Origin of the sequence: Actinoalloteichus hoggarensis (genome assembly GCF_002234535.1) — a bacterium.
Lineage (GTDB): Bacteria > Actinomycetota > Actinomycetes > Mycobacteriales > Pseudonocardiaceae > Actinoalloteichus_A > Actinoalloteichus_A hoggarensis.
In genome coordinates this window covers 2,763,895-2,994,580 of record NZ_CP022521.1, presented here as the reverse complement: position 1 = coordinate 2,994,580, position 230,686 = coordinate 2,763,895, and the positions used below count along the sequence as shown (strand labels likewise).

The 230,686-nt window shown below is 72.0% G+C and carries 191 protein-coding genes, 3 pseudogenes and 1 riboswitch (2 of these 195 running past the window's edge); of the genes and pseudogenes, 98 read left to right on the top strand and 96 right to left on the bottom strand.

Features of this window, described 5'->3' with window-relative positions; all coding sequences use genetic code 11:
- Together AHOG_RS13185 and AHOG_RS13180 are read left to right on the top strand one after the other, a co-directional pair.
- A protein-coding gene (locus AHOG_RS13185) for a DHA2 family efflux MFS transporter permease subunit (RefSeq protein ID WP_169725854.1) crosses the window boundary here: on the top strand, positions 1-1,232 show its 3' portion. 361 nt of this gene lie to the left of the window's left edge; 1,232 of the gene's 1,593 nt are visible here — the last part of the coding sequence; the start codon falls outside the window, past its left edge; its stop codon occupies positions 1,230-1,232.
- 217 nt (positions 1,233-1,449) lie between these two features.
- Entirely contained in the window at positions 1,450-2,361 is a 912-nt protein-coding gene (locus AHOG_RS13180; RefSeq protein WP_093941625.1) for a glycoside hydrolase family 16 protein, read from the top strand.
- A gap of 283 nt (positions 2,362-2,644) precedes the next feature.
- Here AHOG_RS13180 and AHOG_RS13175 read toward each other — a convergent pair whose 3' ends face one another.
- On the bottom strand, positions 2,645-3,262 hold the full coding sequence (locus AHOG_RS13175; RefSeq protein ID WP_157736800.1) for an SNIPE associated domain-containing protein: 618 nt from the start codon (positions 3,260-3,262) through the stop codon (positions 2,645-2,647).
- Positions 3,263-4,331: 1,069 nt separating this feature from the next.
- On the opposite strand from AHOG_RS13175, the gene AHOG_RS13165 reads away from it, so the two are divergent.
- Positions 4,332-5,201, top strand: coding sequence for a peptidoglycan recognition protein family protein (locus tag AHOG_RS13165; protein ID WP_093941622.1), 870 nt, complete (start codon positions 4,332-4,334; stop codon positions 5,199-5,201).
- A 232-nt stretch (positions 5,202-5,433) separates the two neighbouring features.
- Here the strand turns inward: AHOG_RS13165 and soxR are convergent.
- Positions 5,434-5,874 (bottom strand): annotated as a pseudogene (gene soxR / locus AHOG_RS13160) (redox-sensitive transcriptional activator SoxR); the annotation flags it as partial.
- A gap of 508 nt (positions 5,875-6,382) precedes the next feature.
- On the opposite strand from soxR, the gene AHOG_RS13150 reads away from it, so the two are divergent.
- The 8 genes from AHOG_RS13150 (at position 6,383) to AHOG_RS13110 (ending at position 19,037) form a co-directional block, all read left to right on the top strand.
- Positions 6,383-7,204, top strand: a complete 822-nt coding sequence (locus tag AHOG_RS13150) for an SAM-dependent methyltransferase (RefSeq protein WP_093941619.1) — start codon at positions 6,383-6,385, stop codon at positions 7,202-7,204.
- Between the two features lie 578 nt (positions 7,205-7,782).
- The gene (locus tag AHOG_RS13145) at positions 7,783-8,661 is read left to right on the top strand and encodes an ABC transporter permease (RefSeq protein WP_093941618.1); all 879 of its coding nucleotides are present in this window, start codon (positions 7,783-7,785) and stop codon (positions 8,659-8,661) included.
- A gap of 68 nt (positions 8,662-8,729) precedes the next feature.
- Positions 8,730-9,752, top strand: a complete 1,023-nt coding sequence (locus tag AHOG_RS13140) for an ABC transporter substrate-binding protein (RefSeq protein ID WP_093941617.1) — start codon at positions 8,730-8,732, stop codon at positions 9,750-9,752.
- 28 nt (positions 9,753-9,780) lie between these two features.
- Complete coding sequence (locus AHOG_RS13135; RefSeq protein WP_093944416.1) at positions 9,781-10,596, top strand: ABC transporter ATP-binding protein; 816 nt, start codon at positions 9,781-9,783, stop codon at positions 10,594-10,596.
- 581 nt (positions 10,597-11,177) lie between these two features.
- Positions 11,178-12,338 (top strand): Gfo/Idh/MocA family protein, encoded by a 1,161-nt coding sequence (locus AHOG_RS13130; RefSeq protein WP_093941616.1) that lies wholly within the window; start codon positions 11,178-11,180, stop codon positions 12,336-12,338.
- 289 nt (positions 12,339-12,627) lie between these two features.
- A complete protein-coding gene (locus AHOG_RS13125; protein ID WP_093941615.1) occupies positions 12,628-13,818 on the top strand; it encodes an SLC5/6 family protein in 1,191 nt (396 codons plus the stop codon).
- 778 nt (positions 13,819-14,596) lie between these two features.
- A complete protein-coding gene (locus AHOG_RS13115) occupies positions 14,597-18,079 on the top strand; it encodes a ThuA domain-containing protein (protein ID WP_093941613.1) in 3,483 nt (1,160 codons plus the stop codon).
- Positions 18,080-18,170: 91 nt separating this feature from the next.
- Positions 18,171-19,037: a sugar phosphate isomerase/epimerase family protein gene (locus tag AHOG_RS13110; protein ID WP_093941612.1), complete on the top strand. Its 867-nt coding sequence runs from the start codon at positions 18,171-18,173 to the stop codon at positions 19,035-19,037.
- Positions 19,038-19,381: 344 nt separating this feature from the next.
- Here the strand turns inward: AHOG_RS13110 and AHOG_RS29355 are convergent, their stop codons facing one another.
- Complete coding sequence (locus AHOG_RS29355; protein WP_211290642.1) at positions 19,382-19,783, bottom strand: PPOX class F420-dependent oxidoreductase; 402 nt, start codon at positions 19,781-19,783, stop codon at positions 19,382-19,384.
- A gap of 96 nt (positions 19,784-19,879) precedes the next feature.
- Positions 19,880-20,794, bottom strand: a pseudogene (locus AHOG_RS29350) (NAD(P)-dependent oxidoreductase); the annotation flags it as partial.
- 73 nt (positions 20,795-20,867) lie between these two features.
- On the opposite strand from AHOG_RS29350, the gene AHOG_RS13095 reads away from it, so the two are divergent.
- Positions 20,868-21,272: a MerR family transcriptional regulator gene (locus tag AHOG_RS13095; protein ID WP_093941610.1), complete on the top strand. Its 405-nt coding sequence runs from the start codon at positions 20,868-20,870 to the stop codon at positions 21,270-21,272.
- 483 nt (positions 21,273-21,755) lie between these two features.
- Here AHOG_RS13095 and AHOG_RS13090 read toward each other — a convergent pair whose 3' ends face one another.
- From AHOG_RS13090 to AHOG_RS13080, 3 genes are all read right to left on the bottom strand, one after another.
- A complete protein-coding gene (locus tag AHOG_RS13090; protein WP_093941609.1) occupies positions 21,756-22,280 on the bottom strand; it encodes an avidin/streptavidin family protein in 525 nt (174 codons plus the stop codon).
- A 487-nt stretch (positions 22,281-22,767) separates the two neighbouring features.
- The gene (locus AHOG_RS13085) at positions 22,768-23,715 is read right to left on the bottom strand and encodes a hypothetical protein (RefSeq protein ID WP_093941608.1); all 948 of its coding nucleotides are present in this window, start codon (positions 23,713-23,715) and stop codon (positions 22,768-22,770) included.
- A gap of 192 nt (positions 23,716-23,907) precedes the next feature.
- Entirely contained in the window at positions 23,908-25,788 is a 1,881-nt protein-coding gene (locus AHOG_RS13080; protein ID WP_093941607.1) for a S9 family peptidase, read from the bottom strand.
- A gap of 426 nt (positions 25,789-26,214) precedes the next feature.
- On the opposite strand from AHOG_RS13080, the gene AHOG_RS13075 reads away from it, so the two are divergent.
- The gene (locus AHOG_RS13075) at positions 26,215-27,006 is read left to right on the top strand and encodes a helix-turn-helix domain-containing protein (protein ID WP_093941606.1); all 792 of its coding nucleotides are present in this window, start codon (positions 26,215-26,217) and stop codon (positions 27,004-27,006) included.
- A 199-nt stretch (positions 27,007-27,205) separates the two neighbouring features.
- Here AHOG_RS13075 and AHOG_RS13070 read toward each other — a convergent pair whose 3' ends face one another.
- The 5 genes from AHOG_RS13070 to cas5c are packed head-to-tail and all read right to left on the bottom strand — an operon-like array spanning position 27,206 to position 32,565.
- A complete protein-coding gene (locus tag AHOG_RS13070; protein WP_093941605.1) occupies positions 27,206-29,470 on the bottom strand; it encodes a CRISPR-associated endonuclease Cas3'' in 2,265 nt (754 codons plus the stop codon).
- Positions 29,471-29,499: 29 nt separating this feature from the next.
- On the bottom strand, positions 29,500-30,414 hold the full coding sequence (gene cas7c / locus AHOG_RS13065; protein ID WP_093941604.1) for a type I-C CRISPR-associated protein Cas7/Csd2: 915 nt from the start codon (positions 30,412-30,414) through the stop codon (positions 29,500-29,502).
- A complete protein-coding gene (locus tag AHOG_RS13060; protein WP_245856980.1) occupies positions 30,411-31,457 on the bottom strand; it encodes a type I-C CRISPR-associated protein Cas8c/Csd1 in 1,047 nt (348 codons plus the stop codon). Before AHOG_RS13060 ends, cas7c begins: the two co-directional genes overlap by 4 nt.
- Positions 31,346-31,918: a type I-C CRISPR-associated protein Cas8c/Csd1 gene (locus tag AHOG_RS29910; protein WP_157736798.1), complete on the bottom strand. Its 573-nt coding sequence runs from the start codon at positions 31,916-31,918 to the stop codon at positions 31,346-31,348. The genes AHOG_RS13060 and AHOG_RS29910 overlap by 112 nt, the downstream gene beginning before the upstream one ends.
- Entirely contained in the window at positions 31,918-32,565 is a 648-nt protein-coding gene (gene cas5c, locus AHOG_RS13055) for a type I-C CRISPR-associated protein Cas5c (protein ID WP_245856979.1), read from the bottom strand. The genes AHOG_RS29910 and cas5c overlap by 1 nt, the downstream gene beginning before the upstream one ends.
- 845 nt (positions 32,566-33,410) lie before the next feature.
- Here cas5c and AHOG_RS13050 point away from each other — a divergent pair.
- From AHOG_RS13050 to AHOG_RS13015, 8 genes are all read left to right on the top strand, one after another.
- Complete coding sequence (locus tag AHOG_RS13050) at positions 33,411-34,637, top strand: helix-turn-helix domain-containing protein (protein ID WP_093941601.1); 1,227 nt, start codon at positions 33,411-33,413, stop codon at positions 34,635-34,637.
- A 285-nt stretch (positions 34,638-34,922) separates the two neighbouring features.
- Positions 34,923-35,258 carry a hypothetical protein gene (locus tag AHOG_RS13045; protein ID WP_157736797.1) on the top strand — a complete coding sequence of 112 codons (336 nt, stop codon included), beginning with the start codon at positions 34,923-34,925 and terminating at the stop codon, positions 35,256-35,258.
- Complete coding sequence (locus AHOG_RS13040) at positions 35,255-35,560, top strand: hypothetical protein (RefSeq protein WP_093941599.1); 306 nt, start codon at positions 35,255-35,257, stop codon at positions 35,558-35,560. Before AHOG_RS13045 ends, AHOG_RS13040 begins: the two co-directional genes overlap by 4 nt.
- Positions 35,557-35,796, top strand: coding sequence for a hypothetical protein (locus AHOG_RS13035; protein ID WP_169725852.1), 240 nt, complete (start codon positions 35,557-35,559; stop codon positions 35,794-35,796). Before AHOG_RS13040 ends, AHOG_RS13035 begins: the two co-directional genes overlap by 4 nt.
- On the top strand, positions 35,793-36,176 hold the full coding sequence (locus AHOG_RS13030) for a hypothetical protein (protein ID WP_093941597.1): 384 nt from the start codon (positions 35,793-35,795) through the stop codon (positions 36,174-36,176). Before AHOG_RS13035 ends, AHOG_RS13030 begins: the two co-directional genes overlap by 4 nt.
- Before the next feature lie 109 nt (positions 36,177-36,285).
- A complete protein-coding gene (locus AHOG_RS13025) occupies positions 36,286-37,149 on the top strand; it encodes a hypothetical protein (protein ID WP_093941596.1) in 864 nt (287 codons plus the stop codon).
- Between the two features lie 356 nt (positions 37,150-37,505).
- Positions 37,506-38,303, top strand: coding sequence for an META domain-containing protein (locus tag AHOG_RS13020; protein WP_169725851.1), 798 nt, complete (start codon positions 37,506-37,508; stop codon positions 38,301-38,303).
- 109 nt (positions 38,304-38,412) lie between these two features.
- Complete coding sequence (locus AHOG_RS13015; RefSeq protein ID WP_157736795.1) at positions 38,413-39,237, top strand: META domain-containing protein; 825 nt, start codon at positions 38,413-38,415, stop codon at positions 39,235-39,237.
- 101 nt (positions 39,238-39,338) lie between these two features.
- Here AHOG_RS13015 and AHOG_RS13010 read toward each other — a convergent pair whose 3' ends face one another.
- A complete protein-coding gene (locus tag AHOG_RS13010) occupies positions 39,339-39,695 on the bottom strand; it encodes a hypothetical protein (protein ID WP_093941593.1) in 357 nt (118 codons plus the stop codon).
- A gap of 339 nt (positions 39,696-40,034) precedes the next feature.
- Between AHOG_RS13010 and AHOG_RS13000 the strand changes: the two genes are divergently transcribed.
- A complete protein-coding gene (locus AHOG_RS13000; protein WP_093941591.1) occupies positions 40,035-40,592 on the top strand; it encodes a CGNR zinc finger domain-containing protein in 558 nt (185 codons plus the stop codon).
- A 70-nt stretch (positions 40,593-40,662) separates the two neighbouring features.
- Here the strand turns inward: AHOG_RS13000 and AHOG_RS12995 are convergent, their stop codons facing one another.
- The 3 genes from AHOG_RS12995 to AHOG_RS12985 form a co-directional block, all read right to left on the bottom strand.
- The gene (locus AHOG_RS12995) at positions 40,663-41,262 is read right to left on the bottom strand and encodes a hypothetical protein (RefSeq protein WP_157736794.1); all 600 of its coding nucleotides are present in this window, start codon (positions 41,260-41,262) and stop codon (positions 40,663-40,665) included.
- Positions 41,252-41,821 (bottom strand): RNA polymerase sigma factor, encoded by a 570-nt coding sequence (locus AHOG_RS12990; protein WP_245856724.1) that lies wholly within the window; start codon positions 41,819-41,821, stop codon positions 41,252-41,254. The genes AHOG_RS12995 and AHOG_RS12990 overlap by 11 nt, the downstream gene beginning before the upstream one ends.
- A 106-nt stretch (positions 41,822-41,927) precedes the next feature.
- Complete coding sequence (locus tag AHOG_RS12985; RefSeq protein ID WP_093941588.1) at positions 41,928-42,350, bottom strand: hypothetical protein; 423 nt, start codon at positions 42,348-42,350, stop codon at positions 41,928-41,930.
- Positions 42,351-42,716: 366 nt separating this feature from the next.
- Between AHOG_RS12985 and AHOG_RS12980 the strand changes: the two genes are divergently transcribed.
- The 5 genes from AHOG_RS12980 to AHOG_RS12960 all read left to right on the top strand — a co-directional run bounded on the left by AHOG_RS12980 (position 42,717) and on the right by AHOG_RS12960 (position 46,800).
- The gene (locus AHOG_RS12980; RefSeq protein ID WP_093941587.1) at positions 42,717-44,006 is read left to right on the top strand and encodes a sensor histidine kinase; all 1,290 of its coding nucleotides are present in this window, start codon (positions 42,717-42,719) and stop codon (positions 44,004-44,006) included.
- A complete protein-coding gene (locus tag AHOG_RS12975) occupies positions 43,996-44,436 on the top strand; it encodes a roadblock/LC7 domain-containing protein (RefSeq protein ID WP_093941586.1) in 441 nt (146 codons plus the stop codon). The genes AHOG_RS12980 and AHOG_RS12975 overlap by 11 nt, the downstream gene beginning before the upstream one ends.
- A gap of 26 nt (positions 44,437-44,462) precedes the next feature.
- Entirely contained in the window at positions 44,463-44,819 is a 357-nt protein-coding gene (locus tag AHOG_RS12970; RefSeq protein ID WP_075740589.1) for a DUF742 domain-containing protein, read from the top strand.
- Positions 44,794-45,390: a GTP-binding protein gene (locus AHOG_RS12965; protein ID WP_093941585.1), complete on the top strand. Its 597-nt coding sequence runs from the start codon at positions 44,794-44,796 to the stop codon at positions 45,388-45,390. Before AHOG_RS12970 ends, AHOG_RS12965 begins: the two co-directional genes overlap by 26 nt.
- Positions 45,391-45,558: 168 nt before the next feature.
- Positions 45,559-46,800 (top strand): styrene monooxygenase/indole monooxygenase family protein, encoded by a 1,242-nt coding sequence (locus tag AHOG_RS12960; protein WP_093941584.1) that lies wholly within the window; start codon positions 45,559-45,561, stop codon positions 46,798-46,800.
- Positions 46,801-46,879: 79 nt separating this feature from the next.
- On the opposite strand, the gene AHOG_RS12955 is transcribed toward AHOG_RS12960, so the two are convergent.
- Positions 46,880-48,796, bottom strand: a complete 1,917-nt coding sequence (locus tag AHOG_RS12955; RefSeq protein WP_093941583.1) for an ABC transporter ATP-binding protein — start codon at positions 48,794-48,796, stop codon at positions 46,880-46,882.
- Positions 48,797-48,882: 86 nt separating this feature from the next.
- Between AHOG_RS12955 and AHOG_RS12950 the strand changes: the two genes are divergently transcribed.
- Entirely contained in the window at positions 48,883-49,527 is a 645-nt protein-coding gene (locus AHOG_RS12950) for a TetR/AcrR family transcriptional regulator (RefSeq protein WP_093941582.1), read from the top strand.
- Positions 49,528-50,374: 847 nt separating this feature from the next.
- Here the strand turns inward: AHOG_RS12950 and AHOG_RS29345 are convergent.
- A complete protein-coding gene (locus AHOG_RS29345) occupies positions 50,375-50,800 on the bottom strand; it encodes a hypothetical protein (RefSeq protein WP_211290590.1) in 426 nt (141 codons plus the stop codon).
- Between the two features lie 503 nt (positions 50,801-51,303).
- Between AHOG_RS29345 and AHOG_RS12940 the strand changes: the two genes are divergently transcribed.
- From AHOG_RS12940 to AHOG_RS12885, 12 genes are all read left to right on the top strand, one after another.
- Positions 51,304-52,062 carry a TetR/AcrR family transcriptional regulator gene (locus tag AHOG_RS12940; RefSeq protein ID WP_184450819.1) on the top strand — a complete coding sequence of 253 codons (759 nt, stop codon included), beginning with the start codon at positions 51,304-51,306 and terminating at the stop codon, positions 52,060-52,062.
- 335 nt (positions 52,063-52,397) lie between these two features.
- Positions 52,398-53,120, top strand: coding sequence for a hypothetical protein (locus tag AHOG_RS12935; RefSeq protein ID WP_093941581.1), 723 nt, complete (start codon positions 52,398-52,400; stop codon positions 53,118-53,120).
- Positions 53,121-53,345: 225 nt separating this feature from the next.
- Entirely contained in the window at positions 53,346-54,380 is a 1,035-nt protein-coding gene (locus tag AHOG_RS12930) for a BMP family ABC transporter substrate-binding protein (RefSeq protein ID WP_093941580.1), read from the top strand.
- A gap of 241 nt (positions 54,381-54,621) precedes the next feature.
- Positions 54,622-56,211: an ABC transporter ATP-binding protein gene (locus tag AHOG_RS12925; protein ID WP_245856722.1), complete on the top strand. Its 1,590-nt coding sequence runs from the start codon at positions 54,622-54,624 to the stop codon at positions 56,209-56,211.
- Positions 56,208-57,233 (top strand): ABC transporter permease, encoded by a 1,026-nt coding sequence (locus AHOG_RS12920; protein WP_093941578.1) that lies wholly within the window; start codon positions 56,208-56,210, stop codon positions 57,231-57,233. Before AHOG_RS12925 ends, AHOG_RS12920 begins: the two co-directional genes overlap by 4 nt.
- Positions 57,230-58,144 (top strand): ABC transporter permease, encoded by a 915-nt coding sequence (locus AHOG_RS12915; protein WP_093941577.1) that lies wholly within the window; start codon positions 57,230-57,232, stop codon positions 58,142-58,144. The genes AHOG_RS12920 and AHOG_RS12915 overlap by 4 nt, the downstream gene beginning before the upstream one ends.
- On the top strand, positions 58,141-58,941 hold the full coding sequence (locus AHOG_RS12910) for a nucleoside phosphorylase (RefSeq protein ID WP_221438359.1): 801 nt from the start codon (positions 58,141-58,143) through the stop codon (positions 58,939-58,941). Before AHOG_RS12915 ends, AHOG_RS12910 begins: the two co-directional genes overlap by 4 nt.
- A complete protein-coding gene (locus AHOG_RS12905) occupies positions 58,938-60,125 on the top strand; it encodes an acyl-CoA dehydrogenase family protein (RefSeq protein ID WP_093941576.1) in 1,188 nt (395 codons plus the stop codon). The genes AHOG_RS12910 and AHOG_RS12905 overlap by 4 nt, the downstream gene beginning before the upstream one ends.
- 22 nt (positions 60,126-60,147) lie before the next feature.
- Positions 60,148-61,422, top strand: a complete 1,275-nt coding sequence (locus AHOG_RS12900) for a translation initiation factor eIF-2B alpha/beta/delta subunit family protein (protein ID WP_245856720.1) — start codon at positions 60,148-60,150, stop codon at positions 61,420-61,422.
- Complete coding sequence (mtnC, locus tag AHOG_RS12895) at positions 61,419-62,153, top strand: acireductone synthase (protein WP_093941575.1); 735 nt, start codon at positions 61,419-61,421, stop codon at positions 62,151-62,153. The genes AHOG_RS12900 and mtnC overlap by 4 nt, the downstream gene beginning before the upstream one ends.
- Complete coding sequence (mtnB, locus tag AHOG_RS12890; protein WP_245856719.1) at positions 62,150-62,827, top strand: methylthioribulose 1-phosphate dehydratase; 678 nt, start codon at positions 62,150-62,152, stop codon at positions 62,825-62,827. The genes mtnC and mtnB overlap by 4 nt, the downstream gene beginning before the upstream one ends.
- Positions 62,827-63,405, top strand: a complete 579-nt coding sequence (locus AHOG_RS12885) for a 1,2-dihydroxy-3-keto-5-methylthiopentene dioxygenase (RefSeq protein ID WP_093941574.1) — start codon at positions 62,827-62,829, stop codon at positions 63,403-63,405. Before mtnB ends, AHOG_RS12885 begins: the two co-directional genes overlap by 1 nt.
- Before the next feature lie 1,086 nt (positions 63,406-64,491).
- Here AHOG_RS12885 and AHOG_RS12875 read toward each other — a convergent pair.
- The 3 genes from AHOG_RS12875 to AHOG_RS12865 form a co-directional block, all read right to left on the bottom strand.
- Positions 64,492-65,796: a glycosyltransferase gene (locus tag AHOG_RS12875; protein WP_157736793.1), complete on the bottom strand. Its 1,305-nt coding sequence runs from the start codon at positions 65,794-65,796 to the stop codon at positions 64,492-64,494.
- A 496-nt stretch (positions 65,797-66,292) separates the two neighbouring features.
- Positions 66,293-67,390: an alcohol dehydrogenase catalytic domain-containing protein gene (locus tag AHOG_RS12870; RefSeq protein WP_093941572.1), complete on the bottom strand. Its 1,098-nt coding sequence runs from the start codon at positions 67,388-67,390 to the stop codon at positions 66,293-66,295.
- Between the two features lie 427 nt (positions 67,391-67,817).
- Positions 67,818-68,618: a TetR/AcrR family transcriptional regulator gene (locus AHOG_RS12865; RefSeq protein WP_093941571.1), complete on the bottom strand. Its 801-nt coding sequence runs from the start codon at positions 68,616-68,618 to the stop codon at positions 67,818-67,820.
- Between the two features lie 132 nt (positions 68,619-68,750).
- Between AHOG_RS12865 and AHOG_RS12860 the strand changes: the two genes are divergently transcribed.
- From AHOG_RS12860 to AHOG_RS12845, 4 genes are all read left to right on the top strand, one after another.
- Complete coding sequence (locus tag AHOG_RS12860) at positions 68,751-69,902, top strand: acyl-CoA dehydrogenase family protein (RefSeq protein WP_093941570.1); 1,152 nt, start codon at positions 68,751-68,753, stop codon at positions 69,900-69,902.
- Between the two features lie 66 nt (positions 69,903-69,968).
- Complete coding sequence (locus AHOG_RS12855) at positions 69,969-71,156, top strand: thiolase family protein (protein WP_093941569.1); 1,188 nt, start codon at positions 69,969-69,971, stop codon at positions 71,154-71,156.
- Positions 71,157-71,329: 173 nt separating this feature from the next.
- Positions 71,330-72,088 (top strand): 3-oxoacyl-ACP reductase FabG, encoded by a 759-nt coding sequence (gene fabG / locus AHOG_RS12850; RefSeq protein ID WP_093941568.1) that lies wholly within the window; start codon positions 71,330-71,332, stop codon positions 72,086-72,088.
- Positions 72,085-72,666, top strand: a complete 582-nt coding sequence (locus tag AHOG_RS12845) for a MaoC family dehydratase (RefSeq protein WP_311770128.1) — start codon at positions 72,085-72,087, stop codon at positions 72,664-72,666. Before fabG ends, AHOG_RS12845 begins: the two co-directional genes overlap by 4 nt.
- 52 nt (positions 72,667-72,718) lie before the next feature.
- Here the strand turns inward: AHOG_RS12845 and AHOG_RS12840 are convergent, their stop codons facing one another.
- The 10 genes from AHOG_RS12840 to AHOG_RS12790 all read right to left on the bottom strand — a co-directional run bounded on the left by AHOG_RS12840 (position 72,719) and on the right by AHOG_RS12790 (position 87,354).
- On the bottom strand, positions 72,719-74,122 hold the full coding sequence (locus AHOG_RS12840; protein ID WP_211290588.1) for a PucR family transcriptional regulator: 1,404 nt from the start codon (positions 74,120-74,122) through the stop codon (positions 72,719-72,721).
- Between the two features lie 181 nt (positions 74,123-74,303).
- Positions 74,304-77,453 carry a helix-turn-helix transcriptional regulator gene (locus AHOG_RS12835; RefSeq protein WP_157736792.1) on the bottom strand — a complete coding sequence of 1,050 codons (3,150 nt, stop codon included), beginning with the start codon at positions 77,451-77,453 and terminating at the stop codon, positions 74,304-74,306.
- A gap of 662 nt (positions 77,454-78,115) precedes the next feature.
- Positions 78,116-79,105 carry an NADPH:quinone oxidoreductase family protein gene (locus AHOG_RS12825; RefSeq protein WP_184450822.1) on the bottom strand — a complete coding sequence of 330 codons (990 nt, stop codon included), beginning with the start codon at positions 79,103-79,105 and terminating at the stop codon, positions 78,116-78,118.
- Positions 79,106-79,229: 124 nt separating this feature from the next.
- Entirely contained in the window at positions 79,230-80,846 is a 1,617-nt protein-coding gene (locus AHOG_RS12820; RefSeq protein WP_093941563.1) for a long-chain-fatty-acid--CoA ligase, read from the bottom strand.
- Between the two features lie 36 nt (positions 80,847-80,882).
- Positions 80,883-82,052: an acyl-CoA dehydrogenase family protein gene (locus AHOG_RS12815; protein WP_093941562.1), complete on the bottom strand. Its 1,170-nt coding sequence runs from the start codon at positions 82,050-82,052 to the stop codon at positions 80,883-80,885.
- A gap of 60 nt (positions 82,053-82,112) precedes the next feature.
- Complete coding sequence (locus AHOG_RS12810) at positions 82,113-83,372, bottom strand: ABC transporter substrate-binding protein (RefSeq protein ID WP_093941561.1); 1,260 nt, start codon at positions 83,370-83,372, stop codon at positions 82,113-82,115.
- Complete coding sequence (locus AHOG_RS12805) at positions 83,369-84,619, bottom strand: branched-chain amino acid ABC transporter permease (protein WP_245856718.1); 1,251 nt, start codon at positions 84,617-84,619, stop codon at positions 83,369-83,371. Before AHOG_RS12805 ends, AHOG_RS12810 begins: the two co-directional genes overlap by 4 nt.
- The gene (locus AHOG_RS12800) at positions 84,612-85,499 is read right to left on the bottom strand and encodes a branched-chain amino acid ABC transporter permease (protein ID WP_093941560.1); all 888 of its coding nucleotides are present in this window, start codon (positions 85,497-85,499) and stop codon (positions 84,612-84,614) included. Before AHOG_RS12800 ends, AHOG_RS12805 begins: the two co-directional genes overlap by 8 nt.
- Complete coding sequence (locus tag AHOG_RS12795; protein WP_093944409.1) at positions 85,496-86,458, bottom strand: ABC transporter ATP-binding protein; 963 nt, start codon at positions 86,456-86,458, stop codon at positions 85,496-85,498. The genes AHOG_RS12800 and AHOG_RS12795 overlap by 4 nt, the downstream gene beginning before the upstream one ends.
- Positions 86,455-87,354 (bottom strand): ABC transporter ATP-binding protein, encoded by a 900-nt coding sequence (locus tag AHOG_RS12790; protein ID WP_211290638.1) that lies wholly within the window; start codon positions 87,352-87,354, stop codon positions 86,455-86,457. Before AHOG_RS12790 ends, AHOG_RS12795 begins: the two co-directional genes overlap by 4 nt.
- Before the next feature lie 869 nt (positions 87,355-88,223).
- Here AHOG_RS12790 and AHOG_RS12785 point away from each other — a divergent pair.
- The 5 genes from AHOG_RS12785 to AHOG_RS12760 all read left to right on the top strand — a co-directional run bounded on the left by AHOG_RS12785 (position 88,224) and on the right by AHOG_RS12760 (position 94,532).
- Positions 88,224-89,258 (top strand): phosphotransferase family protein, encoded by a 1,035-nt coding sequence (locus AHOG_RS12785; RefSeq protein WP_093944408.1) that lies wholly within the window; start codon positions 88,224-88,226, stop codon positions 89,256-89,258.
- Positions 89,259-90,193: 935 nt separating this feature from the next.
- Positions 90,194-91,036: an SDR family NAD(P)-dependent oxidoreductase gene (locus AHOG_RS12775; protein ID WP_093941557.1), complete on the top strand. Its 843-nt coding sequence runs from the start codon at positions 90,194-90,196 to the stop codon at positions 91,034-91,036.
- 282 nt (positions 91,037-91,318) lie between these two features.
- Entirely contained in the window at positions 91,319-92,098 is a 780-nt protein-coding gene (locus tag AHOG_RS12770) for an SDR family oxidoreductase (protein WP_093941556.1), read from the top strand.
- 133 nt (positions 92,099-92,231) lie between these two features.
- Positions 92,232-93,440, top strand: a complete 1,209-nt coding sequence (locus tag AHOG_RS12765; protein WP_093941555.1) for an acyl-CoA dehydrogenase family protein — start codon at positions 92,232-92,234, stop codon at positions 93,438-93,440.
- Positions 93,441-93,686: 246 nt separating this feature from the next.
- Positions 93,687-94,532 carry a metallophosphoesterase family protein gene (locus tag AHOG_RS12760; protein ID WP_093941554.1) on the top strand — a complete coding sequence of 282 codons (846 nt, stop codon included), beginning with the start codon at positions 93,687-93,689 and terminating at the stop codon, positions 94,530-94,532.
- Positions 94,533-95,207: 675 nt separating this feature from the next.
- Here AHOG_RS12760 and AHOG_RS12755 read toward each other — a convergent pair.
- From AHOG_RS12755 to AHOG_RS12745, 3 genes are all read right to left on the bottom strand, one after another.
- Positions 95,208-95,924, bottom strand: a complete 717-nt coding sequence (locus tag AHOG_RS12755) for a sulfite exporter TauE/SafE family protein (RefSeq protein WP_093941553.1) — start codon at positions 95,922-95,924, stop codon at positions 95,208-95,210.
- Positions 95,921-97,270, bottom strand: a complete 1,350-nt coding sequence (locus tag AHOG_RS12750; protein ID WP_093941552.1) for an MFS transporter — start codon at positions 97,268-97,270, stop codon at positions 95,921-95,923. The genes AHOG_RS12755 and AHOG_RS12750 overlap by 4 nt, the downstream gene beginning before the upstream one ends.
- Positions 97,271-97,741: 471 nt before the next feature.
- Positions 97,742-98,167, bottom strand: a complete 426-nt coding sequence (locus AHOG_RS12745) for a nitroreductase family deazaflavin-dependent oxidoreductase (RefSeq protein ID WP_093941551.1) — start codon at positions 98,165-98,167, stop codon at positions 97,742-97,744.
- Between the two features lie 88 nt (positions 98,168-98,255).
- Between AHOG_RS12745 and AHOG_RS12740 the strand changes: the two genes are divergently transcribed.
- Positions 98,256-98,762, top strand: coding sequence for a MarR family winged helix-turn-helix transcriptional regulator (locus AHOG_RS12740; RefSeq protein ID WP_211290587.1), 507 nt, complete (start codon positions 98,256-98,258; stop codon positions 98,760-98,762).
- An 8-nt stretch (positions 98,763-98,770) separates the two neighbouring features.
- On the opposite strand, the gene AHOG_RS12735 is transcribed toward AHOG_RS12740, so the two are convergent.
- Positions 98,771-100,207: an aldehyde dehydrogenase (NADP(+)) gene (locus AHOG_RS12735; protein WP_093941550.1), complete on the bottom strand. Its 1,437-nt coding sequence runs from the start codon at positions 100,205-100,207 to the stop codon at positions 98,771-98,773.
- Between the two features lie 1,030 nt (positions 100,208-101,237).
- Here AHOG_RS12735 and AHOG_RS29340 point away from each other — a divergent pair.
- Both AHOG_RS29340 and AHOG_RS29335 read left to right on the top strand, forming a co-directional pair.
- Complete coding sequence (locus AHOG_RS29340) at positions 101,238-101,630, top strand: hypothetical protein (RefSeq protein ID WP_211290586.1); 393 nt, start codon at positions 101,238-101,240, stop codon at positions 101,628-101,630.
- A gap of 22 nt (positions 101,631-101,652) precedes the next feature.
- Positions 101,653-101,991 (top strand): transporter permease, encoded by a 339-nt coding sequence (locus AHOG_RS29335; RefSeq protein WP_211290585.1) that lies wholly within the window; start codon positions 101,653-101,655, stop codon positions 101,989-101,991.
- A 388-nt stretch (positions 101,992-102,379) separates the two neighbouring features.
- Here the strand turns inward: AHOG_RS29335 and AHOG_RS12715 are convergent, their stop codons facing one another.
- Positions 102,380-103,273 carry an ADP-ribosylglycohydrolase family protein gene (locus tag AHOG_RS12715; RefSeq protein WP_093941547.1) on the bottom strand — a complete coding sequence of 298 codons (894 nt, stop codon included), beginning with the start codon at positions 103,271-103,273 and terminating at the stop codon, positions 102,380-102,382.
- Positions 103,274-103,439: 166 nt separating this feature from the next.
- Positions 103,440-103,886, bottom strand: a complete 447-nt coding sequence (locus tag AHOG_RS12710) for a nitroreductase/quinone reductase family protein (RefSeq protein WP_093941546.1) — start codon at positions 103,884-103,886, stop codon at positions 103,440-103,442.
- Positions 103,887-103,995: 109 nt separating this feature from the next.
- Here AHOG_RS12710 and AHOG_RS12705 point away from each other — a divergent pair, with 109 nt between their 5' ends.
- Complete coding sequence (locus AHOG_RS12705) at positions 103,996-104,625, top strand: TetR family transcriptional regulator (protein WP_093941545.1); 630 nt, start codon at positions 103,996-103,998, stop codon at positions 104,623-104,625.
- Between the two features lie 254 nt (positions 104,626-104,879).
- On the opposite strand, the gene AHOG_RS12700 is transcribed toward AHOG_RS12705, so the two are convergent.
- The 10 genes from AHOG_RS12700 to AHOG_RS12655 form a co-directional block, all read right to left on the bottom strand.
- Positions 104,880-105,824, bottom strand: coding sequence for a sugar kinase (locus AHOG_RS12700; RefSeq protein ID WP_093941544.1), 945 nt, complete (start codon positions 105,822-105,824; stop codon positions 104,880-104,882).
- Positions 105,821-106,498 (bottom strand): bifunctional 4-hydroxy-2-oxoglutarate aldolase/2-dehydro-3-deoxy-phosphogluconate aldolase, encoded by a 678-nt coding sequence (locus tag AHOG_RS12695; protein ID WP_093944406.1) that lies wholly within the window; start codon positions 106,496-106,498, stop codon positions 105,821-105,823. The genes AHOG_RS12700 and AHOG_RS12695 overlap by 4 nt, the downstream gene beginning before the upstream one ends.
- A gap of 551 nt (positions 106,499-107,049) precedes the next feature.
- Positions 107,050-108,195, bottom strand: a complete 1,146-nt coding sequence (dgoD, locus tag AHOG_RS12690) for a galactonate dehydratase (protein ID WP_093941543.1) — start codon at positions 108,193-108,195, stop codon at positions 107,050-107,052.
- Positions 108,192-109,355 carry a FadR/GntR family transcriptional regulator gene (locus AHOG_RS30505; RefSeq protein WP_376700023.1) on the bottom strand — a complete coding sequence of 388 codons (1,164 nt, stop codon included), beginning with the start codon at positions 109,353-109,355 and terminating at the stop codon, positions 108,192-108,194. Before AHOG_RS30505 ends, dgoD begins: the two co-directional genes overlap by 4 nt.
- A 13-nt stretch (positions 109,356-109,368) precedes the next feature.
- Entirely contained in the window at positions 109,369-110,130 is a 762-nt protein-coding gene (locus AHOG_RS12680; RefSeq protein ID WP_093941542.1) for an SDR family NAD(P)-dependent oxidoreductase, read from the bottom strand.
- Positions 110,127-111,476: a DUF4380 domain-containing protein gene (locus AHOG_RS12675; protein ID WP_093941541.1), complete on the bottom strand. Its 1,350-nt coding sequence runs from the start codon at positions 111,474-111,476 to the stop codon at positions 110,127-110,129. Before AHOG_RS12675 ends, AHOG_RS12680 begins: the two co-directional genes overlap by 4 nt.
- The gene (locus AHOG_RS12670) at positions 111,473-112,558 is read right to left on the bottom strand and encodes a zinc-dependent alcohol dehydrogenase family protein (protein WP_093941540.1); all 1,086 of its coding nucleotides are present in this window, start codon (positions 112,556-112,558) and stop codon (positions 111,473-111,475) included. The genes AHOG_RS12675 and AHOG_RS12670 overlap by 4 nt, the downstream gene beginning before the upstream one ends.
- Before the next feature lie 45 nt (positions 112,559-112,603).
- The gene (locus AHOG_RS12665) at positions 112,604-113,650 is read right to left on the bottom strand and encodes an ABC transporter permease (RefSeq protein WP_093941539.1); all 1,047 of its coding nucleotides are present in this window, start codon (positions 113,648-113,650) and stop codon (positions 112,604-112,606) included.
- A gap of 15 nt (positions 113,651-113,665) precedes the next feature.
- Positions 113,666-115,168 (bottom strand): sugar ABC transporter ATP-binding protein, encoded by a 1,503-nt coding sequence (locus tag AHOG_RS12660; RefSeq protein WP_093944405.1) that lies wholly within the window; start codon positions 115,166-115,168, stop codon positions 113,666-113,668.
- A gap of 109 nt (positions 115,169-115,277) precedes the next feature.
- Positions 115,278-116,276, bottom strand: a complete 999-nt coding sequence (locus tag AHOG_RS12655; protein ID WP_093941538.1) for a substrate-binding domain-containing protein — start codon at positions 116,274-116,276, stop codon at positions 115,278-115,280.
- Between the two features lie 674 nt (positions 116,277-116,950).
- Between AHOG_RS12655 and AHOG_RS12650 the strand changes: the two genes are divergently transcribed.
- A complete protein-coding gene (locus tag AHOG_RS12650; RefSeq protein ID WP_157736791.1) occupies positions 116,951-117,511 on the top strand; it encodes a TetR/AcrR family transcriptional regulator in 561 nt (186 codons plus the stop codon).
- An 897-nt stretch (positions 117,512-118,408) separates the two neighbouring features.
- Here the strand turns inward: AHOG_RS12650 and AHOG_RS12645 are convergent.
- Positions 118,409-118,783, bottom strand: a complete 375-nt coding sequence (locus AHOG_RS12645; protein ID WP_093944404.1) for an ArsR/SmtB family transcription factor — start codon at positions 118,781-118,783, stop codon at positions 118,409-118,411.
- A gap of 296 nt (positions 118,784-119,079) precedes the next feature.
- On the opposite strand from AHOG_RS12645, the gene AHOG_RS12640 reads away from it, so the two are divergent.
- The 7 genes from AHOG_RS12640 (at position 119,080) to AHOG_RS12605 (ending at position 128,462) form a co-directional block, all read left to right on the top strand.
- On the top strand, positions 119,080-120,321 hold the full coding sequence (locus AHOG_RS12640) for a sodium:proton exchanger (protein WP_093944403.1): 1,242 nt from the start codon (positions 119,080-119,082) through the stop codon (positions 120,319-120,321).
- Positions 120,322-120,822: 501 nt separating this feature from the next.
- Positions 120,823-121,044: a hypothetical protein gene (locus AHOG_RS12635; RefSeq protein WP_093941536.1), complete on the top strand. Its 222-nt coding sequence runs from the start codon at positions 120,823-120,825 to the stop codon at positions 121,042-121,044.
- A 628-nt stretch (positions 121,045-121,672) separates the two neighbouring features.
- On the top strand, positions 121,673-122,761 hold the full coding sequence (locus tag AHOG_RS12630) for an AAA family ATPase (protein ID WP_093941535.1): 1,089 nt from the start codon (positions 121,673-121,675) through the stop codon (positions 122,759-122,761).
- The gene (locus tag AHOG_RS12625) at positions 122,758-124,044 is read left to right on the top strand and encodes a vWA domain-containing protein (protein ID WP_093941534.1); all 1,287 of its coding nucleotides are present in this window, start codon (positions 122,758-122,760) and stop codon (positions 124,042-124,044) included. Before AHOG_RS12630 ends, AHOG_RS12625 begins: the two co-directional genes overlap by 4 nt.
- On the top strand, positions 124,041-125,012 hold the full coding sequence (locus tag AHOG_RS12620; protein WP_093941533.1) for a hypothetical protein: 972 nt from the start codon (positions 124,041-124,043) through the stop codon (positions 125,010-125,012). The genes AHOG_RS12625 and AHOG_RS12620 overlap by 4 nt, the downstream gene beginning before the upstream one ends.
- Before the next feature lie 367 nt (positions 125,013-125,379).
- The gene (locus AHOG_RS12615) at positions 125,380-126,129 is read left to right on the top strand and encodes an alpha/beta fold hydrolase (RefSeq protein ID WP_093941532.1); all 750 of its coding nucleotides are present in this window, start codon (positions 125,380-125,382) and stop codon (positions 126,127-126,129) included.
- Positions 126,130-127,205: 1,076 nt separating this feature from the next.
- On the top strand, positions 127,206-128,462 hold the full coding sequence (locus tag AHOG_RS12605; protein ID WP_093941530.1) for an MFS transporter: 1,257 nt from the start codon (positions 127,206-127,208) through the stop codon (positions 128,460-128,462).
- 40 nt (positions 128,463-128,502) lie between these two features.
- Here the strand turns inward: AHOG_RS12605 and AHOG_RS12600 are convergent, their stop codons facing one another.
- From AHOG_RS12600 to AHOG_RS12565, 8 genes are all read right to left on the bottom strand, one after another.
- Positions 128,503-128,826, bottom strand: a complete 324-nt coding sequence (locus AHOG_RS12600) for a TetR family transcriptional regulator C-terminal domain-containing protein (RefSeq protein WP_093941529.1) — start codon at positions 128,824-128,826, stop codon at positions 128,503-128,505.
- 312 nt (positions 128,827-129,138) lie between these two features.
- Positions 129,139-130,887 (bottom strand): ABC transporter ATP-binding protein, encoded by a 1,749-nt coding sequence (locus tag AHOG_RS12595; RefSeq protein WP_245856717.1) that lies wholly within the window; start codon positions 130,885-130,887, stop codon positions 129,139-129,141.
- A 590-nt stretch (positions 130,888-131,477) separates the two neighbouring features.
- On the bottom strand, positions 131,478-133,244 hold the full coding sequence (locus AHOG_RS12590) for an ABC transporter ATP-binding protein (RefSeq protein WP_093941528.1): 1,767 nt from the start codon (positions 133,242-133,244) through the stop codon (positions 131,478-131,480).
- A 3-nt stretch (positions 133,245-133,247) separates the two neighbouring features.
- Positions 133,248-134,081 carry an ABC transporter ATP-binding protein gene (locus tag AHOG_RS12585; protein WP_093941527.1) on the bottom strand — a complete coding sequence of 278 codons (834 nt, stop codon included), beginning with the start codon at positions 134,079-134,081 and terminating at the stop codon, positions 133,248-133,250.
- Between the two features lie 128 nt (positions 134,082-134,209).
- Entirely contained in the window at positions 134,210-135,247 is a 1,038-nt protein-coding gene (locus AHOG_RS12580; RefSeq protein WP_245856716.1) for a FecCD family ABC transporter permease, read from the bottom strand.
- A gap of 155 nt (positions 135,248-135,402) precedes the next feature.
- The gene (locus AHOG_RS12575; RefSeq protein WP_211290584.1) at positions 135,403-136,482 is read right to left on the bottom strand and encodes a FecCD family ABC transporter permease; all 1,080 of its coding nucleotides are present in this window, start codon (positions 136,480-136,482) and stop codon (positions 135,403-135,405) included.
- A 193-nt stretch (positions 136,483-136,675) separates the two neighbouring features.
- A complete protein-coding gene (locus AHOG_RS12570; RefSeq protein WP_157736790.1) occupies positions 136,676-137,659 on the bottom strand; it encodes an iron-siderophore ABC transporter substrate-binding protein in 984 nt (327 codons plus the stop codon).
- A 710-nt stretch (positions 137,660-138,369) separates the two neighbouring features.
- Positions 138,370-139,308, bottom strand: a complete 939-nt coding sequence (locus tag AHOG_RS12565) for a LysR family transcriptional regulator (RefSeq protein WP_093941524.1) — start codon at positions 139,306-139,308, stop codon at positions 138,370-138,372.
- A 463-nt stretch (positions 139,309-139,771) separates the two neighbouring features.
- On the opposite strand from AHOG_RS12565, the gene AHOG_RS12560 reads away from it, so the two are divergent.
- The gene (locus AHOG_RS12560; RefSeq protein ID WP_260403805.1) at positions 139,772-140,740 is read left to right on the top strand and encodes a putative sulfate exporter family transporter; all 969 of its coding nucleotides are present in this window, start codon (positions 139,772-139,774) and stop codon (positions 140,738-140,740) included.
- Between the two features lie 1,131 nt (positions 140,741-141,871).
- Positions 141,872-144,883 (top strand): AfsR/SARP family transcriptional regulator, encoded by a 3,012-nt coding sequence (locus AHOG_RS12550; protein ID WP_169725849.1) that lies wholly within the window; start codon positions 141,872-141,874, stop codon positions 144,881-144,883.
- A gap of 682 nt (positions 144,884-145,565) precedes the next feature.
- Here AHOG_RS12550 and AHOG_RS12545 read toward each other — a convergent pair.
- The gene (locus AHOG_RS12545) at positions 145,566-147,380 is read right to left on the bottom strand and encodes an ABC-ATPase domain-containing protein (RefSeq protein ID WP_245856714.1); all 1,815 of its coding nucleotides are present in this window, start codon (positions 147,378-147,380) and stop codon (positions 145,566-145,568) included.
- 308 nt (positions 147,381-147,688) lie between these two features.
- Between AHOG_RS12545 and AHOG_RS12540 the strand changes: the two genes are divergently transcribed.
- Positions 147,689-148,741 carry a bile acid:sodium symporter family protein gene (locus tag AHOG_RS12540; protein ID WP_093941520.1) on the top strand — a complete coding sequence of 351 codons (1,053 nt, stop codon included), beginning with the start codon at positions 147,689-147,691 and terminating at the stop codon, positions 148,739-148,741.
- A 90-nt stretch (positions 148,742-148,831) separates the two neighbouring features.
- Entirely contained in the window at positions 148,832-149,269 is a 438-nt protein-coding gene (locus tag AHOG_RS12535; protein WP_093941519.1) for an SRPBCC family protein, read from the top strand.
- A gap of 265 nt (positions 149,270-149,534) precedes the next feature.
- Here the strand turns inward: AHOG_RS12535 and AHOG_RS12530 are convergent, their stop codons facing one another.
- Positions 149,535-150,068, bottom strand: coding sequence for an adenine phosphoribosyltransferase (locus AHOG_RS12530; RefSeq protein ID WP_093941518.1), 534 nt, complete (start codon positions 150,066-150,068; stop codon positions 149,535-149,537).
- 157 nt (positions 150,069-150,225) lie between these two features.
- On the opposite strand from AHOG_RS12530, the gene AHOG_RS12525 reads away from it, so the two are divergent.
- The 6 genes from AHOG_RS12525 to AHOG_RS12495 all read left to right on the top strand — a co-directional run bounded on the left by AHOG_RS12525 (position 150,226) and on the right by AHOG_RS12495 (position 159,270).
- On the top strand, positions 150,226-151,026 hold the full coding sequence (locus AHOG_RS12525; RefSeq protein ID WP_093944399.1) for an SAM-dependent methyltransferase: 801 nt from the start codon (positions 150,226-150,228) through the stop codon (positions 151,024-151,026).
- Positions 151,027-151,618: 592 nt separating this feature from the next.
- Positions 151,619-153,793 (top strand): catalase, encoded by a 2,175-nt coding sequence (locus AHOG_RS12515; protein ID WP_093941516.1) that lies wholly within the window; start codon positions 151,619-151,621, stop codon positions 153,791-153,793.
- Positions 153,794-153,895: 102 nt separating this feature from the next.
- On the top strand, positions 153,896-154,312 hold the full coding sequence (locus AHOG_RS12510; protein ID WP_169725848.1) for a CBS domain-containing protein: 417 nt from the start codon (positions 153,896-153,898) through the stop codon (positions 154,310-154,312).
- A gap of 312 nt (positions 154,313-154,624) precedes the next feature.
- Positions 154,625-155,215, top strand: coding sequence for a DNA polymerase ligase N-terminal domain-containing protein (locus tag AHOG_RS12505; RefSeq protein ID WP_093941514.1), 591 nt, complete (start codon positions 154,625-154,627; stop codon positions 155,213-155,215).
- 108 nt (positions 155,216-155,323) lie between these two features.
- On the top strand, positions 155,324-156,238 hold the full coding sequence (gene ligD / locus AHOG_RS12500; RefSeq protein WP_093941513.1) for a non-homologous end-joining DNA ligase: 915 nt from the start codon (positions 155,324-155,326) through the stop codon (positions 156,236-156,238).
- Positions 156,239-157,569: 1,331 nt separating this feature from the next.
- Positions 157,570-159,270 carry a BCCT family transporter gene (locus tag AHOG_RS12495; RefSeq protein ID WP_093941512.1) on the top strand — a complete coding sequence of 567 codons (1,701 nt, stop codon included), beginning with the start codon at positions 157,570-157,572 and terminating at the stop codon, positions 159,268-159,270.
- A gap of 150 nt (positions 159,271-159,420) precedes the next feature.
- On the opposite strand, the gene AHOG_RS12490 is transcribed toward AHOG_RS12495, so the two are convergent.
- Together AHOG_RS12490 and AHOG_RS12485 are read right to left on the bottom strand one after the other, a co-directional pair.
- Complete coding sequence (locus AHOG_RS12490; RefSeq protein WP_093941511.1) at positions 159,421-159,639, bottom strand: hypothetical protein; 219 nt, start codon at positions 159,637-159,639, stop codon at positions 159,421-159,423.
- A gap of 217 nt (positions 159,640-159,856) precedes the next feature.
- On the bottom strand, positions 159,857-161,383 hold the full coding sequence (locus AHOG_RS12485; protein ID WP_157736789.1) for a serine/threonine-protein kinase: 1,527 nt from the start codon (positions 161,381-161,383) through the stop codon (positions 159,857-159,859).
- Between the two features lie 187 nt (positions 161,384-161,570).
- On the opposite strand from AHOG_RS12485, the gene AHOG_RS12480 reads away from it, so the two are divergent.
- Positions 161,571-162,617, top strand: a complete 1,047-nt coding sequence (locus tag AHOG_RS12480) for a methyltransferase (protein WP_093941509.1) — start codon at positions 161,571-161,573, stop codon at positions 162,615-162,617.
- 305 nt (positions 162,618-162,922) lie between these two features.
- Here AHOG_RS12480 and AHOG_RS12475 read toward each other — a convergent pair whose 3' ends face one another.
- The gene (locus AHOG_RS12475; RefSeq protein ID WP_093941508.1) at positions 162,923-163,147 is read right to left on the bottom strand and encodes a hypothetical protein; all 225 of its coding nucleotides are present in this window, start codon (positions 163,145-163,147) and stop codon (positions 162,923-162,925) included.
- An 858-nt stretch (positions 163,148-164,005) separates the two neighbouring features.
- Entirely contained in the window at positions 164,006-164,563 is a 558-nt protein-coding gene (locus AHOG_RS12465; RefSeq protein WP_093941506.1) for a YceI family protein, read from the bottom strand.
- A 141-nt stretch (positions 164,564-164,704) separates the two neighbouring features.
- On the opposite strand from AHOG_RS12465, the gene AHOG_RS12460 reads away from it, so the two are divergent.
- The gene (locus tag AHOG_RS12460) at positions 164,705-165,412 is read left to right on the top strand and encodes a TetR/AcrR family transcriptional regulator (RefSeq protein ID WP_157736788.1); all 708 of its coding nucleotides are present in this window, start codon (positions 164,705-164,707) and stop codon (positions 165,410-165,412) included.
- Between the two features lie 455 nt (positions 165,413-165,867).
- Here the strand turns inward: AHOG_RS12460 and AHOG_RS12455 are convergent, their stop codons facing one another.
- Together AHOG_RS12455 and AHOG_RS28480 are read right to left on the bottom strand one after the other, a co-directional pair.
- Positions 165,868-166,071, bottom strand: coding sequence for a hypothetical protein (locus AHOG_RS12455; RefSeq protein ID WP_093941504.1), 204 nt, complete (start codon positions 166,069-166,071; stop codon positions 165,868-165,870).
- A 474-nt stretch (positions 166,072-166,545) separates the two neighbouring features.
- Positions 166,546-167,064, bottom strand: coding sequence for a hypothetical protein (locus AHOG_RS28480; RefSeq protein WP_157736787.1), 519 nt, complete (start codon positions 167,062-167,064; stop codon positions 166,546-166,548).
- A gap of 183 nt (positions 167,065-167,247) precedes the next feature.
- On the opposite strand from AHOG_RS28480, the gene AHOG_RS28475 reads away from it, so the two are divergent.
- The 4 genes from AHOG_RS28475 to AHOG_RS29900 all read left to right on the top strand — a co-directional run bounded on the left by AHOG_RS28475 (position 167,248) and on the right by AHOG_RS29900 (position 171,322).
- Positions 167,248-167,445: a DUF397 domain-containing protein gene (locus tag AHOG_RS28475; protein ID WP_157736786.1), complete on the top strand. Its 198-nt coding sequence runs from the start codon at positions 167,248-167,250 to the stop codon at positions 167,443-167,445.
- Positions 167,446-167,935: 490 nt separating this feature from the next.
- Positions 167,936-169,228, top strand: a complete 1,293-nt coding sequence (locus tag AHOG_RS12440) for a glycosyltransferase (protein WP_093941501.1) — start codon at positions 167,936-167,938, stop codon at positions 169,226-169,228.
- 176 nt (positions 169,229-169,404) lie between these two features.
- The gene (locus AHOG_RS12435; RefSeq protein ID WP_093941500.1) at positions 169,405-170,706 is read left to right on the top strand and encodes a glycosyltransferase; all 1,302 of its coding nucleotides are present in this window, start codon (positions 169,405-169,407) and stop codon (positions 170,704-170,706) included.
- Positions 170,707-170,998: 292 nt separating this feature from the next.
- Positions 170,999-171,322 carry a protein kinase family protein gene (locus AHOG_RS29900; protein WP_221438360.1) on the top strand — a complete coding sequence of 108 codons (324 nt, stop codon included), beginning with the start codon at positions 170,999-171,001 and terminating at the stop codon, positions 171,320-171,322.
- Between the two features lie 566 nt (positions 171,323-171,888).
- Here AHOG_RS29900 and AHOG_RS12425 read toward each other — a convergent pair.
- Positions 171,889-173,109, bottom strand: coding sequence for an ATP-grasp domain-containing protein (locus AHOG_RS12425; RefSeq protein WP_157736785.1), 1,221 nt, complete (start codon positions 173,107-173,109; stop codon positions 171,889-171,891).
- Positions 173,110-173,511: 402 nt separating this feature from the next.
- Positions 173,512-173,665, top strand: a riboswitch (cobalamin riboswitch).
- Positions 173,666-173,932: 267 nt separating this feature from the next.
- Between AHOG_RS12425 and AHOG_RS12420 the strand changes: the two genes are divergently transcribed.
- The 7 genes from AHOG_RS12420 to AHOG_RS12390 all read left to right on the top strand — a co-directional run bounded on the left by AHOG_RS12420 (position 173,933) and on the right by AHOG_RS12390 (position 181,943).
- Complete coding sequence (locus AHOG_RS12420; protein WP_093941498.1) at positions 173,933-175,018, top strand: CbiQ family ECF transporter T component; 1,086 nt, start codon at positions 173,933-173,935, stop codon at positions 175,016-175,018.
- Complete coding sequence (locus AHOG_RS12415; RefSeq protein WP_093941497.1) at positions 175,015-176,631, top strand: ABC transporter ATP-binding protein; 1,617 nt, start codon at positions 175,015-175,017, stop codon at positions 176,629-176,631. Before AHOG_RS12420 ends, AHOG_RS12415 begins: the two co-directional genes overlap by 4 nt.
- Positions 176,628-177,539, top strand: a complete 912-nt coding sequence (locus AHOG_RS12410; RefSeq protein ID WP_093941496.1) for an ECF transporter S component — start codon at positions 176,628-176,630, stop codon at positions 177,537-177,539. The genes AHOG_RS12415 and AHOG_RS12410 overlap by 4 nt, the downstream gene beginning before the upstream one ends.
- Positions 177,540-177,816: 277 nt before the next feature.
- Entirely contained in the window at positions 177,817-178,626 is an 810-nt protein-coding gene (locus AHOG_RS12405; protein ID WP_157736784.1) for a DUF742 domain-containing protein, read from the top strand.
- A 225-nt stretch (positions 178,627-178,851) separates the two neighbouring features.
- The gene (locus AHOG_RS12400) at positions 178,852-179,478 is read left to right on the top strand and encodes a DUF2231 domain-containing protein (RefSeq protein WP_184450825.1); all 627 of its coding nucleotides are present in this window, start codon (positions 178,852-178,854) and stop codon (positions 179,476-179,478) included.
- Positions 179,475-180,536, top strand: coding sequence for an NAD-dependent epimerase/dehydratase family protein (locus AHOG_RS12395; protein WP_093941494.1), 1,062 nt, complete (start codon positions 179,475-179,477; stop codon positions 180,534-180,536). The genes AHOG_RS12400 and AHOG_RS12395 overlap by 4 nt, the downstream gene beginning before the upstream one ends.
- A 366-nt stretch (positions 180,537-180,902) precedes the next feature.
- The gene (locus tag AHOG_RS12390; protein ID WP_281258089.1) at positions 180,903-181,943 is read left to right on the top strand and encodes an MFS transporter; all 1,041 of its coding nucleotides are present in this window, start codon (positions 180,903-180,905) and stop codon (positions 181,941-181,943) included.
- 231 nt (positions 181,944-182,174) lie between these two features.
- On the opposite strand, the gene AHOG_RS12385 is transcribed toward AHOG_RS12390, so the two are convergent.
- The 3 genes from AHOG_RS12385 to AHOG_RS12375 all read right to left on the bottom strand — a co-directional run bounded on the left by AHOG_RS12385 (position 182,175) and on the right by AHOG_RS12375 (position 185,807).
- Entirely contained in the window at positions 182,175-182,897 is a 723-nt protein-coding gene (locus tag AHOG_RS12385) for an SGNH/GDSL hydrolase family protein (protein WP_184450826.1), read from the bottom strand.
- Between the two features lie 488 nt (positions 182,898-183,385).
- Positions 183,386-184,861, bottom strand: a complete 1,476-nt coding sequence (locus tag AHOG_RS12380) for a phytoene desaturase family protein (RefSeq protein WP_245856712.1) — start codon at positions 184,859-184,861, stop codon at positions 183,386-183,388.
- Positions 184,862-185,084: 223 nt separating this feature from the next.
- Positions 185,085-185,807, bottom strand: a complete 723-nt coding sequence (locus AHOG_RS12375) for a zf-HC2 domain-containing protein (protein WP_093941493.1) — start codon at positions 185,805-185,807, stop codon at positions 185,085-185,087.
- Positions 185,808-185,844: 37 nt separating this feature from the next.
- Between AHOG_RS12375 and AHOG_RS12370 the strand changes: the two genes are divergently transcribed.
- Positions 185,845-186,453, top strand: coding sequence for a sigma-70 family RNA polymerase sigma factor (locus tag AHOG_RS12370; RefSeq protein ID WP_093941492.1), 609 nt, complete (start codon positions 185,845-185,847; stop codon positions 186,451-186,453).
- Between the two features lie 235 nt (positions 186,454-186,688).
- A complete protein-coding gene (locus AHOG_RS12365) occupies positions 186,689-188,302 on the top strand; it encodes a cellulase family glycosylhydrolase (protein ID WP_093941491.1) in 1,614 nt (537 codons plus the stop codon).
- Between the two features lie 210 nt (positions 188,303-188,512).
- Here AHOG_RS12365 and AHOG_RS30245 read toward each other — a convergent pair whose 3' ends face one another.
- The 4 genes from AHOG_RS30245 to AHOG_RS12345 all read right to left on the bottom strand — a co-directional run bounded on the left by AHOG_RS30245 (position 188,513) and on the right by AHOG_RS12345 (position 192,585).
- Positions 188,513-189,115, bottom strand: a complete 603-nt coding sequence (locus tag AHOG_RS30245) for a winged helix-turn-helix domain-containing protein (RefSeq protein ID WP_093941490.1) — start codon at positions 189,113-189,115, stop codon at positions 188,513-188,515.
- A 453-nt stretch (positions 189,116-189,568) separates the two neighbouring features.
- Complete coding sequence (locus tag AHOG_RS12355) at positions 189,569-190,213, bottom strand: DUF1707 SHOCT-like domain-containing protein (protein ID WP_376700025.1); 645 nt, start codon at positions 190,211-190,213, stop codon at positions 189,569-189,571.
- A gap of 51 nt (positions 190,214-190,264) precedes the next feature.
- Positions 190,265-191,899 carry an amidohydrolase gene (locus tag AHOG_RS12350; RefSeq protein WP_245856710.1) on the bottom strand — a complete coding sequence of 545 codons (1,635 nt, stop codon included), beginning with the start codon at positions 191,897-191,899 and terminating at the stop codon, positions 190,265-190,267.
- Positions 191,900-191,949: 50 nt separating this feature from the next.
- On the bottom strand, positions 191,950-192,585 hold the full coding sequence (locus AHOG_RS12345) for an FxsA family protein (RefSeq protein WP_157736783.1): 636 nt from the start codon (positions 192,583-192,585) through the stop codon (positions 191,950-191,952).
- 410 nt (positions 192,586-192,995) lie between these two features.
- On the opposite strand from AHOG_RS12345, the gene AHOG_RS12340 reads away from it, so the two are divergent.
- From AHOG_RS12340 to AHOG_RS12330, 3 genes are all read left to right on the top strand, one after another.
- A complete protein-coding gene (locus AHOG_RS12340) occupies positions 192,996-195,605 on the top strand; it encodes an ABC transporter permease family protein (RefSeq protein WP_093941487.1) in 2,610 nt (869 codons plus the stop codon).
- Between the two features lie 67 nt (positions 195,606-195,672).
- A complete protein-coding gene (locus AHOG_RS12335) occupies positions 195,673-196,320 on the top strand; it encodes an ABC transporter ATP-binding protein (RefSeq protein ID WP_093944395.1) in 648 nt (215 codons plus the stop codon).
- Entirely contained in the window at positions 196,317-197,006 is a 690-nt protein-coding gene (locus tag AHOG_RS12330; protein ID WP_093941486.1) for an ABC transporter ATP-binding protein, read from the top strand. The genes AHOG_RS12335 and AHOG_RS12330 overlap by 4 nt, the downstream gene beginning before the upstream one ends.
- Positions 197,007-197,046: 40 nt before the next feature.
- Here the strand turns inward: AHOG_RS12330 and AHOG_RS12325 are convergent, their stop codons facing one another.
- From AHOG_RS12325 to AHOG_RS12305, 5 genes are all read right to left on the bottom strand, one after another.
- Positions 197,047-197,343, bottom strand: coding sequence for a GIY-YIG nuclease family protein (locus tag AHOG_RS12325; RefSeq protein WP_093941485.1), 297 nt, complete (start codon positions 197,341-197,343; stop codon positions 197,047-197,049).
- 176 nt (positions 197,344-197,519) lie between these two features.
- Entirely contained in the window at positions 197,520-198,380 is an 861-nt protein-coding gene (locus AHOG_RS12320) for a putative RNA methyltransferase (protein ID WP_093941484.1), read from the bottom strand.
- Positions 198,381-198,658: 278 nt separating this feature from the next.
- Positions 198,659-199,309 (bottom strand): class I SAM-dependent methyltransferase, encoded by a 651-nt coding sequence (locus AHOG_RS12315; protein ID WP_093941483.1) that lies wholly within the window; start codon positions 199,307-199,309, stop codon positions 198,659-198,661.
- A gap of 115 nt (positions 199,310-199,424) precedes the next feature.
- Positions 199,425-200,270 (bottom strand): alpha/beta fold hydrolase, encoded by an 846-nt coding sequence (locus AHOG_RS12310; protein WP_093941482.1) that lies wholly within the window; start codon positions 200,268-200,270, stop codon positions 199,425-199,427.
- A complete protein-coding gene (locus AHOG_RS12305; RefSeq protein WP_157736782.1) occupies positions 200,263-200,430 on the bottom strand; it encodes a hypothetical protein in 168 nt (55 codons plus the stop codon). The genes AHOG_RS12310 and AHOG_RS12305 overlap by 8 nt, the downstream gene beginning before the upstream one ends.
- Positions 200,431-200,662: 232 nt before the next feature.
- Here AHOG_RS12305 and AHOG_RS12300 point away from each other — a divergent pair, with 232 nt between their 5' ends.
- Positions 200,663-201,742: a GDSL-type esterase/lipase family protein gene (locus AHOG_RS12300; RefSeq protein ID WP_093941480.1), complete on the top strand. Its 1,080-nt coding sequence runs from the start codon at positions 200,663-200,665 to the stop codon at positions 201,740-201,742.
- A 44-nt stretch (positions 201,743-201,786) separates the two neighbouring features.
- On the opposite strand, the gene AHOG_RS12295 is transcribed toward AHOG_RS12300, so the two are convergent.
- Together AHOG_RS12295 and AHOG_RS12290 are read right to left on the bottom strand one after the other, a co-directional pair.
- Positions 201,787-202,239 (bottom strand): Lrp/AsnC family transcriptional regulator, encoded by a 453-nt coding sequence (locus AHOG_RS12295; RefSeq protein WP_093941479.1) that lies wholly within the window; start codon positions 202,237-202,239, stop codon positions 201,787-201,789.
- On the bottom strand, positions 202,236-203,393 hold the full coding sequence (locus AHOG_RS12290; RefSeq protein ID WP_093941478.1) for a M24 family metallopeptidase: 1,158 nt from the start codon (positions 203,391-203,393) through the stop codon (positions 202,236-202,238). The genes AHOG_RS12295 and AHOG_RS12290 overlap by 4 nt, the downstream gene beginning before the upstream one ends.
- Before the next feature lie 177 nt (positions 203,394-203,570).
- Between AHOG_RS12290 and AHOG_RS12285 the strand changes: the two genes are divergently transcribed.
- Entirely contained in the window at positions 203,571-204,530 is a 960-nt protein-coding gene (locus AHOG_RS12285; RefSeq protein WP_093941477.1) for a 5'-3' exonuclease, read from the top strand.
- A 229-nt stretch (positions 204,531-204,759) separates the two neighbouring features.
- On the opposite strand, the gene AHOG_RS12280 is transcribed toward AHOG_RS12285, so the two are convergent.
- From AHOG_RS12280 to AHOG_RS12270, 3 genes are all read right to left on the bottom strand, one after another.
- Positions 204,760-205,974: a GNAT family N-acetyltransferase gene (locus tag AHOG_RS12280; protein WP_093944394.1), complete on the bottom strand. Its 1,215-nt coding sequence runs from the start codon at positions 205,972-205,974 to the stop codon at positions 204,760-204,762.
- 64 nt (positions 205,975-206,038) lie between these two features.
- The gene (locus AHOG_RS12275) at positions 206,039-206,674 is read right to left on the bottom strand and encodes a DUF4333 domain-containing protein (protein ID WP_093941476.1); all 636 of its coding nucleotides are present in this window, start codon (positions 206,672-206,674) and stop codon (positions 206,039-206,041) included.
- 169 nt (positions 206,675-206,843) lie between these two features.
- On the bottom strand, positions 206,844-209,900 hold the full coding sequence (locus AHOG_RS12270; RefSeq protein WP_093941475.1) for a DEAD/DEAH box helicase: 3,057 nt from the start codon (positions 209,898-209,900) through the stop codon (positions 206,844-206,846).
- Positions 209,901-210,349: 449 nt separating this feature from the next.
- On the opposite strand from AHOG_RS12270, the gene AHOG_RS12265 reads away from it, so the two are divergent.
- On the top strand, positions 210,350-210,562 hold the full coding sequence (locus AHOG_RS12265) for an HC3 family zinc finger protein (protein WP_093941474.1): 213 nt from the start codon (positions 210,350-210,352) through the stop codon (positions 210,560-210,562).
- A 380-nt stretch (positions 210,563-210,942) separates the two neighbouring features.
- Here AHOG_RS12265 and tatA read toward each other — a convergent pair.
- The 5 genes and pseudogenes from tatA to pafA all read right to left on the bottom strand — a co-directional run.
- A pseudogene (gene tatA, locus AHOG_RS30500) lies at positions 210,943-211,209 on the bottom strand (Sec-independent protein translocase subunit TatA); the annotation flags it as partial.
- Complete coding sequence (locus tag AHOG_RS30495) at positions 211,187-211,456, bottom strand: bacteriophage holin (RefSeq protein WP_169725847.1); 270 nt, start codon at positions 211,454-211,456, stop codon at positions 211,187-211,189. The gene AHOG_RS30495 and the pseudogene tatA, both read right to left, overlap by 23 nt.
- A gap of 4 nt (positions 211,457-211,460) precedes the next feature.
- Positions 211,461-212,450, bottom strand: coding sequence for a helix-turn-helix transcriptional regulator (locus AHOG_RS12255; RefSeq protein WP_093941472.1), 990 nt, complete (start codon positions 212,448-212,450; stop codon positions 211,461-211,463).
- A complete protein-coding gene (locus AHOG_RS12250) occupies positions 212,447-213,424 on the bottom strand; it encodes a helix-turn-helix transcriptional regulator (RefSeq protein ID WP_093944393.1) in 978 nt (325 codons plus the stop codon). The genes AHOG_RS12255 and AHOG_RS12250 overlap by 4 nt, the downstream gene beginning before the upstream one ends.
- A 232-nt stretch (positions 213,425-213,656) precedes the next feature.
- Positions 213,657-215,015 (bottom strand): Pup--protein ligase, encoded by a 1,359-nt coding sequence (pafA, locus tag AHOG_RS12240; protein ID WP_093941470.1) that lies wholly within the window; start codon positions 215,013-215,015, stop codon positions 213,657-213,659.
- Positions 215,016-215,083: 68 nt separating this feature from the next.
- On the opposite strand from pafA, the gene AHOG_RS12235 reads away from it, so the two are divergent.
- On the top strand, positions 215,084-216,580 hold the full coding sequence (locus AHOG_RS12235; protein WP_245856708.1) for a bifunctional phosphatase PAP2/diacylglycerol kinase family protein: 1,497 nt from the start codon (positions 215,084-215,086) through the stop codon (positions 216,578-216,580).
- A gap of 156 nt (positions 216,581-216,736) precedes the next feature.
- A complete protein-coding gene (locus tag AHOG_RS12230; protein WP_093941468.1) occupies positions 216,737-217,225 on the top strand; it encodes a universal stress protein in 489 nt (162 codons plus the stop codon).
- 75 nt (positions 217,226-217,300) lie between these two features.
- Here AHOG_RS12230 and prcA read toward each other — a convergent pair whose 3' ends face one another.
- From prcA to dop, 4 genes are all read right to left on the bottom strand, one after another.
- Positions 217,301-218,134 carry a proteasome subunit alpha gene (gene prcA / locus AHOG_RS12225; protein WP_093944392.1) on the bottom strand — a complete coding sequence of 278 codons (834 nt, stop codon included), beginning with the start codon at positions 218,132-218,134 and terminating at the stop codon, positions 217,301-217,303.
- Between the two features lie 251 nt (positions 218,135-218,385).
- Entirely contained in the window at positions 218,386-219,231 is an 846-nt protein-coding gene (gene prcB / locus AHOG_RS12220) for a proteasome subunit beta (RefSeq protein ID WP_093941467.1), read from the bottom strand.
- Positions 219,232-219,288: 57 nt separating this feature from the next.
- On the bottom strand, positions 219,289-219,486 hold the full coding sequence (locus AHOG_RS12215; RefSeq protein ID WP_093944391.1) for a ubiquitin-like protein Pup: 198 nt from the start codon (positions 219,484-219,486) through the stop codon (positions 219,289-219,291).
- An 87-nt stretch (positions 219,487-219,573) separates the two neighbouring features.
- Positions 219,574-221,073 (bottom strand): depupylase/deamidase Dop, encoded by a 1,500-nt coding sequence (gene dop / locus AHOG_RS12210; protein ID WP_093941466.1) that lies wholly within the window; start codon positions 221,071-221,073, stop codon positions 219,574-219,576.
- A 56-nt stretch (positions 221,074-221,129) separates the two neighbouring features.
- Here dop and AHOG_RS12205 point away from each other — a divergent pair, with 56 nt between their 5' ends.
- Positions 221,130-221,657 carry an NUDIX hydrolase gene (locus AHOG_RS12205; RefSeq protein ID WP_093941465.1) on the top strand — a complete coding sequence of 176 codons (528 nt, stop codon included), beginning with the start codon at positions 221,130-221,132 and terminating at the stop codon, positions 221,655-221,657.
- Positions 221,658-221,841: 184 nt separating this feature from the next.
- Here AHOG_RS12205 and AHOG_RS12200 read toward each other — a convergent pair whose 3' ends face one another.
- The 3 genes from AHOG_RS12200 to arc form a co-directional block, all read right to left on the bottom strand.
- Positions 221,842-222,798, bottom strand: coding sequence for an aldo/keto reductase (locus tag AHOG_RS12200; RefSeq protein ID WP_245856707.1), 957 nt, complete (start codon positions 222,796-222,798; stop codon positions 221,842-221,844).
- A gap of 222 nt (positions 222,799-223,020) precedes the next feature.
- Positions 223,021-223,554, bottom strand: a complete 534-nt coding sequence (locus AHOG_RS12195; protein WP_157736781.1) for a DUF3558 family protein — start codon at positions 223,552-223,554, stop codon at positions 223,021-223,023.
- 451 nt (positions 223,555-224,005) lie between these two features.
- Entirely contained in the window at positions 224,006-225,799 is a 1,794-nt protein-coding gene (gene arc / locus AHOG_RS12190; RefSeq protein WP_093944389.1) for a proteasome ATPase, read from the bottom strand.
- A gap of 227 nt (positions 225,800-226,026) precedes the next feature.
- On the opposite strand from arc, the gene AHOG_RS12185 reads away from it, so the two are divergent.
- The 3 genes from AHOG_RS12185 (at position 226,027) to AHOG_RS28465 (ending at position 229,055) form a co-directional block, all read left to right on the top strand.
- Entirely contained in the window at positions 226,027-226,749 is a 723-nt protein-coding gene (locus AHOG_RS12185) for an Rv0361 family membrane protein (RefSeq protein WP_093941463.1), read from the top strand.
- 270 nt (positions 226,750-227,019) lie between these two features.
- Positions 227,020-227,835 (top strand): hypothetical protein, encoded by an 816-nt coding sequence (locus AHOG_RS28470; protein WP_157736779.1) that lies wholly within the window; start codon positions 227,020-227,022, stop codon positions 227,833-227,835.
- 308 nt (positions 227,836-228,143) lie between these two features.
- Positions 228,144-229,055: a hypothetical protein gene (locus AHOG_RS28465; RefSeq protein ID WP_157736778.1), complete on the top strand. Its 912-nt coding sequence runs from the start codon at positions 228,144-228,146 to the stop codon at positions 229,053-229,055.
- A gap of 55 nt (positions 229,056-229,110) precedes the next feature.
- Here AHOG_RS28465 and AHOG_RS12170 read toward each other — a convergent pair whose 3' ends face one another.
- Together AHOG_RS12170 and AHOG_RS12165 are read right to left on the bottom strand one after the other, a co-directional pair.
- Positions 229,111-229,944 carry a tRNA (adenine-N1)-methyltransferase gene (locus AHOG_RS12170; RefSeq protein WP_093941461.1) on the bottom strand — a complete coding sequence of 278 codons (834 nt, stop codon included), beginning with the start codon at positions 229,942-229,944 and terminating at the stop codon, positions 229,111-229,113.
- A gap of 279 nt (positions 229,945-230,223) precedes the next feature.
- Positions 230,224-230,686, bottom strand: partial view of a site-2 protease family protein gene (locus AHOG_RS12165; RefSeq protein WP_093941460.1) — the final stretch only. Its footprint extends 668 nt past the window's final position; the window shows 463 of its 1,131 coding nt (coding positions 669-1,131); its start codon lies off the right edge, out of view — the gene reads right to left on this strand; its stop codon occupies positions 230,224-230,226.

Below are 230,686 nucleotides of genomic sequence, written 5' to 3'. Positions count from 1 at the left end.
TCCCGCTCGCGATGGCCGTGATCGCCGACCTCCTGCCACCGGATCGTCGAGTCCGCTACCAGGCCAGGCTCGGCGCCGTGTTCGGCCTCGCGGGCGTGCTCGGACCCGTCCTGGGCGGGCTGTTCGCCGAGACCGAGACCCTGGGTGGCATCGCGGGCTGGCGTTGGGTCTTCCTGGTGAACGTCCCGCTGGGCGTTCTCGCGATCGTCGTCGTCGGCAGCCTGTTCCGAGTCGACACGCCCCGCGTCGATCACCGGGTGGACTGGTGGGGCGCCGTGACCCTCGTCGTGGGCGTGGTGCCGCTGCTGATCCTCGCCGAACAGGGCCGCGAATGGGGATGGACGTCGCCCGCCGCGCTGACGGCGGCAGGCGTCGGCGTGGTCGGCCTGATCGTGTTCGTCCAGGTGGAACGGCGGATGGGTGACGCGGCTCTGCTGGCACCGCGGCTCTTCCGCAGGCCTGCCTTCGCGCTGGTCAACATCGTCAACTTCCTGGGCGGGATGGGCATGTTCGCGGGCATGGCGCTCGTCCCGCTCCATCTCCAGATCGTGCTGGGCATGTCCCCCGCCGCGGCCGGTCTGCTGCTGCTCCCGCAGGCGTTGGCGATGACGCTGGGCGCGATGCTCTGTGGTCCCGTGATCGCCCGGACCGGCCGGTTCACCGTTCTGCTCGCGAGCGGGCTGGCGATCATGGCGGGCTCCTACCTGCTGCTCGGTCTCGCGGCGACGCCGGCGCTGTGGCAGGCGGGTCTGGTGCTCGCGGTGCTGGGGCTCGGCACGGGCATGTACTTCCAGGTGGTGCTCACGGCGTTGCAGAACAGCGTCGATCGGACGGAGATGGGGGTGGCCAGCTCCCTCTCCGGCTTCTCTCGTCAGCTCGGCGGCGTCGCGGGCACCGCGGTCGCGCTGTCACTCTTGTTCACCGTCAGCGGGGAGCGCATCACGGCGGCCTTCCGGTCAGCGATGGCCTCGCCCGAGTTCGCGGCCCGAATCTCCGACGACGCGGCGCTGAGCGCGCCGGAGGCCGCCCTGGTGGCGGAACTCCGCACAGGCTCGGTGGATCTGAACGACACCTCGTTCCTGGCCGAGCTGGACCCGCTGGTGGTCGCCCCGGTCGTCGACGGGCTGACTCGCGCCTTCACCACCGTCTTCACCACCGTAGGGGTGCTGATGCTGGGGGCGGTCCTGCTGGCCGGGCTCATCCGGGAACGATCGAAGCGCGTCGGCGCCTGACCCGCTCGCCCGACGGCTCGGTCTCGACCTCGCCGTGCCGGGGCCGCCGCCGCTCTGCCATTCGAGGTAATCTCCGACCGGCGGAATCGATTCAGCCGCGACCGCCCCTGGTGACGGTGATCAAGCGACGGCTAACGTCTGCTTCCAGAAAATCGTTCACGAGGAACGTGGTGCGCGAAGCGGGGCGGCGGCCGCACGATCAGGAGAAGGAGCCTCCATGAGACGAGGTCGCGCCGTGCAGGCGCTCGGAGCCGCGGCCGCCCTCCTGGTCGCTCTTCCGGTGCTCCCGGCGGGAGCACAGTCCGCCGACGACACCGACGCCGACGCCGCCGCGGTCGTCTTCTTCGACGACTTCACCGGCCCCGGCATCGACCGGTCGAACTGGACCGTCGAGGTCACCGGGACGAATTTCGGCACGGTCAACAACGAACAGCAGGCCTACATCGACTCGCCGGACGTGCTCTACACCGTCCAGGACGTCGAGGGGGCGACGGGAGCGCTGGCCGTCCATCCCCGGTATCGCCCGGGCACCGTCGCACCCGACGGCCGTACCTATGACTTCGTCTCCGGCCGGATCAAGACTCAGGACAGGCACGACTGGACCTACGGCAACGTCGCCGTGCGACTGAGACTGCCGCAGGGCAGCCAGGCCGCCGGGCTGTGGCCGGCCGCGTGGATGCTCGGCAGCAGCATCGGCCACGGCACGCCCTGGCCTGCCAGCGGTGAGATCGACATCATGGAAAGCGTCGGCGAGCCGTTCACCAACGTCTCGCTGCACGGCCCCGGCTACTCCGGTGACACTCCCCTGCATGCCCGGCAGTATTTCGACGGACTCGACCCGTGGGACTGGCACGTCTACAGCGTCGACTGGTCGCCGCAGGGATTCACCTTCTTCATCGACGACCGGCAGATCTACACGGTGAGCCGCGCCGAGGTCGAGCGGTACGGGCCGTGGGTCTACGACGACCCCCAGTTCCTTCTCTTGAACTTCGCGCTCGGCGGCGACTACCCGCACGGCGTCAACGGGGTGAGCGTGCCCTATCACGGCATCCCGCAGTCCACGGTGGACGTCGTCGCCGCCGAGGAGGCGCGCTACCTCGTCGACTGGGTGAAGGTGGAGCAGAACTGACCGAATGAGCGACCGACCGGGCGTCGGATCGTCGTCCGTGGGAGCGGGACAGGTGTGAGCAGGCGGCCTTTTCGGGGAGGTCGCCACGCTCGCAACGGTGCGGGAACCGTCCCCACGGCTTCCAGGGTGCGGGGTTCGTGGTGTGTGGCCCACGAGCCCCGCACCGCTTCTCGGGCACCGGCGGCCGCGTCCGAGGCCGCCTTCCGCTCTTCGATCCGCCGAGCCGCCTTCCGTGTCGCGACCGGCGTGGATCGGACTGCCTCGTCTCCCGTCGGGACGGACCTCACGGGGCGGCGGGCCCAGGCGGAGGCGCGGACGGGGCTGCCCGACCCGATACGGCGGCCGGCGCGCCCGCCGCCAGTTCCAGTTCGCGTCGTCGCAGGGCGTGGTACGCCGGGGCGACGCGAACCGCCATCGCCGAGCCGATCCGGTCGATGACGTCGACGGCGCGGTCCAGTCGATCCAACGCGGCGGCCAACCCGGTCCCGGGTAGATCGCGACCGCAGGCGGCCGCCACGTCGTCGTAGGCACGCAGCAGCAGCTGCGCGAGCTCACCGCCGCCCGAGGGCTCGCCACTCGGCCGTCCCCGCCCGGCGGAGGGCGGGGACGCGGACCGCAGCGCCCGACCCGCCTTGGCGAGCCTGCGGCGACGGCGACGCACCTCGGCCTCCGCCGCCCGATCCGACCCGGCGACCGTTTCCGGATCGCGGCGAACGAGCCCCGCGATCACCGACCCGGCTGTCCGGATGCCGCGCGCACCCGTCGTCCCGGCGCCGCGTCCGGCGGTGCCGCCGCGGCCCGAGAGACGCTCCATGGCTCCGACGCGGTCCTGTCGCAGGCGTTCCTCACATCGCCGGAGCACCTCAAGCTGCTGCCGTCTGCCGATCACTGCCCGCACCACTCCATCAGTCTGCGATGTCCGGATCGGGTCGCGCCTCGCGCGAGTCACACACCTTGCAGATCGATCGACCGCCGGCCCGTGTTACAACACGATCACGCCGACGCCGCGAGCTGCTTTATCACGAACACGACGGCGGATCACCGGACCCATTCTCCGACGCGCCCGACCGACTCGAACGCTCGAGAAGCACGGTGGCAGAGAACCGATTCTCGGCCGGAAGCCCTGTCGAACTCCGTGCTCCGGTCACCCGCGCGCGCTTCGGCGGTTTCGCGGCCATCGGCCGCACGATGCGAAGCCCGATCGGGCCGACCGATCGCTGGTCGAATCGAGCAGCCGACACACCAGGACACAGTCGCCACATAAAGGACATCGCAGACACCCCACGACTGCGGAAGGAGACGATCAGACGGCGATAACTCCTGGTCACAACGCCGACCACACCCGAACGGAAGATCACGAGCCGATCACCTCCGCCGTCTTGACATCATATGAAATCGGCGTGAACAAGCGGCCGTTCGGGCGAATAATTCAATCCGTACGGACCAGACGATAGCCAATCGGATCCCGAGCCGGTTACCCTTTCACCAAGGCCGACTCCGATTCGTCGACCGACCACCAGGCCAGGCTCTCACCCGCCGCGGCTCGTCGAATGTCGGCGGACTGGAGACTCCACCAGGCATTCCGTCGAATGCCCGACGAGAACGGAGAACGGCTGACATGACCACCGCGGGCCGACGGGTCCCCGCCCGGCCTCGGCATCACGCGGGCACGGCGGGCGACCACCGCACCCGGCGCTCGGCAGGCCGGTCGGGCACGGCGGGCCCGCCGATGCCCCGCCATCCGACCAGGAGGGCCTGAGACGCGGGGGCCGCGACGAACCGACCCGCCGCCCGATCGGGGGCCCGAGCACACCCAGGCCGCCGGGAGTCCCGTCGCGAGGTCGCCGTCCGTCGGGATCGTGCCGTGCCCCGTTCCGCGTACCTCGACGCCCGGCCGGTCGCATCGCCGAGCATCCCGGGCGGTCCCTCGCCCACCGGGTTGGACGGTCGAACCGAGGAGGAGTCACACCATGGAGATCATCAGTCGCGCCGCGTGGGGCGCCCGCCATCCGGACGGTTTCCGGGCCGCGCCGCTCCCCGCTCAGGAGGTGTGGCTGCATCACAGCGTCACCTCGGGGACCGGCCCGGCCGCGGTGCGGGCCCTGGAGGACGTCGGACAGTCGAGATTCGGCGGCGGCATCTCGTACACGTTCGCGATCGACTCGACGGGCGCGATCTATCAAGGCCACAGCGTCGACCGGCAGGGCGCGCACACCGGCGGACGCAACGACATCTCCCGCGCGATCTGTCTGATCGGCAACTACGAGACCCAGGAGATGACGCAGGGCCAGGTCCGCGCCGTCGCCTGGCTGCTCCGCCACGGCACGGCGCGCGGCTGGTGGCGGCGTGACCAGCTCGACGGCGGACACCGGGACGCGCCCGGCGCGTCCACCGCCTGCCCCGGCCGTCACGCCCACGCCCGCATCGGCGAGATCAACCGCCTGGCCGCATCCGACGACGATCTGGAGGACGACATGACCCCCGACGAGCACAAGGCACTGTTCGAGGTCCGCGACACCCTCCGTCAAGGGCTGGCCAACTCGCACCCGCCCGGCGAGGTCTGGCTGGTGCTCACCGAGATCCGCAACCGGATGAACCGGCTCTACCAGGACCTCACCCCCGGACAGAGCGGACAGAAGTACCCCGGCGACACCTACCTCCAGATCGTCGCCCTGCGCAAGCAGGTCGACGTCCTCACCGCGATGGTGGCCGAACTCGGCACCGCGAACAGTGAGGTGGACGCGGACGACCTCGTCGCCCGTATCCGCACCGCGCTGACCGAGGACTCGGCGGTCGCGGCGGCCGACGTGTCGGCGAACGAGAACGCGCGGGCATCCTGATCCTCCCTGGCGCGGGCGACGGGCCGCGGCCCGGTACCGACGCACGCGAACAGCCGGTCGCGGGCCGCCGTGGCGATCGCCTGCCGCCGCCTGCGCGCCACGGGGGCCCGGCTTCTCAGCCGGGCACCGCCCCGGAGACCGAAGATGCCCGGCCGGCCGGCTGTTCGCCGTCCGCGCAGGCGGCCGCCGTGGAGGACGCGGCGCAGTCCGCCGCGCCCTCCGAAGGGGTGCACTCCAGCCTGCGGGCGCCGGGGCCCTGGTCACCGAGTTCGTCGTGCGGATTGGACAGCACGCACTTGTCCAGCGACAGGCAGCCGCAGCCGATGCAGTCGGTGAGGTCGTCCCGCAGCCGGACGAGCTGCTCGATACGCGAGTCCAGCTCCGCCCGCCATCCCGTGGACAGCGTCTCCCAGTCCGACCGGGTGGGAGTCCGCTCGTCGGGCAGGCGTCGGAGCGCCTCGCCGATGGCCGCGAGCGGGATTCCGACGCGCTGCGAGACCCGGATGAAGGCGACTCGACGCAAGGTGTCTCGCCGATAACGCCGCTGGTTTCCAGAGGTCCGTCTACTGTTGATCAGTCCTTGACGCTCATAGAAGTGCAGGGCGGAGACGGCCACCCCGCTTCTGGCCGCGAGCTGGCCGACGGTGAGCTCCTTGGCGTTCCACTCCGGCATCATGATCCAGCGCCTCCTCGAACCTCAATGTTAGTACAGGTTAACCGAGGCCCGCTCGTCGAACCGACTCCTGGCGACCGTCGGCGACGGCGACGACCGTCCGGCGAGAGCACGTCGCCGCTTCGGACGAGCGCTCGCCGGACGTCCCGACCGGCCGCCGGGCGGGACGGTCGTCATCCGACGGCATCGGGCCGCCCGACGAGCAGCTCCGGCACAGTCCGGGCGACTCCGCGCCGAGAAGGCGGGCGAAGGTCGCGAGGAACTCCGACTCCGCGGCGTCGGACCGGCACGACGCCTGCGACACCCGCGGGGCGGGACAGTCCCCTTGTAGACCTGACCGCACTCACCGGCCGTACGCGTTCCGGACCTGTTCCGTCCGGTCACCGGGCGCGAACCAATTAGTCTCATTCCAAACTGAACTGATTAATGCGAATGGCCGATAGTCGGCCGTCGCCCTGCGAACGACCGTCGACGCGCGCATCCTGGAGGGCATGACAGGCGAGGCTCGATGACCTTCGCGGATGCCGAGGCGAGGCGGAGTCGATTCTCCGACCGGATCGACCTCGACGTCCCGAACGTGGCGCGGATGTACGACTACTACCTGGGCGGCGCCCACAACTTCGCGGCCGACCGGGCGCTCGCCGATCAGGCCATCGCGATCGATCCCGACCTGGTGGAGTCCGCCCGAGCCACTCGCGACTTCCTCCGTCGGGTCGTCGTCCATGCCCTGGATCTGGGTATCCGACAGTTCCTCGACCTCGGCTCCGGCATCCCCAGCCGGGGGCACGTCCACGAGATCGCGCACCGCTATCACCCGGAGACGCGGATCTCCTACGTCGATCATGATCCGGTGGCCGTCGCGCACTCGGTGGCGATCCTGCGCGGCGTGGAGCGGACGACCGTGACGCCGGCAGACCTGCGAGACGTGGACGACGTGCTCACCAGGGCAACCGACATTCTGGACCTGCGCGACCCGCTGGCGGTGCTCGCGACGTCGGTGCTGCACTTCGTCCCCGACGCCGACCGGCCGGGCGACGTCATCGCGCGCTATGCCGAGGCGGTGGCGCCCGGTTCGCTGGTCGCCCTCTCGCACGGCACGAACGTGAAGCCGCCCGAGGTGACCAAGGGGCTGGAAGAGCTGTATCGGGCGACGTCCACGCCCATCACGCTGCGGTCGCCCGAGGCGCTGCGTCGGTGGCTGGCGGACGCGGGCCTCCAGGTGGTGCTGCCCGGCGTCGTCGACGTCACGCGGTGGCGGCCGGACGTTCAGCGTCTGCCCGAGCTCAGCTCCGTACACGGGGGCATGGGGCTTCGTCGCCGGACGCGCTGAGGAGCGCGCCGGGCCGGATCGACCCGCTCCCGACGGGACGTCGCGCTCGACAGGAACGCTCCGAGACCGAGTCCGCCGACGACCGCTCCCGCTGGGCGTCTCGACCGAGGTCGAGACGCCCAGACGCCCAGACGTCCCGCGGCCGGCACCACGCGGCCGGCGCGGCGTGCCATGCGACCCCTCGGTCGCCGGTGGAGCGGCCGCGTGAGCACGACGCCAGGTTCGCGGCCGGAGATCACGGACATTCGATCCTCGGGTCAGGCTGGGCGGCGTCGGCGTTCGACGGTGTCGAACCGCCTCTGGACGCCGCGGCGGGCAGCGTGGTGCGATCCCGACGACTCGGCCTCGGGCGCCGCGCGCGGGAGGCGGATTCGTTCAGCCGTTCTCCTATGTGAAACGTCTTGACCACGTCCGGCCCGGCTGCCTACTCTACGGCAGTAAGCGCTTTCCAAAACGGTTTCCGCACGGTGGCAGCACCTTTTCCCACTCGCTTTCGGCAGTTTCATGAAGATCATTGAACGCGCTCTCGGGCACCGATCGGGATTGGCGAAGGACATGATCGAATCGAACGGAGGGTCATGACCGCGCGAAGCACCATCGACGATGCCGAGGGCGCTCCCTCGCCCACGGTGAGCGGAGTCTCCGAACGCGGCAGGCCCGGTGTGGCCGAGCGGCTGGCCGGGTTCGTGGACCAGGCCTGGCGGCCGGTCGCCCTGCTGGCGGTGCTCTTCGCCGCGTGGTGGGCGGTGACCGCGGCCGAGCTCGTCGAGCCCTACCTGGTCCCGTCGCCCGGCGACACGCTGCGCGCGATCACCGAGCGGCCGGAGTACTTCCTGGACAACACCCTGGTCACCACCTACGAGACGGTGCTCGGCTTCGTGATCGCCGCCGCCGTCGGCGTGTTGGCCGCGGTGGTGATGGTCTACTCCAGCACGATCGAGAAGACGCTGTACCCGCTGCTGCTGTTCGCGCAGGTCATCCCCAAGATCGCCATCGCGCCGCTGTTCGTGGTCTGGCTCGGCTTCGGCCTGGAGCCCAAGGTGGTCGTCGCCGTCCTCATGGCGTTCTTCCCCGTCGTGATCTCGATGGTGACCGGGTTGAAGTCCATCGACCCGGAGATGCTGGAGCTGTCGGCGACCATGGGGGCGAGCCCCGCGCAGACGTTCTGGAAGATCCGCTTCCCCGCCTCGCTCCCCCACCTGTTCTCCGGCCTCAAGATCGCGGCGACGATGGCCGTCACCGGCGCGGTCGTCGGCGAGTTCGTCGGAGCGAACGAGGGCCTGGGCTTCGTGATCCTCCAGGCCAACGGCAACCTCGACACACCGGTGCTGTTCGCGGGTCTGATGGTGATGTCGCTGCTGGGCGTGGCGTTGTTCGTGCTCGTCGAGGTCGCGGAGCACTTCCTGCTCCCGTGGCACGCCAGCAGGCGCTCGAATGCCTCGGCCACCACGTTCTGACGTCGCGAGCACGACTTGAGGACACGTAGTACTTCCCGCACCTTCCGCCAGGATCAAGGAGGCTCCTCATGAAGGTCAGCAGGCTCGTGGTCGGCGCCGTCGCGGTGTCGCTCGCCGCCGCAGGCTGCGGCGGCTCAGGGGGCGAGACGACCACCAACGCCGACGGCGTCGAGCTGGACGTCGTCACCCTGACGCTGAACTGGTATCCCTACGGGGAGCACGCCCCGTTCTACTACGGCGTGGACCAGGGCATCTTCGAGGAACACGGCATCGACCTGACCATTCAGGCCGGTCAAGGTTCACAGAAGACCGTCCAGGCGGCCACCGCGAGCCAGACGGACTTCGGCTGGGCCGACACCCCCGCGGTGCTGGCCGGTGTCGCGCAGGGCCTCGACGTCACCAGCGTCGGCGTGTTCCTGCAGACCACGCCCTCCTCCGCGCAGTTCTTCAGCGATCAGGAGATCGAGACGCCGGACGATCTGCGGGGCAAGACGATCGCCAGCACGGCGGGCGACGCGCTGAGCGCCACCTTCCCGACGTTCCTGGAGATCAACGGCCTCAGCGAGGACGACGTCACCCTGCAGAACACCGACCCGGCGGGCAAGATGGCCGCGGTCATCTCCGGCCAGACCGACGCGCTGCTCGGCTTCGCCACCGACCAGGGGCCGACGATGCAGGAGAGCGCGGACCGTCCCGTGTCCTACCTGCGCTTCGCCGACCACGGCCTCAACTTCTTCAGCAACGGCCTGATCACCGCGACGGAGAACCTGACCGAGCGCGAGGACCTGGTGCGGCGGATGGTCGCCGCGTCCAGCGAGTCCTGGGCGCGGGCGAGCGAGGCCGACGTCGCCGAGGTGATCGAGGCCATGAGCGGCGCCAGCGAGCAGCTTCCGTCGCCGGAGGTCCTCACCGAGCAGTTCCAGGCGACCCTCGAACTGCTGCACACCGAGGCGACCGAGGGCCTGCCGCCCGGCGTGAACGACGAGGCCGACTGGAACGCCACCATCGAGATCTTCGCCGATGCCGGGGTGATCGACAACGCCGAGGACGCCTCCGTCTACTGGGACGCCTCGTTCGCACCGGAGGGATGATCACATGACTCGCATGACGGGCGGCAGCATGACCAGTGAGGCCGAGCGACCCGCGAACCTCCGGGGCGCCGGGATGCCCGCCGTGGACATCTCCGACGTGGCGGTGCGGTTCCGTACGAAGAAGCGCGACGTCACCGCGTTGGAGAACGTGTCGTTACGGGTGGACGCCGAGGAGTTCGTCGCGATCGTCGGGCCTTCGGGCTGCGGCAAGTCGACGCTGCTCAAGCTGGTCTCGGGTCTGCTGCGTCCCTCCTCCGGAGACGTGCGGCTGCTGGACGAGGCCGTGACGGCGCCCCGGCGCGACGTCGGCTACGTGTTCCAGCGGGCGGCCCTGCTGGAGTGGCGGTCGGTGCGTCGCAACATCGCCCTGCAGGCGGAGATGCGGCGGATGCCGTCGGCGCAGGCGGCCGCGCGGGTCGACGAGCTGATCGGGATGACCGGGCTACGTGGTTTCGAGGACGCCTATCCGCACGAGCTCTCCGGTGGCATGCAGCAGCGGGTGTCGCTGTGTCGGGCCCTGCTGCACCGGCCGCCGGTCCTGCTGATGGACGAGCCGTTCGGCGCCCTGGACGCCTTGACCCGGGAGCACATGAACGTCGAGCTGCGGCGGATTCGACAGGAGACCCGCACGACGGTCCTGCTGGTGACGCACTCGATCGCCGAGGCCGTCTACCTCGCGGACCGAGTGGTCGTCATGACCGCCCGGCCGGGCACCGTGGCCGAGATCATCGACGTGAACCTGCCCCAGGAGCGGGACTACGCCGAGACCCTGGTGCATCCGGAGTTCGCCAGAGCCAGCGGTCGCATCCGCGAGCTGCTGGGCGCGGCGGACGCCGCGGAGTAGTCCGGGCGATCCCGCACCGAGCGGTGCGGGGCCGGTCGCGTACCGGCGCCGGTACGGGGCTCGGCGCGTCGTCCGACGGGGTCGTGGACCTCGGCCGCCTCGACGGTCGGTGCCCCGCCATGTCGGGCGGATTCGTCGAATCGAGCCCGGCGTCGCACGCCGAGGCCTCGGCCCGCATCCGGTCCGGCGGGCCTGCGCTTCTCGCGGTTCCTCGCAGGCGAGACGAGGCGACGTGGAGCGGTCGGCGGAGCGACGACGGTGCGGTCGGGTGTCATCGCTGCTCCACGTCGTTGATCGACGTCGGCGGATCGACGTCGAGGGCCCATGCGGTCGTGCGGCGCTCGACGTGGGCGCGGCGGCCGGCGGGTGCCCGATCAGTCCGAAGCCGAAGACGACACCGGAGAGGCCTGCCCCTGGCGCAGGCCTTTCGCCGGCCTGCCGTCCTCAGCCGGCGCCCCGTCCCGTGCGAGAGGGCGGGCTCGCGACGGCTGCGCGGTCGGCGGAGTGGTCGGCGGCGGAGCGACGCGACACGAGTTCACGAGCACACAGCCATCCACGAGGAGCTGCGGAGAGGACGAGGCATGGCGGGCACGGGCGATCGACGCATCGGCATCGTGATGAACGGCGTCACCGGACGCATGGGCCACCGACAACACCTGGTGCGGTCGATCCTGGCCATCCGGGCCGAGGGCGGACTCCCGCTCGCCGACGGCACCCGGCTCTGGCCGGAACCGGTGCTGGTGGGGCGTAACGCGGCGAAGCTCCAGGCGTTGGCCGAGGCACACGGCCTGGAGCGCTGGACGACCGACCTCGACGCAGCACTGGCCGAGCCCGACGCCGAGATCTACTTCGACGCCCAGGTCACCAGCGGCCGGGCCGCGGCGATTCGGGCGGCGATCGCCGCCGGACTGCACGTCTACACCGAGAAGCCGGTGGCGGCGGACGTGGCGGGAGCGCTGGAGCTGGCGAGGGCGGCCCGGGACGCCGGGGTGAAGGCGGGCGTGGTGCAGGACAAGCTGTTCCTGCCCGGACTGCGCAAACTGGATCGGCTCGTGCGGGGCGGATTCTTCGGTCGAATCCTCTCCGTACGCGGCGAATTCGGCTATTGGGTGTTCGAAGGTGACTGGCAGGAGGCGCAACGGCCGTCCTGGAATTATCGCGCCGAGGACGGCGGCGGAATCATCACCGACATGTTCTGTCATTGGCGCTATGTGCTGGAGGAGATCTTCGCGCCGATTCGTTCCGTGCAGTGTCTCGGCGCGACGCATGTGGCGCGACGGTTCGACGAGAAGGGCCGGCCGTACGAGTGCACGGCCGACGACGCCGCGTACGGCACGTTCGAGCTCGACGGCGGCATCGTGGCGCAGATCAACTCCTCGTGGACGACGCGGGTGTTCCGCGACGAGCTGGTCGAGTTCCAGGTGGACGGCACCGAGGGCAGCGCGGTGGCGGGGCTGCGCCGCTGCCGCGTGCAGCACCGGTCGACGACGCCGAAGCCGGTGTGGAACCCGGACATCCCGGCCACCGAGGACTTCCGCTCGCAGTGGCAGGAGGTGCCCGACAACGCCGAGATGGACAACGGCTTCAAGGCGCAGTGGGAGCTGTTCCTCCGCCACGTCGTCGACGACGAGCCGTTCCGGTGGGACCTGCTGGCCGGGGCGCGGGGCGTGCAGCTCGCCGAGCTGGGGCTGCGATCGTGGGCGGACGGCCGGCGTCTCGCCGTGCCCGAGCTGACCTTATGACGGTCCCGGCGGGACGGGGGCGCGGCGGCCGGGCGGTGTCGCGGCGGTTGACGCCGCCGCGACCCGCGGCCCGTCTGGGCACCGTTCGTCCCCGCGTGGGCCGTCCACACGGCGGCCGACGGCACGCCGGCAGCTACGCCGGTCGCTGTCGGGTCTGCCTGCCACCGGCGGCCGGCCCGCGAGCCGACCCTCGTCCGACCGTCGCATCTCCGACCACCATGAGTCTCACCGCTGCCCACCGTGTCCGCCGGGTCGACGCCGCCGCGCGTCCGTCCACGGGGGCCGTGCGGTGACCGCCGCGCCGGGCGGTGCCGTGGCGGGCCGACGCTGGCCCTCGGCGGCGGGCGCCTGGCTGGGCATCGGCGCGGCGCCCGGCGCGCTCGTGCTGGGCGCGCAGGTCGCCGAGCGGCACGACGGTGTCCTGCCGCTGGTGGTCCTGCTCGCGGGCGGTCTGTTGATGGCGGCGCTGCTGGCGGGCCAGGGCCTGTTGGGGCTGTTGCCGCCCCACGGCGAGAACTCGACGTTGTCGGTCGCCTCCGCCCGTTATCTGCCGCCGGTGGCGGATCGGGCGGTGGCGTTGTCGATGACGCTCGCGATGATCGGCTGGTTCGGGTTCAACGTGGGACTCGGCGGCGCCGCGCTCGGGGCGTTGACCGGGTTGCCCGACTGGGCCGCGGCGGTGGCGCTGGCGGCGCCGCTGCTCGGGGTGATCGTCGTCGGAGGCGGGCGGTGGAACGCGCTGGCGATCGTCGCGACCGGCAGCGCGATCGTTCTGATCGGTCTGGTGGCGTTGCGCGCGCTGCCCGCGGGCGTGCCCGTGACCGTGCAGCCCGCCGGGCCGCGCTCCACCGCCGTGGACCTGGCGGGCTTCCTGGGCTACGTGTCGGTCTTCGCGATGCGGGCGCCGGACTTCACCGTCGGCCTGCGCAGGCGCCGCGACCTGGCCTGGTGCGTGGGTCTGCTGGTGGTGCCCGCGTTGCTGGCCGCCGTGGTCGGAGCCGGGATGAGCGCGGCCACCGGCTCCAGTGACGTGGTGGCGACGCTGGCGGGCCCGCAGGGCATGGCGGCGGCGAACCTGTTCCTCGCGGTGGCGGTGGTGGCGCCGACGCTGGCCTGTGTCCACTCCGGATCGCTGGCGCTGGGCCGGTTGGCGGCGCTGCCCGCCGGGCTGCTGCCCTGGCTCGTGGCGGTGCCGGGACTGGCCCTGGCGATCCTGCGGGTGGACCGGCTCATGGCCGACTGGCTGGTACTGCTGGCGGCGGCCGTGCCCGCGCTGGTGGTCCCGATGGTGGTGGAGGCCGCGCGGCGACGGCGCGGCGGTCGGCCTCGGATGATCTCGACATGGACCTGGCTGCCGCCGTCGGCGATCGCGGTGGCGGGCACGCTGGCGGGGTATCCGGAGTCCGCGCTCGTCGGGCTCGTCCTGTCGGTTCTGGCGGCGATGCAGGCACGGCGGCGGCCGAGGCCGACCGGGCGGTGACGCCCGAGGGGCACCCGCGCGGAGTTCTCGGGCGGAGTTCTCGGGCGGGGCCCGCGCTCGGACGCCCGTATCGAGTCCACGACATCAGAGACGAGCATGGGAGGCCCTGCCGAGATCGACGCCGCGACGAACGAGCCGACATCATCCGTCTCGATGTCGGCCGCCGCCGCGTGTCCGGATTCCCGATCTGGGCGGGCAGCCGACCCTCGAGCGACGAGAATGTCAGGCCAATAGGATTTCTCCCGAGGCGCCACGGCGATCTGATCGGACCATTGACGACACACTATTCATCGTGCTTCCATCGAAGCGACGAACATTCGCGATAATCAGTTGATTCGTCACACCGGTGAATTAAAGACCGGCCGCTCGAGGCTGCTTCGAGGACCGGATCACCGTCACCACGGCGACGAGCACCCGAGATCGGGTTCTCGGCGCATCGAACCGGCATCGGCGCCGTTCATCGCAGTCGGACGGCGACCGGGCACGGACGTCGACGAGGAGCGCCGATGACGGCCGAGAGGAACGCGCCACCGTACGGACCGCGAGATCAGCACGCCGAGAACCGACGTCGGTTCCGCGCCGCCGACGGGGCGTCGACCTGCTCCGACTCGACATCGGAATCGACTCGGGACACCCCGGGCGGCCCCGCCCGTCGCACCGTGTCGAACCACTCGCCTGCCACGGCATGCCACATCCGGATCGCCGCCGACGGACTCGCCGAGCCCGCCGAACGACGATCGATCTCGCGTCCGCACTCGCTCGTTCGACTGGGAGCGCCATGAGACATCCGACCCGTCCGCGTCAGATCCGAGGAAATCGATTCGCCGCCGCGCTCGGCGGTCTGTTCGCCATGCTGCTCGTCGTCACCACCGGACTCGCCGCGACGCCCGCCGCAGGCGCCACCGAGGCCAGATTCTCCGTGCTGGTCTTCTCGAAATGGACGAACTTCTATCACGACTCCATTCCCGCGGGCATCGCCGCGATCGAAGAACTCGGCGCCGAGAATGATTTCGACGTGACGGCGACCGACGACGCGGCGGCCTTCACCGACGAGAACCTCGCCCGGTTCGACGCGATCGTCTTCAACAACACCAACTCCACCCCGGAGTCGGGCGATCTGCTGGACGCCGATCAGCGGGCCGCGTTCCAGCGGTACGTGCAGGGCGGCGGCGGCTGGGCCGGCCTGCACGCCGCCTCGGCCAGTGAACGCGACTGGGACTGGTACGAAGGCCTGGTCGGAGCGATCTTCGACCACCACCCGGCGATCCAGCCGGGCCGGGTGAAGGTGCTGGACCGCGCGCATCCCTCCACCGAAGGCCTCCCGGAACTCTGGGAGCGCACGGAGGAGTGGTACAACTGGACCGCGAACCCGACGGGCAACGTGCACACTCTGGCCCAGATCAAGGTGCGGGACGGGATCGAGGGGCTCGACGAGGGCGTCGATCACCCGTTCTCCTGGTGTCAGAACTATGACGGCGGACGTTCCTGGTTCACCGCGGGCGGCCACGCGAGCGAGGACTTCTCCGACGAACTGTTCCTCGGCCACCTCCTCGGCGGAATCGAGTGGGCGGCGGGCGCGGCCGAGGGCGACTGCTCGGCCACCAGGACCGGAAGCTTCCAGCGCATCCCGCTGGTCACCGAAGGGCTCGCCGATCCCTTCGAACTCGCGGTCGCACCCGACCGACGGGTGTTCTACATCGAACGCACCGGTGCCTTGAAGATCGTCGACCAGGAGACGCTGTCGGTGACCACCGCCCTGGACTTCGAGTACACCTCCGAGATGACCAGCCAGTCCGACGGGCTGCTCGGCCTGACCCTGGACCCGGCGTTCGAGGAGAACGGCTTCCTCTACCTGCTCTACTCCGACAAAGAGGAGAACCGGCTGAACGTCTCCCGCTTCACGGTGGACGGCGACCGCGTCGACGAGGCGTCCGAGGCTCGACTGTTGGAGATCCCCACCTTTCGGGGCGAGGGCCGGGCGAACTCGCACATGGCGGGTTCGCTGGCCATGGACGACGGCGGCGACCTCTACATCGCCACCGGCGACAACACCGACCCGTTCGCCTCCGACGGCTTCTCACCGATCGACGAGCGGGAGGGCCGACGCGCCTGGGACGCCCAGGCCACGTCGAGCAACACCGACGACCTGCGCGGCAAGATCCTGCGCATCACCCCGCAGGCCGACGGGGGCTACACGATCCCCGAGGGCAACCTGTTCCCCGAGGGCACCGAGCTGACTCGGCCGGAGATCTACGTGATGGGCATGCGCAATCCGTTCCGCATCACGGTCGACTCGGCCTCCGGCGCGCTGCTCGTCGGCGACTACGGGCCGGACGCCCGCGCGGCGGACCCGGATCGAGGCCCGGAGGGCACGGTCGAGTTCGATCGCATCACGGAGGCGAGCAACCGCGGCTGGCCGTACTGCACGGGCGACAACACCCCGTTCAACGACTACGACTTCGCCACCGGCACCTCCGGTGAGCCGTTCGACTGCACTGCCCTGGTGAACGACTCGCCGAACAACACCGGCCTCACCGAGCTGCCGCCCGCCGACCCCGCCTGGGTGCACTACGCCTACTCGGAGTCCGCGGAGTTCCCGGAGCTGGGCACGGGCGGCGGCGGCCCGATGGCGGGCCCGGTCTACGCCTACGACGAGGACAACCCGCTGATCACGAAGTTCCCCGAGTACTTCGACGGCAAGTGGTTCACCTACGAGTTGACCCGCCAGTGGTTCAAGACGATGTCGGTGCACGAGACGGACCAGGAGTTCACCGACCCCCGGTTCGAGCCCACGCGGGCGGGCGACCTGCTCTCGATCAACGGCGTCTTCGAGGACCTGGAGTGGGTCCAGCCCTTCGAGGCGGAGTTCGGGCCGGACGGATCCCTGTACGTCATCGACTTCGGGGAGGGCAGCGGCACGGGCCGAGGCGGCAGCAACGAGGGCTCGGGCATCTACCGGATCGACTACGTCGCCGAGGGCCGGATTCCCACGGCGCGTGTCTCGGCATCGCCCGACTCCGGACAGGGTCCGCTGGAGGTCACGTTCTCCAGTGAGGGCTCCGGCGTGGGCGCGGGCGAGTCTGTGGTCTACGAGTGGGACTTCGACGGCGACGGCTCGGTCGACTCGACCGAGCGGAATCCGACCCACGTCTACCCCGATGACGGGCAGTACTCGGCGCGGCTGACCGTGACCGATCCGGAGACGGAGCTGGCGGGCGTGGCGGTCACCACGATCACGGTCGGCAACACCCGGCCGGAGGTGGCGATCACGCTGCCCGCCCACGGCGGCCTGTTCGACTTCGGCGACACCATCCCCTTCACCGTGGAGGTGACCGACGCCGAGGACGCCGAGATCGACTGTTCGAAGGTCGTCGTGCAGTCGCAGCTGGGCCACGACGATCACCTGCATCCGATGGACAACGTGACCGGCTGTCAGGGCGACATCACCACCGACCAGGGCGACAGCCACGGACCCGGACAGAACCTCTACGCGGCGCTGAGCGCGCAGTACCAGGACGGCGGCGGTGTGAACGGCGTCCCACCGCTCGTCGGCTCCGCGCACGCCACGCTGGAGCCCAAGCGCAAGGAGGCCGAGCACTTCGAGGACACCGGCGGGGAGAACGGCGGGGTGGAGGCCCTGGCTCGTGACGACTCCTCGGCAGGCCACCGGATCGGCGAGATCGAGCACGGCGACTGGGTCGCCTACGATCCGATCAATCTGACCGGCATCGACTCGGTCACCCTCGGCGTCGGCTCCGCGGGCATCGGCGGCACGGTGGAGTTCCGAGCCGACGGGCCGGACGGTGAACTGCTGGGCTCGGTGGACGTCGAGAACACGGGCGGCTGGGGAGCGGTGATCTCGCCGACCGTGCCGCTGGCGGATCCCGGCGGCCCGGTCACGCTCTACCTGGTGTTCGACAATCCCGAGTGGACGCCCGACGGCCACGATCTGATGTCGGTGGACTGGCTGCACTTCAACGGCCAGGGCGTCACCAAGGAGGAGATCTCGGCCACGGTGGTGCCGACGGCGACTCCCGCCGCCGGCACCGCACCGCTGACAGTGGAGTTCAGCGCCGAGGTGACCGTGCCGGAGGGCCGAGAGATCGTCGATCACCACTGGGAGTTCGGCGACAACCAGTACGTCCACGGCGAGACCGCGAGTCACGAGTACACGCGAGGCGGGCCGTTCACCGCACGACTGACGGTGACCGACGACGCCGGGGTGCGGACCTCGGCGACGGTCGCCGTCTCGGTCGACTAGCCCGACGCGGGCCCGGCGGGCTCCTCCCCGACCGGGCCCGCGTTCACCCTCCCTGACCAGGCAGCGTCATTCCCGAGGAAGGCTTGAAGTGATGGGCATCGTTCAACCGGAGTCCCGCCGAGGATTCCTGCGGCTGGCAGGCGGCGCCGCCGTCGCGGTCGGCGCGTCAGGACTGATCACGGCCAACGCCGCCGCCACGCCGGGCGGGCACCGCCGGGTGCCGAGGGAGCACATCGGCATCCAGCTCTACACGGTGCGCGGCCTGATGGAGTCCGATCCGCAGGGCACCCTGAACCGGCTCGGCGAGATCGGCTACGCGACGGTGGGCGTGAGCGGGCTCTACGGCCACAGCCCGCAGGAGTTCCGCGCCATGCTGGACACGGCCGGGCTGCGGGCCGTGCTGACGCATCTGAGCCTGGACGCCATCCGAGGCGACTGGCAGCAGGCGCTGACCGACGCCCACGTCTTGGGCGTGCAGTCGGTCGTGGTGCCGTCGCTGCCGGGTGATCTGCAGAATCCGGCGGGTTACCGGCAGGTGGCGGCCGAGTTCAACGTGGCAGGCCACGCGGCGCGACGGGCCGGGCTGCGATTCCTCTATCACAACCACGGCTTCGACTTCGCCACCGTCGACGGCGAGGTGCTGTACGACATCCTGCTCCGGGAGACCGACCGCAGGCTGGTCAACTTCGAGCTGGACCTCTACTGGGCGGTGGACGGCGGCTACGACCCGGTGGACTACTTCCGCCGGTATCCGGGCCGGTTCCCGGTGTTCCACGTCAAGGACATGGCGCCTGACGGCTCCTTCGAGGACGTCGGACACGGCACGCTGGACTTCCCTCGGATGTTCGCCGAGCGGCGGTCGGGTGTGCGGGAGTACGTCGTCGAGCACGATGCGCCCGCCGATCCGCTGCACAGCGCGCTGCGCAGCTACGAGTATCTGTCGACGATGCGGTTCTGAGTCGGCGGGCGGAGGCCGTCCGCGCGGTCCGCTCCCGCGAGATCTCGACCCCGCCGGTCCTGGACTCGAGGTCCTGAACTGGGCTCTCGATCCGGGCGCGGTCCCGCGGACTCGGCCCGTGCAGGCCGATCAGTGCCGGGCCGGACCCCCTAGGGGCCCGGTCCGGCCGGCCGCATGGACCTTGCCGAGCCGGGCCGACGGGTCGGGGCGGCGGACGAGGCCGGAGCCCGGCACATCCGAGCCGACGGAGCCGACGGAGCCGACGGGAGCACCGCGAGCCGGCGACACGCCGAGATCGGCACAGGCGCCGCGTACCGGCGGACGTCGCCGCCGCGGCGAGACGGTCAGCTGATGTCGGCGCCGTAGACGTGGTCGACGGTCATCACCATGAGCACCCGTCGATCCGACACCATCACCGATCGGTACTCGTCCCAGTCGGGGTGCTCCCCCGCCGCCCGGCGGTAGTAGTCCACCAACGCCTCGACCTCCGGCCCGTGTGGATCGGTGCCCGGACCGGTGAGCGTCGCCGTGCCCTCGGCCGTGGCCCACGCCCAGCCGTCGGCGCTGGTGACCTCCAGAGTGGCGCGCGGATCACGGCGGAGGTTCACCGTCTTGGCCCGCCCCTCGGTCATCGAGACGTAGAGCACGCCGGCCTCGCGATCGTAGAAGGGTGTGACCGGGGAGAGCTGCGGGCGACCGTCGGACTTGATGGTCGCGAGGACGCCGAGACGGCTCTCCGCCAGCAGGGTGTGCGGGTCGAAGGCGGCCGGGCTCTGCTTCGAGGCGGAGTCGGCCGCGTCCGGGTCGGCCTGCGCCGCGTCCGGGGCCGCCCCCGTGGCCGAGGGCCTGCGGAACTGCTCGATCAGCGCGGCGTAGCCGTCCCCGCCTCGGCCGTCCGCCACGGCGCGATCGGCCAGGGCGGTGAGGAACCGCGGCAGGTCGACGTCGACTCCGACTGCCCGGCTCTCGTCGACGAGATGCGTCATGGCGGCCCGGTGAGTGTCGATGGTCGCGTCGTCGCCCGGGTACACGCCCTCCTCGATCTGCCTCGCATAGCCTGCCAGCCAGCCGGCGGCGGTCTCGAGGGTCGAGACGGCGAGCGGCTGGAAGGCGTCGGCGCCGACGCCTGCGGTGCCGAGCAGTGCGGTGCCGTGGAGGAAGCTGTCGAGCACGCTCCACATCAGACTGAGCAGCGCCACGTCGTGCAGGGCGGCCAGGCCGTGGTCCGCGCCGAGGTGGACGGTCTTCCCGCCGAGGACGCGCAGCGTCGACTCGTGCCGGTCGAACGACGCCCGCGGCCCGCTGTGGAGGATGACGGTGTCGGGGCCGCCGACGGCCTGCGGATAGGCCATGATCGCGCCGTCGAGGTAGGCCAGGCCGTGCCGCCCCGCCCACTGCGCGGTCTGGCGTGCCTGCGCCGAGGAGCCCGACGTCAGGTTGACCAGGACTCGGCCGTCGAGAAGCTCGCCGAGCGGATCGAGGATCTCCCGTACCGCGGCGTAGTCCGCGACGCAGACGACCACGAGCGGGGCGGCGGCAACCGCCTCGGCCGCCGAGGCGGCGAGGGTCGCCCCGCCTGCGACGAGCCGATCGGCCTTCGCCGCCGTGCGGTTCCAGACGGTCGTGGGATGCCCGGCGCGAAGGAAGGCCTCCGCGAGGGCCGCGCCCATCAGGCCGAGGCCGAGCACCGCCACCGGAGCCTGCCGGGCGTCGCGGTCACGGGCGATGTGCTGTTCCGAGGATGCATCGGGGGTCATGGCACGATCATGAACCTTCACATCGGTATGAAGGTCAAGAACGCGGCCCGTACGACACGCGAAAGGAGTCACCGTGCTGATCGGCGAGCTGAGCAGGCGAACCGGCGTCCACACCCATCAACTGCGGTACTACGAGTCGCAGGGCCTCCTGCGTCCCGGTCGAGGCGCGGGCGGCTATCGCCAGTACACCGAGGACGCCGTCCTGGCCGTGCGGCAGATCCGGCAGCTGCTGGCGGCCGGACTGTCGACGCAGGAGATCGGCTTCCTTCAGCCGTGCGTGACGGGCACGGCGCCCGACCTGGAGGCCTGTCCGGAGATCCTGGCCATACTGCGGGCCCGACTGAACGGTCTGGACACGCGGATCGAGACGCTCGCCCGTTCGCGCGAGGCGCTGCGGAAGCACATCGAGGTCACCGAGCGGCGGATGTCCGACGGGCGTCGAGAGTGCGAGCCGGGAACGCTCGGCCCGGTAGGCTGATCCGTGACGGCGAACGGGCGACCCGGGAACGGTCCCGCGGGCCGACGACGGCAAGGGCTCTCCGGACGAGCGTGGGCTCCCGGATGCCGGCACGCTCGCCGATGACGCCGGGCGGGCACGAGTCCGAGCCGGTCGGGTCGCAGGCCTGACGGTGCGCCGCGTGCGGTGTAGCGCCCCGTCGAGCCGGCTGTGGCCGAACCAGCGCGATCTTCGGCGACGGCGTCGGACCAGGGCGGGCCGCCGCCGACTACGGCGACCCGCCCGGTCCTCGCGCCGCCCGCGGCGATACGAGACCACCACGGCAGACGGGAATCGTCGACGACCGTCGTTCACTCGTCGCCGCGCACCAGAATCATCGAAGAATCCCCGGCGGCACCCGTCCGCCCGTTTTCCACCCACCCGATGTCGGCCATTTACGGAATTGTTTCACGAATTCACCGTAGAAACGGGCACGGACATCGGAGAGTCGAGATTCGCCAGACGTCAGCCCGTCGGGGACGTCACTCCGGACTCGCGCGCCCGCTCGATGTCCGCGGGCGACGGCTCGACTCGGCTGAACTCGTCGTGGCCGAGCCGGGCGGAGGTCCACTCGTCCGCGGGCGTGGTCGACGAGGTCAGAATCCACTGGGTGTTGATCCGCTCCTCGGTCCCGTCGAAGTACTGACCGCTCCAGGTGGCCACGGAGTGCGCGTTGCGGAAGGAGTTCTCGTAGGCGACCACCCAGCCCAGCGGAATGCCCTGTCCGGTGGGGGAATCGGTGTCGTAGCGCCCGGTCAGGACGTAGGTGTTCTCCGCGTTGCCGACCGCGGACTCGTAGGTGCCGGTGAGCGACCCGTCCGTACCGGCGGTGATGACCATGATGGAGCCGAGCTGGTTGTACCAGGTGCCGGTGATGCCGACCGTGCTCGGCGACTCCGCCGCGACCGGAGCCTCGGCCGCTCCCGCGGTGCCCGCGAACAGGGTGAGCATGGCGACGAAGGCGACGGCGAGCGTCCTTCTTCCAGACATGGAGATCTCCTTGATCGAATGAGAGCGAACAGACCGGCAGGCTTCGCGATCGACCCCAGAGCGTCACGAGAAGAAGCCCGCCGAGCGAGAGCCTGCGAAGTCGACTTGATTCGACTTCCCGCCTCGGCGCCACCGACTCTAATCGACCAATAGAACCCGAACATGCACCGTTCGAGTGGTAATAGGACGGTAATACCGGAATGGATGATGATTTCGCACGCATCTACTCGCCGCGTTTGACACCGATCGGGCGACCCGGCCGGGTCCGATGTCCGACCGATCACCATCCGATCAACGGTCGGTCCGGGCGCAGGACGGTGCCCGGTGTCTCTCCGCACACCGAGCGGTCGCGATCACGCCGCCCCGCCGCCCACCGACCGGCGAGCCGATCCCGCGCGGCACCGCGGGCCCACCGAGCGCCGCCGTGTCGATGCGCTGCCGCCGATGCGCCGCCGTCGCCCCGTCCCGCGCGGGTACGGCGGCCCGCTCATCCAGGACCCGAGAAGGACCACTCGTCCCCGTAGACGTGGTGGATGCCGCCCCGATAGTGGAACATCTCCTTGGCCGCCACCCCGTCCACACCCGGCTTGCCGGGCGACCAGGCATTGGACTCGATCGGCTTCCCGTCGGCGGTCCCGTCCGCGCCGATGAGGACCGTCTCTCCCCGGGTGGAGCCGTAGTCGACGGTCAGCTCGAGCCGCCACAGGTAACGGTGCTCCGAGGTCAGGGTGGAGACCTCCAGATCGACCGCCTCGCCCTGCTCCAGGGATACCGACCGGACGTCGAGCCAGGGACGCGCCTGATCCCCACTGCCGTCTTCGACGTACCGCAACGCGCCGCTGGGATCGTCCAGGTCCACGAAGACGTCCTCGACGGCGCCGACACCCTGCGGAATCTCATGCAGCACGGTCCCGTCCAGCGGGGCCGACCGCTCGACGACCACCGCCCTCGCGGCGACGACGCGAACCGGCTCCCGCCGGTTGCCCACGAGCGTGACGTGGAAACTGCTCCGTGTCTTGTAGACGTCGCCGACCGCGACCAGCTCGGAGTCGCTGAGCACCGCGCCCCATGAGCCGAACTCGCGCACGCGATCGTCCTGGACCCTGTCATAGGTCCGTGCCAGCGTCGCGCGATCGAGCACGTCCGGGAACACCCAGGTCTGCGGGGAGACGCCGACAGGACGCACCCGTGCGGTCACGGCGGGCTCGGCGGCCAGTCTCGCGTCCTCGACCCGTTCGGCGCCCTGCTGGGCACGTGCCTCCAGCTCGCCCGCCTGATTCAGGCTGATGGTCGCGCCCAGCCACACGCCGCCGACGGTGAGCACCGTCGGGATCAGGGCGACGCTCGCCCAGGTCCACCATCGACGCCACTCGGGTTTCGCGGGAGCCTCGCGCCGACGACGGGCCGCCCTGCGTCGCCTGGCTCCGCGTCCCATGCCCGACCTCCTCACACCCCCCGAGCATAGCGCGCAGAGTCACGGTCCAGGCACGGTTCGTGTTGTCGGATATGGTCTCGGCCGCGTCGCCGCGACCGCGCCCGAGGTGTGCGTGGCGCACTCGACGGTCGCACCACGACGCGCACGTCGAAGCAGCCGCGCCTACGCCGGGACGGCGTCCGCCGCGGCGAGTCAGGACTCCTCGGCCTGCCGGCCGCCCAGGTGCCGGGCCAGGAAGCGTTCGGCGGCGCGTTGCAGGTCGATCAGGTCGTGCACGTCGGGGGAGACGCGCTCGACGTACTCCGTGACCTGGTACTCGACGTCGACGCCGCGGGCACGCAGCGTCGAGACGACGTCGTCCGACTCGGCGCGAGCCCCGCCCGCGGTGCGCACCAGGAACAGGGGCGTGCGGATCTGATCCAGCCTGCTGATCGGCGAGCGGGACAGCATGTCGGCCTCCTGCGCGGGTTCCTCGGGATCGCCCACGAACAGGTGCCAGTTGTTGGCCAGGAAGGGCCGCACGGCCTCGGACAGCCGCCGCATGAAGGACGTCAGATCGGCGATCCCGACGTAGTCGACGGCGGCGGCGAAGAAGTTCGGGGTGAAGGCGGCGCCGACCAACGCCGCGTAGCCGCCGTAGCCGCCGCCGAAGATCCCGATCCGCCTGGGATCGGCGTAACCCTCGCGCACCGCCCAGGCCGCGGCGTCGATGAGATCGTCGTGCATCCGGCCCGCGAACTCGCCGATGGCAGCCTTGACGAAGGTCTTGCCGTACCCGGTCGAGCCCCGGTAGTTCACCTGAAGCACCGCGTACCCGCGATTGGCCCACTGCTGGACGACCGGGTGGTAGCCCCAGGCGTCGCGGAGCCACGGGCCGCCGTGCACCACCAGGACCAAGGGCAGCCCCACCGGCTCCACGCCGACGGGCAGCGTCAGGTAGGAGGGCAGCGCGACGTCGTCGCGCGCGGTGATCGTCACCGGCGTCATCGGCGCCAGGTCCTCGGGCTCCAGCCGCGGATACGAGCGGGACAGCAGGCGGCTCTCCCCCGTGACGTGGTCGTAGAGGAAGGTGGCCCCCGGGTCACGGTCGTGGGTGAAGGACACCACCCACCGTCGTTCGCCCACGTCGGAGGACACCGCGGCCAGGTCGCCGTCCGAGAGCCCTTGCAGATTCGCCAGTACCTCCGCGAAGTGCGGGTCCAGCGCGTGGATCACCTGCCGCTCACCCAGATATCGGGCTCCGAGCAGCTCCCCCGTGCCCCGGCGGAGAATCAGCGGCGATGGGACCGAGGACGCCACGGCGGACCGGGTGTCCAGGTCGAACGCGGGGTGGCTGTCGACCTCGGTCTCCGTACCGGTGGCCAGGTCGAGCCGAGCCAGCCGTGTCCGGTCGCTCCCCCGGTTCGACCCGATCCACAGCCCTGTGCCGTCCGGGGTCGGCTGCGTGGGAGAGATCGCCGTCGGATGGTCGGCGCCGTCGAACAGCGCGACGGGCGTCAGCGATCTCGTGGCGCCGTCCCATCGCGACAGTTCGATGTCGCCGTCCTCGGTCAGCGAACAGGCGAACACCGCGCCGTCGCGGCCGCCCACCCAGCCTCCGACGTCACCGGGGCTCCGCGCCACGAGGGTGAGGTCGCCGGAGGCGATGTCGAGTTCGTGGAGGTCCAGCAGGTCGGGCCGCCGCGTGCTCAACGTCAGAAGCGCCCTGCCCGGTCGACCGAGGGGCAGGTCGACCTGGGCGACGACGGTGCCGGGAAACGGCGTGAGATCCACGACCGGGGCCACCGGGTTCAGCAGGTCGACCCGATACAGGTGTCCCGTCCCGACACCTCCTCGGGTGTAGAGCAGCCACCGGGAGTCGTCGCTCCAGTGATACTCCCGCACGCCGAGCGCGTCCTCCGCGGAAACCCTGCGGGCGACCTCATCGACGACGTCGACGGGCCGCACCCACAGGTTCAGCCGGTCCCGCCATGGCGCGAGGAAGGCGATCGTGGCACCGTCCGGCGAGATCGACGCTCCGCCCGCGGGTGGTGTGAAGAACTCCTCCACCGGGATGAACCTCGGCAACGCCATGTCGATCCTCTCGCATGCTGGGCGGTCTCGGTGGTCGGGCGGTCTTGGTGTTCAAGCGACCTCGCGGGGTTCGGCGGTCCCGTGACCGCCGCTCGCCCGCCGCCCGGGCGGTGCGCCGTATGCCGGTGAGCTCCGTCCGCCGACCGCACATGACGAGACGCGCACGTCGTTCGTCGTTCGTCGTTCGTCGTTCGTCGTTCGTCGTTCGTCGTTCGTCGAGGAGAACTCGTGCCGTTACGGCACACTCAAGGCCGACGACAGTGATCCGCGTCACGACGCCCGGTCGAGTACGTCGGTGCGGGACCGCCGCCCGGCCGGCTCGACGCACGAGCATGAGCGAACAGTCTCGTAACGGTATGGTCTCCACACATCGTCCGCACTCGGCGAGGCGTGCCGAATGATCAGTCGCACGAAGAATGGACAGTCGTGGCGTGGAGCACCCGTCAGCTCGCCGAACTCGCCGGGACGAGCCTGCGGGCGGTGCGGCACTATCACGCCGTCGGCCTGTTGACGGAGCCGGAACGAAGCTCCAACGGCTACAAGCGCTACGGCGTCGCGCATCTCGTGCGCCTGCTGCGCATCAAGCGGCTGGCGGAACTGGGATTCTCCCTGACCCAGATCGCCGACATGGGCGACGCCGACGAGCATCCCGAGCAGGAACTGCGAGCGCTGGACGCCGAACTGGCCCGGACGATCGAACGTCTCCAGGCGGTGCGCACCGAACTGGCCGTCACCCTGGAGCAGTCAGCCCCGACCGACCTGCCGACCGAGATGGGCCTGTCCGCCGACGACGTCAAGTTCAGCGCGGCCGACCGTTCCTTCCTCGTCGTGCTCTCCAGGGTGCTCAGCCCCGCGTCGCTCGACGTCTACGCGGAGATGGTGAAGACCTCCCAGGAACACCCCACCGAGGCCGAGCTCACGAACCTGCCCGACGACGCCGACGAACAGACCCGACACGAGCTCGCCAAGCGGCTGGCCGCGCATGTCAGCGACCTGGAGAAGGCCTTTCCCCGTTTTCTGGAGGCCGCCCAGGACACCAGGCTGGGCACGCGGGCCGCGGCGGAGACGATCGGCGTGGCGATCACGGACCTGTACAACTCGGCACAGATCGACGTCATGCGGCGACTCAACACACTGCTGGTCGCCGGGCGGGCGGCGAAGGCCGAGCCGGACACCGACGACGCCGAACCGGACTCGGACGACGGGGCGGGCGCGTAGGCCGTGCGGGGGTCGGCAGCCGGCGCTCGGAGCCCGCGCAGCGGTCGATCCATCGGCTGCGGCGGGGCGTTCGAAGGCCGGCTCTGCGATCCGACCGTGATATCGCGTGTTCCCGCCGTTCACGGCTCCGGACGGGCGGGACTCGGCGGCGGACTCGGCGGCGGACTCGGCCGACCTTAGCGCCGCACGCGTCGGCACCTCATGTCCGCACCACGGCCCGGCCCTCGGCCGGCGAGTCAGCCGGTGCGACGTCGACTCCCGTCTGGAGGTCGTAGCCGCCGGTCCATTCGTAGAGGACGTCCTCGATGACCGGGACGAGACGGCGCCGCACCTCCGGCCGCTCCATGGTCTGGTCGTTGAACGAGACGACATACGGCTGCAAGGTTCGGAGAGCCTCGCGCTGCTGTGACGGCCTGGTCGCCGGATCGCGGAGCGCCGCGAGCTGCTCCGAGCAGTCCGCCGTCCCGTCCTCGCCGCGATAAGCACTGATCACGACCGCCATGCCGTCCTTATCGATCATTCGGAAGCGGTGCGGCCCGTCGGCGACGTCACGAAAACTGCCCCGTCGGCGATTCTCGGTGATGTGGTGCCAGTCCTGCCAGTTCAGCTTGTTCCGTGGGTGCCCGTCCGAGTTGAGACCGAGCCTCGCGTAGACGTCCTCGAAGTACGTCCTCACCGCGTCGAGGTCATCCGGTGCCGCACGACCCGGCCCGAAGCGGCTCTTCGCCACCTCGGCTGCCGTTCGGTAATAGCCGCCCGGCAGTCCGCCGCCCACCGGGTCGAAGATGATCACGACCCCGTCGCCGCGCCTGCCCTCACGGTCACACCGCCCGGCGCTCTGCAGGTGGGCCTCCGCGGTGGCCCGCGCCCGATAGACCGCCGGAAAGTCGACGTCGACGCCTGCCTCGATGAGCTGGGTGGTCACCACGAGCAGCTTCTCGTCGTCACCGAGGATCTTCCCGGCGAGATCGAGCATCGCCATGACGTGCAGGTCGCACATGTTCCGAGATATGTGCAGCACCCGGTGTCCCTCGGCCGCCCGCAGGCAGGCGTCGTGGAGGGCACGGGCATCGTCGCGCGTGTTCACGATCAACAGAGCCTGTCGCCGAGTCGCCGCGTCACGCGCGACCTCGTCCCATGTCGGCTTCGGGTCCGTCCAGAAGCGATAACGCACGCTGCGCGCCCGATCGAGGCGTTCCTTCGGCACGGTGACGATGTCCTCCACGCCTCGCTTCTCGCCTTCGACGCACAGATTCTCCCAGACCGGCAGGCTGTCGAAGGTGGGCTGGGTGGCGGAGCAGAGCAGCACCGTGCAGCCGAAGTGCTCGACGAGGACCCGTAGCGCGTCGAGGATCGGGACCAGCATCTCGGCGGGCAGGGCCTGCACCTCGTCGAGGACGATCACCGAGCCGGCGATGCGATGAAGTTTCCGCATCGGGCCGGGCCGGCGGGAGAACAGCGACTGGAAGAGTTGCACCGTGGTGGTGACGATGAAGGGCGCGTCCCAGTTCTCGGCGGCCAGCTTCATCCTGGATTCCGAGAGATCGACGGCCGAGTGGTCTTCCAGCACCGTGTCGGCACCGAGGTGGTGCCTGAGCACCTCGGCGTTCTGCCGGGTGATGGTGATGAACGGGACCGCCATGATGACGCGGCGGAGACGATGCTCGCGGGCGTGGTGCAGGGCGAAGCCGGTGGAGGCGAGCGTCTTGCCCGTTCCGGTTCCGGTGGCGAGTCGGTAGATGCCCCTCGGCCTGACGGCCGCCTGTACCGCCTGATCGTGGATCTCGCCGCGCAGCAGGTTGAGTGCCGAGACGGGCGATGCCGACTCGGAGCGGACCCGGTCGAAGCGTTCGAGAAGAGAGACCGGGTCAAGCGGCTCGCCGAGCCGGACCTCGGTGGCCGCCATGAAGGCCCCGGTGTCGAGGTAGTCGGCGTCGACGAGAGCGGAGTAGAGCAGCCGCAGCCCGATATCGCACACCGACCGGTCGGCCTCCCAGGCTGCGGGCAGGAGCGTCGGCCCGGTCAGCATGGCCTCGGCGCGCGGGACCTCCCGCAGGAAGGCCCGGCCCGCCTCCGCGAAGCGGGCCGCCGACTCCGGATCGGTGGGCAGGTCCGCCAACTCGCCGACGGTGGTGAGTCCCTTGTGGTGTCCCAACACCGTGAGGGCGGCCGGTCCCGCGACGCGCCGAAGCAGGTGCGCCCCCACATCGGCGTGGGGAATGCCGATGTGACCGCGTCGCCCGTTCTGCCTGCCGACGACCAGTAGTCGACGTTGCCACGAGTACAGGCACTTGCCCGCGTCGTGGCAGAGACCGAGTACCTCTCCGAGGTCGGCGGCGTTCAACGGTTCGGCGAAGGACCTGGCGAGCCGGGCAGTGCCTTCGGCATGATCGCCGCAGCGGTGCCAGTGTTCGACAGGCGTAAGCGGCCTGCTGTGGGCGTACATCGTGCGTTGCGCGTCCACTCGCCAGGTTCCTCGTTTCTTCCTTCGATTCAGGCCAGCTGGGCGACGGTGACGCCTGCGGGCAGAGCAGCGTCGTCAAGCTCCAGCTTGTAGTGCTCGGCGAACGACCGGGCGGGCTCGTCGGGGCGAGTCCGGTGGATCGTGACGCGCTCGATCAGCGTGTGCGCGGGTACCGCGCCGTAAGCGTCGGGGTGGGAGAAGACGTAGAGGCCACGGGTGGCCATCTCGCCACGAGCGGCCGAGCCGGTGTGATCCCACATCATCAGGAGTGCCCGATAGAACAGTTCCAGGTCCTCACGGGTGACCCCCGCCTTGGTTCCTCGGACGCCGGAGTAGTGCAGCCGAGCGGTGTACAGGCCGTAGGGCACGGTCCACTTGTTGCCCATCTCCCCGTGGCCGGTGTCCTCAGCACGGGTCTTGGCGACCCGCGTGATCGCGTGCTGCTCCGGGGCGATGGGGTCGACCGAGCGGGCGAAGGTGACCTGCATCGGGCCGCGCATCCTGCCCAGTGACTGGGTGTTGCCGGTGCTCAGGACACCGCCGAACATGCGCAGGTCGTAGTAGCGGTGTCGCAGCCAGGCACGCGCCTCGTCGGACTGGGTAGCCTCGATCCGCTTGCGGGTCTTCTTCGCCCCGGTTCCCTCCGGCTTCTCCAAGGGGATGCCGTTGGCGGTGTAGGACTCCTCCAGCCGGGGGTTGAGCGCCTCCCCCGCCTCCACGAAGACGCGGTATCGGTCGAGGTCGGCCGACGCCGCAGCCGCCAGCAGCGGAACGGTGTCGCGGATCTTCCGCTTGATCGCCGCGTCGGTCATCAGGCCCTGATTGGTCTGCAGGTCCTGCCGAGGCTGATTGGCGGCGTCCGGATCGCCGTTGGGGTTCCCGTCCAGCACGTCGAAGATCAGGAGCATGTCGTGGCGGACGGCGGGGTCGGTGTGATCAGTCATCGCTGTTCTCCGAGGTCGTCGGTGTCGGGGTCGTCGGTGTCGGGGTCGTCGGTGTCGGGGTCGTCGGTGTCGGGGTCGTCGGTGTCGGGGTCGTCGGCCCCTGAGTCGTGGGGTCCTGAGTCGTGGGAGTCCCGATCACGGGAATCCGAATCAGGACCTTCGGGGCCGTGGTCGCCCCTGGCCGCGCGAGCCGCCCTGGCGATCTCCTGCTGTTCGAAGAGCCGATGCCGCTGGTGACCCAGGCCCAGCACGAGCAAAACCTGTTCGGCCGGACTTAGCGGTCGCGTCAGGGTCTCGTCGACGATCAGCGTCTGCATCGCGGCCAGCTCTCGTCGCAGTGCCGCCGCCGCCGCAGGCCTCCTTCGTTCCAGTCTGGGCAGCCATGCGCTCTCCGCCAGATGCAGACCGTCACGGAGCACCAGTCCGGGGCGGGTCCGCGCGCCGCCGAGCATGCGGGCAGCGAACGTCCGATTGATCCTGCTCTCGGAGGATCGGTGCTGCACGGAGTCGAGCAGTGCCAACAGGCGTCCCAGCACGTAGGCGGCGGGCTGGTCGGGTGCGTCCAGCGTCAACACGGGCTGTCCCCTTCTGGAGAGTTGCAGGAGTGCGAGGCGAGGTCCGTCGATGCGGTGATCACGCCAGACGCGGTGCAGCACCCGCCCCGTGACCTTTCCCGGAATCGAACGTCCGGTCAGTGCGGCGTGCAGGAGCACGTCCTGGAGATCCTTGAGTCGGTCGTCGGCCTTGGATCCCATCGGGACATAGCCGATTTCGGTATGGCGACCACAGGACACCGCGAGGCGCCACAGGGAGAAGACTCGACCGTTGACCCGGTGATCAGCCATCCAGGATCGAACATTGCGGAGCAGGTCCGACAGCGAGATGTCGATCCAATCGCGCACGATGAGTCGCGAGACGTTGGCGCCCAGAGTCACCGCGCGGAACTTGGCCGTGGCGATCGGTCGATTCCGCGCCATTCCCTTCTCAGCGCTTCTGAGCACCTCGCCGACGTCTTCGGGATCACCGCTGCCCTCCTCCAGCAGGGTGCCCACGATCGCACCACGTAATGCGCGCCGTCACCATCCAGCGGCTGGTCGACGATGAGACCCGATCGATAGAACGCGGCCACGGCATGGGGAACCGGGTCGTGGTCCGGGTCGATCTGAGCCGTCCACTCGTCTATGAGCTGCCGGAATGCCTGCTGTCGGCGTGGGGTGTGGGGGTTGGGGACCCGCTCCCTCGTCTTACGGTCGACTCGCTGCCAGCCGAGGACGTACTCCGCGAGGTCCGTGCCGAGCGCGGCGGCCACCCCGCTGGTGCGGTCCGGGTCAGGGATCAGCAGCGGGACTCCCAGCCTGCCCTTCAGACCATGCAGCGGAGTGAGCCCGAGAACAGAGCCGGCACCGTCGAGATCGAGCTGCCAGTGCACCGATCGCTCGACGTAATTGCGGGGGCCGTCACCGACGCGGTCAGTACCCTGATGGGCGAAGTGGTGCAGCAACATCAGCCCGCCGCCTCTACAGCCGCCGATGCCGAACTCGGTGGGGTCAGCGCCTTCTCCGGGACGCGGAGCACGCCGCCACGCAGGCTGGCGCGGAACCAGTTCCAGTGTCGGAACTCCTCGCCCTCGTACACCGCCGAATGCGGCATCAGTCCCATGTCGAGATCGAGCGTCTCCTGTACCGGGGTCTCGTCGACCGCGCTGAAGTCGGCCACGAACTCACGGGAGCCGAGATAGGGCTGGCTGAAGCACGCGCCGCGCCGCAGCCGTCGGAAGAACTGATCGCGATAGGCGGGCATGGTCTTGTCCGCTCCGTCGAGGACCTGTATCCAGCCGCGAATCCGGTAGCCCACGTCGCGCAGGCACAGCGACATGCGCTGTGTGCGAGAGTCCGGTGCGGCCGTGTCCAGGGTTCGCCCCGCCAACGCGCTGTGGACCGGCGGCATCCGGGAGGTCTCGTTCCGCCTGATCGCGAACTGCACGATCGGCGTGAGCACCTCGATGCGGTCCACTTCGTATCGCATGCCCGGGTGCCAGTAGATCGACTCCAGGACACCCACCGCGGCGGTCGGCGTCATACAGGGGTACGTCACCCGCTCCGTCTTGAACTCCGGCCGCGTGAACAGCGCGGCCTCTCCCCACACCTGCATGGCCACCCGCCCACGCGAAGACATCGCGTGCTGCGCCGTCATGCACCACCGCCCTTCCCGTCCGTACCGCACCTGGGTAACTACTTTTCGCGGATCTGATTCACTTTTCATCTAAACCTCAACGCCGCGACTCACGACCGGCCAGCACGACCAGGGGGGATACAACGGCCCAGGCCACGATGACCAGGCGACCGTAGAAACGGGCACCGACAGAAACGGCGGCGAAAGCGGTCACACATCGACGAGATCACTCGTTTAAGTGATCTATCCCCGCGATCGTTCGCTTCCTGCTATGGGACAGCGATCAGCCACAGAGATGCCGCCGGCCGGGATGACACCACGTGGAGAGAGTTGCCCCCACGCCAGCCGATCTGAATAGCCCCGACACAGACGCAGAATGGTCGTACGTGCTGCCGACGCAGAAACGCCCACCTCCTCGCCGGATCTCGATTCGAGTCGACTCCGGAAGAAGATCAACGCTTCGAGGCGCCGCTCTCCAGCCTGCCCACACGCACTGCCACGCCCCAAAGCGACCCGTCGACTCCACCAGGGCACCGTCGTTCCATACGTCGCGACAGCTCGGTGAATCCACACCGAGGCGAGGCGCTTCGTACGAGCGAGTCGTCAACGATCAGCCCACCGGGACTACCCGCAACGAAGTAGCCGAGGGACACGACGACTTGGACAGCCGGAACCGTCTGTCGGGGCCGAGGCCGTCCCTTCCGGCTGGGGGTGGAGATCACACGATGACACAACGTGATCCATCCTGCCTAGACTTCGCCTGAAGGCATAGAACGGCAGCGCGAGGCTGCGGCTTCGCCGAGACGAAGTGGACGTGATCCCCCATGCCTGTGAACACTGCGGACCATCGTCGTGAAGTCGGGAACCGGTTGCGCAGACTTCGCGAGCGCAGTGGCAAGTCTCGTGCCGTGTTGGCAGGGCTGGTCGGGAAGTCCGAAGACTGGCTGAAGAAGATCGAGCGTGGTGAGCGCGGCCTGCCGTTGGGCATGGCGGCACAGGTGGCACGGGAACTGGGCGTGCGTGATCTCTCGGCGTTGTATGGCGGCGATCTCTCCGCTCCCGTGCGGATCGCAGAACGACCGGCACACCCGGCTGCGGAGATGGTCGGCCTGGCCCTGACCGAGTACACGGTCGACACCGCCGAGGCGGCGCCCTCGGTTGCCCACTACACCGCTGCGGTGGAACGGGCGTGGCGCGATTGGCACGACTCTCCTCATCAGCGAACCTATGCGGCCGGCGAGCTTCCCCGGCTGATCCGCGTCGGGCGTGCGGCGGTCCGGGAGTCCGAGGGTGTCGCACGAAGCCAGGCGCGTCGCTCGCTCGCGGACGCATATCATCTGTGTCAGGCGTACCTCGCCTGGCAGGAGAACAGCAGGCACTGGTATTGGCTGTCCGTCGATCGAGGACAGCAGACAGGCGAGGACGCGGACGATCCTGCCGCACAGGCCACCGCGCTGCTGTACTCCGCGTTCGCGCTGCGGGTCACCGACCGAGCAGAACAGGCCATGGACCTGTTGGACTCGGCGACCCGAGTACTCGACCCCCGGCTCGCCGACGGCGACGACGAGACTCGCGCGTTGTGGGGCGCGGTGCAGCTCGCTCGTGCCTCGACCACGGCTCGCCAACTCAAGGATCCGTCCGCCTGGGTGCACTGGGAACGAGCGGCCACCGTCGTCGACACCTTGTCAGCAGACTACGGACACCACCGGCACGGGTTCAGCCGCCAGCACGTCGAGCTGCACAAGACCTGGATCGCCCAGTCCCTGGGCGATGCCACGGAGGCGTTGCGGCACGCTGACGATCTCGACGTCGACACGATCCCCTCCCGCAGTTGGCAGGCCTCGCATCTGGTGAACGTCTCGCGTGCCCTGCATCAGCAGCGCGACAGCGGAGCACTGATCCCCCTGCTTCAAGCCGAGCGATACTCCCCCGAGGCGTTGCGCTTCAGCGTCACAGCACGGGACGTCGTCATCACCCTCGCCTCCACCGGCCGGTCCACGGTCCGTTCCGAGGCGGCTCGGCTCGCCGAACGACTCGCGATCATGATGTAGGGACAGGGTGTCCGGGGGGACGTTCTGTCCCCTCCGGCCCGCTATCGCGCCCCTAACGTCTCCGGCGATCACCGGAGGTGTTGATATGAACACAGATAGTCAAGGACGAGTCGTCCTCGAGAGGCGTGAGAGCAAGTACGGCGATGGAGGTCTCCGTCGATGGAGGCCACCCGTGGCGCGGTGCGAACGGACGGCTTCGGCAGTTCTGGACGAAACAGTCCCCATCATCACGACCGCGCCGTCGGCGGGATCGTGCCGAACACGGGATTCCCGGTCGGTGGCGTCGTGAATCTCTCCGACGACCCTCTGTTCATGGCGCTGGTCCTGCTCTGTGTGGGGCTGCCCGCCGTCGAACTCGCCTGGCGAGGGTGGCGGCGATCTCACCCGGCTCGGCGATCACCGTCCCGGCGGGAATGGGCACGGTTGCGGGCAGCGGACGCACGCACCGTGGCCGCCCGTGAGGAAGCCGACGAGCGGACCACTGCACGGCGCGCCGCCGTGCGCAGGCGCCTCGGCGTCGTCGCTGTTCAATGTCGGGCGAACACGGTGGCGGCGGAACGTCGGCACCGCGCCGACCCGGACGACGGCTGGGTACGCGCCTTCTCGGGGAGGCTCGCATGACGTCGACCGCGCTCTCCCCGACACCGGCGCTCTTCCGCGGTTCGGGTCCGGGAGGACGAGACGACATCGCAGGCGGGCACGCCGACGCCGCCGAGGCCGTGGCCGCCGAGCAGACGAACCGCAGCTCGGCGGCCGCTCCCGCGGACCCGCGTTGGGCCGGGCGGTTCCGGCGGATGGAGCATCGTCGGGACGACGAGTACCGGTCGGTGACCGTCGCCGTCTGCGGGGCGGCGCTCGTGTCGGTGGGCGAGTGGGTGCGGCTGCCGCGCTGCTCGACGTGCTTCCCGGCGGCGCGGCGATGAACGGACTGGCGTGGTTCGTGCGATCGGTGCGCTCAGGTGACACACACCTGGCCTCGGCACGGTGGAACGGATCCGCCCCCATCCGCCCGGTGTGCGCACCGGAGATCGAGTTCCGGGCGATGAATCGGCGTCCGCTGCTGGTCTGCTTCTACGACGAGCAGCGGTGTCCGCTGTGCCTCCCGCACGTCCTCGATCGACCGACCGCGCCGCCGAGGACGCGGGCGGCGGTGCGGTGACCGCGAACCCGCCGGACTGGTTCACCCAGGACACGCTGCCGCAGGCGGGCCTGTGTCTGGACCGACACCTGATTCCCGGCACGCGCCCGGCCGACGGGACGTCGGTGATCGCCGCCTGCGGGATCGCGATGGTCGTGCGGCCCGCTCCCGAATGCGATGTGGACGGCGATCTCCGGCTGGTCGGGGTTCGGCCGTGCTGGTACTGCGTCGACCGGGCCGCGGGCCGCCGCCCGACGGGGCCGAGACGACCCGCCGCCGAGGACGGCCTGCCGCCGTCGCGCCGCATCGCGGGCGGCGACGTCGTGCCCGTAACGACGACGGGCGCGCCGAGCGGCCTCGGGCGGCGCCTCCCCGGCGACGCTGAACGCACCGACTTCTGATTCGACACCGCCCGGAGACCGACGGCACCGCCGGTGGTCCGTGCGACGACCGTGCCCCCCGTCCGGCCCACCCGACCACGACGCCGACGAACAAGGAGAGACCTCGTCCATGCCCGACGACACCACCCCCACACCGACCTCGGCCTTCTCACACCGCACCGCCTTCGTCCCGGCCGACGACCGCATCGCCGACCGGCGTCCGGACTCGACAGCCGAGACCCGGTCGTCGCCGCCCGCAGGCGGGGACGCCGATGCAGGCCGCGGGCCCGCCGCAGGCCCGGCGAGCGAGGTACACGGCGACCCGCCGCCGTCTGGCGTCGATGCTCACGCCCGCCGAGCGACCCGATCGGGGACCGGCGGTTCCGGGCGTCTGCGCCTGCAGGCGGCGCCCCGGATTCACCCGTCCGTTCCCACCCGGCTTCCCGCGCAGGCACCGGCGCCGGTGTCGACGACGTCGGCTCCGGTCACCGGCGGCTCCCCCGGCTCGGCGCCGTCGGGTCGGGGCGCTGCAGGCGGCGAGCCCGTAACGCCTGCGGGCGCCACGCCGGGCCACACCGACTCCGCCGAGCCGTGGCTGGTGTGGGAGGCGTTGCTGGCCGCCGTCCAGCGGTGGACGGTGCAGCCCGCCGAGGCGCTCCGGCACGCGCACGGCATCACCGTCTACGACTACCGACTGCTTCGGCTGCACGCGCGTGCCTCACACCCGATGCGCAAGGCCATCGCGAACACCGCGCTGGACCTCCCGCCGCGCGGTCTGGATCACAGCGTCGCCCGTCTCGTCGAGCGCGGCTATGTGACGGTGCAGGGCGTTCGCGCCGCCCGGCGGCTCGCTCTGACCCCGGCGGGCGGCGCGTTCCTCATCGAGGTCGTGGAGACGCTGCGCGCGGTCACGGCCCCCAGTCTCACGGGCACCGCGCTGCGACCCTCGGAACGGGCCGCGCTGGTCGCGCTGTTGGGCAGACTGCGCAACTGATCAACGCCGCGTTCTTCACCACCGTCACGGGCGACCAACCGAGGGCCGCCGCATCGGAAGCCGATCCGATCGCCGCGTCGCGCCCGGTGGTGATGCGGGGAGGACTCGACGAGGGCGGTGTGACCCTGGTCGGCCAGTGCGACTCGCATCCGCCGTCGTGGCGGACGTGCGGGGCCGCCTGCCCGGCGTCACAGGATCAGCGCCGAGGACGAGGCGGACACCGCCACGCCCGCCACCTCGCGTGCCGGGTGCGACGGTCTTCGGTCTCGGTTCGGCGGCGGCCTGTCTCGCCGTGCAACCTGCCGTCCTCACGCTCTCGTCCAACCGATCAGGGGAGATCGCGACAGGGAGTGACCATGCGTGATCGGGGAGTCGTCGCCGCCGTCTGCGGCGCGCTGCTGGTGCTCGGCGGCTGCGGGCACGGCGAACCCACCGCCGCAGGGGTGACGAGTGCGGAGATCGACGGCTGGCAGCTCGTGGGGGGCGAGACCGCCGACGGTCCGTTGACACCCGACGAGCGGTATCCGGTGACGCTCGACTTCGAGGACGGCGGGATCGCACGGGGCACGGCGGCCTGCGACGACTACGGAATGTCGGTGCGCTGGAACGGGGCTCGCGTCAGCTTCGACCACCCGTCACAGACGCGGACGGGTTGTGTGGACGCCGGGATGACGGCGATCGAAGGCCGCTTCCTCGCCGCCTTGGCCGCCGTGGACGAGGCCGTCGAACGATCCGCCGAGACTCCGGTGTTGAGCGGCCGCGACGTCGAGCCGCGCTTCGCCGCGCCGCCCCGAGTCCGGGTGGACCAGCTGGTCGACCGGACCTGGCGGCCGGCGTCGCCGATCGACGAGCACGGCACCGAGACCGCGGCCGTGGGCGATCCGCTCGAACTGCGCCTGGACGAGCAGACCCTGCGGGCGGACCTCGGCTGCCGCGAGCTCGACGCCGCCTGGCTCGCCAGGACCGGCGCGGTCGTCTTCACCAGGTCGGACACGGGAGGCGCGGACCTCGCCTGCGACGACGTTCCCACCGAGCAGGAACAGCGCGTCGGCGCCGTCGTGGGCGACGGCTGCCGCGCGGCGGTGGACGACGACCGGCTGAACCTCACGTCGACGCTCGGCGGCGAGCGGCTGTCCTGTCGAGGCGCGGGGTGACGGGCGCTCCCGTGCGCAGGCGGGAGAACGGTGCGGCGCTCGCCCTACCGGGTGAGTCGGCGAGTCAACGAGGTCGATCGACGGCGAGACGACGGTGGAGGAAGACACGATGCGACAGCGACAGCGGGACGTGATGGCGACGACGGCATGCGCGGTGGTGCTCATGCTGGGGGCCTGTGGTCAGCCGGGCGCCGAGGCAGGCGACGCCGCGGTGCCGGCCCGGCCGGATCTGACGGGTTCCTGGGAGCTCGCGGGCGGCGTGATGCCCGAGGGAACACTCGAGGAGATCGAGACTCGGCCCGCGACGGTGGAGTTCTACGGCGACGGACTGATCCGGGGCACCGCCGCGTGCAACGACTACGGCGGCGAGGTGAATCCGCCGAGCGCGGCGACGCTGCTGACCCTCGGCGGCATCAACCAGAAGGACTGCACGGCACAGGGGTCGACGCACGTGATGGAGCTGGAGCGCCGCTTCGTCGACGCGCTCGCGGCGGTCGAGCGTGCGGATCGGGACGGGTTCGAGCTGATCTTGTTCGGGCCCGGCACCGAACTGCGCCTCCGCGCGCTCCCGCCCGCACCGGTGGACGACGTCGTGGACCGCACGTGGTCGTTGGAGTCGATCACGGGCACGACGGGCACGGTGCGGGACCCGGTGGCGGCCACGGAGGTGCGGTTCGACGCCGACCGCACGGTCTGGGCCGTCGAGGCGGGGTGTCATCGGATGACCGGCGTCTGGGAGGAGCGGACGGGCGGAATCCGCGTACACGGTTCGGCACTGACCCCGGAGGCCGCCGAGTGCTCCGAGGAGCTTCGGGAACAGGGGCATCCGCTCACCACCTGGCTCGGTGAGGTCTTCCGCGCCGAGATCGACGGGGACCGCCTCGTCCTGTCCTTCCCGGACGGCCGCACGCTGGTCCTGCGCACGAGCGCGTAGCCCGCCGAACTCCGGTTCCCGGCCGCCGCAGGACCCGCCCCGGCGTCGCGCGGCGGCCGACGGGAACCTCGTACGAGTCGGGCGTCCGCGACGCGACGGTCTCAGCCGCCTGCCGCGTCGCCGTAGTCCGCCGCCTCGACCCGAGCGTCGTCGTGACCATCGCCGAGACCGAGCAACATCACGCCGGGCAGGCGACGTCGCCTGCGGGCGTGGGTGCCCGCCGGGGCGGTGTGCGCCGCCCCGACACCGGGCGGCGGTGGGACGAGCAGCAGCGCCGCGACGGACTCGGTCACCGGGGAGAAGTCGCCGTCCCACAACACGGGCACCAGCCCGGCAGGCATCGGGCCCTCGTCGACGACGACGCCCCAGCGCGGCGGGCTGTCCCGCGAGACGACGCGGGCGTCCAACGGGAAGAAGCCGCTCGGCACCGCTCGCGGCTGTCCGGACGGCTGACTCACGGCTCCAGGCTACTCGTGCCGCCCGACCCCGCCCGGCGGCCTCCGGCCACGCCGGCACCGTTCGTCGCCGAAGGCTGCCTGCAAGGCGGTCCGTCACCGGAGACCGCGCGATCGGGGACGGCGGCCGGCTCCCACCATCCCGCGACGGCCGTGGCGAGCAGCGTCGCCGAGCGTACGACCAGCCATCGACCGCACGAGCAGCGCAGGTAGCGCAGCACGCCCTCCGACGTGTGATGGGAGGAGGCCGCGACGAGATTCGTCCGCCCGCAGGACGGGCAACGGCGCGGGACGGATCGGCTCCGGTCGACACTCATGCGCACAGCGTGGTGTCATGGTTCAGTGCATTTCAACCCTTACGGCGGGCGGGCGGCCGAGATGGCGGCGGCGCTGGTGAACCTCGGCCCCGACGCGACGCCCGACGACCTGCACGCCCTGTTGGCGGCACACGACTACCTGCCCCGACAGCGGCCGACGCCACGACAGACCGGCCTGCTGCTCGACTGGGCGGCTCGGCTGCGCCCGTTGTTCGACGAGGTCGACCTGGATCGACAGGTCGACCTCGTCAACGAGCTGCTCGCCGAGTCGGCGGCCCGGCCTTATGTCTCGCGGCACCATGGGCGCGCGCCGCACCTGCATGTCGCCGACGAACGCCGCCCGCTGGAGGAGCGCCTCCGCGCTTACACCGCCGCAGGACTGGCGACGGCGCTCTGTCAGGACGCGACACGTCTCGGCTCGTGCGCGCGGGACGGCTGCGCAGTCGTGTTCGTGGACGGCTCGCGCAACGGTCGGCGGCGATTCTGCTCGACGCGGTGCGCCAATCGCGTGTACGTCGCCGACCACCGCCGGCGCCGGGCCGCGGAGGAGGACCGCACGAGGAGCCCCGCCGAGTCCGTATGACGCGCCGACACGATCTCCTGCGGTCGTCCGACCCTGCCCGTGTCCGCCAGTCTCCTTCCGAGACTCCGACTCAGCCGAATCCCGTCGGAGCGGGTGGCGCGGTCACCACGAGTCCGGCGTCATCGACCCCGCCGGCGGAGATCGTTCGGCCCGGCCCGTCCTCCCTGGTGATCACCGAGCCGTCGTTCTCGAAGGAGGAATCGATCCCGGCGGACGGAGACGCGCCCGTCTCCTCGCGATCGATTTGCGGCGGTTCCGGCTCGGAGTCCGACGGGTCCGCGTCAGGGAGGCCCGCCCGGTACGTGGGCGGCTCCGGCCGGTCCGGCGGACTCACGTCCGGAAGCACGGGCGACGTCTCGGCGTCGGCGTCGCCTTCCGGCGGCGTCACGTCGTCCGACGGCCGTTCCCGAGGGCTGTTCTCCCCCGACGAGGGAGCAGGGCCCGCCGGAATCGACGGGGGCGCGTCGTCGGTGCCGCCCGGCAGGACGACGGCGGTAAGGATGATCACCGCCGCCGTGAGCCCGCCGCTGACCAGCATCCCCGCCGTCCGTCGCACTCGGCGGCGCCGGTGCGCGAGCGTCATGATCCCGTCGGCGTACAGCCCCGTCGGCGGCGGCTCCTGCCGCGCGAGACGGGCGAAGTCCGCCCGAAGATCCTCCTCAGGCACCATCGTCTTCTCCATCCGCCGATGACGATGCCGCGACGCGCTCGGCGAACTGCTCACCCAGCCGTGCCCGCAAGGTCGCCAGGCCCTTGAACGTCTGGCTCTTCACCGTGCCCGCCGTGCATCCCAGTGCCGCCGCCGCCTCGTTGATGCCGAGATCGTGCCAGTAGCGCAGGACGAGCACCGCCCGTTGCCGAGCGGGCAGGGTCGCCAGCGCGTCCAGCAGCACGATCCGATCGTCGCCGGGCGCGGCCGCGGCGGGACGCTCCGGTGTCGAGTCGGTCAGCCATTCCAGCCTGCGCCACAGTCTGCGGTGCTCCGACACGAACGTGCGCACGACGACCTGCCGAAGGTAGCCGCCGAGGTGCTCACGGCTGGTCAGCCGAGGCCACGCGAGGTAGACCTTCAGGAAGGCGGTCTGCGTCAGATCCTCGGCCCGATGCCAGTCGCCGCACAGCAGTCGCGCGGTGAACCGAACACTCCCGACATGTTCGTCGAAACAGCGACGGAACGTCTCGTCGTCCGCGGACGCCGGCCGGGCCGCTCGTAGGCGCGAAGCGCTCACCTCGAAGTCGTCTCCTGTTCCACGGGTCGCCTGCGGGGGCGCCGTCCGCATGACGGCGCCCCCGCAGGCCGGTTCGAGACCCCGCTGAATGATGACTCGACCGTCCTCAGTCGATCTCGGGACGACCAGCGGGCTCGGCAGCCTGCGGCGCGGCCCGGCCCGCGTGGTACCCGCCGTCCGGTTCCGCCACCGGCGCGCGAGGCACCTCCATGCGGACGCCCTCCGACCCGACGGACGGACCCGCGATCTGCTCCTCCGCGGCCACGAGCGGAGCAGGCGCCTCCGCCACCGGCGCGCGAGGCACCTCCATGCGGACGCCCTCCGACCCGACGGACGGACCCGCGATCTGCTCCTCCGCGGCCACGAGCGGAGCAGGCGCCTCCGCCACCGGCGCCGGGAGCATCGACTCCGACACGGGCCCTTCCGACGGCCCGGCCACGACCGAGGCGGCGGCAGGCGCCGCCACCACGAGCAGCACCAGTCCGCCTGCGACGATCGCACCGGTCAGAGCCTTGCGATTGATGCGCACGAGTGACCTCTCCTCCTCGGCTCGGCGCCGCCTGGATAGGCGGCGCCTCACCTCGAAGCACGCCTTCGGAGATCGCCGAGGTTGCCGACGGATTCGTGATGCCGCTCACCTCGCCGACATCCGCACGGCGACAGAAGAGCAGGGCGCGGCGGCACCTCGCGGGGCCGCCGCACGGGTGCGCCCGGGCGCTCCGGACACTCCGCACACGCAGGCACGAGTCCACTCAGAGCGATCATTCGGATACGCTGCGCCGATGTCGTCGCAGCACCGTGAGCCACACCCGACATCACCCTCAGTGCCCGACCGGGCACGTACTGCGCTTATGATCGCCGCCGTACGGAGCAACGCCGACGATTGCGAGTCCGAATGGTGAGCCGTGCCCGATCCCTGCTCGACCGGTACCGGCGGCATGGCGCCAAGGCATTGCTGGCGCAGGCTCGTACGGCGGCGGCGCAGCTGCTGACCCCCGTCCCCGCTTCGCCCGTGGCGAAGGCGCCGCCGTCGCCGTTCCAGGACACGCCGCAACCCGCTTCGCCCCCGCCTCGAATCGGCGACGACGTGCTGGCGGGCATGTGCGCGGGCATCGCGGTCCGAGATCTGAACCTGGTCGACTCGCTGCTGGCGATGCTCGAGCAGATGGAGGTCGACGAGGACGATCCGGACACCCTCGCCCGGCTCTACCGGCTCGATCATCTGGCCACCCGACTGCGGCGCAACGCGGAGAACCTCCGTGTCCTGGCCGGGCAGGAGGCGGGCTCGGCCACCGAGGAGACCACGTCGCTGATCGACGTGATCAGGGCGGCCATGTCGTCCATCGAGCAGTACACCCGCATCGAGATCGGTCGGGTGGCGGGGCTGGCCGTGGCCGGGTTCGCCGCCGACGACGTGAGCAGGCTCGTCGCGGAGCTGCTGGACAACGCGGCGGCCCAGTCGCCGCCGAACTCCACCGTGACGGTGAGCGCGCACATCACCGAGCAGGGCAGCGTGCTGCTGCGAGTCGAGGACGCGGGCATCGGCCTTCCCGCCGAGCGGATCGCCGTGCTCAACAAGCGACTGATCTCCGCTCCGCGGCTGGACAGCGACTCGATCGAGCACATGGGACTCGCGGTCGTCCGCTCGCTGGCCCGCAAACATCAGATCAAGGTGTGGCTCGGCAGGCGGGCACCACACGGCACGACGGCCTCGGTGCTGCTGCGTACCGAACTCGTGCGGGAGACCGCGCCCGCCGTCTGGGTCAAACCGGCCGAGGCGCCGAGCAAGGCCGCGCCTCGGCCGGCGATGCCCGCTCCGAGATCGGCGGGGTCGCCGCCGAGCGAGGTGACCGCCAGCGGACTTCCCCGGCGGCTGCCCGCGGGCAGGCGCGCGGAAGCCCCGGTCCCCGCGGCCTCGGCCGTCCGCCGAGAGGAGGAGGAGACGACGACGAGCGGACTGCCACGCCGGATCTCCCGCAGTCTGCGTGCCGAGGGTCGTCCGGAGGAGTCGGCGTCGCGAAACCCGCAGGCGGTGTCCTCCCGCGCCGAGTCGCAGGCGCGGGCGGGGCGCGCCCAGCTCGTCTCCGACCTGGGTGCGTTCGCCGACGGCGAGCAGGCGGCACGGGCGAGCAGGTCCGGGGAGGAAGAGCAGAAGCGAGATGGGAAGGCCCTCCATGACGACTGACAACGACACGAGGCCGCGTGACTTCACCTGGCTGGTCAACGGCTTCGTCGACCGGGTGCACGGGGTGACGCACGCCCTGATCATGTCCTCGGACGGCTTCCCGCTGACCTCGTCGGACTCCGTCGACCGCGACGAGGCCGAGCAGCTCGCGGCGATCTCCAGCGGACTGCTCAGCCTGGCGCGCAACAGCGCCACGCTCTTCGGCAAGGGCGATTGCGAGCAGATCATCATCCGGCTGAGCGGCGGCTACTTCCTCTTCATGGGAATCGGTGAGGACGCCGGGCTGGCGGTGCTCACCTCGTCGGGCTGCGACATGAAGGTCGTCGCCTACGAGATGACGCAGTTCGTCGACAACGCAGGGCATGCGCTGACCCCGCAGGTCCGCTCCGACCTGCGGCGCGTGGTCACCGCGCGCCGCACCAGCGACTGAGACCGCCGGAGGAGGACCGACACCGCATGGCCACGACCGCGAAGCGCAGCGCCAGGGTGCGCCCCTATGCGATCACCGGCGGACGCACCAGACCACGGCACCACCTGCTGGTGGAGACGCTGATCTCGGTGCCGCACTACGACCCGGAGTTCAGCGAGACGCTGATGCCCGAGGCCCGGGCGCTCTACGAACGAGCGCGCATGACGATGTCGATCGCGGAGCTCTCCACGCATCTCACCACTCCGCTGGGCGTGATCCGCGTACTGATCAGCGATCTCGCCGCCCAGGAGATGGTGTTCATCCACCCGACCGGTCACGCCTATCAGTACGACCGGCACATCCTGGAGAGGATTCTCGATGGACTCAAGAGACTTCCAGCCTGACTTCTCCTCGTTGACGATCTCGGCGAAGATCGTCATCGCGGGTGGTTTCGGCGTCGGGAAGACGACCTTCGTGTCCACGGTCTCGGAGGTGCCGCCGTTGAACACCGAGGCGTGGATGACGGAGGCGGGTGAGGGTGTCGACGCACTCGACCCGAGCGGCGACAAGACGACCACGACCGTCGCGATGGACTTCGGCCGGATCACGCTGCACTCGGATCTGGTGCTGTACCTGTTCGGCACTCCGGGCCAGGCTCGGTTCTGGTTTCTCTGGGACGACCTCTCTCGTGGCGCGTTAGGCGCGATCGTCCTGGTCGACACGCGACGCATTCAGGAGTCGTTCGCGGCGATCAACTACTTCGAGAACGACTCGGACATTCCCTTCGTCGTCGCGGTCAACAAGTTCGACGGCAGGTTGGAACACGATCTGGACGAGGTGCGCGACGCACTGGCGCTCGCTCCGGACACCCCACTGACCACCTGCGACGCGCGAGATCCCGGCTCCACGGCCCAGGCGCTGCGGGGGCTGGTCTCCTACACGATGGACCTGAGCGTCTCCTATGGACCGTCCTGACGGCTGACGGTGGTGCTCCGCCGAGGTCGGGAGGGTGGCGGGTCATCGACCGACGACTCGTCCGCGACGTCCGAGGGCCCGGCTCGGGTCCGCTCGGCGACGGACGAACGAGACGCTCGAGGACTCCGCCGGTTGCATGTCGAAGCACGGCGCTACGAAGGGTGACCCATGCGGAAGGTGTTGATAGTCGGGGCGGGTCAGGCCGGTTTACAGCTAGGCCTGAGCCTGCAGGCACACGGGTACACGGTCACGATCATGTCCGCCCGGACCCCGGAGGAGTTGCGGAGCGGCCGGGTGATGTCCACCCAGTGCATGTTCGGCCCCGCGCTCGCCAAGGAGCGGGAGTACGAGCTGAACCTCTGGGAGGAGGACACGCCGAAGATCACCGGCCTCGGGGTGTCGGTGGCCGGGCCGGACGGCGACCGGGTGCTGGACTGGGTCGCGCCGACCGGCGAGTTCGCGCAGTCGGTGGACCAGCGGGTGAAGATGGCGGGCTGGCTGGAGCTGTTCGAGGACCGAGGGGGCACGGTCGTCTTCCACGGCGTCGCCACCTCCGACCTGGACTCGCTGGCGCGGCTGTACGACCTGGTGGTGATCGCGGCGGGCAAGGGCGAGCTGGTGCAGCTCTTCGACCGTGATCCCGAGTTCTCGCCGTTCACGAGTCCGCAGCGCGCGTTGTCGGTCGCCTACGTGCACGGGGTCGGGCCGCGACCGGAGCATCCCGAGACGATCGCGGTGCGGTTCAACGCGATGCCGGGGGTCGGCGAGCTGTTCATGATCCCGGGCCTCACGCTGAGCGGCCCCTGCGACATCCTGTTCTTCGAGGGCATCCCCGGCGGTCCGCTGGACTGTTGGCAGGACCGCCCCGGGCCGCGGGAACATCTGGATCGGATGCTCGATCTGATCAGACGGTACGTGCCGTGGGAGTACGGGCGTTGCGCGGCGGCCGAGCTGACCGACGACCGCGCGACACTGGCGGGCGGCTACGCGCCGGTGGTGCGCAGACCGATCGGCGAACTGCCCGGCGGCGGTCTGGTGCTGGGCATGGCCGACGTGGTGGTGGCCAACGATCCGATCACCGGGCAGGGCTCCAACAACGCCAGCCGGTGTGCGGCGTCCTATCTGGACAGCATCGTGGAGCACGGCGAGCAGCCGTTCGACCGGGCGTGGATGGAGCAGACCTTCAGTCGTTACTGGGCCGAGGCGCGGCACGCCACCACGTGGACGAACACCATGCTGCACCCGCCTGCTCATCTGCCGGAGATCCTCGGCGCCGCGAGCCGGTCGCCCGCGGTCGCGGCCAGGTTCGTCGCGGGATTCTCCGATCCGGCGGGTCTGCGGGACTGGTTCTTCGACGCCGACAAGGCCAGGGCGTACCTGGCCTCGGCGGCGACGGAGCAGGCCGTCTGAGTCGTCGCGGGGTCGGACGAGGTCTTCCCGCCCGACCCCGCGACCGGTCCGCCGGTGTCTCCGATCGGCGAACCGAGCGTCATCCGCGGACCGAGCCGGGCAGCGCGGGCAACGCCGCGGACCCGTCCGGCCTCGGCGTCTCGTCGCTCGACGCGGCGTCGATCGGAGTGTTCCCGACCGGCCGGTCGGCTTCGACGGTGGTGGCGATCCGCAGCGCCGCCACCAGATCGCGGTACAGCTCGTCCGTCGCCAACAGCTCGGCATGGGTGCCCTGGGCCCGCACTCGTCCTGCCTCCGCCACGATGATCCGATCGGCGTCGATCACCGTGGAGAGCCGGTGCGCGATGGTGACCACCGCGCCCTGTGCGGCGACTCGGGAGATGACCTCGTGCACGGCGGCCTCGGTGATCCCGTCGAGCTGGGCGGTGGCCTCGTCCAGCAGGAGGATCCCCGGATCGGAGACCAGAGCCCTGGCGAGCGCGATGCGCTGCCGCTCGCCTCCGGAGATCGTCGTGTCGGCGACGGAGGTGTCCAGACCGTCGGGCAGCGCCCGCACCCGGTCCGCCAGCCGGACCTCGGTCAGGGCGGCCCAGACCGCCTCGTCGTCGGCGGTGGGATGGCTGTACACCACATTGTCCCGCAGGGTGCCCGGCACCAGCGGACTGTCCTGTTCGACGTAGACGATCCGACGCCGCACCTCGTCGGCGCTCAGGGCGTCGAAGGGGACGCCGTCCAGTCGAAGCTCGCCGCTCTCGGGCGCAAGGAACTTGAGGATCAACGAGAACATGCTGGTCTTACCCGCCCCGGAGGGACCGACGACGGCGGTGTGCCCGGTGCGGCGGATGTCGAGGGTGACTCCGGTCAACGCCGGCGCGGCGCCGGGCGCGTAGCGGGCCGTGACGTCGTGCAGGGAGAGCACGGCGTCGGTGCGGGCGACGTCCGCCCGAGGCGAGGACCGCCCGGCGTCCGCCGCGGGCGGAGTGACGGCGTGGCGATCCGTCGTCCGCGGCTCCGCCTCCTCCAACTCCAGGGCCTGGATCTCGCGGATCCGTGCCGCGGCGGCGATGCCGGACTGGAGCTGGCTGACGGTGGTGGTGAGGGTCGACACCGGGTCCATGAGCTGGAAGGCGTAGAGCAGGAAGGCGACCAGGCTGGAGACCGCCAGATCCCCCATCCCGACTCGCCAGCCCCCGACGGCCAGGATCAGCATGATCGCGAGCTGGATGCCCGCGCCCGCGATGGTCCAGGCGACGGCGTCGATGCGCACGGCTCGGATGCTCTCCCGGCGAGCCTCGGTCGCCTCGTGAAGGACTCGCTCGGTCTCTCGTCCTTCGGCACGACTCGCCTTGACGGTGCGCAGCGCCCGCAGCGCTCCCTCGAGCACGCCGCCGAGCCTGCCGACCGCCGCCTGAGCCTGCTGCTGGGCGACGGCGATCTTCGGCATGAGCAGGCCGACCAGCACCGCGACCGCGATCAGGGCGCCGATGGTGGTGGCGAACAGGATCCCGTCGAGCATCGCCATGAGGAGCAGCGCGCCGAGCAGCCCGACGACGCCGTTGATGAGCTGGACGATGCTGGAGGCGGCGGCCTCCCGGAGCAGGACGGTGTCGGAGGTGACCCTGGTGACCAGCTCGCCGCCGGATCGGCCCGCGAGCTCGCCGACCCTGGTACGGAGCAGTCGGCGGACCATCGACCCTCTGGCGTCGAAGACGATCCGCTCGGCCAGCGTGCCCAGGAGGATCCACTGGGCCAGGCCCACGACGGACCCGACGACGAGCAGGGCTGCCAGCAGTCCGACGGCGGGGCCGATGGGCGCCTGAGCGCCGAGGCCGTCCAACAGCCATTTGGTGACCATCGGCGTCGCCAGCCCGGCGCCGGTGGTGGCCAGGCCGAGCACGGTGCCTAAGACCAGGACTCGGCGATGTGGGCGGACGAACGACCACAGAACTCTCAGATTCGCCCAACGCGGGGCGGACGATTCGACCGACGCGGTCACGGTGGCGCTCCTTGGTAGATCCGACGACTCCCCAATGAAGCCCCAAGGTACCAGAATGTTCACTCAAGGCCCGTTTTTGGACACTGATGTCCCACTACGAAACAGTGCTGCGTCAGCTTGACCTGGGGCAGGCCCACAGTGGGACCATGTGCGGCGTGTCCTCCACCAAGGCAGGCTTTCGCAACAGGACGAGGCAGGCGATCATCGACGCGGCAGGCGCCGTGCTGGGCGAACGTCCATACGCCTCGATGAGCGAGATCGCCGAGGCGGCGGAGGTCGGCCGCAGCACCCTGCACCGCTACTTCTCGGACCGGGGCGAACTGATCGGGGCGATGTCGGAGGACCTGCTCGAACGGCTCGACCATGCGATCATCGAGGCAGAACTCGACCAGGGCCCTCCCCGCGAGGCGCTGCGCAGGCTGCTGCACGGCTACTACGACATCGGGCCCCGCGTCATGTTCGTCCTGAACGAGCTGCACGCCGACTGCAACGAGGCCTTCTACGCCAGGTTCGACGCCGCGGGCATTCCCGTCGAGCGGTTGCTGGAGCGAGGGCGAGCGGCGGGCGACTTCGACGACGCCATGAACATCGACTGGGTCCGCCGCATGCTGTGGTACCTGCTCTCGGCGGCCTGGGACGCCGTCGCGAAGAAGGCGATGTCCCGCCACGCGGCCGTCGACTCCGTCGTCCGCACCCTGGAACAGGGCATACTCGGTCGCGGACGGGCCTGATCACGTGGACGGACTCGCGCGCTCGAGTGAGGCGCCGAGGCCACGGCGGGCGATTCAGTGCCGGAGGTGAATCGGCCGTCGGAGCGATCTCCCCGACCGGTCGTGAGGACGTCCGTCCGCGGCCGCGGCAAGCCGCGGCGCGTCCCGGCGAGCACAGAGGCCCGACGGCAGGGCCCTCGGCCGCATCTGGATCGCATCGGGCGACAGCACGGGCCCGCATCGCCCTCCCGCGCCGACACGACCTCGCCGACGCGGGAGGGCTGTTCCGAGCACGCCGGCCCGGCCGACGGGCCCGCGTGGCAGGCACGAAAGCGCGGGGGCCGGGATGCTCACGTCTCCGCTCCCGCGCATTCAGGCGAACGATCCTCGTCCTGCACGCGAGGACGCACGGCAGACCACCGAACGCCCCGACGGCGTTCTCACCGGTCGACGTCGCGACGATCCCGAGCGGCGCCGGGCGCCCTCTCACCCACCCCGTCGACCCGGCGGCCGCGGCACGGTGACGTGGAGAGCCCCGGCCGGTCGTCGAGCGGTCACCGAGCGAGCGAGCCCAGCATGAGACGGTTCGACTCCATCGGCTCGACACCGATTCGAGGTGAGACGCTTCGTGTCCACACGAACCCCCGGCTCTCGCAGCACTCCGTCGTCTCCTGACATGACCCCGTCGGGCCGAGCCCGAGACGCGGCGCGGTCCCCGGCCGCCGCGAACTCCAGGACGCCGAGCTCCCCCGAGGTTCGACCGGCGTGGTGGGGAGCCCACCCGGTCCGGCTCTGCGCCTCGGGCATTCATCGCCTCGATCTCTGACGGCGCGGTCGATCTCCGCGTGCCGAGAGGCGGAGGAGCCCGTCAGGAAGGCGGTGTCGGCGATTCGTCGTCGACACCGGTCGCCGTCCTCCTCGCGCGGCGATCGACAACGCCGCCACCTCGATCGACGAGGCGGCGTCCGCTTCGGACCACGGCGTCTCCCTCCGGCGCGGGGCCCGGTCTCGCCGTCCGGGTGTCGTTCACGTGAGCCGGTGCGCTGGGCGAGAGTCGTCCGACGACGGCGGGCGCCGCTCCGACGAGCGAGTCGTCGGTGAGCGCGGTCGTCATGAACGACGCGAAGTCGACGCGGCGGATCCGGTCGTCCGCCAGGGCCGGATCGCCGACGTGGGGACGCCCCACGGGCAGGCCTTGACTCTCGTCCTCCTCCAGGTCGCCGCCGCGGACCACGGTCCCCGTGATCGCGGCGAAGACGCCTGCCGCCGCCACCTGATCGTCGACGTCCAGCACCCGCAGCAGCCGCGCCAGCCAGGCGACGACCCGGACCTGCGCCGCGAAACGCCGGGTGTACGGCCACGGTCGCCTCTGGCGACGTGCCGGCCACAGAAGAAGACCTTCCGGGCGTCGGGCTCGGCGTGGTCCGGCACGACCTGGGACGCGCCTGGGGAGTACTGCCGCACTCCCCAGGGACGAGCGCGGTCCGCACGCCGTCGCAGCCCGCGACGGCCCGCCGGTCACCGCCGGATCGTTCGCCGCGCCGGGACGATCGTGATCCGATCGGCGAACGCGGCGAGCTTGTCGCCGCTGGTTCACGGCAGAGGCCGACGACCTCGTAGCCCCGGCCCGACGACTGCCGGACGAGGTGCCGTCCGAGTCTCCCCGAGGCTCCGACGACGCGGACTCCCTGCGGCCGACCTGTGGTCATGTCCGGCTCCCACCTCCTGGACTTACTATGTAAGTACGTTACGCTTACGCCGTAAGTACGGTCGAGCGGAAGCCGAGAGGACATATCCATGGGTGAGCGCGGCGCCGGACCGACCGCCAGACCGAGGCGCGCGCCGCTGAACCGAGGACGCATCGTCACCGCCGCCATGGAGCTGGCCGACGAGAAGGGCTCGGCCGGAGTCACCATGCGGGCGACGGCCGCCAGGCTGGGCGTCGAGGCGATGTCGCTCTACAACCACGTGACGGGCCGTGAGGACATCCTCGACGGGATGGTCGACGCGGTGTTCGCCGAGATCGACCTGCCCAGTCCGCAGGCGAACTGGAAGACGGCCATGCGAGCCCGGGCCTCCTCCTGCTATCGAGCGCTGCGCCGTCATCCGTGGGCAGTGGGCCTCCTGGACTCCCGCGGCCGTCCCGGTTCGGCGACGCTGCGCCACCACGACGCCGTCCTCGGGGCCCTGCGCACGGGCGGATTCTCGGTCTCGATGGCGACACACGCGGTCTCGCTGATCGACAGCTATCTGTACGGCTTCGTCATCCAGGAGCGGAGCCTGCCCTTCGTCGACGCCGCCGGGTTCGACGGAGGCGCGGAGGACAGCCTGCGCGACCTGCCCGCGGACACCTACCCGTACCTCGCGGAGGCGATCGCCGCGCAGGCCGACGAGGCCGGCCATGACCACGGCGAGGGATTCGAGTTCGGACTGACCCTGATCCTCGACGGTCTCGAGCCCGACGGGGTCTCCGCGAGCCGGACGGACCGAGGAGGCCGTCCAGCAGGTCATCACGGAGAACCCCGGCCGCAGGCGACGCCGCCTGCTCGCCACTGACGACCGCACCGTGGAGGAGCGTCTGGCGGCCGCTCGAACCCGTGTCTCCACGATCGATGGTGATCAGGACGGCCGACACGCGCTTCGCCGCAGGTGCGCTGATGTCGCCGCGGCACAATCCGGTACGCGGACACGGCACTTCGCCGGCTGCCCCGGGCTCCGCCACCTTCACCCGGAAACGACAAGCGACGATCAGTCGTCGCATCGCACCGTCCCAGCCTGCGGGAGAAATCGGCCGATACCGCCGAACGGGTGGAATCGACGGCCTTGAAGCGGGTGTGATCTGCCCGGACACGCACGGCATGCCGGGCCCTGCCCGGCCGAAGGGACGACGGATGAGCACGACGGAGCGGAATCCTGGCGGCGACGCGGACGGCGGTCGGGCCGGCACGCGGGCGAACGGAGCGTGGCGCTGGGGCGTGGGAGCGGCCGTGCTCGTGGTGCTCGCGCTGATCGGGTTCGTCTCCTGGCCGCTGCTCGGCGGCTCCGAGACGGATGAGACGGCCGCCGGGGCAGGCGGCCCCGGGATCGAGACGTCGGCCGAGCCTTCGGCGGACGACACGGCGATGGACGACGCGGGCGCAGGCGCGCCGGTGTCCTGCGACACCGCGCTCGATCCCGCCGACGAGTTCCTCGCCTCCGTCTGCGACCCGGCGCACCATACGGCGCGCCGGTCGGCGCTCGAGGCCGCGGCGGGTGACACCGGCTTCAGCATCGGGGTGCGCGGCGACGTTCCGACCGACGGCTACATGGTGTCCTTCGACGACGCTCCCGGCCTCACGCTGGCGGGCACGCTGCTCGGCGACACCGACGGCCTGGAGGCGGAGGTCGACGAGTTCCTGCTGACCAATCGCGCGTTCTTCGCCGATCGCACCGGCTCCTACCTGGGCGGCTGGATCAACCCCGAGACCGAGGAACTGGTGATCGGGGTGTCCGAGCGCTACACCGATCGCGCGGAGTCGCTGCGTGTCGCAGCCCAGCGCGATCAGATCGCGGTGTACGACCTCGGGGCGGGCGCGGACATCCTGGTGGCCGAGGAGGCGCCCGCAGGCGGCTGAGCCACGACGGTCGGCGCCGGTGCGCGCCGCCGAACGGTGATCACCGGGGACAACACCGCCCACGAGACCCGAAACTTCCACATATTGGGATCACAGCGGTGAAGATCGGTGCGGAGTTCTCATATCGTGGCGCGGCGCCTACCATCCACTGGACCGTTCGGGTGACCCAAGCCGCGCCACCCAACCCGGAAGTCGCCCACCGTGTTCGAGCCTCGAAGGACCGTCATGCCGCGCTCCCTCCGCTACGCCGCTGTGCTCTCGCTCACCGCCGTGGCCGCCATGAGCTGCAACGCCTCGTCGAACGAGGCCGAGGGCGACGGGACTGGCGGGCCGTCCTTCGTACTGATCACGCCCAACCCGATCGGCGTCAACGACTTCCTCCGACTCTCCGTGGAAGGCGTCGAGCGAGCCGCCGAACAGCACGGCGGCACCTCCGACGTCTACGAGAGCAGCGACCCCGCCTCGATCCAGCAGAACATGGCCGCCGCCGTGCGCGAGGCGCCCGACGTGATCGTCGCCGTCGGCTTCAACTTCGCCGACGTCCTCGCACAGGAGGCCGAGCGCAACCCCGAGCAGCAGTTCCTCTTCATCGACTCCTGCACGGAGCAGAGCCTCCCGAACGTCACCTGCGCCACCTTCCGCGAACACGAGGCCAGTTACCTCGCGGGCGCCCAGGCCGGTCTGCTGACGGAGACCGACCACGTCGGGGCCGTGGTCGTGCTCGACTCGCCACAGTTCCACCGGTTCTCCGACCCCTTCGGCGAGGGCGCCGCCCAGACCAACCCCGACGTGGAGTTCACCCAGCTCTTCATCGGTGGGCAGAACCCGTTCAACGATCCAGCCCGCGCCAAGGAGCTGGCGGGCACGCTGGCGGGTGAAGGCGTCGACCACGTGATGGGCGCGGCCTCGGCCGCGGGCAACCTCGGCGTCTTCGAGGCCGCCGAGGAGGGCGGCTTCTTCGCCTTCGGCGTCGACTCCAACCAGTGTCCGGCCAGCCCCGGACAGGTGGTGGACAACGTCGTCAAGCGCACCGACGTGGTCATCGCCGACGGCATCGACGCGATCCTGGGCGGCGCGCCCGGCGACGACCGCTCCTACGGCCTCGCCGAGGACGGACTGTCGTTGAGCGGCCTGCTCGACGACACGAGCGAGTCGCAGTGCACCATCGCCGAGCACCCCGAGGTCATCGAGGAGATCGCCGCCCTGCGCGATCAGATCGTCGCGGGCGAGATCACCGTCGCCGACCCGGCAGGTTCGTGACCGGACGATGACCCGGCACTCCCCCGACGCCCCGGACCCCGACCGCGCGGCGCGTGGCGCGGACGCGCCGACCACTCTCCCGGCGGATACGACGCGGGGCGGACCCGAGACGACGAGTCCCGCGCCGGCCCCCGCCGCACGGCACGACTCGGCCGAATCCGCGCCGCCGTCGTCGGACTCCCCCTCGGCCGGGCGGACGACGGCGAGCGGGGCGCCGCGTCGCGACCGCTCCGACGGCCCCGTGAGGGACGGCGAGCAGCCGAGCGGGGCCGAGCAGCCCGAGCCGACCGGCGTCCCCGCCACGACCATCGACGCCGCGGGCGGACGGCCGCCCGCGGTCGTGCTGCGCGGGATCACCCGCCGGTTCCCCGGCGTGGTGGCCAACGACGGCGTGGACCTGCGCGTCGAACAGGGTGAGATCCACGCGCTGATGGGCGAGAACGGGGCGGGCAAGTCCACTTTGATGTCCGTCCTCTACGGCGCGCTGCGCCCGGACGCGGGCGAGATCGAGCTGTTCGGCAGGCGCGTCGAGCCGGCCGGGCCCGCCGGGGCGATCGCCGAGGGGGTCGGCATGGTGCACCAGCACTTCATGCTCTTCCCCGGCCTCTCGGTCACCGAGAACGTCGTCTACGGCCAGGAGCCCGTCCGACGCGGACTCGTGGACCGCACCGCCGCACGGGCCAGGGTCGTCGAGCTGATCGACCGATTCCGCCTCGGCCTCGATCCCGACGCCCGCGTGCGTGACCTGCCGTTGGGCGTGCGCCAGCGGGTGGAGATCCTCAAGCTGCTGTACCGGGACGCCCGAGTGCTGATCCTCGACGAGCCGACGGCGGTCCTCACTCCCGACGAGGTGGACCGGCTCTTCACAGTGCTGCGAGGTCTGGCCGCGCAGGGCCGCAGCGTCATCCTGGTGACGCACAAGCTGGGCGAGGTGCTGGCCGTGAGCCGGACCGTGACGGTGCTGCGCGACGGTCGGGTGGCGCAGGTGATCCCCACCGCCGAGGCGACCGCGGCGCGGCTGGCCTCGGCGATGACCGGCCGCGACGTCGAGTTGGACGTCGTGCATCCCCCGGGCTCCCCCGGCCGGACGGTGCTGGAGGTGCGGGAGCTGACGGTGGCCCGCCGCGGCGGCCGACCGCTGGTGGAAGGGGCCTCGTTCTCCGTGCGGGCGGGCGAGATCGTCGGCATCGCCGGAGTGGCGGGCAACGGTCAGAGCGAGCTGATCGAGGCGATCGTCGGGCTGCGGGCCGCCTCGAGCGGCCGGGTCCTGCTGCTCGACGCCGACGTCACGCGGCTGCGGATCGCGGCTCGCAGGCGCGCGGGACTGGCCTATCTGCCGGAGGACCGGGGCGCGGTGGGCTCAGCGCCCGGCGCGTCGCTGGCCGAGAACCTCGCGGCGGGTCACCACCGGGGCAGCCTGCGATCGCGCGGCGGGTTCCTGCGGCCTGCCGCCCTGCACGCCCACGCCAAGCGGATCGTCGAGCGCTTCGGAGTGCGGGCGGGCGACACGCGGTCGCCCATCCGCGCGCTGTCCGGCGGCAACCAGCAGAAGGCGCTGCTGGGCCGCGAGATCACCAGGGAGGCTCCGCTGCTGATCGTCGAGCAGCCCACGCGGGGAGTGGACATCGCCGCCGTGCAGGCCGTCCACGCGGAGCTGATCGCCTGCCGCGACGCCGGACACGCGGTGCTGCTCGTCTCGGCCGAGCTGAGCGAGATCCGGGGACTGTCCGACCGTGTCCTGGTGTGTTACGAGGGCAGGCTGGTGGCGGAGCTGTCGCGCGACGAGGCGACGGAGGACCGGCTCGGACTGGCGATGGCGGGTGACTCGTGACCCGGGTGCGGCACGTCCGCCGAAGCGCGGTGCCGATCGCGCTCGGTGCGGCGTTCATCCTGGCCACGGTGCTGCTGGCCGCCACAGGGGCCGACCCGCTGCGGGCCTACCAGGCGTTGGTCGTGGGCGCGTTCGGACCCGACGGTTTTCCCGGGACGCTGGCGTATCTGGTGCCGGTGCTGGGCATGGCGATCGCCCTGGCGATCCCGCTGCGGGCCGGAATGGTGAACCTGGGCGGCGAGGGTCAGCTCGTCCTCGGCGCGATCACGGCGGTGATCATCGGCCTGCACAGTCCACTGCCCGCCGGGTTCACGGTGCTGCTCGCGGTGGCGGGCGGGGTGCTGGCAGGTGCGTCGTACGCGGCGCTCGCCGCGTTGTGCGAGACGTCGCTGGGCGTGCCGTTGCTGGTCAGCTCGCTGTTGTTGAGCTATCCCGCGATGTCGCTGGCCTCCTACCTGGTGCGCTTCCCGCTCGCCGATCCCGGTTCCAGCCTCCCGCAGAGCAGGCGGCTTCCCGAGGGGGTGGCGCTGCCGGGCATCGGGCTCGGGGAGGTCACCGTCGGCCTGTTCGCCGTCCTCGCCGTCGTGGTGGTGTTCCTCGTCGTCGACGCGCGGACACCCGCCGGATACGAGGTGCGCATGACCGGGGCCGGGCCCCGGTTCGCCGCCTACGCGGGCATCGACCGGCCCGCGCTGACCCTCCGGCTGCTGGCCGCCTCCGGCGGCATGGCAGGCCTGGTGGGCGCGATCATGGTGCTGGGCTTCCCGTTCCGCTTCATCGACGGCGCGTTGATCTCTCCGCAGTACACCTGGATCGGCCTGATGGCCGCGCTGCTGGCGGGGGCGAGCCCGGTGGGCACCGCCCTGGCCGCGTTCTTCTTCGCCGCGCTGACCAACGGCGGTTTCGACATGGAGCGGGTCACGCAGACGCCGCGGGAGCTGACGGCGATCCTGCAAGCGGTGATCATCGTGTTCCTCGCGTCGTCCACCGGTCTGCTGCGCCGCCGGGGAGGGACCCGATGACCGTCGATCCGGCGCTGTTCGCCGCCGCGCTGCGGGCGCTCACCCCGATCCTGTTCGCCGCGCTCGCCGGGGCGCTGTGTCAACGGGCGGGAGTCTTCAACATCTCGTTGGAGGGCACCATGCTCGTCGGCTGCTTCGCCGGGGTGGCGGGCAGCTGGTTCAGCGGCAGTCCCTGGGTGGGCGTGCTGGCGGCCATGGCGGCCTCCGCGGCGTTCTCCCTGATCCTGGCCGTCGGTCACGTGACGCTGGGCGCGGACCCGATCGTGTTGTCGGTGGCGATGAACATGCTGGCGGTGGGCCTGACGGCCTTCCTGCTGCGCACGGTGTTCGGGGCCCAGGGCAGCTTCAGCGATCCCGCGCTGCGCGGTCTCGGCCGCGTCGACATCCCGCTGGTGGCCGACGTCCCCGTGCTCGGCCCGATCCTGTCCGGCCACTCGCCGCTGCTCTACCTCTCCTGGCTGGCGGTGGCGGGGCTGGCGGTGCTGCTCTACCGGCATCCGTGGGGACTGCGGCTGCGCGGCGTCGGAGAGAATCCCGAGGCGGCGACGAACCTGGGCGTGAGCGTCACACGCCACCGCTACGGGGCGATCGTCGTGGGCGGCGCGCTGTGCGGGCTCGGCGGCGCCCAGCTCGCCCTGGGCAATGTGACCTTGTTCGCGGAGAACATGACCGCGGGACGTGGCTGGATCGCGGTGGTCGCCGTCATGCTGGGTCTGGCGGCACCGATCGGCGTGTTCCTCGCGGCACTGCTGTTCGGTCTCGCCGAGGCGTTCGGCTTCCGACTCCAGGCCGTGGGTCTTCCGCAGCAGGCGGCCGACGCCGCGCCGTACGTGGTGACCCTCGTGGCACTGTTCCTGTCCAGCCGTCGCATCCGGCGACGGGACGAGGCGAAAGGGACCCTCACTCGATGACCGACGCGCCGATCGACTCGCCACACCCGCCGTATCCGGCCGAGGGCGTGGCCGACGTGCTGCCCGTGACGAAGATCCCGCGCCGCGGGCTGCCGGGGCTGGCCCTGGTCGTCGGCGACCCCGCGCGGGCCGACGCCGTCGCGTCCCGCCTCGCCGAGGTGAGGCTGGTCGGCGAGAACCGTGAGTACCGGACGTATACGGGCAGTTGGCGGGGCGTCGAGCTGGTGGTGTCCTCGCACGGCGTCGGCGGGCCCGGCGCCGTCTGTCTGTTCGCCGAGCTGGCCGAGGCCGGGGTGCACACGTTCCTGCGGTTCGGCACGGCCGGGTCGCTGCGTCGGGACATCGGCGACGGCGATCTGGTGATCGCCGAGGCCGCCGTGCGGGACGACGGGGTCTCCCACCAGCTCGTCCACCCGGAGTATCCGGCGTTCGCGACCCCGGAGGCGACGTTGGCGCTGGCGGCGGCGGCGCGCACCCACGACGTCGCCCATCGGCGCGGCGTCGTGTGGACTCGGGCGGCGTTCAGCCCCGCGGTGCTGACCCTGCCGATCGCCCAGTACACCGCGGCGGGCGTGGCCGCCATCGAGATGGAGGCGTCGGCGCTGTTCGTGTTCGCGGGCCTGCGCGGGCTGCGGGCGGGCGCCGCGCTGGTCGTGGACGGCTACGCCGGAAACGACGACGTCGACGCCACCACCTACGCGCCGCACCGGCAGATCGTCGTGGACGCCGTCCGGCGCGGCGCCGACGTCGTGTTGGACGCCCTGATCGCCCTCGACGAGAGCGGAGTACGAGCATGACCGCATCCCCCGAACAGCCGAGCGTGCCGCGCATCGCCGACGAGGTGGCCGCCCGGCTGCGGGCCGACGCCGTCGAGCGGGAACACCGGGGCGCCGAGCCGGTCGCGGAGATCGCTCTGCTGCGCGAGTCCGGGCTGCTGCGGCTGCTGGTTCCCACCGAACACGGAGGTCTGGGCGGCGACTGGCCGACCGCGCATCGCGTGATCACCACGGTGGGGGCGGCCGACGCCTCGATCGGGCACCTGCTCGGCTACCACTACTTCCAGCTGTGGCGGATCCGGCTGTTCGACGTGCCGGAACAGCAGGCACGGCTGGAGCGGGCGAGCGTCGAGGGCAGCTGGTTCTGGGCCGGAGTCAGCAACCCGCGTGACGCGGCGCTGGTCGCGCGGCCGGTGCCCGGCGGGTTCGCGGTCAGCGGCCGGAAGTTCTTCGCCACCGGAGCCAGCGTCGCGGATCGGCTGATCGCCAGCGGCACCGAGGCCGACACGGGTCACAAGATCGCGTTCACCCTGGACGCCGCGGCGGAGGGCATCCGTTTCCTGGGCGACTGGGACAACCTCGGCCAGCGGCTGTCCGCCAGTGGAGGCGTCGAGTTCACCGACGCCTTCGTGCCCGAAGGCGACGTGCTCGGCGTACAGCCCGCGCCGGAGGAGCCGCGTGCGTGGCGCGACTCGCTGAGTCCGCTGGGCTTCCAGCTGTTGTTGAGCAGGCTGCACGTCGCGATCGCCGAGGGCGCGCTCGGCGAGGCGGGCCGCTACACGGCCGAGCAGTCGCGGGCCTGGCCGCTGTCGGGGGTGGAGGCCGCGACCGACGATCCGTACGTCCTCGCCGAGTACGGCAGGCTCGACGCCCGGCTGGCGGCGGCCACGCTGCTCGTGGACGCGGCCTCGCGCGCCTTCGAGGACGCGGAGGCGCTGGGCACCGGGCTCACGGCCGAGCGACGCGGTGAGCTGGGCGTGCTGATCTCGCGGGCGAAGGTGGTGAGCACCGAGGTGGTCAACGAGATCGGCACCCGGATCTTCGAGCTGACCGGGGCACGGGCGACCAGCGCCCGGCACGGGCTGGATCGCTACTGGCGCAACGCGCGCACGCTGACGCTGCATGACCCGGTGAGCTACAAGGCCCGCGAGATCGGGCGGCATCGACTCACCGGAGAGCTGCCCCCGGTGACCGGCTACAGCTGAGGCGTCGGCCGACGAGCCGCGCATGTCCCGACGGCGGACGGCACCACACCCGAGGGCCCGGAACGACGACGTCGACGAACAGGAGCAGACGGAGATGACGGCGGCGGAGCAGCCTTTCGCGACCACCCGGGCGGCCGCGCCCTCGGCCGCCTCGGCGGCGGGGCCGGACGCGACCGAGTCGGGAGAGCCGGGGCCGATCCTGGCGCACAGCGTGCGGCTGGAGGCCGACGGCGTGCACATCCTGGATCGACGGGTCTTCCCGTTCGAGCGACGCTGGGTGCGCTGCCGGACGGCGGAGGACGTCGCGACCGCCATCAGGGACATGGTCACGCAGTCCTCCGGACCGTACTTCGCCGCGCTGTGGGCGATGGTGCTCGCCGCCAGGGAGGCCCGCGGCCTGGACGCGGCGGACGCCCATGCCCGGCTGTCGGCGGCCGGGAGGTCGCTGATCGCCAGCCGCCCCACCAACGACGCGCTGGGCAAGGCGGTCGATCTGGTGTTCCGAGAGCTGATCGAGTCCGGGACGGACGGTCCGGCGCCCCCGGCCGCCGCGCCGGACTCGGGTGCCCCGACGGGCGTGGACGCCACGCGACCGCCCGGGGGCTTCCCGACCGGTGACGCCCTCGTCGAGGCGGCGCTGCGTGGCGCGTGGGCCGGTGAGCAGGACTATCGAGCGCGCAGCAGGGCGTTGGGCGAGTACACCGCGGCGCTGCTGCCCGAGGACGGCGCGGTGCTGACGCACTGTTGGGCCGACCTGTACCTGACCGAGACGGTCGCCGCCGCGCTGCGACGCGGGCGCGCGCCGCGCTTCTTCTGCACCGAGACCCGGCCATATCTCCAGGGCGCCCGGCTCACCGCCGAGACGCTGGCCGAGATGGGCGTCGACGTCACGCTGGTCACCGACGGGATGGGGGCGTCGGTGCTGGCGGAGGGCCTGGTGTCGGCGCTGGTGACGGCGGCCGACCGGGTCACGATGGACGGACACGTGGTCAACAAGGTCGGCACCCTGGGCCTCGCCGTGGCCGCGCACGCCTACGACGTGCCGTTCTACGCGATGGTGCAGACTCCGGACGCGGGCGCGCCCACCGCCACCGACGTGCCCATCGAGTACCGCGACGGCGACGAGGTCTTGCACACCCTGGGCAGGCGCACCGCCAGCCTCCGAGTGCGGGGACACTACCCGGCGTTCGACGTCACCCCGCCGAGATTCGTCACCAGGGTCGTCACCGATCGGGGCGCCCTGGAACCAGGCCTGCTGGCCGACTATCACCGCAACCGAGAGGACACGACGCCATGACCGGCAGTCTGACGGCCCGCTGGGTCGTGGTCGACATCGAAGGGACCCTGACCCCGACGAGCCAGGTGCACGTCGTGCTCTACGACTACGCGCGCCCCCGGCTCGGTCCCTGGATCGACGCCCACCCCGACGACGAACAGGTGCGCGCCGCCGTGGCGGCGACCAAGGCCGACGCGGGCCTGGCCGCCGACGCGGGCACCGCCGAGGTCGTCGCGGTCCTGCACTCCTGGATGGACGCCGACCGCAAGGCCGCCCCGCTCAAGACGCTCCAGGGGCTGATCTGGCAGGAGGGCTACGCACGACGCGAGCTGACCTCCCAGTACTTCCCCGACGCCTTCCCGGCGCTGCGACGCTGGCGCGACGGCGGACTGCGGCTGGCGGTGTTCTCCTCCGGCTCGGTCGCGGGCCAGATCGCCTCCTTCTCCCACAGCAACGAGGGCGACGTCACCGGCCTGTTCGACCACCACTTCGACACGGTCAACGCGGGTCCCAAGCGGGAGGCGCCGTCGTATCGCGCCATCGCGGCGGGACTCGGCGACCCGCCCGCCCGGGAGATCGTGTTCCTCTCCGACGTGCCCGCCGAACTCGACGCCGCCGCCGAGGCCGGCTGGCAGACCGTCGGGCTCGCGAGGCCGGGTGAGCCGTTCGCCGAGGCGGACTTCGGAGCGCACCGGGCGATCGCGTCCTTCGACGAGGTGGAGATCTCGGCCGGGACGGGGGATGACCGATGACCGGTGCGCCCGCGATGTTCACGCCCACGGCCACGCAGCTCGACCAGGCGGGGCGGGCGTTGGCGCAGGAGGCCGCCCGCTATACACGGATGGGTTGGATGCGCGGGACCTCCGGCAACCTGTCGGTGACGCTGAGCCGCGATCCGCTGCGGCTGGCCGTGACCGCCAGCGGCCTCGACAAGGACGAGCTGACGGCACGGGACTTCGTCGTCGTCGACGAGGCAGGCGAGGCGGTGTCCGGCGGACCGGAGCCCGCCCGTAGGCCGTCGGCGGAGGCGGGCCTGCACGCCAGGATCGCCGCCGTCGCCGGGGCGGGCGCCGTCGTGCACGTCCATGTGCTGGCACCGGTGGTCGCGGCACAGCGGTGGCCCTCGGGCGTGGAGCTGCGCGACCTGGAGATGCTCAAGGGGTTCGGCCGCGCCGCCCACGACGACGTGGTGACGGTGCCGGTGGTGCCCAACAGCCAGGACATGACCGTGCTCGGCGATGCGTTCGAGGCGGGGTTCGACCCGGCGACGCCCGCGTTGATCGTCGCTCGGCACGGGCTGTATGTGTGGGGGGACGACCTGCATTCGGCGCGGAATCGCGCGGAGTGCCTGGAGTGGCTGCTCCGGTTCGTCCTGGAGACCGGCGGCGACGCCGGAGAGCACGCGGCGAGAGGCAGGTGGACGTGATGACGTTGTTGACGGTCTGGCCGGAGGACGACCCGACCACGGTGCTGCGACGGACCGAGGATCCGCAGGAGATCCGCGCGGTGCTCGGCGAGCTGCGGGTCCGCTTCGAGCAGTGGCCCGTGGTGGCGGACCTCCCCGCCGAGCCGACCTCCGAGGAGGTGCTCGCCGCCTACCGCGAGCGGGTCGACAAGGTGATCGACGAGCAGGGCTATGTGCTGGTGGACGCGCTGCACATGACGCCGAGCGACGACATCCGATGGCAGGAGAAGGCCGCCGCGGCACGGCAGCGCTTCCTGTCCGAGCACACCCATGACGACGACGAGGACCGGTTCTTCGCCCGAGGCTCCGGAGTCTTCTACCTGCACGTCGACGGGAAGGTGCACGCCGTGCTGTGCGAGGCGGGCGATCTGCTGAGCGTGCCCGCGAACACCACGCACTGGTTCGACATGGGCTCTCGGCCGGATTACGTGTCGGTGCGGTTCTTCCACGACGAAGAGGGCTGGGTGGGCGACTTCGTCGAGAACTCCATCGCCCATCGCTTCCCGAGCTTCGACGAGCTGTCCGCCGGGCGGAGTTGACCGGCAGGCACGGCGAAGCGGCAGGCCGCGCGTGGCTCCGCGCGCGGCCTGCGGCATCGGCCGAGCCGATGGCACGCGACGCCGTCGACGCGGCGTGAATCCTCGGAGCGTCGACGCGGATCGAGGACGCCGCCGGGCGAGTCGGCCGCGCCCCCCGGCGGAGTCGTTCGAGGGGCCGTGTCGGCGTCCGGTCGACCTCGGCCGGTCACGAGGAGCGCCTGCCGGCACGGCCGCGGGGCGGGGTTCGCGAGCGACGTCGCTCCGCAGAAGGACGGCCCGACCGGACGCCGAGGCACAGCGCACCGGGCCGCAGCGGACTGAGCGTCCACCAGACGAACCGACCCCGCCCGATCGCGATCAAGCGAGCGGACCCATCGCAGTCGCCGGGACCCCCTGCTCACCCGGACCCGATCGCCGCACCCTCCGATGATCGGGAACAGCAGTTCCCCGATGTCGCCGTTGACGCCTCGTGCGCCGAGCGCCGGTTCGCCGGAGCCCACGCTGGTGATGAGCATCGCCCGCTTGCCCGCCAGCCTGCCCTCGCCGCCTCGGCGGCGGCGACCGCACCGCGGCAGGCTGCCCTCGGACGAACACGGCCTGGAGATCCGTCCACACCTCTGGGCAGGGGTCGGTCTGGTGCGCGGCGACGCGGGCACCGCGCTCGTCGGCAGCCACTCCGAGGTGACCGATCTGATCGAGGAGTATCACTCGGCAGGTGTCGAGGAGGCGTGTCGTCGGGATACCCGTGTCCGGCGGAGCCCACTGGGTCGGCGCGGGCGTCCGCCCGGAACTGCTCCGCCGGGTCTGCTCGCCTCGCCGCGGCCCGGTGTGGCGCGGGCGCTCGGCGGTCGAGGACGAGAGCGCGGTGACCGGGGGTGTGCCCCGGTCACCGCCTGGCCTGGCGGCGCCGGGCGGGCCGCCGTCGTCTCGTGTCGGCGTGGGGTGCCGGCGAGCCCAGGTTTCCAGCGAGTGCGGGCCGGGTGGGCGGCGGACGACCGGCCGAAGCCCGCCCCCGCCCCGGCCCTGCCCGGGCGAGACCGCCGCGTCGCCTCGGCAGGGTCCAGGGCGCGCGGCCAGGGCCGCCGGTCAGGATCTCCCCGACGCGGTGCCGGGTCGGGAGACCGTTGCGCCGTCCCGTCGACCCGGATCGCCGCCTCGGACCTCCGGCGACGGCGGAGCGAGTTCGGCGAGCCGGTCGAGAAGCGCCGCCGGACCCGGCATCGCCTCGATCTCGGCGCGGATCGCGGCACAGCCGCGGCGGATCTCCTCGGCCCCGAGGACGTGATCCAGGCTGTCGGTCAGCGTCGCCACGTCCAGATCACGCTCGGCGAGGACGACGCCCGCCCCGCCGCGACGGACGGCGTCGGCGTTGAGCGGCTGGTCGGCCATCCTCGGCAGGACGAGTTGCGGCGTGCCGTGCGCGAAGGCGGTGAAGGTGGTGCCCGATCCACCGTGGTGGACGACCACCGAACAGTCCGGCAGCACCGAGCTGAGCGGCACCCAGCCGGACATGATGACGTTCGAGGGCAGCCTGTGTCGGATCGACTCGTCCGGGGTGTCGACGGCGAGCACCACCTCGGCGTCGCGGGCCGCCGCCACCGCGATCGCCGCCTGAACGACCTCGTCCGCGCCCGCACCGGGGAGGACCGAGCCCATCGTCAGACAGATTCGCGGCCGCCGCGGAACGGCGCAGACCAGGTCGCTCAGCAGCGCGCCGCCGTTGTACGGGACGTAGCGCAGCGGCAGTCCCCTGGCCGATCTCGGGGGCCGGAGGGTCTCGGGACAGAGGTCTACGACCGCGGCGGGCGGTTCAAGCCGACCAGACACGCCGTGACGCGTCGCGACGTCGTCGAGCACCCCCAGCAGACCGGTCGCGGGCGGATGCGGCAGCCCCATGCCGTGCAGCACCGAGGGGATGCCGACGGCGGTCGCGGCGATCTCGCCCGCGGCGAGGAACGAGGTGAACATCAGGAGGTCGGCTCGCCAGTCTCGGGCGATGCGCACGGTCCCGTCGATCATCCGACCGCTCACGGCGAACAGCGAGGCCAGGAAGTCGGCGTCCTCGGCGGGTCGGTGGTCGCGGACGGTGGACCACGAGCTGCCGAACGCGCTGGTCATCCCCTGCCACTGGACGGCGGCGTCGCCCTCGGTGGTGTGCTCGCCCTCGGCACGACGGGCCAGGGCACGTGGGGCCAGCTGGTGATAACCGGCGGTGGCACTGCCGTCGGGCGAGACGTCGACGGCGGGTAAGCCGGAGCGGACGGCCATGTCCAGACTCGGTCCGGTGGTCGCCACCAGGATCTCGTGGCCTGCGGCACGGGCCGCCCACATCGTCGGCACGGCGGGCAGCAGATGCCCGACACCGGGAGCAGCCACCAGGAGTATCCGCATCGATCTCCTTTCTCGGGCCCGACGCCTCGGATGCGTCGGGGGTGCGGCGGCCGTCGACGAAACGGACAGTTGATCACCGCTGAGCGAGCTTCTCGTGTCGTCATGGGACAAGACAAGCCACGATCGGCGGACTTCACCGGACATCGAGCGAATCTTCAGCCGCCTTCGAGATCTCTCCACTGCCGGCGACCGGGCGTGCCCGGCGTGCCCGGCGTGCGACGGTCGCCCGGCGATGTCCCGGGCCGGGACCCGACGGCGGTCGACCGCGGCGAACCCGCACACGGCACCGAGACGACGAGCGCCGACGTGGCGGGCGCCGGCCGCGACCGACGTGGCGGACCCGTCGGAGGCGGCGGACCCGGATGCGGGCCGCGACGAAGCCGGCCCCGGCGAGGCGAGACAGGACGGAGCGAGACACGGCGGGACGGGGCGACGCCGCGGTGCCGTCTCCGGCCGGTCCCGGCGGCGCACCCGCGTCCGCGGGCGGTGCGCGGCGTCAGTCCGGGAAGGACACCACCGAGCGGGCGCCCTCGCCTCGAACAAGTCGGTCGACGGCCGATGGCGCCTCGGCCAGCGAGATGCGGTGCGTGATCAACGGGGACACGTCGAGCGTCCCGGCGAGGACGTCCCGCGCCAGCAGAGGCACGTCGCGGTCGGGGTCCGCCGCGCCGTACACCGACGAGCGCAGTACCCGGCCGGAGTGGAAGACGTCCAGCGCGCTGAGGCTGATCAGGTCGTCCCGTGCGCCCATGCCGACCACGATCACTCCGCCGCCGCGCCGCACCGAGCGCCACGCGGTCTCGATGGTCTTCCCCCGGCCGACGCATTCGAAGGCATGGTCGGCTCCCCTGCCGTCGGTGAGACTCCGGACGGCACGGACGAGGCCGCCGTCGGAGACGAGGAAGTCGGTCGCGCCCGCCGCCATCGCCGGGCCGCGTTTGGACTCCGCGACGTCCACGGCCACGATCCGCCCCGCGCCCGCGTCGCGCGCCGCCAGGACCGCGGACAGGCCCACCCCGCCGAGGCCGATGATCACGACGGACTCCCCCGCCGTGACCCGCGCGGTGTTGCGCACCGCGCCGACCCCGGTGAGCACCGCGCAGCCCAGCAGCGCGGCCTCTTCGAAGGGCAGTTCGGCGGGTACCGGGATGACCGCGTGCCGCGGCACCACGATCTCCTCGGCGAGCGCGCCGAGACCGAGCGTGACGTGCAGCGCCTCGCCGTCCGCGGTGGTGCCGCGCGCCGAGGACGGTCTGCCGGAGGTGTCACAGAACCACGGTCTGCCCGCCGCGCAGTGCCAGCACGTGCGGCAGGCGGGCGACCAGTTGAGTACGACGTGCTCGCCACCGGAGACCCGGTCGGTGCCGGGCCCGACATCGGTGACGACTCCCGCCGCCTCGTGGCCGAGCACCAGGGGGAAGGACGGCGCGAGGGTGCCGTCGATCATCGCGAGATCGGAGTGGCAGACGCCCGCGGCTCGAATCCGGACGCGGACCTCGCCGGGTCCGGGAGCGGGCAGCCGTATCCGCTCCACGGCGGGCGGCTGATCCTGACGACGCGCCAGCAGCGCCGAGACGAGACGATCGCCGCTCATCGTCGCGTCGTCCGGTTCTCGGTGACCACGGCGACGAGGAGAGCATCGGAGGCCCGCCCGAGTCCGCGTGATCGGCGCCGTCCGCCCGGCGATCGGGGCCCGTCGACGGCGGCCGGGCGTGTGCTCGATGCTCGCGCCCGATCGGCGGCAGACCAGGGTGCGTCTGTGCGGGGGCGACGCTGCTCGGCGGTCGGGACGGTCCCGGTGTCAGGTCCGGGCGAGTCCGTCCGCCGTTCGTCCGGCATGCGCCTGCCTCGGCCGGCGTATGGCGCCGTCCCCGCTGATGTGCCGACGTCTGCGCTGGTCATGGCATCCCTGCTGGTCGAGCGCCGGAGTGGACGGCGACAATGGACTAGCGACGCTAGTTTTCACCTTAACCCCGCGACGGCTCGCACCGGTAGGCCCCGTGACCGGAAGATCGAGGCACTCAGCCTCGCGGTCGTCCGGCCTTCACCGCCCCGGTCGTCTCGGAGCCGGCGGTCTCGGGACCGCCGGTCCCGACGCCGGTCGGCTCGGGCCGGTCGACGGCGCCCGACTCGACGGCGCCCGATTCGGCGAAGGCCTGCGCCACAGGACGTCCCGCCGCCGCGGGCGGTGAGCCGACGACCTCCGCGTAGAGCTCGCGCAACCCGGCGAGGAGCATGTCGACGCCGAGGGCGAACGCGCCCTCGTCGACGCTGCGCTGGTGATCGGCGAGCAGATGGGCCTGCGACAGATGCGGATAGCGGTCGTGTTCGTAGAGCGCCGGATCGGCGTCGAAACCCCGCGCGAAGGAGCCCAGCGCCGAACCCGCCACGACGTAGCGCATCACCGCGCCGATGTGGGTGGCGCGGGCGGGCGGCCAGCCCGCGGCCACGAGTCCGCCGTAGACCGCGTCGGCCATCGACAGGGCGGCGGGTCGCCGTCCCGGACCTCTGATCAGGACGGGGACGACGTTGGGGTGCGCGGCCAGGGCGTCTCGGTAGGAGTGCGCCCAGCGCCGGAGGGCCGTGCACCAGTCGTGATCGGCGAAGAAGGAGACGTCGACCCGCGCGATGATCGCGTCGGCGACGGCGTCGAGAATCTCGTTCTTGGTCGCGAAGTGGTTGTAGAGCGAGGGACCCCGGACGCCGAGTTCGAGCGCGAGGCGTCGCGTGGAGAAGGCGTCGAGCCCGTCTGCGTCGATCAGCGCCGTAGCGGCCTCGACGATGCGTGCCCTGCTCAGCCGGGGCTGACGCGGCCGAGCCATCAGACGACCTCCTCCGGCGGCGGGACGACGACCGCCGCGCGTCGAACTCTAGTCGCCCTCACCCCTGGACGCCGAGAAACTTCCACCGCTAGTTTAAGGGAGAGATCGCGATCCCCGGACGCCGGAGGCGACATGGATCTGACCCTCTCACCGGAGCAGACGGCCCTGCGCCGCCTCGCCGCCGACTTCGTCGAGCGAGAGGTGCGGCCGCACGCCGCCGACTGGGACCGCCGCGAGTCCATCGACCCCGATCTGATCCCCCGCCTCGGCGAGGCGGGATTCCTGGGCATGACGATCCCCGAGTCCTACGGCGGTTCGGGCGGCGACCACCTGTCCTACTGCCTGGTCCTCGAGGAGCTCGGCCGCGCGGACTCCTCGGTGCGCGGCGTCGTCTCGGTGTCGCTGGGCCTGGTGGCCGCGACGATCCTCGCGCACGGCACGGAGGGCCAGCGCCGTCGCTGGCTGCCCGCGCTGTGCTCCGGTGCGGCGATCGGCTGCTTCGCCCTGTCCGAACCGGACGCCGGCTCCGACGCCGCCTCGCTGCGCACCCGCGCCCGCAGGCACGGCGACGGCTGGCTGCTGAGCGGGGCGAAGACCTTCATCACCAACGGCACCTGGGCGCGGGTCTGCCTGGTCTTCGCGCGGACCGGCGATCCGGGCCCCCAGGGCGTCACCGCGTTCCTGGTGCCCGCCGACTCTCCCGGGCTGACCCGGCGGGAGATCCACGGCAAGCTCGGCCTGCGCGGCCAGGCGACGGCCGAGCTGACCTTCGACGACGTGCCGCTGCCCGACTCAGCACGGCTCGGCGAGCTCGACCGAGGCTTCGGCATCGCGATGTCGGCGCTGGCCAAGGGCCGGATGTCGGTGGCGGCCGGCTGCGTCGGAGTGGCGCAGGGCTCGCTGGACGCGGCGGTGGCCTACTCCCGAGAGCGGGAGCAGTTCGGCAAACCGATCGCGGGTCATCAACTCGTGCAACGGCTGCTCGCCTCGATCGCCGTGGACACCGCCGCCGCGCGGCTGCTGGTCTGGCGGACGGCCGATCTGCTCGACCGAGGCCTGCCCTTCGAGACCGAGTCCTCGATGGCCAAGCTCTTCGCAGGCGAGGCCGCCGTGCGGGCAGCCGACAACGCGGTGCAGGTCTTCGGCGGCGCGGGATATCTCGACGAGTTCCCGGTGGCCAGACACCTCCGCGACGCTCGCGTCACCACCCTGTACGAGGGCACCACCGAGATCCAACAGCTGATCATCGGACGGGCACTGACCGGCGTCAGCGCCTTCCGGTGACCGGACGACGCCACACCGGCGCCCGTCTCGTTCCCACCCGCCGACCGCCCCGGAGGAGCCCCGACCATGCGCGCCGTCCACTTCGTCGCCGCCCGCCGCACCCCGATCGGCAGACTGCGCGGGGCGTTGAGCACCGTCCGTCCCGACGAGCTGGCCGCCCAGGTCATCGCCGGGCTGCTCGCCGACGTGCCCACGCTGGAGCCCGCCAGGATCGACGACGTCTACTGGGGAGCGGCCAACCAGTCCGGCGAGGACAATCGGAACGTGGCCAGGATGGCGACCCTGCTCGCGGGTCTGCCGGACTCGGTGCCCGGAGCGACGGTGAACCGGTTGTGCGCCTCCGGCTTGGAGGCGGTCGTCACCGGGGCGCGAGCGATCGCCTCCGGAGAGGTCGACGTCGTGCTCGCGGGCGGCTCGGAGTCGATGAGCCGCGCGCCGTTCGTGCTGCCGCGTCCTGCGGACGGGCTGCCGCCGACGATGGAACTGGCCGACACCCGGCTCGGCTGGCGGCTGGTGCACGAGCGGATGGGCGAGCGACACGGCGTGTTGTCGATGGGTGAGACGGCCGAGCAGGTCGCGGCCCGGTGTTCGATCTCGCGAGCGCGACAGGACGCCTTCGCGCTGCGCAGCCATCGCAGGGCGGCCGAGGCGCGGGCGGCGGGCCGGTTCGCCGATGAGCTGCTGCCGGTCCGCACCCCGGACGGTTCGCTGGTCGACACCGACGAAGGCATCCGTGAGGACACCTCGGCGGAACGGCTGGCGCGGCTGCGGCCCGTGTTCCGCGCCGAGGGCACCGTGACGGCGGGCAACTCCTCACCGCTCAACGACGGCGCCGCCTGCCTGCTGCTGGTGAGCGACTCGGCGCTGGCCGACCTCGGGGTCGCACCGCTGGGCCGCTATGCGGGCGGCGCCAGCGTCGGCGTGCATCCGGACGTCATGGGGCTCGGCCCGGTGCCCGCCGTCCGCGCGGTGACCGCCCGGACGGGCAGGCGTGTGACGGATCTCGACGCGGTGGAGGTCAACGAGGCCTTCGCCGCGCAGACACTGGCCGTCGTCGACGCGCTGGACCTGCCCGAGGACTTGGTGAATCCCGACGGCGGCGCCATCGCCCTGGGCCATCCGCTCGGCTGCTCCGGCGCCCGCATCCTCACCACGCTGCTGCATCGCATGCGGCGGACCGGCGCACGGCGGGGTCTGGCGACGCTGTGCGTCGGCGTGGGTCAGGGCACGGCGGTGCTCGTCGACGGCAACTGATCGACCGCCGCCGGGGTCGCCGCCGCCGTCGGGGGACGACGCGGCGGGCGGGCCTGCGCCGCCGGCGAGGCAGCGAGGGCGGCGGAGGCGCGACACCCGGCACCGCAGGGAACGCCATGGCACCGGACCGAGAGACGACCGAGACAGCATTCGTTGGACAGAAGGGGATCACCGTGAGCAGATTCGCCGACCGAGTCGCCGTCGTCACCGGTGCCGCGCAGGGCATCGGCGCCGCCGCGGCACGCAGCCTGGCCGCCGACGGCGCGACGGTGGCCGTGGTCGACCTGACCGAGGACCGAGCACGCCCCGTCGCCGAGGAGATCGCGGCGGCGGGCGGCAGCGCCGTGGCGATCGGCTGCGACGTCGCCGTGGAGGATGACGTGACGGCGATGACCGCCCACGTCGTGGACCGGTTCGGCAGACTCGACATTCTGATCAACAATGCCGGGATCACCAGGGACAACCTGCTGTTCAAGATGCCCGCGGCCGAGTGGGACGCGGTCATCACGACGAATCTGACCAGCATGTTCCTGTGCTGCCACGCCGCGCAGGGGCCGATGGTGGCCGCCGGATACGGTCGCATCGTCAATCTCAGCAGCCGCTCGGCGCTGGGCGCCCGCGGCCAGGTCAACTACGCGGCCGCCAAGGCGGGCGTCCAGGGTCTGACGGCGACGCTGGCGATCGAGCTGGGCCCCTTCGGGGTGACGGTGAACGCCGTGGCACCCGGCTACATCGACACCGCGATGACGGCGGCCACCGCCCGGCGGGTCGGGCTGGAGGCCGCCGAGCATCAGCGGCGAGCCGCCGAGCAGATCCCCCTCCGCCGGGTGGGCAGGCCCGCCGAGGTGGCGGAGGTGATCGCCTTCCTCGCCTCCGACGCGGCCTCCTACGTCAGCGGCCAGACGATCTACGTCAACGGCGGCGCGCGGTGACCGCCCGTGAGGGAGCCGAGCCGGACCCGGTCGGGCCGCCGCCGTCGGAACAGCCGGGCGTACCGGCCACGACCGGCCGCCTGCCCGATGCCGGGCCGCACGCCTCCGAGGAGCCGCCGCGGATCTTCGCCTCGTTCGCCGACCTGATCGAGGCGGTGGGCACCGTCATCGGCCCCGGTCCGTGGGAGCCGATCGAGCAGGCCAGGGTGGACGCGTTCGCCGAGGCGACCGACGATCGACAGTGGATCCACACCGACCCGGAGCGGGCGGCGAAGGGGCCCTTCGGCGGGACGGTCGCCCACGGCTACCTGACCCTGTCGCTGCTGCCGAAGCTCAACCGAGGCCTGTACCGCGTGGCGGGCCTGCGGGCCGGGGTCAACTACGGCCTCAACCGGGTGCGGTTCCCCGCGCCGCTGCGCACGGGAAGCGTCGTCCGCGCCGTCAGCCGGATCGACGAGGCGACGCCGCTCGCCGACGGGGCGCTCGCGCTCGTCGCGACCGTCACCGTCACGGCCCGAGGCGCCGAGCGGCCGTGCTGCGTGGCACAGACCGTCTCCCGGCTCTACCCGGACGGCTGATCGGCGGCACGGCGCGGCAGGACTCGGCCGCGCCGTGCCCGTTCGGCACGCATCAGCACCGGCCCGCCGACGCCTGCCGCGCGGGCGACCCGGCGGGCAGGACACGGCGGGCCTCCAGTGCCAGGGACAACTCGACGAGATCACGGGGCCGGTTCAGCGATCGGCCGGTGAGCTGCTCGAAGCGACGCAGCCGATTCAGCACGGTGTTGCGGTGGCAGAACAGCTGCGTTCCCGCCCGCAACGCCGATCCGTCGCTGTCGAGCCAGGCCGTCACCGTGGACAGCAGCAGCTCCCGATCGGGCGGGTCCAAGGCAAGGACGGGACCGAGTGCCCGCTCGATGAGGGCGGCGCCCAGGTCGGGGCAGGAGACGGCCATCGCGGCGGGGAGGTGGTCGTGCAGCAGCGCGGCCTCCCCGTCACGGGTGCAGGTGGTCACCGCGATCTCGGCGAGTCGACAGGCCGAGCCCAGCGCCGCCAGACCGCTCGCCACCGGGCTGATGCCCGCCCGGCCCCCGGTCGGAACACGCAGCGACCGGGCCAGCTCCTCGACGCCGTGGTCGTCTCCCAACAGCACGATGCCCCGGTCGGACTCCACGCCGATGTGCCAGACGATGCGGGCACCCGCCACCGACGGCGGCAGGAACGAACCCCGATAGGAGCTGCGTTCGCCCCCCGCGACGACGACCACCGCGTAGCGTCCGTGCTCCGGCAGGTCGAGCGCGGCGGCGACCGCCGGGACGTCGGCGATGCGTGCCGCCCCGTCGAGCAGCGCCCCCACCAGGGCACGCAGCCGCTCGTGTCGACGGCGGGTCAGTCTCGTCTCGACCTGGCGATAGGCCTCGGCGACGAGCCCGCAGTGCTCGTCGACGAAGTTCCAGACGTCGGCGGCCACGTGGACGAGCAGGTGGACGTCCTCGGGATCGTCGCGGGTCGCGGTCTCCACGAGGCCCTGCCAGACGATGCCGCCGCCGAGCCTGAAGGCGTGCAGCAGGGCGTCCAACGGGATGCCCTGCTCGGCACGCTGGGCGCCGATCCGCCAGGAGCATCGCCGGGCGGGCTCGCGCGTCTCCTTCGGCCGCAGCAGGGCGCGAACGTTGTTCTCCAGCGACTCGTGCACCTCGTGCCACAGTTCGTCCGGGTCGACCGCCGCCGCCCGGTAGGCCGCCTCCTGTGCTCGCAGCGACGTCACCAGCCGATCGGTCAGCTCACCGAGTTCGCTGAGCAGCACGGCGGCGGTCCGGTGCAGCAGGGCGACCGCCGCCCCGTCGGCCCTGGATCGGATGGGCGGTCTCGCCTCGGGAAGGCCGGGCAGCGCACGGGCGTCCAGACCGGACGATCGAGAGAGTGTCGATTCGGTCCGCGTCGCGACACGCCGCAGTCGCCCGCCGAACAGCGGCGAGCCGAGGTGGTCGGCGGGCTCGACGTCCATCCGGCCCGCCGTAGTCGGTCTCACCATGGCCCTCCCTCGACTCGGACATGCCGCAGGCTCGCGACCGCGGCGCCGCCGTCCGAGGGCGACGCGGCGGGGGCGTGAGGCGGTCCGGTGTGACACACGCCGCCGCGCCCGGCCGTCCGCCGTCGTCTCGGTTCGACGGCCGCTGGACGACACACGGCGAGCGCGGCGGCTCCGGCGCGGCTCACGACGGCCCCCGCGGCCGGCTGCGCACCTCGGCCGAGCCCGCCGCGCGCATGGTTTCCCGGAGCGACGGTTCGTGCGAGGCGGGATCGCGCGGCGATCTGCCCGCCGTCGAGGCCCCCGCCGTCGAGTCTCCCGCCGTCGATCGCGCCGACCTGGTCCCTCTCGCGGTCGAGCCACGCGGGCCGGGGGGCAGGGGCGTCCCGACCGCGCTCCCGGCCCGCCCCGACCGGGCGGCCTCGACCGGGTCGTCGCCCTCCATGGCCAGCGCGTGCACCAGCTCGACCCTGGACCGCACTCCGAGCGCGGCGAACACGTTGCGCAGGTGGTGATCGATGGTGCGCGGGCTCAGACACAGCGTCGAGGCGACCTCGCGGTTGGTCGCCCCCGCCGCGACGTGACGTGAGATCCGCAGCTGCTGCGGGGTGAGTCTGCCCACGAGACCACCGCGGCCCTCGGGGCCGATGCCCGTCGCGCGCAGCTCGTCACGCACCCGGTCGGCCCAGATCCGAGCCCCGCACGCCTCGAAGTGTCGGAGCGCGTTGCGCAGCCGCTCGCGTGCCTCCCGTCGTCGTCGCCGCCTGCGCAGGAACTCACCGTGCAGCCGGAGGGTCCTGGCGTACTCGAACTCGGTGCCCGACGCCTCGTGCAGCCGCAGGGCCGCGCCGAACGCGGCGTCCGCCTCGGCCGGGTCGGCCACCAGCAGCGCCCGACAGCGCAACGCCTGGGCGAGCGCCGCCGCGTCCCCGACCGCACGCGCCCGCTCCTCGAAGCGCCGCAGCAGCCGATCGACGGGGCGTGGATCACAGGCGAGCACCGAGGCCTCCACCAGACACGGGACGGCCAGGAGGCGCATCGCGAAGTGACCACGCCCTGCGCTTCCCTGGACCAGCGGGAACAGCCGATCCGCCGCGTCCTTCGGTCGGGACAGCGACAGATCCAGCCGCGCGAGACTCCATTCGGCCAGGCTCACGGCCATCGCCAGCCCCCTGGAGCGTCCCGCCTCGATGACGGCGGTCGCGTGCTCTCGACAGCCTGCCGCGTCGCCCGCGACGGCGGCGGACATCGCCGCCGCGGCCCGCAGATGCAGGGCGCAGTTGGTCTGGCCCGCCGCGCGGGCGGCGGCGAGTCCCGCGATCGCGTGCTCGGCGGCTCTCGCGTGCTCGCCGAGACGCAGCTCCGCATAGACCAGCAGCTCCAGCGCGGGCGGGAGGAGCGCCGTCCGACCGTCCACCCTGGCCAGAGCCACCGCCCTGCTGCTCGCCCGCCTCGCGAGCCTCGACGCGCCCAGGACCACGGCGTTGGCGGCGATGCCGAGCAGCTCCTCCAGCGTGGCCTCGCCCACCACCCGACCGCCCGACTCCCGCAGGATGCCGCCCACCCCGCGGCGACCACCACGAAGAACCCGCGCCGCACCGGCCACACCACCCGACCACCGGACACACCCCATCCGGACACCCGAGACACCCGACGCCGCGACCGCCGCCAGCCCACGACGATCCCCCGCCGCCCAACAGGCCTCCGCCGCCCGCGCGAGCGCCTCCGCCGCCGGCTCCGGCGACTCGCGTAACAGGTCCGCGGCCAGCAGCAGGGCCTCCCTGGCGTCCTCGACGATGCCGTCCCGCAGCTCGACGAGGCCCCGCAGATACTCGGTGCGCCCTCGCAGCGACGGCGGGGACGACGGCGGCGGATCCGATCGCGCGAGTAGTGATCGGACCCGATCGGTGCGACCCGCCGCCCAGGCGTGTTCGGCGGCGCGCACCAGTCGGGCGGCACGACGATCCGGGTCGTCGGTCAGCGCGGCGGCCGCGGCCAGCGCGTCCGCGCAGGCCATCGGGTCGACGCCCGCGGCGGTGTCCGAGAAGACGCGGTCGACGGCCGTCTCGATCGCGTCGGCCAGCGCGGCGTCGGTCCCGATGACGGCGGCGGCCCGGTGCCGGAGCGCGGGCAGCGACCGACCGGGATCGCCCGCCGCGGCCGCCAGCAGCCCGTGCGCCGATCGGCGTCGCCCCTGGGGCTCACCGCGATACACCACCTCGGCCAGCAGTCGATCGGCGAAGATCAGCGTCGGTCCGTCCACGGCGACCAGCCCGCGGGACTCGGCGGGCTCCAGAGCACAGGCGCGCAATCCGGCAGGAGCCGCCGCGCGCAGCAGGACGCCGAGGTCCACGGCGCCGGTGACCTCCCGTTCCGCCGCGGCGAGCAGGAGCAGCATCCGGGTGTCCTCGGGCAGCCCGGCGAGGCGGGTCCGGTGCAGCCAGGCCAACGACTCCTCGGGCAGCAGATGCCGGGGCAGCGGCAGGGAGCCCGCGAGCTGGCCGGGAGCGAGCCCGGCGACCAGCTCGGCCAGCAGCCGAGGAACGCCCCCGCCGCTGCGCAACAGCAGTTCCCGGACCGCGGGTCGCAGCGGGCCCGGCGCGAGCTCGTCCAGCAGCGCGGCGGCATCGGCGTCGGCGAGCGGCCGAAGCCTGCACACCGGGATCTCCGGCGGCCACGGCCGGGTGTCCTCGCCTGCCGTCAGCAGCACGGTCACCCGGTGAGCGGGTGTCAGTCGTCGGACGGCGAAGGACAGCGCCGCGCGGGAGGCGGCGTCCAGCTGGTCGGCGTCGTCGACGCAACAGAGCAGGCCGCCCTCGGTCGCGAGGGCGGTCCACACGTGCAGCAGGGCACGGCCGACCCGACCGGTGTCGGTCTCCGGCGACTCGCGTGGGACCGGCACCGCAGGCGCCAAGGCCGTCGGAAGCGGTGCCCGTATCGAGGAGTCCGACAGCCGTGGACGCGGTTCGGTGCCGACGACGAATTCCGTCTCGTCGTGGTCGGAGTACTGGTCGACGAGGTCCATGGCGGCCGCCAGCGGTCGGGTCCTCGCATCGCCGAGGGCATGCAGTCGATCGGCGACCGGCCGCAGCAGCGCGTGCAGCCCGCTGTGCCGGAGGTTCGACTCGGCGGGCACCGCGCGGGTGCGCAGCACGGTCGCCGCGGGCACGCACCGCGCGCCGTGTTCGAGCATGGTGGTGCGCCCCAGGCCCGGGGAGCCGACGAGGAGCAGGGCGCCGCCGTGTCCGTCGCGGGCCCGTCTGCCCAGCTCGTCGATCGCCGTTCGTTCGGCGGCCCTGCCGTGTACTCGGATACCGACCGCCCTGTCAGGCATTCCGATCACCCGGATCAAGTTACTCACGGGTCAGGTGCCGGGGAAGGGGCGAGCGCACCGCCGGTCGTCGGACCCGTGCTCCTTCTGAACCGTGACGGTCGGTGAAAGGCACTGATCAGAGATCCGGTGCCCGCACGCCGGGCCGCGGCGCGGGCGAGAGCATCCTGTGACCGCTCACATCGGGAGCGCCGCGGCCCTGGGCACCGTGACAGATCGGCACGGGCCGAGCCGGCCGAACACGACGGCGGGCACGGTGAGACTCGACTCGACCGGGTGTGATGCCGCGTCGTCCGACGCGGTCTCGATGATCGTCCGCTCCGCGAGCGGCGCGAGACGGCCGCTGCCCTGTGTGGTGAGCACGGCGCCCGAGTCGGCGCTGCCCGGCGTCTCACGGCGCGCGATCGACTCGGTGCGGTCGTCCCGACGAGACGTCTTCTCCAGGTGGTGTGAGCGATGGACGCCTGGACGAAGCCCGTCGGGAACGACCGCCTTACCGAGAGCCGGTCCGAGAACAGGCTGACGCCCGCATCGCACCGCCGCACCGTCCCGCCGAGCCGCGACGCCGACGTGACACGACTCCGGCGACCGACTCGGGTCCGCCGTCCCCGTCCCGACGGAACACGGCGGACCCAGCGGGGCCGCCGACGGGCCTTCGCGCCGCCTCAGCGGCCCGGCTCGACGACCAGCCTGCCGACGGTACGGCCGTCGGCGAGCCGTTGGAGCGCCTCCGGAACGGCGTCCAGGCCGACCCGTTCGGCGACCAGCGGTCGTACCGTCCCCTCCGCCGCCAGCCTGCTCAACTCCAGATGGGCCGCCGCCACCGCGTTCGGATCGCGCCGGGCGTACAGCCCCCAGTGCAGGCCCAGGATCGAGTAGTTCTTCACCAAGGCATGGTTGAGTCCCGGCTGCGGGATCACCCCGCCCGCGAATCCCACCACGACGATGCGGCCCTCGAAGGCGATGCACTTGGTGGAGCGCTGGTACGAGTCGCCGCCGACGGGGTCGTAGACGACGTCGGCGCCCCGCCCGTCGGTGGCCTCGTTCACCACGTCGACGAAGTCCGCCTCTCCCCGCACCACGACGAGGTCGGCACCCGACTCACGCGCCACCTCGGCCTTGGCGGCGCTGCCGACGACCCCGACGACCGTGGCGCCCGCCGCCGCGCCGAGCTGGACGGCGGCGCTGCCCACCCCGCCCGCGGCGGCGTGCACGAGCAGGACCTCGCCCGCCCGCAGCCCGGCCCGCCGATGCAGCCCGAACCAGCCCGTCTGATATCCGATGCACAACGCGGAGGCCTCCGCGTCGCTGAGCGCCCGCGGCGCGGGCAGGACGGCGTCGGCGGCCATCACGGTGTACTCGCCGAACGCCCCGTGCGGCAGCACGGACAAACCGATCACCCGGTCGCCGACCACCGGGCCGAACGCCTCCGGCCCGAGCTCGACGACCTCGCCGCACAGCTCCACACCGGGGGTGAAGGGCAGCGGCGGCCGCACCTGGTACCGCCCCCGGCAGAGCAGCACGTCGGCGAAGTTGACGGCGGCGGCGAGCACCCGTACCAGCACCTGACCCGGCCCGACCACCGGGATCTCGACGTCCGCCCTGGTGAGCACGGCACCCGGCTCACCGGGTTCGTGGACCTGCCAGACCCGCACGAGTCCTCCTTCATCACGAGGCGGGGCGCCACGCACGGGGTCCGCCCCACGGCTCTGCAACGCTGTCCGGGCGGGCACGCCCGCCCGGTCGGTGCCGACGACGCCGCGCCGCACCGGCATCCGGTCACGCGCCCTCGGGCGCGGTCGCCTCGCGCACGGCGACGACGTCCTCCCCCACCGCCTGTTCCGAGCGCTCCCCCCGGCTTCGATACCGACGCCGCAGCTCCCGTTTGAGGACCTTGCCGCTCGGGCCGAGCGGCAGCTCGGTGACCAGCTCCACCAGCCGGGGATACTTGTGTCGGCCGATGCGGTCGGTCGCCCACTCCACGAGCCGCGCGGCGGTAGGCGGATCGGCGGGATCGGCGGCGACCACGACCGCGCACACCTCCTCGCCGTGCCGGGGGTGCGGCACGCCGATCACCGCGACCTGTCGAATGCCCGGATGCCGCATCAGCACGTCCTCCACCTCGCTGGGGTAGACGTTGAAGCCGCCTCGGATGATGACGTCCTTCGTCCGATCGACCACCGTGATGAAGCCGTCGGCGTCCTTGACGCCCAGGTCACCGCTGCGGAACCAGCCGTCGACGATCGCCTCCGCCGTCGCCTCGGGCCGATTGTGATAGCCCAGGAACACGTTGTGCCCCCGGATCACGATCTCCCCCAGCTCGCCGGTCGGCAGCAGCTCGATGCTCTCGAGCACGTCGTGCCGCGCGATCTCCACCTCCACACCCCAGATCGGATGTCCGACGGTGCCCGGCCGAGTGCCCATCCTCGGCTGGTTGGCGGTGGCGGTCGGCGAGGTCTCGGACAGCCCGTAGCCCTCGTAGATCGTGGTCTCGAACCGCTGCTCGAACCGCTCCAGCACCGCCGACGGCAGCGAGGCGCCGCCGGACACGCACAGCCGCAGCGACGGCAGGTCGGCTCGCGGCAGCTCGCGAGCCGCCTCCAGCAGCGCGACGTACATCGTCGGGACGCCGTGGAAGATCGTGACGCGGTGCTCGGCCATCGCCGCCAGCGCCGCGGCCGGTTCGAACCGCCGCATCAGCACGAGTGTGGCGCCGACCCGGAAGGCGGTGTTCATCGCCACCGTCTGCCCGAAGGCGTGGAAGAGCGGCAGGCAGCCCATGACGACGTCGACCTGCCGCGTGTCGTTCGCGTCGTAGGCGTTGACCGTGGCGTTCATGAGCAGGTTGAGCTGGCTGAGCACCGCGCCCTTGGGCGTCCCGGTGGTTCCGCTGGTGTAGAGGATCACGGCGGGGTCCTCCGCCGATCTGGTGCGCAGAGTGGCCAGCGGGTCCACTCGTGCCGCGACGTCCGCCAGCCGAGGCGGTCCGTCGCCGTCCCCGTCGCCGGAGCCGAGGACGACCACCGGCAGGTCGAGGGCCTCGCCACCGCGCACGGCCGCCGCGGCGAGGGTCTCGTCGCAGAGCAGCAGCGTCGACCCGCTGTCCCGCAGCACGTGCGCGATCTCCTGCGGGGCGAGCAGCAGGTGGACCGGGACGACGACGGCCCCGGCGGTCAGCACCGCGAAGTAGGCGCGGGGGAAGTCGGCCGAGTTGGCCGCCATCAACGCGACCCGATCCCCGGGCCGGACACCGAGCTCGACCAGCCCGGCGGCCAGCGCGCGGACCTCGGCCCACAACTCGACGTAGGTGAGGCGGACGGCGTCGTCGATCACGGCCACCCGATCGGGGTGGGCGCGGGCGGCCTCGGCCAGGACGCAGGCCAGCGACAGTGACATGGACCCTCCAGAAACTCGTCGTCGACGAAGGTCACCTCAGCCGAGGTGGCCGCCGATCTTGGTGTGCCCGCGCAGCAGATCCCGGGAGATGATCAGGCGCAGCATCTCGTCGGTGCCCTCGAAGATGCGGAAGAGTCGGACCTGCCGGTACCACCGCTCGATGGGCAGCTCGCGGGTGTATCCGATGCCGCCGTGAATCTGCATCACCCTGTCCACGACTCGGTTCACCATGGCCGCCCCGAACAGCTTGGCCTGTGCCGAGGTGTGCCGGGGGTCGCCGCCCTCGTCGACGACCCAGGCGGCGCGCAGCACGAGCGCCCTGGCCGCCTCCAGCTCCACCTCGGAGTCCGCGATCATCCACTGGACGGCCTGGTTGGAGCCGATGGTCCGCCCGAAGGTCTCCCTGGTGTTGGCGTAGTCCACCGCCATCCCCAGCGCCCGCTCGGCGATGCCGATCGCCTGCGACGGGATCGCGTACCGGCCCTTGCCGATCCACTGCATGGCCAGGGTGAAGCCCTGACCGACCTCGCCGAGGACGTTGCGGCCGGGCACCCGGACGTCGTCGAAGACCAGCGCGGCGGGGCCGCCCTCGCCCATCGTGTCGATGTACTCCGATCGCCAGCCCATCGCCCGGTCGACGAGGAAGGCCGTGGACCCGCCCCTGGCGCCCAGTTCGGGGTCGGTGACGGCCACGACGATCGCGAAGTCGGCCTCGTTGCCGCCGGTGATGAAGACCTTCTCGCCACGCAGGATCCAGTCGTCACCGTCCCGGCGGGCGGTCATCCTGATGTTGGCCGCGTCCGAGCCCGCGGCGGGCTCGGTGATCGCGAAGCAGGAGAGCCGCTCGCCCGCGATGGTGGGCAGCAGGAACTCCGCCTGCTGCGACTCGGTGCCGTGGTAGAGGATGTTGTCGGCCTCGCCCCCGAAGCGGAACGGGACGTGGGAGCGGCCGGTCTCGGTCCAGATCAGCGACTGGGTGACGGCGGGCAGGTCCATGCCGCCGAAGTGCTGCGGCGTCGACAGACCCCAGAAGCCGAACTCCTTGGCCTTGAGCTGGAGTGCCCGCAGCTCGTCGCGTTCCAGCGCGGACAGGCCACGCCGTTCGCGGCGCAGCGCCTGCTGCTCCAGCGGCATGACCTCCTTGGTCATGAAGGCGCGGACCGTGTCACGGATCGCCTGCTGTTCGTCGGTGAGCGAGAAGTCCATCGATACTCCGGTTCCTGACGGTGGGTCGACGCGGCGGGCGACACGGCGGGTCGCCGGTGATCAGCCGGACGTCGGGAAGGTGTAGTCCGCGACGGCGGGCGCCCGACTCGCCGTCTCGATCTCGACGAGTCCGCCGTCGGCGCCGACCTGCGGTCGCAGCAGGTAGGAGTCGACGGACGGCGGCAGGTCCGGATCGGAGAAGTCCATGGCCATGCCCAGGTCGCCCTCGACGAGTCCCTGGGTGCGATGGGCCGCGACGATGCCCGCCCGGCTGAGATCGCCCTGGTCGCAGGCGATGCGCAGGGCCTCGGCGAGGAATTCGATGACGCCGTGGCCGGAGAGGACGCCGCCGTCGATGGACTCGTCCGGATACGCGGTCTGATAGGACTCGACCAGGGCACGGACGCCGGGAAGGTCGCTGGAGGCCGCCGGGGCGCCGCTGACCATGACGAACATCTCCTCCAGGGCCGGTGCGGCGGCGGTCTCCAACAGCTGGGAGGCGTAGGCCGGCGTGGAGCCGATCACCGGGACGTCCCAGCCGCCCGCCGAGGCCACCCCCACGAAGGAGGCGGTCTGCGCGGGCCCCGCGCTGAACAGCACGGCGGTGACGTCGGCATCGCGCAACGCCGCGACCTGGGCGCTCATGTCCTGATCGGTGGGCATGATCCGCTGCTCGACGACGCGCAGGCCCGCGCGTTCGGCGGCGAACGTCGAACCGCGCAGGGCGTTCGCCCCGTACTCGTTCTCGAAGACGACGTGGCCGATCACGTCGCCGTCGGCGACCAGCGAGTTCCGCGACAGGTAGTCGACGGCGTTGATCATGTCGACGTCGTAGGTGTTGCCGGGGATCTGGATCTCCGGGCGGCCGAGCAGCGTGGAGTCCCAGCTCTGCGGGAAGGTCAGCATCTCGTCGGCGGCGAGGTCGTCCAGCAGTGCCGCGAGCATGGGCGAGCCGAGGAGCTGGGGCATGGCGGCGACGGACGGGGCGATCTCGGTGTAGGCGCCGAGGGCCTGCTGCACGTCGTAGCCGTGGTCGCGGACGATGATCTCCAGTGTCCTGCCGCAGATTCCGCCGTCGGCGTTGATCTGGTCGACGGCGAGCTGCTGGGCGTTGACGACGCTCGTGCTCAACGCGGCGTAGGGGCCGGTGAGGTCGGTGAGCGCTCCGAGCGAGATGGTGGTCTCGGTGATGCCGGGTCCGCTGGTCAGGCCGGGCTCCGTCCGGTCGGTGCCCTCGCCCGCGGTGCTGCACGCGGCGGTCAGCAGCAGTCCGAGCCCGGCCAGCAGCGCGGTGGTCCTGCGTGGTGCGAGTGGTCTCACGGCGTGGACTCCTTCGAGACGGCGGTGGAGGCGTTCCGATCCGGTGTGCCGGGCGGCGGGCGGTGCTCGGCGACGCGGGCGGCGCCGACCTCGCCGCTGATGGGCGGGCGTCCGCGCGGTCCGCGGAGGAGACCGCTCAGTCCGTCCCTGGCGAAGAGCAGGACGAGGACGATCGCGGCGCCGTAGAGGTAGCGGGACAGCTCGGCGGGCGTCACACCAGGCGCCACGACGCCGGGCGGCACCACCAGCGGCAGCACCTCGGCATACTGCGTGATCAACTGGGGGAGCATCGTGACGAACACCGCGCCCAGCACGGCGCCGCCCACCGAGCCGAGCCCGCCGATGACGATCATCGCGAGGTAGTCCACGGCCAGCGGGAGTCCGAAGTAGTCCGGCACGATCCGCCGGAAGGCCAGCGCGATGAGCACGCCCGCCAGTCCCGCGTACATCGAGGACACCACGAAGGCGGCCGAGCGGTGGGCCGCGACGGGGACGCCCAGCACCGACGCCGCGATCTCGCTGTCCCGTACCGCACCCATGGCCCGTCCCGGCCTGCCACGCTGGAGGTTGCGGGCGACGAGCCAGGCCAGGATCACCAGTGCGAGGCCGAGATACCAGAGCCGTTCCACCGCGCCGAAGGGTCTGCCGAGGACGAGCAGGCCCGTCGGGTCGTCGGCGGTGAAACCGAAGCCCGCGATCTCCATCGGGGGCACCGACCGTCCGTTGTAACCGCCGGTGACCGGGTCCATGCGCAGCAGGACGTGGTGGCCGATGAACACCAGGGCCAGCGTCGCCACGCCGAGGTACATCCCGCGCAGCCTGCCGGAGATCGGGCTGAACATCCCGCCCGCCGCCCCGGCGAGCAGCACGCCGACCAGCATCGCGGCGAGCGGCGGCAGGCCGAGCCCCGCCGCGTCGGGCCCGGGCTCCGCCGCGGCCCAGACGTAGCCGTAGGCGCCCACCGCCAGGAAGAAGGAGTGGCCCAGCGACAGTTGCCCCGCCGTGCCGGACAGCAGGGTCAGGCCGATCGCGCCGATCGCCGCCGCCATCGCGAACAGTCCGGTCTGCAGCCAGGACGAGGGCAGCAGGAACGGCGCCGCCGCCGTGACCAGGATGCCGAGGGCCGCGCCGACCGGCCCGGGCCGTCGGCGCGGGGAACGCCGCGGCGTAGGCCCGGCCGGAATCCCCCGAGCAGGGTTCGAGACGGCCCGGCGGGTGCCCGGCGGCGGATCGCGGCGCTCAGACACGGACGGCCTCCCTCGTGCCGAACAGACCCCGAGGGCGGATCAACAGGACGATGATCATCACCAGGTACGGGGCGACGTCGGAGAGTCCCTCACCGAGCGTCCCGAGGCTGCGCTGATACCCGGCGGCCGCGGCCTGCGTGACGCCGATCAGGACGCTGCCCACCAGGGCTCCGGGGACGGAGTCCATGCCGCCGAGCACGGCGGCCGGGAAGGCCCGCAACGCGATCTCCCCGGTCGCCCGGTCCAGCCCCGGCGTCGGGAAGGCGGCCAGGAACACGGCGGCCACGGCGGCCAGCGCTCCGGCCACGCACCAGGCGATCAGGCGGACGCGGCCCAGGCGCAGTCCCATCAGCGACGCGGCCTCGCGGTCGGCGGCCGCGGCCCGCATCGCCAGCCCCCACCGCGACCAGCGGAAGGCGGCGAACAACAGGGACACCAGCGCGGCGGCGACCACGACGGAGGCCACCCTGGACTGCGCGACGGTGACGCCGCCCGCCGACACCACTCCCGCGCCCCACGGATCGCCGAGGTCGAGCACGTCGGGCCCGATCCGTCGGGCCAGCTCGGTCAACAGCAGGATGTCGACTCCGATGGTGACGATGGCCAGCACGTGGGTCTCGGTCGGTCGCCGTCGCATCAGCAGCAGCTCGATCAGCCCCGCCAGCGCGGCGGCGGCGAGGACCGCCGCGGCCAGCGCGGCGAGGAAGCCGAGCGGCTCGTGCAGCACGGCGGTCAGGTAGCCGCCGAACAGCAGCAGCGAGCCGTGGGCGAAGTTCATCACCCCGCAGGCGCGGAAGATCACCACGAAACCGACCGCGATCAGCGCGTACACCGAGCCGAGGGACAGTCCGGTGAGCAGGACCTCCACCAGGGTGGTCATCGGCGCTCACCACCCTCGACGTCGGGCCGCCGGGCCGGGCGCGGCGGGAACCCGCGGTGCCCTTCGGCGCGGCGGTCGTCCGACGGCACCACCGGCGTCGGCACGTCGGCGACCGAGGGCACGTCGGGAGTGGACCCGAGGTAGGCGCGGATCACCTCGGGATCGCGCTGGACCTGCCGGGGCGGGCCGCAGGCGATCCGCCTGCCGAAGTCGAGCACCGTGACCTCGTCGGCGATCCGCATGATCAGCCCCATGTCGTGCTCCACGACGAGGACGGACAGGCCCAGTGCGGCCCGCACCTCGGCGATGGTCTCGGCCATGCGCCGCCGCTCCACGGTGTTCATCCCCGCCACGGGCTCGTCGAGCAGCAGCAGCCTCGGCTCCATGCACAGCGCCCTGGCCAGCTCGACCCGCTTGCGGTCGCCGTAGGACAGCAGGTCGACCGGCGTGTCGAACAGTCGGCCGATGTCGACGAACTCGGCGATCTCCCTGGCGCGTTCCCGGTGTGTCCGCTGTTCTCGGGCCACGCCGGGCAGTCCGAACGCCGTGGCCGTGAAGCCCGCCCTGGTCAGCAGGTGCCGTCCGAGCATCAGGTTGTCGGCGACCGTGCCTCTGGTGAGCACGATGTTCTGGAACGTGCGAGCCACGCCCGTCGCCGCGATCCGGTGCGGCGGGCGGCCGGTCAGCTCTCGCCCGTCGAAGAGGACGGCCCCCGAGTCGGGCCTGCGCACGCCGGAGAGGACGTTGAAGAACGTCGACTTCCCGGCGCCGTTCGGTCCGATGAGCGCGTGCACGGTGCCGGGGGCCACGGTGAGGTCGACGCGGTCCAGCGCGACCAGGCCCGCGAACCGCACGGTCACGGCGCGGGCGACGAGTCGAGGCGCTTCGGCGTCGGGCTTCGGGACGCAGGCGGACGGGTCCGGTGTGGGCCGGTCGTGGGCGGGCGGATTCTGGTTCATCGCCGCCACCGCCGGAGGGTGCGGGCCTGCCTGCCCACCTCGCTCCCGTGGGCCCGGACCGGCGCCGGTACGTCGAGTCCCCCGGCGGTGTCGGTCTCCCGGTTGGTGCCCGGCTCCACGGGCGAGCGGGGTTCACCGGGTGCGCCGAGGTCCGCCGGTCCCACGGCCTCACCGAGATAGAGCCTGCGGACCTCGTCGGTGGCGGCGAGTCGCTCGGCGGACCCGGCCAGCCGAACCCGGCCGACGTCCAGCACGTAGGCGTGGTCCGCCAGCCGCAGGGCGGTCGCGGCATTCTGTTCGACGAGCAGCACCCCGACGCCCTGGCGGTGGATCTCCGTGATCACCTCGGCGATCAGTGCGACCATCCGAGGCGCCAGGCCCAGCGACGGCTCGTCGAGCAGCAGCAGCCTCGGCTCGGCCATCAGGGCACGGCCGAGGGCGAGCATCTGCTGCTCGCCGCCGGAGAGGAGACCGGCGCGCTGCCCGCGTCGCTCGGCCAGCACCGGGAACAGGGCGAGAACCCGGTCCAGCGACGCCGAGATCCGCGCCGACCGGCCGGGCCCGCGCAGGCCCAGGGTGCCTGCGCGCAGGTTCTCCGCGACGCTGAGTCCGGCGAAGACCCGCCGTCCCTCCGGGACCTGCACGACGCCGGCTCGTACGGCGGCCGCCGGATCGCGGCCGGTCAACGGCGCCCCGTCGACGGTGATGCGACCGCCGTCGACGGTGCCGCCGTGCAGCGGCAGCGTGCCCGAGACGGCGCGCAGCAACGAGGTCTTGCCCGCGCCGTTGGCACCGAGCACGGCCACGATCCCGGCCCGCGCGACCTCGACGCTCACCGAGCGGACCGCCCGCACCGCGCGGCCGTAGGTGACGTCCAGGCCGTCCACCCGCAGCAGCGCCGTGTCGCCGGGCAGGGCCGGGTCTGCCGTCGCGCTCACGTCGTCTCCCCTCCTCGGACGTCCCGCCCCTGGATGTCCCGCCCCCGGAAGACCTGTGCACCGGGGTCCTGTCTCGTCTCGGGCCTGCCGACGGCTACGGGTCACGGCCGGAGCATCGAGCACCGTGGTGTGCACTGCCTCACCCTCCGACGGTCGCCGGTCACGGATGCGGGTCCGCGGATCGCCTGCCTCACGACCGGGGAGATCCGCCGCCCGACCGGCCGACGCGGATCGCATCGGGCCTGGCCCCGCGGACGGGTCGGCCCCGAGGTGATCGGCGCGGTCGGTGTGACCACGACAACACGCGATGCACCGGCGTTCCAGGGCTGCCGGGGAGATCGGGGCAGTCGCCCAGGAAGCCGCCCGCCGCCGTGTGCGCGGGCACAGGATCGCGTCATGGGCCCCGGCGTGCGACGACACTCGACACGCGAGGGTCGCACGCGGCGAGCCTCGGGCACGTCGGAGCCGCGGTGTCCCGGGACGGCGGCGAATCCGGCCTCGACGGTGACCGAGACGGCATCGGCCGCGGCGGCGCGCCTGCGAGCCTCGGCTTGCCGAGCGGGTGGCGATGCCGGGGTGTCGGCCTGCCCGCGTGCTCGGGCGGGCAGACGGCATCCGCCACCGTGGGCTCGCGGTTCCGACGACGCGGGCCGAGCCCGACACGGCGGCCCGTCGCGACACGGGCGAATCGTCGAGAAGACGAACGATCGCACGATGAGATCGCCGAGGCAGGGTGGCCCATCGACCGGGGAGGGAACATCATCGACACGGTGAACGAGAACGAGCGAGACGCCGCGAGACGCCGGGCCGCGTCCTTCGAGGCCCCCGTGCCCGCGGGCACCGCCGATCCGCCCGGACTGAACCTGGCACGGCTGCGCGATCGGCTGGTGGGCGCGGTGCCGGGCGGGGTCACGGGCGCGCTGACGGCGCGGCTGCTGCCTGGCGGACGGTCCAACCTCACCTACGAGGTGTCGGACGAGGCGGCGGGGCGCTGGGCGGTCCGCAGACCGCCGCTCGGTCACGTGCTGCCGACCGCGCACGACATGAGTCGGGAGTTCCGCGTGATCAGCGCGCTGCGACCGACTCCGGTGCCGGTGCCCGAGGCGCTGCTGCTGTGTCAGGACGTCGACGTCGTCGGCGCGCCGTTCTTCGTCATGGAGTTCGTCGACGGGCTGGCGACACTGGACGTGCCGGAGCTGGCCGCCATGGGGCGGGCCGGGGCGGCGCTGGTCGGCCGGGAACTGGTGGACCGGCTCGTGACCCTGCACGCCGTCGATCCGGAGCGCGTGGGCCTCGGTGACTTCGGTCGGCCCGCGGGCTTCCTGGAGCGGCAGCTGCGTCGTTGGCGGACCCAGCTGGAGTCGTCTCGCAGCAGGCCGACGGACACGCTGGACGCGCTGCACGCCGAGCTGGGTCGCGGACTGCCCCGCTCGCAGGCGCCCACCGTCGTGCACGGTGACTATCGGGTGGACAACACGATCTTCGGTGTGGATCGACGGATGCGGGCGATCCTCGACTGGGAGATGGCCACGGTGGGCGATCCGCTCACCGACCTGGGAATGCTCCTGGTCTACGGCAGGCGGGCACCGCTGGACGGCCACGCGCCGGTCAACTCCGCGACCGTCCCCGGCTTCCCCGACGAGGCTGAACTCGTCGAGTCCTACGCCGCCGCGTCGGGCCGCGACGTCGACGGCCTCCCCTGGTATGTGGCGCTCGGCTTCTTCAAACTCGCGGTGATCATGGAGGGAATCCACCTCCGTCATCAGCTCGGTCAGACGGCGGGCAGCGGCTTCGACGGCATCGGCGATCTGGTGGAGCCGCTGGCATCGGCCGGCCGCGCCGCGCTGCACGAGGAGACGTGATCGACACACGGCGGGCGGCGCCCCGCCTGGCGGCGCCGATGTCCGGTGTGGCCTCGCGGAACTGGCGGGGTCGCGGTGCGGTTGCCGGCGGGCACGGACGCCGTCGCGTCGTGGACGGCGGCCGTCGTGGACGGCGGCCGTCGACGTCGGCGAAGCAGGTGGGTGGCAGCGAGTCGAACGAGTGGAGCGAGGCCGGTTGGCGGCGGCCAGGACAGGGGGCGGCAGCGAGACAGGTGGGCGGCAGCGGAGTCGACGTCGACTGATCGCCGGGGAACACGCGTGGCCGCGTCAGGCGGCCGTCCCGGCATCCTGTGGGACCCCGTCCCGGACTCGACCCGGCCACCGAGTCAAGGAAAGCCGCTCGCCACCGGTGACTCGCCCCGCGCCGATCAATCCGACGCCACCGTGTCCGCGTCGACGCCGTCGGCCTGGGTCACGGCTGCTTCGGATCCACGGCGGACGGCGGGGACCGCGCACAGCGGCGAGCGGCCGAAGTTGGGCGGGCGCCCCCTCTCACGCCGTCGGCACCCGGCCGCCACGCGCAGGCCGCCCCGAGCCGTCAGGCCTCCGACCAGCGTCGACGTCGCTCGACAGGCCGGAGTCGCGGGTCCGCCTCCGATCGAGCTCCGCGACGACGGGGGCAGACGCGGCCGTCGAACCGTGTCTACTCTCCGGCACGGGATCACCACAGGACACGGAACGCCGACGGGTGGGCAGGCCCCGCCGGGCGCACCGGACGGACCGGCGGCGGTGTCGGTGCCGCGCCGACGCCGTGCCGAGGGGCCGGTCTCGTCCCCGCCCGGAGCGGCCGCGGACGGAGACGGACGGGCTCGGACGGGCGACGGCCGCCGGACTCGACGGCCGCGGGGCGACGCGCGGCGGCAGGCCGTCCGGTGTCCCGGACGGACGACGGAAGGCGAGGGACGCGCGAGACGATGTCGACTCCGTATTCGATCCAGGACCGCCTCGCGGTCGTGACCGGGGGTGCCTCCGGAATCGGGGCCGCCCTGGCCCGCGCGCTCGCCACCGAGGGCGCGCGCACCGTCGTCGTCGCCGATCTGGCCGGTGCCGCGGCGGCCGAGACGGCCGAGGCGCTGCCCGGCGGCGTCGGGGTCGCGTTGGAGGTGGACGTCACCGACGCCGACGCGGTCGGGGCCGCCGTGGCACGCATCGAGTCCGACCTCGGGCCGATCGACGTGTGGTGCTCCAACGCGGGCGTCGCCCGCGGCCGGGGACTCGGCGACGTCGCCGACTGGGCCGCATCATGGGAGGTGCACGTGCTGGCCCACGTCCACGCCGCCACACACGTGCTGCCCAGGATGGTGGCCAGGGACAGCGGCAGGCTCGTGCTCACGGCCTCGGCCGCCGGGCTGCTGACCAACGTCGACTCCGCCCCGTACAGCGTCACGAAGCACGGGACCGTGGCGCTGGCGGAATGGCTGGCCATCACGTGCCCTGCCGAGGGCGTCGCCGTGTCATGCCTCTGTCCGCAGGGGGTCCGGACCCCGATGCTGGCCGGGGCGGGCCCGGACTCCGCCACCCTGGCCGCCGGCGCGGTCCTCGGATCGGAGCGGGTCGCCGAGGACGTGATCACGGCCCTGCGCAGCGGCACGTTCCTGATCCTGCCGCACCCGAAGGTCGCCGAGTACGAGCGCAGGCGTGCCGCCGACCGGGACCGGTGGCTGGGAGCGATGCGACGGGCCCGGAGTCGGCAGGGGGACCGGGCGGCGGAGGTGACCGGGGACTCCGGTACGCCGAGGCCGGCCGGCCGGTCCTGAGCGTTCGATGTGGATCCCGGGCTCGCGTCCCGACCAAGACGGCCGCGCACACCCTCGCCCAGACAGTCCCGCGCCTGCGGGGCCGTCGTGCCCTGCCGCAGGCGGGACCGGTGGGGTTCGAGCCCCTGGCGGCCGAGTCCGACGCCGGTGGGGCCCCGGAGCAGGACAGGAGACGTCGACCGCCGAAGCCGGCAGGGTCGGCGATGACGGCGAACGGCGTCGTGGCATCCACGGCCCGACGCCAGACCCGGACGGTGAGCATTCGATGGTCGAGGAGCGGCGATGAACTCGAGGACAGTGAACGGCACCCCCGCACAGGCCCGGCGCTTCGCAGGCCAGGTCGCCCTCGTCACCGGCGCGAGCCGGGGCATCGGCCTGGGCATCGCGCGCCGACTCGTCGCGGAGGGCGCGCGGGTGTGTCTCACCGGGCGCGACGCCGCGTCGCTCGACGAGGCGGTGACGGGGCTCGGCGGGCCGACGCACGCCCTCGGGATAGCCGGCCGCAGCGACGACGCGGCGCATCGGGCGGCGGCCGTGGCCGCGACCGTCGAGACCTTCGGCAGGCTCGACGTCCTGGTGAACAACGCCGGCACCAATCCGGTGCACGGGCCGTTGCTGGACGCGGACCCGGCGTCGGTGCGCAAGACTTTCGAGGTCAACGTCTTCGCGGTCCTCGGCTGGGTTCAGGAGGCGCACCGGGCCTGGTTGGGCGAGCACGGCGGCCGGATCGTCTGCGTCTCCTCGGTCTCCGGGCTGGGGCCCGCACCCGCCATCGGCGTGTACGGCGCGTCCAAGGCCGCGTTGATCCGGCTCACCGAACAGCTCGCCGTCGAGCTCGCCCCGAGAATCCGGGTGAACGCGCTCGCCCCGGCCGTGGTCAAGACCCGATTCGCCGCCGCCCTCTACGAGGGTCGCGAGTCGCAGGTGGCCGCCGGTTATCCCCTCGGCAGGCTCGGGGTGCCCGCCGACGTGGCCGACGCCGCCGCGTTCCTCGCGTCGGAGGAGTCGTCGTGGATCACCGGTCAGACCCTCGTGGTCGACGGCGGGGTGACCCTGCACTGACCCTCTTCCCGGGAGAACGCGATCCGGGCGCGGCCGTCCCGGTCCGCGGTCACGGAGTTCGAGACGCCGCCTGCCGGGACCGCCACAGCCCCGTTCCTCCACCGCCGTCGAGACGAGAGGCCAGGAGACCACCGTGGACTTCGCGCACGATCAGCGCACCGAGGAGCTGCGAGCGACGCTGCTCGCGTTCATGGACGAGTTCGTCTACCCGGCCGAGCCGGCGACGGAGCAGACCCCGGCCGAGACGAGATGGGCGAGACCGCCCGTGCTGCGCGAACTCCAGGCCGAGGCGAGACGGCGAGGCCTGTGGAACCTGTTCCTGCCGGGCGAGCACGGCGCGGGCCTGACCAACCTTCAGTACGCGCCGCTCGCCGAGATCACGGGTCGGAGCCCCCGGCTCGCTCCGGAGGCGCTGAACTGCGCCGCGCCGGACACCGGGAACATGGAGATCCTGGCGCTGGCGGGCGACGAGGAGCAGCGGCGACGCTGGCTCGCCCCGCTGCTGTCGGCCGAGATCCGCTCGGCGTTCGCCATGACCGAACCGGACGTCGCCTCCTCGGACGCCACCAACATCGCCACCAGCATCACGCGGCGCGGCGACGAATGGATCGTGACCGGACGCAAGTGGTTCGTCTCCGGCGCGATGGACCCGGAGTGCAGGCTGCTCATCGTGATGGGCCGCACCGCCGAGGACGGCCCTGTGCGGGAGCGGCAGAGCATGATCCTGATTCCCGTCGACACCCCCGGCGTCTCGATCCGCCGAGGCATGAGCCAGTTCGGCTATGCCGACGACGATCACGGCGGACACGCCGAGATCACCTTCACCGACGTGGCGGTGCCCCTCGGCAATCTGCTCGGCGAGCCGGGGTCCGGTTTCGCCATCGCGCAGGCCCGGCTCGGTCCTGGCCGGATTCATCACTGCATGCGGCTGCTCGGCATGGCGGAACGGGCCATGGACCTGGTGCGCGACCGCGCCGCGAGTCGAACCGCGTTCGGCGGGCCGCTGGCCGATCAGGGCGTCGTGCGGGAATGGGCCGCCGAGTCGCGCGTGCGCATCGAGCAGGCCCGGCTGCTGGTGTTGAAGACGGCGTGGCTGATGGACACCGTCGGAAACCGCGCCGCGCACACCGAGATCCAGGCGATCAAGATCGCCGTCCCCCGCGCCGTCGAGTGGATCCTGGACAAGGCGGTGCAGTTGCACGGAGCCGCGGGCGTCAGTCAGGACCTGCCGCTGGCCCGGTTCTGGGCGATCGCCCGGTCGCTGCGACTGGCCGACGGGCCGGACGAGGTCCATCTCCGTTCCCTCGGACGCCGGGAGCTGTCCGACCGGGCCGTACGCTGACCGCCGGACCCTCGGGCTTCGCGAGACGACGACGGCATGCCCGACACCGACGGGGGCGCCGCACCACCGAGCCGGCCAGCCACAGTGGACGGAGGGCGCGCCGGGTGACATGCTCGCCCGGCGACCGTGACGACCCCAGGCCCGCCAGGGAAGGTGAACTGTGATGACCCGAGGAAACCGGCGCGACGGCGCCGAACGTGTGCGATCCCGGCGGGCCGGGTCCACCGCGACCGCTCCCGTCGCCGGATGACCGTCTCCTCGGGCGGCAGCCTGCTGGCCACCAGCGACCTGCATGTGACCCACGCCGAGAACCGCGAGATCGTCGAGGCCGTCCGCCCGAATCACCCGGACGACTGGCTGATCGTCGCCGGGGACGTGGCCGACAGCATCGAGGACGTCGAGTCGACGCTGCGCCTGTTGAAGGACCGGTTCGCCGAGGTGATCTGGACGCCGGGCAACCACGATCTGTGGACGACGCCCGGCGATCCGGTGACCCTGCGTGGCGAGGCCCGCTACCGACTTCTGGTGGAGTCCTGCCGGAAGCTCGACGTGCACACCCCGGAGGACGCCTATCCCGTCTGGTCGGGTTCAGGCGGCCCGGTCACGGTGGCCCCGTTGTTCCTGCTCTACGACTACTCCTTCCGGCCGGCGGGCACGACCACCAAGGAGACCGCGCTGGCTGCGGCCATGGACGCGGGCGTGGTCTGCACCGACGAGTACCTGCTGCATCCCGACCCGTACCCGAGTCTGGACGCCTGGGGCCGGGCGCGCGTCGCCGAGACCGAGCAACGCCTCGCCGCGCTGCCGCCCGGCACGTCGACGGTGCTGATCAACCACTGGCCGATGACACGCCAGCCGACGCGCATCCTGCGGTATCCGGAGTTCGCGCTGTGGTGTGGCACCGAGCTCACCGCGGACTGGCACGTTCGTTTCAACGCGACGGCCGTGGTCTACGGGCACCTGCACATCCCCCGCACCACCTACGAGGACGGCGTCCGATTCGAAGAGGTGTCGCTGGGCTACCCCCGGGAGTGGCGACCCCGTGGCCTGCCCAGGGGGGTGCTCCGCACGATCCTGCCCTCGGGAGACTGAGGGCGGCGTCGCCTGGGCGGCCGGCGCGGTGGACACATCGGGCGGGCACCCGCGGTGATCGCCCGAGGCTCGCCGCCACCGCGCCGTGCGGTGGCCCGCTCTTCGCGCCCGGTCATGAGCCGATCCTCGGTCTCGTTCCGGTGCGCGCCGGAACAAGCGGCGAGGCGGTCGAGCGTGCGGCTCCGGACGCGTCGGCAGGCCGCTCGTCGGACTTCGGTCGGCGTAGCCGCGATCGACCCGGCGGGCCAGGCGCCGACACCCGCGGCGCGGGCTGCTCGGCGCGCTGGCCGATGCGGCTCGATCCCGCGGCGGGACTCGGCGGCCGCAGGGACGGGCGGGCAGCGGCCGGTCTCGCCATTCGCCATGCTGTGGCCGTCGCGGCGGCCCCGCCACGCGGGTGTCGCCCTGCCTCATGCGGCCGCGCCGGCCCGCCGACGCCTCAGCGACGCGCGGCGTCGAAACCGACTTCACCGCCCCTGCCCGTTCCGTCGACCGGGTTGAGGGCCGCGGTCGGTCTTCGTCGCAGATCCCGTCCGTCCGCCTCGACGCCGCTCACGATGCGGCACCGAGCAGCAGGCGGCCGTCGGCACCGCCGGACGTGTCCACGCCGCCGACGGCGTCCGACCGGGACGCCGGGTGGCGAAGGTCCCGTGCGGCGGTCCGCCGTCCCGCTCCTCAGAAGAGGTGGCCGGCGAGCAGGATCAGGGCGCTCGCCGCGCAGACGCTCAGCGCGAGGACACGCAGGCGACCGTGGTCCAGGGCGCGGCCCAGCAGTCGTGATCCCAGGTAGCCGAGGAGCACGAAGGGGATCAGCGGAGCCGCGGCGGCGATCCCGTCCACCGTGAGTTCGCCGACGATCGCCAACGCCGTGAGGGAGAGCAGACAACCGACCAGGAAGAACGCGCTCATCATCGCGCGCAGCCTCGCCCCGGAGAGTCGTTGCCAGACCAGCGCCATCGGCGGCCCGCCGATCGAGGTGGCGGTGCCCATCACCCCGGAGGCCGCCCCCGCGAGCAGCAGCGCGGGCCGAGTGGGGTGCGGCGTCCAGCCGAGGGCGCTGATCACGGTGCCCAGCAGCACCACCGCGGCGAGGACCACGGTGACGGCGTCCGGCGAGAGCACCGCGACGAGCAGCGCACCCGCCGCGGTGCCGGGGACGCGGCCTGCCAGCGCCCAGCCGGTGCCCGCGAGGTCCAGCGCCGCGCGTTCCCGCAGCACGACGACGAGGGTCAGCACGGTGGCCAGCATCAGCAGCGGCCCCGGTACGAGCGTCGGGTCGAGCAGCGCGAGGATCGGCCCGGCCAGCATGCCCAGCCCGAGGCCGATCGTGCCCTGCAACGCGGCGCCGACGAGGACGGCCAGACCCGCGATGACGAACTCGACGCCGCTCACCGACTCCCGCCGTCCGGCTGCTTCGGGCCGCTCACGGCCGACGGGACCGCCTGCCGCGTCCGGCCGGACTCGTCCCGGGACAGCACGATCGCCGGCCCCCCGACGGGTAGATCGGCGCCGGCGACGCGGCCGCGGCCCCCCGCCGCGAGGTCCGCCCGGTCGGGCTCGACGATCCACCGGCCCAGGCCGGCCGCCGCGAGCAGGCCGATCACGCCCATTCCCGCGATCGCGAAGCCCAGCGAGAGGGCGGCGCCCGCGCCGATCAGCAGCGGTCCTGTGCTGCCGCCCGTGTCCACGCACAGCCGCCAGGCGGCCAGGAACGCGGGGCGCCGGTCGGGCGGCGCCAGGTCGGCGCCCAGCGTCATCATGATCCCGCTGCCCATGCCGTTTCCGACGCCCATCAGCGCCGCGACGAGCAGTAGGCTGACCGGACCACCGGCCAGCGGCAGCAGCAGGCAGGACACGCCGAGGACCAGCATGGAGGGCACGGCCACGAACCGGCGACCGTAGAGGTCCATCACCCGACCGGCGGGATAGAACAACAGCATGTCCAGCGCGCCGGAGACGCCGTAGATCAGGCTGGTGACGGCCGGATCGAGGCCGAGATGATCCCCCCACAGCGGGACGACGACCTGGCGCGAGGCTCGGATCGCCCCGACCAGGACCGCCGACGTGCCCAGGGTGGCGAACAGCCTGCGGTGTTCGACGAACATGCGCAGCGGACGGGCCGGGGCGCCCGCCCCCGCGCGAGTGCGGCGCCGTTCGACGTCGGGGAGCACGAGCACGATCGTCCCCGCCGCGAGGATCGCGAGCACCTGAACCCAGTAGCCGCCGCGCGGCCCGAGCAGCAGCAGCGCGCCCGCTCCGATCAGCGGCCCGGCGAACGACCCGATGCGCACCACGCCGCCCAGGGTCGACATGGCCCTGGCCCGCAGGCGCAGCGGGACGACCTCGGTGAGGAAGGTCTGTCTCGCCAGGCCCCAGACCGAGTTCGCCAGCCCGGCCACCAGCACGGAGGCTGCCAACGTCGGCAGATTCGACGCCAGCGCGCAGCCCACCGCCGCGAGCACGGCCAGCACTGAGGCCGCCAGCAGGGCACCGCGCTCGCCGAGCACTCCGACGAGTCGCCCGGCGGGCAGGTTGCCGACGACCTGGCCGACGCTGAGCACGGCGACGATGACGCCGGCCAGGGAGAAGGAGGCGCCCAGCTCCCTGGCCGTGATGGCGATCAGCGGGGCCGCCGCGCCCTGTCCCAGGCCGTACAGGGTGGCGGGCAGGAAGACGGCGGGAATGAGGGAGCGCAGCGTGACCGGCGCCCGTGGACCCGGTGTCGCCTGCGCGCTCATCGTCGAGGTGCCTTCCGCTCGTCGAGCAACATCGGGGCGGGACCTGCGGCCGAGGCCGAGGGGCTCGTCGTCGCTCGCAGCGAGTCTCTGGCGGGTCTCGTCGGGCGTCAACCCGATTCGTCGGGATCGATTCGACCTGCGCTGTGCCGCTGATCACGGCCGGAGGTGCGTTGGGGTCGACCGCCCGCCGGCAGGGTGTCCGGGCAGCCGTCGGGGTGAGGACGTCGAAGTGTCCGCCTGGCTCCGTACGCCTTCACCGACGAGAAGATCGTCGGCCGGATCGTGCGACACCGGGCCGGCGTGTCGACGCCGTGCGGGGCCGTCCCGCTCGACGTCTCGCGTGCCGGCGCGCGGTCGGGAGCCGGGGGCCGTCCGACCCGCGACGTCCGGTTCGGGTGCGCCGCGGGAGAGCGACGGCCCGCGGCCGCGCTCGTGGCGGGATCGGCTGACCATCCCGCGGCTGAGACGGGCTCAGGCGTTCTCGGCGTCCGCCGTCTCCGTCAGCACCACGACCGAGATCAGCCGCGTGGTCTTGGCCTCGTAATCGGCGAAGGGGGGCATCGCCTTCACCAGGGCCGCGTAGAGTCGGTCGCGCTCCGGACCGGATGCCTCGATTCTCGCGCGGACCGACATGGTGCGGGTGCCCACCTCGATGGTCGCGCGCGGGTCCGCCTCGAGATTGGCCAACCACAGCGGGGGCTTGTCCGCGCCCGAGTCGGAGGCGGCGATCACGAACGAGTCACCGTCGGTGATGGTGCCCAGCGGCAGGGTGCGGGGCAGTCCGCTGCGCCGACCGGTGGTGGTCAACAACAGCAGCGGAACGCCGTCGAACGGGCCGCCGACCCGGCCTTCGTTCGCCCGGAACTCGGCGATGACATCCTCATTGAAACTGGACATGCGGTCTCCTCCTCGAGGGCTGCGACGAGAATACATGGTCGACCAACTAATTCCCGCGGTAGAGCGGCGATCCAGTAGGGAAGACGTCATGCACGACGAGACCGACGAGGTCTGTGCCGTCACGGCATCGATGCTCGGCATCGAGCAGGGCCCGGTCAGCTCGGCGATCGTCCGAGTCGCCCGCGCACACAAGCTGCTCGCGGGCTCGCTGTTGACCAGGCTGGGTCTCTACCCCGGCCAGGAGATCGTGCTCATGCTGCTCGCCGAGAGCGGCTCGACCTCGCAACGGGACCTGGTGAACAGGCTCGGCATCCACCCCTCCACCGTCACCAAGACGGTGCAGCGGCTGGAACGCGCGGGCTTCATCTGCCGCACGCGCTCCAGCCGGGACGCCCGCGTGATGCTGGTCGAACTGACCGAGGCGGGCAGCGGGCTCCTCGACCGCCTGCACGGGGTGTGGGCCGAACTCGAAGAGCAGACCGTCGCGGGGCTGTCGGGTGCCGAGCGGGCGGAGCTGCTGTCCCTGCTCGAACGCCTGGAACGCTCGATCAGCACCGCGCCCGCCGCGCGCCCGTCGGTCGCACGCTCAGGCTGAGGCGACGCTCAGGACTGTCTGCCGTCGATCACCTGCCGCACCCCCTCGGGCGCGGTCTCGCCGACGGCGGCGGGCAGCAGCGCGGCGGGCAGGTTCTGATAGGCGACCGGCCGCAGCCACCGGGCCACCGCCGCCGTGCCCACCGAGGTGGTCGTGGGCGCGGTGGTCGCCGGGTAGGGACCGCCGTGGTGCTGGGCGTCGCTCACCGTCACGCCGGTCGGCCACTGGTTCCAGATGACCCGGCCCGCGAAGTCCGACAGCGGCTCGACGAGGGCGGCGGCCACGTCGTCCCCAGCCTCGCTGCCCTGAATGGTGGCGGTCAGCTGGCCGTGGGACGTCCGAGCCACCGCCAGCAGCTCCTCAATGGAGGAGTAGGAGACGAGCAGCGCGGCCGGGCCGAAGCACTCCATGCCCAGCAGCTCGGGATCGGCGAGCACCCGCTCGGCGGTGGTGCGCAGCAGCACCGGGGCCACCGCGCTGTCGGCTCCGGCGACCGTCGGAACGGTCTCGACGCCGTCGCAGTCGGCCAGGCCGCCCGTCGCGGTGAGGAAGCCGGTCTGGATGCGCTCGTTCAGCATCGGCCCGGCGGTCAGCTCGGGCAGGTGTTCGATGAACCCGTCGACGTCGGGCACCAGGACGATGCCCGGCTTGGTGCAGAACTGGCCCGAGCCGAGGGTCATCGACCCGGCGAAGCCCTCGACGATCTCGGCGCCCCGGTCCTGCCAGCCGCGCGGGGTCACGAAGACGGGGTTGGTGCTGCCCAGTTCGCCGTAGAAGGGGATGGGCACCGGCCTGCCGACCGCGACGTCGAACAGCGCCCGGCCGCCGGAGACGGAGCCGGTGAACCCGACCGCGGACACCCGAGGGTCCCGGACCGCCGCGATGCCGTCCTCGAAGCCCTCGATCAGCGAGAACACGCCTGCGGGGGCGCCCGCGGACTCCAACGCGGCGACCACGACGGCCGCGGTCTCCCGGGAGAGTCGCGGATGACCGGGATGGGCCTTGAGCACCACCGGGCAGCCCGCGGCCAGCGCGGACACGGTGTCACCGCCCGCGACGCTGAACGCGAAGGGGAAGTTGCTCGCCGCGAACACGACCACGACGCCCAGCGGACGCAGCGCCCGACGGATGTCCGGCCTCGGACCCATCGGCCAGTCGGGGTCGGCGTGGTCGATCCGCGCCTCCAGCAGGCTGCCGTCCCGGAGCCGCTCGGCGAAGAGCCGGGCCTGGAAGGTGGTGCGCGCCAGCTCCCCGGTGAGCCGCCCCGTGGGCAGGTTCGTCTCCGCCTGGGCGGTCGCGATCAGCTCGGGACCCGCCGCGTCGAGCGCGTCGGCGAGGGCCGACAGCCAGCCCGCCCGCTCGACGGGGCTGGAGAGGGTGAGAGTCCTGGCAGCCCCCTCCGCCGAGGCGAGGACGCCGTCCAGGGTGGGTGCGGGAGTCGTCACAGTGCTGCTCCGATCAGCGTCGGCCGGATCGCGGTCCGCCGCGTTCGGCGGGTCTCGACCTCGGCACGGTCATTGCCCCAGACGCCCGTCACCGGACGTCGACGGGACGGCCTCGGAATCGGGCGGCCTCGGCGGCCGTCCACTCCACGGTCACGTCCCGACCCGGCGGCCGCGGCCGTCCCCGTCGCGTCGTGGCGCGTGGGCCGGCCGGCGACCACCTGGGTCGCGCGACGGACGAGCTGCCCCGATGGCGAGCCCGCACGCGCCGTCCGCCCGATCCGGCCGCGGCGATTCGGGCCGCCGAGTGCGGGTGCGCGTCGTCGGGTGCTCCCCCGTCGCCGCCCGATCGTGCCATGGATCGGCAGTTCGTCGGCATGGTCGGCGCGTGATCACCGGCACTGCCGTCGCCGCCACGGCCGATTCGCCCTCGGCTGATCTCGCGAGACCGGGACGGTGGCCGGTGGAGTCGACCGTCCTCGGATGCTCGCAGCCGGCGCTCGGCGGCCGCACCCCGCCAGGCGCCGGACCTCGCGGCTGGCCGGAACACCGTGTCGACCTGCCAGCGTGTCGGCAAAGAGCCTGCGTTGCGATCCTCACCGGCCCCGGAGAACCGGTGCCACCGGATCCCGAGGTAGTCGGCCGCCCGATCGGCCTGGTTGCGATCCTCACCGGCCCCGGAGAACCGGTGCCACCCTGTTCTCCCAGGGGCATGGCGTTGTCGATCGCACCCAAGTTACCGGTTCGTCACCGACACGCCCGCGAGGCACTTCGGAAGGACTCGGCGTGTCTCATGACGCTCCGGTTTCCCACGCCGCGACCGCCCTCGCCGCGCCGTGCTCGCGGGTGTGCTCGCAACGGACGCGGAAGAGCCGCGCCTACCGAAGGCGGCTGTCGATTCGACTCGCACGCGGTCTGCCCTTGGTGGCGCGCCCCGGGTGACATCGGCCCTCTGGGGCTGAAGGGGGCTGTGATCATCCCGTCACGGTGGGGTCCTCCACGGAGTCGCGGGCGGCACCGGCTCGTCGGACCGATGACGACCGTGACCGGGCAGGATGAGCGCGTCATCTCCTCGCCGCCGTCCCGCCGCCCGCGTCGTCCGTGCCTGCTCCACCAGGCCCGAATCGGTCCGCCCGTCCTCGCCGTGGTCTTCGGACTCACCGGAGCGCCGCCCACCGACGAAGCCGCTGAGAGCATCGTCCGGATCGCGCCGCTGCTGTCGTTCCTCCGCAACGTGATCGTGCTCCCGAAGCCGGCGATGCGTGCCAGGGTCTTCGACGTGATCGCGACCAGGCTCGCGACCATCGGCGGCGGAAGCTACCTGGCGCCGTTCCCGCTGTGCGTCGGCTTCGCCTCGGTGACGACCGTCCTCCCCACTCTCGACACATCCTGGTCACCGGACTGTTCCTGGTCATCCCCACGCTGAGCCGCCACGGCCTCGCCGAGGCATGACGGCGTTGATCGGCACGTCCGATTACGTCGTCGGCGCCTTCCGGGCGGCGCCGGCGGGCGCGGGACTGTCCAACGTGTTCACCAGTCTGCCCGCCTACACCGCAGGCGAGGCCGTCGTGCCGCCCGCGAACACCGATCAACTCCTGGCACTGCTGATCGGAACCAACGTCGGCGCGGTCGTCACGCCGTGGGCGTCCCTGGCCACGCTGCTGTGCCTGGAGTCCTGCCGCGCGAACGGACTCGTGGTGCCGCTGCGGCGGCTCGTGCTCACCGGACTCGTCCTCGCCGGGTGCGCGACGGGCGCGAGCGTGGCGGCGCTCGTGCTCACCGCGTAAGCCGAAGGAGGATCGGATCGCCCGCTCGACGCTCGTCGTCGTCGGGGGCGCGGACCGGCTGCCGAAGCCGGACCGGCCCGAGGTCTCCATGCGGCGCTCGACGGCGGCGTCGACCGCGGTCGACGCCGCCGGGCAGGAACATGGGACTCGGACGTCGGACGATCCCGGCCGCCGACGCCGGTCGTGCGGCGTCGATCGGTGACACCGCGCCGGATCGCTCCGAGCGATGATCGGAGCGGTCCGGGTCGCCCGAGAGGCGCGGCGACGCGGCGCCGTGCGAGGTCCGCACCGGCCCGCGCCCCCGCTCGGCGTCGATGGGAGACGGCGTCCACCCGGCGCGCTCGGCCTCGCCGTCGCTCGACACGCCGCCCCTCCGGAGCCGCCTCACTCAGGTCTCCACGTCGTCCGGGCTCCAGTCCGGCAGCGGTTCACGGCACTCGCTCCAGGAGCGCGGCGGCTCCGCGCCGCCTGCCGCCACGATGCCGCCGACGATCGCGCAGGTGGTGTCGACGTCGCCGCCCACGCTCGCGGTGGTCCAGAACGCCGTGCGGAAGTCGTCACGCCGGGTGAGCGCCGCCCACAGTGCGAAGGGGACGGTGTCCTGGGCGCTGGTCCGGGAGCCGTTGCCGAGCTGCCGGGCGACGACGTCCGCCGAGTCGACGGTCAGTAGTTCCCGTGCCGCGGCGATGCCGTCGTGGACCTGTCCCAGCGGGGTCAGCTCGAGCACGGCCGAGATCAGATCGGCGGGGTCGGTCTGGCCGGTGTCCGCGACCAGAGACGCGGCGACCGCCACGGCCACCGCGCCCGCGATGCCCTCGGGGTGTGCGTGGGTGACCTCGGCGGACCGTGCCGCCTCCCGCGCCGCTCGCCGCGGATCACCGGCGTACCAGGCGCCGAGCGGCGGGATGCGCATCGCCGCGCCGTTGCCCCAGGAGCCGCGCCCGTCGAAGGCGGCCGTCACCAGGTCGCGCCACGAACCGCCTTCCCTGACCAGCCGCAGCAGACGGTTGGTCGACGGCCCGTAGCCGCGATCGAAGTCGTGTCGGACGGCGAAGCCCTCCGCCAGAGCGTCCTGATCGATCCGACCGTGCTCGGCGAGGACGGCGACGACCGAGCAGGCCATCTCGGTGTCGTCGGTCCACTGCCACGGACCGGGCGGCGGACGATGTTCGTCGAGGTAAGGGCGGTTGTCGGGGACGAAGAACTGGGAGCCGAGCGCATCGCCGAGCGCGAGACCGCGCAGGGAGACCAGTGATCGGGACAGCGGGTCGGTGATCGTCATCGTGCGTGATCATCACACGGCCCGACGTCCTCGGGAGAGGAACGGGGCGCCGACCGCTCGGCGGCCCGGACACGCAGGCATCGAGCCGCGACCGGTACGCGCCGGGCATCGTCGTCCGCTGCCGACCGGTCGACGGAATGGAACTCCGGTCGACGACCCTCGCGCGTCAGGCGGGTTCGAGGACGATCACGGGGATCAGCCGTTCCGTACGTTTCGCGTAATCGGCGTACGGCGGATAGAGCACGATCACGCGCTCCCACAACGCGGCGCGCTCCTCACCCTCGGCGACCCTCGGCCTGACCCGTCGACGGACACCTCCGGGCAGCTCGACCTCGGTGGTCGACATCGCCATGAGGTTGTGGAACCAGGCCGGATTCACGTCGATGCCGCCCTTGGACGCGACGAGCACGAGGTTCGGCGCGTCGTCGAGATAGATCAGCGGGTTGGTGCGTGCCTGTCCGGTGCGCCGACCGACGTGGTCCAGCAGCAACACCGGGGCACCGAGGAACGTGCCGCCCCGCCGTCCTTTCGTTCTGCGGAACAGCCATTTGTTGAACCGGGCCATCTGACGGTGCAGCACCCAGTATGGGGAGTCGGGACGAGGAGGTTTCATGACGACAATGCTGTCAGTTCATGACATTTGTCGTCAACGGACTATCGTCGTTCTACGACTCAGGTCACAGAGTGACACATTTTCGCGTTCGAGGGGATACCATGCCGACATGAGCACGCCGGGCCTGCGCGAACGGAAGAAGCAGCGGACGAAGGAAGCCCTCACCGCGGCCGCCTACACGTCGTTCCTGCGCAAGGGCTTCGACGCGACGACGATCGACGAGATCGCGGAGGCAGTGGACGTCTCCTCCCGGACCTTCTTCCGATACTTCGCGTCCAAGGAGGATGTCGCTCTCGCGCCACTAGGCGCCCAGGTCGACGCGGTGCTGCGCGGATTCGCGGCCCGCCCGGCCGACGAATCGGTGATCACCGCACTGCGGCGGGCCGTGGTCGAGATCGTCCACTCCTACGAGGACGGCACGGCGGGCGAGGAGCAGCAGCGTCATCGTGCGATGCAGACCCTGCTCGTCCGCAACCCGACGTTGAAGGCGTACTGCCTGGAGCAGAGCACCGCGCGACTGGAGGAACTCGCCGCCCTCGTGGGCACCCGCATGGGAGTCACACCCGCCGAGGACCCTCGGCCGCACCTGGTGGCCTCCGTCGTCCTGTGCGCCGTGCGCACCACCGTCGACGCCTGGCAGGCGGTCCGGCCGGACACTCCGACCTCGGTCCTGGCCGCCCAGGCGTTCGATCTCCTGGCCGAGGGCCTGGACTATCCGGCCGCCGCGGCGCGGCCGTGATGACCGACGAGCGCCACGGCGCGACGGCCGGTGAGCCGCGCCGCCACGCGCTCCAGGTCACGCCGGGGCGGCGTGAGCTGGGAACACCGGCCGCTCACGAGCCATGAAGTCGTACCGACCGCGACGGCTCGCCGCCCTCGTCGTGATGGTCGGCACGGTCCCGCCGCGGGAACGCCGCAGAGAGGCAGGCGGCGCGCGGCTCGGAATCGATGCGGACCCGGCCGCGGACGGGCTCCCCCGGCGGCCGGTTCACCTCAACGGATCGTCGTCCCCGGCTCCAGACTGAGCAGCGGCAGTTCCTCCCGCGTGGGCAGCCCCTCCCAGTCACCGTCGGAGGCGACGGCGAACGCGCCCAGCACCGTGCCGCGGCGAAGCCGTTCGCCCGTCGGCTCACCGTCGAGCAGCGCGGAGAGATAACCCGCGGAGAAGGCGTCGCCCGCGCCGACCGTGTCCAGGACCGGTACCCGCACCGACTCGACCTGCTCGACGCCCGCCCCGTGATGCACCCGAGCGCCGTCGGCGCCCAGCTTCACGACCACCTCGGCGACGCCCGCGGTCAGCAGACGGTCCGCCCGCGCGAGGTCGTCGTAGCCCTCGGGTTCGACGATCGCCAGCTCCTCGGGGGAGGCGATCACCACGTCGGCCCGTCTGGCGAGCGGGCCCAGCACCTCGGCCGCCGCCTCGGCGGGCCACAGCATCGAGCGGTGATTGACGTCCAGCGACACGGTCCAGCCCTGTGCCTTGGCATGGTCTACCGCGGCGAGCACGGCGGCCCTCGGGCCGGGTCCCAACGCAGGCGTGATGCCGGTGACGTGCAGCAGCCTGGCCCCGCCCGCCAGGACGCCCGCGAGGTCGTCGGGATGCAGCCGCGATCCCGCCGAATCCGTGCGGTAATAGCGGACCCGAATGAGGTCGGCGACCCGCTTCTCGAAGAGGATCAGCCCGGTCGGCCGTGCGGGGTCGACCGCCACGCCGCTGACGTCCACCCCCTCGGCACGCAGGGTGCGGCTGATCAGCTCGCCGGGCTGATCGGCGCCGACCCGGCCGATCCAGGACACCCGGTGCCCCAGTCGCGACAGGCCGATCGCCACGTTCGACTCGGCGCCCGCCACCGACAGGCTCAGCTCGCCGCCGAGCCGCATCGGCCCGTGGCCCCGCAGCGCGGCCATGCTCTCGCCGAGGGTGATCACCTCGATCATCGGCTCCGCCCCGATCCGCTCGCGCCCGCCGCGGTTCCGACCGCTGCCGGGAACTCCGCCGCGACCGCGCGGAAGCGGCGGGCCCGCTCCCGCAGTCCGGCGAGGTCGGCACCGTCGGCCGCGCCCGCCAGCAGCGGCGACCCCACGCCCACGGCGACCGCCCCCAGCTGGAGATAGCGCCGGGCCGCCTCGGCGTCGACGCCCCCGACCGGGACGAACGGCACGGCCGGGAAGGGATCGCGCAGGGCCTTGAGATAGTCGGGACCGCCGCCGTGCGAGGCGGGAAACAGCTTCACCGCGGTCGCGCCCGCCGTGTGGGCGGAGTAGACCTCGGTGGGGGTGAGCGCGCCGACGAGGGTCGGCAGCCCGCGCTCGATCGCGGTGTGGGTTCCCGGGCCGATGGCCGGGGTCACGGCGAAGGTCGCGCCCGCCGCCTGCACGTCCGCGGCGTCCTGCGCGGAGAGGACGGTGCCCGCGCCGAGCGCGGCCGCGCCGGAACGCTCCTCGGCCAGCCTGCCGATGAGGCGGAGCGCATCGGCTCCGGTCAGGGACACCTCCACGAGATGGATGCCCTCCTCCCACAGCGCCAGCACCGCCCGGAACGCGGCCTCGGCATCCCTGCCTCGGACGATCGCGACGATCCGCTCCTCGGCCAGGCGTTGGGACAGGTTCATCGTGCACACTCCAGAGATCGACTCGATGCCAGTACGCGAGGGTTCGGTCGTCCGGTGAGCCGGGCGACCGAGACGGACGTGACGAACCGGGGACGGTGCGGGCCCGTCGCCGTCCCCCGCCCGCCGGGACCACGGGGCGATCCGGTCGTCGCCGACGGACGCCCGCCGCACGACCGGTGGGGACGCCCGCCGAGACCCGCGCAGGCCGCCGACCGCAGCGCGCCGCACGCGGCCGAACCGACCGCGCCCGCTCGCGACGCCGCCTGCGGGCGTCGACGCGAATCGCCGCGGCGACGCACACCGTCGGCGCGGTGACGGCCCGCCCTGCCGAGGCCGCCCGCATATCCGGCGCGCGGGGCACGCCGTCGATCGCCGCGCTCATGACCACCACCTTCGCCCCGCCGATCACGACGCGCAGCGCGGAGCCGATCGGGCACCCGCCCAGCCGGGGAGCGAACCCTGCCTGCGGACCGGGCCGCCGCGCCGTGACAGGGGTGCCCCTCGTATCCGGCGAGGACGACGACGCCCGGCGAGCAGGCGGCCCGGCACGCTCACCACTCGGCCAGGGACCCGTCGTCGTGCCGCCAGATCGGCGAGTGCCAGTCATGGCCCGTCTCGTCGGCCTTGCGGACGGCGGCCTCGTCGATGGTGACCCCGAGCCCCGGGCCGGTCGGGCGCAGCAGATGCCCGTCGTGGAAGCGGAACATCTCCCGATCCAGGACGTAGTCGAGCAGGTCGGCCCCGGCGTTGTAGTGGATGCCGAGGCTCTGCTCCTGGATCAGGAAGTTCGGCGTGCTGAAGGCGATCTGGAGGCTCGCGGCCAGCGAGATCGGGCCCAGCGGGCAGTGCGGCGCCAGCGGCACGTCGAAGGTCTCGGCGAGCGCGCCGATCCGGCGCACCTCGGAGATGCCGCCCGCGTGCGAGAGGTCCGGCTGTGCGACGGCGATGCCCGCCTGGAGGACCGGGAGGAACTCGCCACGCGAGTAGAGCCGCTCCCCGCAGGCGATCGGCACCGGACTCGCGCGCACCACGTCGCCGATCAGGTGGCTGTACTCGGGCAGCACCGGCTCCTCGACGAACATCGGTCGGGCGTCCGCCAAGAGCGGGATGATCCGGCGGGCATTGGCGGCGGTGAAGCGACCGTGGAAGTCCAGGGCGACGTCGCGATGCGGCCCCAGCGCCTCCCGCGCGGCGGCGAGCCGGTCGAGCACCCCGTCGATCTCCGCGACGCCGGCCAGCCTGCTCATCCGTCCGGAGGCGTTCATCTTCACGGCGGTCAGCCCGGCCTCGACCTGGGCGGTGACGGCGTCGGCGACCTCGGCGGGCTCGTCGCCCGCGATCCAGCCGTACACCCGGACCCGGTCCCGGACCGGGCCGCCCAACAGCTGGTGGACGGGCGCGTCGAGTGCCTTGCCCGCGATGTCCCACAGGGCCTGGTCCAGGCCGGCGACGGCGCTGGACAGCACCGGTCCGCCGCGGTAGAACGAGCCCTTGGTCAGCCGCTGCCAATGGTCCTCGACCCGCAGCGGGTCCGCGCCGATCAGCAGCTCGGCCAGTTCGTGCACGGCCGCCCGGACCGTCAGCGCCCGGCCCTCGACCACCGGTTCGCCCCAGCCGACCAGGCCGTCGTCGGTCTCGATGCGGCAGAACAGCCAACGCGGCGCGACCAGGAACGTCTCGACCCGAGTGATCTTCACGGTGACTTCCTCTCGTTCGACTCGATCCCGGAGGCGGACGCCTCCGCCTCCTGCCGGGATGTGGCGTTCTCGGGGCGGGCCGCGCCGAGGTCCACGGCCGAACGGCCCGTGGCGTCGCCCGCCGCTAAGCGATTCGTGACGACCTCGGGCCCCGAGCCGGCCGCGGGGTCGCCCGCCGGAGGTCCCGACGCCGTCGGTCGGGCCGTCGGCCTCGACGCCGTCACGGACTCCGCGGCCGGCGTCCCGCCGCTCGGCGACGGCTGCCGCGCCTCGGTTCCGGTCCGGTCGGCGGCGGAGCCGTCCTGTGGGCGGGCCGCGGGGGTCTCTCCCGCCGTGACACGGCGCAGGTCGGAGTCCGACTTGGCCAGCAGCGCCAGCATCGCGGCCCCGGCCGCGTCGGCGTCGGCGGCACGGACGGCGTCCAGCACCGCCTGATGGCTGGGCACGGGATCGTCATCACCCGACCGGTGGACCAGCCGGTCTCGCTCGGACAGACCGGGCTCGATGAAGATCTCCATTCGGACCAGCATCTCGTTGTGGGTGGCGACCAGGAGCGCGCGGTGCCAGGCCAGGTCGGCGTCGGCCGCGGCGGCAGGGTCGCCGCCGACGGCACGCCCCATCGCGGCCAATGCCTCGTCCAGGGCGCGGAGGTCGTCCTCGGTACGGCGGGCGGCGGCGTACCGGGCGGCGGCGGGCTCGATCACGGCACGGACCTCGGCGAGGTCACGCAGGAAGCCGTCCGCCGCCCCCGCCGCGAACTGCCAGCGGATCACGTCGACGTCGAGCAGGTTCCAGGTGGCGCGGGGCCGGACGAAGGTCCCCCGCCGTTGGCGGGCGTCGACCAGGCCCTTCGCGGTCAACACCTTGATCGCCTCGCGCAGGGCGGTGATGCTGAGGTCGAGTTCGGCGCTGAGCGCCGCGAGGTCGAGCGTCTCACCCTCCCCGACCGCGCCGGAGACGATCCGCGCGCCGAGCAGCTCCACGGTGTTGCCGTGCACGCCCCGGCCGATGTAGGCGGCCATCCGCTTCGTCCCCTCCGCTCGAATCCTCGGCACTCTGCCCGTCCGTCCCGCCGAGGGCGGCCCCGGCCGTACGACGGCGGCCGAGTCCTCCTCGGCCGGTGTCCGCCGCGCCACGAGGCACGCGCCCGCGATCGTCACCGCACCGACGATCTCAGGTCGACTCCTTGTAAGCGCTCCATCCGCCGTCGATCACCAGGCCGGTTCCGGTCACATACGAGGCGTCCGGCGAGGCGAGGAACGCGATTCCCGCCGCCACCTCCTCCGGAGTGCCGAAGCGGCGAGCGACGGTCTGCCGGATGCTCTGCTCCCGATCCGCCTCCCCGACGTCGTCCCAGGCGGCGGTGAGAATCGGCCCGGGCAGCACCCAGTTCACCCGCACCTCGGGGGCGTACTCGACGGCCAGCTGCCTGCCCATCGCCGTGAGCCCGCCCTTGGTGGCGGCATAGGCGGGACGGCCGGGCAGCCCGATCAGGGCGTGCACCGAGGACGTCAACACCACCGAGCCCGACACCGCGCGCAGATCCGCCAGGCAGGCCCGCACCCCGAGGAAGGCCCCGGTGAGATTGACCGCGAGCTGCTGGTCCCAGGACCGCCTGCTCATCTCGTGCGCGGGGCGGACGTCGACGACGTAGGCGTTGCTGACCAGTACGCCGATCGGCCCGAACTCGCCCCGGACGGCCTCGGTCACCGCCGCCCAGGAGTCCTCGTCGGCGACGTCGCAGACATGGGAGGAAGCCCGGCCGTGCTCACGACGCAGTTCCTCGGCCACCTCGTGCACCCGCGGATCGAGGTCCAGGAGCGCGACGGCGGCGCCCTCCTCGGCGAGTCGGCGAGCGGTGGCCGCGCCGATGCCGCCCGCCGCCCCGGTCACCACCGCGGTGCGGCCGGTGAAGCGTGTCGGTACGCCGCTCATCGATCCCGTCCCTGCTCGTCCATAACGTCGATCTTCGCCTGTCCCGTCGGTCCGTCATACACCGGTCGGGTGAGCGCTCCCGCCGGTTCGCCACCCACAGTGAAGCTCACGGCGGCAGCGGCGTGGGGCACCACCCGGTCGACCGGCAACGCGCACGGTCGACCGGGGGTGAGTTCGATGAGCTCGACGGCGTCGAGCGATTCGCCGTCTCCGTCGAGGAACTCGGCCCGCAGCAGTCCGCCCGTCGCGGGGACGAACACGCCGCGCAGCACGCCGGAGCCGTCGGCGGCCCTGGCCTCGGCGGGCGGCTCGGTCCAGTACCCGACGGCGGTGGCGGCACCGACGACGGCGGAGGTCACCCCGAAGCCGAAGACGACGGGCAGGGTGACGTGCTCGCCCGGCGCCAGGGTGGTGAGCGGCCCCAGCGCCTCGCACTCCACCACGCGGTCCCGGGGCAGCAGGTCGCCCAGCGCGGCGATCGGCTCGGCCAGCGGATGCTCGAGCCAGACCTCCACTCGGGAGCCCTCGTCGGGATACTCCGCGGCCTCGTCGATCGGGAACGTCTGGGTCAGCGTGCCCTGCGCGCCGACGTCGGCGAGCCAGCCCGACGCATCCGGGAAGCCGACCTTGCCGACGACGTCCTGCGCGGCGACCCGGACGACCGGGCCGCCGGTGTCGGTGACCGCCGGAGCGGGGCCCGCCGTGATCAGCTCGACCGACCTGGGCAGACCCGACCCGCGGAGTCCGACGTAGACGCCCGCGTGCGGGCCGGCCTCCTCGGGCGACTCGCCCGCGAGCTGCGTGACGTTCCACAACGCCCACCGGACCGGGCGCGACGTGACGTTGCGGAAGCCGACCTCCAGGGTGTAGCGGCTCTCCCCCTCGGCCAGCCGCACGGTCCGCACCGTCCGCAGTCCCGTACGGGGGTCGTCGCCGCTGATCATGGTGATCTCGGCGGCCGTGTCGGTGACCACGGGACGTGCCTGGTACGCACCCGAGTCGAGCACCGGGTCCGGCGGCCCGGCCCACTGATCCGGGCCGTCCCAGCCCTGCGGGGCAGGCCAGGTCTTGTCGCCGCCGAAGTTCAGCCACGCCGACATCGGGCCGCTCGTCGGCAGCGGACGACGACCGTCCACCGGGTGGAGCCGGTCGTCCAGCAGCCGAGGATTCCGGTACAGGTATTCCCGGCCCGCGAACACCGCCGACAGCACCCGGCCGCCGAGCGCGGGCACCACCCCGAGCCGGACCAGGCCGTTGTCGAGATGGAAGACCTCGTAGGGTCCGCTGTCGTCCCGCGTGATCGACACGCGCCCCCCGGCCTCGGCCGGGAGCACGTCGGCGGTCACGAGCCCGCCATGTCGTCGGCGACCAGGCAGACCTTGCCGGTGCCCGCGCCTGCCGCCAGCCGGTAAGCGGCGTCGGCCTCGGCCAGCGGCAGCCGCTCGCTGACCACGACCTCCGGCCGGACGCCCCAGCGGACCAGGTTCCCGGCAAGCCGCGCCATCGCGGGGACCGAGGTCACCCAGGAGGCGTGCAGGGTGAGCTGCTTGTGCAGCAGCGTGTCCGACACCTCGGTCTCCAGCGTGCCGCCCTCGCCGACCAGCGAGACCCGGCCCCATTCGGCCGTGTTCTCCACGGCGGTACCGCGGCCCGCACGGCTGCCCGAGCAGTCGATGGCGGTGCTCGTGCCCCGACCGGCGGTGAGCTCCGCGATCGCCTCGCCCGGCGCGTCGACGCCGACCGTCGCATCGAAGAGATCCAGCCCGTCGGCCCAGGCACGCCGCCGCGCGGAGGGCTCCACGCCGATGATCCGGCGGGCCCCCATGCCCCGGCCGATCATCGCGGCGGCCAGGCCGACCGGACCCAGCCCGACGACCAGCAGGTCGTCCTCACCGCTGACGGCCACCCGACGCAGTCCCTCGTAGGCGGTGCCGAAGCCGCAGGCGATCAGCGCACCGTCGACGTAGGACAGCTCGTCCGGCAGCCGGACGCAGGTGGTCTCCTCGACGAGGATGTAGTCGGCGTTGCCGCCGTCCCGCTGCCAGCCGTAGGCGGCCCTCGCGGCCCCCGTACAGCTGATCTGGTAGCCGCGGCGACAGTTGTCGCAGGTCATACAGCCCGCGATGTGGTAGACGATGACGCGGTCGCCGACCCCGTACTCCCGGCAGCCCGGTCCGGCCGCGACGACGACCCCGCTGGGCTCGTGTCCGGTGACCACGCCTCGGTAGGCCGGGCCGTCGACGCCGCGATGGGTCTTGTGCTCGCGGTAGATGTAGCCGATGTCGCTGCCGCAGATCCCGGAGGCCCCGACGCGCAGCAGCAGCTGGCCCGGGCCCGGCTCCGGCACCGGGATCTCCTTGATCACGGCGGTGGAGTCGCCGGGGAGGTAGACGCCACGCATCGTGGCCGGGACGGCGGTGCCGCTCATGAACCTGGTCTCCTTACGCCTCGTCTCGAGTTTCGGGCTGCCGCGTCAGACCGTGCGCACGGCGCGCTCACGCCTGCTGATCGCCACGTTCACCAGGACGGCACCGACGATGATCACGCCGCGCACCACGTTCTGGAAGAACGAGTCGACGCCCAGCAGCACCAGGCCGTTGGCGATCACGGTGATGAACGCGACGCCGAGCAGGGTGCCCAGCAGGCTGCCCCGGCCGCCCGCGAGCAGCGTGCCGCCGATGACGACGGCGGCGATGACGTCGAACTCCAGGCCCGCCGCCGCACCGCCGTTTCCGGAGCCGAGCCGGGCGGCCAGCAGGACGCCGGTGATGGCGGCGAGCAGCCCGGTGGTGGCGAACAGGATCACCTTGATCCGTCCCGTGTCGATGCCCGCCAGCCTGGCCGCCGCCGCGTTGCCGCCGGTCGCGTAGACGGAGCGGCCGTAGGCGGTGTACCGCGCCACGTAGGCGAAGATCGCGAACAGCACCAGCATCACCACCGCCGAGGTGGGAATGCCCAGGATGCTGCCGCCCAGCAGACGGAACGTCCCGTTGTCCGGCAGCGCGACCGGCAGCGCGTCGGTGATGTAGAGGCCGAGGCCGCCCAGCACGCTCCACAGGCCCAGTGTCGCGATGAAGGAGGGCACGGTGAACCGGGCCACCAGCCAGCCCGCCAGCGCCCCCCAGGCCACGCCGAGCGCGAGCGTCGCGAGGATGCCGCCCCAGGTGCCCAGGCCCCAGGCGCCGACGCCCTTGGCGACCAGCACCGACGAGAAGGCCACCGCGGGGCCGATGCTGATGTCGATCTCGCCCGCGATGATCACGAGTGTCACGCCCCAGGCCGCGATGCCGATGGTCGCGGCGTCCCGCAGCATCCCGAGCTGGTTGTCCAGCGACAGGAAGCCGGAGGCGGTGCTGCCCAGGATGATGTAGAGCAGGAGGATCGCAGCGAGCAGCCCGATCTCGTTCAGTCGTCTGGTCCTGGTGGATCTGGTGGCGGTCGGGGTGGACGGGGACGTCTGCGACGCCTGGGACGACGCCGTCGGAGAGACCGGACCGGTCTGGTGCGAAGAGTTGCTCATCGGTTTCCTCACGATTCAGACGGCCATCGTGGCGGCCAGGATGTTGTCGACGGTGATCTCGGCGCCGCGCAGCTCGGAGCGGATGCCGCCCGCGTGGAGGCTGAGGACGCGGTCGCAGACCAGCGGCAGCTCCTCGAGCTCGCCGGAGACGAAAAGCACGCCCGCGCCCGCCGCGGCGAGTTCGCGGACCAGCCGATAGATCTGAGCCTTGGCCTCGACGTCCACGCCGCGCGTCGGCTCGTCGAGCAGCAGGATCCGGCTGTCGGCGTGCAGCCACCGGCCGATGACGGCCTTCTGCTGGTTGCCGCCCGACAGATCGGCGATCGGCGTCTGCGTCCGCGCCGTCTTGATGCCGAGCCTGCGTACCAGCGCCGCGGCGGCCCGGTGCACCCGACCGGTGGAGATCGACGGTCCGGCGGAGACCCGGCCGAAGTCCGAGATCACCATGTTCTCGTCGACGCCCAGCATGGGCACGATGCCCTCGGCCTTGCGGTTCTCCGGAGTCAGACCGACGCCGAGCCGCTTCATCCGCGCGGGCGTCGGATTCTCGACTCGTGCGCCGTCGACCTCGACGGCGCCCGCGACGATCGGGTCGAAGCCCGCGATCGCCCGAAGCAGCTCGGTGCGTCCGGAGCCCAACAGGCCGCCGAGACCCAGCACCTCGCCGGGATACAGCTCGAAGGAGACGCCGGTGATCTTCGGCGGGACGGCGAGGTCGCGCACCGTCAGCAGCGGGGTGCCGGTGCGTTCGATCGCCGCGGGGACGACCTGCTCGGCGGCCTCGCTCTCCCCGCCCAGCATCAGTTCGACGATCTCGCGGGTCGTCGTGTCCCCGGCCGGCACCGTCTCCACGGTGCGGCCGTCCCGCATCACGGTGATGCTGTCGGCGACCTGGCGGATCTCGTCGAGTCGGTGACTCACGTAGATCACGGCGACGCCGGAGGCCGCGATCCGGCCGACGACCTCCAGGACCATCGCCACCTCGCTCGCGGCGAGCGCCGAGGTCGGCTCGTCCAGGATGAGGACCCGGGGGCTCTGGCGGACCGCGCGGGCGATCTCCACGAGCTGCTGCTCGGCCAGGGACAGGGACGCGACGGCCCGTTCCGGGTCGATGCGCAGGCCCAGTTCGGCCAGGACCTCGGCCGATTCGCGCCGCATGCGCTCGTAGTCGATCCGCGGTCCGCTCCGGGGCCAGCCGCCGAGGAACATGTTCTCGGCGACGCTGAGCCACGGCACCAGGCTCAACTCCTGGTACACGGTGGCGACGCCCAGCTCGGCGGCACGTCGTACGCCGCCGTCGCCCAGCGGAGTCCCGCCGATGCGGACCTCACCCGAGTCGGGGCGGTCCACCCCGGCGATCATCCGGATGAGGGTGGACTTGCCCGCGCCGTTGCGGCCGAGCAGTGCCCGCACCTCACCAGGGCGGAGCTGGAAGTCGGCGCCCGCCAGCGCCACCACTCCCGGGTACGCCTTCGTCACATCCCGTGCGCTGGCGGCGAAGACCTCGTCGTCGGTCACCACGTCACTCCACCCTCTCCCGAAAGTCCCTGGCCGTCGCACTCGTCCGGCCGCGTCGGGTGCGCCGCGGGGCACACCTCGCCATCGACTGCTCGACGCACCGGCCCGGTCACGGCAGGCCGTCCGGGTGCTCCGCCAGCCACGTCCGGCCGTTCTCAGGGGTCGTGTAGATCTCGACGGGCGCGGGAAGGATGAACTCCTCGGGCGGATTCCCCGCGAGCACGGCCTGCGCGGTCTCGGCCGCCATCCGGCCGACGGTGACCCCGGAGATGTCGACGTTGCCCTTGAGCACGCTGTGGTCCACCAGGGCGTTGGCGGCCTCGGTGGACATGTCGCCGCCGAACACGACCGTCTGGCCGACCTTGTTCCTGGCCTGCACCGCGCGAATGGAACCGAGGGTGGCGCCGCCCGCCTGACCGAAGAAGGCGTCCAGGTCGGGATGCGCGGTGAGGATGCGCTCGGCGACGTCCACGGCCTCGTCGATCGTCGAGCCCTGCTGATTGGCGACGATCTCGGCGGCGGGCACCCTGGCGAACAGGGCCTCCTCGAAACCGAGCCTGCGCTGCACGCAGACCTCGACCTGCTCACAGTTGACGACGCCGATCTGCGGCGCCTCGATGCCCTCGGCGATGAAGTAGTCGGCGGCGGCGTCGCCCAGCAGCCTGCCGAACTCCAGCGGGTCGCCCAGGATGAAGGCCTCGACGTACTCGCGGGCGGCCTCCTCGGCGATGCAGGTGTTGTAACAGATCACCGGGACGCCGCTGCGGTGCGCGAGACGGATCGCCGGGATGGACGCGGTCTCGGAGACCGGCGAGAGCACCAGCGCGTCGACGTCGGCGGAGCTGACGGTGTCGACGAAGGAGCTCTCCCGCGAGGCGTCGCCCTGCGCGTTGAGCTCGAGCAGCTGGACGTTGCGGCCCATCTCGGCGGCCTCGTCCTGCATTCCCTTGCGGACGCCCGCGTAGTAGCCCTGGGCGTCCATGTAGACGACGCCGAAACGGCCGCCCTCGCCGATGGGCGCGCCGCAGCCTGCTACGGCGAGCGCGGCGACGAGCAGCGTGGTCATGGCGACCACCGCCCGGCGGCGACCTCTCGCGATCCTCGACATCGGCTCTCCTTCGAACCAACCGGCTGACCCCCACGGGGCGATGTTGGAGGGAAGTATCAGCAGCGCTCGCCACCCAGGTCAAGAAAAAATACTAATTAATTATTCGTGTCGCGCGGGGTGTTCGCCCGTGCACCTTCGGGTCGGGACGGCCGCGACAGACGGTGAACAGGTGGACGCGGGAGCCTCGATCCAGCCGACGATCCGATCGGCCGGGCTCGGCGAGTCCGACGAACCCGTCATCCGATGGGTGCGGCGGATCTGGCGGGATCGACGGGCTCGGCGTGTTCGGCGGGCCTGCGGGTCCGACGCGGCCGGGCGGCCGACAGGAACGGCGCGATCAGACGTCGACCGCGAACGGAATATCGCCGTCGTTGCGCCCGCCCGCACCGCGGAGCCACCCGACTCCCGCAGTCGCGTCGAAGGCCGAATCACCGATCACACTCTGATCGCGGACGGCTCTGTCATGCCGTGCATCGCCATGAACACCGGCCCGCCGACGCGACCTCGGAACACGACGCCCAGCCGCCTCCGCTACACACGGGTCTCGGCCGAAGCCGGCCGGGCTCGCGACCGCCCGGCGGGTTCCCGTCGAAGACCCCGCCGTCGCCGACACGCACGGCCCGACGATGCGACTCGGGTCACACCGAACGGTGTTACCGACTAACCTGGCCGCTGTGCCGAATCGATCCGCCGAGACGAGGGCGCGCATCCAGGAATGCGCGCTGAAGCTGTTCGCCCGCAACGGCTATGCGGCCACTCGCGTCGTCGACATCGCCGCTGCGGCAGGCGTCTCCCATATGACGTTCTTCCGTCACTTCCCCACCAAGGAAGACGTCGTGCTGGAGGACCCGTTCAACCCCGTCATCGCCGATCTGATCGCAGCTCAACCGCTCGGACTGCCGGTACTGGAACGTGTGCGACTGGGTCTGCTCGACTCGGCGACGGAGCTCCCGGAATGGGCTGTCGCCCAGACGAGAGAGCGCATTCGGCTGGCGGCCTGCGAACCGGCGTTGCGCGATCGGTTCTCCGCACACCTCCAGGCGACCGAACGATGCATCGTCGACCGGCTGATCGAGCAGGCAGCCGATCCGCTCACCGCCTCGACCGCCACCGCCGCCTGCCTGGCGGCACTGCGCGTCGCGCTTCTGGACTGGGGCGAGCACGGCGACCAGACCTTGAACGAACGCATCGTCGCCGCGCTGGGCGTACTCGGGCCGCCCAGGGCGGCGCACTGATCCGACCCACGCCGACGCCGCGAAGTGCGGCGCCGATGCCTGCCGGACAGAGGCGCCGCCGCGCAGCGCGATCACGTCGCTCGGCTCGCACCGCACGCCGAGACCCGCCCGGCGGCTTGTCGATCGTCCCCGGATTCGCATCGTCGCCACCGGGTGCGACGACGATCAGCCCGTCCTCCTCGGCGGAGCCTCCATACCCGGCTTCACTACGGGCACACGGTGCGGCTCCGCGGCAGACGGCTCGGCCGCGGAGACCCCGCGCGGCTCGGCCGCGGAGACACCACGCGGCTCGGCCGCGGAGACACCACGCGGCTCGGCCGCGGTCCCCACCCCGGCGGACCCGACAGCCGACCCGACGCCACCGGGATCAGCACCGCGACGCCTCCGAGACCCCGTCGCCGTCGCACGGTCTCCACATCGCGTCCGCCCTTCTCCGTCGGGCGCCATCCGCAAGGAGAGCCCACCACGAACCGGAAAGCGCTTTCCTTCACGTCATGGCCGGTCCGGGCACCTGCCGATCAGCCGGACGTCGCCCCCTGGTCCGCCATCGAGACCACGCCTGAGCCCCTTCGCGATCCCGCCCGCCGCCGAGAGCGTGGATCACGCACCACACGTCGCGAGGCCGGTGCTCCCGCGACGACGCCACGCGTGCCGGATCGTCATCGAGCCGCGCGGTCCACTCCGACACTCTCCCTGCCCAGACCTTCCGTCCTGCCTTGTTCCGCGCGGCGCGGCACTCGGCCGCCGCGTCTCGCATCCCCATGGGCAGTCCCGCCCGTCACCTTCTCCCGACCTCCTCCGCCGCACGCCGATCCGACGACGGCCGCCGAACGATCGGTTCAGCAGAGGAGGCCGGGCATCGAGGCAGGACAGCAGCGTTCGGCACACCGGCCACGATCAGCTCAACGGCGGATCCGGGGCCAGGCCGCCATCCGGCGCGATGTGCTCGAAGATCTGATCGACCAACGCCACGACGTGCGGATCGTCCACCGTGTAGAAGTGCTGGCGCCCCTCCCGACGTGCGGAGACGACGCCTGCCAGCCGCAGCTTGCCCAGGTGCTGACTCACCGTCGCGATGCTCACCCCGACTCGACCGGCCAGCGTGCCCACGTCGTGCGAGCCGTGCGCGAGCAGCCACACCAGATGCAGTCGAGGGCCGTTGGAAAGCAGCGCGAAGGTCGCGGCAGCGGCGCTGAGCTGCACAGAGGTCGGCTCGGGAGCGGAACAGGAGTGGGCACGAGACCCGGCGGGCGACACTTCGGGACTGGTCATGGCGATCTTCATTCTCGCCTACCGACCTGCGTCGACGCGAGTCGATGTCGCACGTCGCCTCCATTTTGTCATTTCGTCGATTGCGAAACTGACGAACGATGTGGCAGCATGAGCTCGTACCGAAGGGGAGTAGCCCGCAAGCCCATCGTTCGACACGCTGAGTTCGACATCGATCTCCGGCGATGGGGCCCGGCCCGTGCAGGGCGGGTGGGCGAGACCTTCGGCCAGCCGCCATCGCCTGGCCGAGGTCGTTCCGACGTCCCCGTCCTGGCATGTGCCGTCCGGGAAAGGTGCTCATGTTCGCCAGGTTGATCCGACCATTGGGGCTGTGCCTGATACTGGCGCTTCCAGCGCTGGTATTCCGGTTGAGCGGCATCGAGTCGGACCCCTTGATCTTGCTGGCGGTGTTCGGGACAGGCGTCGTGTCCGCGTCGTTCGTGCTGGCCTGGGCGGCGGAAGCCGCTCAGGTGGACATCTCCGGCGGACTGGCCATCGCGATCCTCGCCGTCATCGCGGTGCTGCCGGAGTACGCGGTGGACCTGTATTTCGCCTTCACCGCCGGAAGCAGGCCGGAGTACGTCGCCTACGCCGCCGCCAACATGACCGGCTCGAACAGACTGCTGCTCGGCCTCGGCTGGTCGCTGGTCGTGTTGATCGCGTTGGCGGTCGCCAAGCGGCGTACCGGGAAGTCGATCCGTGCGCTGACGTTGGACTCCGGGCACCGGGTGGAGCTGGGCTTCCTCGCCATAGCGTCCGTCATCGCCTTCGCCATTCCGGTCAGCGCGCAGATCCACGTGGCGCTGGGTGTCGGACTGCTCGCCTTCTTCGGGTTCTACCTGTGGAAGGTCTCACGCGGCGACACCGAGGAGCCGGACCTCGTCGGGCCCGCCGCGACGATCGGAGCTCTGCCGAGACGGCAACGGCGAGTACTGGTGGTCTCGCTGTTCATCGGCTCCGCCCTGGTGATCCTGGCCTGCGCCGAACCCTTCGCCGACGCGCTGATCGAGACGGGCGCCCAACTGGGCATCGACGAGTTCCTGCTGGTCCAATGGCTGGCCCCGTTGGCGTCGGAGGCACCCGAGTTCATCATCGCGATCCTGTTCGCCCTGCGAGGCAACGGCGCGGCCGCGATCGGCATGCTGATCTCGGCCAAGGTCAACCAGTGGACGCTGCTGGTCGGCAGCCTGCCGGTGGCCTACCTGCTGGGTGGCGGCGGCGTCGCGCTGCACCTGGACGGCAGGCAGGTCGAGGAGTTCCTCCTGACCGCGACGCAGACCCTGCTGGGCATCGCCGCGCTGCTTGCCCTGCGCTTCCCGCGCTGGGCGGCTTGGACGCTGCTCGGACTCTTCGCGGTGCAGTTCGTCTTCCCCGGTCAGGAGGCCCGATACGTCCTCAGCGGCGTCTACGCGGCCCTCGCGCTCGGCGCCTTCGTCTACCACCGCAGACATCTGCTGCCCACGCTGGCCGCGCCGTTCCAGGACCATCCAGACGAGCAGGCCGCCAAGGCGGCGGAGCAGGAGAGTCGCACCGCTCCCTGACCCGCCGGTGGGCTCCGCGGGCCGGCGGGCAACGCGCCCCCTTCGGGCGCCGGACAGTGGCCGCGGGCCGTCACGTCCGCCACGACCATGCCCGACCTCGGCGAGCCGACGAAGCTCGTCGGGCGTCGGGGCGGGCGGCGGCGGACAGGCACGGCGGGGATACGACGAAGGTGCGGCGGTGGACGCTCGCGACCGGTCGGACGGAGGAGGAACGGCAGCGGGTATCGGTGGGCCCGTCAGCCGGAGCGGACCCGACGGAACGGCAGCGCGGCAGGCGGAGTCAGGATCATGCACTCACGGTGACCGGCCTGCGAGCCGCGCACGGCGCTTCACCCCGCAGCTCATGGCAGTCGTCATAGCGGTTGACGACAGCTGTCGTAGCGACGTCATGACACCGACGTCACCCGCGTGGACTCTCCCCCGAGACGGTCCAAGCCATGTGTCCGGTGGTCGGGTGGTGTGGCCGGTGCGGCGCGGGTTCTTCGTGGTGGTCGCCGCGGGGTGGGCGGCATCCTGCGGGAGTCGGGCGGTCGGGTGGCGGGCGAGGCCACGCTGGAGGAGCTGCTCGGCATCGCCGCCAACGCCGTGGTCCCGACCCCGCGTCCTCGTCGCCCCGGGCCTCGCGAGTCTCGACGGCCGAGGTCGGCGGTGCCGCCGGACTCGCCCGCGGAGCGAATCCTCGGCATCACCCGCGGTGGTCAGGTCGCCGCGCGAACGGCTTGATGGCGACGGTGGACGACGGCCGCGCAGGGCGGCATCTCCGACAGGCCACACCGACGACGTGACCGGGGGGACCCGAGAAGGCACCCCGGGGGAAACGATCAGGTCCCCCGCCGGAGCACGAACCCGATCCCCACTTCGTCAACCAAAGTTGACACGGAGCTGCTCGTCAACTTAGGGTGACAGACATGAGGAACGACCCCGAGCAACACCGGACCGACACGGTCGAACCGGGTGACCTCGCGACGGTCTCGCCACCGACGTGGGCACCGTCCGCGGCCCAGGCCGCGCGGATCGCCGGGCGGACCCGGCGCACGGTCGCCGCCTTCCGGGCCGTCGGCCTACGGCCCGGTCGCGGAACTCAGGTTCTCCCCTTCCTGCCGGCGAGGGGGCCACTCCGGACCGACGCCGAACCCGATGTCGGCTCGGCCTCGAGGGACCGACGGCCAGGCGTGCGAGCCGTCGTCCCCGCGACGGCCGGTCGCCGACGGTCACCTCTCGCGAAGCACGAACCACACCGTCGGTCCCTCCCGTCTCACCGCCGAGGTGCGGCGGAGGCCCTCGCCTGCCGCCCCGGCGCCGACTCCACGCCGTCTCGTCGTCCAGCCCGATCAGGAGAGTGACCAGGGAGATGAGTTCTACGTCCGTCGTACGGGCCGCCGTCGGCGTCGCGGTGACCGCCGACCTTCCGGTCCTGCTCTGGGGCGCTCCCGGCACGGGGAAGACGTCCGCCGTACTCAGTCTGGGCGCCGCCCTGGACCTGCCGGTCGAGGTCGTCGTCGGCTCGATCCGCGAACCGAGCGACTTCTCGGGCCTGCCGGTGATCCGGGACGGCCGCACCTGGTTCGCGCCGCCCCGGTGGGCACAACGGCTCGCCGAGGCGGGCGCCGGCCTGCTGTTCCTCGACGAACTGACCACGGCGCCGCCGTCGGTGCAGGCCGCGATGCTGCGCGTCGTGTTGGAACGCACCGTCGGCGACCTGGAACTGCCCGCCGGTGTACGGATCGTCGCCGCCGCCAACCCGCCGGAGTCCGCCGCCGACGGGTGGGAGCTGTCCGCTCCGCTGGCGAACCGGCTCGTTCATCTGGACTGGCGAGTCGAGGCCGCCGACATCGCCGAAGGCTTCATGGCAGGCTTCCCCGTGCCCGCCGCGGATCGCCTCGTCTCGCCGGGCGCCGCCGGGATCGCCGCGGCCCGCTCCCTGATCGGCGCATTCCTGCGCGTCCGTCCCGAACTCGTGCTCGCCGTGCCCGACGATCCGGCCAGGGCCGGGCGGGCCTGGCCGAGCCCGAGGACCTGGGATGCGGCGGCGACGATCCTCGCCGCCTGCACGGCGGGGGACGCCGCCGAGGAGGTGCGTGCGGAACTCGTCCTCGGTGCCGTCGGAGAGGCCGCAGGCTTCGAGTTGATCTCCTGGCTGCGCAACCTCGATCTCCCCGACCCGGAGGCACTTCTGGCGGCTCCGGACACCCCACTGCCGGACCGCGCGGATCGGCTCTACGCGGTGCTCGGCGCCGTCGTCGCCCATGTGACGGCCGATGGCGGGCCGTCCGCCTGGGAGGCGGCCTGGGCGGTGGTGGCCAATGCGGCGCGGGGAGCACCGGACGTCGCGGCCGGTGCGGCGCGGAAGCTGGCCCAGGCGCGGCCGGCAGGGGCTGCCCTCCCCGCGACGATGCGAGGGCTGGCACCCGTCCTGCGCGCGGCCGGGCTGTTGCGATGAGTGGTGAGGCCTCGGCGGATACGGCGGCCGCCGACCAGGTGCTCGCCCGATTCTCCTCCGCCCGGCTCTGGGCGGCGCATCACGCGCCGTACCTGGCAGGCGCCGTCTTCGCCCTGCACCCGGTCGTGCTGCCGCCGCTGCTCGACGAGTCGACGAGCAGTCCCGTTCCCGATCCGGAGTTCCGTGCGTTCCCCGTGGACACGCGCTGGCGGGTGTACCTGGAGACCGGCACGGCGCTGGCCACGCCGGTGCCCGAGATCGGCTGGTGGCTGCTGCACCACATCGGACACCTGGTACGGGCGCATGCCGCTCGATCACCGGTCCGTGCCGATCCGGCCGCGGCAGGCGACACCGAGGCACGGCGGTGGAATCAGGCCGCCGACGCGGAGATCAACGACGATCTCGCCGCCGACGGGCTTCCTGCCCCGGACGGAGTGATCTCGCCCGCCGAGCTCGGACTTCCCCCGCACCTGACGGCGGAGGAGTATCTGCCGCTGCTCGATGTGCTCGCCGACGCGGTCGGTCGAGGCGGTCGCGAGGCCGCGGAGCTCGTCGACTGCGGCAGCGCGGCCGACGGCGTGCCACGTGATCGCGAGCTGCCCGAATCCGGCGGCGGCCCCGACGAGCTGGAACGCGAGCTGCTGGAGCGATCACTGGCCGCCGGGATACAGGATCGAGTCTCCGTCGGAAGCGCGGTGCCGCTCGGCTGGCGACGATGGGCCGAGGCGCGACTGGCACCGAAGGTGAACTGGCGAGCACGTCTGGCCGCCCTGATTCGGCGCGGCCACGAGCTGACCGGCGGGCGCGTCGACTTCAGCCGTCGACGCCCGTCCCGACGGGCAGCCGCCTGCCCGGAGATCGTGCCGGCGGCGACGGTACGGCCGGTGCCCGGCGTCGTCGTGGTGGTCGACACCTCGGGCAGCGTCACCTCCGACCGGCTCCGGCGACTGATCGGCGAGGTCGACGCGATCCTGCACGGCATCGGCGGAAGCGGGCGCAGGCTGCGGGTGCTCTGCTGCGATGCCGTCCCGCATCCCGTCCAGGTGATCACCCGTGCCGAGGACGTGGTGCTGCTCGGCGGCGGCGGAACGGACATGCGGGCCGGGATCGCCGAGGCGACCACGCTTCGCCCACGGCCGGACCTGATCATCGTGCTCACCGACGGCGAGACCCCGTGGCCCGATCGACGGCCCGCCGTTCCGCTGCTCGTCTGTCTGATCGGCGAGGACGGCGCCGCTCCCGACTGGGCACACACCGTACGCATACCCGAGGAGCAGACATGACCATCGCGTTCCCCGAGCAACCGGAGGACCCGCGCGAGTCCGACGGCGACCCGAACCCGGGGCGTGCGGGCGCGGGGAGGGCCGACTCCGCGTCGGCGCGTCGATCGGACGGGAGCGGGTCGACCGGCGAAGGCCCGGCGGACCCGGCCGCCACCTGGGGCACGGGCGACGTGGAGGATCTCCGCCCGGAGGCGCTGCACGAGTGGCTGGAGTCCGGCTGCACCATCGGCGAGGCACGCCGCTGGATCTCCGGCGGTTTCACCGCGTCCGACGCCGCACGGTGGCGACGGTCCGGGATCTACACTCCGGAGTCGGCGCGGGAGTGGCGGTCGGCCGGGCTGACCCCCTACACCGTGGACGGCGCGCTGCGGGCGGGGATGACGCCGAGGGATGCCGTGCGCTGGCGGGAACTCGGCTATGCGGCCCAGGATGCCGCCGAACGGCACCTGGCCGGGGAGAGCCCGCATCCGCGAAGGTGGTGGAACCGCGTCTTCCCTTCTCGACCGGTGCGATTCGTCGACGGGCCCGGCGACGTGGGCGCTTCCGGACCGGGCGCATCCCCGCGGGTGGACGAGGCCGCGGACGTCGACCTCCGACGCCGGAGGTCGGCGGCGATGCGCGAGCTGCTACGGGCGGGCATCACGGCCGCGGCGGCTCGCGGGTTCGTCGACGCGGGATGGTCCGGCGAGACGGCGCTCCCCTGGGCTCGCCGAGCCGTTCCGCCGACGGACGCCTCGATCTTCGCGACACTCGGGCTCACTCCGTCCGAGGGCGCGCGGCGACTGCGTGCCGGCGAGGACGGCGCCTCGATGATGACCGACTGGTGGCGGTCCGGTGTCCCGATCGACGAGGTGGCGGCCTGGGCGGGCGGTGGTTTCACTCCCCAGGAGGCCGCCGCGATGCGAGCCGACGGGGTCGACGTCGAGCAGGCCTCGATCCTGCGCGCGCTGGGCGAGGACGAACGCTGAGCAGGCCGCCGCGCACCCGCGCGCGACGGGGCGTCGCCGGGAGCAGAGTCGAGGCGGGCGTCGTCCGCGCGGACTTCCGGTTTTCCCGCCGCCGAAGGCACGATTCGTGATCAGATCTACCGCGACAGACACCGCTGCTCACCACGCCGCACGAACACCCACCGGCAGAAGGCGGACGGGGCTCCGTCGTCGAACTCGCGCCGGCGGGCGTCGGCGGCCCTCGACCGAGTCGACGCGCCCGTGTTCGCCCAGTCCGCGATGACCGGTCCCGGACTCCGACGCGGCGGCATCGGGCAACGACACGGGTCACGACCGGAGCCACCGGTGAGCGAAGACGCGGCGGCAGGCAGACGAAAGGAAGCATGACATGCACGTCAGGACGACGGGCCCCCTCGATGCTCCGGTCCTGCTGTTCATCCATGGCGGCGGGATGGCCGGGTGGATGTGGAGCTCGCAGATCACGCACTTCGAGCAGCGCTATCGCATCCTCGTCCCCGACCTGCCCGGCCATGACAAGAGCAGCGACGAGGAGTTCACGACCAGCGCGGACGTCGTCGCCGCCCTCGCCGAGGAAGTGCGTGCCCTGCCCGACGGCACCGACGTCACCGTGATCGGGTTCTCCCTCGGCGCCCAGATCACGATCGCGCTTGCCGCCGCCCATCCCGACCTCGTCGACCGTGTCGTGGTGGTCAGCGCGCTCACACAGGGCGCTCCCCTGCCCGGTGTCGTCGACTGGATCGTCGGTGTCACGGCCCCGCTCGCCCGGCGCCCCGGCTTCGCGAAGCTCCAGGCGAAGTCCCTCTTCGTCCCGGACGAACTGCTGGACGACTACCTCCGCACCTCGGCGGCGCTGTCGAAGGAGAGCCTGGTCGCGCTCACCCGTGCGAACGCGGTGTTCCGGACGCCGGACTCCTGGCGTGACTACCCGGGTCAGGCTCTCCTGCTCGCGGGTTCCAAGGAGCCGCGCGCGCTGTTGCGGGCGATGCCCCGACTGCACGCGGATCTGCCGGGCAGCGAGTGGGAGGTGCACCCGGGAACCGGACACGGGCTGCCGCTGGCGCATCCCGCCTGGTTCAACACCCGCGTCGACGAGTGGATCGCCAGACACTCCCGCTGAGCGAGTGCCGTGTGGCGGTCGGCAGGGCACCGCCCGCGCCCGCGGGTGGACCACCCGGGCGCCCTTCGCGGTTCGACGGACCCGGGCACCGCCCAGGCGCCACCGAGGCCGACGGCCGTCGCGATCGTCCCCTCGGCGACGACTGCCACCCCTGTGTGGCGGACCCCCGACAACATGGGCCGACGGTGGTCCGACCCCGCCGAGCGGGGTCGGCCCCGCCATGGCTTCGCCTGGGGCTTCTCCGGTGGTGCGTCGCGATCCACGCCGACCCGCAGGGTCGATGCCGTCCGGGGAGTCCGTCGGCACCCGGCCTGTGTCGCGATCCGCACCGCCTCCACAGGCCTGGTGCCACCCATGTCGTCGACCGCCGAGCGGCCGGAACGGGTCGTGGTGATCCCCGACGACCGCGCGGGCTCGGTGCCAACCCGCCGACGCGGCGGGCCTGCCTGCGATGCGATGTCGCCACCTCATCGACCCGCGGGCCGCCGGTACCGCCGCGCCGTCCGGCGCGGCCACCCGCCGGTCGGCACGTTGCCATCCTCATCGGCCCCGCCGGCTCGGCGCCGTCCTGTTCCGCCGGGCCGTCGACTGATCGAGCATCCACTGTCACCGGTCCGCGATCGACACGCCCGCGACTCACCTCGGGTCGACCCGTCCGACACTCGACGTCGGTCCTGCCCCGCGCTCCCACCGTTGCGGGCACCGTGTCACCGGTCTACGACCCCGCCCACTACGCCGACACCGCACCGGGTGTGCCCGGTGCGGTCGCAGTATCCCGACGGTCCGCCCGGACCGCCCCCATCCACCGCGGCGCTCACAGCCGGAGTGGTCGCAGGTGCTCGTCCCGGCCGCCGCCTCGCTCGACATCGACGCCGAGGCCTCGGGAGTTCCTGCGACGCGCCGGACTCCCGGTCGTGGAACCCGACGACAGGATATCGACGCCGTCGCAGGAGCGGCGGGCCTCGGCGCGGGGCTCGTCGCATGTCGGGACGGGCCGCCTCGATCCGGCGACTCGCCGCGATTCGGCGCCGGGCATCGCTTGGAAAGCGTTTTCCTCTCGGCTACGGTGAGGCATCGTGTCGATCTCGCGTTACCGCGACCTGCTCTCCGCCCCTGGCGTCGGGACACTACTCGGCTCCTCGATCCTCGCCCGCGCGTTCACCGGCATGACCAGCCTCGCGATGCTGCTGCTCGTCACCCAGGACCATGGTTACGACGTCGCCGGCCTCGTCACCGGCGCCTCGGTGATCGGCTCGGTGGTGACGGGCCCCGCCGTGGCCCGCCTCGCCGATCGCGTCGGGCGACGGCTCGTGCTGCTCGTCTGCTCGGTGACCTACACGGGCAGCCTGGTCGCACTCGCCCTGCTGCCCCCGGAGCCGCTCCTGCTGACGGCGGTCGCCACGGTGGGCGGCGCGACGACGCCGCCGGTGATGGCGGCGCTGCGGGCCGCCGTCGCGGCCCTGACCTCTCCGGAGCAGCGGCTGACCGCCTTCTCGCTCGACTCGACCCTGCAGGAGATCGTCCTGGTCGTCGGGCCGATGGTCACCACGATGCTCGTCGCCCTCGCCGGGCCCCAGGCGGCGCTGATCGGCTCGGGGGTGCTCACGCTGATCGGGACGCTCCTGTACTGCGGACAGCGTGCCGCCGAGGCGGGCAGGCCGCAGCGAGTCCCCCGCCGCCGGAGTGGCGCGGAAGGATCGGCAGCCGAATCCACGCCCAGGCCGCCGAAGGGCAGGCTCGCGGGGCCCGGATTCATCATGATGATGGGCGCGGCGAGTGCTCTGTTGGCGGGGCTGGTGATGGTGAACCTGGCCGCCGTCGCAGGGGCCGGCGGCCCCGACGCGCCGACGGCCTCGGCCGTGATGCTCGCCTGCGTGGCAGCGGGCTCCGGGGTCGGCGGACTGGTGTTCGGGGCACGAGCCAAGGGCCGTGCGGCGCTCGCGCTCTTTCCCGGCGGAGTCGCCCTCGGGGCCGTCCTGCTCTCGACAGCGCCGAACACCGCGGTGCTGGCGGTCCTGCTGCTGCTGTTCGGCACCATGGTCGCCCCTGCCCTGACGATGCTCTACGACGGACTGACCCGCCGGGCCTCGGCGACGCGGGCCACGGAGGCCTTCGCCTGGCTGGCCAGCGCCACCGGGGTCGGCGGCGCCGTCGGCAACATGGCGGGCGGGACGGTGGTCGAGCACTTCGGCTCACGCGGCGGATTCCTCGTGGCCGCGGCGGCCCTGGCCGTCTGCGCCGGGATCTGCTCGCTGCCGGTTCTGCGCAGGCCCGCGATCCGCCCGGAGCCGGTGTCCCCGTCCGCCGTCGCGGGCGCCGCGCAGGCGCCGTGACCGGCGGTGCGCTCGCTCATGCGACCCGGCCGCGAGCAGGTCAGGGCGAAGGCAGTGCCAGAGAGTCGAGCCGGTGACGCAGTGTCGCCCGGATGTCGTCCGGAGCGAGGGTGTCCGGCCGCATCGCCGTCTGAACGGACAGTCCCTCGATCAGGGCGAGGAAGTCACGGGCATGCCGCCAGGTCGTGCTCCGGGCGACCGCCCCGGATCGGGCCGGCAGTTCGATGCCCTGCCTGCCGAACTCGACGAGGCGTCGGTCGCCGCAGGTGATCGGCGGACGTCGACGGCGCCACGCCGACGCCACGGAGGCCGGGGCGAGGAAGCCCGAGACCGCCAGGCCCATCTGATCGACCTCGGTGGCCACGCGCCCTGATCTTCGTCGCCGCCCAGGCCGTCCCGATCCCGCTCGGCCTGTCGTGGGCCTTCGACCTCGTCACAGGCGAGATCTCCGGCCCTGATCCGCGAGGGCGGGGGCGCACACGGGTGTGGCGCAGCTCGTCTACGGTATGGGCCGCCTCTGGTCGCTGATCTTCGTGGTCGACGCGCTGTGGACGGTCCCCAGGTTGTCGCGGCGCGTCGAGGGGCGGCCCCGTCGGCGGGCGCCGACGCACCCGCCGACTGACCACGACGGTCGCCGTCGAGCTGCCGGGCGTCCCGAGTCACGGCGTCCCCGTCGTCACCGGCCCTGCCAGGCCGCCCAGAGCCGCGCATAGCGGCCGCCCGAGGCGGCGAGTTCGTCATGCGTCCCGACCTCGACGATCCGGCCGTGCTCCAGCACGACCACTCGATCCGCCGTGACGGCCTGGGGCAGGCGATGGGCCACCACCAGCGTCGTCCGGCCCTCGGTGGCCCTGGCGGCGGCGCGTTCCAGCTCGCGAGCCCCCGCGCTGCCCGCCTCCGCGCTGGCCTCGTCGAGGATCGCCACCGGCGGATCGGCGAGCACCAGCCTGGCCAGGGCCAGCTGCTGGGACTGCGGCGCCGTGAGTCGGCGGGCGTTCTCCCCCACCACCGTGTGCACGCCCTCCGGCAGGGCGGTGACCCAGTCGAGGGCCCCGACTCGATCCAACGCGGCCACGACCCGAGACTCCGCCGCGTCCGGCGCCGTCAGCCGGACGTCGTCGATCAACGGGCCCGAGAAGACATGGACGTCCTGACTGATCAACGCGACATGCCTGCGCAGCTCACGCAGCCCCAGCTCGCCGATCGGCACACCGCCGAGCAGCACCGACCCCGCCGTAGGGGCCAGGACGCCCGCCGCGATCCCCGCCAGCGTCGTCTTCCCGGCTCCACTGGCTCCGACCAGGGCCACCCGTTCGCCCGGCCGGATGCGCAGTGTGACGTCGTCGAGGACCGTCGGCCCGGCGGCCCCGGCGGCGTCCGAACGTTCAGTCGCGGCCTGCCCGCCTGCTGTCTCCTGCGCCGTCGGCGTCGCGTAGCGATGGGAGACGGCGCGGATCTCCAAGCCGGTGTCGGCGGGCTTCGGCGGGTCGGCGGGCTCGTCGGCGGCCGGGATGTCGGCGACGCCGACGAGCCGGGCCAGACTCGCACCGGCCGACTGGATCTTGTCGAAGCCCAGCATCACGGCGCTCAGCGGATTGAACAGTCGATGGAAGTACAGGGCGGCCGCCGTGGTGGCGCCGACCGTGGCCGCATCGGCGCGGACGAGCAGGAACCCGACGACGATGATCGCGGTCAGCCCGACGAACTCGCCCGCGTTCACCCGAGAGCCGAAGCGGGTGAGCAGCCGGAAGACCCGGATCGAGATCGTCTTGGCGGCCGAAGAGCGCTCGTTGATCATCTCGACGCGCTGGGCGTTCAGCCGATAGGAGTCGACGGTGGCCCGTCCGTGCAGCGAGCTCATCATGACCTCGGCCCGCTCGGCGATCGCCACCCGCTCCGCCGCGTATCCCGGCCCCGACCTGGGCAGATACCAGAAGAGTGCACGGAGGTAGATCGGCATGGCGAGCAGGCCCGCCAGACCCAGCCGCCAGTCCAACGCCACCAGCCCGCCCACGGTCAGCAGCAGGGCCAGCACCGAGGAGACCAGTACGGCGGCCTCGCCTGCCACCACCCGTCCGACCACCGCCACGTCGTCGCCGACGCGGGAGAGCAGATCGCCGGAGCCTGCCCGCTCCAGCACGCCGGACGGGAGATGGAGGGCTCGGTCGACCACGCGCTCCCGCAGTCTGGCCAGCATCGTCTCCCCCGCCCGCACCATCAGCGCACCGGCCAGGGCGGTGAAGACGCCGCCTGCCAGGGCGGCGCAGCCGATCAGCAGGACCACCTCGAACACGTCGGCGCCGGTCGCACCGCGGGTCACCGCGTCGACCAGTCTGCCCAGCGCCCAGGGAGCGACGAGGCCGCAGAGATTGGCGAGCACGCAGGTGATCAACGCCGCGGCCGTCGTACCGGGGGTGTTCCGCAACTCGGCGCACATCACCCGCCAGGTACGACGTGCGGAGGCGATCGGGAGGGCCGAGCCGGGAACCCGTCCCGTCGTGTCCTCGCCCCGGCGGCGCCGCCGGGAACGGGAGTCGCGTGACCGCCTCGAACCGCCGGGCCGGTGGGCACGTCGGCCGGGGCGGCGGGGACCCGTTCCTCGGGTCGGGTCCGGCTCCGGGCCGCCGTGTTCGTCGCGAACCGCGCCGGGGGTACGGAGGTCACGGGCCGCCGCGTCGGCGACGGAGTCATCCCGCGAGACGGCGGGCGCTCCCCCGGCCGAGGCGGCGCGTCGGACATCCGGCGACCGTGCGCCGCCGTCATCGTGTCCCGAGCCCAGGGACGCGTCGGTTCCGCCCGCCGTCACCGCCGTCGACTCGGCGGGCCGCACCTCCGCCTGGTCCGCGGCCGCCACCGCCGCGGCGGAATCCGGTGCCGACCACGGCGACACCGTCTCGTGGGCGGGCGAGGCGCCGGCGATCGCGGTTTCGGCGCTTCGAGGCGGGCCAGGCAGGCCGGACTCCCCCGCCTGATCGGCTGAGTGGTCTCGCCCGGCTCGATCGGTCGGCGAATGCGTCATCGCAGGACTCCGCTCCGGTAACGCTCATCAATCGCCGCCAGCCCGGCGTGGGTTCCCTCGGACCGCACCCGCCCGTCCGCGATCACCACGACCCGGTCGGTGTGGGCCAGCAGCACCGGGCTGCTGGTCAGGACGATCGTGGTACGAGGGTTCGTCATGTCGACGCCGTGCCGGAGCCCGGCCAGCCCTGCCGCGATCGACTCCTCCGTGACGGCGTCGACGGCCGTGGTCGGATCGTGCAGCACGAGGACCGGCGGGTCGGCGACGAGCGCGCGGGTGAGCCCGATGCGCTGACGCTGGCCGCCCGAGAGGGTGGCGCCGCGGTCGGCGACGACGTGATCGAGGCCGTCGGGGTGCGCGGCCACCACCTCGTCGGCCGCCGAGGCACGCAGCGCCGCCGCCACCTGCTCGGCGCGGGCCGACGGGCGACCGGTGAGCACGGCGGAACGCAGCGTGCCCTCGAAGAGATCGACGTGATGATGCTCCACCACGAGCGTTGCGCGCAGCTCGGCCAGCCGCAACTCTCCCAGCGGGACTCCGCCCAGCAGGACCGAGCCCGCGGCGAGCGCCGGAGGCCCCGCGCCCGGTTCGCCGGAGACCGCCGTGTCCCGGTGGCTCGCGGTGCCGTCGGCGGCGCGGGCGACCCGGCCGGACAGCAGCTCCAGCAGCGCCTCGGCGTCCCGCGCGTCCTCGGTGACCACGCCGACGAACTCGCCGGGGGCGACCCGCAGGTCCAGACCGCGCAGGGAGCCGTGCTCGACCCCCGACAGGGCCAGGACGGGAGCCTCGCTGATCACCGCGTCGCCCGGTTCCACTCGGTTCGGAGTGTCGATCACCGCCACCAGCCGGGCGGCCGAGGCCTTCGCCACGGCGAAGGCCTGACCGCAGAAGCCGAAGAGCTGTACGGGCTCGGCGATGAACTGGGCGAGCCCCACCACGGTGATCAGCTCCCCGATGCCGATGCGCCCCTCCACGGCGAACCAGCCCGCGAAGCCCGCCACGGCCGCGAGCAGCAGACCGCTCGCCGCCGTCGTCGAGCCCCGGTACACGCCGATCGGAGTGGCGGCCCGTAGCGTGCTGCGCAGCGCGTCGGCGCTGCTCCGGCGGTACCGCTCCCCCGCGTTGTGGCCCGCACCGAGACCACGCAGCGCGTGCAGGCCCCGGATCAGGTCCGTCGCCAGCCCCGAGAGCCTGCCGACCGCCGCCTGTTGAGCGCCGCTGCGCCGGGTGAGCAGCGGCGCGGCGAACTGCAGCAGCAGCACCAGGATCGGGACGCCGATCAGCACGCCGAGCCCGAGCGGCACGTCGATGCGCAGCAGCACGACCGCGGAGACGATCATCGCCACCGAGCCGGCCACCACCAGGGCCACGACGTCGAGAACCGCGGCGGACCGCTCCGCGTCGCCGGTGGCCACCGAGAGCAGCTCCCCGGTCTGCGCGTCGGTCTCCGCGCCGCGCGGGTCCATCGCACGGCCCGCGATCTCGACCCGCAGCAGGTGCGTCTCCTGCTGCATCGCGCCGAACAACGAGCGTGCACCGATCCGCCAGGCCAGTGCCAAGGTCAGGAACAGTCCGGCGAGTGCCAGCACGGACCAGCTGAGCAGGCTGCCGTCCCCGGTCACCACGGCCCTGTCGATGACCAGGCCGATCGCCACCGGAACCATGGTCTCGGCCGCCTGATGAGTGCTGAGTCCCGCGATGCCGACGGCGACCCGACGGCGATGCCTGCCCACCGCACGGCGGAGCAGTCCCCCCGGAGTCATACGTCAGCTCGACAGGGAGTGGACGGCGGTCTCGATGCCGACCGAGTGGTGCCTGCCGATGGGAACGACCATCGGCGTGGCCGAGACGGGACAGGGCACCACCCGGGAGGCCATGCCGAACACCTCCGACACCAGCTCCTCGGTCACGACCTCGGCAGGCGCTCCCTCCGCGACGATGGAGCCCTGTCTCATGGCGATCAGGTGATCGGCATACCGGCAGGCGAGATTCAGGTCGTGGAGCACCAGCACCACGGTGCTGCCCTTACGCCGGTTCAGGTCCGTCAACAGATCCAGCACCTCGATCTGGTGGCTGACGTCGAGGAAGGTGGTGGGTTCGTCGAGAAGCAGCAGATCGGTGCCCTGCGCCAGTGCCATGGCGATCCAGACGCGCTGACGCTGGCCGCCGGAGAGCTCGTCGATCGACCGCGCGGCCAACTCCAGGGTGCCGGTGGCCTGTAACGCCTCGGCCACCGCGTCGTCGTCCCCCGAGCTCCACTGCCGGAACCACCCCTGGTGCGGGTAGCGGCCTCGGCCCACGAGGTCGGCGACCCGGATGCCCTCCGGAGCGGTCGGCGACTGCGGGAGCAGCCCCAGGACGGCCGCCACCGCCTTGGTCGACTGCGAATTGATGTCCCTGCCGTCGAGATAGATGGTGCCCGCGGCGGGGGCCAGCAGCCGGGCCAGCCCGCGGAGCAGCGTCGACTTCCCGCAGGCGTTGGCCCCGACGATCACGGTGACCTTCCCCGGTCGGATCTGCACGCTCAGGTCCTTGACGACCTCACGGCTGCCGTAGGACAGGCGCAGATCCTCCGCGCTCAGCGTGTGTCGGTCGGTCATCCGTCGCTCCTCATCGCCTGTGCGGCGTCCATGCCACGCCGCGCGTCGCGGCTCGTTCCGCCGCGGCTCGATTCCGTCGGTCCGCGATCTCCGAGGTCGGCCCGCACCCGGCCCCGACTCCCCCGCCGTCATGCGCCACGCCCTCCTCGGTTGGACACGGCCAGCAGCCACAGTAGATACGGCGCGCCCACCAGTCCGGTGATCACGCCCACCGGGAAGTCGACGCCGGTGATCAGGTGCAGCGCGATCAGGTCGGCCGTCACGACGAGGAGCCCGCCGATCAGGGCCGAAGGCAGCAGCGCCAGGCCCGCGCCCGAGGTCATCCGCCTGGCGATCGGCGCGGAGACGAGCGCGACGAAGGCCACCGGCCCGGCGGCGGCGGTCGCCACGGCCGCCAGGGCGACGCCGATCATGATCAGAGCCAGCCGCGACCGCTCCACGCGGACACCGAGCCCTGCCGCCGAGTCGTCGCCCAGCTGCAGAGCACGCAGCGGGCGGGAGAACACCAGCACCAGCGGCAGCAGCACCGCCAGGCACCACAGCAGCGGCGTGGCATGGGCCCAGGTCCTGGCCTGGAGGCTGCCGGTAAGCCAGACGAGGGCCTGCGCCGCGGTCTCGACGTGGGATCGAGTCAGCACATAGGAGACGACCGCGCTCAGGGTCGCCGCGACTCCGATCCCCACCAGCACGAGCCGCTGGCCCGACACGCCGTGTCGCCAGGCCAACAGGTAGATCGCCAGCGCGGTGATCAGGGCGCCGAGGACCGCGGCACCGGACACCGCCGCGCCGCTCGCGCCGAAGACCGCCATGGAGATCACGGCGGAGGCCGACGCCCCGGAGGTGATGCCGATGATGTCGGGGCTGGCCAGCGGATTGCGCAGCAGGCTCTGGAAGAGCGCGCCCGAGAGGCCGAACGCGATGCCGACCAGCAGTCCGGTGAGGGCTCGGGGCAGACGCAGACCGCCGACGATGAAATCGGTCGTGGGCTGCGCGCCGCCGACGAACCAGGCCAGCACCTCGGAGGCCGGGATGGGGAAGTCCCCGAGGGACAGCGACACGACGAGGACGACGGGCACCGCCACGGCCAGGCCCAGGGTCACCGCCGTGTTCCGCAGGCCCTGCCCGCGCCGCGCCCGGGCCACGGTGCGGCGTGCGTCCTCGTTCACCGCCGCCGGCCGAGGCGACCGGCCCGTATCGGGCCCGTCGCCGCCCCAGTCCCGTCGCGAGGGCCCGCCGAGGACGGGTCCGATCGTAGGCGGTCCTACCGGTTCCCGGTTCGCGCCTGCCCGGTCGAGGACGCCGCCCGCTCCGTTCGTCGGCATCACAGCTCCACCAGTCGACGTCGGCGGATCAACGCGATGAACAGCGGCGCCCCCAGCACGGCCGTGACGAGCCCGACCTGGAGTTCTCCGGGGTGGGCGACGACGCGCCCCAGGACGTCGGCGGTCAGCAGCAGGATCGGGGCGAGCAGCGCCGAGTAGGCGAGTATCCACCGGTAGTCGGGGCCGGTGATGAGCCGGGCGACGTGCGGGACCGCGAGACCGACGAAGCCGATCGGACCCGCCGCGGCGGTGGCCGTCCCGCAGAGCACGATGACGGCGATCAGGACGAACAGTCGATCACGACCGACGTCGCGCCCCAGCGATCGCGCGAGGTCCTCGCCGAGGGAGAGCGCGTTGAGCAGCCGACCGCAGACCAGCGCGATCAGCAGACCCGCGCAGACGAAGATCAGCGCCTGCGTCACGACGTCCATGCCGCGGCCTGCCAGCGCGCCGACCTGCCAGAAGCGAAACCGGTCGAAGGCGGCGTCATCGGTGACCAGCACCGCCGTGGTCAACGACGACAGCGCGGCGTTCATGGCCGCCCCCGCCAACGCCAGCTTGAGCGGCGTCGCGCCCTCGCGGCCCATCGCGGCGATGCCGTAGATCACGAGGACGCTCGCGGCGGCACCGGCGAAGCCGAACCACACGTATCCGGTCAGGCTGGTGACTCCGAGGACGCTGATCGCGGTCACCACGAAGAACGCGGCGCCCGCGTTCACGCCGAGGATGCCCGGATCGGCGAGCGGGTTGCGGGTCACGCCCTGCATCAACGCGCCCGCGACGCCGAGGGCCACACCCGCCAGTATCCCGAGGAGCGTTCTGGGCAGCCGCATCTCGTGAATGACGAGGTGGTCACCGTCGGCCGGGTCGAAGGTCCAGAATCCGTCGTGCGAGAACGCCTCCAACACCACGGAGAGCGGGATCGGCCTGGTGCCGACGGCCAGGCCCGCGAGCACCGCGAGCAGCAGCACCAGCCCGAGTCCGATCAGGCCCGCGCCGAGCCCGAGAGCGCGGCGCGGGGACGGGCGTCCGCCGGGGACGGTGGTCGCCGGGTCGGCGGCGGCCGTCGAGTCCGCCACGGTCGGGCCCGGACCGTCGCCCCTCGGGCAGTCCGACCCACGTCGGGGCTCCGATTCGGCGGAGCGGGGGATCGTCACGGCCGCCGCCCACGTCGTCCCGGCCGCCGCCGCGCACCGCGCCGAGTGCCGTCGCCTTCGTTCCGCATCTCGTCTCCTCGTGCCGTCGACGTCCGCCGCCCGCCGAACGACCCGGTCAGGCCGCCTTCTCCACGATCAGCGGCAGGAGTTCGTCGATGGTGTAAGGGATGCTCAGCACCGTGTTGTGCGCCATGGCCAGGCCCAGATACTCGGTGTCCAGCCAGATGACGTCCCCCCGCTCGACGACGTCCAACGCCTGGAAGACCGCGTCGTCCTGCGCCGCCTCCTCGTCACCGCCCTGATCGAGGATCACTAGCACGTCGGACTCCAACAGGTCCATCCGCTCGGCGCTGAGGTCGATGTAGAAGGCACCGTCGTCGAGCGCGGCCAACTCGTCGGGCAGCCGCAGTCCCATGGCGGTCATGAACTGCCCTCGGGCATCGAGATCGGTGAAGGGCCAGTACCCGCCGTCGGGGTTGGGCAGCAGTGCGGCGCCCGTCCGATCGGCGAGCTCGGGGTGGCCGGCCGCGGTGTCGGCCAGCAGCGTCTCGGTCTCCTCGATCAGCGCGGCGGCCTCGTCGGGCTTGCCGACGGCGCGGCCGATCACCTCGGTGTGCTCCTGCCACGGGATCGCGTAATCGGCGTGGTCCGCGGAGCGGACGACCGTCGGCACCAGTTCGGAGAGTGCGTCGTAGGCGGCCTCGTCCATCGAGTAGTTCACCGCGAGGACCAGGTCGGGCATGAGCGCCAGCACCTCCTCCGGCTCCGGTGTGGAGGAGGCGGGCAGGACGGTCGGCCGGGCATCGCCCAAGGCCTCCTCGGCCCACGGGCCCACGCCGTCCAGGCCTGTCCAAGGGTGCACGGCCATCGGCGTCACACCCAGCGCCAGCAAGGGGTCGTGGTCGGTGATCCCGAGCGTGACGATGCGCTGCGGCGGTTCGGTGATCTCGGTCTCGCCGTACTGGTGCTCGATGGTCACGGGGAAGGCGCTGCCCGCACCGCTGTCCCCGTCGAATCCGGTGGCGGGCAGTTCCGCGGCCTCGTCGGCGGTGCCGCAGGCCGACACGAACAGGAGCGCGGCGGTGAGGCCGACGACCACCCGGCGTACATTCCGGGGGGACGAGTGCGGCGCCATGAGTTTCCCTTCACCAGCAAGAACAAGAGTTAGGTCAGGCTAGCCTAAAGCTCTCGATCATCGGCGGCCGCCCGAACGTGTCACAGCTCGCACGCCCGAACGTCCCCGCCGGAGCCCGCCTGCCGCCTCGGCGGGCTGACGGCCCGCGTGCGCGATCGACGCGGAGGCGCGATCGACCGCCGCCGCGACGCGGATCCGGCCAGACGCGATGACGTGCGTCGCGGATCGCCTCTCGGGACGCGGAGCCGCGCCCGCGACCCGAGGCCTCCGCTCGGGACGCACCACATCCGAGTTCGTGTCGCGAATGCATGGCGCACCAGTTGACGCCCAGGTCGTCAAGGGTCCACCCGGCGCGTGCGGGATGAGCCGCAGGCCCGGCACGATCGAGGAATCCCAGGTCCGTGGCCCGCGGCAGCGGAGTGAGCCGTTCGCCGCTGAACGATCTGGACGCCAGTACGGGTCCGCCCCGTGCGGACGAGGGGTGAGCCGCGTCGGCCCCGCGCCTCGTGACCGTCATCAGGGGTGCGCCGACGTTCGCCACGGTGTGCACGACCGCCATGCCGTCCGCCGCGCGCGAGCGGGGTGTGCCCAGTTCGCCACGCCGGGCGTCACCTGTTGGAGCGCACGGCGGACGGCGCACCGATGTACGAGGCTCGGCCCGTCGAATGCCGTGCTCAGTCGGCTGTCGAGAGCCCGGCGCGACCCGCGGACCGCGCCCCGGCCCGCAGCGCGATGGCCAGCAGATCGGCCGGCGGTCCGACGAGCCGACGGCCCGCGGGCCACACGGCGCGCAGGGTTCGACGCAGCTCGACACCGGTCACCGCGACCTCCACCAGCCGCCCCTCCCGCAGATCCACCGCGACCGCGAGGACGCTGAGCACGGCGGGGCCTGCCCCGGCGACGACCGCGCTGCGCACCGCCGTGGTCGAGCCGAGTTCGAGCAGCACCGTCGCCGGGCCCGCGCCCGCCCTGGCCAGGGCGCGGTCCAAGGTCTCCCGGGTCCCGGAGCCCGCCTCCCGCACCACGAGCGGGGCGGCCGACAGTTCCCCGGCGTCGAGCGGTGTACGTCGCCGGGCCCACGGATGCCCCGGCGCGACCACCACGGCCAGCCGATCGGCGCCCACCCGGCGCGCGGTCAGGCCCGTCGGAGCCGACGGCGACTCGACGAAGCCGAGGTCGACCCCGCCGGAGCGCACCAGCTCCGCCACCGTCTCCGAGTTCGTGACCCGCAGGCCCGCGTAGAGATCCGGGGCCGCCGTCCGCAGCTCGCCGAACCAGCCGGGCGCCAGGTGCTCTGCGACGGTCATGCTCGCCGCGACTCGCAGCGTCGCCCGATGCGTGGCTCGCAGCGCCCGCGCCCCGGTGATCAACCCGTCGAACTCGTCGAGCACCCGGCGCGCCCAGTCGACGACCACCGTGCCGCCGGGAGTGAGCGTCGAACCGCGTCGGGTGCGGTCCACCAACGCCAGCCCGAGCTGCCGCTCCATCAGGGCGAGCCGCTTGCTGGCGGACGGCTGGCTGACGCGCAGCTGCGCCGCGGCTCGGCCGAGACTGCCGTGCTCGCCGACCGCCACGAGCAGCCGCAGGGAGCGGAGATCCGGGACATCGGTCATGCCCTCAGGCTATGTCCCCAGTCGATTTCGGGGGCTACCGGACCTGCGGAGCTCTCCCGGATGCTGGGACATCGTGACAACCGGCGACCCCGCGGCAGCGCCCCACGCACGGGCGGGAGCCCGTGACGAGACCAAGACGACGGCCGCCGAGACCGCCCGCCGCACCACGGAGTCGACGGCCCACGGCGCTCGCGCCGGTGTCGGGTCGGCACGCGCCCCGACCGACGGAGACCGCTCGGCCGACGCCGAAGGACGCTCCCCCGGCCTCGCTCCTCATGCCCACGAGTCCCGATCGGACCACGCCGTGCCAGGCCGGCTCGGTCACGACGGCACCCCCGCCCCGGCGGGCGGCGGTTCGACCGCCGCCGCCGAGGACGCCGACCCGCCCCGGCACCCGGATTCGCCGGGCGCCCGGCCCGGGGAGCTTCGCGCCGTCCGCACCCGTCCGGTCGCCGGCCTCCGCCTGGTTCCCGGCCTCGTCGTCGTGGCCCTCGCCGTCGGGCTCGCGGCCTCGCTGCACGCCCTGCTCCCCTCCCTCGGGCTGGTGACGGCCGCGCTGATCCTCGGTGTGCTGGCGGGCAACCTGCCGGTCCTGCCCGCCACGGCCTCGGTCGGCGTCTCCTGGGCGACCCGCAGACTCCTGCGCACCGGTGTGGTGCTGCTCGGGCTCGGGCTGTCGGTTCCGCAGCTGCTCGGCGTCGGCCCCGGCGTGCTGCTCGCCGTGCTGCTCACCGTGGCCGGGACCTTCCTGATCACGATTCGGCTCGGCAGGCTGCTGGGACTCTCCCGCGGCCTGTCGCTGTGCGTGGGCACGGGATTCGCGGTGTGCGGCGCGTCGGCGGTCGCGGCCGTCGAGAGCGTGATCCGACGCGAGGAACGCGACGTCGTGACCGCGATCGCCCTGGTCACCCTTTACGGCAGCCTGTCGGTGGCGGCGCTGCCGCTGCTGGGCGGGGCGATCGGACTCGACGAGGGGCAGCTGGGCCGGTGGATCGGGCTCAGCGTGCACGAGGTGGCCCAGGTGGTGGCCGCCGCGTCGCCCGTCGGCGAGGGCGCCGTCACCGAGGCCGTGGTGGTGAAGCTGAGCCGGGTGGTCCTGCTGGCACCGATGATCGCGGCGATCGGTCTCGCCGAGCGACGGCACCGGTTGACGCGGGATGCGCGGGGGACACGACCGCCGATGATTCCGCTGTTCGTGTCGGGCTTCCTCGTCGCGGTGGCCGTGCGCAGCAGCGGTCTGCTGCCCGACGTGGTCCTGGATCACGCCGCGACGCTGACCACCGTCCTGCTCGCGGCGGCGTTGTTCGGTCTCGGCACGACGGTGCGGGTCGCGGCGTTGCTGCGGACCGGCCCGCGTGCCCTGCTGCTCGGACTCGGCTCGACGATCGCGGTCACCACGCTGGCGTGGGTCACCCTGTGGGCGCTGGGATGACCGCCGCTCGGGCGGGGCGGGTCTCGTCGACTCGCCGCACCGGTCGATCCGACGACCGTCCGGTCACGCCGTGCCGTCGGGAACCGACCACGCTCGCACCCGGTCGGCGTAGGGCGCGGAGGAGTCGAGCAGGTCCCGATGAGCGCCAAGGCGGACTCGGGCGCCGTCCATGAACGGCGCTCGACGGCACGGACGGCCGAGCTGAGCCGGTGCGCGATGATCACGAGGATGCCGCTTCGCGCCGCGAGGGCGGTCTCGGCCCGCGGATCCCGGTGTGCGGTGACCTCGTCGAGCACGACGATCGGCGCGGCGGCATGAGCCCGGCTCAACGCGATGAGGTGCGCCTGGCCCGCGGAGACGTCCCGTCGCCGTGGCCCAGCGCTGCGTCGAGGCCTCCGGCCCGTGGACAGGCTGGGCCGCGCCGACCTCGGTCCCGGCGGCGAGGAGGACGTACTCGTCGGCCGTCGGCGCCGGATTCTCCCGAACGGTGCCCGCGGACGGGGGGTCTCCTGCGGGATGGGGACGATCCGCTCGCCTCGGTCGGCCCGAGACAGCGCCGCGAGGGGCTCCGCTCCGCGTGTGACCGTCCCCGGGGAGGGCCGCGGACCCCCGACCACCGGACCGGCCAGGTCGACCGTCGATGCCGCTGGACCCGATGACCGCGAGGTGGTCGCCGGGCCGGAGGTCGATGGAGAGGGGTCCCGGACGATCGGCGCCGCGGCCGCAGGTGACGCCCCGGACGCACAACGACGGTCCGCCTCGGCGCGCCGGAACGTCGACGGCGGTGTGCGCCCCGCTCGAGTGCGTCGCCGACGCCCGCCTGCCCACAGCGGAGCGACGGCCGAACCCGCCGGGCCCGGCGCGGATGTGCGCCCCGGAGTCGCCCCGTCACCCGGAGTCCATCTCAGCGGCCGTTTGCCGGCCGCATCGCGCCGACCAGCACGTTCTACACTCGTTTCATGGTCATCTCGTCTTCCTCGCTCGCCCCGGGGTACGGGTGACGACGCCGCCCTCCCGCCACCGCCGCGGATGAACGATCCGGATCACGTCATGACCCGCACCCGGAGGGAACCGAGCCGTCGGTGACGGGGTCTATTCACGACGAGGGGACCTTCGATGGGTGCGAACGACGTGAAGACTGAAGACGGCGAGCCGATGTTCCGGCTCCTGGGTGCCGTGGACGTTCGGATGGCGGACATACCGCTCGGGCCGCCGAAGCAACGCTGCGTGCTGGCCACACTCCTGTTGGAGCCCGGACGCACGCGCACCGTCGAACAGCTCATCGACGCCGTATGGGGCGAGCATCCCCCCGCGTCGGCACGCAAGGCGATCCAGGTCTACGTCTCGAACCTCCGCCGGGCACTGAGCGGTCGGACGACGGCCGTCCTGGCGACCCGCCCCGAGGGATACCGACTCACCACACCGGAGGAGACGGTCGATCTGTTCGTGTTCCGTGCCCTGCTCGACCGAGCGAAGAACGAACACGGACCACGTCGCCGGGCGCTGCTGCACACGGCGGTCCGGCTATGGCGGGGCGACCCGCTCGCGGGTGCGGGCGAGAGCGACTTCGTCCTGCGAAACCGGCTACGTCTCCAAGAGGAACGGCTCACCGCACTCGAGGCTCGGATCGCGGCGGACCTCGAGGCAGGCGAGATGGAGGGACTGGCGCGCGAACTGGGCGGCCTGCTCGCGGAGCATCCGCTGCGGGAACCGCTCTATGAACTCCTGATGCGCGTCCGATGGGCCGAGGAACGCCCCAACGAGGCGCTCGCCGTCTTCGCGCGGGCCCGGGAGTCGCTGTCCCGCGAACTCGGGACCGACCCCGGCACCGGCCTGCGACGGCTGCACCAGCAGTTGTTGACGGCCGACGGAGGTTCCGCCGAATCGAAGCAGGCCAGGTCGGGGCCGGCCCAGCTCCCGGCGGGAACCGCACAGTTCACCGGTCGACGGACCGAGCAGCGGCGCATCCTCAGCCTGCTCCAAGACGACGACCCGAGCCTCAGTCCCGTGATCATCGTCGACGGCATGGCGGGCGTCGGCAAGACCGGACTGGTCCTGCGCTGCGCCCAGCAGGCCGCCGACGGCTTCCCCGACGGCCAGCTCTACCTCGACATGCGCGGCCACGGGGGCGGGCATCCGGTGTCCGCGCAGGAGGCACTCGAGCGGCTGCTCCGTTCCCTGGAGGTCCCCGCCGAGCGGATACCCGACGACGAGTCGGCGGCCGCGGCGCTCTATCGCAGCACCCTGGCCGGTCGCCGCCTGCTCATCGCCGTGGACAACGTGCAGCACGCCGAGCAGCTGTACCCGCTGATCCCCGGCGACAACCAGTGCAGGCTGATCGCGACCAGCAGGCGCAGGCTCGGCGGCTTCATCGCCACGACCGGCGCGCATTCGGTGACCCTGGACGTCCTCTCCCCGGAGGAGTCGGTCGAGCTGATCGGCCGGGTCGCAGGCACCCATGTCGTGCGGCGTGAGCCCGCGGCGGCCCGGGCGCTGGCCGCGTTGTGCTCGTACCTGCCGCTCGCGCTGCGGATCGCCATGGCACGGATGTCGGAGGACCGAGGGCTCGGGGAGCTGGCACGCGGACTGATCGAGGGGCGCAGGCTCGCCGATCTCCAGTTCGACGATGATCCGCACGCCTCGGTCCGCACCGCGTTCCACCAGTCCTACGTCCTGCTGCCCGAGGCCCAGCAGCGGCTGTTCCGCCGGATCGGCCTGAGCGGCCTGGCGCAGATCGACGCGCACAGCGCCGCCGCGCTGCTCGACGTCGACCACGGCCAGGCACGACGGCACCTGATGGCGCTGGCGGACGCGCACCTGGTCGAACCCGGCGAGCATCGGGGCTTCCGGCTGCACGACGTGGTCCGGGAGTACGCCACCGAGCTGGGCACCGAGCAGGACCCGCCCGCCGAACAGGACACGATGATGACGCGGCTGCTGCGACACTTCCAAGGCAGCGCCGAGGCCGCGGTCGCGCACATCATCCCGACACACGAGCGGCAGCCCAGGACTCCGGGGGCGGCCGGGCTGGAGTTCGCCGACCGGGCGGAGGGCCTCGACTGGCTGGACGCACAGCAGGTCAACCTCGTCATGCTCGTGGAGCACGCCGCCGGGCAGGGCCGCGGCCAGGCCGCCTGGCGACTGGCCAACGCGCTGTGGCGCTATCTGCTCTACCGCAGGCACATCACCTACTGGCTCTCGACGCACCGCACCGCGTTGCGGGCCGCGGAGCAGGCGGGCGACACGACGGGCGTGGCCGTGACGCTGACGCACCTCGCGATCGGCACCTGGAACGCGGGTCGGTTCCAGGAGGCGTCCGAGCTGGCGAGCCGCGCGCTGCACCTGCACCGCCACACCGGGAACTGGGTACACGAGTGGCGAACGATGAACAGCCTGGCCAATACGGCCTTCCGACTCGGCAACACCACCGAGGCCCTCGACTGGCACCAGCGGGCCGCCGCGTTGTGCCGCGAACACGACGCCAACGCGATGCTGGCGGGCACGTTGAACAACAAGGCACTGCTGCACGAGCAGCTCGGCGAGTTCGAGCAGGCCCTGTGCTGCGCGGAACAGGCGCTCGCCGCGTACCGAGAGGTCGGCGACCGCACCGGCGAGGCACGGGTTCTCACCAACGTGGGCAAGATCCTCGCCCGAGGCGACGAACCCGCCAGAGCACTGGCGGTGCTGCACGACGGCCTGCGGATCAAGCGGGAGCTCGGCGATCGGGACAGTCAGGCCGCGCCGCTGACGAATCTCGGGAGCGCCCTGGCCCGCCTGGGCAGGCACGCCGAGGCCGCCGCACACCACCGCGAGGCGCTGGACATCGTCGGCGGCACCGAACCGACCGTGGCCGCCGAGATCCTCAACAACCTCGGTCTGGCGCTGACCGCGCTGGGCAACGGCGTCGAGGCGCTTCGCCACCACCGCGCGGCGCTGACCTGGGCTCGTGAATGCCAGAACCGCTACGAGGAGGGCAGGGCACTGGACGCGCTCGCCACCGCTCACCTCTCTCTCGGGGATCGGGGCGCCGCGACGGAACGCCTGCGGGAGGCGCTGGCGGTCTACGAGACCCTGCAGGGCCCGGAGGCCGAACAGACCCGCAGGCGTCTCGCCGAGGCGGAGTGCCCGTGCGGTGATCCGTGATCCTCGGTTCGGCCGCCGCGGCCATCGGTCGAGGGCGCCGGTCCGAAGGAGCGAAGAGGCTTGCCGATCCGGAGATCGGAGAGGTCCGCCACGCCGAAGGATCGAGAACGTCCACAGATCCGAAGGGTGCGATGAGGTCCGCAGATCCGGGGAGCGGCGACGATTACAGACCCGGAGCGTCGATGTCGACTCCGATCCAGCCGGTCGACGTCGGACGGCACCGTGATCCGGCGGATCGAGGCAGGTTCCCACCGCCGGGCGGCCGCCGCGCTCGACGGCGGCCGACCCTGCCGGCGACACGGACCGCCGTTGCGGCGCGGCCGCCTTCCGGCCCGGGGGCGGGTCATCCGCCCGAAACCGGCGTCGGTACTGGCCACCGACCGATCGCGACCCGCTGCGGCACCACCGTCACCCGCTCCGCAGGCTCTCGAGGCGGTGCGGGCGGCCCCGTCCGCCATCCCGCTCACCCGCCGCGCCGTACCGGAGGCTCGGACCGCGCTCGGTGACCGCGCGGTCGGGTACCGGCCGTCCCGGCGGCCGATCCGGCCGGGTACGGCACCGCGGCCGCCCTGGCCGCACAGGGGCGCGTCGCCCCGCCGCCGCCGTGAGACATCGCGATCCCCATCGTCGCGGCGCCGGCGAGAACCCGTGCCTCCCCCGCCGCGAGTGAGGCGCGGACGGGTCAGTCGGCGGTGAAGCCGGCGACACGCAGGCCGCGCAGCCGGTTCAGCGCGGCGGCGACCTCCAGCATTCTGGGCACGGCCAGATCGCCGGCGAACCCGTCGGCAAGCACCTCGAGACCCTGATCGGCGATCTCGGCGGCGAGGGACTCCAACGCCGCGCGAATCGGTCGACCGCCGTCGAGCCTGTCGCCGATGGTCAATGCGGCCAGCGCGAGACCGACCCCGACGAGCTGCGCGGGGTCCACCAGCTGTTCGACGGCGCGCAGGTCGATCTCCGCCTCACCCAGCAGCACCGCGTCCCGTCCTCTGGCGCGGATTCGACGCCGCGGCCCGATCGCGGCGGCGAGCGAGTCGCCTCGGACGATCCTGGCCCGGACGGGAGGGAAGGGGCGGTCCTCCCCCTCGGCTCGCTCCCCGCCGAGCAGCCGTGCACGTTCGGTGACCTCGTACGGCCGATAGGACTCCATCATGACGACCCGGTCGGCGACGGCCAGGTAGTCACCGGAGCCGCCGGTGACGACGATCGTCGACACCCGATGATCACGGGCCAACGATCGTACGACGTCGAGCAGGGGCGTGAGCGGCTCGTGCTCGGCCGCCACCAGGGCGCGCATCCTGCCGTCACGGATCATGAGGTTGGTCGCGGCGGTGTCCTCGTCGATCAGCAGAGCCCGCGAGCCCGCCTCCAACGCCTCCACGATCGACGCGGCCTGGGAGGTGGAGCCGGAGGCGTCGGCCGTGCTGAAGTCGTCCGTGGCGGTGCCCTGGGGAAGGTGCGAGAGGAACGCGCTGACGTCGGCCCTGGTCACCGCGCGGCCGTCCTCCGCGCGGATCTTCACCGCGTCCTGCCTCGTCACGACCAGTTCCCGACCGTCGCCGGGGGCGTGGTCGTAGACGCCGTGTTCCAGCGCCCGCAGCAGGGTGGACTTGCCGTGGTAGCCGCCGCCGACGACCACCGTGACGCCCTCGGCGATCCCGAGTCCGCTGACCTCGCCCCGATGCGGCAGCCGGACCCGGACGGTCATCGACTCGGGGGCGCGGAACGGCAGCGCGCCGCTCATGGGCTCCTCCTCCACGCCGGAGCGCCGGGGCAGGACGGCGCCGTCGGCGACGAAGGCGACGAGCCCCAGATCGGGGAGCATCTCGCGCAGGGCGACGGCGTCCTCCACCGTGGTGACGAAGCGGCGGGCCGTCGCCAGATCGGCTCGGTCCCCACACACCGCGTCGACGGCGGCGGGCAACGTGTCGAGCAGCGCGCAACGGGCGGCGACGCCGTCGATGCGGCGGCCGTGGGCAGGAAGCGCCAACGCGAAGCGCAGCGTCAACTCGCCGTCGACGATGCGACCGGCGCTGCGATCGAGGATCTCCGGACCGCCCACGTCCACGGCGAACGGCCCGGTTCCGCGAGTCGATCGGCGCGAGCCGGTGTCCTCGTGTGCCCCGTGCTCCGATCGCGCTTCTGTCGTGCCCAGGGCGGCGGCGAACCGGCGCAGCAGATGGCAGCTGGTCGCCCGCACCGCGGCCGGAGTGCACCACAACTCGACGGGCAGACCGGCCTCGGCCGCGGGGACTCGCACCTCCAACCGGCTCGGCGGAGCGAACGGGTCCGCCTGCACTCGACGAACGCTCAGCGTGAACCGCGGAAAGACCCAGTCGCCGTGCAGATCGCGATAGGCCGGATAGCCGCCGCCGTCGAGCCGTTCCAGCAGCGCGGCGAGCGCGTTCACGTCGCCGCCGCCCGCGCCGCGCGAACGCGGCCGTCCCCGATCTCGCGCAGGCGTGCTGCCGCCGGCGCGTCCGTGTCGTCGAGTCACGTCGGACTGCCTATCACGAGCACGGCCGCCGCCCGGCAGGGCCGGTGCGCCGGCGGGGAGCCCGCGGGCTCCCCCACACCGGCGACGCGGCGGTCGAACCACCGGTCGGCGACGGCAGCGGCTCGTCGCCCGCGGCCTGCCGCGGTCACAGTCTCGGCCGCAGCCCGGCCAGGGCGTCTACCGGGACGCGGCGCGGCAGACGGCCTGGCTGAGCAGGCGCGACGTCGGGGTAGCCTTCGGCGCGTGTCCAGACCGGATGGTCTCCCGCCGTCCGGGACGACGACACACCCCGGTCGACTGGAGGAGCCATGACCGACGGCGCTTCGCCGCTCATCCGCCTCGCCACAGCCGTGGGCCGCTGGTTCGCGCTGCTGGTACTGCTCGGCGCGATCGTCGGTCTCCTCATCCCCGGACCTGCCGCGACGCTGGCGCCGTGGGTTCCCCTGCTGCTCGGCGTGATCATGTTCGGGATGGGTCTGACGCTGCGCGGCCGGGACTTCGCCCTGATCCTCAAGCGGCCCTACGCCGTGATCGTCGGGCTCATCGCCCAGTTCGTCATCATGCCGCTCACGGCATGGGTCATCGGCACGCTGCTCGGGCTGGCACCGGAACTGATGGTCGGCATGGTGCTGGTCGGCGCCGCACCCGGCGGCACGGCGTCCAACGTCATCGTCTACCTCGCCAAGGGCGACGTGGCCTTGTCGGTGACGATGACCTCGGTCTCCACGCTGCTGTCCCCGCTGTTCACCCCACTGCTGGTCTTGTGGCTGGCCGGATCGGCGCTGCCGGTGGACGCGGGTGGTCTGCTGCTGTCGATCGTGCAGGTCGTCCTGGTCCCGGTGGTGGCAGGCCTGCTCCTCCGCACGTTCGCCGGCCGCGTCGTGGAGCGGGTGCTGCCGTTCCTGCCACTGGTGTCGGTGACGGGAATCGTCCTCGTGGTGGCCGCGGTGGTCGGCGCCAACGCCGCCGCGGTGCTCAGCAGCGGCCTGCTCCTCGTGCTGGCAGTGGTGCTGCACAACTCGGCCGGTCTGGCGCTGGGCTGGTTCGCCGCGCGGTTCGCAGGCTTCGACGAATCGGCACGGCGCGCGGTCAGCGTCGAGGTCGGCATGCAGAACTCCGGGCTCGCGGCGAGTCTGGCCACCGTGCATTTCACCCCCCTGGCCGCGCTCCCCGCCGCGCTGTTCTCGGTGTGGCACAACATCTCCGGTGCGGTGATCGCGACGTACTGGGCACGCAGGGGCACGCCCCGCGGTCCGGTCGACACCCCGGCCGCAGGCCAGGACGGGGCGCTCGACCCAGCCCCCGACGCCGATGTCGACACGCCCGGCGACGGCGACGGCGGGGCCGCCGAGCAGCGATGACGATCGCCGCCCGACGCTGTGTTGATCAACACCACTCACATCGCGCGAAGTTCGGGTATCAAGCAGTGAGACGTCAACTCTGGAGGCACGATGGAAGACCGTCAGATCAGCGCGACCCGCACCATCTCCGCGCCCGCCGAACGCCTGTTCGCCATCGTGGCCGACCCGTCGAAGCACGCGCTGATCGACGGGTCGGGAACGGTCCGGTCGGCACAGGACGGCACACCGGACCGACTCGAACTCGGGTCGCGGTTCGGGATGACGATGCGCCTCGGCGTGCCCTACAAGATCCAGAACAGAGTGGTGGAGTTCGAGGAGGGCAAGCTGATCGCCTGGCGGCACATGGGTCTGCACGTCTGGCGCTGGGAGTTCCGCGCGCTGGACGAGGAGCGCACCGAGGTCGTGGAGACCTTCGACTGGTCCGCGGTCAGGTGGCCGAAGGCCTACGAGGTGGCAGGCATCCCGCGCCGTAACCTCCGATCGATGCAGGAGACCCTGCGCCGCATGGAGCAGATCGTCCTGATCTGATCGAACCGGCGATGAGGACGCCGCGGCGGCCCGGGCGGCCGGCGCCGGCGCGGTCGGGGGAGCTGTCGCAGTCGAGAGGACGGCGCTGTCGGCGTGGCCTGGGGCGACTCCACCACGGTGGGCCCGAGCTCGGGCCGAGGGCGTACGGCCGACGACGATGGCGGGCGGTCGACGTTCGGACGGACGAGGCCGCCCGCGCCTGCCGTGCAGTGAGCATCGGGGATCGAGTCGTCGCGCCTGCCGCGCCCGGCGTGGTGCGTTCGACTCAGAAGCCTGCGGCGGGCACGTCACACAGCGAGGCGACCTCCTGGCCCGCCAGGGTCCGGTCGGCGCCGAGGCCCGCCAGGCTCACCAGGGTCGCCATCCCGGCCACGGTGCCGCCGGCCGCCGTCACCAGCCGTGCGGCGGCGGCGAAGGTGCCTCCGGTGGCCAGGAGGTCGTCGACGATGAGGACCCGGGTGCCGGGGAAGACCGCCTGCCTGCCGATCTGCAGCGTGTTCGTGCCGTACTCCAACGAGTAGCTCTCCTCCAGCACCTCACCGGGGAGTCTGCCGGGCTTCCGCGCCAGAATGAGCGGCCGCGCCGCGTGCCGGGCCAGGGCGGCCCCCAGGACGAACCCGCGTGCCTCGATGGCCAGAACCGCGTCGAACCGCTCGGCGAACCGGCGTGACAGCTCCGTCACCGCCGCACCGAACAGCTCTGGATCGGCGTAGATCCCGGCCAGGTCGCGGAAGAGCACACCCGGCGTGGGGAAGTCCGGGATCGACACCAGGCTTGCGGCAATGCGGTCGGCCAACACCGGGCGAACCTACCTCAGCCGAGGTTGATCTCGATGGGCCCCCGAGCACGAGAGACGTGAGCGATCACGGGGCGACCACCCGACCAATGTAACGTCACTCACCCATTCGAGCAGGTTACATACCGAGAGCCACGGATTCGGCGCAGTGGAGGTCACCGTGACGGACAAACAGCCCAGCCTTCCCGAGACGATCGACGTCGATCGGCCGAGTGCGGCACGGATCTACGACTACGTCCTCGGCGGCAGCACCAACTTCAAGGTGGACCGTGAGTTCGCCGAGCGTGCCCTGGCCAGATTCCCCGGCGCGCGCTTGGTGGCCATGCTCAACCGATCGTTCCTACGCAGGTCCGTGCAGTTCTGCCTCGATCAGGGCATCCGGCAGTTCCTCGACATCGGTTCCGGCATCCCGACCGTCGGCAACGTCCACGAGGTCGCGCGGAAGATCACCTCCGACGCTCGCGTGGTCTACGCCGACAACGAGCCCGTCGCGATCGCCCACAGTCGGCAGCTCCTCTTGGACGACCCGAACACCACGGCGATCCTGGCCGACGTTCGCGAGCCGCGCACTCTGCTCGACCATCCCGAGGTCCGAGAGCTGCTGGACTTCGATCAGCCGGTGGCCGTCCTGATGGTCGCCCTGCTCCACTTCGTCCCGGACTCCGACGATCCGGCCGGCATCGTCGCCGCGTATCGAGACGTCATGGCCCCCGGCAGCATGCTGGTGCTCTCCCACGGCACCACCGACGGCGTCCCCGAGGTGGCCGCGTTGGCCGAGCAGTACAAGCAGAGCGCCAACCCCGCCACCATGCGCGGCCGCGACGAGATCGCCGCGTTGTTGACGGGCTTCGAGATCATGCCGCCCGGGGTGGTGTTCACCGCCGCCTGGCGAGGCGATCGTGAGCACGAGGACGCGCTGCCCGAGCAGTCCGGCGCGTACGCGGCGGTCGGCAGGCGCTGATCCGCCACGACGAGCTCTCGGTTCCGCCCGGACGGCCCGCCGCCCTTCCCACGGCGACGGCGGGCCGGTCGCCGTGAGCGGTGAGACCGCCGCCGTGCCAGGCGAGGGAACCTGCGAGATCGGCATTCCGCTGATCGCGGACACGATGCCACTCCTGCTCTTCGCCGAACAGCAGGCCCGACTCGAGCCGCCCGTGATCGCGTGCTCGGCGCCGTCCTCGGGGCGATGCCGTCGCGAGCAGACGAGTCCAGGTCAGGCCGGCTTCAGGACGAGCCGCACGGCGCAGGGCGGACAAGGCGACCCGAAGACCGCGGGCGGAATCCGCCTACCGGGACCGACCGTGTTCGAAGGCCGCCCTGATCCAGCCCGGCGGGACGGAGACAGGACCGGTCAACGGCAGGCCGGCCGAGGCCGGTAGGGCCGATCTCGTCCAGGCGGGTCGTCTCGCCGCCGGTGGTGCGCGCTCGACGCCACCGCATCGACGCTCGGGTCTCGCTCGAGACCGCACGGACGACGTCCGCCACACGTTAGCCGGGCCGGTCTCCGGGTATTCGACGGCGAAAGCCGGGCATCGAGGATCAGGAGGACGACCATGGCGGTCTCGCCGGAGCCGGAAGAGCACCCCGTCGATCCCGCCAGAGGAGGCGACGAGAAGGACGCGGATCTCGCCTCGGCACGGGTGGACCCCGCCGGCGCGAGGCTGACCACGAGCCAGGGCGTCCGAGTCGAGCACACCGACGACTCCCTGACCGTCGGCGAACGCGGACCGACCCTGCTCGAGGACTTCCACGCCAGGGAGAAGATCACCCACTTCGACCACGAGCGCATCCCAGAACGGGTGGTACACGCCCGCGGCGCGGGCGCCTACGGGTACTTCCAACCGTACGACGACTCGCTGGCCGACCACACTGTCGCCGAGTTCCTGCGCGACCCCTCCATCCGCACCCCGGTCTTCGTCCGGTTCTCCACCGTCGCGGGCTCCCGAGGCTCCGCCGACACGGTGCGCGACGTCCGAGGCTTCGCCACCCGCTTCTACACCAGGCAGGGCAACTACGACCTGGTCGGCAACAACATGCCGGTGTTCTTCATCCAGGACGGCATCAAGTTCCCCGACTTCGTCCACGCCGTGAAGCCGGAGCCGCACAACGAGATTCCGCAGGCCCAGTCCGCCCACGACACCTTCTGGGACTTCGTGGGCCTGCACCCCGAGTCGCTGCACGTCGTGATGTGGCTGATGTCGGATCGATCGCTCCCACGCAGCTACCGGATGATGCAGGGCTTCGGCGTCCACACCTTCCGGCTCGTCGACGCCGCGGGAGTCGGCACCTTCGTCAAGTTCCACTGGACGCCGAAGCTGGGCACGCACTCGATGATCTGGGAGGAGTATCAGCGCGTCGCAGGCAATGATCCGGACTTTCACCGCCGGGACCTCTGGAACGCCATCGAGGCGGGTGATCACCCGGAATGGGAACTCGGCGTCCAGCTGGTACCGGAGTCCGACGAGTTCTCCTTCGACTTCGACCTGCTGGACGCGACGAAGCTGATCCCGGAGGAGATCGTCCCCGTGCTGCCCGTGGGCAGGCTGGTCCTCGATCGCAACCCGGACGACTTCTTCGCCGAGACCGAGCAGATAGCCTTCCACACCGCGAATCTCGTCCCCGGAATCGACTTCACCAACGACCCACTGCTGCAGGCTCGCAACTTCTCCTACCTGGACACCCAGCTGATCCGGCTCGGCGGGCCGAACTTCAGCCAGCTCCCCGTCAACCGGCCGATCACCCCCGTGCACGACAACCTGCGCGACGGATACGGACAACAGCGCATCCACCTCGGCCGCGCCCCTTACCACAAGAACAGCCTCGACGCCGGGTACCCCATGGTGTCCAGCAACGCCGAAGGCGGCTTTCGTCACCTGCAGGAGAAGGTCGAGGGGCACAAGATCCGGACCCGCAGCGGGAGCTTCGCCGATCACCACAGCCAGGCGACCCTCTTCTGGAACAGCATGTCCGGCTGGGAACGCGAGCACATCGTCGCCGCCTTCCGCTTCGAACTGGGCAAGTGCACCGATCGGCAGGTGCGCGAGCGCGTCGTCGAACACCTGGACCGGATCTCCCGAGAACTGGCCGAGCGAGTCGCCCCGGGCATCGGCATAGCGACGCCGACGGGTCCGCCGCCCAGGACGCACACCGACGCCTCTCCGGCACTCAGCCAGGAGAACACCGTCCACGACACCGTCCGAACCCGCACCGTCGCCGTCCTGGCGGCCGACGGCGTGCGTGGCGGACTGCTGCGCTCGCTACGCTCCGCACTGACCGAGATGGGGATGATCGTCGAGGTCGTCGCGCCTCAGGAGGGCCCGCTGCGTGCCGAGGAGAACGACGAGGGCCACGAGGACGGCCCGGTGGTGACGGCGGATCGCGCGTTGCCCACGATGGCGTCCGTGCTCTACGACGCCGTGCTGGTCGCCGACGGAGCGGAGTCGGTCGACACGCTGCGCGCGGACGGCGGCGCGGTGCACTTCGTCGCGGAGGCCGTCCGACACGCCAAGACGGTGGGCGCCCTCGGCGCGGGGGTGCAACTGCTGCAGACGGCGAACCTGACCGGCTTCCGCCTCGCCCAACCAGGCGAGGACCTGGTGTCGGACCAGGGCGTCCTCACCAGCGGGACCACGCATGACCAGACGCCTACGCGCTTCCTCACCTCCTTCGCGGACTCCGTGGCGGGGCACCGAGTGTGGACGCGGAACACCACGGGGCTCCCGGCATGAATCGTCGCTGGTCGACGGGCTGCGGGGTTTGGCGGTAGCTGGATCGAGGTAGTACGCCTACCACCGGCCCGACCGACCTCGGGCAGGATGGAGGAGACCTCGATGACTGCCGCTCGACACATCATGACCCCTGACCCGGCGTTCCTCCGCGTCGAGGAGACGCTCCACTCGGCCGTGAGCCGTATTCAGGAGCTCGACGTGGAGTCGATGCCGGTCTGCGACTCCGACGGCGGTCTCGTCGCCATGCTCGGCCAGCGAGACATCATGCGACAGGTGCTCGCAGGCGGTCTCGGCCGGGAACGGACGACCATCGGCGAGCTGGACGGCGACAAGCCCGTCAGCATCCTGCCCGACGACTCGGCCGAGGGGCTGATCAACATCATGATCGATCACCGGCTTCGCCGGCTGCCGGTGTTGGACGGCTCCCGGCTGATCGGTGTCGTCTCGCTCGCCGCAGCGGGAGAGGCGATGCCTGACGGCGATGTCGCGCTGCTGATCGAGGCTCTGTCCATCCCATGATGTGTTCCCGGCGAACAGGTGATCATTCCCTCCGCTCGATGCCCTGGCCGACGGACGAGCACCCTCGACGGGTTCCTGCGACGCCTCGACGGGCGGGACAGGGCCGGCAGCGATGCGCGTCATCGCGCGCGAGACGAGCCGACGGGGGCTCCAGCGGAGACGGTCTCGACAGAGAGGAGCCCGCCAGGTGACGCCGGGGCCGGAGACCTGACCGGGCGGGACGCCGACGCGGCAGGACACCACACGAGCCGAGGAGGAACACGGGCGGCGGTACGGACGAGGCCCTGAGACATGAGGGAACGGAGTACGGACATGTCCCACGACGAGCGGCTGAAGGCCTACACGGGCAGGCGTGACACTTCGGTCTCCGGCGAGCCGAGCGGCGGCGAACCCGGAGAGCGTCCGATCTTCGTGATCCAACGCCACGACGCCCGTCGACTGCACTTCGATCTGCGATTGGAGATCGACGGCGTCCTCGTCTCCTGGGCGGTGCCGCGCGGGCCGTCCCTCGACCCCGGAGAGAAACGGCTGGCCGTGCGCACCGAGGACCATCCGATGGACTACGCGGGCTTCGAGGGCGTGATTCCACGGGGCCAGTACGGCGCGGGAACCGTCGTGGTGTGGGACACCGGAACCTACGACAACCACTCCCACGATCGGCGAAAACAGCCGGTGAGCGTCGAGGACGCACTGGACAGGGGTCATCTGACCTTCTGGCTGCACGGCCGCAGGCTCACGGGTCCGTTCGCGCTCACCAGGACTCCCGCCGCCGGACGGCAGGAATCGTGGCTGCTCGTGAAGGCACGCGGCGAAGGCGTGGACCGTCAGGCACATCTCGCCGAGAACAGCCTCGAATCGGTCTTGACCGGCCGCACGAATCACGATCTCGCCGAAGGCTCCTGATCGACCGGGCGGTGGGCGGACCGCCGGACCGTCCCTGACGTCGCGGGCAGCATCCGGGCCCGCGATGACAAGCCCCGTTCCGGCCAGCGACCGCGGAGGAGCAGCGACATGACCCGCCGAGAGCGTGTCGAGATCGACGGCAGGACGCTGACGCTGTCGAATCCGACGAAGGTCCTCTACCCGGCGACGGACGAGCGTGCCGAGATCACCAAGGGCGAGATCGTCGACTACTACCGTGCCGTCGCCGCCACGGCGCTGCCCCATCTGCGTAACAGGCTGCTGACGCTGCGCCGCTATCCCGAGGGCATCGAGTCGCCGGGCTTCTTCCAGAAGGACTCGGGCGGACGGCTGCCCTCCTGGGTGCACACCGTGTCGGTCCCTCATCGGCACCGGGCGGGCTCGGTCCGCCACGTCGTCTGTGAGGACGAGTCGACGCTGGTGTACCTGGCCAACCTCGCCAGCCTGGAGCTGCACATCCGGCTGTGCCCCGCCGATCGGCCGGACCACCCGGACCGGTTCGTGGTGGATCTCGACCCGCCGCCCGGTCACGATCCGAAGGAGCTCAGGCCGCTGGTCCGGCGCGTGAGCGAGCGGTTCGAGGAGACCGGCCTGACGCCGTACGTGCAGACCACCGGCGGCAAGGGGTTCCACGTGATGGCCCCGCTCGTGCCGGACTGCCCGGTGGACGAGGTGCTGGCCGCCGCCCGCGAGATGGCGGCTCGCCTGGCCGAGGAGGACCGACGCTTCACCGTCGAGCAGCGGCGGGACCGGCGGAACGGCCGGGTGCTGCTCGACGTGAACCGCAACGGCCACGCGCAGACGGTGATCGCACCGTACTCGACGCGGGCCAGACCGGGTGCGCCCGTGGCGACGCCGATCGAGCCGCATGAACTGGCCAGGGTCCGACCCGACGCCTATCACGTCGACAACGTGCCGCGTCGGCTGGCGTCCAAGGGAGACCCCTGGTCGGACCTGGAACGGCACGCGGTCTCCGCCGCCGAGCTCCACGCCCGACTGAGTTGAGCCCTGTCGAACGGGCGACGCCCGCGCTCGCACGGCGGCAGGCGACACCCCGCCCCATGGCCCGGAGGGAACCGATGGGAACGCGCGGCGAGCCCGTCGGCCGACACGACCGCTGCCGGACGGGCGGCGACACGCCCGCCCCGAAGAACGGCCCGACAGTCGGAACGGGGCCGGGGTGGCCGGCGCCGCGGGCGCTCGCCGCTGCGGTCGGTCGGTGATCAGTGCGAGAAGCGCCCTGAGAACGCGGTGAAAGATCATGACTCGATAATCGAACACACGTTCGACATGCGCAAGATATCGATCGAGTGGTCCACCGGCGGCCTCGGCAGACGTCAGGAGCCGAGCACAGAGGTCGACGACGGGCACGTCGGCCGGTCCGCATGCCACGGGCTCCCCGGCCTGTCACGCCCTGCGTGCCGAGTGCCGAGCACCGGCCGCGACCGTCGAGTCCCCGTGAGGGTCGCACTCCGCTCAGACGGCGACTCTCGGCGGATGCCGGTCAAGCCGAGCCGGCGAACCCGGATCAGGGGCTCCTTCGTTTAGAACCAGTCGCTCGAGCCCGGCCCGATCGGACCATTCGCTCAGACCCGGTCCGCTCAAGCCTCCCCGGGCCAGGCGTGCTCATGGCGATCACCCCGGCGGAGGACACCGGTCCGCCCGTGTCACCGCTCACACGACGGCACCGAGGCGAGCCAGGACGACCCGCGGGCCCGGCGAAGGAGCGAGTACCACGTGAGGCCCGAGCACGCCGACGACCGCGACCAGCGGGGCCGAATCGATCTGAACACGGAAAGTGACCAACCGTGGGAACGCTCGACCGTTCAAGTGCCGTCGCCGCGAGCGCGCATCCGCGACAGGCCGGGTTCCGGCGCCGCGGGCGGCAAGTCGACGACGAACTCTGATCGCCGTCGTATTGCGATCGGAAAACGATCCGTGACCGGTCCCGGTGCGCCGTGGATTCGCAGACTCCGATGATCAAACGATCTGATCCGACTAATCAACAAGCCGTCTAGCTGGCCATATACCGTTTCAATGGCGAATTTCCGGCGGCTGCCCCAGCGGGTGAGACAGCCTGCGCAGGCCGGTGGCACACCGGCAGATCTTCTCCGATTCGCCACCTGCCGGACGCCGAAGTCAGGGATGATCGTCGCCGGTCCTTCACACCGACTTCAGACCTGCTGGGGGCAGCCACTACGCTGCGTTAGGCAGTTTGCCGTCAACCGTCCGAACTATTGAATCTGGGAGGCGCACGACTCGTGCCCGCGTCAGCACCGAAATCACCACCCGCAGCCGTCGACGACACGACCAAGGTCCCCAAGAAGAAGAGTTCGATGGCGCCCAGAGTCTTCTGGCCCGCCGCCGGGATCATCCTGGTCTTCGTGCTGTTCGCCATGCTCTTCCCCGGAACCGCGCAGGGCGTGCTCGGCGCGATCCAGGAGAACGTGATCGGCGTCTTCGGCTGGTACTACGTCCTGCTGGTCGCCGCCTTCGTCGTCTTCTCCATCTGGGTCGGCGTCAGCCACTTCGGCGACATCAAGCTCGGCAAGGACGACGAGAAGCCCGAGTTCCGCTTCCTCCCCTGGCTCGGGATGCTCTTCGCCGCGGGCATGGGCATCGGACTGGTGTTCTTCGGCGTCGCCGAGCCGCTGGGCCACTTCGCCAGCCCCAAGCCGGGGACGGACCCGAACACGGACCCCACCCAGCTCGCCGAGGGCGCGCTGGTGCAGACCTTCCTGCACTGGGGTCTCCAGCCGTGGGCGATCTACGTGATCGTCGGTCTGGCCATCGCCTACGCCGTTCATCGCCGCGGCCGTCCCGTGTCGATCCGCTGGGCGCTCGAACCGCTGCTGGGCGACCGGGTCAAGGGCAAGATCGGCGACGCGGTCGACGTCATCGCCATCGTCGGCACGCTCTTCGGCGTCGCGACGTCGCTCGGATTCGGTGTGCTGCAGGTCGCCGCCGGCCTGGAATACATCGATCTGGTCGACGATCCCGGTACGACCACTCAGATCCTGCTGATCATCGGGATCACCGCGTTGGCGAGCCTCTCGGTGGTCTCCGGCGTGAAGAAGGGCATCAAGTGGCTGTCCAACATCAACGTCGGCATCGCGGGATCCCTGCTGCTGTACGTGCTGGCCTTCGGGCCGACGCTCTTCCTGCTGCGTGAGTTCATCCAGGCGACCGGCAGCTATCTCCAGAACTTCGTCAGCCTGAGCTTCGACGTGACCGCGATGCAGGGCATGGAGGGCCAGGCCTGGCAGGCAGGCTGGACCATCTTCTACTGGGGCTGGTGGATCTCCTGGGCGCCGTTCGTCGGCGTGTTCATCGCCAGGATCTCGCGCGGCCGCACGGTGCGGGAGTTCGTGGCGGGCGTGCTGCTGGTGCCCACGGTCTTCACGTTCCTCTGGTTCACCGTCCTCGGCGGCACCGCCCTGTACCGCGAGCTCAACCAGGGCGGCGGCCTCATCGGCGCCGACGGATCGGTCGACACCGAGGGCTCGCTGTTCGCTCTCCTGGACGGCCTGCCACTCGGCGGGATACTCAGCATCGTCACCATCGTGCTGATCATCATGTTCTTCGTCACCTCGTCGGACTCCGGCTCGCTGGTGGTGGACATGCTGTCCTCCGGCGGCAATCCCGAACCGCCGACCTGGAGCCGGATCTTCTGGAGTGTCACCGAAGGCCTCGTCGCCATCGCCCTTCTGGTCGTAGGCGGTGAACAGGCCTTGGGAGCGTTGCAGACCATGGCGATCCTCATCGCGCTGCCGTTCAGCGTGGTGATGATCGCGATGGCCGTCGCGTTGTGGAAGGAGTTCAGCGCCGAACGCAAGGAGGCGCTGCGCATCCAGCGCAGGCGTCGCGCGGAGGAGCTGACCGTCCACGTCTCGCGGTCCCTCATCGAGGACGGGCTGATCACCCCCGAGGAGGACGGCGAGAACGCCGACGAGACCGTGACGCCGAAGGCCGGCGGGCCCAAGGCCAAGGTCGAGGCCGTGACGGTGACCACGACGAAGAAGTCCGGCACCGACTAGGCGTCACCGGTCCTGGCGACGTGCCGAGGCGCGAGTGCGGCCCGAACCTCGGGAGCCGCACTCGCGCCTCGGCGTGTGCCTGCCGCGAAGACCAACGTCGGAAGGTCCGAGAGCACACGAGGCAGGCGGACGTCCGCGTGCCGATGATCCTCAGTCGTGTTCGGTGGCCTCCTCGTCGTCGAGCAGCTCCTCGCGCTGCTCGACGACGTCCGCCTCCGCTGCCTCGGCGGGCAGCTCCGCCGCCGTGTCCAGCGGCAGATCCTCGCCCTCCTCGACGCCGCTGCCGACGTCCAGATCGGCGACCTCGCGTTCCTGCTCGGCGAGGTCGGCCTCGTTTCCCGCTGGCTGACTGGGCTCGCTGCCGGTCACGGTTCCTCCACTCGTCGGGCGTGGTCTCCTCGGATGCGCCCCATCATGCCCCCGCGGCCCCGGGTCGGCGCGGGTGTCGACGCCGCGACGGACATCGTCGAACGGCTCCGCCGGCGGGCGCGGAGGCAGCGAACCGGGCCGCGGCGCCTGCGGCGGACGCGCCTCCCGCCACGCGACCGAGGTCCCCCGCACGGCGTCCGGCGTCCAGCGTCCGGGCTCAGTCCTCCGGCGAGGAGAGCATCGAGCCCGTGATGGTGGCGCCGTCGGTCCGGTGCAGAACGCAGTAGCTCAGATTCTCGTCGTTCAGACCGGTGGTGTTCTCGGAATCGGTCGTCCATTCCGATTCGGTGGGCACGATCACCGTGAAGGCGAGGTTGTCCGACTCGTCGGCCGGGAGATCGATCCGGTCCGAGGTGAAGTACAGCTCGCAGAGGCCCGCCGCGTACCGGGTCAGCTCCTCGCGCCCCGGATAGGCCGCCCCGGTGTCGAGGTCGAACGGCCGGTTACGGCGGAAGACCTCGAAGTCGTGGTCCTCCTCGCAGGGCACGGCCGACTCCCGAGTGAACCCCCGCCCCGACAGCGCACCGCTGGCGCATTCCCCGGCCCCGAGGGAGAAGCCGGTCAGCTCGCCGCCCGAACCGTAGGCGACGGCGCCGCCGAGATGCGCCGGGACGTCCTGCACGTCGTCCGCCGAGCCGACCAGGCGAGTCAGGTAGCCGCCGCCGAAGCTCGCGAGCATCACGACGACCAGCGCGCCGACCACGGCGGGCCATCGACGTCGGTTCTTCTCGATCCGCGCGCCGGGCATCGCGTAGCCGCCGCCCGCGGCGCCGTAGTGGCCCGGCGGCGGACCCATCGGGCTGGTGACCTGCTGGGTGCCCGCCGTGCCGAGTGGGCCGGACAGTTCCGGACGTGCGGCGGTGGCGTCGAGCAGTCCCGCGGCCTGTTCGGCGGTGAGACGGGCATGCGGCCGGGTGATCAGCAGTCCCATGATCACCGAGGCCAGCGGCCCCTGACAACGGGTCAGGTAGGGCACGTCGTTCAGGATCGCGTGCAGGGTGGCCGCCGTGGTGGGCCGGTCGAACGGGGCACGGCCCTCGACCGCGTGGAAGAGCGTGGCGCCCAACGCCCACAGGTCGGAGGCCGCGGTGGCGGCGTTCTCGCTGATCCGTTCGGGGGCCATGTAGGTCGCCGAGCCCACCAGCAGTCCGGTCGTCGTCAGACGCGGATCGTCCGCGGCCTGTGCGATGCCGAAGTCGGTGAGCTTCGCTCTGCCGTCGGGCAGCACCATGATGTTGCCGGGCTTCACATCGCGATGCACGATGCCCGCGGCATGGGCGGTCTGGAGGGCGTGCAACAGCCGACGTCCGAGTTCGATCACCTGTGCGGCGGGCAGGGGGCCGTTGACCTGCACCACGTCGGCCAGCGTCGGAGCCTCGACCAGTTCCATGACGATGTAGGTGGCGGCGTTCTCCGACACCACGTCGAAGACGGTCACGATCGACGGATCGTTGAGCCTGCCCGCCGAGCGGGCCTCGCGAAGCACCCGTTCCTCCAGGACGCCGCGTTCCTGCTGAGGCACCCCCTCCGGGGGACGTAACTCCTTGACGGCGACGTTCCTGCCTATCACGGTGTCCTCGGCGCGCCAGACCACTCCCATGCCGCCGCGCCCGATCTCCTCCATGAGGACATAGCGACCGGCGAGGCGACGCCTTGATCGGGTGGAGGCGTCCTGATCGGTCACCCTCAGTCTCCTTCTTGACAGTGCGGTTCACACGTTCGGCAGCGTGATTTCCCGCAGGGAGGACAGCGAGTCATGCTACTGAGACTCGTGACCGACTCATCCGGTTTCCCCACTCGGCGGCATCCCGCCACGACCGATCACAGGCCTACGCTCGACGAGGACCGTCACGGAACCAGTCAGGGAGTGGATGATGCACGAGCAGGAATCGGCGCCCGACGCCGCCCGGCAGGCGACCTCACTGATCTTCGGCTTCGCGTTCTCCCAGATGCTCGGAACCGCCGTGCGGCTGGGGCTCCCCGACCTGATCGGCGAGACGTCGAAGACGGTAGCCGACCTCGCCGCCGAGACGGGCACCGACCACGACTCGCTACGCAGGCTGATGCGGGCGCTCGCGCAGCTCGGCGTCGTCACCACGACGGGCGACGACTCGGTGGAGCTGACTCCCCTCGGCAGGCTGTTCCGCGGCGATGCCGAGTTCTCGCTGCACCCGATGGCGGCGTTGTACGGCGATCCCGCCTGGTGGCGTGCCTGGGGCTCGTTGGAGGCGTCGATCCGCACCGGCGCACCCGGCTTCGACATTGCCTTCGGCAGCGGCTTCTTCGATCACCTGGACACCGATCCCGCGCTGGCGGGCCGGTTCCATCGCGCGATGAGCACGCTCTCGCGGATCCAGATCCCGGACGCCGTCCGAGGAATCTCGTTCTCACCGGGTGAACGCCTGGTCGACGTCGGCGGCGGGGACGGCACCCTGCTCGCGGCGATCCTGGCCGCGGAACCGAGTCTGCACGGCACCGTGTTCGACACCGAGGGGGCGTTGAGCCATGCCGAGGAGATGCTGCGCACGGCAGGGGTGGCCGATCGAGCCGACGCCGAGGCGGGCGACTTCTTCGAGAGCGTTCCCGCCGGGCGGGACGTCTACCTGCTCAAGAACATCCTGCACGACTGGGACGACGAGTCCTGTGTCCGCATCCTGCGCAACTGCCGGACGGCCGTCGCGCCGACCGGTCGGATACTGGTGGTCACCGCGCTGGTTCCGGACTGGGATCGGGCGCGCGGCGACGCGAACCTCATGACCGCGTTCGGCGACATGGAGATGCTGGTGATGACGACCGGCCGGGAGCGCACCATCGGCGAGTACGAACGGCTCTTCGAACAGGCGGACCTGCGCCTCGGGGAGACCACGACGCTGTCGACCGAACTCGACTCCCACCTGGTGACCGCCCTGCCACGCTGAGCGAGGAGACGTGCCCCGCCGAGCGGCGGGGGCGTCGGTGGGCGCGGGTGAGTTCATCGTTGAACGCGCCGCCGCCCGGGCGGGCATGCCCCGGCGGGAAGCCGACGGCGCAGCCCGCCGGACGGTCCTCGGACGAGTGGTGCACGGCCGATTCCACCGCGATCAGCGCGAACCACTCCGCGGCCGGTCGGGTGCCCTGATCCTCGGGCGGCTGACTGCCGCCATGACGCCCGAGGGATCTGCCTGCGGCCGGACGTCGACGACACCCGGCCGTGCGATGCGCGAGAGTTCGTCGCTCCCGGGGTTCATCGCACCGCGGCCAGCCGTGCCTTGGGACGGGGGCGCGTCGCCTCGAGACAGCGCAGGCAGCGCTGCTCGTCGAAGTAGCAGACCTCGATGGGCTCTCGATTCAACGGCGAGAAGGCGACGGTGGACTCGCAGACCGGAGTGACGAGGTTGTAGCCGTCCCAGTCCTCCTCGGCGAGATGGGTGTCTCCAGCGCGGACGGAACGCACGAACCAGGCGTACATGAGGACTCCGGATTGACGGGCGAACCTCGGTGCGACCGACGGATTCGCGGGTACGACAGCGGGACTCCCCACGTCGTGGGACGACACAGGCCGGTCGATGACCGGCGGTGATCTGTCGACCGCACTCACGACGACGCCGATTCGGCGACTGCCGCGCCGGGCTAAGTCGAGATCGGCCGGACCATGCTGAGACGACGGTCCACCGACGTCCATGTGATCACCTCCAGAAGAAGCGGCCGAGGGCCGACCTTCAGCTTGGTACGCATTCCGGCCTCGTGGTCGGGTTACACCCGGACGTGCTACCCGATGTTGAGCCGGATGGAGTACCCGTCGGTCTCGAGGAGCCCGACGTCCAGGTCACCGCCGAGATTCGTCGAGCCCGCGGCAGCCGACCGGTGTGGCTTCCCCGACGCCTGTGGACGGTCCCGGGACGCGCTCCGAGGGTCGCAGGCGGGGGATGCGGGGTCGACATGGTCCGCATCATCGCGTCGTCGGTCGGATTTCGCATGACGATCTCGCGCGGCGTCGTCGGCCTGGTGCACGGGCGAAGGGCGCCGACGAGCTCGGTTCGGCGGTGCCGGGCCGCGAGACGGCGGGGCGAGACGGACGGGCGTGGCGGAGGACGCGACGGAGGCGGCGAACGGGAGGTCGAGTACCCGACAGTCGGCCCGCCGGGTCGACTCGACGATGCGGCGTCCGACCGGATCGGGCCGACCGGCCTCCGCAGGCCGAGGACGCCGACGTCGTCGCCGTCGCGGTAGGACGAGAGGGCGACGACGCGAGGCGCACGGCCGGCGATCCGACCCAGACACCGCTCTTGCGGCGGGAGCCGGCCGATGCGCCCTCGATACGCGATGATCAGGCGTCGAGAGAGGCCTCGATCTCCAACTGGATGGTGATCTTCTCGCCGATCACCACGCCGCCGGTCTCCAACGGCTGGTTGAAGGTGATGCCGAAGTCTCCCCGATTGATCTCCGCCCTCGCGGTGAGGCCGACGCGAGTGCCGCCGTGGTTGTCCGGGCCGAAGCCGCCCAGCTCGACGGTCAGCGGGACGGACCTGGTCACGTCCTTGAGGGTCAGCTCGCCCTCGATCACCGGCTCCTCGCCGTCGAGCCGGACCGCGGTGGACCGGTAGGTCATGGTCGGGTACTTCTCGACCTCGAAGAAGTCCTTGGAGCGAATGTGTCCGTCCCGGCCCTCGTTCCCGGTGTGAATGGAGCTCAACGCGATCTCGGCGGTGACGGTGGAGTCGGCGGGGTCGGCCGCCGTGACGAACTTCCCGGAGAACTCGGTGAACCGGCCGCGCACCTTGCTGATCATCATGTGTCGCACCGAGAAGCCGATCTCGGAGTGCGCTTGGTCGATCGTCCAGGTGCCGACGATGTAGCCGGGGATGGACGAGGCGGGGTTGGACATACGAACTCCTTCGAGGAGACGAGACGAACCAGACGCGACAAGCGGACGAGATTCTTCCGATCAGCGCCAACCTAGGGTGTCCGCGTGTCGATGACAAGGAATCCGGAGGGTTCACGTCCGCCTCCACGTAGGCTGAGCGGCATGAGCTCCGGGACGGCGGACGAGCAGGCCCGCCCCGGCTCCTCCCCGGCCGGGCGACGACCGAGGCGGGACGCCGAACGCAACCGCAGGCGCATCATCGCCGCGGCCCGCCAGGCGTTCGCCGACCACGGCATGGACGTGTCGATGGAGGAGATCGCCCGCCGAGCCGAGGTCGGCGTCGGGACCCTGTACCGGCGTTTCGAGACCCGAGTCGACCTGGTGGAGACGGTGTTCCTCGCCAAGACACACGAGTACCTGGCGGCGGCGGAGGACGGCCTCGGCGCCCCCGACGGCTGGAGCGGCTTCGTCGGCTACCTGACCCGGATGTGCGAGCTGCAGGCGGCCGACCGGAGCCTGACCGACGTCCTCACCGTGACACTGCCTGACTGCCCCACGATGCTCCGCGTTCGCGAGCGGCTGTACGCCGCACAGCAGGCGCTGCTGGAGCGTGCGCAGCGGGAGGGCTCACTGCGCGCCGACCTGGTGGCGGCCGACGTCGTACTGCTGCTGCTGGCCAATGCAGGCGTGGTGCAGGCCACGGGCAGTACCGCGCCGGATGCCTGGCGACGCACGCTGGCGCTCATGCTGGCCGCGCTGCCCGCCGGAGCGGGGCCCGCGCTGCCGTGCCCGCACGGACCGGAGAGTCTGTCGTCCGAGTTCCAGGCTCCCAGAGCGGGCCGAAGGCCCGGGCTGTCGGAACTACGCTGAACTGGCCTCTCCATCCGGCGACGGCCAGTCGATCGATCCAGCAGCCGCCGCGGTGCCCTTCCCGCCCCGGGGCTCCGGGCGGCGCCCCGCTCCGCATCGGCGATCACCGTGGCCTTCCATCCGGCGCCCTGTGGAGCGCCGGCCCGCCCTACGGCCGCCCGGTCCGAATCACCCCGGATGTCCACCTGATCGGCGGAGCCGGCCGGGCCTGGTCCGGGCCGATGAATCAGGAGTACCCCCTGCGGCCCCGGCGCCCCTCCCCCTGGCGTCGGGGCCGTTCCCGTCTCCTGTCGGCGCGCCGCCGCGCGATCCGACAGGCCGCCTTCGCACCCTCGCGGCCGCGAGCGGCGGAACGTCGACACCGCGCGGCCTCGAAGCGCGCCGCGAACACCGAGTCGGCCGCCCGAGACGGGACGATTCAGCCGACGACGGGACGGCCGCCCGCGAACCGAGGCTCACCGGATCACCGACGAGTCGAGGCACGGCGGGTCGAACCAGGTGTCGATCCGCCCCGCGGCCAGGCAGCGGACACAGGTCCAGGTTCGATGGCCCAGGATCTCGGGAGTGCAGTCACAGGGATGCCAGCCGACGAGCAGCTCGCCGGGGAGAAGCCGATGCCGTCCGCTCGGACACGTCGGAGGCCATCGGGGTTCGCTCATATGTTCGATGCTGCGGGGCCGAAGGTTGTGATCGCAACACGACGGCGGTCACGTCCGATGACGTGTCTCACCTGCGACGATCTTTCCTTCGCCTCCGCGGAGGCGTCCGATGCGCACCCCTCCTGTCAGCAGGCCGCGAACTCCGGCCGCATCCGTGCCCGCGGCCGTCCCATTCTGCCGACCGCACGTGGGCGCCGCTGTCGAACATGGGGGAGGCGGTGCCGCCGACCGGGGCACCGCCGCCTCGGTCGGGGTCCGAGCGTTCACGGAGGCAGTGCGACATGCCGGGGATCGAGGCGTCACGGTCTGGCCGTGACGCCTCGAGGTCTGCCGGACGTGGAACGGCCCCGACGTACGGGGAAGTCGACCGTCGGGGCCGTCTATCCGCGATTATCGGCACACCTGACCGGCGGCCGGCTAGGCCGACCGGATGATCTCTCGCGGCGCCGGCCGTCGTCGGCCGAGCCTCTCACCTCACATCCGGTCGTCCACGGCAGGCGGTCCGGCCGCGTCGAGCTGCGCGGCGCAGGCGTCCCGCACCAGCACTCGCAGCTCCGAGGCCACGCCCGCCCAGTCGTCGTCCCAGGCCTCGTCCACGCCGAAGGCACCTGCCAACGGCTGTTCGTAGACGTCGTCGGCGAAGTCGACGGCGCAGAGCACCTGATCGACGACGCCCGCCACCCAGCGTTCGTCGACCCGGCCGTCCAGGCACAACCGTGCCAGATGGTGGAAGCACACCTCGGCGGCGTCGAGCATCGTCGCGGGCGGCACGACGGCGATCTCGTCGAACACGGCGGGAAGCAGGTCGCGACTCCGTCTGGTGTCGTCGGCGCCGAGTCCGGCGAGTTCGCGCAGGCAGGGTCCGTCGTGACCCTGTGCGAGCCATTCGGCGGCCCACCATGGAACCCGTTCCGCCGCGAGCAGATCGAGCACCCACCAGGCGGCCACCTGCATCGGCGGCGGAGTCTCCGATTCGAGCCCTTCGATGATCACATCGCTCCTTCTCGACCCGTCCGAGCCGCGTCTCCATCGTCTCGTGACGGCCGGGATCGATCATCGGCCGAACGGTGGAGGGATCGAGCAGGCCGGGACACGCCGCCGGTGCGGGCGACGTCGGGCGGCGAGGGGTCTAGGGTGGAAGGCGAACCCTCTTCAAGAACGCGGAGGGAGCCACCGATGGCACATCACGGCCTTGGCGTTCGACGATCCGTGCACAGCCCGCTGGGCACGCCGCAGGTCGAGATCGCACAAGCACCAGGCCTGACCTGCATCCGCGATGCCAAGCATCGCCAGGGCGGCACCGTGCAGGTCACCAGGAAGGCCTTCCTCGCCTTCGTCAAAGCCGTCAAGGAGGATCGGCTGCGCCGCGACTGAGCGTGTGACCGCGGCGCCGCGCGCGGCCGCGCCTCGTCCCGGCCGTGCTCCGTGTGAACGACTTCGGCGTGGTGCGCTCGCGACGGCCGAGGCGTCGACCACCCCGGCCGCGGGCATGAGACGGCGAGCGGACTCCATCGCAGCCGCGGCGGACCCGCACGGCCTCGTGCCGCCCCGTGCGGCACCGGCGACGGATCACGGCATGCCCACGACTCGACGCAGGCGGCCCGGACAAGAACATGTCCTCCATTCAATGAATTACTCCGCCCGGCATACGGCGCGGCACCAGAACTCCCGTCGGCCGTCGATTCGCAGGCCACGACGCGGCCGACGGACCATCGGGCGGTCGGCCGGCAGATCAATCGGGCCACGCCCCGACCGAAGCCGGAGATCGATGCGGTATAAAACGGTGATCACCTCGGTCTGCCGCCGTCATTCCCGACGACCTCGGAAAGGCCGGGCGCCCCGCCACGACGAGGAGCACAGCACAGTGACCAGGGTGTTGATCGCCGCAGTGCCGATTCACGGGCATGTGACGCCCATGCGTGCCATCGCACGGAATCTCGTCGAACGGGGGTACCCGGTCACCTTCCTGACCGGCCAGGACTTCCGGGAATCGGTCGAGCGCACCGGAGCCCGATTTCGATCGCTGCCCTCAGAAGCCGATCTGACCGGACCCGTCAACGAGCTGTTCCCGGAACGGGACACCGGGGCCCTGCGGCGGGAACAGATCGAATTCGACATGCGATTGACCATTCACGGACTTTCCGGTCAGCACGCGGCGATGCAGGAGATCCTCGCCGAGGCGGACGGCGAACCCGTGGTGCTCGTGCACGAGACGCTGTTCATGGGCGGCTGGCCGGTACGGCTGGGGGCGCCCGGTCTGCGACCGGCCGGGGTCGTCGGCATCGGCGTGATCCCGGTCCCGATCAGCAGCATCGACCACGCGCCCTGGGGAATGGGGCTGCCGCCGGACAGCTCGTCGGAGGGCCGCGCCCGCAACAGGTTCCTCAACGACGTGGCCGCCGCCGAACTGCAGGCGGGGGTGCAGCGGGAGCTGGCGGCAGGCCTGGCGGCGCTCGGAGCCACCGAGGAACCGCCGCTGATGTTCGACGGCCTGGTCGCCATGCCCGACCGCTTTCTCCAGCTCACCATCGGGAGCATGGACTATCCCCGCAGCGACGCCCCGCCGCGGCTGCGGCACGTCGGCGCGCTGCCCGCGGAGCCGCCCGAGGACGTCGAACTCCCCGAATGGTGGGACGAGCTGATCACCGCGTCGCGGGTGGTCGTCGTGACGCAGGGCACCCTGGCCAACGCGGATCTCTCCCGGCTGATCGAGCCCGCGGTGCGAGCGCTGGCCGACCTCGACGCGCTGGTCGTCGTCACCACCGGAAGCGACGTCATCCCCGACCGGCTGCCCGCCAACGCGCGCGCCGCCCGATATCTGCCCTTCGACCTGCTGCTCCCCCACGCCGACGTACTGATCAGCAACGGCGGCTACGGGGGCGTTCATCGAGCGCTGTGGCACGGCGTGCCGATGGTGCTGGCAGGCGACACGGAGGACAAGGTCGAGGTCGGCGCCCTGGCCGCGTGGGCGGGCGCGGCGATCAACCTGGCGACCGGCGATCCGGACGAGGCGGACATCCGCAAGGCCGTCGACGCCGTGCTGACCGATCCGACTCATGCCCGGCGGGCCGAGGAACTGCGAGCCGAATGCCTGCGGCAGGACCCGCACGGCACGATCGCCGCCGCCGTCGAGGAACTGGCTCGGCGGACGGAGTGACGGACCCGAAGGTCACGCGCTCCGGGCCGCGGCGCCCTGCGCTCGCGGCCGTCTCGACCGGGCTCTCGGGTCCGCGGGATTCCAGGCCGCCGTGATCGCCGTTCCGCCGTCGGTCGCACGGGCCTCGCGTGGACGTCCTAGCCTGATGGCCGCGAGGATCGCTCGCGAGCAGTCTCATGGGGGCAGGCGACACGATGGCCAGGGTGTTGATCGCGGCGGTGCCGTTCTTCGGGCACGTGCGGCCGATGCGGTTGATCGCCGCCGACCTGGTCGCACGCGGCCACGCCGTCACCTTCCTGACCGGCGCGGCCTTCCGCGCCGCTGTGGAGGGGACCGGCGCTCGATTCGTCCCGCTGCCCGCCGAGGCGGACGTCCGGCCCGATCGGTTTCCCGATCGGCGGCGGATCCCGACCGGGCCCGCCCGGCTGGAGTACGACAATCAACACCTGTTCGTCGCGCCGATGGCCGCCCAGCACGCGGCGCTCCAGGCGCTGCTGGCCGAGGACGCCGCGCCGGCTGTCCTCCTGCACGACACGATGTTCCTGGGCGCCTGGCCGGTCCGGCACGGCGCTGCGGGCGTCCGGCCCGCCGCGGTCGTCGGGATCGGTGTGATGCCGCTGCCCATGAACAGCGCGGACCATCCGCCCTTCGGCAGCGGACTCGTCCCGGACGACTCCGAGGAGGGGCGCGCGCGCAGCCGAGTACTCACCGAGAAGGCCGAGGCGGCCGAGCGAGCGGGATCGCATCGGCTGCTGACCCGGGCCTTCGAGCGCCTCGGGGCCGCGGAACCGCCGCCGCTGCTGTCGCAGGGTCTCGTCGGAGTGCCGGATCTGTTCCTCCAGCTCAGCATCGAGAGTCTGGAGTACCCGCGCGGCGACGCACCGTCGCACCTGCGCTACATCGGGGCGCTGCCGCCGGAACGCGGCGAGGCGCGGGCGCTGCCCGTGTGGTGGGACGACGTGACCAGGGCGAATCGGGTGATCCTCGTGTCCCAGGGCACCATCGCCAATGACGATCTCGGCAGGCTGATCGAGCCCACCCTACGAGCGCTGGCCGATCTCGACGCCGTGATCGTCGTCGCCACCGGTCGCGACGCCGTACCCGCCACGCTGCCCGCCAACGCGCGGGTCGCCGAGTTCATCCCCTTCGACACCGTGCTCCCCCATGTCGACGTGCTGGTGAGCAACGGCGGCTACGGCGGTGTCCAGCAGGCGCTACGGCACGGGGTTCCCCTGGTGCTGGCGGGCGACACCGAGGACAAGATCGAGGTCTGCGCCAAGGTCTCCTGGGCCGGGGCCGCCGTCAGCCTGGGCACCGGAGACCCGGACGAGGCGGACATCCGCAAGGCCGTCGACAGCGTCTTGGACGATCCGCTCTGCCGCGACCGGGCACGGGAGCTCCGAGCCGAGTACGAGGCGCACGATCCCCGCGTCGCGATCGCCGACGCCGTGGACGGCCTGGCGGTCCGCCGCGGCTGAGGTCTCGCCGATCGGCGGCGACAGCCGCGAATCACGAGAAGGGGCGGCGGTCGTGCCGCCGGACCGAAGGACGACGCGCCGGGCGGTCCGGTCCGGACACCCCGACGGCAGACTCGTCGGTATCGGACGAGTATCCGCGAGCGTCCCGGCGGTTCATGATGAAGGCTGCCCCGGATAGACCACAGCGGACGTCGCCGCCCGGTTGGCGGATCGATTCGGCCCCGGGACCGCGGACCGGCCGACGGGAATCTCCACGCTCGCGGCGGACCCGGCCGCCCGGCGGGGATCCGAAGTGGGCGAGCTGTTCACAGGCGGCGCGTCCTCCGTCGTCCTCCGCCGCCGGCGGGACGGATCGCCTGCCGTCCTCAAGCTGACGCCGGACCGAACGCTGTCGGCCAGCCGGGTCGAGATGCCGCGTGTGTTCGCACCGTCGGGCCGGGTGCCTGCCGTGCTGGCCGCCGACGTCCAGGTCGGGGCGCTGGTGTCGACGGAGGCCGTCCCCGGCATCGAGGCCGAGGACCTGCCGCAGGAGTCGCTGACCGAACGGCGGGCGGAGCTGCTGACGGCACTGCACGCCGTGGCCGCACTGGCCGTGGAGTCTCTGGGGCCGGTGTGAGGAGGTCTTCGTCCGTATCGGACGGCGGCCGTCCGAACCGGCCGTCGAGTCGCGGCTGGATCAGGCCTGGCAACGGACGTTCCGACGGTGTGCCGCCCTGTTGGACACCCAGGGCGACGTGGTGCCGCTGCACGGCGATCCGCGTCTGAGCAACGTCCTGGACGGGGGCGTCACACGGATTGATCGCGGTCGACCCGACGACCTGCGTCGGCGAACCGTGCTACGAGGCCGTGGACGACGTCGTGGCAGGCGCCGGGCGGCAGGGGCCGAGGCTCGGGGCCGCCGGGTGACCGCCGCATGGGGACTCGACGCGGACCGGCTGTACGCCTGGAGCCAGGTGATCGCTGGCGATGACGGCGATCACCTACGGCGGCTCGCGATCGGCGGTCGGCGAGTCGCTCGCCCTGACCCGGTGATCCGGGTCCGTGCCGCGGAGCGATCATGCCGGGATCGATCCGGGCGGCGGCGTGACGCGGGCCGCGCGCGGCCGACGGCCCGTGACTCCGCACGGCGCACGGTGCCGGTTCGCCGCCTGGTCTGCCTGCCGCCTGGTCTGGCCCGTCGGATCAGACCTGCGGGCAGCTCCGAGGCCATCCCGCCGAGGTGGACAGCGGGCTGGTCCGCAGTGCGGTGGACGCCAGCTGTGCGGGCGAGCCTGCGATCACGGCGTCGTCGGGAATGCCGCGCAGCCACCTGGCCAGCAGCACGGGATCGTCCGCCGTGACGAGCAGCCGGTGGAAGTCCGAGGGCAGCGACCGGTCGGTGGGCAGCGGTACCTGCCGCCGCAGGCGCACGCCGGAAGGAAGGCCGGGAAGCTCCGTGCCGGGTCGGACCGGCAGCTCGAGGGCGAGCCGACGAGCGGCGGGCACGGCGCGGGGCTGGCCGAGGCACGTGTCGACGAAGGCGTCGTACGGGTCTAGTCCGGTGGTGGCCGCGCTGAGATCGGCCATGCCGCTGAGCCTGCCGTTGACCGCCAGCACCTGGAGCCTGCCCGAGCAGACGGCGAAGTCGATCTGCCACGGGCCGCGCACGTCGAACTCGGCCAGCACGCCGCGGATGAAGGTGGACAGTTCGGTGGTCACCGCCTGCGGAAGCGTGATCGGCGCCAGCCGCGCTCGGCGCCCCGGACCGCACCGCTCGTCCAACGGGCCGAAGGAGGCGACGGGCCAGCAGTCCGTCACGTGCGCGTCGCTCAAGAGTTCGACTCCGAACTCCTCACCCCGGCAGACCCGCTGCACGACGACGGGGAAGGCGGTCGGAGGAAGCGTGGTGAGGAGGTGCGCGGTGTCGACGCGCCCGCGGACGCCGCGCGGCGGAGGCCCGGCCGCCTTCACCATCACCGGGAGTCCGCCGACCCGCCGCACCGCCGAGTCCAGTTCCTCGGCCCGATCGCAGACGACGGCCTCGGGCACCGGCCAGCCCTGTTCGACCGCTACGCGATGGAACAGGGCCTTGTCGGTGACGAGGGCGGCGAAGCGGGTCGAGTGGACGACGGCGCTCCCGCCGAGATCGCGCCACCGGTCCGCCGCGGCGGCCAGGCTGGGCAGCAGCCGTTCCTGATCGGCCGGGTGGAGACTCGGGATCACCAGCTCGACGTGCTCCTCGGCCCAGACGGCCAGCAGGTCCTCGGGCTCCGCGCAGGCAGGCAGGTATCGGTGGCGGGTCCGCCTGCCGACGTAGCCCGCGACGTCCGTCGGCCCCAGCAACACCAGGTCGTGATGGCCGGAACGGGTGATGGCGTCGACTATCCGGTCCGCTCGGAACTCCCCGATGACCGCGATCCTCATGACGACTGCCTCGCCTTTCGCTCTCGCCGCGGGTTCGCGGTCGCCTGTGCCTCGTCGGTCGAACTCGTGGCCGCCCGCATGCATCATGTGCCTCGACACCTGAACACGAGCGGACACACCACTCTTAGCGACAGATTTCGACTACTCATAGTAATGATCTCGGGGTGTGGTGGACCACTCTCTCCGGGAGCCGTGCGGACCGGAGGATCACGGATTCACCCCACAGCCGGCCTCAGGAAACGCCGACGCGGCGGGGAGCGCTCGACACAGTCACCGACGGCGTCTCCGCCGCCGGACCTGGGAGGGGCGTCGCCTCGGCATCAGAAGAATCCGCTTTTCACGCGGTTCGACCGACCACGACGGCGAAGCCTGTCACGGGTGATCCAAAACCACCCGAGTGAGTTAACCTTCTCGATGTCCGCTCGGCCGCAGTCGGTCGTGACAACTTCAGACGCCCCCGGCGGGGGAAGCCGGTGCGACTCCGGCGCTGACCCGCAGCCGTGATTCGTGTCGAGGCACGATGAGCCGGAATGCCCGTCCGGGGACGAGGGCTCGTTCACACTGTCGTGGTCCGCAGGCGGAGTCCGATTCGAGCGCGCGCAGGCCTGCCTCGGCGGCGGCGGTTCGACGGATGCCTCTCGACCCGCTCGGGGAGGCATCGAGGCATGTCCGGAACAACACTGTGCGGGACGACACTGTGCAGGCCGCGGCAGGCCGCCGGAGACCGGGCCGTCGGCGACCCGGGATCGCGCCCGAGGCGGCTCGGGCACTCCGCATCGGTCCGGAACGAACCGCATGACTCGGACGCCGGGTGAGCACGGCAATGCTCCGGGTCTCGACGCGCCTGCCGAGGGCACTGCACCCCGGCGCCTGGTGGTTATGGGCGCTGGCCATGGCGGCCGCGGCGGGCCGGACGACGAATCCGCTGCTCTTGTCGCTGATCCTCGTGGTGGCGGGCTACGTCGTGGTGCGGCGACGCGGCCGGGCGCCGTGGGCCGCGACCTTCCGGATGTACGTGTACCTCGGTGTGTTCGTCGTCGTCATGCGCGTGCTATGGCGGATGGTCTTCGGCGGCGGCGCGGGCGAGCACGTCCTCTTCGTCCTGCCGGAGATCACCCTGCCGGAGGCGGCGGCGGGCATCCGGCTGCTCGGCCCCGTGACCGCCGAGGAGCTGCTCGGCGGACTCTACGACGGACTGCGACTGGCGACGATGCTGATCTGCCTCGGCGCCGCGAACTCGCTGGCGGACCCGCGACGAATGCTCAAGGCGGTGCCCGCGGCGCTCTATCAGATCAGCACCGCCGTGGTCGTGGCGCTCTCCGTCGCGCCACAGCTCATGGAGAGCGTGCTGCGGGTCCGGCGGGCCCGGCGGCTGCGTGGCGGCAGGCAACGCGGTCTCCGGGCCTTGCGCGGCATCGTGGTCCCGGTCCTGGCCGACGCCATGGACCGGTCGCTCGCGTTGGCCTCGGCGATGGACTCCCGGGGGTACGGCCGGCTCGGCGACACGCCGAGACGCACCCGACTGCTGACCGGCGTGCTGGTGATCGCGGGTCTCTGCGGGGTGTGCGTGGGCGTGTACGGCCTGTTGGACGGCACGCGGCATGTCTTCGGGCTGCCGATGGCCGTCGCCGGGCTGCTCGTGGCGGGCGCGGGCTTCCTGGTGGCCGGACGCCGGATCCGGCGCAGCGTCTACCGGCCGGATCGGTGGCTGCTGCCGGAGACGCTCGTGGTGCTGTCCGGTCTGACGGCCGCCGCCGTGCTCACCGTGACCGCCGGGATCGACCCGTCGAACCTCTATCCCTCACTCAGCCCGCTGAGCTGGCCGGCGGTGACGCTGCCGCCGGTGCTCGGCATCCTCGCGGGGGTCGCTCCCGCGTGGCTCGCCCCGCCGCCGGAGGTCCGCGCATGATCCGCTTCGAGGAGGTCTCGGTCCGCTACGGCGAGGCCGCCCCCGTCCTGTCCGGCCTCGACCTGGAGATCGAGGAGGGCGAACTGTGCCTTGTGGTCGGCCTCACCGGATCGGGCAAGTCGACGCTGCTCGGCGCGGTCAACGGTCGGGTGCCGCACTTCACCGGCGGAGTGCTCGAGGGCCGGGTCACGGTGGGCGGCCGCGACACGAGGACGAATCCGCCTCGTGAGCTCGCAGATCTCGTCGGGGTCGTCGGCCAGGACCCCTTGGCAGGCTTCGTCACCGACACGGTGGAGGAGGAGCTGGCCTATGGGATGGAGCAGCTGGCCATCCCCTCCGAGGTGATGCGCAAGCGGGTCGAGGAGACGCTGGACCTCCTCGGCATCGCCGAGCTGCGGGATCGGTCGCTGCGCTCGCTGTCGGGTGGGCAGCAGCAGCGGGTGGCGATCGGCTCGGTGCTCACCGTGCACCCTCGGGTGCTGGTCTTGGACGAGCCGACCTCGGCACTGGACCCGACGGCCGCCGAGGAGGTGCTGGCCTCGATCACGCGGCTCGTGCACGACCTCGGGGTCACGGTGGTGATCGCCGAGCACCGGTTGGAACGAGTCGTGCAGTACGCGGACCGGGTGCTCCGGCTCGCCGGCGACGGGCGGGTCGTCGACGGACGACCCGCCGAGGTTCTCGCGGACTCGACGCCTGCGCCGCCCGTGGTGGAGCTCGGCAGGCTGGCGGGCTGGACACCGCTGCCGTTGTCGGTACGCGACGCCCGCAGGCGGGCCCCGGAGCTGCGCGCCCGGCTCGCCGATCACGGCCCGCCCGGACCGCGGCGGGCGGCGGCGGGGTCGCCACTGCTGACGGCACGCGGCGTGGTGGTGCGGCACGGCGACGTCGTCGCGGTCCGCGAGGTGGACCTCGATCTGCACGGCGGCCAGGTCACGGCGCTGATGGGCCGCAACGGCTCCGGCAAGTCGTCGCTGCTGTGGGCGTTGCAGGGTTCGGGCCGCCGCTCCGGCGGCACGGTGTTCACCGGCGGCCTCGATCCAGCCGCCCAACCCGCGCATCGGGCGAGGACTCTCGTCGGGCTGGTGCCGCAGACGGCGGCCGATCTGCTGTATCTGGAGACGGTGGCCGAGGAGTGCGCCCAAGCCGACCGGGAGTCGGCGGTGCCGCCGGGCACCTGCGCGACGCTGCTGAGTCGGCTGATCGAGGACGTCGACCCGCACTGCCATCCACGAGATCTGTCCGAGGGACAGCGGCTGGCGCTGGTCTTGGCCGTCCAGCTCGTCGCCGCGCCGTCGGTCATGCTGCTCGACGAGCCCACCCGCGGCCTGGACTACCGCGCGAAGCGGGCGTTCGGTGCCCTGGTCGCCGACCTGGCCGCGCAGGGCCGTTCGGTGGTGATCGCCACGCACGACGTGGAGTTCGTCGCGGCCGCGGCCGACCGGGTGCTGGTGCTCGCGGTCGGCGAGGTCGTCGCCGACGGCACCACCGCCGACGTCGTGGCCTCCTCGCCGTCCTTCGCCCCGCAGGTGTCCAAGGTGCTCGCGCCGCAGGCCTGGCTGACGGTCGACGACGTCCGTCGAGCGCTGGACGATGCGGCGGGCGGACGATGACGGAGTCCTCGGACACCTCGGCGGCGGACGGGACGGCGAGAGGACACACCGGTCCTGCTCGACGCGAAGGTCCGGTCGTGCGGGTGACGCCGCGTCGCGCGGCGGTGCTCACGCTGGCCTCGGCGGCGGGGCTGGCGATGTTCCTCTGGCCGCTGTTCGCCTCGGCGCCTGCCGATCCGACGGCTCGCACCGCCGACGCTCCGCTGATCTTCGTGGTCCTCCTGCCCCTGCTGCTGGCGATCGTGCTCGCCGAGATGTCGGATTCCGGCATGGACGCCAAGGCGCTGGCGCTGCTGGGTGTGTTGTCGGCGGTGAACGCGGGGCTGCGTCCGCTGGGCGCGGGCACGGCGGGAATCGAGACGGTGTTCTTCCTTCTGGTGCTGGCAGGCCGAGTCTTCGGGCCGGGCTTCGGATTCCTGCTCGGCTCGACGTCATTGTTCGCCTCGGCACTGCTCACCGCGGGCGTCGGGCCGTGGCTGCCTTTTCAGATGCTCTCCTCCTCATTACTCGGCCTCGGTGCCGGGCTGCTGCCCGCCCGCCCCCGAGGTCGAATCGAGATCGCGATGCTCGCCTGTTACGGCGTGCTCGCCGCCTATGTCTTCGGCTTCCTGATGAATCTGTGGTCCTGGCCGCTGCTCGCGGGCACCGACACCCAGCTCTCCTTCGTGCCGGGCGATCCGATCACCGAGAACCTGCGGCGCTTCGTGCTGTTCACCCTGACCACCTCCACGCTGGGCTGGGACACCGGCCGTGCGATCACCAACGTCGTGGCGATCCTGCTCGTGGGTCCCGCCGTCCTCGCCGTGCTGCGCCGGGCCGCGCGGCGGGCCGCCTTCCACGCCCCGTCGGCGACGCCGAGCGAGCGGAACACCGAGCCGACGCGGCGTGGCAGGGATACCGCGACTTGATACTCCCGACGGAGCAGTACACGCGGTCAATCGGACCATTCCCAGAAGAACGCGCGGCGCGACACCGCGCATTCTCGGCACGAAAGCACCAGTACCCGCGACGTTCATTCGGATAGAGTTCAACGGGAGGACAAGGGGAGGGGCTCTCCGACATACGCTCACGGTGTTCGCACCGGGACGATCAGCCGATCACCGTCGATCGACGCGACGTTCCGAACACCCGGTGGCGGTCGCATGGAGAGAACCGGTCGGAAGACGGCGAGAAACGGGCTTGTCGATGACATCGGAGCTGCACCACTCGGACGAGGCGGACGACTCGGTGGTCGGATTCACCGGGGCACGATTCGGCCCGTCACCACGGCGACGCGCTCGCCAGGACATCTCGGACCAGGACATGTCGGGGGCCGACCGCTCAGGGCACGACCGCTCGGTGCCGCCGGGCCCGGCCGCGGAGTCGGCGACGCCCGCGACGTCGGACTCCTCGGCGGGCGGGAGTCGGTCCTCGATCGGTCGGACGGGCGCCCGGTTCGGCGGCGCCACGCGAGGAGGACGCCGTGCACGAGAGGAGGACACGCCTCGGCCGACGTCGACGCGGGCGGAGAACGCCGTGCACATCGACTTCGACCAGACCAGACCCGCGCGCCGGGCGCCGTGGAACGAACCGGCCGACGTCGACGAGGTGTTCGAAGACGACCCGATCTGGCCGCCGAGCGTGGGCGAGCCGAATACCTGGCTGGAGGCGTCCTTCACCGACTCGCTGGTCCGTCCGTACGCCAGGACCGGCGGGCGCACCTCCGCCGCGCTCGACGTGACACTCGAGACGTTGATCACCTCAGCGAAGGGGCCGGTGCCGATCACGGCGGCGGCGCGCCCGGAGCTGCGTCGGATCGTCGAGATCTGCGCGGAGCCGCGTTCGCTGGCGGAGGTCTCCGCGCTGCTCGCGCTGCCCATCGGGGTGACCAGAGTGCTGATCGCCGACCTGGTCGAGTCGGGCGGGGTACGGGTGCACCAGCCCGTCGACCCGCAGCGACTCGTCATGGACGGCGAGTTCCTGCGACGAGTCCTCACCGGTCTGCGGCGGCTCTGAGCGCCCGCTCTCGTCGACGGCGGCGGCGCGTGGGTGAATCCGGACCACACGTGCGCCTGCCTCGGCGAGCGGCGACGGAGGCGACACACCGGGCAGCGCAGGGCGGGCGGCTCGATCGTCGGGGCCGGGCACGGACACGATCGGTGCAGTCCCGCTCGCCCCGCCGCGGAGCAGGTCGACGGCACTCGACCGTTTCCCCACGCCGCCCCGGGGTACCCGCCGCACATGAACGCAGTACAGCGATGGCTGAAGTCCCTGGAATCGCGTCAGTCCCTCGATGCCGTGGCCGAGCGCCTGCGCGCACGGGTCCGCCCGTTCCTGCGGGAGCGCCCCGCTCTGGAGAAGGCCCTGCGCGGCGAATGGGCAGGCCATGCGATTCACCCGATGATAATCACGCTGCCGATCGGCTGCTACAGCGCGGCCGCGGTGTGCGACCTCTTCGGTCGGCGGGAGACCGCCCGGCATCTCATCTCTCTCGGGCTGCTCACGGTCCCCGGCGCGGTGGTCACCGGACTCGCGGAATGGAGCGAGCTGGACCTGCGGCAACGCCGAGTCGGTCTCGTCCACGCCATGACCAACGCCGCCTCCTCGGTCTGCTATCTGCTGTCGTGGCGGGCCCGCCACCGCAGTGGAGACACCGCGGGGCGCGGCTGGGCACTACTCGGCCTCGCGGCCGTGGGCGTCGGCGGCACGCTGGGCGGCCATCTCACCTACGCGCAGGGCGCAGGGGTGTTCCGCTGGTCCGACGAACTCGCCGAGGCCGTCGGCGAACAACCGGAGCCGCGCGCGCCGTTCGAGGACAGGACGGCAGGCGGGCGGCACGAGCGGGCCGCGAAACCCGGCGGGTCGTGACCTCGGCGGGCACGCGGGTGGTCGTCGTGGGGGCCACCGGCAACGTGGGGACCAGCGTCGTGCGCACCCTGGCCGCCGACCCGAGGGTCGACGCGATCATCGGCGTCGCCCGGCGCAGACCGACCTGGCAGCCGCCGAAGACGACCTGGCGGACGGCCGACATCACCGAGGACGACCTGACCGGGATCTTCCACGGCGCCGACGTCGTCATCCACCTGGCCTGGCGCTTCCAGCCGACCCATGCCCCGGCCGTCACCTGGCGGACCAACGTCCTCGGCGGCATCCGGGTGTTCGACGCCGTCACCTACGCCGGGGTGCCCGCGCTGGTGTACGCCTCCTCCGTGGGCGCCTACTCGCCGGGGCCGAAGGACCGGGGCGTCGACGAGAGCTGGCCGACACACGGCTGGCCCGGCGCCGCGTACACCCGGGAGAAGGCCTACCTGGAGCGAGTCCTGGACGCCGTCGAGGACAGTCGCCCCGATCTGCGGGTGGTGCGGCTCCGACCGGGGATCATTCTGCAACGGCAGGCCGCCCGCGCCCAGCATCGACTGTTCGCCGGGCCGCTCCTGCCCGCCGCGCTGCTCCGCCCCGGCGGCGTGCCGTTCGTGCCCGACCTTCCCGGACTGCGCTTTCAGGTGTCGCACGCCCAAGATGTCGCGGAGGCCTTCCGACTGGCGGCGTTGACCAGCGCGGCGGGCTCCTACAACGTGGCCGCGGAACCTCCGGTGGACGCCGCCCTGCTGGCCGAGTGCCTCCAGGCCAGGGTGTCACGACTGCCTGCGGGCCCGTTGCGTGCCTGCTTGTCGGCGGCCTGGCGCCTACGGCTCGTCCCGGCCTCGCCGGATCTGCTCGACGCGCTGCTGCGGCTGCCGCTGATGGACACCACCCGGGCCAGGGTGGAACTGGGCTGGTCACCCGTGCACGGCGCGCGGGACGCGCTGACCGAGTGTCTGCACGGCCTCCGGGACGGGGCGGGCATGGCCACCCCGCCGCTGGCGGGGGGCGGGCTGGGGCGGACGCTCGGCAGACTTCGGGCCACGGCCGCGCGTCGACGGTGAGCTCGGCGGTCCGCACTCCGCGCGTCCGCACCGATCTCGCAGCGGTCTCGCGACGGCGAGTCCGGCGAACGAAGGCCGGATCGACGACCCTTTCTCGACCTTGACGCCTGGCGGCAGGCTTCTACGGTGAGCGCCCCGCAGACACCAGGTCGGAAAGGCGCCATCCCAGAATGTCGCCCCTCCCGGCACGTACACGCTTGCACTCGTCGTCTCCCTGACTGTCCGGCCCGGTGCTGACGACGTTCGTGATCGGCACCGACGACTTCGTCATCGCGGGGGTGCTCCCCCGCATCGCCGCCGACCTGTCGGTGAGCCAGGCCATGGCAGGCCGGTCGGTGACCGTGTTCTCACTGGTCTACGCCGTCGGTGCGCCCGTGCTGGCGGTCGGTGACGGCGAGGTTCGCCCGCACGAGGCTGCTGGTGGGTGGTCTCGCGGTGTTCGCACTGGTCGATCTCATGACGATGTTCGCCACGAGCTACGCGGCGCCGGTGGCGCTACGGATCGCCGCGGCACTGGTCGCGGCAGCGGTGAGCCCCGTCGCCTTCGCCGTCGCGGGCGCCCTCGCTCCCGCCGGGCGACAGGGGCGCTCCATCGGCGCCGTCGCCGCCGGACTGACGATCTCCCTCGTCGTCGGCGTGCCGATCGGCTCCCGGCTGGGCGGCGTGTTCGACTGGCAGGCGACGTTCGGCTTCGTCGCCCTGCTCACGGCCCTCGCCGTCGCGATCACCGCGCTGACGCTGCCGACGCTGCCCGCCGTCGAGGAGATCGGCGTCCGAGCGCGACTCGCCCTGCTACGCGCACCCGCCGTGCTCACCTGCGTCGTCGGCACGATCATCGGAGCGTGTGGCGGCCTCATGCCGTACACGCTCATCGCACCGGTCGTCGACGACCTCGCCGGCGTGGGACAGGCCTGGCTGCCGGTGCTGATCGCGGGCTACGGCGTCGCGGGCGCGGTCGGCACCGTCCTCGGCGGGCGGCTCAACGACTCGTGGGCAACGGGATCGCGCGGTGTCGGTGCTGACGGTCGTGGTCCTGTCGTCGATCTGCGCGATGGCGCCGGCCTCGATGTTCCTGCCGGGTCGGGTGCCGCTGTGGCTGCTCGGCGGACTGATCGCGGTGTGGGGCATGGCGGGCTGGGCGTTCGACCCGCCGATGAATGCTCGCGCCCTCGCGCCGGCGGGTCGGGCGGGGACCGAGGCGATCGCCGTGAACACCAGCGGGCTCTACGTCGGGATCGCCGCGGCGGGCGCCGTCGGCGGGGGCGCGGTGACCAGCGGCGGCAGCAGCGGGGTCCTGCTCGCCGCCACAGCCGTCGGGCTGGTCAACACCGTCTTCATGATCTTCGCGGTACGGCGGTTCCCGGTTCGACGTGCCGAGGGGCCGTCGACACCGGCGCCACCGGGTGAGCCGGGCGGCGCCCTGCGACGGGCGTGCCGCGTGACGGACGCGCGGCGGCCTGCTGCCCTGCGTCGCCAGGGCCGGGCCGCCGTCTCCCGTCCCCGTCGAGTGCCAGGTCGTCGGTGCCGTCGCCGCTCGACGGACGGCGTCCCTCGACGGGTGGGCTCTCCCCGTCGGATGCGACGACGTCCGTGCGGCGCAGGCGGCTTCGGCGCCGCCCGAACGGCCGAGACGACCGGTCAGGCCAGCGAGTCGAGCACGCCCGCGAGCACCGGACGCCAGCGGTCCGCGATCTTGCGGTCACCGGACTCGACGGGGTGCACCCCGTCATAGGTGTCCACCGCGGTGTCGAAACCGGTCCACTGATCGACGACGAGCACCGGGGACCGCTCCGTGGTCAGCTCCGCGGCCCAGGCCGGGATCGAGGCGTTCAACTCGACGACCCGCTGGGCGCACTCACCGCAGCCGTTCGGGGTCATCGGAATGATCTGCGCGACGAGGACGTGCGTGTCCGGGTTATGGGCTCGCATCTGCGCCACCAGGGTGGTGAAGGCTGACAGCACCGCCTCGGTCGGTCGCCCGTTCCAGACGTCATTGGTCCCCAGATGCATCAACACCACGTCCGGGCTCGTCGCGGACAGCCAGCCGGGCAGCAGGTTCTGGTCGGCGATGCCGGTGGCCAGGAAGCCGCCGTGCCCCTCGTTGTCACCGTCGTGGTCCACCCCGCAGCCCTGCGGCCCCAGCGTGCCCACGAAGTCGATGTCGGTGTGGCCGGCGTCCTGGAGGTCGTTCCACAACATCGCCCGCCAGCAGCCCGGCGACCCGGTGATCGAGTCGCCCAGCGGCATGATCCGCACCGGGTCCTGGATGGCGACCGCCGAGCCGGCCGTCGTCACCAGCATGGCCGTCACGACCGACATGATCATGCCGAACACGACACCGTGCACAGCCTTTCGACGCATCGCTCGTCTCCCGCTGTCGTCGACGGCGACCCTGACGGCATGACTAGGCAGGAGGGGCGGGGTCGCCGGACACCACCGGGCGACCGAGTCGGCATCGCCGCTCGTTCGCCTGCCGAGAAGCACCCAGGCGAGATGCTTCCGCCGCACCTCGACCGTACGGCGAGCAGGACCGTGCCGACAGCGCCCCGTCGGGGGTCGGCCGCCCGCCGAACGGCGCAGGGCTCGAGGCACCGTATGCGCGCGTGAACGGTGCGGCGACGCCCGTCCGATCCACTGCCCGTCCGATCTCTGCCCGACCGTGCGCTGCCCTGCCGCGCTGCTCGACCGCGCTGCGCCAGGAGGCGGACCCGCCTGACTCTGTCGAGCGGCGACGTGGTGTGCACCGGATACGGAGCCGCCGATGCTCGGCCCGCGAGCTGCTCGGCTCGCGGGCCGCTGAGCCCGGTCCGGAAGGCACGCGCGGGTCCGCCCCCGACGACACGTCGCGTTCACGGCAGGCGCAGCAGCCGCAGCGGGTCCGTCCGGATGCCGAACCGCGTGCGGAGCACCCGCCGGGCGGCGTGCAGCCCCGCCATGCCGTGCACGCCGGGGCCGGGCGGCGTGGACGCCGAGCAGAGGTAGACCCCCGGCAACGGCGTGGCGTACGGGTCGATCCGGGGCACCGGGCGGGCCACGGTCTGCCACAGGGTGACGGCGCCCGCCGCGATGTCGCCTCCGACGTCGTTGGCATCGTGCCGTTCGACGTCGAGCGCCGTGCGGACGCCGACGGCCGCCACGAGATCGCGGAATCCGGGGGCGAACCGTTCGATCTGGGCGGTCACCACCGCGCTCACGTCCACGTCCGAGCCGTTGGGCACGTGGGCGTAGGTCCACAGGGTGTGCCGTCCCGCGGGGGCGCGCGTCGCGTCCACCACGCCCGGCTGCGCGGCCAGCACGTACGGCCGGTCGGCGTGCACGCCCCTGGCCACGGCCCGCTCGGCCGCCACCGCCTCGTCCCGTGTGCCGATGAGGTGCAGCGTTCCCGCCAGCGCACAGCCCGGCGCCGACCAGGGCACCGGCCCGGTCAACGCGAAGTCCACCTTGCAGGCCGCCCCGCCGTGGCGGAACCGTCGAAGGGCGCGGACATAGGAGGGCGGAAGATCGGCCTCGGCGATCCGGAGCAGACCGGCGGGAGCGAGGTCCAGGAGCACGGCGTTCGCTGGAGGCAGCTGATCGAGCCGGTCGATCCGGCTGCCCGTGATCACGCGGCCGCCGTGCGCGACGAGATCGCGGACCAGCGCCTCGACGACGACGGCGCTGCCGCCCTCGGGTATCGGCCAGCCGACCGCGTGGGCCAGCGCAGCCAGCAGCAGCCCCGCGCCTGCCGGAGCGAGTGCCCTCGGCGGGGCGATCGCATGTGCCGTCACGCCCGTCAACATCGCGGGCGCCGTCGCACCGCGGAAGCGGAGATTCCAGGCGGGCGAACCCTGTTCGGCCATGCGACGGGCCAAGGCCAAGGCGGTGATCGGGTCGGGCGGCAGACCGCGCAGGTCCGACATGGCGACGCCCACCAGACCCGGCCACGCCCGGACCAGCGGCGCCAGCAGGCCACGCCAGGCGCGGCCGTCGACACCCAGCTCCTCGGCCGTCCGGTCGAGATCCCGCCACGCCAGCCCGGCCCGGCCGCCGTCCAGCGGATGCGCGTAGGCGACCTCGGGCTGGAGCATCCGGACGCCGTGCGCGGCGAGGTCGAACGCGCGGAAGAACGGGGACGCCAGCCCCATCGGATGCACCGCCGAACACACGTCGTGGTGGTGCCCCGGCACCGTCAGCTCCTCGGTCCGAGCCCCGCCGCCCGGCGTCGCGGCAGCCTCGTGGACCTCCACGCGCAGGCCTGCCCTCGCCAGGATCACGGCGGCGGCCAGCCCGTTCGGCCCGGCGCCGACGATCACGGCGTCCACGGCGTGGCGGCCGCGTGGACTCACCCGCCGCCGCGGCACCGGCGTCGGGCGCGTTGGTGATCGGCGCGGGACTCCGGCTGGTTCGACTCCCATGACGGTCATCATCACAAGGGGCGACACGGCCGGCATCGCGCCGTATCGGATCTCCCCCTGCGTGCCGAAGGCCCCGGACACGGCCGGTCGTCGACGCGGCCGAGACCGTCGCACCGGCGCCGGGCGCGGCGATCGGCCCGTCGGAAGAGGCGAGTCAGGCCGCGCGCCGGCCGCTGATCGAGCGCAGTCGACGGCGTCCCGACCTCGGCAGCTCCGGGCCGGACAGCCTCACGTCGGCCGTGGGCGACGGGGCGGCGGGCGAGGCGACGACGCCGGGTCTGCCTGGTTCGGGACTGTGCCGGGACTCCTGCCGATGTACCACGGTGAGCAGTCCGAGTCCGATGATCAGCAGGCCGTGCGAGAGCACCCGGCTCACCGTCACGTCTCCGGCGATGAGGTCTCGCACGCTGAACACCGAGAGCACCAGGACGAACCCGCCCACCAGCGGCAGCATTCCCCGCGAGTGCCCCGTGCGCAACGCCGCCCAGAGCATGCCCAGTCCCAACGCGAGGCTCCATGCGGTGCTCTCGTTGAACAAGTGCGTCGACGCCGCGTCGTCGTGGCCCATTCCGTGGTCGACGCCCAGCAACTGTGCCGCGCCGAGAGCCAGCTGCGCGACGCCCACCGACGCCAACGCCGTCCGGATCGCCTTCTCCCGACGCCCCGAACCATGCGCGGCGAGGATGGCGTCGGTGAGGTCCGGGGGCGTCACCGCCGGCCTGACCCGCATCGATCGAGCCAGCAGTGTCGCCCGTCGCTGCCAGGACCGACACTCCGCGCAGGTACGCAGATGCTCGTCCGTCTCGTCCGTCCGCGCGGGTTCGGCCTCGGAATCCAGTCTTGCGGACAAGGCTTCACGGCAGGTGTCGCACTCCACAAGAAGAATTGTCCTCCATTCGGCGGACCGGGTCAGTATGACGACTGCGCTAATCTTCCGATCTGTGACCTGGCCGGTCGACGTCGACGTCGAGACCACCGAGTCGGCACTCGCGGCGAGTGCCGGCGATCGTCACGCGCTGGAACGATTCATCAGGGCCACGCAGCACGATGTCTGGCGTTTCACCGCCCACCTCGCGGGCACGGGGTCGGCCGACGACCTGACCCAGGAGACCTATCTCCGCGTGCTGCGCAGTCTGCCGGGGTTCGAGGGCCGCTCCTCGGCACGGATCTGGCTGCTGTCGATCGCCCGCCGTGTCGTGGTCGACCAGTTCCGCAAGGCCGGGCGGCGGCCTCGGCAGGTGCACGGCATCGACCTCACCCAGCTCTCCGACGACCGGCAGCTGCGGGGAAGGGCTGCCGCGCCCGGCGGCTTCGAGGAGGCCGTGGAGCTGGATCTGCTGATGGCCGGCCTCGCCCCGGAGCGGCGGGAGGTGCTGGTGCTCACCCAGCTGCTCGGTCTGTCCTATGAGGAGACCGCGCAGGTGTGCGGGTGTGCGATCGGCACGGTGCGCTCGCGCGTCGCCCGTGCCCGCGACGAGTTGATCCGCGCCATGGACGAGTCGCACGACACCGGGACGGCGTGACGCGGTCACGGCCCGGACGCAGGCGGGCCCGGGCGGTACCACCCGGGAACACGCGCCGACGCCGGTCGACCGGCCGCGGACCCCGTCCCGATACGCCCGATCGGCGCCGTTGTGTCGCCGGTCACGCTCGGCTACGCTGAGCGGCGCCGCCACAGGAAGCCGGGAACCTGTCGTCGGGCCGCTCTGCGGGCCCGGCCACCCACGCCCGCCCGCGGGCCGCTTCCTGAGGTAGGTCATGAGAAGACGAGTCGCATCCCTCGGTGCCGCCGTGTTCGCCCTTCTGCTGTCGATGTTCGTCGTGATCCCCACCGCCCACGCCGAGGCGGGCTTCCAGGTGAACGACGGCAGGCTCTACGACGCCAACGGCCAGGAGTTCGTCATCCGGGGCGTCAGCCATCCGCACACCTGGTTCACCTCGGAGACCACCCGATCCCTCGCCGACATCAAGTCTCTGGGCGCCAATACCGTCCGCATCGTGCTCAGCAGCGGTGACCAGTGGACCGAGAACAGCACCGCCGACGTCGCGAACGTGGTCAGCCAGTGCAAGGCCAACCGGCTGATCTGCATGCTGGAGGTGCACGACACCACCGGGTACGGCGAGCAGGCCGCCGCCGTCAGTCTGGATCGCGCCGTGGACTACTGGCTGCGCATCCAGGACGCCGTGATCGGCGAAGAGGACTACGTCCTCGTCAACATCGGCAACGAACCATACGGCAACACCGACTACGCGGGCTGGGGCGCCGACACCTCCGCCGCGATCAACCGACTTCGCGACGCCGGATTCGACCACACCCTCGTCGTCGACGGGCCGAACTGGGGTCAAGACTGGTCGGGCACCATGCGCAGCCAGGCGCCGGAGGTCTTCGCGTCCGATCCGCACGCCAACACGGTGTTCTCCATCCACATGTACGGCGTCTACGACACCGCCGCCGAGATCGAGGACTACCTCCACCACTTCGTCGATCAGGGTCTGCCGATCATCGTGGGCGAGTTCGGCCACAACCACTCCGACGGCGACCCCGACGAGGACACCATCATGGCGACCACCGAAGACCTCGGGCTCGGCTACATCGGCTGGTCGTGGAGCGGCAACGGCAGTCCCGTGGAGTATCTGGACATGGTCCACGGCTTCGACGGCGACAGCCTCACGCCCTGGGGCGAGCGGATCTTCCACGGAGCCGACGGCATCGCGCAGACCTCCCGGGAGGCCTCGGTCTTCGGCGGCGGCTCGGACACGACGGCCCCGACGACGCCGGGTACGCCGAGCGTCTCGGCGGTGTCGGCGAGCAGCGTCACGCTGACCTGGGCGCCGTCCACCGACGACGTCGGCGTCACCGGCTATCAGGTGGTCAGGGTGGCGGGCGGCCAGGAGACCGCCGCGATCAGCACGCCCACGAACTCGGCGATCGTGGGGGGACTGAGCCCCGACACCGACTACACCTTCGCGGTGTACGCGCGCGACGCGGCGGGCAATCGGTCGGCGCGATCCGCCACCACGACCGTCACGACCGAGTCGGGCCCGGCCGCCGGCTCCTGCGCGGTGACCTACCGGGTCTCCGGGGAGTGGAACGGCGGCTTCCAGGCCGAGGTCACGATCCGCAACACCGGGACGAGCCCCGTCGACGGCTGGACACTCGGCTGGAGCTACCTGGACGGGCAGACGGTGACCAACGTCTGGGGCGGCGTCGCGACTCAGACCGGTGACACGGTCACCGTACGCAGCGTCGACTACACGGCGGCCATCCCCGTCGGCGGGTCGGTGTCCTTCGGCTTCCTCGGCAGCTGGACGGGCGCCAACAGCGCGCCCAGCGCGTTCACCCTCAACGACGGGAGCTGCACGCAGGGCTGATGCGCTGCGGTGACCGGGCGGGTCTCACGTGCGACGACCCGCCCGGCACGGCCGGACGGAGCGGGCCCGTCAGCCGACGGCGCGCCCCCGGCTCTCGGCTCGCCCCCCCGTGCGGCCCGCCTCGGCACAGCCGCTTCCCGAAGCCGAACGGCCTCGACGACCCGTCCCGCCGACCCTCCCAGGGCCCGCGTCCAGCGCCTCCGTGACGGTTCAACGGCTCTCGTGACGCACGACCACGCCTGCGGCGTCGTCGATCCGGTACCCGACACCCCGGACAGTGCTGATCACGTCGACGTCGTCGCCGAGCTTGGCTCGAATGCGCCGGACGTGCACGTCCACCGTCCTGGTGCCCGGCTGCTCCGGTGCGGACCCCCAGAGTCGCGTGATCAGCGAGTGGCGCCGGTGCACCCGGTCGCGGTTCTCGCACAGGAACAGCAGGAGGTCGAACTCCAGCCTGGTCAGCTCGATCGCCGTGCCACGGCAGGCGACGCTGCGAGCGGGCACGTCGATCAGCACGGTCGGGGCCTGCCGCGTCAGCGGGACGACACGGCCCCGGGGCGGCGCCTCTCGGGGCGCCTCACCGGAGGAGAGCCGCGGCGAGGCGGCACGCACCGTCGTCCCGCGCACCGTCACGGTCACCGAGTGCGGCCGGACGACCGTGCCGATGACCTCGATGAGCCTGCCCGCCAGCCCCGTCGGATCATCGAGGTCGGCGTCCAGGGTGACGGTGACGGCGGCCTGGCCCGACGGCTCGTCGGCGGGCTCGGCGGCGGAGGTCGTGGAGAGCGGAGGTGTCGAGGTCGGCTGCGCCATGGGGATTCCTCACGGAGGGCCTGAGCGGGACGGGTCTCGCCGAGCGGACCTCGAACAGGCCTGAGTGGACACCCGAGCGTAGTCCACGTGACGACGTCGCGTGAGTACGGTGCGGAGCACAGCGCGATCGCATCAAGCTCACGGATCGGTGTCAACGACTCTCAGTGGCTAGGACGACGACGGCCGGTGAGATCCCGACGTCGAGCGTGCGACGACGTGCGTCGCCCCGGCCCCGCCGGTGTGCAGCGGATGCCGCTCATCACCCGATTCGGAACCGGGTCCCCGGTCGCGGCGGGGATCCGACCGTGTCCGACATCCGAGGTTCGACATCCCGGGTGTCCGACATCCGGGCGCGCGCGCTGGTGGGACATCGAGTGCCGGGCCCACCCGCACGGTCGACGCCCTGCTCAGCCGCCGGTGTCCGCCGTGCGGCGGGCTCACCCGCCGCCGAACTCAGTCCTCCAGCTCGCGGTCCCGCTTGCGCTTGCCCTTCTTGCGCTTCGGGTTCTTGATGTCGGAGCCGCCCAGCACCGAGTACGAGCGGATGCGGATCACGGGCGAGTTCTCCAGTACGGCGCTCTCGTCGATCTTGACATCGTCGCCGCCCAGCAGGTCGAACCCGCCGGACTTCTCCACTCGGACGCCGCGCGGCACGATCACCGTGTGCCCGCCGAGGATGCTGACCAGGGTCAGTTCGACCTCGGGCGCGTCCAGCTCGGCGTCGCAGAGGTTGATGTCGCTGCCGCCGAGCAGGCCGAAGAACCCCATCCGACGCCGGACCCGCCAGCGTCCCTTGAGATCGCTGCCGCCGAGCACGGCGAGGTTCCACTTGCGCTCGCCGCCCTCGGGCTCGAGCTTGCCGTCGGACCGCACCGCCAGCGGCTGCTCCTGCGCGGCGGGTGGGGACACCGGCAGGTCGGCCACCAGCGTGTCCAGCTCGCTGCGCGTCGTCGCCTCGTAGGCGAGTCCGACACGGTGTGTGAACTCGTCGAGGGTCAACCGCCCCTCGCCCACGGCCTGGTTCAACAACGCGGCGATCTCATTACGCTCGGCATCGGAGGCGCGGACCTCCGGGTTTCGGTCCGGTTGTTCCGTCACGGTCATGCACCCTACGGGGTGAGCGGATCCCCGCGCACGGGCACTGGCGGATCAGCCGACCGGCAGCAGACCCTCCGTGTCGTGGATCACCCGACCCCGGAGCACGGTGGCCCGGCAGACCGGCAGATCGACGCCCGGGTCCACCGACGGCAGCCGGGGGACCCGGGAGCGCGGGTCGGTGGACCACCGGGCGATCCGGCTGTCGGAGACGGGCGTGACCAGCTCACCCGCCGTCCAGATCGCATAGGTGGCCGACGCCCCCGGCACCAGCGTTCCGGTCAACTCCTCGGCGGCGCCCGCCGCCCGCCAGCCGCCTCGGGTGTGCGCGGTGAACGCTGCCCTCGGCGAGATGCCCGCGCCGGGTGTGCGGTGGTGGACGGCGGCGCGCACGGCGGCCCACGGGCCCACCGAGGTGACCGGCGCGTCCGAGCCGAAGGCCAGGGACACGCCCGCCGACGCCAGCGTCGCGAACGGGTTGAGTCCGGCGGCACGCTCGGCGCCCAGCCGTTCGGCGTACATCCCGTTCTCGCCGCCCCACAGCGCGTCGAACATCGGCTGCATCGAGGCGGTAATGCCCCAACGGGCCAACTCGGCCGCCTGATCGGCGTCGACCATCTCCAGGTGCTCGAGACGATGCCGCCGCACCGTGAGCGCCCGCAGCCCGACGGCGGCCTCCGCGAGCCGGAATCCCTCGATGACCGCCGAGGTCGCGTCGTCGCCGATGACGTGGAAGCCCGCCTGAAGGCCGTGTCGGGTGCACTCCACGAGGTGCTCGGCGATCTGCGGCGGCTCCAGGTAGCGGTTCCCACGCGTGCCCGGCGCGTCGAGGTAGGGCTCGCGCAGCGCGGCCGTCCGGGAGCCGAGCGCCCCGTCGGCGAACAGGTCGCCCGCCAGCCCGGCCACCCGCAGCCTGCGGGCGACGCCCACCGCGCCGAGCTCCCCCCAGTACCCGACGACCTCGGGCAGGTCCTCGGTACCCGCCAGGGCGAGCAGATCGAGGAGGTCCTGGGAGTCGGAGATGTCGGGCCCCGCGCACTCGTGCACGGCGGCGATGCCCTGGGCGGCGGCGTGCCGCAGGAAACCCAGCTGGGCGGCACGCCGCGACGCGCCGTCGACGCCGTCGCGCGCGACGCCGCGCACCAGGTGATGCGCGTCTCGGGCCAGCGGACCGTCCGCGTGGAACCCCGTCGCCGACCGCGCCGCGGGAACCATGGCGAGCAGCGCGCTGGAGATCAACGCGGAGTGGACGTCGACCCGGGACAGGTACACCGGCGTCGCGCCGACGGCCGCGTCGATCTCGGCCCTGGTCGGCGGCCGGCGCTCCGGCCAGCGGCTCTCATCCCAGCCGTGCCCCCACAGGACGCCCCCCGGGTGGGCGGCGGCCTGCTCGGACAGGCGCTGCAGGCAGTCGGCGAGTGACGGACAGTCGGTGAGGTCCAGCCCCGTCAGCAACAGGCCCGCCGAGGTCGCGTGGACGTGCGAGTCGACGAAGGCGGGTGCCACGAACGCCCCGTCCAGATCGATCGTGGTGGCCTGCTCGCCGAAGAGGGCGTCGCCCGCCGCGTCCTGGCCGATCCAGACGACGACGCCGTCGATGGTCGCCATCGCGGTGGCGTCCTGGCTGGCGGGCGAATGAATCCGACCGCCCCTCAACAGGAGAGCGGTGGGGTGCGCAGTGGTCGTCACAGTGGTGCAGTCTGCCCCGACCGCCCCGGACGGGCGGACAGGGTGTGAGGTCAATCGCGATCGACGCCGGGCTTCGGATCCCCGACCCGGCCCGTCCCCGGTCCGTCGACGTCACGGGGATCGCGGGGCTCGGAGAGGGCGGCCGGACCGCCGGGCGACGAACCGGTGGACGCGGGGCCGCCGGGCGTCGGATCGATCGTCTCGGACAGCACCTCGCCGTCGATGACCTCGCCCTCGACCACGTCCCCGCGAGCGCCCGCGCCCGGAATCGGCCCGTCCGGGCCGCGGGGACGAGATCCGAACGGCGGAACCCCCGGGCCGCCCGCCTGCGCCGTGAAGGGTCCGGTCTGAGTGACGAAGCGCGGGCTGCGCCGGATCCGACGCGCGACGAGCGTACGACTACCGGGGATCAGCAGGAGCAGTCCCGAGGCCGTCGTGATCAGTCCGGGGATGAGGAACAGGATGGCCACGACGATCGTCGTCGGATCGGCGGAGTCGGCGGGAAGCCTGCGATGCCGCATCGCCTCCTGCATGGCCGCCATCGCCCTGCTGCCCTCCCTGCGGAGCAGGTAACCGCCCAGGACGCTGCTGCCGACGACCAACAGGAGTGTGGGCAGCACCCCGATGAGGTTGCCCACCACGATCAGGGCAGTGATCTCCAGGAGCATCAGCAACAACAGAGGCACGTGGGCGGCTCCCTCGAGGATCGGCCGCCCGAGGCCCGGGCGGCTGGCGGCTCGTATCGACTCAACGAACGGGACGTCCGTTTTGCTCCCGCCGCCGACTTCGATCGTAGTGACGACGGCCGCCTGTTCCCCGTACCGCCTGCCGCCGAGCCCGCCGGCGTGCGCTCCATTCCCGGTGAGCGAGGTCACGCGGTCGATTCGCGCCGTCCATCCGGTCGAGCGCGCCCGGGTGCCGCCGCGACGACCTTCCCCGCGGCGCGGCGAGTCGATCACTTCGCGTCAGGAGAAGAGCTGTTCACGCGGTGCTCGACCACAAGGAGCCTTGACAGACCGGATCACCTTGTCACCAAAGCATGTCGGTTCGCCCGATTCGGTGGTGGCGCATTTCACTGTCATGTCACCCTCTGCGCGTGAAGTCCGAGCGAAGGCCGACCCTCAAGCTGCCGTGGACGCGGGCACCACGCGCCGCACTGTCCAGCCCCTCCACCATGCTGGTCGCGGTGCTGACCGGGCTCGTCCTGTCCTTCGTGATCGCGGGCGCGGTGCTGCACGTCTCCACGGTGGGCAGCGCGGCCGTCCAGTACAGCCTGGACCGGCTGTGTCCCCAGGCGGTCGGGCCGAACGTGGTCGGCGAGGAACTGACCCCGGAGAGCTCCGCGACCCTGGTCGAGTCGGCCCGCGAGGCCGCCGTCGAGCACGGCTTCGACGAGGTGGTCGCCGGTCGCTACACCTACCCGCAGCGGGTCGAGTTCGACGACGGCATGCCGATCACCCGATTCGGGCACCGCGATCATGCGCTGGACCATCTCGACGTGATCGAGGGGGGCGACCGCAGCGGCCTCTGGGTCGCCGAGTCGGTCGCCGAACAGGGCGGCATCGAGATCGGCGACCGACCGGCGGCCACGGGCGCGTTCGAATCACCGCAGGTGACCACGATCTACGCGGACCTCACACCGCCGCAGGACGACTTCTGGTGCACCGAGGAGGGCACCGTCACGGTGCGTCCCCTCGGTGGCGACTTCGAGGACGCGCACGTCACCTTCTTCGCCGACGGCGACGAGTTCGACGACTACCTCGATCAGTCCGGCGATCCCCTGATCACCACCGTCCGCTACCCCGTCGAGTCGCCGCAGACCCCCGAGGACGCCACCGCCTTGTCCGCGCGGGCGGCGTCGCTGGTCGCCGACGTACGCGAGACGGCCGCAGGGTTCTCCGTGTTCGAGACCGTCAACGCCAGGGCCTATCTCGACCGGCCCGTGGAGCTGTCCCACGAGTCCAGCAGGACCGTCACCCTCGCCGTCCTGCCGTTGACACTGGTCAGTCTGTTGGTCGGCCTGGCGGGCGTGGCCGCTGTGGCCGTGCAGTGGTGCCAGCGCAGGCATACCGAGATCCGGCTGCTCTGGTCGCGCGGGATCTCCCCCGCCGCGATCGGTGGCAAGGCCGTGCTCGAACTGGGGCTGCCGCTGACGGCGGGCATCGGGCTGGGCGTCGGCACGGCGGCGGCCACGCTGCGGCTGTTCGCCCCGGCCTCGGTGATCCAGCCGGGGACCGAGGCCCTGTTGTCGATGATCATGTTCGGCGTGGTGATCGTCGCCGTCGGTGTGCTGGCGAGCACGGTGGCACTGCGCACCAGGTCGACGTTCCAGCGCGATCGAGTCCGCGGCGGCGCACGAAGCCGCAGGCTGCTGGTGCTGCTGCCGTGGGAGCTGGTGAGCGCGGGCCTGGCCGTCTGGGCGGGCGGTCGGCTGTGGGACGGCGCGTTGACCGTCGAGACCGGCGAGGTCATCCCCCGGATCGATCCGATCGCCCTGGCCTTCCCGCTGCTCGTGGTGCTCACGGTGGCGGGGCTGGTCGCCCGGCTGCTCAACGGCTCGCTGATCCGATCGCACCGGCTGCAAATGTGGTCGCGGCCCGCGGCTCAGCTGGGCATCCGCAGGCTCGCCGCCTCCCGAGGCACGGTGACGGGGGTGCTGGTCGTGGCCCTGTTGGCGGTGGGCACGATCGCCGTCGGCGACGGCGTCGTGTCGGCGCAGCGGCAGGCCTTCGACGCGAAGTCCGGGCTGAGCGTGGGCGCGGAGAGCTCGGTGCAGATCGGGAACGCCGAGGTGCGGGACGGCCTCGTCCTGCCCGACTCCCTGGCGGGCCGGTCCACCATGGTGGGAGTGACCACCCGGGACATCCCTGGTCAGGGGCGAGACGGCCGGATCATGGCGATCGATCCCGCCACCTTCGTGGCGGGCGCGTACTCCGACGAGACCGCCCTGCACCGGCAGATCCGGCAGCAGATCGACACGCTGGGCCCGGCCGACGCCGACGGGGTGGTGCCCGCGATCGCGGTCGGCGGTGCCGCCCAGGGCACGGTCGACACCGGCCGGGGGCTGGAGGTCCGCACCACCGGCTCGCTCGAGGGCTTTCCCGGACTCTCCCGGGGCTTCGGCTATGTGATCTCCTCGGCGGCGGTGGACCAGCCGTCGACGCTCGGTGCCTGGTACGTGTGGTCGACGCTGGAGCTGACCGCGGTGATCGACGCGCTCGCCGCCGTGGACGTCGTCGCGTTGAACACCGCGGAGCGGGCCTCGGCCATGGACGCGCTCGCCTTCCTCACCATTCAGTGGACCTTCTCCTTCATCGTGGTGCTCGGCGTGGTGCTGGCCGTGCTGGCGATCGTGTCGCTGCTGTTGGCGGTGGAGGCCCGCCGCAGACAGAACGTGCTCTCCGGTGCACTGGCGACCCGGATGGGTCTGCGACTCCGGACCCTGGTGTCGAGCTACCTCGTGGAACTGAGCGTCGTCGCCGTGCTCGCCATCGGCTTCGGGGCCCTGGCAGGCATCGTCGGGGCGGAGCTGTCGGCGGTCCGGCTCGACCCGGCGCCGGAGGTCTTCCCGATGCCGTCGCCGGGCATGCCGCTGGGCTTCCTCGTGTGGGCGGTGCTGATCGGCGCCGTCGTGGTGTCGATCGCGAGCTGGATCGCGGTCCGCCTGGTGCGGACCGCACGAGTGGGAGAGCTGATCCGTGGCTGAGACGACGACCGCCGACCCGACCTCGCCCGCCGACGTCGAACGGGTGCTGGGGCTGCGCTCGGTGTCGATGACCTATCCGACGCCGTCGGGTCCGGTGGGCGCCGTGCGCGACGTGACGGTGGACATCCCCGCCCGAGGGCTGACCGTGTTGGCGGGCCCGTCCGGCTCGGGGAAGTCGACGCTGCTGCGGGTGCTCGCACTGCTCGATCGACCGACCTCGGGTCGGGTGCTGTTCGGAGACCGAGACCTCGGCGGGTTGGACGCGGGACGGCTGCGCAGGCTGCGGCGCAGCCGCATCGCGCTGGTCTATCAGAATCCGGCCGAGAACCTGTTCGACTACCTGACGGTCGGCGAGAACCTGCGGGCCGCGGCGCAGCTGGCGCATCGCGCCGACCCCGGCGAGGGGCTGCTGGATCAGCTCGGCCTGCCGGGAACCGGCGGGTGGCGGGTCCGGGCGCTCTCGGGCGGCCAGCAGCAGCGACTCGCGCTCGCGTGCACGCTGGCCATGGGCTGCGAGGTCGTGCTGGCCGACGAGCCCACGTCGCAGCTCGACGCGCGATCGGCCGATCTCGTGCTCGACTCGCTGCGCCGCGTCACCGCGTTGGACGTCCCGGTGATCGTCGCCTCGCACGACGAACGGCTGCGGTCCGGGGCCGACACCCTGGTGTGGCTTCGGGACGGCGAACTGATCACGGTCGAAGGGGGACGACGATGAGCGAGGCCGGGGTGCTGATCGACACGGTGGTGCTGCGGGCCCGCGGCGTGCGCCGGTCCTTTCCACAGGGCACGGGCCGCGTCGAGGTGCTGCGCGGAGTGGACCTGGCGGTGTCGGCGGGAGAGGTGGTGACGCTGTCCGGGCCGTCCGGCTCGGGCAAGAGCGCGTTGTTCTCCGTGCTCTGCGGCTTCGACGAGCCCGATGCGGGCGAGGTCCTGATCCTCGGCGAGCCGATGAGCCCGATGGTCGCCTGGCACGTCGTGTCCGTGCTGCCGCAGGCCATGGGCCTGGCGGACGAGTTGACGCTGGCGGAGAACGTGGCACTGCCGCTGCGGCTGGCACCCGGGGAGGTCGCCGCCCGGCTGGGCGACGTGGACGGGCGTGTGACCGAGCTGTTGACGACCCTCCAGGTCGATCATCTCGCCGAGCGCTACCCGTCCGAGGTGTCCTTCGGCCAGCAGCAGCGGGTGGCGCTGGCCAGAGCCCTGGCGATCCGGCCTCGGCTGCTGCTCGCCGACGAGCCGACGGCGCATCTGGATCACGAGATGGTGGGCGCGGTGCTGGGACTGCTCCACGAGGCGGCGGGCGACGGCACCTGCGTGCTGCTCTCCACCCACGACGACGAGGTACGCGCCGCGGCGGATCGCAGGCTGCGGATCGTCGACGGTCTGGTGACCGAGGGCTGACCGGCGACGGAGGGCGGGCACCGGGTCCGGGCACCCGCCCTCAGCAGCCGCTGGAGCGGCGCAGCGGTGTCCTGTTGTAGCCGATCGCCGGCTCGTTGGACCGCAGTTCCCGGATGAAGAGGTTCTCCTGCGCGCGCATCTCCGAGTCCGTCGCGGTGTCCGACTCCCAGAGGATCTGCCTGCGGACGACGAAGGCGCGACGTTCCTCCCGAGTGAAGTCCCGCGCGACCAGATCCTTGTCCACACTGCCGAGGTAGCGGATGTCGTCCGTGCGATCGCTGCCGACGTAGATCTTGCCGTTGGGGAACGTGGTCTTGTAGACGATCTTCCAACCCATGCCGGGCAGTGAACCGCCCGGCAGGCCGCGGCGCTACGTCTGATCGGGTGCGTGACATCGCTCGACGGGGTGCGATCGATCTGCGAGCCGGGTGGCCGCGCGGGGTGGACGGCTCGCAGCCGGTCGGGACGCGGTGGGCCGGCCGGGACGCGGCGGCGCGGTCAGCTCGCGGCCGGTCAGCTCACAGCCGGGCGGTACACGGAGACGTCGACGGAGAAGCCGACCTCGACGTTCGCGGGCAGCGCGGCGATCTTCTCGGCGAGGGCCGCCGGGTCCTGATGCCAGGCGTTGGGTCCCATGCCGACGACCGCCCGCACCTCGGCGTGGCCCAGCTCACGCCGCCACGTGACGGACTCTTGCGATCGCAGGACGAGGCCGGGTCCGAGCGTGTCGGCGAGCCTGCCGCGCTTGTCCGACGCCACGGTGAGCAGACCCAGCTCGCCGACCAGTTCGGCCAGGTGTCGCCCGGTCGGGGTGACGATGAGCAGCGTGCCGCGCGGGGCGAGCACCCGGCACAGCTCGGCGCCGTTGCGCGGCGCGAAGACGTTGATCGCGGCGGCCACCGAGCCGGTGCGGATCGGCAGTCCCCGCCACACGTCGCAGCACACGGCGGCCAGCCGAGGATGGGCCCTGGCCGCCCGCCGCAGGGCGTGCTTGGAGAGGTCCACGGCGATACCCACCCGGTCGGGCGAACCGTCCAGCACTCGGCCGAGATGACGTCCGGTGCCCCCGCCGACGTCGAGCACGCAGCCGTCCTCGGCGGCTCCGGCGTCGGCGACCAACGGGGCCAGCGCCGCCGAGATCGGGTCCAGATGGCCGGGGGCGAGGAACTCCTCCCGCGCGGCCACCATCGCCGCCGTGTCCGCCACGTGCGGGTTGTTCGCCCCGGACAACAGGGTGACGTAGCCCTGCCGAGCGACGTCGAAGACGTGGCCGGTCGGACATCGCAGCGAGGCGTCCGTGCGACGCAGGTCCTCGGCGCAGTGCGGGCAGCGCAGGAAGGCGACCGCGCGATCGAGAGCCGTCGGCGCGGTCATCGGGCGACCACCCTCCACCCCGTCGCGGGTCGGCTCGCCCGGCGTGTCCTGGTCACGAGCCGATACCTTAGGCGGCCGGTCGGGACGCGGTGCGCACCGGACTCGCCTGCGGCGGGCGCCGACGGCGACCGGGGTCGACGGGGCGCGCTTCCCACCTGCCGTTCGGGCCGCGGGTCTCGCCGCCGACAGGCGCCATGGCCGGTCTCCGTCGACACACCCCCGCGCGCCGGGCGCGCGGGACGAGCTGGCGAGGCACCCAGGCAGGCAGGTGGCCGCCGTCAGCCGGAGCGAGCCGCGGGCCGTCGAGCGAACAGCGAGTACCGCCAGAAGAGGTGGCGGCGGATGACGACGGCGGGCAGCAGCAGCTCGGCCGTCCGGCGGATCTCCGCGAGCGTCGTCCGCGGCTCGCTGACCGGCGCCGCGTCCACGACGGACGTCGCCCGGCCGCGTACTCGAGCGGCCAGCCGGACCGCGACGTCCGCCACGAGGTTCGTCGGGACGGCGACGACATCCGGCAGCCGATCCGCGAACGTGACCTGTCGATAGCAGCCGAGCACCGCCAGGACGCCGCCGGGCGCCAGCGCGCGATACAGCCTGCTGATCGTCTCGGTCAGCGGAAGGTGATGGAGGCTGGCGAGCGCGGCGATGTAGTCGTAGCGGCCTTCGCCCAGGTCATGGGCGGCGAGATCGACGTGCAGGTACCGGACGCCGGGCCTGCCTGCCGACAGCGTTCGAGCCGTCTCGATCACCTCGGCGGAGCGGTCCAGCGCGTCGACGGCGCTCGCACGTGACGCCAGTCGACGGGCGAAGACGCCCGTTCCGCAGCCCACGTCCAGCGCACGGCCGCAGCCGGGCGGGACCCGCCGCAGCAGGTATCGGTGATAGAAGTCGTTGTGGTTGAAGCCGGGCCGTCCCGGGCCGTCGAGCACGTGTCTCGTCCCTTCCTCCCCTGGTCCTCCCGCTCACGCGGCGGCGGAGCGGCAGGCCGGAGCCGGCAGAACCGCGGCCGCCGACCGGCGGAAGATCGCCGCCCATCAGATCAGATCAGATCAGGAAGGCTCGGATCGCCGCCGACCATGCCTGCGGCTGGTCGACGTGCGCCATGTGCCCGGCCTCCGCCAGCACCACCGCTCGAGCGGCGGGGATGATCGTCGCGGCCTCCTCGGCCAGCGCGGCCGGGAACACCATGTCCTGACGCCCGTGCAGCAGCAGGATCGGCAGGTCCGCCGCCGCGAGGCGACGTGCCGCGTCCTCGGGCCGAGCGGACGGCAGCGTGCCCGCCCGCCACGACCGCATCCACTCGGCGGAGAAGCGAACAGCGGCGAGGCGACGTCGGTATTCGGCGAGCGCGTCAGGGCGCCACACGTTGGCCGGTGCCCCCGCGAGGGCGGCGGCGCGAGTGAGCTCCGGGCCGTCGAACGCGGCGTCCGACCAGACGGCGGCCTCCGCGGCGCGGCGCTCGTCGCGTTCCGCCCAGCCCGCGAAGGCGTCGGCCGGGACCGGCAGGACGCTGCTGGAGGCGATGATCAGGCTGCGCAGCCGACGCGGCGCGGCGAGGGCCAGCCGTTGGGCGATCAGGCCGCCGTAGGAGAAGCCCAACACGTCGACGTCGGTCGCGCCGAGCTCGTCCAGCAGGACCGTCAGGTCAGCGACGACCGCGTCGGGGGTGTACTGATCGTCGGCGAGTCCTCGGGTGGACCGTCCGCAGCCGCGCAGGTCCGGCAGCACCACTCGTCGAAGATCGGCGAGTCCCAGCAGCGGATCGGCGAGGTAGGTATGGTCCCAGTCCGGACCGCCGTGGACGACCAGCAGCGTCCGCGTGCCGGAGCCCTCCGAGATCGTGACGTGGAGCCTCACCTCGGGCCCGGCGGCCACCGGAATCTCAGGCACGCGGCGCCGCCTCCGAGATCACGCCCGCCCCGGGGGTCGCGGCGATCACGGGCCCCACGGCTCGTACGGCGTCGACCGGACTCGGCACGACCGCCTCGGCGTCGCTGAACGCCCTGGGCGGCGGTCGTCTGGTGGTGAGGGATTCCGCGGACATCGCCATCTTCCGGATCTTAGCGATCGCGCGAACGCCGCCGTGATCGGCAGGCCGGCGACGCGGACCGCCCACCGAGCGGCACGTGGCGCGATGCCTCCCAGGCGCGCCACTCCACGCACGCGACGGCCACCGGTCTCAGCCCACCGAGGATCCCCGCGAGCGGCCGGCGGCACCCGGTGCTCTCGTCCCGGCTCGACGGTTGGCGAGCAGGCACGACGGACTTCTAGACTGGACGCCGATGCGCCCTCCTCGCCACCGGCTTCCGATCCTCCTGCTGATCCTCGCACCCGTGCTCGGGCTTCTGGTGCTGGTCGGCGACAGCCCCGTGCCCACCCCGCCGGGCCCGCCGCCCGGCGCCCCCGACGTGGTGGTCGCCCTGGGCGACAGCACGATGTCCGGCGAGGGGGCGGGCGACTACGAGATCGGCACCCACGGCGAGGACGGCAACTGGTGCCACCGCTCCCCCGCCGCGCTGATCAACCTCGTGGACGACGACGCCATCGACGAGCGGATCAACCTCAGCTGTTCCAGCGCCCGATCCGAACACCTGCGGATCGACGGCGACGGGCAGCACGGCACCGACTCGCAGACCACGCAGCTGGCGGAGCTGGCGGCCGAGAACCGGGTGCGCGCCGTGGTCATCGGGGTGGGGGCGAACGACGATCCCCGCTTCTCCGACGTGCTCGCCGCGTGCTTCCAGGCCTGGTTCCTGCGCAACCAGCCGGGCTGCACCCACGGCGAGTTCGAGGACGAGTGGCTGGACCGGGTCGACCGGATGGTCCCGAAGGTGACCAACGTGCTCGAGGACGTCCGCACCGTGATGCGCGCCAACGGCTACCCGGACAGCGCCTACGAACTGGTCGTGCAGTCCTATGCCTCCCCGGTGGGTCCGGACGTGCAGCGCGATCTGGGCAGCCTGGCAGGCTGCCCGTTCCGCGCCGAGGACGCCCGTTGGATGCGCGAGGTCGGCGTGCACATCCTCTCCGACGGGCTGCGGCGGGCCGCCGACACCGTGGACGCCCGGTTCCTCGACTACGCGCAGGCCGGTCTCGGCCGGGAGGCGTGCTCGGCCGAGGATCAGACCGAGGAATGGTTCACCCGGCTCACCATCGACTGGGAGGCCTTGGAGGACGAGAACCGCGCGCCGCACGCCGTGCAGGAGTCGTTCCATCCCAACGCCGCCGGGCACCGTGCCTTCGCGCAGTGCCTGTCGGAGTTCCTGGACACCGACGCCCTGGCGGCTCGCTGCCTCGCCGATCAGAACGGCGGCCTGCGGGCCGTGCCCGAGACGGGGCAGCACAGCCAGGCCACCGGCTGAGCATCCCGACCGGCCGAGCGCCCGGCGTCGCGCGGGCCGGGCGGCTACAGCGCGGGCGCGCGGTTCTCGAACGGGGTGGAGAGCACCACGGTCGTGCGCGTGGCGACCTTGGCCGCCTCCCGGATCTGACGCAGCAGGTCCTCCAGTCCCGCGGGCGAGGCGACCCGCACCCGCAGGATGTAGGACTCCTCGCCCGCCACCGAATAGCAGGACTCGATCTGCGAGAGGTGCCGCAGACGTTGCGGATAGTCGTCGGGCGCGGCCGGGTCGGTCGGGGTGAGCGAGATGAACGCCGTCAGACCGAGCCCGATCTGGTCACCGTCCAGGCGTGCCGCGTATCCCTGCACGACGCCGCGCTGTTCCAGCCGCCTGACGCGCTGGTGCACCGCCGAGACGCTCAATCCCACCCGCTCGGCGAGATCGGTGAAGCTGCAGCGGCCGTCGGCGGACAGCTCCCGCAGGATCGCACGGTCGGTCGGTTCCAGACCCGAGGTCATGCCGGGAGCACCGTCAACTCATGCGACCGGGTGTTGACCGGACGGACTCCGTCGGCGGTGACCACCACGATGTCCTCGATCCGGGCGCCCCAGCGTCCGGGCAGGTACAGACCGGGCTCGATGCTGAAGGCCATGCCCTCCTCCACCGGCAGATCGTTCCCGCCGACGATGTAGGGCTCCTCGTGCACGTCCAGGCCGATGCCGTGTCCGGTGCGGTGGATGAAGAACTCCCCGAGCCCCGCCTCCTCGATCGGTCGTCGCGCGGCCGCGTCGATCTCGGCGGCCGTCACACCGGGCCGCACCGTGTCCACGGCGGCCTGCTGTGCCCGCCGCAGCACCTCGTAGGCGTCCCGCACATCGGGGTGCGCGGGTTCGCCGAGGACGTAGGTCCGGGTGCAGTCGGAGTTGTAACCGGACTCGACGGGACCGCCGATGTCGATCACCACCACGTCACCGGCCTCGACGACGCGGTCGGACACGCGGTGATGCGGGCTCGCGCCGTTCGGTCCGGACCCGACGATCACGAAGTCCGGGTGGGTGTGTCCCTCGGCGACGATCGCGGCGGCGATGTCGTCGCCGATCTCGGCCTCGGTGCGGCCGACCCGCAGCCACTCGCCCATCCTGGCGTGCACCCGGTCGATCGCGGCGCCCGCGGCGGCCAGCCCGTCGATCTCCTCGGCGGTCTTACGGATCCGCAGCTCCCGCAGTACGGGGCCGGTGAGGCTCTGCTCGATGCCCGGTCCCGCGGCACGCAGGGCGAGCACGTGCAGCGCCTCCAGCATGTCACCGACCGCGACGCGGCGGGGCGGCGTGTCTCCGGCGGACAGCAGTTCCACGACCATGCGGTAGGGGTCCTCGCCGTCGACCCAGGTGACGATCTCCAAGCCGATCTCGGCCGCGGGCACCTCGGCGAACCCGGGGCCCTCCAGCTTCGGCAGCACCAGCACCGGGGCGCCGCCTCCGGAGCCTGCCGGCACCACCAGGGTGGTGAGTCGCTCGCGGGAGCCGCCCGCGACACCGATCAGGTAACGCAGGTCGGAGCCGGGGGCGACGAGCAACGCGTCGACGCCCGCCGCCGCGCCCGCCTCACGAGCGCGATCGAGCCGGGAACGCAGGACCTGGGCAGGAGGGAGCACAGAGTTAGTCGACGCCATGAGCGACAGAGTAGCGACCCGTCGACGGCCGGCACGGCGCGTGCCTGCCCTGATACGTGCGCGGCTCGGTTGGCGGGCGGGCGGCCCTGGCCGGTGTGGGCGGAGAAGCCGAACGGATCGCCTCGCCCGGCGGCCGGACGAGACGCGATCGTCGGCCGGGGCCGGCAGGCTGGGGCGGTGAACGCTCCCCTGGTACTGCTCGATTCCGCGAGCCTGTGGTTCCGGTCCTTCCATGCCCTGCCCGAATCGTTGACCGCCCCGGACGGGACGCCGGTCAACGCCGTCCGCGGCTTCGTCGACACGGTGTCGCGCATCGTGACCGATCGGCGACCCGCGCGGCTGGTCTGCTGTCTGGACGCCGACTGGCGACCGGAGTTCCGGGTGCGGGCGCTGCCCTCGTACAAGACTCATCGAGTCGCCGAACAGGCCCCGCACGAGGGCTGCGGGGCGGGCTCGGCCGAGGCCGTGCCGGACACGCTGAGCCCGCAGGTGCCGGTCATCCTCGACGTGCTGGCCGCGGCCGGGCTGGCGACGGCCGAGGCCGAGGGCTTCGAGGCGGACGACGTGATCGGCACGCTCGCCGCGCGGGAGGACCGCGATCCGGTGGAGATCGTCACGGGCGATCGCGATCTGTTCCAGGCGGTACGCGCCGAGCCGACGCAGGTGGTCGTCCTCTACGTGGGCCGGGGCTGGTTGAAGCGCGAGCGCATCGGGCCCGGTGAGCTGGCGACGAGGTACGGGATCCCCGAGGAGGGCGCGGGCACCGCCTACGCGGAGATGGCGATGCTGCGCGGCGATCCCTCCGACGGCCTGCCGGGCGTGCCGGGCATCGGCGAGAAGACCGCCGCGAAGCTGATCACGAGTCTCGGGTCGCTCGCCGCGTTGCGGGCGGCGGCCGAGCGGGGCGCGGCGGAGGTCCCGACCCGGGCTCGCACCGCACTGCTCGGCGCCGCCGACTATCTGGACGCGGCGCCGACGGTCGTGAAGGTCGCGCTCGACGCGCCCGTCGTGGGCAGTGACTCCGACCTCGTCCCGAGCAGGCCCGCGGACCCGGCCCGGCTCGCGGAGCTGGCGGACCGCTGGGGCATCGGAAGCTCGATCGAACGACTCACGCGGGCGTTGGCGGCGCGAGACTGAGTCGGTCGCTCCTCGGCCCGGTCCAGGCCGCGCACCGGCCGGGTCGGGGCCGCGCGTCCGAGTGCGGATCGGCACGACGGTGAGGGCTCTCGGCCGCCCGCTTCGATCCGCCCGCTCCGGCCGCCGGGCAGGACGCAGGGAGCGCGCCCGCTCCGAGCCCCGAGGGCGGCGACGTGCCGCGAACCAGACGCCGTGCCCGACCTTCGACCGGCCCGCGGCACGTCGTCCGTCAGAAGAAGCTGCCGCAGTGCGGGAGCACCGGGGTGCGGAACAGCCGATCGGCCCGACGCAGTGCCGCGGGGTCCGGCCCGCCGGGGGTGGTGATCAAGCCGGCCTCGGCGAGCGTCGACGGCGCGACGTCACCCAGATAGAGGGCACCGAGGGCGGCCACCCCCATCGACAGCGCGGCCGGGTCGTCGGTGCGACGGGCACCGTCGGAGCCGATCCGGTAACGACCGGCGTTGGCGGGCAGCAGGTCGTCCGTCAGCTCGATCACCACGGAGTCGGCGTCGCCGTAGGTGCGGGCGGCCAGTGCGGTCGGCACGTCGAGCAGTCGAAGCCAGGTCGAGTCCTGCACCGCGTCGACCCTGACGGCCCGGCGGTCGACGAGCAGCCATTCCAGCGAGTCGTCCACCGGCTGCGATCCGGCCTTGATCGCCGCGATCAGGTCGACGCCGAGCAGGAAGCGCCACAACTCCCGGATCGCCGTCGGGGTCGCGCCGTGCAGGTCGTCCACGGTCAGCTCGGCACGGAAGCCGGCCGCCTTCGAGGCCCGATAGGTGACGAAGCCGTCGGCCACGCCCTCGGCGTCGGTGTGCACGGCCGTCCGCGATAGGCCGTCGACCTTGGCGGCCCGAATCCACCAGATGTTCCACAACTCCGCCGGGCGAGCCATCATGCCCGGCCGGTGCAGGCCGATCCGCTCGTACAGGGTGGGCAGCAGCGTCTTCGCCTCGGCATCGTCCACCAGCCGGATCCGGCCGACCGGGGCGAGGTCCGGGCGGATTCGCGCCGTCAACGGGTCCACGGTGATCGATCGCGTCCGCTCGGCGACCCCGTAGCCGAACCGCCCGTAGATGGTCGCCTCGCTGGCGCGCAGGGTGGCGACGACGTCGCCCCGCTCGACGAGGTCCTGGAACTGGTGGCGTTGCAGGGCGGTGAGGATGCCGCGCCTGGTGTGGTCCGCTCGCACACCGATCCTGCTCACCGCGGCCATCCGAAGCGTCGCACCGCCGGGCACGGCCAGGGCGGACGGATAAGACAGCGCGGTGCCGGCGAGTTCGTCGCCGTCGAAGGCGCCCAGCGCCCGGCCCGGCGCGTAGCTGGGCTTCAGATCGTCCAACTGTTCGACGCTGGTGGGCCGGTGGTGCAGCGTCCCCCGGAAGAGGGCGTCGGCGGCGGGGGTGTCCGCGTCGTCGAGCGTTCTGATTCGGTAATCAAGCACGACGAGGATGATGCCTGGTGGGCGCACAGGAAGGCGAACGGCTTTCCCCGCGCGCCCGACCAGGTCAGGAAGGCTGTCCCACCTGGTAATCGCCCTCTTCGTTCTGCACGGAGATGGTGATGCTGGTCTCCTCGCCGTCCACCGTCGCCGTGCATTCGAAGGAGGTGCCCGCTTCGAGCGGCCTACCCGAGGGACAGCTCACGCCGGTGACCTCGCCTGCGCCGTAGTCCTCCTCCACGATCCGCGCGACCTCCTCGGCGACCGCCGTCTCGTCGAACACCTTGGTGTTGAAGAAACCCGGCCAGACGAAGCCGAGGACGGCCAGCGCGCCGAGGAGGACCACGACGACGCCCGTGATGATCCAGGGCAGCGCGGTCTTCTGCTGCGGCGGCGGTCCCTGCGGGTAGCCGCCGTACCCGCCGGGCTGGCCGTAACCCTGCTGGGGGTAGCCGCCCTGCTGCGGGTACCCCTGCTGCGGATAAGCGCCGGTCTGTGGATAGCCGCCGTACTCCTGGCCCGGTTGCTGCTGGCCGTAGCCCTGGCCCGCGGGCTGGCCGTAACCCTGCTGCGGGTATCCGCCGTAGCCGCCCTGCTCCGGTGTCCCACCCGAGGGAGTACCGGGGTTGTAACCCCCGTAGGGCTGCTGTCCCCACTGCTGTTGCGGGTCGTTCCCCCCGGACGGTCCGTACGGGCTGGTCATGGTTGGCCTCCGGGTCGACGCTGGAATGCGCGTAACTGCTCGAGGAATCTGAAACGGTGTCGTGCGGTCGAGCCGTCACGACATCGATGCGCGCGATCAAACCATAGCCGCTGCCCTTGACCACACCGAACGGTCGATGCCGTAGCAGTGCTGTGACCGCCGAGGTGCACTACGCCGTGCCCATCGCGACGACGCCGCGGCGAAGCGCGGTCACCGCCCGTCCCGCGGCGGCCCCCACCGGATCTCCCTTGCCGACGACGTTGCGCAGCTGATCGAGCAGGTCCACGACCTGTCGACACCACCGCACGAAATCGCCCGCGGACAGCTCGTGCCCCGCGCTCTCCGCCGCCGTCAGCACCCGTTCCAGGGACTCGCCGCGCGCCCAGCGGTACACCGGCCAGGCGAAGCCCGCGTCGGGCTCCCTGGTCCGGTCGAGTCGGTGCCGCCGCTCGTCGTCCTCCAGGTCTGCCCAGATACGGAGGGTCTCCGCCAACGCGGTCGTGACGGGCCCCTCCGGCAGGGCGGCGACCGGGCCGGTGTCGCGGCGCGACTCGAAGACCAACGCGGAGACCACCGAGGCCAGCTCGGCAGGACCGAGGCCCCGCCATACGCCGTGACGCAGACACTCGGCCGCGAGGAGGTCGGACTCGCTGTAGATCCGGGCCAGCCGCCTGCCGTGCTCGCTGATCGTCTCCTCATCGACGACCACGACGGTGCCCCGGCCCTCCGAGGAGGCCGCCACGGTGCGCTCGGCTTCCGCCGCCCCGTGCTCGATCTCGGAATCGGGCTTCGGGCCGTCCGGCTCTCCGACATCGCGACGCTCGGCGGCTTCGCCAGCGGTGGAGTCCGGCCGGGCCGGGAGGTCCGCCGACGTGGCTGCCGCCGAGCTCGTCACCGCCGTGCCGGGTGCGCCCGGCGCCGTGGAGTCGGCCGCCGCCGCGTCCACGGCCGTGTCCCCGCGCCCGGCGACAGGCGGCGCCGGGGTCAGGTAGCCCCGGGAGCGCAGCAGCGCGCGGATGCGGTCGAAGGTGCGCACCAGCGAATGAGTGGTGCCCGCGACCTTCCGGCGGAGCTGATCGTTCTCGCCCTGGAGTCGGTGGTGCCGCTCCGCCCACCTCGCGTGGTCCTCACGGGAGTCACAGCCGTGGCAGGGATGCGAGCGCAACGCACGACGCAGCGTGTTCAGCTCGCCGTCCTCATGCGGAGCGCCCGACCGGCTTCGCCCCCGAGCGGGCACGGCGATCCCCGTGTCGCGCAGCGCCGACGCCAGATCCCGCCTCGACCTGGGCGAGCGCACCTCGACGTGCTTGGGCAGCCGCATCCGCCCCAGTGCCTCCACCGGGGTCGGGAAGTCCACCACGGACAGCCTGCCCGCCCAACGGTCCTCGGTGACCACGAGCGGACGCGGCTCGTTCAACGGGTCCAGGCCGGGATCGACGACCACGGCCAGCCCGGAGCGTCTGCCCGAGGGGACGGCGATGACGTCGCCCTTGCGCAGTCGTTCCAGCGAGGCCGCCGCGTCCGCGCGCCTGCCCGCGCTGTTCTGCTTGGCCAGGACCTTCTCCCTGGCCGAGACGCGACGGCGTAGCTCCATGTACTCGTCGAAGTCGCCGAGGTGGCACCGCGCGGACTCCCGGTAGCCGGCCAGGGCCTCGTCGTTGCGTTCGATCCGACGCGAGAGGCCGACCACCGAACGGTCGGCCTGGAACTGGGCGAAGGACTGCTCCAACAGGTCGCGAGCGGCCGGGACGCCGACCCGGTGCACCAGGTTCACGGCCATGTTGTATCCCGGCCGGAAGGACGAACGCAGCGGATACGTCCTGGTCGAGGCGAGCCCGGCCACCTGGCGCGGGTCGACACCCGGCTGCCACATGACCACCGCGTGGCCCTCGACGTCGATGCCGCGTCTGCCCGCCCGCCCGGTGAGCTGCGTGTACTCCCCCGGCGTCAGGTCGACATGCGCCTCGCCGTTGTACTTGACCAGCTTCTCCAGCACCACGGTCCGCGCGGGCATGTTGATGCCCAGTGCCAGCGTCTCGGTGGCGAAGACGGCGCGGACCAGCCCGCGCACGAACAGCTCCTCCACCGTCTCCTTGAACGCGGGAAGCATCCCCGCGTGGTGGGCGGCGATGCCGCGTTCCAACGCGTCGCGCCACTCCCAGTAGCCCAGGACGGCGAGGTCGTTCTCCGGGACGCCGACGGTCTTGCGGTCGATGACGCGGCGGATCTCCTCGACCTCTGCCTCACTCGTCAGCCGCAGACCGCCGCGAACGCACTGGGTGACGGCGGCGTCGCAGCCTGCGCGGCTGAAGACGAAGACGATGGCGGGCAGCAGGCCCGCGGCACCGAGTCGGGTGATGACGTCGGGGCGGGCGGGCGGGCGGAAGCGCGCGGGGTGCGAGACGCCGTTCCGCCGGTCCCTGGGTGCCCTGTCCCGGCGCGACCCCCGCCAGGCGGGCTCGGCGCGCTCGGTGTTCTGCACCTGACGCAACAGGTGCGGGTTGAGTTTGAGCTCGCCCGCGGACTCCCCGCCGAACAGGTCCATCGTCCGGCTGCCGACCATCATGTGCTGCCACAGCGGCACCGGGCGGTGCTCGTCGACCACCACGGAGGTGTCGCCGCGGACCGCCACCAGCCATTCGCCGAACTCCTCGGCGTTGCTGACCGTCGCCGACAGCGACACCAGCCGGACGCTCTCCGGCAGATGCAGGATGACCTCCTCCCACACCGCGCCCCGGAATCGGTCGGCCAGGTAGTGGACCTCGTCCATCACGACGTAGCCCAGCCCGTCGAGGCTGGACGAGCCCGCGTAGAGCATGTTGCGCAGGACCTCGGTCGTCATCACGACCACGGGGGCGTTGCCGTTGACGGCCGCGTCGCCGGTGAGCAGGCCGACGTTCGCCGCGCCGTGCCGGGCACACAGATCCGCGTACTTCTGATTGGAGAGCGCCTTGATCGGCGTCGTGTAGAAGCACTTCCTGCCTTCAGCGAGGGCGAGGTGCACGGCGAACTCGCCGACGACGGTCTTGCCCGCGCCGGTCGGAGCACACACCAGGACGGCGTGTCCGCCTTCCAACGCCTGACAGGAGGCGACCTGAAAGGGATCGAGCTCGAAATCGAGCTCGCCGAGGAACTCCGTCAGCCGGGGATGGGCCTGACGAGACCGGGCAGCGGCGTAACGCTCCGCAGGAGACGTCGCCGAATTGTTCGAAGAGCGTGCGGCCACGCCATCAGGCTTTCACACCGGGGCGACGTGCACCCAGGTCATTACCCGTCGGCTCACCGCCGCCGGGTTCCACCACCGGTCAGGGCCGCGGGCCCGCGCCCGAGCGCGCCTCCTCCTGTCCCCACTCGCCGCCTGGCGGCGAACCGGCCTCATCCCCGGCGGGACGGAGGCGGCGCGGATGCTCGGCGGCCGGGCGCCTGCGCGGCGAGTCCGCCGGACCTCCGCGGGCAGGGCGGGCCGCCCCGAGCGACGGCCACGGCGCGTCGCCCGCGACGCGCCGGGTGAGCAGGCGGGGGGCGTCTCGGAACGGCGGTGCCCCGGTTCCTCCCGCGTCACTAGGAAGGCGGAACCTCTCGCCATCGGCCGTTCGGCGTCGTTAACGTGGTGATGCGAGATCATCACCGGCCGTGGTGGTCTCGCTCTCACGGACAGCAGAGGGGTGTGCACTGGTGAGCGTCTACCACTGGCAGCCTGCGAGCAGGCAGCGCCATGTGCTGCCCGGACCGCGCGGCACATACGGACTCGAGGACAAGGCGACCGCGCTGTGCGGGGAACTGGTCGAGGTGGCGAACACGGAGGCCCCGGCGCGATTCTGGGCGAGTTGCGAGAAGTGCTGGGAGGCGGCCAAGCAGGTCGACATGTCGGCGACCAGACCGCGCTGAGAACATCGCGCCGAGGACGTGGCCGTGAGACGGATCACGTAGGCGGGACGAACGTCACCCGGCGCAGGACCCGACCGGACGGCGGATGCCGACCGATGCCGGGCCTGCGCCGGCGGTGACGAACAGCGAGAAGACGACCATCGGGCCCGACCGGGCCGCGGTCACTCCGCGGCGGGCGGCTGCGGTGCCGTGGGCTGCGGGGCGGCGGTGGGGTCGGCCGCGACCCGCGGGGCGGCGGTGGGATCGGCAACGGGCTGCGGGGCGGCGGGCTGTGCGGGCGCGACGGGAGCCTGCGGCTGGACCGGCTGCGCCACCGGCTGAACGGGCTGCGCCACCGGCTGGACCGGCTGCGCCACCGGCTGGACCGGCTGCGCCACCGGCTGGACCGGCTGCGCCACCGGCTGGACAGGGGGCTGCGGGGCCGCCAACGGCTGCGGCGCCGCAGGCTGCGCCGGTGCCGCGGCCTGACCGGCCGCATCGGCCGCCGCCTCGTCCTTGCCGTCACTGCGCATGCCCTTGGTCTCCGCCTTGAGGATGCGGGCCGACTGCCCCAGCGACCGAGCCATCTGCGGGAGCTTCGTGGCGCCGAAAAGCAGCACGAGCACGCCCGCGATGATCAGGATCTCAGCGGTTCCCAGGTTGAACATTGATGATGCTCCCGTTCTCGTCCGTGTGCCCGTGTCGGGGCCCTGACCCGAGCCGACGCCGCTCCTTCACCGCCACCTCCACGGCAGCGAGCCGTGCCCGGAGCAGACCGCCCCGGTCCTCGACGGTACGCCGCAGCCGAGACTGCGCACGATGCGCCGTCCGCACGGACCTTAGTAGTCGAAGTACGACGACGACCAGGAGGATGAGACCGAGAGCGGCGATCAGTCCGCTGAGCAGATACGGCACGGCCTTACCGTAGTCCGTCGCCCGCCAGGTCGGCGGCCAGCTTCTCCCCGAGCAGCAGCGCCTCGGACGCCTGGCTGCGGACCGCCTCGGCGAGGCCCGCGGGCTCCAGCACCCGCACCCGGCCGCCCAGGCCGAGCACCAGGCGCAGCATCCAGGAGCCGTCCGAATACCGCATGGTCACCCGCAGGCTCCCGTCGTCGAGTTCGACGGCCTCCTCCACCGGGTGGTACTCGGCCAGCCAGCGGGCGTCACGCCCGAGGACCAGCACTGCGGTGAGCGAATCGGGGGCCGGCCGGAATGGGCCGGTCGTGAGGTCGACCGGCTCGGCATGCTGCGGCAGGACGGCAGGCTCGTCGGTGACCTCCGCCTGGTCGACGCGGTCCATCCGGAAGAGCCGCATCCCCTCGGCCGAGCGACACCAGCCCTCGAGGTACTCGCGGCCGTCCAGCAGGACCAGACGGGTCGGATCGACGGTCCGTTCGCTGATCTCGTCCCGTGATGCCGTGTAATACCGGATGTGCAGGGCACGCCGCAGCTCCAGAGCCCGCTGCGTCGCCTCCTGCACCCCGGCCCGCACCGCGCCTCGTCTACCGAGGCCGACCACCACGCCCGCGGGCTGCGCCTGACCGACCGCGGCCTCGATCTTGGCGACCGCGCGGACGACCGCGTCGACGTCGGCGAGGCCCGGATCGTCGGTCAGCGCCCGCAGCGCCACCAGCAGTGAGGTCGCCTCCGTCGTGGTCAGCCGCAGCGGCCTGCTCATTCCAGCGTCATAGGACACCATCACCGACTCGTCGTCGAACGACAGGTCGATCAGATCGCCCGGGCCGTAACCGGGCAGCCCGCACATCCACAGCAGTTCAAGATCCTTGCGGAGCTGACGGGGCGTGACATCGAAGTCCGCCGCCGCCTCCGCCAGCGGAATGCCCGGCCTGGCGAGCAGGTACGGCACCAACGCCAGCAGGCGGGACAGCCGTTCGGAGGAGGCGCTCATCGTTCTCCCTCTCCCATCGCGCCGAGCAGCACCTCGCGCACGGATTCACGCAGCGACTCCGGCTCGACGACCAGGACGTCCGGGCCGTAGCCCGCGATCCAGTCGGAGACGGAGCCGGAGTGGTTGAACTCGATCTCCAGCAGGTCGCCGTCGACCCCGCCCACGACTCGTTCGCCGACCGTCCTGCCATGCCTGCGCAGCCCGTCGGCCCGATCCTTCGCGATCCAGAGCAGAGCGGGCGGCGCGGGCGGCGGCGGCTCGGCGGTGGCCGCGACGATGGCGAGCAGGTCGACGCCATCCGGCCTCGTGACCGCGCCTTCCGGACCGGAAGGGGTGACCGTCCCGACGATGCGCGAGAGCCGGAAGCAGCGGGTGGCGTCGCGGTCCCGATCGTGGCCCACGAGGTACCAGCGGCCACGCCAGGACACCACGCCCCACGGCTCGACGACCCGACGCATGGGCTCCGGGCTGCTGCTGCGCCGGTGGTCGAAGGTGACCACCCGGCCTGCCTGAACCGCCGCGTGCAGCACGGCGAACGAGGGCTCGCTGATCCGCACCCTGGGCTCCACGGCGGGAGCGGTGCCCTGATCGACGTCGATGCCCGCGGCACGCAGCTTCACCACGGCCCGGCGCGCCGCGTCGGCGAAGTCGTGCGAGTCCCAGAGCCGCGCGGCCAGCGCCACGGCGGCGGCCTCGTCGGGTTCCAGGTCGATCTCGCCCAGCTCGTAGTCACGACGGGCGATGCGGTACCCCTCAGTGCCGTCGAAACCGGAGTTGCGGCCGGTCTCCAACGGGATGCCCAGGTCCCGCAGTTCCGCCTTGTCCCGTTCGAACATGCGGAAGAAGGCATCGCCCGTCGGCGCGTCCGCGTAACCGGGGACGATGCCGCGAATTCGATCGGCGTTGAGGAACTGACGGGTGGACAGCAGGCACAACACCAGGTTCACCAGGCGCTCAGCACGTGCAGTGGACACGATCGGCACACTAGCCGTTGCGAGGGTCCGCCCGTGACGCGACCGTCCGAATCATCGCCTGCCCCGCCGTGCCTGGACGATCATGAAGCACGCCTGGACCGCCCGGGACGTCGAGCGGCTGCCCCGGGGCGGCGAGCGAGTGCCTCGGGAGCGCACGAGGCGTCACGACGAGACACCAGCGCCCGATCACCTCCCGACGCCGGTCGCCTCCGAAGCCGGTCACCGACGCCGGTCACAACGAGGCGATCAGGCGTTCGACCCGCTCGTCCACCGCGCGGAACGGGTCCTTGCACAGCACGGTCCGCTGCGCCTGATCGTTGAGCTTGAGGTGCACCCAGTCGACGGTGAAGTCCCGGTTGGCCGTCTGCGCCGCCGCGATGAAGTCGCCGCGCAGCTTCGCCCTGGTCGTCTGCGGCGGCGTGTCCTTGGCCGCCTCGATCTCGCCGTCATCGGTGACCCGTGCGACCAGGTCCTTGCGTTGCAGCAGGTCGAAGAGCCCCCGGCCCCGGCGGATGTCGTGGTAGGCGAGGTCGATCTGCGCGATGCGCGGGCTGGACAGCTCCAGGCCGTGCTTGTTCTGGTAGCGATCGAGGAGTCGCCGTTTGACGGCCCAGTCGATCTCCCGGTCGATGAGCCCGAAGTTCTGCTGCTCGACGGCGTCGAGCGTGCGTCCCCACAACTCCACCACCCGATCGAGCAGCGGGTCCGGTTCGCGGCCCCGCAGGTGCTCGACGGCCTTGGCGTGGTAATCGCGCTGGATGTCCAGCGCGGAGGCCTCCCGACCGCCCGCCAGCCGGACGTTGCGCCGCCCGGTGAGGTCATGACTGATCTCGCGAATCGCCCGGATCGGGTTGTCCAGCGTGAAGTCGCGGAACTGCACGCCCGCCTCGATCATCTCCAGCACCAGGTGCGCGCTGCCGACCTTGAGCATCGTGGTCGCCTCGGACATGTTCGAGTCTCCGACGATCACATGGAGCCTGCGGTAGCGCTCGGCGTCGGCATGCGGCTCGTCCCGCGTGTTGATGATGGGCCGGGATCGGGTCGTCGCGCTGGAGACGCCCTCCCAGATGTGCTCGGCGCGCTGAGAGAGGCAGTAGACGGCGCCCCTCGGGGTCTGAAGCACCTTGCCCGCACCGCAGACGAGCTGCCGGGTCACGAGGAAGGGAAGCAGGACGTCGGCGATCCTGGCGAACTCGCCTGCCCGCCCCACCAGGTAGTTCTCGTGACAGCCGTAGGAGTTGCCCGCGGAGTCGGTGTTGTTCTTGAACAGGAAGATGTCCCCGCCGATGCCCTCGTCGGCGAGCCGTCGCTCCGCGTCGACCAGCAGGTCCTCCAGTACCCGCTCGCCCGCCTTGTCGTGGGTCACCAGCTGCGCGATGTCGTCGCACTCCGCCGTGGCGTACTCGGGATGCGAGCCCACGTCGAGGTAGAGCCGCGAGCCGTTGCGCAGGAACACGTTGGAGGAGCGCCCCCAGGACACCACCCGTCGGAACAGATACCTGGCCACCTCGTCCGGGGAGAGCCGACGCTGCCCGTGGAAGGTGCACGTCACCCCGAACTCGGTCTCGATCCCGAAGATCCGCCGCTGCATGGGTCCACAGTAAGCGCTGCGGCGGGATTCCTCCGTGATCCGTTCGGGGAAACGCTAGCGTCTATCCGGTGTGGAAATGGCTGCGCAGCGTTGCAGGTGAGGTCGACCGCCGGGATCGGGAACTCGTCCGGCGGAGTTCACGCCTGCCCAGAAGCCCTGTCGATCCGGTGATGAAGGAACTGGGCACCGCCGCCAATCACAGCCTGCTGTGGTTCACCGCCGCCTCGGTGCTCGCGTTACGCAAGGGGCCGACACGCCGAGCGGCCTGGCGGGGACTCGCCGCGATCGCCGGGGCCAGCGCGCTGGCCAACGCCGTCGGCAAACCCCTGTTCCCTCGCAGGCGCCCTGCGGTGGAGCTGATCCCCGAGGCACGTCGGTACCGGAATCCGCCTCGTTCCTCGTCCTTCCCGTCCGGCCATGCCGCCTCAGCCGCCGCGTTCGCCACGGCGGTGGCGATGGAGAGTCCCCGCACGGCCCGCGTGGTCGCGCCGCTGGCCGCCGCCGTGGCGATCTCCCGCGTGCACACCGGTGTGCACTGGCCCAGCGACGTCGTCGGGGGCGCGCTGCTCGGCGCGGCGGTGGCCGGAGCGACTCGCCGCTGGTGGCCGGTCCCGCAGGAGGTCTACGACGGGCCGGGCGTGGAGGTCGACCTCCCCCGACTGGGCGACGGGGCCGGCCTGGTGCTGCTGATCAATCCGGGCTCCGGCCTGGAGGGCGAGGACGCGAGCGACCAGGTCGCCCAGGCCTGGCCCGAGGCGACCGTGGTCTACCCGAAAGAAGGAGTCGACCTGATCGACCAGTTCGCCGCGGTCGTGGACGGGCTGGGCACGGCTGTGCAGGCGGTCGGCGTCGCCGGCGGCGACGGCACCGTGGCGGCGGTGGCGGCGGTCGCCGCCGTGCGCAAACTCCCGCTGCTGGTGATCCCCGGCGGCACGCTGAACCACTTCGCCCGTGACATCCGGGTGGACGGGCCGACGGCCGCGACCATGGCCGCCGAGCACGGCACCGGGATCGAGGTCGACCTGGGAAGCATCGAGATCGACGGGAGGATCGAGCGCTGGTTTCTCAACACGGCGAGTCTCGGCGGCTATCCCGACCTGGTCGGCTACCGGGAACGCTGGGAGCAGCGGTGGGGCAAGTGGCCCGCCGCCGCGGCGGCGCTGGTGCGGGTGCTGCGTGAGTCACGCCCGTTGACGGTGCGCATCGACGGGCGGGTCCGACAGGTGTGGCTGCTGTTCGTGGGCAACGGCGTCTACACGCCGCGCGGGTTCGCCCCGATGATCCGCGGCGGGTTGCACCACGGCACGTTGGACGTGCGATACGTGCGGGCCGACGTCCGGTTCTCGCGGCTTCGATTCTTCCTGGCCGCCGTGACCGGCGCGCTGCATCACAGCCGCACCTACGTCCAGCGGGAGTGCGCGGAGCTGGTGGTGCAGGTGGCGGGCGAACCCGTCAAGGCCGCCACCGACGGGGAGGTCGGCCCGGCGGGCCGCCGATTCCGCTTCGCGGCCCACTGCGGCACCCTGCGGGTGTATCGGCCTCGGTTGAGCCGTGTTCAACCCTGACCGGCTCGATTTCCCCCGAACGGCAGCTCGCCACAGTAGTGTGGCATGTCTCACGCTGGAGCGAGCGACGCAGGGAGGCCCGCATGCCGAAGATCGTCGAGGTCCATCGTTCGAGACACGACACCCATCTCCCGCCGCGATCGGGGCGGTGACGCCATGCGTGCCGACCTGGACATCGAGGGCGGCGTCGTCGTCGGGATCGACGGATCGGACGCCTCGCTCCACGCCCTCTTCCTGGCCTCCGAGGAGGCCGGGCGGCGAGACTGTCTGCTTCACGTCGTGCGGGCGTGGACATTGCGCACCGCGCCCCGGCCGCCGGAGGTCCCGCCGTCGACGGTCCCCAGCGTCGCCGAATTCCACGACTGGATCGTGCTGCGCACCCGCGCTCTCGTGGAGGAGACCCTCCCCGCTCCCGAGGATCGAGCGAGAGTGCGGCTCCACCTCCCGCGCTCGCAGGCCGTCGGCGCGCTGCTGACGGCCGCCGAGACCGCCGAACTGCTGGTCGTCGGCCACCGAGGACGTGGCAGCAGGCTGATGCTCGGATCGGTGGCGGCGATCTGCGTCCGTCGGGCGGGCTGCCCGGTGCTGGTCACCCGGCCGCACCACCGCCGCGCCGCCGGACGGCGGGCCACCGCGGGCGGCTGAACCCGCCGCCGCGGTCGACCATCACCGGGCCGGGCGGCACGGCGGCGCCTCCGCCATGTCGCCCCGCCGGTGGGTTCACTCGGGCTGTCGTCCCTCTGGCGAGGGATCGGAGTCGGTCGCGGAGTCTGAGGTCTCCCCGGCGCTCGCGGCACCGGCCTGCGTCCCCGCGCCGTCGGGCTGTTCGCCGAGCATCTCCGCGACGGCGGAAGGCGGGACTCGGCGGAAGGCGCGATGGGGTCGATCGCGTTCCAGCACCGCCACCTCCAGCTGCCCGACGGCAGGCTTACCGGTCTCACTCTTGGTCCCCGTCGGCCTGTTCGTCGTCCCCTTGGCCGCCGTCGACTCCGCGGCCAGCGCCCGAACCGCGCCCCGCAGCGCCTCTGCCAGGCTCGACCCGCCGTGTTCCGAGTCGCGCAGCGCGTTGGAGATGGTCTCGGCCTGGCCGCCCATCACCACGAAGCCGGGCTCCTCGATGATGGAGCCGTCGTAGGTGAGGTGGTACAGCTGGTCGAGTTCGGGCGCGGCCCCGACCTCGGCGACGCAGATCTCGACCTCGTACGGCTTGATCTGCTCGGTGAAGATCGCACCGAGCGTCTTGGCGTAGAAGCTCGCCAGCGAACGCCCGGAGACGTCTCGGCGGTCATAGGCGTAGCCGGTCAGATCCGCGTGCCGGATGCCCGCGACGCGCAGGTTCTCGAACTCCGGGTATCGGCCCGCGGCGGCGAATCCGATGCGATCGTAGATCTCGGAGACCTTGTGCAGCGTCTTCGACGGGTTCTCCGCGACGAAGAGCACTCCGCCCGCGTAGGTCAGCACGATGGCGCTGCGGCCCTTGGCGATGCCTTTGCGGGCCAGCTCGGACCGCTCGCGCATCAACTGCTCTGGCGAGGCGTAGAACGGCATGCTCACGAGGGACGCTCCTGGCGTGGTCGGGCGGGCACGGAACAGACGGAACACGTCGGTGCCTGCACGGGGCGGGCGAACAGAGTCGACGTCCGCGGCACACGGACGTAGGTCGGCGGACGTGACGAGGCGGGTTCGGCTGGGCAGGGCTCCGCGCCGCGAACGATGTGGGCCACCGAGACGACGTCGGCGAGGCTCGTGGGCCACGATCGTGCGCGGACGCCGGGCGGCGCGCGAGAGCACGGGACACCACGGGCTCAGCCGCCCGGATTCTCCTGGCGGCCCGCCACCACCGCCCGGGCGACGGCCTCGGCCCGCTCGTCGTCGAGCCGTACCGCGCCCGCCGACCTGGTGATCACGACCACCGTCGGATAGATCCGTCGGACGAGGTCGGGATGGCCGGTGGCCGTGTCGTCGTCGGCGGCGTCGTAGAGGGCCTCCACGGCCGTCCGCACCGCCGCGTCCGCATCGGCGTCCGGATCGTGGCGCTTCTTCAACGCCGACTTCGCGAAGAGCGATCCGGAGCCCACCGCGTGATAACCGGCACGCTCCTCATACCGCCCGCCCGCGACGTCGTAGGAGATGATGCGGCCCGCCCGGTCGGGGTCCGCCGCGTTCACGTCGTAGCCCACGAACAGCGGAACGGCCGCGAGCCCCATCGTCGCCTGCTCCAGGTTGCCCCGGACCATGCCGGCGAGCTGGTTGGCCTTGCCGTCCAGCGAGAGGCCGACGCCGTGGATCTTCTCGTAGTGCTGTAGTTCCACGGTGAACAGCCTGGCCAGTTCCACGGCGATGCCTGCCGCGCCCGCGATGGCGACGGCCGAGTGGTCGTCGGTGACGTAGACCTTGTCCACGTCACGCTGTGCGATCAGGTTTCCACTGGTGGCGCGGCGGTCACCCGCGATCAGCACGCCACCCCGGAAGGTGACTCCGACGATCGTCGTACCGTGGGGCGTCTCCACTCGACCTCCGTTCTCAGCTCGGCCGCCGGGCAGCAGTCCCGGCGAGGCCGCCCGGAGGAAGTCGACGAAGGAGGAGCCCGGCGCGAGATACGCGGCAGGCAGCACGGCGCCGGACGAGGGCGCGACCGAGGACTGTTCCATCGACGCGATGATCTCCTTGTGTCTCGGGAAGGAAGCTGCGGGCCGGGGCGGCGCGACCTACTGGCCGCCCTTCTGGACGTAGGCGCGAACGAAGTCCTCCGCGTTCTCCTCGAGCACGTCGTCGATCTCGTCGAGGATCGTGTCGACGTCCTCGCCGAGCTGCTCGCGGCGTTCCTGGCCGCCGGTGCCCGCGTCCGGGTTCTCGTCCTCGTCGCCGTCACCGCCGCCATGGCGTTGCACTCGTTCCTGTGCCATCTCGCCTCCTTCTCCGGTGGTGCTCGACATCAACATTACCCAGCAGGGCCTGCCCTGTCGCCTGTCGACGGGGACCCGTGGGGGTCCTCAACGACGGGTCAAGGAGTCCACCAGCTCCTCGGCGGTCTTGGCCGCCTCCAGCAGGTGTCCGACGTGCGCCTTCGTGCCGCGCAGGGGCTCGAGCGTCGGGATCCGCACCAGCGAGTCTCGACCGAGGTCGAAGATCACCGAGTCCCAGGAGGCGGCTGAGACGGCCGAGGGGTAACGCTCCAGGCAACGGCCGCGGAAGTAGGCCCTGGTGTCCTCGGGCGGAGCGCCGATCGCCGCCTGCACCTCCTCCTCCGCGACGAGCCTGCGCATCGAGCCCCGCGCCACCAGCCGGTTGTAGAGGCCCTTGTCGAGGCGGACGTCGGAGTACTGGAGGTCCACCAGATGAAGTCGAGGCGAGGCCCAGCCGAGGCCGTCCCTGGTGCGGTAGCCCTCCAGCAGTCGAAGCTTGGCGGGCCAGTCGAGCCGGTCGGCGCACTCCATCGGGTCACGTCCGAGCGCGGCGAGGACCTCTCCCCACGTGTCCAGCACGTCCCGTCCCGGCGGTTCGACGCCGCCCGCCTCGGCGAAGCGCTGCGCCCGCTCGTGATATGCCCACTGCAGGTCGAGGCCGGTGAAGCGGCGGCCGTCGGCCAACGAGACGGTGGCCCGCAGGCCGGGATCGTGGCTGATGACATGGACGGCGTGGACCGGATCGGCGAGCCGAAGGTCGTCGAAACGCCTGCCGGACTCGATCATGTCCAGCACCAGCGCCGTCGTGCCCAGCTTGAGATACGTGGACGTCTCGGCGAGGTTCGCGTCGCCGATGATGACGTGGAGTCGGCGGTACTTGTCCGCGTCGGCGTGCGGCTCGTCGCGGGTGTTGATGATGCCCCGCTTGAGGGTGGTCTCCAGGCCGACCTCGACCTCGATGTAGTCGGCCCGCTGGGAGAGCTGGAAGCCCGCGCCGTCGCCGGACGGGCCGAGGCCGACCCGGCCCGAGCCGCAGACCACCTGCCGCGAGACGAAGAACGGCGTCAGTCCCGCGACGACGGAGGTGAACGGCGTGCTCCGCGCCATCAGGTAGTTCTCGTGGGTGCCGTAGGAGGCGCCCTTGTTGTCGATGTTGTTCTTGTAGAGCTGCAGCCGGGGCTGGCCGGGCACGGTGGCGGCGCGCATCGCCGCCGCCTCCATGATCCGCTCCCCCGCCTTGTCCCAGATCACCGCGTCCCGAGGGTTGGTGACCTCGGGCGCCGAGTACTCCGGGTGCGCGTGGTCGACGTAGAGCCGCGCGCCGTTGGTGAGGATGACGTTGGCCGCGCCGAGCTCGTCGGAATCGGGGTCGGCGGGCGGCAGGTGACCCGCGCCCAGATCGAAGCCGCGCGCGTCGCGCAACGGGGACTCGACCTCGTAGTCCCATCGCGCCCGCCGCGATCGGGGGATGTCCGCGGAGGCCGCGTACGCCAGTACCACCTGCGTCGAGGTGAGCACCGGATTGGCGGTGCTGTCCCCCGGCACTGCGATGCCGTATTCCACCTCGGTGCCCATGATCCGCCGCATGGTCGTCAGCCTACGGGTTCGGGGGGTCTGACGGTCAGTGGTGAGAGGATCACTCGATGGGCACTCCAGACGAGCTGGTCGCCGTGTTCGACGCGGCGGGCACCCGCGTGGGATCCACCAGCCGAGCCGACATGCGGGCGCGCTCGCTGTGGCATGCCACCAGCTCGGTGCTGGTCAGATCGGGTGATGGACTGCGGGTCTACGTGCATCGGCGAACGGAGACCAAGGACGTGTTCCCCGGCCGGTTCGACTGCTGGGCGGGCGGCGTACTCGGCGCGGCCGAGGAGATGGCGGCGTGCGCGAGGCGCGAGCTGGCCGAGGAGCTGGGCGTGAGTGGAACGCCCCTGGTCCGGCTCTTCGACGATCGCTACGAGTCCGACACGGTCCGGTTGTTCACCACGGCGTTCGAGGCGCGGTGGGACGGCCCCGTCCGGCACCAGCCCGAGGAGGTCGCCGAGGGCGGCTGGATGCCGCTGACCGAGCTGCGCGATCGGATCGCCGACCCGGACTGGCCGATGGTTCCGGACGGCCGCGTCCTGGCTCGGCGGTGGCTGCGACGTCTGGATGCGGGCGAGTTCGACTAGAGCGGACTCGACCGTTCGTCGAGTTCCGTCGCACAGCCGCCGGCCCGGTGCGGGCGGACAACGTCACTCGATTGGATGACGACGACCGCGCCGACAGGGCTCGGGCGCGCGCGGCGCGGGCGGTACCGGCCGAGACCGGGCGTGTCGGAGCCGACTCGCGGATGCCGGACGAGGACGGACCGGATCAGGTCCAGGACAAGGCGGCGCGCTCGTTCCAGTACCGGCCCGCCGGGACGGCTAGGGCGAGCAGTTCGTGCAGCTCGGCGTCGTCCAGGCGCAGGCCGTCGGCGGCGAGGTTGGCCCGCAGCTGTGCGGGACCGGCGGGACCGAGCAGCACGGTGTCCACCCAGGGACGGGACAGCGCCGCGGCCAGGGCGACCGCGTCCGGACCGACGCCGCGGCGGCGCGCGATCTCGACGATCGGCTCCGGCGGGCGCACCACCAGTCTGCCGTTGGCCAACGCCTCCTTCACCAGGACGTGCAGCCCCTCGGCATGCGCCTCGGCCAGCGCCTCGCCCACCGAGGGCTCCAGCGGGTTCCAGGTGGACTGGACGGCTTGGAAGAGCCTGCGTCCGTCGACCTCCACGGCGGCGGCTCGGCGCACCGTGTCGGCCTGGCGGGGGCCCGAGGTGGAGAAGCCCAGCCGAACGCCCTCCGCCGCGAGGCCGGCGAGGTCGCCGAGCAGGTCGACATCGTCGAACAGCGGGCTGTCCTCGGTCAGTGAATGCACCTGATAGAGGTCGATCCGGCCGCCGAGCAGGTCTCGGCTCTGCGCCCACTGGGTCCGCAGTCGGGCACGGGAGTGCTCCTTGACCTCGTGCACGGGCGCGTCGGGACGCCAGTCGGCGACATAGGCGTAACCCCACTTGCTCGACACCGTGACGTCGGTGTGGCCCCGATCGGCGAGCCAGTCCGCCAGGAACTCCTCGGAACGACCGTAGGACCGGGCGACGTCGACCCAGCGGAGTCCCCGCGCGTAGGCGGCGTCCAGCGTCGCCCAGGTCGCCGCCCGCATCGCGGCGACGGTGCGATCAACGGGCAGCTCCCGATCTCGACCCAGATTGATGTAGGCGGGTCGACCGAGGGCGGCCAGGCCCAACGCCAGTCGGGAGATCACCGGGCGCTCAGACGTGTCGGACACGGACGCCACGGTAACGGCAGGCCGTGAGCCCGGCTGAGACGGCACGACGGGTCAGGCCGTCCGACGAGTCGTTCCGACGGGCGCGGCCGGATCGCGTATCGCCCCAGCCTCGCGCGCGGGACCGACCCGCACGGACCGCCCTCGGCCTCGCCTCCCGAGACCGCCCGTCGGCGACACGGGCCCGCCCGGCCGCGTCGAGTCAGGAGGACGCCGGGACGAGCCTCAACGGTCGCCCAGGACCTCGGCGGCCAGCCGCGCGGCCACGTCGCAGGGCGCCTCGTCGTGGGCCAGTCGGACGTCCACGCTGAGCGCCGCGCCGTCGACGTCGACGAGGACGGCGCATCCCTCCGCGGTCGTGCCCTGGGCCGCGGGCAGGCCCGCGATCTCCGTCTCCGCGATCTCGCCGGTGATCAGCGTGTCGGACTCGATCCATTCCGAATACGGCGCACCAGTGACCGCCGTGATCGTGGCACCCTCGAGGTAATCACGATTAGTCCAGTTGCAGGTAGGCCCCTGCGACCGATTGGTGGTGTAATTCCCGGCCGCGTCGGGTAATTCGTCGAGCACCACCTGAGTCGGCTCGTCACAGGCTCGTTTCGTGACGGCGATCAGTTCGTCCTCGGCGGCCTCGACGACACTTCGCGTGTCGGAGTCACCGCCGGGGGCGGCCGAGTCGGCCTCGCTGCACGCCGCCAGGAACAGCAGCAACACCGCCGACGCGCCCACGCTCGCCAACCGAGGATTCGGAATCGACATATCAGCTACCTCTGTGATCGCATCGGGCAATGATGCTCGCCGGACTCGACGACGAACGAATCCCACTCCGTGGACTCGGCCATCGCGGACGACGGCATTCACTCCTACCCGCCACCTCGCCATCGTCACTCGAATGCCGGAAGCGGAGATCACCATACACAGCGAGAAGGCCCGGATAGCAAGGTCGAAAAGAAGTCACCAGATGCGAAATTTTCACCGGCAGGCCGGTCGAGCGCTGACCTGCGTCGTCGATCGATCACTCGACGCACCGAGGTGCCACGGGTACGCGCCCGGCTCGCCCCGCCGGAACAATGCGAGTCATTCACCAGATAGGGACGGCAGCACGCGAGGAATTCGCGACAACGGTGGCGCGGGACGCGACAGGGCCCGCCGCCGATGTCGCCATCGGCGGCGGGCCCGCTGCGCGTGGTTCAGCGTCGCGACGCCGCGGTCACAAGTACTGCCCCGTGTTGGTCGCGGTGTCGATGGCACGTCCGGACTCCTGGTTCTTACCGGTCACCAGGGTGCGGATGTAGACGATGCGCTCCCCCTTCTTGCCCGAGATGCGTGCCCAGTCATCCGGATTGGTCGTGTTGGGAAGGTCCTCGTTCTCGGCGAACTCGTCCACGATGGCGTCCAGCAGGTGCTGGACCCGGAGTCCGGGCTGTCCGGTCTCCAGCACTCCCTTGATGGCGGCCTTCTTGGCCCGGTCGACGATGTTCTGAATCATCGCCCCGGAGTTGAAGTCGCGGAAGTACAGCACCTCTTTGTCACCGTTGGCATAGGTGACCTCCAGGAAGCGGTTCTCGTCGGACTCGGCGTACATCCGCTCGACGGTGTTCTGAATCATCCCCTCGACGCAGGCCTGCTTGTCTCCCCGGAACTCCACCAGGTCGTCGGCGTGGATCGGGAGGGTGGCCGTCAGGTACTTGGAGAAGATGTCCTTGGCGCCTTCGGCGTCCGGACGCTCGATCTTGATCTTCACGTCGAGCCTGCCCGGCCGCAGGATCGCCGGGTCGATCATGTCCTCCCGGTTGGAGGCGCCGATCACGATGACGTTCTCCAGCCCCTCGACGCCGTCGATCTCGCTGAGCAGCTGCGGAACGATGGTCGTCTCGACGTCGGAGGAGACGCCGCTGCCCCTGGTGCGGAAGATCGAGTCCATCTCGTCGAAGAAGACGATCACGGGCGTGCCCTCGGAGGCCTTCTCCCTGGCCCGCTGGAAGATCAGCCGAATGTGTCGCTCGGTCTCCCCGACGAACTTGTTCAGCAGCTCGGGGCCCTTGATGTTGAGAAAGTAGGACTTGGCCTGTTCGTCCGGGCCGCCTCGCGCGGAGACGACCTGCTTGGCCAGCGAGTTGGCCACCGCCTTGGCGATCAGCGTCTTGCCGCAGCCGGGCGGTCCGTACAGCAGCACGCCCTTCGGCGGCCGCAGCTCGTACTCGCGGAAGAGGTCGGCGTGCAGGAACGGCAGTTCCACCGCGTCGCGGATCTGCTCGATCTGCCTGCCGAGACCACCGATGTCGGTGTAACCCACATCGGGGACCTCTTCCAGGACGAGGTCCTCCACCTCGGCCTTGGGCACTCGCTCATAGGCGTAGCCGGCCTTGCTGTCCACCAGCAGGGAGTCGCCGGACTTCAGCGGCGACTCGGCCAGCGGCGCCGCCAGCCACACCAGACGCTCCTCGTCCGTGTGACCCACGACCAGTGCACGACTCGGGCTGTCCTGACCGGGATCGGTCAGAAGCTCGCGCAGAGTGCAGATCTCCCCGATCCGCTCGTATCCGCCCGCCTCCACCACGGTCAACGCCTCGTTGAGGCGCACCGTCTGGCCTAGGGTGAGGTCGCCGATCTCCACAGTGGGCGAGAGCGGGACTCGCATCCGACGGCTGGCGGTGAACACGTCCGCCGTGCCGTCCTCGTGGCCCCGCAGGAAGACCCCGTAGCCGCTCGGCGGCTGCGCGAGGCGGTCGACCTCTTCGCGCAGGGCCATGAGCTGAGTACGGGCGTCCTTGAGGGTGTCCACCAGTTTCGCGTTGCGCTCGGTGAGCTTGTCGATGCGATCCGACGCCTCGGCGAGGCGCTGTTCCATGAGTTGGGACTGTCGAGGAGACTGGGACGACTGGCGGCGCAGCAGTGCCACCTCGTCCTCCAGGAATCGGATCTGCGCAGCAAGCTCGGCGTCGCCACCGGGTCGCTGCTCTTCGCCGCTGTCAGGCCTGCTGCCGGGATGGTCGTGCGGCATCTCGGCACCTCCTCCCGTGCTGGTGGATACCACGGTACCGGCGATCACCGTCCTTGGCGGTGTTGCTCCTGGGTGTGACCCATAAACGCCCGGTCGGCGGGACGAGATACACCGAACAGGCCTATTCGGGCCGCCGAAGCAACTACCGTGCGTCCCCGAGTGACCTTGCACGTTCGGCTGGTCGTTAAGCTTCGACCGGTCACGATGAGGCAGTACCCCGAGGAGAAATGATGACCGTCCCGCCCAACCCCCAAGGCCCTTACGGCGGACAGGGCCCGCAAGGCCAGCCGGGCGGTCAGCCGCCGTACGGCCAGCAGCCGGGCCCGTACGGCCAGGCCCCCCAGGGGGGACAGCCTCCCTACGGCCAGCAGCAGGCCGGGCAGTTCGGGCAGCAGGCCGGGCAGTTCGGGCAGCAGCCCCCGCAGTTCGGCCAGCAGCCCGACGGCTTCGGCGGCCCCGAGGGCGGCGCGCCCAAGAAGAGCCCGCTGCCGTGGATCCTCGCGGGCGGCGGCGTCGTCGTGATCGCCGTCATCGTCGTCCTCATCTTCACCCTGGGGGGTGGTGGCGGCGGCGCGGGCAGCCCGCAGCAGGCCGCGGACGACTTCGCGGCGGCCATGACCGACGGCGACGCCGACCGGATGGCCGAACTCGTCTGTGAGGCCGAGCGCCCGACCGAGGCCCAGATGGAGGAGTTCCGCGCGCAGACGAGTTCGATGACCGACGAGCTCTCCGCGCTCGGTGAAGGCATCTCCGTCAGCTTCTCGGCCGTCAACGTGAGCGAGCCCGCCGACGGCACCGCCACCGCCGAGCTCGCCTTCGAGATCACCGGTCTGGACCCGGAGATGGAGGAGATGATGAGCCAGGGCATGGACGGGATGACGCTCCCCATGGACCTCGTCGACGAGGACGGTTGGCGCGTCTGCGACCTCGGCAACTCCTTCGGCGGATGAGTTCGATCTGATCCTCACCGCGCACTGTTCGGCCGGGCTCCGTCGAGCCCGGCCGTTCGCGTCTCTACGGACCCCTCGCCGGTGTGCACGTGAGAATTTCTCCCACCGGGCGCCGTGCTTCTTCGACGGAAACCCACGCGAGGGCCGGCAGCCCGGATACGGTCGCCCGGCAGCGGCGCGTGTCACGGGACCGATCCGCGTGACAGCACGGATCGGCGCGCTCTGCCCGTTCAGACGTCGACGAGACCTCCGTGAGTCGTAGGAGAGAACATGTCCATGCCGCCTCAACAGCCCGGCCCGTACGGCCAGCAGGGAGGCTGGCAACCCCAGGGCGGACCGCGGTCCGGCGGGTTTCCCCAGCAGCACCCCGGGCAGGGCGGCCCCCAGTCCGGCGGATTCCCCCAGCACCCGCAGCAGTACGGCGGCGGGCAGGGCCAGTACGGGCAACAGGGCCAGTACGGGCAGTACGGCCGGCAGGGGCAGTATGGTCCCCCCGGTTTCGAGCCCGAAGGCCCGCAGAAGAAGGGCCCGCTGCCCTGGATCCTCGCGGGCGGCGCCGTCGTCCTCATCGCCATCGTGGTCGTCCTCGTCTTCACGTTGGGCGGCGATGACGGCGGCGAGGAGAACGCCCAGTCCGGCACGGGCGGCGCCAGCACCTCCGAGGAGGGTTCCGCGCCCGCCGAGGATGACGACGGCGGGAGCGGTCTGCCCGACGGCGGCGGCCTCGCCGCCGGGTCCCCGCAGGAGACCGCGGACGCCTTCGCCGCCGCGCTGACCCAGGAGGACTACATCGCCGCGAACGCCCTGATCTGCGAGGCCGAGCGGGTCTCCGAGGCCGAGGCCTCGCAGCTCGACCTCATGGAGGGCGCCCCGCCGGAGATCGCCGACGCGCAGCCGCAGTTCACGGCGTCCTCGGTGTCGACGCCGTCGGCCGACGGCGTCGTCACCGGCACGATCGAGTTCTCCCTCACCGGCCTGCCGCCGGAGATCGAGCAGAACGCCGAGGAACAGGGCATCGCACTCACCAACGACCTGCCGATCGAACTCGTCGACGAGGGCGAGTGGCGGGTGTGCAGCTTCGGCTGAGCCACCCGGTCCGTCGTCCGTCGCTCTGCTGTCTCCGCGCGGTCGACCAGGCTTGGTTCGGCCCGGCGGCACCGCGAGCTCCGCGAGCACGGCGGCGAACCGGCGGAGCCCGAGCCGTCGCCGTGTGCACCTGAGAATTCTCTGCCGAACCGGTCGACGACTTTCGCCGACCGGTCGCCTGTCAGGGGCGCTCGGCCGATACCGTCGCCTCACGCCGCCGCCCGAACCGGACGCGGATCGGCGTATGCGGGCACCGTCTTCCTGTCGCGGTGCCCGCACGGCCTTTCATCAGTCGTAGGAGACCCCTCATGTCCATGCCACCTCAGCCAGGCCCTTACGGGCCGCCCGGCGGCTGGCAGCAGCAACCCGGCGGACCGCCCTCCGGCGGCCTCCCGCAGCAACAGCCCGGCCCGCAGCAGGGTTGGGGTGCTCCACCGCCTGGCGGCGGCCCCGCGCCCGGCGGCCCGCAGTCCGGCGGACTCCCCCAGCAGCCCGGCCCCGGACAAGGTTGGGGCGGCCCGCAACAGCAGCCGCAGCAGGGCTGGGGCGGCCACCAGCACCAGGGCTGGGGCGGCCCGCAGCAACCCGGACACGGCCCGCAGTACGACCCCGCCGGGCCGGGGGGTCCCGGTGGACCGAAGAAGAGCCCGCTGCCCTGGATCCTCGGCGGCGGCGGGGTACTCGTGGTCGCCTTGATCGTCGTGCTCGTCATCCTCCTGAGCGGCGATGACTCCGACGGCGGCTCGACCGACGCAGGCGGTTCCGGTTCGCCCGGCGACAGCCAGGCCGACGGTGGCGGCGGTGGTGGAGAAGGCAGCGGCGGCGTTGCCGGCAGCCCGGAGCAGACGGCCACGCTGCTGGCCGACGCCGCGACCAATGAGGACTACCAGACCTTCGTCGACCTCACGTGCACGCGGTACCAGGACGAGATGGGCGTCTCCGACATCGAGGACTTCGCCACCGATCTCGATCCCGGGGCGATCGACCCGTCCCTGGCCGCGATCGAGGTCGTGTTCTCCGTGGACTCCGTCGAGCACATCAGCCCGGAGGAGGCCGAGGCCCGGATGCTGATCTCCTACAGCAACGTGCCCGCCGAGATGGCCGACTACATGCCGACCGAGATGGCCATGTTCTTCACCCTCGTGCCCGAGGACGGGCAGTGGAAGGTCTGTGACTACCGGCTGGACGAGAGCACCATGCCGAGCCTGCCGACCTACTGATCAGCGGGCGGACCGACCCTGCGGCGATGCCGCCACGGGGTCGGTCCGCAGGAGCTCAGCCCTTGCTCGGCCGCCGCTGCGGCCTCGGCGCCGTCACGCCGTCGGCGAGGCGCCTGGCGGTGAGCAGGAAGGCCGTGTGGGCGACCATCCGATGTTCCGGCCGCACCGCGAGCCCGACGACGTGCCACGGGCGCACGAGGGTCTCCCAGGCCTCCGGCTCCGTCCAGCACTGCTGCTCACGCAGCGCCTCGGTGATCCGGGACAGCTGAGTGACCGTCGCGACGTAGACCACGAGGACGCCGCCCGGGATGAGGTTCGCCGCGACGACGTCGAGCATCTCCCACGGCCCCACCATGTCCAGGATGACGCGGTCCACCGGCCCGCCGTCGTAGTCGGCCAGGTCGGCCACGTGCAGGGACCAGTTGTCGGGTTTGTCACCGAAGAACCGCCGCACGTTGCGGTCGGCGTGGTCGGCGTGGTCCTGACGGATCTCATAGGAGGTCACCGAGCCCTCGGAGCCGACCGCCCGAAGCAGCGAGCAGGTCAGGGCGCCGGAGCCCGCGCCCGCCTCCAGCACTCGCGCGCCGGGGAAGACGTCGCCCCACATCAGGATCTGCGCGGCGTCCTTGGGATAGATGACCTGGGCGCCTCGCGGCATCGAGAGCGTGTAGTCGGCCAGCCGGGGGCGTAGCGCCAGGTACGAGGTCCCGCCGCCGGTCGACGTCACCACCGAGCCCTCCGGGGCACCGATGAGCGCGTCGTGAGCGAGCCTGCCTCGGTGGGTGTGGTACTCCCCGCCCTCTTCGAGCACCACGGTGTAGTGCCTGCCCTTGGGGTCGGTGAGCTGTACCCGGTCGCCGATCTGGAACGGGCCGCTGACGCTGCTCACTGGTGTCGAACCTCCTGCGATGATCTAGGAAGCCGCGTGCCGGTCCGGGTCGACCTGCTCGACGAGCGGCGGATCGGGCCGGACCGGGCATCGGCTCCACGACTGCGCCGCACGGCGTGCGGCGGCGCTGATGGTCGCAGACCGGCGTCCGTCTCCCACGCGGAACCTCCCTGTCGGCCGCCCCGTCCGCGAGCCGTGCGGCCTCGGTCGGCCGAGAGGCGGTGCCGATCCGCCGCCTCGATCGGGCCGAGTCGATCAACCTCGATCAACCCGTGTCGATCAACCCGCGTCGAGTGCCGCCCGCAGATCCTCCCGCCGGAGCACCCCGCACGGTCGCCCGTCGGCGTCGACGACGAGGAACTGCCAGGCCGACGTGCTCAACACCCGCTCGACGATCTCCTCCCCCGACTCCGAGTCCAGCACGACGTTCTCCGCGGTGATCGCCTCGGTGGCGTATTCGGCAGGCGAGGACGGCGACACCCTCGCCAGTTCCTCGGCCGTCCGGCGGTCCAGCAGACCGACGGCGACGCCGTCCGCCCGCACCAGCACGACGCCGCGGCCCGCGGAGGCGGCCAGCGCATCGGCCACCGGGCTCTCGGAGGGCAGCTGCAGGACCGGTCGGGTCAGTTCCGCGAGCCGAAGCTCCGGCGGCCACATCCGCCTGCCGACGACCGCGAGCTCCGCGCCGATGCCCATCGCGATGAACCAGATCATGATCACGCAGGCACCGAGCCGCAGCCAG

Coding starts and splice junctions, on each gene's coding strand:
- AHOG_RS13180 (WP_093941625.1), top strand. CDS start 1,450: ATGAGACGAGGTCGCGCCGTGCAGGCGCTCGGAGCCGCGGCCGCCCTC.
- AHOG_RS13165 (WP_093941622.1), top strand. CDS start 4,332: ATGGAGATCATCAGTCGCGCCGCGTGGGGCGCCCGCCATCCGGACGGT.
- AHOG_RS13150 (WP_093941619.1), top strand. CDS start 6,383: ATGACCTTCGCGGATGCCGAGGCGAGGCGGAGTCGATTCTCCGACCGG.
- AHOG_RS13145 (WP_093941618.1), top strand. CDS start 7,783: ATGACCGCGCGAAGCACCATCGACGATGCCGAGGGCGCTCCCTCGCCC.
- AHOG_RS13140 (WP_093941617.1), top strand. CDS start 8,730: ATGAAGGTCAGCAGGCTCGTGGTCGGCGCCGTCGCGGTGTCGCTCGCC.
- AHOG_RS13135 (WP_093944416.1), top strand. CDS start 9,781: ATGACCAGTGAGGCCGAGCGACCCGCGAACCTCCGGGGCGCCGGGATG.
- AHOG_RS13130 (WP_093941616.1), top strand. CDS start 11,178: ATGGCGGGCACGGGCGATCGACGCATCGGCATCGTGATGAACGGCGTC.
- AHOG_RS13115 (WP_093941613.1), top strand. CDS start 14,597: ATGAGACATCCGACCCGTCCGCGTCAGATCCGAGGAAATCGATTCGCC.
- AHOG_RS13110 (WP_093941612.1), top strand. CDS start 18,171: ATGGGCATCGTTCAACCGGAGTCCCGCCGAGGATTCCTGCGGCTGGCA.
- AHOG_RS13090 (WP_093941609.1), bottom strand. CDS start 22,280: ATGTCTGGAAGAAGGACGCTCGCCGTCGCCTTCGTCGCCATGCTCACC.
- AHOG_RS13085 (WP_093941608.1), bottom strand. CDS start 23,715: ATGGGACGCGGAGCCAGGCGACGCAGGGCGGCCCGTCGTCGGCGCGAG.
- AHOG_RS13080 (WP_093941607.1), bottom strand. CDS start 25,788: ATGGCGTTGCCGAGGTTCATCCCGGTGGAGGAGTTCTTCACACCACCC.
- cas7c (WP_093941604.1), bottom strand. CDS start 30,414: ATGACTGATCACACCGACCCCGCCGTCCGCCACGACATGCTCCTGATC.
- AHOG_RS29910 (WP_157736798.1), bottom strand. CDS start 31,918: ATGTTGCTGCACCACTTCGCCCATCAGGGTACTGACCGCGTCGGTGAC.
- cas5c (WP_245856979.1), bottom strand. CDS start 32,565: ATGCAGGTGTGGGGAGAGGCCGCGCTGTTCACGCGGCCGGAGTTCAAG.
- AHOG_RS13050 (WP_093941601.1), top strand. CDS start 33,411: ATGCCTGTGAACACTGCGGACCATCGTCGTGAAGTCGGGAACCGGTTG.
- AHOG_RS13040 (WP_093941599.1), top strand. CDS start 35,255: ATGACGTCGACCGCGCTCTCCCCGACACCGGCGCTCTTCCGCGGTTCG.
- AHOG_RS13035 (WP_169725852.1), top strand. CDS start 35,557: ATGAACGGACTGGCGTGGTTCGTGCGATCGGTGCGCTCAGGTGACACA.
- AHOG_RS13025 (WP_093941596.1), top strand. CDS start 36,286: ATGCCCGACGACACCACCCCCACACCGACCTCGGCCTTCTCACACCGC.
- AHOG_RS13020 (WP_169725851.1), top strand. CDS start 37,506: ATGCGTGATCGGGGAGTCGTCGCCGCCGTCTGCGGCGCGCTGCTGGTG.
- AHOG_RS13015 (WP_157736795.1), top strand. CDS start 38,413: ATGCGACAGCGACAGCGGGACGTGATGGCGACGACGGCATGCGCGGTG.
- AHOG_RS12995 (WP_157736794.1), bottom strand. CDS start 41,262: ATGGTGCCTGAGGAGGATCTTCGGGCGGACTTCGCCCGTCTCGCGCGG.
- AHOG_RS12980 (WP_093941587.1), top strand. CDS start 42,717: ATGGTGAGCCGTGCCCGATCCCTGCTCGACCGGTACCGGCGGCATGGC.
- AHOG_RS12975 (WP_093941586.1), top strand. CDS start 43,996: ATGACGACTGACAACGACACGAGGCCGCGTGACTTCACCTGGCTGGTC.
- AHOG_RS12970 (WP_075740589.1), top strand. CDS start 44,463: ATGGCCACGACCGCGAAGCGCAGCGCCAGGGTGCGCCCCTATGCGATC.
- AHOG_RS12965 (WP_093941585.1), top strand. CDS start 44,794: ATGGACTCAAGAGACTTCCAGCCTGACTTCTCCTCGTTGACGATCTCG.
- AHOG_RS12960 (WP_093941584.1), top strand. CDS start 45,559: ATGCGGAAGGTGTTGATAGTCGGGGCGGGTCAGGCCGGTTTACAGCTA.
- AHOG_RS12950 (WP_093941582.1), top strand. CDS start 48,883: ATGTCCCACTACGAAACAGTGCTGCGTCAGCTTGACCTGGGGCAGGCC.
- AHOG_RS12940 (WP_184450819.1), top strand. CDS start 51,304: ATGGGTGAGCGCGGCGCCGGACCGACCGCCAGACCGAGGCGCGCGCCG.
- AHOG_RS12935 (WP_093941581.1), top strand. CDS start 52,398: ATGAGCACGACGGAGCGGAATCCTGGCGGCGACGCGGACGGCGGTCGG.
- AHOG_RS12930 (WP_093941580.1), top strand. CDS start 53,346: ATGCCGCGCTCCCTCCGCTACGCCGCTGTGCTCTCGCTCACCGCCGTG.
- AHOG_RS12915 (WP_093941577.1), top strand. CDS start 57,230: ATGACCGTCGATCCGGCGCTGTTCGCCGCCGCGCTGCGGGCGCTCACC.
- AHOG_RS12910 (WP_221438359.1), top strand. CDS start 58,141: ATGACCGACGCGCCGATCGACTCGCCACACCCGCCGTATCCGGCCGAG.
- AHOG_RS12905 (WP_093941576.1), top strand. CDS start 58,938: ATGACCGCATCCCCCGAACAGCCGAGCGTGCCGCGCATCGCCGACGAG.
- AHOG_RS12900 (WP_245856720.1), top strand. CDS start 60,148: ATGTCCCGACGGCGGACGGCACCACACCCGAGGGCCCGGAACGACGAC.
- mtnC (WP_093941575.1), top strand. CDS start 61,419: ATGACCGGCAGTCTGACGGCCCGCTGGGTCGTGGTCGACATCGAAGGG.
- mtnB (WP_245856719.1), top strand. CDS start 62,150: ATGACCGGTGCGCCCGCGATGTTCACGCCCACGGCCACGCAGCTCGAC.
- AHOG_RS12885 (WP_093941574.1), top strand. CDS start 62,827: ATGACGTTGTTGACGGTCTGGCCGGAGGACGACCCGACCACGGTGCTG.
- AHOG_RS12875 (WP_157736793.1), bottom strand. CDS start 65,796: ATGCGGATACTCCTGGTGGCTGCTCCCGGTGTCGGGCATCTGCTGCCC.
- AHOG_RS12870 (WP_093941572.1), bottom strand. CDS start 67,390: ATGAGCGGCGATCGTCTCGTCTCGGCGCTGCTGGCGCGTCGTCAGGAT.
- AHOG_RS12865 (WP_093941571.1), bottom strand. CDS start 68,618: ATGGCTCGGCCGCGTCAGCCCCGGCTGAGCAGGGCACGCATCGTCGAG.
- AHOG_RS12860 (WP_093941570.1), top strand. CDS start 68,751: ATGGATCTGACCCTCTCACCGGAGCAGACGGCCCTGCGCCGCCTCGCC.
- AHOG_RS12855 (WP_093941569.1), top strand. CDS start 69,969: ATGCGCGCCGTCCACTTCGTCGCCGCCCGCCGCACCCCGATCGGCAGA.
- AHOG_RS12840 (WP_211290588.1), bottom strand. CDS start 74,122: ATGGTGAGACCGACTACGGCGGGCCGGATGGACGTCGAGCCCGCCGAC.
- AHOG_RS12835 (WP_157736792.1), bottom strand. CDS start 77,453: ATGCCTGACAGGGCGGTCGGTATCCGAGTACACGGCAGGGCCGCCGAA.
- AHOG_RS12820 (WP_093941563.1), bottom strand. CDS start 80,846: ATGTCACTGTCGCTGGCCTGCGTCCTGGCCGAGGCCGCCCGCGCCCAC.
- AHOG_RS12815 (WP_093941562.1), bottom strand. CDS start 82,052: ATGGACTTCTCGCTCACCGACGAACAGCAGGCGATCCGTGACACGGTC.
- AHOG_RS12800 (WP_093941560.1), bottom strand. CDS start 85,499: ATGACCACCCTGGTGGAGGTCCTGCTCACCGGACTGTCCCTCGGCTCG.
- AHOG_RS12795 (WP_093944409.1), bottom strand. CDS start 86,458: ATGAACCAGAATCCGCCCGCCCACGACCGGCCCACACCGGACCCGTCC.
- AHOG_RS12775 (WP_093941557.1), top strand. CDS start 90,194: ATGTCGACTCCGTATTCGATCCAGGACCGCCTCGCGGTCGTGACCGGG.
- AHOG_RS12770 (WP_093941556.1), top strand. CDS start 91,319: ATGAACTCGAGGACAGTGAACGGCACCCCCGCACAGGCCCGGCGCTTC.
- AHOG_RS12760 (WP_093941554.1), top strand. CDS start 93,687: ATGACCGTCTCCTCGGGCGGCAGCCTGCTGGCCACCAGCGACCTGCAT.
- AHOG_RS12750 (WP_093941552.1), bottom strand. CDS start 97,270: ATGAGCGCGCAGGCGACACCGGGTCCACGGGCGCCGGTCACGCTGCGC.
- AHOG_RS12745 (WP_093941551.1), bottom strand. CDS start 98,167: ATGTCCAGTTTCAATGAGGATGTCATCGCCGAGTTCCGGGCGAACGAA.
- AHOG_RS12740 (WP_211290587.1), top strand. CDS start 98,256: ATGCACGACGAGACCGACGAGGTCTGTGCCGTCACGGCATCGATGCTC.
- AHOG_RS29340 (WP_211290586.1), top strand. CDS start 101,238: ATGACGACCGTGACCGGGCAGGATGAGCGCGTCATCTCCTCGCCGCCG.
- AHOG_RS29335 (WP_211290585.1), top strand. CDS start 101,653: ATGACGGCGTTGATCGGCACGTCCGATTACGTCGTCGGCGCCTTCCGG.
- AHOG_RS12715 (WP_093941547.1), bottom strand. CDS start 103,273: ATGACGATCACCGACCCGCTGTCCCGATCACTGGTCTCCCTGCGCGGT.
- AHOG_RS12710 (WP_093941546.1), bottom strand. CDS start 103,886: ATGAAACCTCCTCGTCCCGACTCCCCATACTGGGTGCTGCACCGTCAG.
- AHOG_RS12705 (WP_093941545.1), top strand. CDS start 103,996: ATGAGCACGCCGGGCCTGCGCGAACGGAAGAAGCAGCGGACGAAGGAA.
- AHOG_RS12700 (WP_093941544.1), bottom strand. CDS start 105,824: ATGATCGAGGTGATCACCCTCGGCGAGAGCATGGCCGCGCTGCGGGGC.
- AHOG_RS12695 (WP_093944406.1), bottom strand. CDS start 106,498: ATGAACCTGTCCCAACGCCTGGCCGAGGAGCGGATCGTCGCGATCGTC.
- AHOG_RS12680 (WP_093941542.1), bottom strand. CDS start 110,130: ATGAGCGGCGTACCGACACGCTTCACCGGCCGCACCGCGGTGGTGACC.
- AHOG_RS12670 (WP_093941540.1), bottom strand. CDS start 112,558: ATGAGCGGCACCGCCGTCCCGGCCACGATGCGTGGCGTCTACCTCCCC.
- AHOG_RS12665 (WP_093941539.1), bottom strand. CDS start 113,650: ATGAGCAACTCTTCGCACCAGACCGGTCCGGTCTCTCCGACGGCGTCG.
- AHOG_RS12655 (WP_093941538.1), bottom strand. CDS start 116,276: ATGTCGAGGATCGCGAGAGGTCGCCGCCGGGCGGTGGTCGCCATGACC.
- AHOG_RS12645 (WP_093944404.1), bottom strand. CDS start 118,783: ATGACCAGTCCCGAAGTGTCGCCCGCCGGGTCTCGTGCCCACTCCTGT.
- AHOG_RS12640 (WP_093944403.1), top strand. CDS start 119,080: ATGTTCGCCAGGTTGATCCGACCATTGGGGCTGTGCCTGATACTGGCG.
- AHOG_RS12630 (WP_093941535.1), top strand. CDS start 121,673: ATGAGTTCTACGTCCGTCGTACGGGCCGCCGTCGGCGTCGCGGTGACC.
- AHOG_RS12625 (WP_093941534.1), top strand. CDS start 122,758: ATGAGTGGTGAGGCCTCGGCGGATACGGCGGCCGCCGACCAGGTGCTC.
- AHOG_RS12620 (WP_093941533.1), top strand. CDS start 124,041: ATGACCATCGCGTTCCCCGAGCAACCGGAGGACCCGCGCGAGTCCGAC.
- AHOG_RS12615 (WP_093941532.1), top strand. CDS start 125,380: ATGCACGTCAGGACGACGGGCCCCCTCGATGCTCCGGTCCTGCTGTTC.
- AHOG_RS12590 (WP_093941528.1), bottom strand. CDS start 133,244: ATGACTCCGGGGGGACTGCTCCGCCGTGCGGTGGGCAGGCATCGCCGT.
- AHOG_RS12585 (WP_093941527.1), bottom strand. CDS start 134,081: ATGACCGACCGACACACGCTGAGCGCGGAGGATCTGCGCCTGTCCTAC.
- AHOG_RS12565 (WP_093941524.1), bottom strand. CDS start 139,308: ATGACCGATGTCCCGGATCTCCGCTCCCTGCGGCTGCTCGTGGCGGTC.
- AHOG_RS12540 (WP_093941520.1), top strand. CDS start 147,689: ATGACCGACGGCGCTTCGCCGCTCATCCGCCTCGCCACAGCCGTGGGC.
- AHOG_RS12535 (WP_093941519.1), top strand. CDS start 148,832: ATGGAAGACCGTCAGATCAGCGCGACCCGCACCATCTCCGCGCCCGCC.
- AHOG_RS12515 (WP_093941516.1), top strand. CDS start 151,619: ATGGCGGTCTCGCCGGAGCCGGAAGAGCACCCCGTCGATCCCGCCAGA.
- AHOG_RS12510 (WP_169725848.1), top strand. CDS start 153,896: ATGACTGCCGCTCGACACATCATGACCCCTGACCCGGCGTTCCTCCGC.
- AHOG_RS12505 (WP_093941514.1), top strand. CDS start 154,625: ATGTCCCACGACGAGCGGCTGAAGGCCTACACGGGCAGGCGTGACACT.
- ligD (WP_093941513.1), top strand. CDS start 155,324: ATGACCCGCCGAGAGCGTGTCGAGATCGACGGCAGGACGCTGACGCTG.
- AHOG_RS12495 (WP_093941512.1), top strand. CDS start 157,570: ATGGCGCCCAGAGTCTTCTGGCCCGCCGCCGGGATCATCCTGGTCTTC.
- AHOG_RS12480 (WP_093941509.1), top strand. CDS start 161,571: ATGATGCACGAGCAGGAATCGGCGCCCGACGCCGCCCGGCAGGCGACC.
- AHOG_RS12475 (WP_093941508.1), bottom strand. CDS start 163,147: ATGTACGCCTGGTTCGTGCGTTCCGTCCGCGCTGGAGACACCCATCTC.
- AHOG_RS12465 (WP_093941506.1), bottom strand. CDS start 164,563: ATGTCCAACCCCGCCTCGTCCATCCCCGGCTACATCGTCGGCACCTGG.
- AHOG_RS12460 (WP_157736788.1), top strand. CDS start 164,705: ATGAGCTCCGGGACGGCGGACGAGCAGGCCCGCCCCGGCTCCTCCCCG.
- AHOG_RS12455 (WP_093941504.1), bottom strand. CDS start 166,071: ATGAGCGAACCCCGATGGCCTCCGACGTGTCCGAGCGGACGGCATCGG.
- AHOG_RS28475 (WP_157736786.1), top strand. CDS start 167,248: ATGGCACATCACGGCCTTGGCGTTCGACGATCCGTGCACAGCCCGCTG.
- AHOG_RS12435 (WP_093941500.1), top strand. CDS start 169,405: ATGGGGGCAGGCGACACGATGGCCAGGGTGTTGATCGCGGCGGTGCCG.
- AHOG_RS12425 (WP_157736785.1), bottom strand. CDS start 173,109: ATGAGGATCGCGGTCATCGGGGAGTTCCGAGCGGACCGGATAGTCGAC.
- AHOG_RS12420 (WP_093941498.1), top strand. CDS start 173,933: ATGCTCCGGGTCTCGACGCGCCTGCCGAGGGCACTGCACCCCGGCGCC.
- AHOG_RS12415 (WP_093941497.1), top strand. CDS start 175,015: ATGATCCGCTTCGAGGAGGTCTCGGTCCGCTACGGCGAGGCCGCCCCC.
- AHOG_RS12410 (WP_093941496.1), top strand. CDS start 176,628: ATGACGGAGTCCTCGGACACCTCGGCGGCGGACGGGACGGCGAGAGGA.
- AHOG_RS12405 (WP_157736784.1), top strand. CDS start 177,817: ATGACATCGGAGCTGCACCACTCGGACGAGGCGGACGACTCGGTGGTC.
- AHOG_RS12400 (WP_184450825.1), top strand. CDS start 178,852: ATGAACGCAGTACAGCGATGGCTGAAGTCCCTGGAATCGCGTCAGTCC.
- AHOG_RS12385 (WP_184450826.1), bottom strand. CDS start 182,897: ATGCGTCGAAAGGCTGTGCACGGTGTCGTGTTCGGCATGATCATGTCG.
- AHOG_RS12370 (WP_093941492.1), top strand. CDS start 185,845: ATGACGACTGCGCTAATCTTCCGATCTGTGACCTGGCCGGTCGACGTC.
- AHOG_RS12365 (WP_093941491.1), top strand. CDS start 186,689: ATGAGAAGACGAGTCGCATCCCTCGGTGCCGCCGTGTTCGCCCTTCTG.
- AHOG_RS30245 (WP_093941490.1), bottom strand. CDS start 189,115: ATGGCGCAGCCGACCTCGACACCTCCGCTCTCCACGACCTCCGCCGCC.
- AHOG_RS12335 (WP_093944395.1), top strand. CDS start 195,673: ATGACCTATCCGACGCCGTCGGGTCCGGTGGGCGCCGTGCGCGACGTG.
- AHOG_RS12330 (WP_093941486.1), top strand. CDS start 196,317: ATGAGCGAGGCCGGGGTGCTGATCGACACGGTGGTGCTGCGGGCCCGC.
- AHOG_RS12325 (WP_093941485.1), bottom strand. CDS start 197,343: ATGGGTTGGAAGATCGTCTACAAGACCACGTTCCCCAACGGCAAGATC.
- AHOG_RS12320 (WP_093941484.1), bottom strand. CDS start 198,380: ATGACCGCGCCGACGGCTCTCGATCGCGCGGTCGCCTTCCTGCGCTGC.
- AHOG_RS12305 (WP_157736782.1), bottom strand. CDS start 200,430: ATGGCGATGTCCGCGGAATCCCTCACCACCAGACGACCGCCGCCCAGG.
- AHOG_RS12300 (WP_093941480.1), top strand. CDS start 200,663: ATGCGCCCTCCTCGCCACCGGCTTCCGATCCTCCTGCTGATCCTCGCA.
- AHOG_RS12295 (WP_093941479.1), bottom strand. CDS start 202,239: ATGACCTCGGGTCTGGAACCGACCGACCGTGCGATCCTGCGGGAGCTG.
- AHOG_RS12290 (WP_093941478.1), bottom strand. CDS start 203,393: ATGGCGTCGACTAACTCTGTGCTCCCTCCTGCCCAGGTCCTGCGTTCC.
- AHOG_RS12275 (WP_093941476.1), bottom strand. CDS start 206,674: ATGACCAGCCCGTACGGACCGTCCGGGGGGAACGACCCGCAACAGCAG.
- AHOG_RS12255 (WP_093941472.1), bottom strand. CDS start 212,450: ATGAGCGCCTCCTCCGAACGGCTGTCCCGCCTGCTGGCGTTGGTGCCG.
- pafA (WP_093941470.1), bottom strand. CDS start 215,015: ATGCAGCGGCGGATCTTCGGGATCGAGACCGAGTTCGGGGTGACGTGC.
- AHOG_RS12230 (WP_093941468.1), top strand. CDS start 216,737: ATGCGTGCCGACCTGGACATCGAGGGCGGCGTCGTCGTCGGGATCGAC.
- prcB (WP_093941467.1), bottom strand. CDS start 219,231: ATGGAACAGTCCTCGGTCGCGCCCTCGTCCGGCGCCGTGCTGCCTGCC.
- AHOG_RS12215 (WP_093944391.1), bottom strand. CDS start 219,486: ATGGCACAGGAACGAGTGCAACGCCATGGCGGCGGTGACGGCGACGAG.
- dop (WP_093941466.1), bottom strand. CDS start 221,073: ATGCGGCGGATCATGGGCACCGAGGTGGAATACGGCATCGCAGTGCCG.
- AHOG_RS12205 (WP_093941465.1), top strand. CDS start 221,130: ATGGGCACTCCAGACGAGCTGGTCGCCGTGTTCGACGCGGCGGGCACC.
- AHOG_RS12195 (WP_157736781.1), bottom strand. CDS start 223,554: ATGTCGATTCCGAATCCTCGGTTGGCGAGCGTGGGCGCGTCGGCGGTG.
- arc (WP_093944389.1), bottom strand. CDS start 225,799: ATGCCGCACGACCATCCCGGCAGCAGGCCTGACAGCGGCGAAGAGCAG.
- AHOG_RS12185 (WP_093941463.1), top strand. CDS start 226,027: ATGATGACCGTCCCGCCCAACCCCCAAGGCCCTTACGGCGGACAGGGC.
- AHOG_RS28470 (WP_157736779.1), top strand. CDS start 227,020: ATGTCCATGCCGCCTCAACAGCCCGGCCCGTACGGCCAGCAGGGAGGC.
- AHOG_RS28465 (WP_157736778.1), top strand. CDS start 228,144: ATGTCCATGCCACCTCAGCCAGGCCCTTACGGGCCGCCCGGCGGCTGG.